Below are 178645 nucleotides of genomic sequence, written 5' to 3'. Positions count from 1 at the left end.
TCTTTCCCTACCCGCCGCTCTCCCTTTCTGGCGGAGGCCGTAATCGCGCTGTGCCAAGGGATCGAGCCCGCCGCCGGGGACGATCCCTTGGCACAGCTGCGCGCGCGACTGGCCGGGCTCGGCGCGGACCTGGCGCGGGTCAGGGCGCTCGCGCTGGCGCGACTGGGCAGGCACGCCGAGGCGCTCGGACCGCTGGCGGCACTGGCCGCTGAGTGGCCACGGGATGAGGAGCTGCTGGCGGAGCTGCTGCGCTGCGAGGCGGCCACCGCCGGGCCCTCGGCCGCGCTGGAGCGCTTCGAGGGGTACCGGCGGTCGCTGCGCGCCGAGCTGGGCGCCGATCCCGGCGAGCCGCTGCGGCAGGCCCACCGTGAGTTGCTGCGGGCTACCCAGCCCGCGGTGCGCCGAGGCGTCCCGCAGGAGCCGAATCCGCTGCTGGGCCGTGAAGAAGACCTGCGGCGGGTGGCCGAACTGCTGCGCACGTCCAGGGTGACCTCGATCATCGGCACCGGCGGTCTCGGCAAGACCAGGCTGGCGCACGCGGTGAGCCGGGCCCCCGAACACCGCCTGGTGCACCTGGTGGAGCTGGCCGGGATCGGCGCCGACGAGGAGGTCGCACCCGCCGTGGCCGCTGAGCTGGGCGCGGACCTCGGCGACCCGGTCCGCGGGCTGGCCAGGACCCTGGCCGGTGGCGCGCTGCTGGTGCTGGACAACTGCGAGCACGTGGTGCGCGGCGCGGCCGAACTGGTCAGGGCCCTGGTCGCGCTGACCCCGGAACTGCGCGTGCTGACCACCTCGCGCACCCCGCTCGGGCTGTCCTCCGAGGCGGTCTACCCGCTGCCGGAGCTGAGCCCCTCGGCCACCGTGAAGCTGTTCACCCAGCGGGCCAGGGCCGCCCGCCCCGAGGTCGAGCTGCCCGAGGACACCGTGGCCGAACTGTGCCGCCGCCTGGACGGGCTGCCACTGGCGGTGGAACTGGCCGCGGCCAGGGTGCGGCTGCTCTCGGTGGCCCAGATCGCCCGGCGGCTGGACGACCGGTTCTCCTTGCTGGCAGGCGGTTCCCGGGACGCGCCGCCCCGGCACCACACCCTGCGCGCGGCCCTGGAGTGGAGCTGGGCGCTGCTGGCGCCCCAGGGACAGCGGGCTCTGCGGGTGCTGTCGGTGTTCCCCGGCGGGTTCACCGCGGAAAGCGCGAGCAGTGTGCTCGGCGCGACCGAGGTGCTCGCCGACCTCACCCACCTGGCCGACCAGTCGCTGCTCAAGGTGGTGGACACCCCGCTGGGCACCCGGTTCCGGATGCTGGAAGCCGTCCGCGAGTTCGGCGCGCGGCAGCGGGCCGCGGCGGGGGAGGAGGACGCGGTCACCGCCGGATTCCTCGGCTGGGCAACGGAAATCGGCCGGGCCTGGCACGAGGGCGTCTTCGGCGCGGACCCGCTGACGACCTCCGAACTGATCAGGTCCGAGCACGACAACCTCGCGCACGCCCTGCGCTTGGCCGTGGACCGGGGTCACCCGCAGGCGGCGGTCGCGGCCGCCGCGTTGCTGGCCACCCTTGGCCTGGTGGACAACAACCACCTGCGGATGCTGCGCGCCAGCGACCTGTGCGCCGCGGTGCTCGCCCGCTACCGCCCGGAACCGGAGCTGCTGGAGGTCACCCGGACCGCGGCGGTGCTGTGCTCGCTGTTCAACTTCCAGGGCCGCGGCCTGCGCGCCGGGCGGGCACTGCTGGCGTTGCGGCGGTTGCCGCCGGGACCGCCGGACTCACCGGTGCGGGCCTTCGCCCTGGTGCTGACCACGTCGGTGCGGACCCTGGGCGCGGACGATGAGGTGCTGCGCGAGCTGTGTGAACGCCCGGAACCGCTGCTGGCCGCGGCCGCGGAGTTCATGGCCGGCTACCTGTGGGAGCGGGACGGCGTGCCGGAGCGGGCGCTGCGCTGCACCGAACGCATGCTGGCCCGGCTGCCCCCGGACGTGCCGCTGCTGCGCATCCTGGCCATGGTGCGCCTGGCCGAGCTGAACCTGCAGCTGGACCGGGCGCGGACCGCGCTGCGGGAGTCCCAGACCGCGTTGCGGGAACTGGAAGAACTGGGCCTGTCGGCGGACTTCGTGGGCACCAGGGTCGGCGTGATGCTGGCCAACCTGCACCTGGGCGCGGTGGACGAGGCCGAGCAGTGGCTGCCCCCGGCCGAGGACGCCGAGGCCACCTACCAGGAGATGTTCCGCCTCGGCGTCGGCGGCGCGATCCTGTTGTCCCGCGGCCAGATCGAGGAAGGACTCGCGGTGCTGCGGCGGCTGTCCGGCCCCGCCTGGTCGGTCTCGCCGGAGAACTGGGCGCTGGAGGCCCAGGGCGTCACGGTGGCCGCGCACGCCCAGCACGGCCGCCTTGACCTGGTGGCGGGCCTGGCCGAGACGCTGCCCGCGCGGCTGGCCGAGCTGCTGGCCGTCCCGGTCGGGCCTGCCACCACGGTGGAGGAGTTCCCGGTGTGCGGGGTGCTGCTGGTCGCGCTGGCCCTGGTGCGGCTGGAACGCGGGCACCCGGCGGTGGCCGCGCGGATGATCGCGCTGGCCGAACGGTTCCGGTTCTCCCGCGCCTTCCAGCCCACCATGTCCGGCGCGCGGATCACCGGCATCGCCGAACGAGCCGACCCGGCGGCCTACCGGCAGGCCCAGCTCGACTACGCGGGCCGCTCGCAACTGGAGCTGCAGGCGGCGGCCCGCGCACTGGTCGAGCTCGTCAGCGGGTGAGCAGCGGCAGGCTGCGCACACCGAGGGTTTCCGGGCTGGGCATGAACACCACCGGGCGGTCCGGGTCGACGCGCAGCGCGGGGAAGCGGTCGAACAGGATGTCCAGCACGACCCTGCCCTCCAGCCGGGCCAGCGGGGCGCCCATGCAGAAGTGCATGCCCCGGCCCCAGGCCAGGTGCGGGTTCGGGTCGCGGCCCGCGTCGAAGGTGTGCGGGTCGGCGAAGACCGAGGCGTCCCGGTTGGCCGCCGCGGTCCACATCCGCACCATCTGCCCGGCCGGGACCACCGCGTCGCCGATCTTCACCTCGGTCGTGGCGACCCGGTAGGCGGTGGCGAACGGGGACAGCAACCGGATCGACTCCTCGATCGCGGTCGGGATCAGCGACCGGTCGGCGCGCACCCTGGCCGCCTGCTCCGGGTTGGCATCCAGCAGCAGCACCGTGTTGCCCAGCATCATGGTGGTGGTGATGTGCCCGGCCAGCAGCAGCAGGCTGCCGAAGGTGGCCACCTGCCGGTCGGTCAGCCGCAGCCCGTCCACCTCGGCCTGCACCAGCTCGGTGAGCAGGTCCGCGCGCGGGCTGCGGCGGCGTTCGGCGGCGTGCTCGGACATGTAGGCGGTGAGCTGCTCGGCCATCTCGAACTGCCTGCGCAGGATCGCCTGCTGCTGCTCCATGTCACCAGGGTTGAGCGAGAGCTGCATGTCGTTGCCGAAGCGCTCGTCCACCCAGCTGCGGAACATGTCCTTGTCGCCGCTGGGCACGCCGAGCATCTCGGCGATCACGGTCACCGGCAGCGGGTAGGCCAGCTCGGCCACCCACTCGAAACCGTCCCGGTCCTGCACCTGGTCCAGCATCTCGTGTGCGAGCTTGGCGATCCGGGGCTCCAGGTCGGCCACGGTCTTGGGCGTGAACGCGTGGCTGAGCAGCCGCTTGAGCTTGCGGTGCTCGGGCGCGTCGGTCTGCAGCAGGTTCCCGTCGTTGAACTCCGCGGCCGCCTCCTCACCGACCATGAGCTTGAGCGTGTTGGCGGAGAAGTTGTCGTTGTCGCCGAGCACCTCGACGACCTCGGCGTAGCCGAACACCTCCCACATGCCGAGCTCTTCGTTGAACGCGACCCGCTCGGCGGGCTGCTCGCCGCGCATCCAGGGGAACTGCTGGTGGATGGTGGTCAAAAGCGACTTCGTGGTCATGCCGCCCAGGCTGGCCCGGCCCGGTTTCAGCGTGGCTTCACCGAGGCTTCCCCGCACTGGGACACTGGGCCTACCACCGGGGAAGAGGGGTGTTGCGATGAGTGCGGCAGCGGGCTACGAGGCGGCCGCGCGCCGCGGCGCCGACTGGCTGCTGAGCAGGCTGCGGCCGGACGGCGGCTTCGGCGAGACCGACCTCGCCTGCTACTACAAGGCCCCGGCCGCGCTGGCCCTGGCCGGAAACCCGAGGCAGGCCCGCCGCCTGCTGGAAGTCGCGGTCGAACGCTTCCGCACCCCGGAGGGCGACTTCGTCACCGCCGAGGGCGTGAAGAGCGCGAACCCGGTCTTCCAGGAGTTCTGGTGCTACCCCAACGGCTGGCTGGCCCTGGCCGCGCACCGCCTCGGCTGGTTCGGCGTGGCCCACCAGGCCTACCGGCACCTGCTGACCTACCGCACCGGCGACGGCGGCTTCAGCGCCAACGACGCCGGCCTCCCGGACGCGATCAGCACCGCCCACCTCGGCCTGCTCGCGCTCACCCTCGGCGACCTGGACACCGCCCGCGCCGCCGGTGACTGGCTGACCAAGCTCCTGGTCACCCAGCCCGACCTGGCCACCAGCTTCCACCTGCGCGCCGATGAGCACGGCCCGCGCACCGCCGACGACTCACCCCTGCACGTGCTGCGCACCGGCGTGCCGGACCAGCCGTACTTCATGATCGGCTACCCGCTGGCCTACCTGACCCGCTTGCACCAGCTCGGCGGCGACCCCGCGCACCTGACCGCCGCCCTTGGCTACGCCGACTACGCGCTCAGTTGTGGTGAGAACCTGCGCACCACCCCGTTCAGCCACAAGGTCGGCTGGGGCGCGGCGATCCTGGCCCGGCACGGCCACGACGCCCGCCACCGGGACCTGGCCACCGGCATTGCCGACCACCTGGTGTCGTCGCAGGCCGAGGACGGCAGCTGGTCCCCGGACGGGCCCGCGCATGCGACCTTCGACGACACCGCCGAGATCACGCACTGGCTGCTGGAGATCGCCGCCGAACTGCCCTAGTCCGCCGGGCCGGTGCCCGCGTCCACCCGGTCGAGCTCGACCCGGCGGCCGTCCTTGGTGACGAAGCACAGCTCGACCTGCTCGCCGGTGTCGGCGTCGGTGTAGACGGGGGAGGAGCTCTCGGGCAGCGGCCGGTGCATGCGGCCCCAGTGCGCCAGCCCGGCCAGCACGTACAGCAGGTCGCGGCCGGCCGGGGTGAGCACGTACTCCTCGCGGGCCCTGGCCCCGGTGTCCCGGTAGGCGCGGCGCTCCAGCACGCCCTCGTGCACCAGTGCGGCCAGGCGGTTGGCCAGCACATCGGGGGCGATGCCCAGGTTGCGCCGGAACTCCGAGAAGCGGGTGCGGCCCCAGCAGGCCTCCCGCGCGATCAACAGCGCCCACTTGTCACCGAGCAGGTCGACTCCGCGAGCTATCGCGCAGCGAGCCTGCCGGCCGATCACCTGCGTCATGACCTGACGGTACCACTGCTAAGTTTGCGGCACCTACTCAGACGGAGGTGCGGTGGTGGATCTGCGGAACCGGCGAGGCGTGGTCACCGGGGCGGGCAGCGGGATAGGCAGGGCGGTGGCGGTGGAGCTCGGTCGTCTCGGCGGTGAACTGCTGCTGGTCGGCCGCCGCGAGGACAAGCTCCAGGAGACCGCTGAGCTGGTGACGGCCGAGGGCGGCCAGGCGCACGTGCTCGCCGCCGACCTGACCGACCCCGCCGCGGTGGAGGCCGTCACCGCGGCCACCCTGGCACTCGGCCAGGTCGACCTGCTGGTCAACAACGCCGGCACGGTGCGCGCGGGCTGGCTGGCCGACCACGAGGTCCAGGACGTGCACACGATGATCGCGCTCAACCTCACCGCGCCCATCCTGCTCACCCGGGCCCTGCTGCCGGCCCTGCGCGCGGCCGCCGCGGTCAACGGCGGCCTCATCCTCAACATCTCCAGCGGCGTGGCCCTGATCGGCCTGCCCTGCTACAGCGTCTACGCCGCCACCAAGGCCGGGCTGGCCCGCTTCGGCGAGTCGCTGCGCCGGGAGCTGCCCGGCACCGGTCTGCACCTGGCCACCGTCTACCCCGGCGCCACCGACACCGACATGATGGCCACCAGCGAAGCCGGACCGGAGCACGGCTTCGCCAAGCGGTCGGTGCGGGAGGTGGTCGCCGAGATCATCAGCGCGCTGGCCAACGGCGAACACGAGATCAACACGAGCCTGCCGGAGCGACAGGAGATCCAGCGGCGCAACGCGGTCGACCCACTCGCGGTGGACGCCCTGCTCGCGCCGCGGCTGGCCGGGTTCGAGCAGGCCGTGCGCGACCACCGCACCACCTGACCCTGGCTCAGCCGCGCTGGAGGCGGTCCTGGTCAGCGCTTCTTCCGCTTGATCTTGATGTCGCGCATGTCGGTGACCGCGACCTTGAGCACCTGGCGCACCGGAATCCCATGTGCGGCAAGCAGTTCCTCCGCCTTCAGCTCGGCGATGCCGTCATCGTCGTCCGCTTCGGCCGGCACCTGGCAGCGGAAGCTGAACACCGTCGCCGCCGCGTCGTGGCTGAACGAGCCGGCGTTGGTGTACCCGATGCCGCTCACCGCGGCCAGCGCCGCGCGCTGCTCCGCCGACAGCGGCTCGAACTTCCCCCTGATGGTCACCCGGAACACGGCTCAGTCCTCTCGCACGGCATAACTCAGCACCTGCTCTCCCCACACGTCCCGCACCCCGTCCAGCAGCCGGAGCACGGCGGCCGCGATGGTCGCCGGACGCTGCCCGGCCAGCGTGCGCTTGCCGATCTCGGCGAAGGTCAGCGCGTGCGCCCAGCCGATCTGACCGGCCACCAGCCGGGGCCGCAGCCCGCGCTCGCCGGTCTCCCGGACCAGTTGCGCGGCAAGGGCATCCACCATCTCCGCGCCGCTGCGCTCGATCCGGGCGGCCAGGGTCGGCGCGGCCAGCATCATCGGCAGCACCCGCCCGAAACCGGCGGTGAGCCCCACCTTCCGGTCCCGCCGGCGGACCTCGGCGCGCAGGTGGTCGAGCACCGCGTCAGCCGCGGACACCCCGACCGCCCTGGCCCGCACGATGTCGGCCAGCCGCTCCGGCGAGGCCTGGTCTGGTGGCAGCACCAGGTCCTCCTTGACCGGGAAGTAGTTGTAGACGGTGTTCACCGAGACATCGGCGGCCGCGGCCACCTCAGCCACGGTCACCTGGTCGAAACCGCGATCCACGAACAGCGCCAGCGCGGTGTCGGCGATCCGGCGCGCGGTCTCCCGCTTCTTCCGCTCCCGCAGTCCCGGTGTGCTCACCGGAAAAAGTGAAACACACAGCAAACTTGGGGTCGACTCCATTTTTCGTGCTCAGGCACAACTGAGTCCCGCGCCACGTCCGTGGGAAGCCGCGCCGTCGGCCGTAACCCATTCCCCCGAACGTCGTTAAGGCCGACATGAGCGAAGCCCTGCTCCTGGAAGACGGGACCGTGCTGAACCTGATCCGGCGCGGCGACCCGGCCGCGCCGGTGACCGTGCTGTTCGCGCACGGTTACGCACTGGACCACCGCGAATGGACCCGGCAGCTGGAGGTGCTGGAGACCGCCGTGGCGCGGCCGGTGCAGCTGGTGGCCTACGACCACCGGGGCCACGGCGAGTCCAGCCCCGCCACCGCCGAGACCGCCACCATCGACCAGCTCGCCGACGACCTGGCGGTGGTCGTCGAACGCGCGATCCCCAGCGGCCGGGTAGTGCTGGTCGCGCACTCGATGGGCGGCATGGCCGCACTCGCGCTGGCCGTGCGCCGCCCGAGGCTGTTCTCCCAGCGGATCGGCGGCCTGGTGCTGCTGTCCACCGCGGCAGGCGGCTTCGCCGAGGCCAACCTCGGCCTCGCCCAACCGGTCGGCCGGCTGGTGCACGAGCTGGAACGCTTGTTCGGTCCGGTGGTCCGCAAGGTGCGGGAGAAGATTGAACCCGCCAAGACCGCGGGCCTGCGCTGGTTCCTCTTCGGCGCCAAACCGCGCACCGAGGACGTCGACCTGACCGCCGACATGGTCTGGTCCAACTGGCCGGAAACCGTGGCCCTGTTCAAACCGGCCCTGGACCGCCACGACCGCCAGGCCGCCCTCACCGTGGTCGAGGGCGCGACCCTGTCCGGGGCGGAGGTGGTGATCATGACGGGCGACCAGGACCGGCTGTGCCCGACCAGCCACGTCGCGGAGATCGCCAGGGTGTGCGGGTGTGGGGAGCAGGTCATCGTGGCGGGGGCCGGGCACATGCTGCCGCTGGAACGCCCGGATGAGGTGACCGAGCGGATCGCGACCCTGGTGGACTCACTGCCATAGTCGATCACTGTGCTGGCCAGGGGCAATGCCGTCTGTCTCGAAAAATTACTCGTGACGATGACTTCAGTGTCGAATGAAGAAAAGCAACTGGACGAGCAACAGCCACAACGCATGGAGGGGAGAGGCTGAGCGCTCCGAGGGAGGGTGGCAGGAGGGGAGAGGCCGAGCGTTTCGAGGGCGGCAGGAGAGAGGAGGCCGCGTTGCCCGGCGGGCGGGGAGCGGGGCCTAAGCCTCGCCGGCCGGTGTCTCCGGCCGGGCGAGCGGGAAGAACACCGGGCTGATCAGGTACGGCCTGCGCTTGCCCGTCGGCCGGTTCGCCGCGCGTGCCCGGAGCAGCGCGACCACCTCGCCCGCCAGTTCCGCCATCTCCGCCTCGCTCAGCCACACCGTGCCCTGCTTGTAGCCCACCAGGTCGGTCGCCGGGTCCGCGCCCTCGCGGTCGAGGTAGCCGTTGAACTCCGCGAGCAGGGCGGCCATGGCGGCGGTGAACAGCTGGCGGTGGTCGTCGAGGGACATCGCCCTTGCCTCGTCGCCATCGATCTTGGTGCGGTCCTGGCGGAGGCGGTAGTGGCGTTCGACCGCGCCGTGCACCCGCCGCTCGTCCGCGACATCCAGCACGCCGCCCTCGGCGAGCAGGCCGACGTGGCGGTACACCGTGGTCTTGGGCACGTCCGGCAGCTGCGCGCACAGCTCCGAGGTGGTGACGGTGCGCCCGCCGGACAGGCACCAGGTGATGCGCAGGCGGACGGGGTGCAGTAGCAGGTCGAGGGTGTCCACGGGCCTACGATCCCATATCTGGTACCGTTCCCAAAGTTGGGAAAGCAGATGACGGGGGTTGGACGTATGAGCACCGAGATCTCGACCGCGCGGCTGAGCAGGGCCGCGGTGCGGCCGTTGGCGACGCTGGATCCGGCCGCGCCGCTGGACGACCTGAGCTGGCTGGACGAGGTGGTCGGCGACGCCAGGGTGGTCGCGATCGGTGAGAGCGGGCACTACACCACCGAGTTCCCGCAGTTGCGGCACCGGGTGCAGCGCTACCTGGTGGAGCGGCACGGGTTCCGCGCCTGTGCGGTGGAGAACGGGGTGGTGGAAGGCAGGCAGGTCGACGACTGGGTCCGCGGCGGGCCGGGGGAGCTGGGCCCGGTGCTGGCCAACGGGATGAACTCGCTGACCGGGGTGTGGCGGTCGGTGCGCGCCCAGCTGGAGTGGCTGCGCGCGCACAACAGCACGGCGGCGGAGGCGGTCGGCTGGTACGGGTTCGACCTGGGCGGCTCGAACGTCAGCCTGCAGCCCATGCTGGACGCGGTGTTCGCCTACTTCACCGCGGCCGATCCCGACTTCCGGCCGGACCCGGCGATCAGGGAGATCGCGATGGCCTTCGCCGTGCCGTCGGCCTTCGGCATCCCGGCCGCGCTGGGCGCCTACGCCGGGCTCGTGCCCGAGCGCAGGGACGCGCTGACCGCGGGCCTTGCCGGTCTGCAGACCCGGCTGACCAGCAGGCGGCTGCCGTACCTGCGGCGGACCGGCGCGGAGGCCTACGAATGGGCGGTGCGCGCGTTGCGGGCCACCGTCACCGTGGACACCGTGGTCCGCGCGATGGCCGCCGGCGACCAGGAAACCGCCCTCTTCAGCCGGGAGGCCACCAGCGCGGACACGGTGGAGTGGATCCTGGGCCGGGCGGACCGGATCGTGCTGGGCGCGCACAACGGGCACGTCCAGCGCTGGCCCGGCGCGCTGCCGGGGACGGGGCCGATCACCACGCTCGGCGTGCACCTGGCCGACCGGCTGGGGGAGGAGTACCGGGCGATCGGCACCACCTCGGGGCCGGGCCAGATGCTCGGCCGGGGCTTCCACGCCGGTGAGCTGTTCGAGGAGCTGCCCGCGCCCGAGCCGGACAGCCTGGACGGCGTGCTGGCGGCCAGCCACGACGGACTCTTCGGCGTCAACCTGCGCACGCTGGACCCGGCCGACCGCGACACCCTCCGGGCGGTGACCCGGCAGTGCCACGGCATGTACTACGCCGAGGTCGACGCGCTGGCCGCCTACGACGCCCTGGTGCACGTGCCCAGGGTCAGCGCGGGCGAACCCGACCCCGAGGCGATCGCCGCCGCACCCGAGGACGTGCGGGAGATGTTCGCCAAGTGGCAGGGCAGTGGCGGCTGACCGGGGTCAGGCCGGGCGGCGCGCGGTGAGCACCACCTGCGGGCGGTGTGACGGCGGCTGAGGCGGCAGCCGCAGCTCGGCGACCAGCTCCAGACCTGCCTCGGCCAGCATCGCGACCAGGTCGTCGGGGCGGTACAGGTGGGTCGTCCAGGACACCGGCAGGCCACCGTAGCCCTCGGTCCGGTGGATGTCGCCGTCGCCGACGTGCGTGCCGATCAGCGCCTGCCCGCCGGGGACGAGCGCTGCGGCGAAAGCTCGCAGCACACCGGGCAGCGCCTCCCGGGGCAGGTTGAACAGCGACCACCAGCCGAGCACACCGCCGAGCGAGGCAGGCGCGAGGTCGAGCTCGGTGGCCGAGGCGACGGAGAACCGCAGGTCCGGGTACTGCCTGCGGGCGTGCTCGACCATCCGCGGCGACAGGTCCACGCCCGAGGCGTCCAGGCCGAGCCCGGTCAGGTGCGCGGTGACGTTGCCGGGTCCGCAGCCGACGTCCAGGACCGGTCCGAGTCCGCGCACGGACTCGGCGAACCCGGCGAGCATGGCCCGTAGCCAGGGCTCGGTCTCCAGCCGGCCGACGGCCAGCTCCACGTAGGCATCGGCGACTCGGTCGTAGGACTCGCGGACGGTCTCAAGATCGGCAGGCTGCGGCACGAAGGCATCCTATGCACGGCGCGGGGCGCGCTAGGACGGCCCTCGGAAAGCCGAGATCAGCGCGAGCAGACCGATCCCGGACAGCACCACGCCGAGGACCAGCACCACGGTGCCCCGGTAGTCGGTCGTGGCGGTGGCGCCCCAGCTGAGGGTGACCCCGCCGGCCAGGAGCAGCAGCGCGAACACCACCCCGACGATCGCGGCCGTACGGGTTCGAGCCACCGCAACCTCCAGCAACGCTTGATCGGGCAGGTGGCTCATTCTGCCCGACAAGCTTCTTTCTTGTCACGATGACTTCAGTGTCGAGTGAAATTAAGGAATTGAGCAGACAAGCAGACAAACCACACCCGCCAGGAAAGGAAGCAACGGCACAGCCGCGAGCGGGGCCGGGTTGCGCGCGTGAACAGCCACAGCAAGGCGTTCGCCGGGTCCTCACGCCTTCGCGGGCACGGCGCGGGCGCGGTCGATGTCCGGGCCGCGGTACAGGTGCTCCGGGATCCGGGCCAGCGTCGAGGGGTGCGCCTGCGGTCCGAGTCCGTAGAACTTCTGGAAGCTCATGATCAGCGGCCGCCAGGCGTCCGGGTCGATGTGGTCCTCGGTGCCGGGCAGCCGGATGTCCTCGTGCGCGAACACCCGCTGCACCCGGACCTCCACCGCCACGATCCCGCCGCGCTGCCGCTCATCCGCCTCCGCGATCGGGTGCACCGCCTCGACCACCACCTCCATCGCCACCGGGCACTCCGCGACCCTGGGCGGCGCGACCGTCTCCGAGCGGACCGGGGTCAGGCCGGCGCGGCCGAACTTGTCCGCCACGTGGAAGTAGCCGCGGCGGAGCTTGCCCGGGGGCACCGGGTCCGAGCCGGTGGTCAGGGCGAGGCGGTCGACCGCGGGGGCCAGGGCGTCGTTGGGCAGGTTGAGCACGGCTTCGCCGGTGCGCAGCAGGTTGCGGGTGGTGTGCGACTTCGCGCTGATGCCCAGCAGCGCGCGCCAGCCGAGCCAGAACGCCGAGGAGATCGGGGCCAGGTTCGCGGTGCCGTCCTCGTTCTCGGTGGAGACCAGCACGACCGGGGTGCCGAAGTACAGGATGCCGGGCTCGATCGCCTGGTGGGCAAGGGGTTCGGTGTTCACGCCGCCCAGTCTGGGAGTCCACACCGGACCGCTGCTGGCGGAAAACGGCCGTCGTGATCCAGTAGCGGACAGGAACTGACCTAGACGGTCGGCAGAATCGTCTTCACCATCGAGCCCGGAGGTCACACGATGTACGCACCCGCCCAGCACGACGAGGTCACCGGCCTGGTCAACTACCTCGACGAGCAGCTCACCGCCATCCGTGCCGCCGCGTTCGGCCTGACCGAGCAGCAGGCGCGGGAGACGCCGTGCCGGAGTGCGCTGTCGGTCGGGGGCATCATCAAACACGCGGCCTACGTCATGCGCGGAGCGCTGGAACGGTTGCGGACCGAGGTCACCGAGCAGCCGGTCGATGCGGCGGCCTACGCCGAGTTCACCGACAGCTTCGCCGTGCGCGAGGACGAGACGGTGGCCGGGACCATCGAGGAGTTCGACCGGCTGCGGGCTCAGCTGCTGGCCGCGGTCGCCGTGACCGATCCGGCCGCCGAGACCATGGCCCCGCCCGCGCCGTGGCACGGGATCTTCGACGCCCGGCCGATCCACGCCCGCTACTTCCTGGTGCACCTGATCGAGGAGTGTGCCCGGCACGCGGGGCACGCCGACATCATCCGCGAGCAGCTCGACGGTGTGGCGGTGCCGACGCTGGTGCTCACCCTGGCCGGGGCAAGCGCCAACGACTTCTTCCAGCCGTACCAGCCGGCCCCGGGCACCCTCCTGGCGTGAGCTACGCCGCGGGGTCCAGCCATTCCCCGATGGACAGCACGTGTGCGCGCGCTCCGGCGTGCCTGCGGAACTCCTCCGCCGGATCGGTGACCTCGACGTAGCCCGCGATCTTGTCCGGCACCTCCGCCTCGTAGTGCATCGGCACCGCGTACCGGGCGCCGAGGATCTCCGCGGCCGCGGCGGCCTGCCCCGGGTCCATCGCGGCGGGCAGTGGGCTGGGTGGCTGCAGGTGTGGCGCGTCGACCACCGCGCCGTTGGCCGGCAGGAACACCGCGTCGAACGGGCTGAACCGGCGCGCGATGAGCCACCAGTAGCCGTGGAACATCGTGTCGCCGCCGTGGAAGACCCGCTGTCCGCCGGCCTGCACCACCCAGTTCAGCTGCGGATCGCCCAGGCCGTCGACGGCGGGGACCGCGGTGACCCGGAACGGTCCGAGTTCGCGGGTGGACCAGGCGTCCACGACCTCGGCGGCCAGTCCGTGCTGGGCCAGTTCGCGTTCGGCTGGCAGCGTCGTCACGTTGTCCACCTCGTCGCCGTGGCCGGGCGCCGGCCGGAGCACCGGTGCCCCTGGCGTCAGCACCTCCGCGAGCGCGGCCGCGTCGGTGTGGTCCCGGTGCAGGTGGGTGAGGAGTGCGGCGGTGACCGGCCCGCTCGGCCTCGCCAGCCGCTGGCCGGGCTGCCAGCCCGTGAACAGCGGTGAGAGGTCCCGCACGTAGTCGATCACCAGTCGTTCGCCGTCCGCCTCGATCTCGAGTCCGGCCCAGCCTAGCCGTCGCATTCGCATGTCGCGGAAGTTAGCGTACGACCGTTCGTTAAAGCAATAGCGAACGTTCGTACGCTATCCTTCGTCCATGTCACCGCGACGCTCAGTGGCCGAAGCGCAGGCCACCAGGGGCCGGATCCTCGACCGGGCCGCCGAGATCGCCTCCGGGGAGGGGCTGGACGGCATCACCATCGGCCGGCTCGCCGAGGAGCTGGGGATGAGCAAGTCCGGGGTGCACAAGCACTTCGGCACCAAGGAGACGCTGCAGATCTCCACGTTGGACAAGGCGTTCGTGGACTTCTGGCACCGGGTGGTCGAGCCCGCACTGGCCGAGCCTCCGGGGCTGCGGCGGCTGCGCGCGGTGCTCGCCGGCTCCGTGGACTACCTGGAAGCGCCACTGCTGCCCGGCGGCTGCCTGATGACCGCCGCGCTCACCGAGTACGACGGCCGCCCCGGCCCGGTCCGCGACGCGGTGGCCGAGGTGTGGTCGCGCTGGCGGGAACAGCTGCGGGCGGACCTGGTCGCGGCGGTGGGGGAGGGCGAGCTGCCCGCCGGGTTCGACGTCGACCAGGCGCTGTTCGAGATCATCGCCGCCGGGCTGGCGCTGAACGCGGCCATGCAGCTCGAGCACGACCGGGCGGCCGCGGGCCGGGCCCGCCGCGCGATCGAACGAGCCTTGCACCAGTCCTGACCGCGCGCCCGATGGCCGCCAACGACGCACTGACCAGCTTTGTTGTCTCGATGGTCTCAGTGTCGACTGAATCCAATCCTGACAAAACAAAAAAACGAGACAGCACCGAGGAAGCAGCCGTCGTGACCACACGTGCGGGGGAGCCGGTTCCAGCTGGGGAGGGAGTCCGCGGGCCAGCATCGCGGCGAGCCTGGCACCGGAGGTGGTCGCGGTGGCGGCAGGGAAGTGGTGGCAGCGCTGGCCGGAGTGGGTCGCGGGCGCGGCGGCGGTGTGGGCGGTCGGCTACGCGGGGGTGAACCTGGCGCTGGGCGGGCCCGCGGTGGTGCTCTGGCTGACGCCGGTGGCGGTGCTGGTCGCGCTGGCGGCGGTGCGGCCCGCGACGGGCTGGCTGGTGCCGGTGGCGGCCGGGGCGGTGGGAGCGCTGGCGTTGGTCGCCGGGATGTTCACGGTGATCTCGGTGGTGGCGCTGGTGATCAGCGGGATGGTGGCGGACTGGGCTGAACTGCTCCGGCAGGCGCTGGCGCTGGTGGGGGCCGGGTTGTTCGTGGCGGCCGCGGTGTCGAGCAGGCGGCGTGGACGCGGGCGGTGCGGGCGGTGTGGCCGGGCTCCCGGCGAGCCGGTCCGGCCGAGGACGGTGTCGGTCGCGGTGCGGCGGTCGGCGTACTTCGGCATCGCCGCGTTCGTGCCCTATGTGGTGATGAAAGCGTTGTGGGCCTGGGGTTTCCAGCTGGGCGACAGCGTGGCGCCAGACCTGGTGGGCGCGGGGCGGGGGCTCTACGGGCTGCTGGCGCGGTACGGGCTGGATGCCACCGCGCTGGCTGCGCTGGCCGGCATGGTGCTGTTGCTGGCGCTGGTGCGGCCATGGGGGGAGCGGGTGCCGAGGTGGCTGCTGCTGGGGCCCGCGTGGCTGGCGGCGTTGCTCGGGCCGTACGGGGTGGCGGGGCTGGGCTGGGTGGCGATGGTCCTGCTGGGCTGGCGGCGTTGCTCGGGCCGTACGGGGTGGCGGGGCTGGGCTGGGTGGCGATGGTCCTGCTGGGCTGGCTGCCGGGAAGTGCGGAGTCGCCGGTGTGGGTGGCGCTGGTGGGCGCGGTGGGGTTCGGCGGGTTCGGGGTCGCCGCGGGGGTGGCTGCGTGGTCCTATCAGCGTCGGACTCGTCGGATTTGTTAGCACCCGAACAGCACAAGGAAAGGAGAGGGCCGCGACGCGGCGGTGTGTGGTGCGGTGGCTCAGCTGGTTGCCGGGCTCAGATGATGACTCCGGGTAGACCGGCGTGGGCTGGCCGTCGTTTCCGGCGGAGCCAGACCTTGCGGGTGCCGTCGGAGAACAGCAGCACCCTGGACAGCTCCCACCCGGCGAACTCGGCGTGGATGGCGAGCTGGGTGGCCGCCGCGCGCCGGGAGATTCCCGGTGGGATGCGCAGCGGCTGGTACTCCCAGTCCCCGTCGGCTACCGCCCCGTCGGTTGCGGCACTCATGGTTGCACCACCTGTACCCCTCCTCCGTCGGCGGAGGCGACCAGTACGCGTCCGCTCTTCGGATCCACCGCGACCGAGTTGGGCTGGTGCACGGTGGCAAAGCGATACTTCTCCTCCGGCGAGCCGGTGGCCACGTGGTAGCCGACCACCTCGTCGCGTTCGGTGAGGGTGATCCAGGCCAGGTCCCTGGTGCGGTCGTAGGCGATCCCGTAGGGCGCCCCTGGCACGGGGTAGCGCTGGCGCATGATCAGCGGGTTCGTGGAGAAGGCGAGTAGTTCGCCTGCTCGGGTGTCGACGAGCAGGATGCGGCCGAAGCGGTCGGTGACCGCGCGGGTGGCGGCGTCGCCGGCGCGCAGGCCGGCGCCGAGTTCGCCAGTGGCGGGGTCGACCTCGATGAGGGCGGTGCGGAGCTCGTCGAGGACGGCGACCTTCTTGCCGGCCGGGAGCACGGCGCTGACGCCGCGGAAGCCCTGGGTGATGGTGCGTTCGAGCTTGCCCTGGGCGTTGAGCACGGCGATGCCCTGGCCGGGTTCGCGCAGGGCGACGATGGTGCGGTCGCCGACCTGGGTGGCCGAGAGTGGGCCGCCGGTGACGTCGAGGGTGTCGACGGTGCCTTCGGGCAGGGTGATGCGGAGGAGTTTTCCGTTGGCGCGCACCGGGGCGAGCAGTTTTCCGTCCACCAGGGACAGTTGGTCGACCGGGCCGGGCAGCGGGAGCTCGCGGGGGGTGGCGGCGAGGTTGCCGTCGGGGTAGAGCAGCAGGCGGGCCGGGTCGCTGACGGCGATGGCGACCGTCTGGGTGGTCTCGTCGTGCAGCAGGGCGGTGGCCTTGCCGGGCAGGGGGGTCACGGTGCCGGCGGGGACCGCGCCGCGGTGCGGGGCGGTGGCGGGGGTGGCGGGGACGATCTCGTCCGGTGGCTGCTCGGTGGTGTTGTCCTGGCTGGTGGTGCAGCCGGTGAGCAGGACTGTTCCGGTGAGAAGGGCCGCCATCAGCCGACGCACTCTGGTTCCTCCCGTGTTGGCCGTGGTGCGTTCAGCATCCCGGAAGTTCACGCTCTCGTCACGTTCCGGGTGTGAACAACTCCACGACCTGTAACTCGTAGTAGTTGTTAGGCGAAGTATTACCGTGTTGGCCGTGTCCGCCCTGAGTCGCCCCGCCCGGTGAGGAGTCTTCCGATGAACTCGACCAGTTCGCGGGGTTCGTTCGTGCTGGAGGGGCTGCGGGTGGGGGAGCAGGCGCACGGCCACGGGCACCTGGCTGATGGGCGGGAGTTCTCGTTCGTGTTGCGGCGTGGGGTGGCCCGGTTGGTGGTCTACCGGGCGGACGCTCCGTCGGTGCCGGGCCGGGCGGATGTGGAGTGGGTGCAGGAGTCGCCGGTGGAGGGTGTGGATCCGGCGGATCGGCGTGCGGTGGGGGCGTTGTTGCGGTCGATGGTCACGGCAGTGGGCGTTCGGGGTAGCTGAGCTCGATCGCGCTGACGTCGTCGAGGGCGGCGCGGATGGCCGGGGGCAGGGTGAGGTCTTCGGCGGCGAGGATGCCGGCGAGTTGGGCGGTGTCGCGGGCGCCGATGACGGGGGCGACGACCAGGGGGCGGTCGCGGACCCAGGCGAGGGCGACGGCCAGTGGTGAGGTGCCGAGTCCGTCGGCGGCGGTGGCGACGGCTTGCACGATGCGGGCGGTGCGTTCGGTGCGGTGGTGTTCGACGTAGGGGGCGTAGTGCGGGCTGGCGCCGCGGGAGTCGGCTGGGGTGCCGTTGCGGTATTTGCCGGTGAGCACGCCGCGGCCGAGTGGGGCCCAGGGGAGCAGGCCGAGGCCGTGGTGGGTGGCGGCGGGGATGACTTCGCGTTCGACGCCGCGTTCCAGGAGTGAGTATTCGACCTGGGTGGAGATCAGGGGTGCGGGGCTGTGCAGGGCGTGCTGGCGGGCGGCGGCGGTGGCGGTTTGCCAGCCGGAGTAGTTGGAGATGCCGGTGTAGCGGACTTTTCCGCTGGTGACGGCGGTGTCGAGGGCGGCGAGGGTTTCCTCGATGGGGGTGCTGGCGTCCCAGGCGTGGAGTTGCCAGAGGTCGATGTGGTCGGTGTTGAGGCGGCGCAGGGAGTCGTGCAGTGCGGTGAGCAGGGCGCCGCGGGAGGCGCCGCCGCCGAAGGGGCCTTCGGTGCGGCGGGCGACGGCTTTGGTGGCCAGGACGAGGTCGTGGCGGGGGATGGTGTCGCCGAGCAGGCTGCCGAGGATTTCTTCGCTGAGGCCGTCGTTGTAGACGTCGGCGGTGTCGATGAGGGTGCCGCCGGCTTCGAGGAAGGCGAGCAGCAGGTTGGCGGCTTCGTCGGCGTCGGTGTCGCGTCCCCAGGACATGGTGCCGAGTGCCGTGCGGGAGACGCGGAGGCCGCTGCGGCCGAGCTGTCGCTGTTCCACGGCGGTCAACGATAGGTGCTCGGCCATCCGGTTGTGGGTAGCTGGGGCGTGGCGGCGGGTCACTCGGTCGTGTGACCGGTGTCACGGTCGCCTACCGGGTTTGTTACTAGCGAGTAAGGTTCGGCGGGTGCGACTTGGGCTGAACCTCGGATACTGGGGCGCCGGTAACGACGCCGAGAACCTTGACCTGGCCAAGGAGGCCGATCGACTCGGCTACTCCGTGGTCTGGGCCGCGGAGGCCTATGGCTCCGACGCGCCCACCGTGCTGAGCTGGATCGCGGCGCAGACCGAACGCATCGACGTCGGTTCGGCGGTCTTCCAGATCCCGGCGCGCACCCCGGCGATGGCGGCGATGACCGCGGCGACCCTGGACACGCTCTCCGACGGCCGGTTCCGGATGGGTCTCGGGGTGTCGGGGCCGCAGGTCTCGGAGGGCTGGCACGGTGTGCGCTTCGACAAGCCGCTGGGCCGCACCCGCGAGTACGTGGAGATCGTGCGCAAGGCGCTGGCCCGCGAGCGGCTGAAGTACCAGGGCCAGCACTACACGCTGCCGCTGCCGGATGGCCCCGGCAAGGCGCTGACGCTGACCGTGCACCCGGCGCGGGAGCACATCCCGATCTACCTGGCTTCCATCGGCCCGAAGAACCTGGAGCTGACCGGCGAGATCGCCGACGGCTGGCTGGGGGTGTTCTTCTCCCCCGAGCACTCCGCGGAGAGCCTGGAGTCCATCCGCCTCGGCCGCGAGCGGGCGGGCAAGACGATGGAGGGCTTCGACGTCGTGCCGACCGTGCCGCTGGTCGTGGGCGAGGACTGGCAGGCGTGTGCGGACAAGGTGCGGCCGTATGCCTCGCTGTACCTGGGCGGGATGGGCAGCAAGCAGAAGAACTTCTACAAGGACCTGGCCACCCGGATGGGCTTCGGGGAACAGGCCCAACAGGTGCAGGACAAGTTCCTGGCCAAGGACTACGAGGGCGCGCTGGCGGCGGTGCCGCTGGAGTTCATCGACGCGACCTCGCTGCTGGGACCCAAGGAGCGGATCACCGAGCGGATGCGGGCCTTCGCGCAGGCGGGGGTCACCACGCTGACCGTTTCGGCGATGCTGCAAGATCTTGACGAGGCGACGCTGTCCCTTCGCGTCGCGGTCGAAGCCTTGGAAGCAGCTGGAGTGGGGTAAGTGTCGCAACATCTCGCGGTCGCCGACCGAGTCATCGCACGCACTGGCGACCGCGGGATGGTGGTCTAGGCCATGACCTGGCTTGAGGCTCTTGTCCTTGGCGTGGTCCAGGGGCTGACCGAGATGCTGCCGATCTCCAGCTCCGGTCACCTGCGCATCGTCTCCGAGCTGTTCTTCGGCAGGGACGCGGGTGCGAGTTTCACCGCGGTGACCCAGCTGGGCACCGAGGCGGCGGTGCTGATCTATTTCGCCAAGGACATCTTCCGGCTGGTGGGCACCTGGTTCCGCGGGTTCGCCAGCGCGGAGGTGCGGCGGACGCATGACTACAAGCTGGCCTGGTACGTGATCATCGGCACCATCCCGATCAGTGTGCTGGGGCTGCTGTTCAAGGACGAGATCCGCACCAGTGGCCGGAACCTGTGGATCGTGGGCACCACACTGGTGGTGTTCGGGCTGGTGCTGGGTGCAGCTGAGCTGTACGGGCGGCAGCGGCGCAGCGTGGAGCAGATGACGCTCAAGGACGGGATCATCATGGGCTGCGCGCAGGCGATGGCCCTGGTCCCGGGGGTGTCGCGGTCGGGCGGGACGATCACCGCGGGGCTGTTCATCGGGCTGGACCGGGCGGCGGCGACCCGGTATTCGTTCCTGCTGGCCATCCCGGCTGTGGTGGCGGCGGGGGTGTTCTCGCTGCCGGATGTCTTCGAGCGGGGCGGGGCGAACGCGCCGAGCATCGCGCAGATGATCGTGGCCACCGCGGTCGCCTTCGCCATCGGGTATGTGACCATCGCCTGGTTGTTGAAGTACGTGGCCAAGCACAGCGTGTACGTCTTCGTCTGGTACCGGGTCGTGGTGGGGCTGTTCGTGCTGGCGATGCTGTCCTCTGGCTACATGTCGGCGACCTGACCGTCGGCGCGGCGGGTGCAGCGCTGCAGGCAGAGCCGGTAGCTGTGGTCCACCGCGGCGGTGCAGGTGCGGAACAGGTCCTGGCACCGGGCGGCGGGCTGGCCGCTGGCGCGGCACTGGTCGTACTTGAGGTCGCAGCTGCGGCGGCCATCGGTGCGCTTGCGCAGGCAGTCGTCGGTGCACGGGCCCGCGGCGGCCTCCTGAGCGCAACCGGGGGCGGGCGCCGGGGCGGGAGTGGCCGCGGCGGCCGGGGCGGCGAAGAGCGCGCCGAGGGTGGCCAGGGCGAGCAGGCCGCGGGTGAGGCGGGTGGTGTGGGACATAACGTCTGTCCTAGCAGCCCGGCCGTGCCGGTGTGGGTGGAATGGCGCGGTTGACCGGGGTCGTGCCGCCGGCGGCCGGACCGGCGCGGCCTAGGCGCTGCGGCGGGTGCAGGTGGCCAGGCAGCGACGGTGGCTGTCCTCGACGAGGTTGCGGCAGCGCAGCCGTTGTTCCCGGCACTTGCGGGCGTCGGTGCCGTTGCGCAGGCAGCGGTCGTGGGCGAGGTCGCAGTTGCGCAGGCCGTCCTCCTTCTTGCGGCGGCAGCCGTCAACGCAGGGTCCGGCGGCGGGGGCGGCACAGGCGGGGGTGGCCGCGGGGGCCGGGGTCGCGGCGGCGGGGGCGGCGAACAGGGCGCTGAGGGTGGCCAGGGCGAGCAGGCCGCGGGCCAGGCGCGTGGTGTGGGACATGTGCTCTGTGGTAACAGGGCAGGCCGGGTGGCGCGCGCGGAACGGGCGGAGGTCACCCGGTTCGTTGACCTTGGTTGCCCGTAAGCTGCCGGGGTGGCGACGCTCATCCTTCTGCGGCATGCACGGTCGGTGGCCAATGGCGCCGGCACCCTGGCCGGCCGGGCTGAGGGGGTCGGGTTGCACGCCGACGGCCAGGTCCAGGCCGAGGCTTTGGTGGAGCGGTTCGCCGGGGTGCCGATCGCCCGGATCGTGTCCTCGCCGTTGCAGCGGTGCGCCGAGACGCTCGCGCCGTTGGCCGCGGCGCGGGAGCTGGTGCCGGTGACCGAGCCTCGTCTGTCCGAAGTGGACTACGGGGACTGGACCGGCAAGGCGATCAAGGACCTGCTGGCCGAGCCGCTGTGGAAGGTGGTGCAGCAGCACCCTTCGGCGGCGGTGTTCCCCAGTGGCGAGGGGCTGGCGGCGGTCTCGGCGCGGGCGGTGGCGGCGGTCCGGGAGCACGATGCGCGGATCAGCGCCGAGCACGGGGCGGAGTCGATCTGGGTGGCGTGCAGCCACGGGGACGTGATCAAGGCGATCCTGGCTGACGCGCTGGGGTCGCACCTGGACTCCTTCCAGCGGATCCTGGTGGATCCGGCTTCGGTGTCGGTGATCCACTACACCGAGCACCGGCCGTATGTGTGGAAGGTCAACGACTCCGGGCCGCTGGCTGGTCTGGTGCGGGCGGAGCGACCGTCGGAGGACGCCACGGTGGGCGGGTCAACCGGCGGGGACACCGCCGCCGCCGAGGGCTGAGCCGGCGGGCAGTTCCAGGGTGGCCTGGGCGCCGCCGTCTTCGGCGTTGGTCAGGGTGAGGGTGCCGCCGAGGACCTTGGTCTGGGCCAGTGCGATGGTCAGGCCGAGGCCGTGGCCGCTGCCCCGGTCGCTGGCTCCGGTGCGGAAGCGGCTGGGTCCGTCGCGCAGCAGGTCGGGGGCGAAGCCGGGGCCGTGGTCGCGTACCCGCAGGGTGCGGCCGGAGACGGTGACCTCGATCGGTGGTTGTCCGTGGCGGCGGGCGTTGTGCAGCAGGTTGACCAGGATGCGTTCCAGGCGGCGGGGGTCGGTGAGCACGGTCTCGGACTCGCCGCTGACCTCGGCTTCGGGGATGACGGCGGTGACCCGGCGCCGCAGGAAGGTGAGCAGGTCGAGCTCGGTGAGCTCGGCCCGTTCGGTGGCGGTGTCCAGGCGGGCGACTTCCAGGACGTCTTCGACGAGTCCGCGCAGGGCTTTGATCCGGTCGCGCACCATCTCGGCCGGTCGTCCTGGTGGCAGCAGCTCGGCGGCGGTGACCAGGCCGGTGACCGGGGTGCGCAGCTCGTGGGCGATGTCGGCGGTGACGCGCTGTTCGGCGGCCAGGCGTTCCTGGAGGGCGTCGGCCATGGCGTCGACGGCTTGGGCGAGCTCGGCGGTCTCGTCGGCGGGGCGGGTGCCGATGGCGTCGCGGACCCGGACGTCGGTGTCGCCGTCGGCGACCTGGCGGGCCGCGGCGGCGGCCAGGCGCAGTCTGCGGGACAGGCGTGCGCCCAGGACGACGCCGAGCAGGGTGCCGAGCACGACGACCGCGGCGGAGCCGATGAGCAGGACCTGGTCGAGCTGGTCGAGGGCGTCGTCCTTGTCGGCGTAGCTGGTGCGGATGGACAGCACGCGGCCGTCGGTTTCGGCCGCGGCCCAGATCCAGGCCTGGCCGTGCTCGCGTTGCAGGTAGGTGGCGCGGTGGCCGCCGCGGACGGCTTCGCGCAGGTCGCGGGGCAGTTCGGGGGAGTCCAGGTCGGCGCCGAGGGTGGCGGTGCCGGTCATGCCGTACTCGCGCAGCACGAGCTGGACGCGTTCGTCCTGCAGGCGGCGGGCGTCGGCGAGCTGGGAGCGCTCGAACTCGGTGTGCACCAGGATGCTCAGCGCGATGGCGACCAGGGCGCTGACCACGGCGATGACGGCGCTGAGCCGCCAGCGCAGGGTGGCGAGGAACATGGGGTTCAGGTCCGGAGTTTGTAGCCGAAGCCGCGGACGGTCTCGATGCGGTCTTGGCCGATCTTGACCCGCAGGCGCTGGACGTGCACGTCGACCACGCGGGAGTCCCCGCCCCACTGGTAGTCCCACACTTGTTCCAGCAGGACGTCGCGGGTCAGGACGCTGCCGGGGGACTCGGCGAAGCAGAGCAGCAGGCGCAGTTCGGTGGGGGTCAGCTCGACCGGTTGGCCGGCCAGGCGGACTTCCAGGCCGTGTTTGTGGATCTCCAGGTCGCCGAAGCGCAGCACGGTGTCCTCGGGCTCGCGTTCGGCGCGGACCATGCGGCGGGCCACCGCGCGGATGCGGGCGACCAGCACGGTGGAGTCGAAGGGTTTGGTGACGTAGTCGTCGGCGCCTGCTTCCAGGCCGAGGACGACGTCGACGGGGTCGGAGCGGGCTGACATCATGATCACCGGGGTGGGGCCCTCCTCGCGGATCTGGCGGCAGAGGCTGACGCCGTTGAGGCCGGGCAGCATGATGTCGAGCAGGGCGACGTCGGGGCGGTCCTGGCGGTAGGCGGCCAGGCCGGTGAGGCCGTCGGCGGCCACGGTGACGGTGAAGCCGTCGCGTTCCAGGGTCAGCTGGGTGGCCTCGCGGATGACGTCGTCGTCCTCGACCAGCAGCACGTGCAAGCCGCTCACTTGTACTCCTCGAAGACGGTGCCGGTCCAGCGGTAGACGGTGGCCTCGGCGCCGCTGGGGCAGCAGCTGCGGTCGGCTGGTTCGTAGACCGGGTGGCTGAGCACGAACCCGATGCCGGGTTCGACCTTGATGCCGCCGCCGGGGTCCTCGGAGCCGAAGAGTCGTTTGGCCGGGGTGGCGGTGAGCTCGTAGATGAAGTTGCCTAGCACGCCGCGGGTGGCATAGGGGGCGGCCTGGCTGCCGGAGCAGGCGCGCACCGAGGCGATCAGCTCGGGGTTGCCGTCACCGGTGAGGTCATCGAAGCGGACGTCGACCGGGTAGCGGCTGTCCCCGCAGGGCTTGAGCTGGGTTTTGATCTTCTCCCCGACCAGCGGGTCGGCGCGCAGGATGGCGATGGCATCGGCGCTGGGGGCCTGCCCGCTGCTGGTGGGCGGGCTGGTCGGGGGTGCTTTGACCTGGCTGGCCGGTCCTTCGATCTGGACTCCGCCGACAGTGGCGCAGCCGGCGACGGTCAGCAGGGCGGCGGTTGCCGCCCAGGCGCCGATCCGTGCTCGCATGCCGCTCATTGTGCCCAGGCAACCACGGCGCGGCCGCATCGGCACACGGCCTCGAACGGGGTGTTACCTGCCTGGTGGGGGAGTGCCGGGTGGCTGTTACAGAACCGTCGGACGGCCGAGTCAATACCCGCTTAGCGTCGAGTTCGACCTGCTCAGACAACTTCGGGGAGTTGTGCTCATGCTCCAGCGTCTCGGTCCGTTCCGCTACGTGGCCATCGCCGTGCTCGCGTTGATCGTGGTGGCGTTGCTGCTGAACCGGAACACCGCCGGGACCCCGGAGCCGGTGGCCAGTGACGCGCCACCGAGCACGCCTGACTTCTCGCCGGATCCGGCGTCGCGGCCGGTGCCGGGCGGGGAGCCGGCCAAGGTGGTCTACAAGGTCGACACCCAGGACCGGGTGGTGTTCCTGACCATCGACGACGGCGCCACCCGCCGCCCTGACATGATCGACATCCTGCGGCGCAGCGGGGTCAAGGCGACGTTCTTCCTGACCAATTCCTACGTCAAGCAGGACCCCGGCTTCTACAAGGGCCTGCGCGATGCCACCGGCAGCGCGATCGAGAACCACACCGAGAGCCACCCCAACCTCAAGGGCAAGTCCCTTGAGGACCAGCGCGCGGAGATCGGCCCGGTCTCCGACACCTACGCGCGGGAGTTCGGCGCGCGGCCGACGCTGTTCCGGCCGCCGTTTGGCAACTTCGACGACACCACGCTCAAGGCCGCCGGTGAGGCCGGGATCAAGTGGGTCGTGCACTGGGGCTCGGAGATCAGCAACGGCAAGGTGCAGTTCAGCGGGCCGCACGAGTTCCGGCCCGGCTCCATCGTGCTCATGCACTTCCGCACCACCTTCGAGCAGGACGTCCAGGCATTCGTGGACCAGGCCCGCGCGAACAACCTGACCCCCGCTCTGTTGACCGATTACCTGAAATGAGCCCGATGACCGAGCAGAAGAAAACCTCGACCCGCCGGGTGCTCTCCGGCATAGGCAAGACCGGCCTGGTGCTGGTCTCCGTCGCCGCGCTGACCGCCACCGCCGCCGGCTACCTGACCTACCGGCAGGCCACCGTGGGCCTGGCCACCGACAACGTCATCACCGACGACAAGGGCGACCCGGTGCTGCCCAAGGCGCCCGGCACCGACACCAACATCCTGCTGGTCGGCGTGGACTCCCGCACCGACGCCCAGGGCCACCCGCTCTCCCGCGAGGTCCTCGACGCCCTGCAGGCCGGGGATGCCAACGGCGAGCAGAACACCGACACCATGATGCTGGTGCACGTTCCGGCCGACCCGAGCAAGAAGGCCTTCGCCGTCTCCCTGCCGCGGGACTCCTATGTGGACATCTCCGGCGGGTTCGGCAAGCACAAGCTCAACTCCGCCTACGCCCGCGCCAAGCTGGCCAAGGCCAAGGAGCTGCGCGGCCAGGGCAAGGACGCCGCGACCGTGGACAAGGAGTCGGTCACCGCGGGCCGCAAGAACCTGATCAGCACTGTGGCCAAGCTCACCGGGCTGACCGTGGACCACTTCGCCGAGATCAACCTCTACGGCTTCAGCGAGATCACCAAGGCCGTCGGCGGCATCCCGGTCTGCCTGAACAAGCCGGTGCGCGATGACTTCTCCGGCGCGAACTTCCCCGCAGGCAAGCAGGTGCTGGAAGGGGTGGACGCGCTGAAGTTCGTCCGTCAGCGCCACGGCCTGCCCGGCGGTGACCTGGACCGGGTGCGCCGCCAGCAGGCCTTCCTGGCCGGACTGGCCAACCAGGTGCTCTCCGCCGGGACCCTGACCGACCCTGGCAAGGTCAAGGACCTCATCGACGCCCTGACCCGCTCGGTGGTGCTGGACTCCGGCTGGGACCTGCTCGGTTTCGCCCAGCAGGTGCAGGGCCTCTCCGGTGGCAAGATCCAGTTCCACACCATCCCGACCCTGCGGTCCAACCTGGCCACCCCCGGCGACGGCGTCGCGGTCGAGGTCGACCCGGCCAAGGTCCGCTCCTTCATCCAGGACCTGCTCAACGGGGGCGACGGCACCCCGGCCAGCGCCGCGGGCAAGTCCGGTGGCACCCCGGCAGGCGGCCCGGTGGGCCGGGTCAAGCCGGTGGCCAACAACACCGCCCAGCAGCCCATCGACGCCGCCGGGATCCCCTGTGTCAACTGACCGCCACGACCGGGCGGCCGCCGGTGTCCACCCCCCTCACCGGCGGCCGTCCACCTCCCGCCTGCCCTGGTGGGCCGCGGTCCTGCTCGCCCTCGCGGCGGCCGCCCTCGGCGGCTGGCTCGGCGGGTCGTTGTTCCCGGCCGGAATCGCGCTGGGCTGTGTGGCCGCCGCCCTCGTGGTGGATGCCCGTGGCCTGTTCGCGGTGGCCGTGCAACCGCCACTGGTCACCGCAGCCGTGGTGGCAGGCACCGTCGGCGTGGGAAAGCCGCTGCTCAGCGCCTTCTCCGAGCTGGTCTCAGTGTTCCCGTGGCTGGCGGCCACCACGGCTGTGGTGATCGCGATCGTGCTCAGCAGGGTGAACCGGGCTCGGCGCGCCGCCGTAGTCAGGGAAGCCTCGCTCGGCGCAGTGAACCGGCGTGAGACGCGCGTGAAGGCGGGCACGGCCTCCCGGAGCGGGCGGTCGGAATGGTTGCCTCAAGGCCGGGAAGGGGTGAGCGCTGATGAGTCTCCGAGCACGTCACGCCCGTCGTCTGGCCAGTCTGCTGACCGCGCGCACCGGCGCCTACGTGGTGGTGCGCTACGACCGGGCAGCCGGCCGCTACCAGGTCCAGTGGAGCGGCGGTCCTGACCGGGAGTCCATGCGCGAGCTGGCTACCGAGTACGCCGAGGAGGTGGCCGAACTCGACGTCGCGGAGCTGGTGTGGCAGCGCAGCAGCGGCTGAAGGGCAAGTTGATCCGCTTCCCGCCGCCGTGGGAGGTCCCCTCGATGATCGTGCTCAGCCTGGAGATCGGCAGCGACGCGCACCGGCTACCCGCGGTGGGCGCTGCGGTGGCCCCGGTGCTGGCCCGCCTGTTCCCGCCCGCCCAGGCCCAGCTGCTGGGCCAGGCGGTGCGGGAGGCGGTGGCCAACGCCATCCAGCACGGCAACGCCGCCGACCCGCGCGCCGCGGTCGGCATCACCCTCGCCCTGGCCGAGGACGAGCTGCTGATCCAGGTCAGCGACCAGGGCGAGGGCTTCGCGCCCACCGCGGCCACTGGTTGCCCGGCCGCGCTGCGCCGCCCGCACGGCGGGGGCCTGGCGCTGATCCTGGCCGCGGTCACCGGCCTGGACGTCACCTGCTCCGGCGGCCGTTTCCTGCTCACCCTGCGCGCGGCCCTGCCCACCCCGCAATCCGACGCCGCCTAAGACGCCAGCTGGGCCGTCACCGCAGCCTGGATCTCCGCGCGCAACTCCGCCCGCTCCCGCCCACCGGGGTGGTGCCACTCGCCTTCCACCGCCAGCACCTGCGCCAGCGGCGCGGTGAGCACCTCATCGGCGTAGCCGGTGGCCCGGCAGATCCGCTCCACCGCCGCCAGCACCTGCTCCTCGCCGTCGAGGCCGTCGGCACAGCGCCGGGCCACCGCGGTGAACACCACTCGCGCCGCCGCCGCCAGCTCCGGTTCCGGCGCGCCGGCCTGGGCCAGCGCCCAGGGCAGCACCGAACGCACCTCAGCCAAGTCCTGCCCGCTCATCCCGGCCAGGATGCGCAGGTCAGGACCGTCACGATCCTCGGCCAGCCAGTGCGCGGCCCACAGCGGCAGCCGCTCCAGCGGGGCCACGCCCAGCCGTACCGCCGCCGCGGCCAGCTCCGGGCCCGGGGTCTGGGTGAACATCAGCGCCGTGCGGCCAGGTCGGGGCCGGTGAGCAGCTCGCCCAGCCAGCCGGGCACCGCATCGGCCCACTCCGCCAGCGCCGCCTCATCCGCCCCGAGTAGCGCCCGCTCCCAGGCCAGTGCCCGGCCGATGGCGCCGAGCTGGGCGGCCACGGTGGCGGTGCGGGCCAGCTCCACGGGTGTGCCCAGGTCCGACCACGGCTCCAGGTAGGCATCCCGCAACCGCAGGATCTCCGGATCCTCAGGGGTCAGCTCGAACTTCTTGCAGGCCACCCGCAGCGAGACCAGCAGCGTGCCGAAGGGGTGCGCCACGCTGGCATCGCCCCAGTCGAAGAACCGGTACCGGCCTCCGGCGTCGACCAGGACGTTGGCATCGTGCAGGTCATCGTGCTGCAACCCCATCGGCACCGGCGAGTCCGCCAGCTCCGCGCACAGCTCCAGCACCCTCGGCCGCGCCGCGGCGAGCTCGGGCAGCTCGTGCGCATCCAGCAGCCGGTCCAGCTCGACGGGCAGCGCGGCGGGGGAGAGGTCGGGCACGCCGAGGCCGAGGAAGTCCGCCGAGTGCGGCAGCAGGCTGCGCTGCAGCTGGGCGTACTCACCGAGCATCCGCGCCCACTCCGCCAGCCCGGTCTCCGACAGCTCCCGCAACGTGGTGCCACCGTCGGGCAGCAGCGCCCAGCCCAGCTCCGGCTCCACCGCCAGCGGGACGAGCACCCGCTCCGGGGCCAGCGACCCCAGCGCCCGCAGCAACCCGGCCTCGTAGCGCAGGCCGGGGCCGTTGACCTTGAACCACAGCGTGCCGGTCCCGGTCGGCACGGTGGCCACCGTCGACCACGGCATCTCCCGCACCCGGGTCACCTCGCCGGTGCGCACCCGGCCGCCCAGGTTGTCCTCGATCCAGGCCAGCGCCTGCGGCCACCACACGGGTTCGCTCATGGGCGGCACCGTAGAGGAACTAGTACTCCCAGTTCATCCCAGTTCCGGTGTACTCCTCCACCGGGATGGACTCCGCGTCGGTGCGCATCCGCTCCGGGTAGAGCACCCCGTGCAGGTGATCAACCTCGTGCGCGACCAGCCGCGCCACCCCGTGGCTGAAGATGGTGATCCGCCGCGCGCCGGAGAGCTCCTGGTGCTCCACGTGCAAGGCCAGCGGCCGGGTCACCAGGCCCCTGACGTCGAAAAAGCTCAGGCAGCCCTCGTACTGCTCGTCGGTCTGGTCGCCGATCTCGATGATGCGAGGGTTGAGCAGCGTGATCACATCCTCGCTGCCCGGTGGCAGCACCAGCGCCGCCGCCCGGTCGATGCCCAGCTGGTTGGCGGCCAGGCCCATGCCCTTGCCGAAGGTGTGCGCGCGGCAGATCCGCTTGGCCGCGGTGCACAGCTCGTGCAGCACCCGGCGCGCATCCTCAGCCTCATCGGGCAGCACGAACGGGCGAGCCGGACGGTGTAACAACGGATCGTCCCGCTGCAACACCCCCAGGGCCTGCATCACCTCACTCGGCCGCTGCGAGCGCACCTCCTCCACCTTCGCCGCGGCCCGGAAATGCCATTCCAGCCGGTAGCGGGCGTGCAGCGGCGGGTCCTCGGTGGCCCAGGAGTAGATCCGGCGGCCGCGTTCGCGGCGCTCGTCGATGGCGGTGCGAAACGGCATCGCCTCCGCGGTCATCGAGGTGTGCAGCCCCCACACCGTGGGCTCCAGCTCGGCGGGGAAGTCCAGGCGCATCGAGAGCCGTTTGGTGGGCAGGCGCACCGCGCGGCGGAACCACGGGCCCCACTTCTCCGCGCGCACGGCGTAGGTGTACTCGATCCAGGTGCTCTGCCCCGGATACAGCGGGAAGTGGCCGCTGTCGTTGGCGAAGAGCAGCCACACCTCCTTGAAGGCGTCCCGGTCGTGCTGGGCCACCCAGTGCATCGGCTCGGCCCTGCCCTCACCCCACCAGGCGGAGAGCTCCAGCTCGTTCCAGGTCAGCGGGTTGTCCCGGTAGAGCCGGTTGGACTGCTCCGGGTTGTCCGGATAGCGGTCCACCGCGATCCGGATCAGGTAGCGGGTGATCGGCTCGGTGCCGGAGTTGACCAGCTTGCGGCGCATAGTGGCCCGGTAGGAGTGGCCGTCGAAGTGCAGCGCGGCGTCGTCGTGCTCGACCAGCAGGCTGGAGCCGGTGGCGGTGTCCACCCCGAACTCCGGGCTGGGCTGCACCAGCCGGATCGCCGCCGGGCGGTGGTTGTCGTAGTCCCGCCAGGCCCGCCGCAGCGCCCCCGCCGCCCGCAACGCCTCGTCGGCGGCCTTGGCGAACTCCCGGGACGGCCGCTCGTGCGCGCTCTCGACCTTGGAGACGTAGGAACGGCTGTAGCCCATGGCGTTGGCCAGCGCCGTCCGGGACAGGCCGCGAACATCGCGCCATCGCCGCAGCTCGGCGATGAACGCGTCCAGGTGCGCGACATCCTCACTCGTGGGTTCATCGTCAGACACCATGCCGCCGCCTCCACCGCCGAGGCGTGAGTCGGCGTGAGAGGCGCGTGAGTCCACGCACATCTTCCGCTAGCCGGCCCACCACTGGTCTGCTCTAACCACAGATAGCACACAAGCGACCGCGCGGAGTATTCGGAAGGGCTTCTGTTATGGAACTTCTCCAGAGGGTGCTTCGCGCGGTTCCCAGCGGAATGAGCACCATGAGCAGCAGAGCCCGCAGCGCCCGACGCCTGGCGACCCTGCTCTCGGCACGTTCGGGGGTGAGCGTGTCGGTGCGCTACGACCGGGAGCTGCGGCGCTACCGGGTGGTCTGGGCCAGTGGCCCTGACCAGGCGCAGATGCAGACCCTGGCGGTGACCAGCGTGGCCGCGGTGCCCGACTTCAGCATCGGCGAGCTGTTCTGGTCCAGGACTCCCGCGTAGGCGCCACAAGCCACTACGCGGGCAAGCCGCCCCGGTGGCGGCGGGTTTTCCGGGCCTGCAACCCGGCCGCCACCGGTTCGGCAACCACGACTTCACCCCCGTTTCCCTGCGGGAGCCCTCCGAGCTGTCATGCCGGGACAGCTCAGGCGACCACCAGCCGGTCGAGCAACGCCGCCAGCTCGACCGGCTTGGTGGCCATTGGCCAATGCCCCGTGCCGATCTCCGCGCGCACCCACTCGCGTCCGTAGCCGGGCAGTTCGTGGGCCGGGCCGTCGCCGGTGCAGTGCAGGAACACCCGCGGCACCGGCGAGGAGTCCGGGGCGGTCAGCTCGATGACCTCGCGGTGGGTGGCGATCGGCACGCCCTCGGCATGCCTGCGCAGCCAGGCCAGGTGCTCGCCGGTCAGGCCGTGCTCGCCGTAGTAGGCGTCCAGGATCTCATCGCCGATGAACGGGATCCGCCAGCCCTGGCCTTCGGCGTCGGCCATGGCCTGCATGATCTCCTCCACGCCCTCGGCCAGGTCGAACAGCCGCTGGCCGTGCCGCGGGGTCACCCCGGCCACGTAGATCACCTTGGCCAGCCGCTGCGGGATCCGGTCGGCGACCACGGTGACCACCGCCCCGGCGTAGCTGTGCCCGACCAGCACCACGTCGGTGAGCTCCTCGGCCTCGATCGCGGCGATCACGTCCTGGACGTGGTCGGACAGGTTCGTCTCCGGGGTGCCCAGGTGCGCTCGGTCGCCGAAACCGGTCAGCGTCACGGCATGCACCTGATGCCCGGCCTCGCGCAGCCTCGGCGTGACTGCCCGCCACGCCCACGCGCCCAGCCACGCCCCGCCCACCAGCACGATGTTCGCCATCTCTCTGTCCTCCCAGTCATTGTTTCCGCTGGTGAGAACGCTAGGATCAAATCCGGACAGTATCCGCCCGGATTCACCAGGGGAGTGGCCCGTGTCACATCCGACGACGCGGATCCTGGCGTTGCTGGAACTGCTCCAGGCCCACCACCGGCTCACCGGCGCGGAGCTGGCCCGCCGCCTGGAGGTCGATGAGCGCACCGTGCGCCGCTACGCCACCCGCCTGGCCGAGCTCGGCATCCCGGTGCAGGCCGAACGCGGCCGCTACGGCGGCTACCGGCTGCTGCCCGGCTACAAGCTGCCGCCGCTGATGTTCACCGACGAGGAAGCCGTCGCGGTCGTCCTCGGCCTGCTCGCCGGGGCCCGCCTCGGCCTGGCCACCACCGCCCCCGCCGTGGACAGCGCACTGGCCAAGCTCCAGCGGGTGCTGCCGGCTCAGCTGCGCGAACGCACCGCCGCGGTGCGCGAGGCCCTGGACTTCACCCTCGCCCCGCGCCAGGCCCGCGCCCCCGGCACCGGCACCCTGCTCACCCTCGGCGAGGCCACCAGCCGGCGCCGCCGGGTCCGCCTGGCCTACCGCTCCTACCAGGGCGAGGACAGCGACCGCGAGCTCGACCCCTACGGCCTGGTCTTCCACCACGGCCGCTGGTACGTCACCGGCTACGACCATCACCGCGCCGACCTGCGCACCTTCCGCCTGGACCGCATCCGCGAGGTCACCATCACCGAGCAGGCCTTCACCCCGCCCGCGGACTTCGACCCGGTCGGCCACGTCACCCAGGCCCTGGCAGGGGTGCCCTACGCCTGGGAGGTCCAGGTCACCCTGCGCACCACGCTGGAAGAAGCCCGCCGCCGCGTCCCGGCCACCACCGCCACCCTCACCGAGACCGAGGACGGCGTGCTGATGCGCACCCGTGCCGAACGCCTGGACGGGATGGCGATGATGCTGGCCGGGCTGGGCTGGCCCTTCCGCATCCACCACCCGGAAGAGCTGAGAGCCGAGGTCAGGGCGCACGCGGCGCGACTGGTGGCGGCCAGCGAGGACTAGCTGGAAGATCCAGCCGGCCCCGGCGGGGAAGTCGGGGGGTAGCTTCCCGCGCCGGGGCACCGGCTTCTGGCCGGGACAACGCCCGACCGCCAGGTTCGTCGCTCCGCGCAGCGTGAGCGTTACACCGCGGAGCGAGAAATCCCCGCCGGGATCGCACACTTGACCCTCACGCCACGTGAGGCCACAGGCTCGGAGCCGTCAACGAAAGGAGCGGGGAAGGTGAGCTACTCGGTCGGCCAGGTCTCCCGGTTCGCCGGCGTCACGGTGCGCACGCTGCACCACTACGACGAGATCGGCCTGCTCAGCCCGAGCGGCCGAACTCTGGCCGGATACCGCCGCTACGAGCAGGAGGACCTGGACCGGCTCCAGCAGATCCTGTTCTACCGCGAGCTCGGCTTCCCCCTCGACGAGATCTCGACCCTGCTGGACGACCCGGCCGTGGACCCGCGCGAACACCTGCGCCGTCAGCACGCCCTGCTGACCGACCGGATCGAACGCCTCCAGCAGATGGTCAAGGCCGTCGAACACACGATGGAGGCACGAGCCATGGGCAACGCACTGACCCCGCAAGAGCAGTTCGAGGTCTTCGGCAACTGGCGCCCCGAACCCGGCTACGCCGAGCGCGCCGAGGCCCGCTGGGGCCACACCCAGGAGTGGCAGGAGGGCATGCCCAAAGCCGCGACCATGACCAAGGAGGAGTGGGTCGCCGACCAGGAGCGGGTGGCCACCTGGGTCAGCGACCTGGAGCAGCTGCTGGACTCCGGCGCCGCCCCGGACGGCCCCGCCGCGCTGGCCCTGGCCGAGCGGCACCGGGACATGCTGACGAAGTTCTTCGACTGCTCCTACCCGGTGCAGGTCAGCATCGCCGAAAGCTACGTCACCGAGCCCGAGCAGTTCGCCTTCCTCGTCCGCCCGGAACGGCAGCGGCCCGGCATGGCCGAGTTCATCCGGGACGCGGTCAAGGCCAACGCCGCCAACGCGGGTTAACTGGCCCGCCACTCCTCCAGGGAGGGCAGCACGTAGTCCACCAACGAGGGCAGCTGCGGTGCGAGCGCGAGGAAGGCGATCGCCCGCAGCACCCCGACGCCGTTGACGAACTTCGAGACCTCCGCATCCAGCTCCCGCAGGCCCTCGCGGCGCGCGCCCCGGTTGTAGGCGGCTGCCAGCTCGGGGCCGAGCGCGGCCAGGTCCCACTCCACCGGACCCAGCGTGACCAGCTCGAAGTCGGCGTAGCGCGGCCCGTCCACCCCGGCGAAGATGTTCGCTGGCGGGGAGTCCCCGTGGATGGGCTGAACGTCGATACCGGGGAACCTCTCCTCGAAGGCGGCCCGCGACCGCACCAGCGGCTCCAGCTCCGCCCACTCCCGGCGGGCCCGCGCCACGTCGGCGGCGCTGATCGGGCTGGGGCCCCGCTCGAGCTGGGTGAGGCCCTCGGTGATGAAGTCCGGTTCGGCCGCCGACAGGTAGGACAACCGGCCCGGGTAGTCGCGCAGTGCGGCATGCAGCCGCGCGGTGCTCTCGGCGTTGACCGCGTAGTCGGGCTCGCGGCTCCGGTCCTCTTCGACGAACTGCCAGAACGTCATGGAGAACCCATCCCGCGCCACGGGTTCGCGCGCCACCAACGGGCTCGGCGGGATCACCGGCACGTCGTGCTGGTCCAGCCAGCAGGTCACGTCCAGCTCGGCCTGCTGCCGCTGCGCCAGGGTGTGCACGGTGGCCGACTCCGGCAGCACGACCGGCATCCGGGCCACCACCGGGGCCGGCGCGAGGTGCACGACCACCGAGAACACCTCGTGCAGCACCCTGGCGTCGGTGACGGTCAGCCCGCGTTCGCGCCCCGCGGCGACCGCGGCGTCCACCGCGGCGGCGGTGCGGCGGGCGATCTGCTCCGGGGTCAAGAACTCAGCCATGGCCGGCGCCAGCTCCGTTCAGCCAGGACGCCACCAGGTGGTGTCCGATCGAGTCCAGCTTGAAAGCTTGCGGATCCGCGGCCACCCGCGCCCGGATCTCTTGGGCGGTGAACCAGCGCGCCTCCACCAGCTCCGCCTCATCCACCGCGATCGCCTCATCGAGGGCGGTGGCGTGGAAACCCACCATCAGCCCGGCCGGGAACGGCCAGGCCTGCGAGGCCAGGTAGGACACCGGCCCCACCAGCACCCCGGCCTCCTCGGCGACCTCCCGGCGCACCGCGTCCTCCAGGCTCTCCCCGATCTCGACGAACCCGGCCAGCGTGGAGAACGCGCCCTCGGCCGCGCCGCGGTGCCGCCCGAGCAGGCAGCGCCGGGGTTCGCCGGGGGAGGTGACCAGCACGATCACCGCCGGTTCGATCCGGGGGAACAGCAGCCGGGCGCACCCGGACGCGCCGCACACCCGCAGGTGCCCGCCGTCGCGGACCTCGGTGGCGTGCCCGCAGGTGCCGCAGAAGCGCTGGTTGCGGTGCCAGTGCAGCAGCCCCTTGGCGTAGGCCAGCAGCGTGGACTCCGCCGCGGGCACCGAGGGGAACAGCGCACGAATGTCCACAGTGGACTCCGCGCCGCAGCGGCGCAGCGCCTCGGCCTCGTCCACATCGGACAGATCAACGGCGAACCGGCCGTCCTGCCCGTCCAGCGCGAGGAACACCGGCTCCGCACCGGCCCACGACTCCTCGGTGGCCGCGGGCAGCGCCACCGGCACACCGCCGGTGGTCAGGCAGCGGTCCCGCCACAGCGGCAGCACCGTCGAGCCCGGCCGGGCGCGCACCTCCGCCAGCCACGCCGGGTCACCACGATGCCCGCCTGCCCGGTCCAGTGGTAGTCCGTTGTAGGCGATGGCCAGTTCGGGCACTAGCGGGCTCCAGGCAGTCAGGTCGGCGGTGAGGGGCCAACTCCACCGTCCGCGGACTCGACCGTCAAGATAATTACGTGTCAGCCAGCCCCCGCCCGCGCAAACCCACCGGCCATGGTCACGGGCACGGTCACGGCCCGGCCGAACCCGTCTCCCGCCGGGTCCGGACCCTGCTGACCGCCCTGCTCGCCCCGCTGGCGCTGGCCGCGGTGCTCGGCGGCATCCTGCTCTACCCCTTCGGCAGCCGGCAGGCCACCGGCGGCGACCTCGGCCTCAACCGCACCCCGGTGCACGCCGAGGTCACCGCGGTCAGCCAGGAACCCTGCCCCTCCGGCGGCCAGGGCGAGTCCTGCCAGGCGGTCATGGCCAAGCTCACCGACGGCCCCGGCGCGGGCGCCACCGTGCGCCTTGCCGTGCCGCTGGGACCCAGCGCGCCGAAGTTCACCATCGGTGACGCGGTGGTGCTGGCCTACTCCGGCGAGGGCAACCCGCGCGAGGGCACCGCCTACGAACTGGTCGACTTCCAGCGCGGCCTGCCCCTCGGCGTGCTGGCCGCGATCTTCGCCCTGGCCGTGCTGGTGCTGGCCCGCTGGCGCGGCCTGGCCGCGCTGGGCGCGCTCGCGCTGAGCTTCCTGGTGCTGATGTACTTCATGCTGCCGGCGATCCTGGCCGGGAAGAGCCCGCTGGCCGTGGCGGTGGTCGGCGCGGGCATCATCATGTTCGCCGCCCTGTACCTGACCCACGGCTTCAGCGCCCGGACCTCCACCGCCGTGCTCGGCACCCTGGCCAGCCTGCTGCTCATCGGTTTCCTCGGCGCGGCCTTCGTCGGCCTGACCCACCTGACCGGCCTGGACGAGGACACCACCAACCTGATCACCCTGCTCGGCCGCCCGGTGGACACCCAGGGCCTGCTGCTGGCCGGGATCATCATCGGCGCCCTGGGCGTGCTCGACGACGTCACCGTCACCCAGGCCAGCGCCGTGTGGGAGCTGCGCCGCGCCAACCCAGCCCTGAACTGGCGACGCCTGTACGCCGCGGGCCTGCGCATCGGCCGCGACCACGCCGGCTCGGCGGTCAACACCCTGTTCATGGCCTACGCCGGCGCGGCCCTGCCGATGCTGATCACCTTCTCCGTCTCCGGCCGCACCTTCGGCGAGATCGCCACCACCCAGCACCTGGCCACCGAGATCGTCCGGACTCTCATCGGCAGCATCGGCCTGGTCGCCGCCGTCCCGGTCACCACCCTGCTCGCCGCCCTGGTCGCCGTCCGCGAACCCATCCCCGACCCCCCGGATGCAGACGCCCCCGAGCCCGGCCCCGAACCCGAGGGCGAAGTCGCCGCCGAGCCCGCACGCCCCCAACCCGCGGTGACCGGCGCGCACCAGCGCCCCCCAGCCACCGGAACCCAGCCCCGCCTGTCCCCGCCCACCGCCTCCAACCCCCGCCTGCGCCCCCCGGCCCCACCCGGCGGCCCCGCCCGCCCCGCACCTGCCCACCCCGCCGACCGCCGCCCGCCGCACCCCAGCGAGCGCTCGAACCCGGCCCTCAACCCCGGCTCCGGTCACTGGCCCGTCCCTAGCCCACCCCCGGATCCAGTCCTCAACCCGGGCTCCGGCCAGTGGCCTGTTCCCAGCCCACCCCCGGATCCAGCCTTCAACCCCGGTTCCGGCCGGTGGCCCGCTCCCAGCCCCGGCCCGGACCCGGACCGCGCCTTCACCACCGGCCAGTGGCCAACCCCCGCCTCACCCCGCCCGATCCGCCCCACCCCACTGCCCAACCCCACCGAGCCACCCCCCGCCGAACCCCGCCCCGCCCCTGACGCGCGGCGACCCCCACCGCCGCCCTCGCAGCAGTGGGGATCGCCCCAACCCGACCAGCCCGCACCGGATCACCCGGGACCGACGCACCGGCCCCGGCACCGGCGCGACTGAGCGGGAAGCTCACTCCCGGCAGCGCTTGTTCTTGTTGATGCAGTTCACCACCCGGTTCATGATCGACTGTGACATGACGTTGGCGAAGTCGTCGTGGTCGGAGAAGGGGTTGTGCGCCTCCTCCGGGAAGGAGTCCACCGCGTACCGGCGCTGCTGCTGGATGTCCAGGGGAATGTTGTAGGTCAAGGAGATCCGCAGCTGCGGCACCGCCCGCGTGCCCCGCGGGCAGCGCCCGGAGTTCGCGTCCGGGAACTGGATGTGGTCGCGGTGGTTCGCGCTGTCGATGTTGCGGCCGTCCCAGCAGCTCGGGAAGTCGTGCACCCGCTTGACCTTGCTGCCCTGCGGACAGACCGGATACTTGTTGATCAACCGGTTCTCGAAGCCGGTGCAGGTCCAGGAGGCGCGGGCGTTCTTGGTGCCGTTGGTGGAGACCTTGGCATCGCCGTAGAGGATGCGCAGGAAGCGCGGCATCGCGGTGACCTTGCCGGTGGGGCTGCCGCGGAAGCTCAGGTCCACCACCTCCGGCCGCTGGATCTCCCCGGCGTTGCCGGGCAGCTCGTTGTTGCCGTCGGCGTCCAGCAGGCTCGCCTTGGGTGACTCGAAGACCTCGGCGTTGTCCTGCTTGACCTCACACCGCTCCAGCCCAGCCGTCTCCGGCTGCTGACCGCTTTGCGAGACCACCTGCCGGATGGCCTCGATGACCACCGCGCGCAGCTGGGTCAGCGGCTCGATCACCTCCTTCTGCACCTGTTCCTGGTTGGCCGGGTCCACCCCGCGCAGCCGCTCGATGGCCTCCTCGATCTGCGCGTCGAGCTCGTCGAGGCGCTTCTCGACCTCCGGCTGGGACTCATCCGGCACGTCGGTCAGCTTGCTGGCCACATCGGGGCAGCTCACCACGTCCTTCTTGATCTGCGGGCCGCCGGTGCCGCCGCGCTGGCCCTTGGGGTTCTGCACGTCGTCGCCGCGGTCGATGCGCACCACCGGCCAGAAGTAGGTCGACTTGTCGCCGTTCTTGCAGGTCGTGCCCGCGCGTTTCAAGCTCTCATTCGTGGAGTCGGCATCGGTGGACAGGTTTCCGACATAGTCGTGCAGGTGCTCGGCGCCATTGCGCACACCGGGCTGGGCGATGAAGTTGTCCGGATTGAAGTGGCCGTTCTCGTTGCGGCCGCAATCCACGGTGAACGTGCCCCTGGTCGCGTCGTTCTCTCCTCTCGGGGTACGGACGTTCGGTCTGACCGTTCGGATGTCGACGTACTGGTCTTCCGGCCCCTGTCCGTCAGCCAGCGCCGAGCCCGGCTGCACCGAGGAGGTGATCACCGCGACCACCCCGGCGAGCAGCGTCATCGTGATGAACGCGGCGAGGAAAGCGGCCCGTCGGGACGGGAGTCTGTGCAAGGCCATGCGAGGTCACCTCACAGGTCAAGGTGCGTGAAAGGCATGCGTGTGCCGTACTTCGCCGGGATTCCGAGGCACCCGTGAACCCGACATGGGAAATACGGGTCGGAACCAGCCGAAGCTCACCCAGTTGCCTCGCGTTATCAAAACGTTATTCAATGCGGGCGCGTTCCTCGGCCGCCTCGAGCTGCTCCGCGGAGACCCACCGCCGCAACGGCAGGACGGTCACCAGCATCAGCACCGCACACCCGGCGAACACCGCGGCGGGCGGGGCCAGCGCACCCAGCAGTCCGCCCAGTGCCGCGCCGATCGGCGTGCTGCCGTAGTTGATCATCCGGAACGCGCCGCCGACCCGGCCCAGCTCCGCACGCGGCGCGGTGCGCTGCCGCACCGACATCGCCACCGCCTGCCACATGCCGCCGAGCACGCTGGCCACCGTCATCACCACCCCCAGCGCCCAGCCGGAGAGGGCCAGCGGCGCGGCGAAGAACACCGCCCAGCCGAGCCTGGTCAGCCGCAGCAACCGTGCCCGGCCGCACAGCCGCTCACCGCGTCCGGACAGCAGCGACCCCACGGCCGCGCCGACCCCGCTAGCCCCGAGCAGCAACCCGTAGCCGGTCGCGGTCAAACCCAGCGGACCACGGGCGTAGCCGAGGAAGACGATCAGGAACGCCGCGTAGGCCGCCATCGCCGTCCCGCTGACCGCGAAGAGCACCAACAGGATCGGCTGCCGCAACACCGGAGCCAGCCCACCACGCAGACCAGCCCCGCTACGCCGTACCGGCACCGAGGGCAGCGGAATCCCGCGCAGCAGCAGCGCCGCGGCGAGACAAGCGATCCCGGCGGCCAGCGCGGGCAACCCGATCGCCAGGCTCGCCGCCAGACCAGCCACCGCGGGCCCCAGCGCCTGCTGGGCGAGCCGGGTGGCCACCGACATCGCACCGTTGGCGCCAGTCAGCTTCTCCGGAGGAACCAGCTCCGGCACGGTCACCTCGGCCGCGGTGTCGGCCAGCAGTTGCAGGCACACGGCCAGGAAGACCGAGACCACCAGCACCGGTACCGGTGAGAGCCCGGCGCTGAGCAACAACCCGGCTACTAGCAATACCAGACCGCGGCCCAGTTGGGCCAATCGGAGCAGTCGCCGCCGATCCGCCGCGTCCACCAGCACCCCGGCCGGCACCGCGAACAACAGCCACGGCAGGCTGCCCGCCGTGCTCACCGCGGCCACCGCCAGCGGCGAACCGGTCGCCGACTCCGCGATCAGCGTGCCGGCCACGACCACCACCCCGGTCGCCGAATCCGACAGCGCGGTGGTGCCCAGCAGGCGGTGGAACGAGGTCACCGGCATGCCGCGAGCCTGCCACCCGTCAGCCCCCTGGCCGCGGGGATGTGATCAGCGCGGCGGCAGCGGCAACGGCAGTGCGGGCAGCCCGTCGATGCTGGTGCCGTTGGTCGGCACCTTCTCGCAGTAGGCGGCGAAGTCGGTGTCGGAGCGGCGCCCGAAGTACTGCGCGTGCAGCGTGCGCTCGGCCCGGTAGTCCAGCAGCGGCACCGCGAACCCGCAGCTGTCGCTGACCCGCTGCACCGCCACCAGGATCACCGCGCGCAGCCCCGGCCCATCCGCCTCGCCAAAACCGGCCACCAGGTCGGCGAAGCGCGGGTCGTCGCGGAAGACCGGCTCGCCGTGGCCGTGCACCCGCAGCACCATCGGCGGACCGTTGAAAGCGCACCACATCAGCGTGATCCGCCCGTTCTCCCGCAGGTGCGCGATGGTCTCGGCGTGACTGCCGCCGAAGTCCAGGAAGGCCAGCGTGCGCTCGTCCAGCACCCGCAGCGACCCGGCCCGCCCCTTGGGTGAGAGGTTTACGTGCCCCGAGCCGGACAGCGGCGCCGTGGCCACGAAGAACACCGGCTGCTCGGCGATGAACGCGCGGAGCCTGTCCTCGATCCCGTCATAGTTCCTCCCCATGATCGGCAGTCTGGCCGCCGCCACTGGCAATCCGCTGACGCCGGTTGCCGAGAAGCCGGGAGACCCTCTAGCATTGTGATATCACTTTTTCCTGGGGAGGAACCTCGATGGCGCACATCCTCTGTCTCGCCCCCGGCGCGGCGGGACACGTCAACCCCCTGCTCGGCGTGGTCAGCGAACTGAGCGCGCGCGGGCACCGGATCAGCTTCGCCACCACCAAGGACTACGCGCCCAGGGTCGCCGAGGCGGGCGCGGAACCGGTCGTCTACCACTCCGTCATCGAGGAGTCCTGGGGCGATGAGGACCCGCCGGACTTCACCGGCGAGGAGATCGTCCGGCTGATGGGCCTGGGCGTCACCGAGACCGAGACCCAGCTGCCCGTGCTGGAGCAGGCATTCGCCGGCGATGCGCCCGACCTGGTGCTCTACGACGGCATGCAGCTGCTGCGCTGGGTCGGCCCGTTCCTCGGCGACCGCTGGGGTGTGCCGACGGTGCAGAGCTGCCCGTCGCTGGTCAGCAACGAACACTGGTCCATGACCGACGAGCACGTGGAGTTCGACCCCGGTCACCCCGGCTTCACCGAGGTGCTGGGCAGGCTCGGTGCCCTTGCCGCGCAACGGAAAGCGCGCTTCGACTTCGGCGGACTGTTCGACGACTCGCTCAGTGCGCGGCACCTGGTCTTCGTGCCACGGGAGTTCCAGCCCGCGGGGGAGACCTTCTCCGCGCGCTACCGCTTCGTCGGGCCCTGTCTCGGTCAGCGGTCCTTCCAAGGAGAGTGGGAACCGCCGAACTCGGTGCGGCCACGGGTGTTCATCTCACTCGGCACCGCCTACAACCGGCAGCCGGAGTTCTTCCGCACCTGCCTGGCCGCCTTCGCCGGACTGCCCATCCACGTAGTGCTGGCCATCGGCGACCAGGTCGAGCGCGCCGCCCTCGGCGAAATTCCCGCCAATGTGGAGGTGCACGAGTTCGTGCCGCAACTCTCCGTGCTGGAACAGGTCGACCTGTTCGTCACGCACGCGGGTATGGGCTCCACGATGGAGGGACTGCACCTGGGCGTGCCGTTGCTGGCGGTGCCGCAGATGGCCGAACAGCGGGTCAACGCCGACCGGATCGAGGCACTCGGCCTTGGTCGTCAGCTCGCGCCGGAGGAGGTGACCGCGGCGACTCTGCGCGAGGCCGCGCTGGCCGTGGTCGCCGACGGTGCGATGGCCAAACGCGTTGCCGCGTACCGTAAGCGCTCGCAGGCTGCAGGCGGCGCAACGGCGGCTGCGGACGTGGTGGAGGAGCTGTTGTGAGCGAGTCGATCGGCGAGCTGGTGCGTGACTGGGTGCATGGCTGGGCGCGCTGCCGAGACGTGGCCGCGCCGGTCGCGGTGCCCGAGGGCTTCCGGCTGCAGGTCGACCGGCCCGGCCACCTGGCCCGCCACGTGCTGCCGGAGTTCGACCCGGACACCGTGCGGGCATTGGCCGATCGACTCTCCACTGTGGACAACTGGCTGAAGGTGTGCGGCCCGCCCGAACAGGTGGCCGCCTGCCTGTCCCCGCGGTGGTCGGTGGGCGCGCCGGAGTTCCTGATGAGCACCGCCCTCCAGTCGCGGCCACCGCTGCCGACCTCTTATACGGTCGAGGTGGCTGGTAACGGGGAGGTCGTCGACGTGCGGCTGCGCGCGGACGACGGGGAGGTCGCGGCCAGCGGCCGGATTGGGCTGGCCGGGACCGCCGCGGTCATCGACCAGGTGGAGACCGCGCCCGCGCACCGGCGGCGCGGCCTGGGCCGGATCGTGATGGACCGGCTCGGCGCGCAGGCCCTGGACCGGGACGCGCGCCGGGCCGTGCTGGTGGCCACCGCGGACGGCCACGGCCTCTATCGCGCCCTCGGCTGGACCACCCACTCCCCGGTCACCGCCGCCCGCCGCGACTTCTGACCAGCGCGTTTGCCCTCGGCGGTGACCCGCGCTACATTCAACCCATCGGTTAATTAACAAGGCGGTTGAATACAGATGAGCGACGCGAGACCTGATACCGAGGATCAGCTCAGTGCGGTGTTCGCGGCGCTCGCCGACCCCACCCGCCGAGCCATCCTGGCCCGGCTCACGGAAGGGGAGGCCACGGTCAACCAGATCGCCGAACCGTTCGCGATGAGCCTGCCCGCGGTCTCCAAACACCTCAAGGTGCTGGAGCGCGCCGGGCTGATCACCCGCGGACGCGAGGCGCAGTGGCGGCCCTGCCGGTTGGACGCACGTCCGCTGGAAGGAGCCACCGACTGGCTGGAGCGGTACCGGAAGTTCTGGTCCGACAGCTTCGACCGCCTCGACGACCACCTGCGCCGCCTCCAGCAGCGGCAGGCGCCCGGCCAACAGGAAGGACAGCACGATGACTGAGGCAGTGGCCACCAGGGAGTTCACCCTCACCCGGGTCTTCAACGCCCCGCGCGACCTGGTGTACCGGTCCTGGACCGACCCCGACGACGCGACCCACTGGTGGGGCCCGGACAACTTCACCACCCCCAGGGACACCATGTCCTTCGACGTGCGCCCCGGCGGCCAGTGGCAGGCCTGCATGGTCAACGACGCCACCGGCGAGCAGTTCCCCAGCAGCGGCGTCTACCGCGAGGTCGTGCCCGGCGAACGGCTCGTGTTCACCTGGGGCAGGCAGGGCGACCCCGATGAGCACAAGCCGGTGGTCACCATCGAGCTCACCGACCAGGGCGAGCACACCCAGATGGTCTTCCACCTCGTCGGACACCTGGCGGAGGGCGACTTACTGGAGATGGAAGACGGCTGGAGCGAGTGCATCGCCCGCAGCATGACCCACCTGTCCCGCTGAGCTACCCCGACCGGTATGCCTCAACCGCGATCCCGATGAAGGAGCGGACCAACGGGCTTTCCCGTGCACTCGCCCAGGCGACGATGAGAGGGCTCGGGGGCATGTCGGTCAGTGGGACCAGGACCAGTCCCTCCGGCAGGGCATGGGTGAGCGGTGCGATGCCCACCGTGCCGTTCCACAGCACGGCCTGAACGCACTCGTTCACCGTGCGCACCACCGGCCCCGCGGGGCGTTCGCCCACCGGCCGCGCGCCGTTCCAGTACTCGCGCCAGAGCGGGTCCGTGCCCTCGGGCAGTTGGAACCAGGGACGGTCGGCGAGCTCGGCCAGGCGCAGCGGGCCGCGGCCGGCGAGTGGGTCATCCGCGCGCAGGACCGCGCCAACCTGGTCGGTGCGCAGCACGCGGGTGCTGATACCGGTGGTGTCGAAGGGAAAGCGGGTGAGCGCCACCTCGGCCAGACCGGTGCGCAGGCCGGTGGCAGGGTCGGCGAAGTCCGCCTCGCGGAAGCGGATCGACACCTCCGGGTGGCGGCGGCGGAAGGTCGCGGCCAGTCGGATGCCGATCTCGCCCGCGCTGTCGGCGAGGGTGCCGACGGTGAGGGTGGCGGTCCCGGCGGCGGTCCGCACGCGGGTGCGGGTCTGCTCGGCCTGGGCCAGCAGGGCGGTGGCGTCGGCATAGAGGACCGCGCCCGCGGCGGTGAGCTCGACGCCGGTGGCCGAGCGGTGCAGCAGCACCACGCCCAGGTCGGTCTCCAACTGCTTGAGCGCCCGGCTCAACGGTGGCTGGGTCATGTGCAGCCGGGCCGCGGCTCGGCCGAAGTGCCGTTCCTCGGCGATGGCCACGAAGTAGCGCAGCAGTCGGAGCTCCATCACCAGCGACGATACCCAGCCGGCATCGGGGCTGCGGCATCGGTGTTGGACGGCGGGCACCCGCCGCCCGGAGAGTCGGGGCATGTCTTCCGAAGCTCTCACCGGTGCGCCGATCGTCGAGATCAGCCAGGCTCGGGAACTCGCCCGCGACCTGGTGGTCATCCCAGACCGCGGGGTGCAGCTGGTGCCCAACATCGGTGTCATCGGCGGCGCGCACTCCGTGCTGGTGGTCGAGACCGGGCTGGGGCCGCGCAACGCGGAGAAGGTGCTCGCCTTCGCCACCGAGTACGCCAAAGGGCGGCGGCTGTACCTGACCACGACGCACTTCCACCCCGAGCACGCCTTCGGCGCGCAGGCATTCACCGGCGAGGCGACCTACCTCGCCAACGCCGCCCAGGTCGCGGACCTGGCTGACAAGGGACAGGCCTACCTGGCGATGTTCCGCGGGCTGGGCGCGCCGGTGGCACGGGAGCTGGCCGGGGTTGAGCTGGTCACGCCGGAGGTGGTCTACGAGGAGGCCTACGAGCTCGACCTGGGCGGCCGGGTGGTGCGGCTGCGGGCCACCGGGCGCGCCCACAGCAAGGGCGACCAGGTGGTGACCGTGCCCGACGCGGGGGTGCTGTTCACCGGCGACCTGGTCGAGGCGGGGCAGTTCTCGATCTTTCCGTGGTTTCCGCCGCACGACGTGGACGTCTCGGGGCTGCGGTGGATCGAGGTGCTGCGCCGCTTGATCGCCACTGGGCCGCAGGTGGTGGTGCCCGGCCACGGCGAGGTCTCCGGGCCGGAGGTGCTGGCCGAGGTCCGCGACTACCTGGAGCTGCTGCGGGCGGAGACCTGGGTGCGGCGGGACTCGGCCATGTCCAGGGAGACGCTGGTGGCCGAGGTCAGGGCGGTGATGATCGAGCGGCACCCGGAATGGGTCGGCCGGGACTGGATCGAGAAGGGCATTGACTGTTTCTGCGCGGAACACGCCTGATTTCCCCTAAAGCGAAATTGCCCGAATTCCCGCCTTTCTTACCCGTGTGCGCGCACGATGGGGCCGAAGATCATAAATAACTGACTCGCGGCGGAGAGGCTTGGCCAGACTCGGCGTGTATCAGGTCTGGTCAACGAAAGGCGAATCATCAGATGCGGATGTCACTTCGTATTCTCGCGGCGGCCTCGGCGGTAGCGGCGGTCATGAGTGCGGCATCGGTCGCGCAGGCGGCTCCGGCGGGGCCGCCACCGGAGGATGTGCCGATGCAGGTGCGCAACGTGTTCAGTGAGGGGTGCGCTGACGTCGAGCGGAAGTCCCTTGAGGACGGTGCCCGGGTGCACCAGTGGCGGTGCTACTCCGTCAACGCGCCCTTGATGTATACGACCGTGCCCTCGAACCCGGAATGTCGGCGATCCAGTACACCTGCCGCTATTCCGCAGACCCGAGCCAGCGGTGGACACTGGACGAGGTGACACCCGGTGTATTCCGGCTGATCAACCGCAACAGCGGGAAGTGCCTGGACATCAAGGACCACACCGCCGCGGACGGCAACCACATCCACCAGTGGGACTGCCAGGCCAACGCCCGGAACCAGCAGTGGGTCTTCCGCGCGGTCAGCTGACTCACGCGTGGGGACCGACCGTGACGGTCCCCACCGTCAGTTCCGCGGTGGCTTCCAGCACCGCCGCGACCCGGTCCACCTGCTCGGCCAGCATGCGCCGCCGGCCTGCCGGCCACCGGCCGCAGGGTTCGACGGTGACCGCGATCCGGCGGCCGGAGCGGCGCTGGTGCCACACCCCGGCGACGATGCCGTCGACGAGTACCACCGGGTAGTTCCCGGCCTGGCCGCGGTTGAGGGCCCGGAGGTAGGTCTTGCCGGGGAACACCGACTCCCGGGGGTGGCAGCCCACCTGGTAGGCGTCGAAGTAGGGGAGCAGGCGCAGGCCGGGGGCGTCCTGGGTGGGCTCGAAGTCGTCGTCGGCGGCCAGCCACGCCTCGGTCTCGCCGAGGCGGACCGGGCGGAGCCGGTCGCGGCAGGCGGCGAACAGGCGCTCGGCCCAGGGGCGGGGCGCGGAGAGCCAGCGGGCGAAGTGGGCCGGGGTGGCCGGGCCGTAGGAGAACAGGTAGCGGCGCAGCAGCTCGGCCAGCGCCTGCTCGGTGGTCATCGCGGGCGCGGCGGCCAGGTGGTGGTGCGGGCTGGTGTAGGTGGTCTTGCGGTCGCGGTCGGGGCCGAAGCACAGCGCGCCGCGGAAGGCGGCGGTGTGGATGACCTGGGCCCAGCGTGGCCAGAAGCCGCTGAAGGAGGGCACGACCAGGTCACCGGCCCAGGAACCGGTCTCGGCCACCACGGCTGGGGTGAGCTCGTCCATGGTGAACTCGCCCGTGCGGCACACCCGGTCCAGCGCGGCCACCACGGCGTCGGTCTGGTCGGGGGTGAGCCGGATGGCCGGGGCGTAGCCGACGGTGAGGGGGACCGCGGACAGGGCCGCGGTCCACAGGGGCAGGTCGGCGGCGGTCAGCAGGTGGACCGTGCCGCGCAGGCCGAAGGTCTTGACCAGCTCACCGTGCTGCCAGAGCGCCTCGCGGACCTGAGTTCGGGTGGCGCCGGTGCGCAGGCCGAGGGAGAGCTCGGCCGCGGACATCACCTGGGCGTGCACGCCGCACATCGCCCGCGCCGCCTCGGCGATCCCGGGGGTCGGGGTGGTCAGCGCGTGCCGCTCCATCCGCACCGCGCACACCGTGGCCCAGTCCAGTTCCGTCATGGCCGCAACTCTAGGCACCTAGTAGGACAGGGAGTGTCCTCTTCAGCTGAGAGGATCCCGTCATGACCGACACGCCTGCCCGGTTGCTCACCCTGCTCTCGCTGTTGCAGACCCCGAGGGAATGGTCCGGCACGGTGCTCGCCGAACGGCTGGGGGTCACCACCCGGACCATCCGGCGCGACATCGAACGGCTCCGCGAGCTCGGCTACCCGGTGCAGGCCAGCATGGGCGCCGAGGGCGGGTACCGGCTGGTGGCCGGGACCGCGATGCCGCCGCTGCTGCTCGATGACGAGGAGGCGGTGGCGATCGCGGTCGGGCTGCGCAACGCCGCCGGGCTGGCCGTGCAGGGCATCGAGGAGGCGTCGGTGCGGGCGCTGACCAAGCTGGAGCAGGTGCTGCCCTCGCGGTTGCGGCGGCGGGTCTCGGCGCTGGGCAGTGCCACGGTGCCGATGTTCGACCCCGGCTCAGCCAGGGTGAACCCCGAGCACCTCGCCGTGCTGGCGGCCGCGGTGGCCAACCGGGAACGGGTGCGCTTCGGCTACGAGGCCTTCGACGGCGCCCGGACCCGGCGGCTGGCCGAGCCGAACCGGCTGGTCTCCTCCGGGCGGCGGTGGTACCTGGTGGCCTTCGACCTCGACCGGGACGACTGGCGGATCTTCCGGGTGGACCGGATCGAGGAGCCCCGCGGGATCGGGGTGCGGTCGGCGGAACGCACGCTGCCTGCGGCTGACGCGGCCGAGTTCGTCACCAGCAAGCTGTACTCCTCCGCGCCGACCTACCAGGCGGTGGCCACCATCCACGCCCCGGCCAGCCGGGTGCGGGGGGTGCTGGGGGACCGGCCCGCCGATGTGGAGGCGGTGGACGAGCACACCTGCCGGTTGCGCAGCCACACCGACACCCTGGACTGGCTGGCCTTCCGGCTGGCGATGCTGGGCTGTGAGTTCGAGGTGCACTCGCCGCCGGAGCTGGCGGAGTACCTGCGGGAGCTGGCCGGGAGGGTGGGCAGGGCGGCGGGCGCCCCGGCAGCCGGATGAGCGAGCCGAGGAGACCACGGAAAACCGTGGGACCGTCGGTCAGGCTGCGAGTTCGAATGGTTGATCCGTCGCGGTGAAGCCAGGTGCCAGCGGTCGAAGTCGGTGGTGCGTAACCAGACATGTGCCTGCCGCGGAGGAGGAACGGGTAGCGCTGTACCGGAGCCGCCCGCCGCCGCGCCCGAGCGGTGCTGCGAGCTGCCGTTCCCCCTAGGCGAGCACACCGACTCCGGGGCCGGGGCGACCGGCGGATCGTCGCCGTGATCACCGTGGCGAGTAGCGCCGCGCTGCTCGCCGCTCCCGGTCGGCTGGCCCTGGGGTGGGCGCGGCAGATCGTCGAGGACCGTGGCACGTGCGGCGGGCGCGGGGGAAGTGCCGCCTCACTTGGTGGCGACTTCGACCTGCGCCACCCCGTTGCCGTCCCACTCGGACAGGGTGATTTGGAACTCGCTGAATGGGGCGAAGGCGCCGACCTCGTCCAGGTTGAGGGTGGCCCGCGTGCCGTTGGGATAGGACAGGGAGAAGTCGACCCCGCCCTTGCCGATCTTCGTCACCTTGAAGACGGGTCGGCCCGCACCCACGTTGATGGTCATGTTCCGCTTGATCCGGAGCACACAATCGCCGTCCGTACAGGCACGCGGGTCGTTCGTCGGCACCTCGACCGGTGGCAGGGGCGGTGGTGGAGGCGGTGGTGGTGGGGTCCATTCGGACGTCGGTGGCGAGCTCGTGGTGGGCGAGACCGGCACTGTCGTGGTGGGGCTGCTCGACGTGGGCGCCGACGTCGCGGCTGGGGCTTCCGCCCCGCAGCCACTGGCCAGCGCTACGACCAGCAGCGCGGTCAGCCCGTTGTTTCCGCTTGCACGTGCCACCGCGCCAGTGTGCGGCGGTTCGCGGCGGCCGTGCTCCGGGTGGCAGCAAGCGGTCGCCTGGGGCATCGGCCGGGGGTGATGTCGCGGACGCTGGTGGTGCGGCCGTCGTCGTCACCAGGCCGAGGTGATGGCCGAGCGCAGCCAGGTCTTTCACCGGTCTTCGAGGACACTGACCCGTGAAACTTGCCTTGCTAAGTTAGCATGCTAAGTTCGTGAGGTGTCGCAGAACCTGAGTTTCACCTTGCACGTGCTCACCGCCCGGCTGGACCGGGCGGCCGACCGCCTGCTGCGGGCCGAGCACAACGTGTCCTACCGCCGTTTCCTCGCCTTGACACTGGTCAAGGAACTCGGGAGCCCGACCCAGCGCGCCCTCGCCGACACCCTCGGGGTGACCGAGCCGTCGGTGAGCCGGATGACCGCCGTGCTCGCCGCCGACGGCCTGCTCGACGTCCAGCCGGATCCGGCAGGCGGGCGGCGCAAGCTGCTGAGCCTCACCGAGAAAGGCCACCGGCTGGTGACCTCGGTCCAGCGGGACTTCGAGAACCGGGTCGCCAAGCTCGTGGCCCACAGCGGCGTGCCGTACGGGAAGTACGCCGAGCAGACCGAGCGGCTGCTGGCCACGCTGGACCACCTGTGGACCGAGAAGGGGACCCGATGAAGGCCGAGACCAGCACGGTCAGCTCGGCTGACGGCACCACGATCAGCTACCAGACGCTGGGCACGGGCCCCGGTCTCATCGTGCTCGGCGGCGCCCTGCGCACCGCGGCGGACTACACGCCGCTGGCCTCCGCCCTGGCCCGCTCCTGCACCGTGCACCTGGTGGAACGGCGCGGACGCGGTGCCAGCGGCCCACTGGGGCCTCAGTACAGCCTGGCCTCGGAGGTGGCGGATCTGCGCGCGGTCCAGGCGGCGACCGGCGCGAGGCTGGCCTTCGGGCACAGCTACGGCGGGCTGGTCGTCCTGGAAACCGCGCGCACCACCGAGGTCTTCGACCGCGTCGCGACCTACGAGCCAGGAGTGCCGGTGGCCGCCGTGCCCACCGAGTGGATGGCCCCGTACCGGCAGCGGCTCGCGGCAGCGGATTCCTACGGCGCGTTCGTCCACTTCCTCCGGGGCTCCGGCGGCGCGCCACCCTTCGTGGCCAAGCTGCCGCACTGGTACCTGCGCTTGGCCTTGCGCGTGGGGTTCCGTGGCGCGAGCTGGCAGCGGATGCGGCCGCTGCTGGCGGCCAACCTGGCCGAGCACGAGCAGGTGGCCGCCCAGCACGGCAAGCTGTCCGGGTTCGCCGCGGTCGCCGCCGAGGTGCTGCTGCTGCGCGGGAGCCGTTCTCCCCGTGCGACCAGGGCGGAGTTCGACACCCTCCGCGAGACGCTGCCGCACGCCGTGCTGGAGACCTTGCCCGGGCTCAGCCACTTCGGCCCGGAGGGCAAGTCGGCCCCGCTGGTGGCCGAACGGATGCTGGCGTTCTTCTCCTGACCTGAGCCTGTCCCGGTCACAGGCCGAGCTTGGTGACCGCGTTGTCCTCCAACGGGTTCGCGGTGCGGATGTAGCGGTGCACGGTGCGCGGGTTGGACCAGCGGCCCTGGCGCATGATCTCGCGGTCGCTGGCGCCACCCAGGGCGGCCTGGGTGGCGAAGCCGGCGCGCAGGGAGTGGCCGGAGAACAGGGCGGGGTCCAGGCCGGCGCGGGCGGCGTAGCGCTTGACCAGCTCGGCCACGGCGCGGCCGGAGACCGGGGTGGCGCCCAGGTGGCCGTGTTTGCTGACCGAGGGGAACAGCGGGCGGGCGGTGCCGTCGGCCAGCGGGGTGCCCCGGTAGCCGTGGCAGGTGTGCACGGTGGTGGGCTCGGACCGTGGGGCCAGCCACTGCCGCAAAGCCGCGGAACCGGTGGTGGCGTTGACTTCCAGCAGGGCGACCCAGTTGGCGAAGGCGCACACCGGGCAGGTGTGCGGGCGCTGGCCGCGGGGCAGGGCGACGCGTTGTTCGTGGATGCCGGTGGGGTCGGTCTTGGTGCTGGCCAGCTGGATGAGCAGCAGGGGTTCGCCGGTGGACAGGTCGGTGTCCACGGTGACGTCGTCCAGGGTCAGCGCGGCCAGCTCGCTGCGGCGCAGGGCGCCCGCGAAGCCGACCAGGAGCAGCAGCTGGTCGCGGCGGCGGGCCGGTTCGGTGGGCCAGCCCGGTTCGGGCAGGCCGGTGAGCAGTTCTTCCAGGGTGTGCAGCAGGACAGGGCGTTTGCGGGTCGGCTGGGTGCGGCGGGTGCGGCGGATACCGCGCAGGGTCAGCCGGACCACGTCGGTGCGGGTCGGGCTGGGCAGGCCGTTGGCGGCGTGCACCGCGGCGATCGCGGCGGACTTGCGGTCCAGGGTGGCCGGGCTGAACGCCGGGCGGCCATCCGGTCTACGCGCATCCGCGGCCGCGGCCAGGTAGACCGCGAGGTCCAGCGGGTCGGCGGGCAGGGCCTGGCGGCCTTCGGCGGCGCACCAGGCGGCGAAGGCCAGCCAGTCCGAGCGGTAGGCGCGCAGCGTGTTGGGGGACTGGCTGGCCTCCAGGTAGCGGGCCAGCGACTCCGACTGCTCGGTCTCGAACCTCGCCCGCACCGCCAGCAGCTGCTGGGTGTCCACCAGCACGCTGCGCGGCCCCTGCTCCAGGCGGGCGCGCACGAGCTGGGGCAGTCGGTCCGCGGTCTCCGGCACGGGGTTAGCCTGCCACAGCGGCATGTCATGATCGACTCTCTAGACCGGTGACACGGAAGGAAAACGCGGTGGCCGAGCTGTCCGGGGTGGCGTCGACGGAATCGGGCATGCTGGCGATCTTCTCCCCGGAGGAGTTCGCCGGCGTCCGCGACCAGGCGAGCTGGGCGGCCGAGCTGGGCAGCGCGGACAAGATCCGCGAGCGGATCGTCTCCGGCGGCCTGGTGCCGGTCAATATCGGTGGCGACGGGGCCTGGCAGGTGGTGCTGCGCGCCGACGGCACCGGCCTGACCGAGCGCGAGGACCGCTACCTGATGCTCAGCTCCGAGCCGTATCTGCTGGTGTGCCACGGGATCGCGCACATCGGCGGCATCGAGGAGGTGTGCGCCGAACCCGAGGACACCGGCCTGCCGGTGCGGCCGGGCCGCTACTCGGTGGTGGTGCACCTCATCGAGTGGGAGGCCGAGCCGGGCAGCCGCGACGCCGACGGCCGGCCCGCCGCCGACGCGCTGCCGGACTTCGTGGTGCTGCTGGAATGGGACGCGCCCCTGGTCTCCGACCTGGCCCCCTCGGGGCCGTTCGCGCCGGTGTACCGGCAGGAGCTGATGACCTTCGGCGCGGCTCAGGCCAGCGCGAGGTAGACCGCGGTGGCGATCGGGGCCAGCGGCAGCGCGGGCAGCAGGTTGGCCACCGCGACTTCGCGCAGTTCCAGCATGCGCAGGCTGATCGCCAGGATCAGCACCCCGCCCACCGCGGTCAGCGAGCCGATCACCGCGGGCACCATCACCGTGCTCAGCACCGAGGCCAGCGCGGTCAGACCGCCTTGGTAGAGCAGCACCGCCGCCGCGGACAGGCCAACGCCCCAGCCCAGGTTGGCGGCGAAGGCCAGCGCGATGAACCCGTCCAGGATCGCCTTGATCGACAGGATGCCCGGGTCGCCCTGCACGCCGTCGGCGAAGGCGCCCAGCACCGCCATCGGGCCCACGCAGAACAGCAGGGTGGCGGTGACAAAACCGGTGGCGAAGCGGTGGTCCTCGGCCTCACCGCGGGTGAACTTGCGTTGCAGGAACAGGCCGAAGCGGTCCAGCCGGGCCTCGATGTCGATCACCGAGCCGAGGCCGCCGCCGAGCACCAGCGCGGCCAGGACGAGGATGGTGGCCGCGCCACCGGCCGCGGTGGCGAACTCGCCGCTGAAGGTCTGCATCGCCTGGTGGACACCGAGCGCCAGCAGGAACAGCGCCAGCGAGGAGACCATCAGCTCCCGCCAGCGCTTGGGCAGGCGGTCGCCGAGCACCGCGCCCACCCCGGTGCCCACCAGGATCGCCACCACGTTGATGCCCGTGCCCAGACCAGTCACCGGATCAGCCTAGGCGGGCAGGAGCGCGCGGATCGCGTGCTCCTGCCCACAAACTCCCTGGCTACCGCGCGAGGTAGCGGCCGGTGCGGCTGGCCGGGTTGGCGGCGATCTGCTCCGGGTTGCCGGTGGCCACCACCTGGCCGCCGCCGTCCCCGCCCGCCGGACCCAGGTCGATCACCCAGTCCGCGCCGCGCACCACCTCCGCGTTGTGCGAGACCGTGATCACCGTGTGCCCCTTGGCCACCAGCCGGTGCAGCACCCCCATCAGCCGGGCCACGTCGCTGGCGTGCAGCCCGGTGGTCGGCTCATCCAGCACGTACAGCGTGTGCTTGCCGGGCCTGCGCTGGAGCTCGGCGGCCAGCTTCACCCGCTGGGCCTCCCCGCCGGAGAGGGTGTTGGCCGCCTGCCCCAGCCGCAGGTAGCCCAGCCCCACCTCGCACAGGGTGCGCAGCGGGCCCGCGATGGCCGGGGCGGCGGTGAAGAACTCCGCGGCCGCCTCGATCGGCAGGTCCAGCACCTCGGCGATGGTGCGGCCCCGGTAGGTCACCTTGAGGGTGTCGGCGTCGTAGCGGGTGCCGTGGCAGGTGTCGCACTCCAGGAACACATCGGGCAGGAAGTACATCTCCACGCGCACCGTGCCGTCCCCGGCGCAGGTCTCGCAGCGGCCGCCGGGGGAGTTGAAGGAGAACCGGCCGGGGGTGAACCCGAGCTCCTTCGCCGTGGGGGTCTGGGCGAACAGTTTGCGGATGGCGTCCAGGATCCCGGTGTAGGTCGCCGGGGTGGAGCGGCCGGAGCGGCCGATCGGGGCCTGGTCCACCCGGATCACCCGGTCCAGGTGGCTCAGCCCGTCGACGCGTTCGTGCGCGCCCGGCGGTGGCGCTTCCGCGCCCAGCGCCCTGGCCACCGCCCGGTACAGGATGGTGTCCACCAGGGTGGACTTGCCAGCCCCGGACACCCCGCTGACCACCACAAAACACCCCAGCGGGAAGGCGACGTCGATCCCGGCCAGGTTGTTCTCCCGCGCGCCCCGCACCACCAGCTCCCGCCCCGGGGCCGGGGTGCGCCGCCGCGCCGGGACGTGACCGGTGCGGCGGCCGCTGAGATAGGCCCCGGTCAGCGACTCCGGATCGGCGAGCAGCTCCGGGGCGGTGCCGGTGAAGACGAGCTGCCCGCCGTGCTCGCCCGCCGCGGGGCCAAGCTCGACCACCCAGTCCGCGGCCCGGATCAGGTGCTCGTCGTGCTCCACCACGATCAGCGTGTTTCCCCGGTCCCGCAACGACTTCAGCGTGCCGATCAGCTCGTGCACGTCCTGCGGGTGCAGTCCGGCGGTGGGCTCGTCGAGCACGTAGAGCAGCCCGAAGAGCTGGGTGCCGAGCTGGGTGGCCAGCCGGATCCGCTGGGCCTCCCCGCCGGAGAGGGTGCGCGCCGGGCGGTCCAGGCTGAGGTAGCCCAGGCCGACCTCGGTGAGGTGGCGCAGCCGGTCGGTGATCTCGGCCAGCGCCTGGGCCAGCACCCGCCGCTGCCGCTCCGGCAGCTCCAGCGTGCTGAAGAACCGCAGGCATTCGGTCACCGGCAGCGCGTTGACCTCGGCGATGCTGCGGCCGTCCAGGCGCACCCCCAGCTGGGCCGGTCGCAGCCGCGCGCCGCCGCAACCGGCGCACAGCCGCTGCTCGGTGCTCTCCGGATCGGCCGCGGCGCCCAGGCCGAGGCAGTCCGGGCACTGGCCGAAGGGCAGGTTGAAGGAGAAGGACCGGTTGTACATCTCCGGCACTTCGGTGTCATGCCCGTCCAGGCAGACCAGGATTCCGTTGTCGGGCAACAGTTCCTCGGCGCACACCGTGCAGTGCGGCACCCCTGCGGTGGCCCACACCACGCGCATCAGGTCGAACACCTCGGTCACCGTGCCCACCGTGGAGCGCGGGCTGCGGGTGGCCGAGGAGCGCTGGTCCACCGCCACCGCCGAGCACAGCCCCGCCAGCAGGTCCACCGCCGGCTTGTCCATCTCGTTCATGAACTGGCGGGCGAAGGTGGACAGCGACTGCACCTGCCGCCGCTGCGCCTCGGCGTAGAGGGTGTCGAAGGCCAGCGAGGACTTGCCGGAGCCGGAGACCCCGGTGAAGACGATCAGCTTGCGGTGCGGGAGGTCGAGGTTGACGCCGCGCAGGTTGTGCACGCGCGCGCCACGCACGATGAGCCGGTCGGGGAGCAGGGTGTCGGTCGAGTCGAGGACGTCGACTGAGGTCACCATCGTCCTTTCTGGACTTGTCGGAAACGGGCTCAGGCGGAGAGCTTGCGGATGGCGCGCAGTGCGAAGGCGGTGGCGCCCGCGCAGCCGAGCACGGTGATGGCCAGCGCGATCAGGATCGACGGGTGGCTGAAGTTCCCGGCGAACAGGGCGCGCTCGGCGTTGACCACGTGGGTCAGCGGGTTGATCCGGGACAGCCAGTACAGCCAGCCCGGGGCGGCGTCCATCGGCAGCAGCATGCCCGCGGTGAGCATCAGCGGCAGGATCGCGGTCTGCACCGCGGTGTAGAACAGGTACGCCTGCTTGAGCACCAGCCCGAGCCCGAGCGAGCCCACGCCGACCCCGGCGGCCAGCACCAGCAGCATGATCAGGCCGAGGATGGTGCCCAGCGGGTCGACGTCCAGGCCGAAGGGCAGCACCAGCACGATGAGCACCAGCGCCTGCAGCAGCAGCGTGGTCAGCTGGCGGCCGACCTGCCCGACCAGCAGCGCCACCCGGTTCAGTGGCGAGGCCAGCAGCCGTTCCAGCGAGCCCATGTCCCGCTCGTACATGATGTCCGCCCCGGCGAAGGCGGTGCCGAACAGCGTGGTGAAGACCAGCATGCCCGGGATGAACCAGGCCCACGGTGTGCCCCCGCCGCTGGAGACCCCGGGCAGGGTGAAGGTCGAGAGCAGCGGGCCGAACAGCGCCACGTAGAGCAGCGGCTGGATGAGCCCGGTGATGATCGCCATCGGGTTGCGCAGCGTCGGCCGCATCTCCCTGGCGTAGACCACACCGGTCGCGGTGATCAGGTTCATGCCGACTCCTCACGCAGGCTGCGGCCGGTCAGGGACAGGAAGACGTCGTCGAGGCTGGGCCGGGCCACGCTCAGCCCGCGCAGCCGGATGTCCGCCGCGTCCAGCGCGCGGACCAGGATCGCCAAGGCTTCGTCGCCCTGCTCGACCCGCAGGGTCAGCCTGCTGCCCTCGGCGGCCACCTCGTGCGCCCCCGGCAGCGCCGCGCCCACCGGCACCGCGCGGGCGGCCGACTCCGGCTCGCCGAACTCGACGGTGACCAGGTCGCCGGAGACCTTGGCCTTGAGCTGGTCCGGCGTGCCCTCGGCGATGATCCGGCCGTGGTCGATGACGATCACCCGCTCGGCGGCGGTGTCGGCCTCGTCCAGGTAGTGGGTGGTCAGGAAGATCGTGGTGCCGTACTGCTCGCGCAGCCCGGTGATGTGGTTCCACAGGTTGGCCCGGCTGTGCGGGTCAAGACCAGTCGAGGGTTCGTCCAGGAACAGCAGGTCGGGCCGGTGGATCAGCCCGAGCGCCACGTCGAGGCGGCGCTTCTGCCCGCCGGAGAGCGTGGCCACGTACCGCTTGGCCTGCTCGGTCAGCTCCAGCTGCTCGAGCAGCTGGTTGGCCCGCACCCCGGCCTCGGCCCGGTTGAGGCCGTAGATCCGGCCCTGGGCGACCAGCTCGTCGCGTACCTGCTGGCCCTCGCTGGCGCCGTGCTTCTGCCCGATGTAGCCGATCCGGCGGCGCACCCCGTCCGGGTTGGCGCGCACGTCGAACCCGGCCACCTTCGCCTCGCCGGAGGTGGCGGGCAGCAGCGTGGTCAGCATGCGCAGTGTGGTGCTCTTGCCTGCCCCGTTCGGGCCGAGGAAGGCGACGATCTCGCCTTCTTGGACATCCAGGTCAACGCCCTGGACGGCCTTGACCACCTCCCCTTTTGCTTTGAAGTGACGGACCAGATCCCTGGTGTGGATCATCCCCAGCTCCCTACTCAAACTTGAGTCGCCGGGCGAGAGTAGGGCAAATCAGACCCAACGTACAAGTTTGAGTGGCGAAAAAGTTCAGCCGCAGCTGATGTCGGGCTTCGGCCGCGGCCGCGGGCTGCCGTCACTGTGGAAGCCGGCCCCGCCGGGCTGGCCGAACACGTGCGGGGCCTCCCCGGCGAAGGTGTGCGCGCCGGCCTCGATCCGTTCCACCAGGTCCTGGGTCCAGGCCACGCTGGCATCGGCGGAGGAGCGCCAGACCCCGAACAGCTCGCTCATGTGCGCGGGCTCGGTCAGCTCCCCGGCCCGCCCGGCCACCTGCGCCCGGTTGACCTCCAGCGCGGCCAGCCGCTCCTTGAGCAGCGCGATCACCTCATCGCGGGGCAGCGTCGGCATCAGCACCAGCGCCGCGGCCAGCAGGTCGGGCTTGTGCTCCTCCGGCTCGCGCAGGGTGGCGCGCAGCAGCCGGAAGAACTCCGCCTCACCGGCCGGGGTGAGCGTGTAGTCCACCCGGCCGATGTTGCCCACCGGCGAGGAGGAGGTCATCAGCCCCTCCTTGGTCAGCTGCTTCAGGCCGTGGTAGATCGAGCCCCACTTGATGTTGGCCCACTCGTGCGCCCACCAGGACTCCAGCTCGGCGCGCACCAGATAGCCGTGTGCGGACCCGCACCAGCGCACCACGCCCAGCACCAGCAGCCTCGTCGCCGACATACTCTCCCTGCTTCGCCGTGCCACCCCCGGTGACCAGGTTATCCCTGCTCGATCGAAGCTCGGCGGAGGTCCGCCACCAGCAGGCACAGCGCCGCCCCGGCCAGCTCCAGCCCGGCGCTGCACAGGAACGCCGCCGGCACCCCGAGCGCGCCAACGGCCAGCCCGAACAGTCCGGTCGCCAGCGGCGCCACGCCCAGGCTGCACAGGGTGTGCACGCTGCTCACCCGGCCGCGGAAGGCATCGGGGGTGCGGGCCTGGATCAGCGTGCGCACCCCGACCCCGCAGGGCGTGCCGCCGAGTCCGATCAGCACCGCGGCGACCACGGCCGCCGGCAGCGTGGGGGCCAGCGCCATGACCACCATGGCCGCGGTCTCGACGAGCGCGGCCACCGCGACGACCAGGCCGAGCCGCCGCCGCAGCGGCACCCGCAGCAGCACCAGCGCACCCAGGGCCGCGCCGCCGCCGAACCCGGCCACCAGCAGCCCGACCCCGACCGAGCCCCAGCCGCGGTGCTCGGAGAGGATCGCCACGCCCAGGTTCATCGGCCCGACAAAGCCCAGGTTGATCACCAGCGCGGCCAGGATCACCGTGCGCAGCACCCGTTCCCGCCGCAGGAAGGCGAACCCGGAGCGCACCGAGGCCAGCACCGGCTCGGTGTTGGGCTCGACCTCCCGGCGTGGCTTGGCCGAGGCCACCGCGGCCATCGACACCCCGAAGGTCAGCGCGTTGACCACACAGGCCAGCGGCAGCCCGCCCACCGCGACCAGCAGCCCGCCCAGCGGCGCGCCCAGCAGCAGCGCCGCCCGGCCCACCACCTCGTGCAGCGCCGCGCCGGAGGACAGCTGGGCCGGTTCCAGCAGCCGGGGTTGCAGCGAACCGGCCGCGGGCAGGAACACCGCGTCGGCGATGCCGAAGGCCAGCGCGACCAGCACCAGCCACAGCAGGCTGGGGGAGAGGAAGGCCAGGGTGGCCGCCACCAGCATGACCAGCGCGCGGGCCAGGTCGCTGCCGATCATCAGCCGCCGCGCGTCGAACCGGTCGGCCAGCGCGCCGCCGAAGAGCATCAGCGCCAGCCTGGGCACCGCGGCCACCATCATCACCAGCCCGGCCACCCCGGGGGAGGCCAGCTGCACCGCCGACCAGGACAGCGCGATGTGCCAGACCTGGTCGCCCAGCAGCGAGGTGCCGTGCCCGGCCAGGTAGCGCAGGTAGGCCGGCTCCCGGTAGGCCGGGCGCAGCGCGGTCGCGGTGCTCACGGGCGCTCCGGGAAGCCGTGCAGGAACAGGAAGACGTGCTCGCGGCCGTCCTCGGCCGCCGGTCCGGCAGGCAGGTCCTTGCGCGGCTCCCGCCACCGGTTGATCACCGCGTGCAGCTCGTCCTCCAGCTCCCGCAGTTCGGTGTCGGTCAGGCGCAGGAAGTTGTTGGAGATGAAGGCCGAGGTGTTCCACTGCCCGCCCCAGGCCGAGCGGTTCTGCTGGAAGTCCCGGACCCGCTCGAACTGGTTGGTCACCATCTGGGCGACCGCGGCGCTGGCCACCGCCTTGGCCTCCGGGGTGGTGAAGTCGGTCCAGGCCCAGGACTGGTGCTCCTCGGCGGCCCGGTACCAGCGCTCCCGGCGGTCCCTGGCCAGCTCGGGCGCGGTCTCGATGTAGCCGGCCTTGGCCAGCTCGCGCAGGTGGTAGCTGACCAGCCCCGGATCGGTGTCAACCTGCTTGGCCAGCGTGCTCACCGTGGCCGGACCGGCCTGGGCGAGCAGGTGGTAGAGGCGCTGGCGCAGCGGCTGGGCCAGGCCCTTGAGCACCTCGGGATCGGTGATGCGACGGTTCCCCATGTTTCGGAAGATATCTTCCAGAAGAAATCTTCCGCAAGCGGGCTCGGCAATACCTGCCAGAACGTGTCAGCTTCCGCTGGCACGGTGACCGCCATGAGCAAGCCACTGCACGGCAAGATCGCCCTGGTCACCGGAGCCACCCGCAATGCCGGTCGGGGCATCGCCATCGAGCTCGGCGCCGCCGGTGCCACCGTCTACCTCTCCGGCCGCAGCGGCGGCGGCCACACCTCCCCGGAGAACCGCCCGGAAACCCTGGAACAGACCGCGGCCATGGTCGAGGCCGAGGGCGGCACCGCGGTGGTGGTGCCCACCGACCACCTGGACTCCGCGCAGGTGCGCGCCCTGATCGAGCGCATCGGGGCCGAGCAGGGCCGGCTGGACGTGCTGGTCAATGCGATCTTCGGCGGGAACTCGCTGCTGGAGTGGGACAAGCCGGTCTGGGAGCACGACCTCGACGGTGGCCTGCGGATGCTGCGGCTGGCCATCGACACCCACCTGGTCACCGCCCACCACGCGCTGCCGCTGCTCACCCGGCACCCCGGCGGCCTGGTCATCGAGATCACCGACGGCACCAACGCCTACAACGCGGACAACTACCGGGTGAACACCTACTTCGACCTGACCAAGGCCGCCTGCAACCGCCTCGCCTTCACCCTGGGCCACGAGCTGCGCCCGCACGGCGGCACCGCGCTCGCCCTCACCCCCGGCTGGCTGCGTTCGGAGATCATGCTGGACGCCTACGGGGTCACCGAGGAGAACTGGCGGGACGCCCTGGACAAGACCCCGCACTTCGCGATCTCGGAAACCACCCGCTACGCCGGTCGCGCGGTCGCCGCGCTGGCCGCCGATCCGCAGGTGGCGCGGCACAACCAGCAGTCCCTGGACGCGGGCAGCCTGGCCAAGGAGTACGGGTTCACCGACCTGGACGGCTCGCAGCCGGATGCCTGGCGGTACCTGGTGGAGGTGCAGGACCCGGGCAAGCCCGCCGACACCACGGGCTACCGCTGACTGCACAGCAACAGCATCCGGGAGCCGCAGGTAGAGACACGGGCCGGCCTCCTGGCGCGGCCCTGGGGGTGGTGCGTCAGTCCGAGGCGCCGCTGCGCCGGGCGTAGGCGCGGGCGGCGCGGACGCGGTCGCCGCAGCGTGTGGAGCACCAGTGGCGCCGGCCGTGGGTGCGCAGGAGGAACCGGTCGCAGGGGGCTGCTCCGCAGGCGGCGAGGATGTCGGCGTCGGGACCGGTGAGCAGGTCGGCGGCGTCGGCGGCGAGGGTCGCCAGTGCGTGGTTGACGGCCTGGTCGGTGGGGTGCGCCTGGATGCGGCGCAGCCCCCGGGCCCCGTCCCAGGCGAGGAGGGGGGCGGTGGGCACGGCCGCGAGGGCCTCGTTCACCGCGCGCAGGGACTCCTCGGGCGGCGTGGTGGTGTCGACGCGGGCGGCGAACAGGGCGCGGATGTGTGCGCGCAGCGTGCGCATCCGCTGCGCGCACACCTCGTACAGCTGCACGTCCGGGGTGGTCAGGTCGTGGGCAACGAGCCAGCGCATGGCGGATTCCGGGGCGGCGAGCAGGTCGTAGCTCTGGCTGGCGGGCAGGGTGGCGGCGGTGTCGGCGAAGTCCAGGGAGCGGTACCGGTCGGCACCCGGTGCCGGGGGCAGAGCGGTCGATGCCACGTCGGCGGCCAGGGTGTCATCCACGCCTCTCATGGTAGCGCTTGCATTTTTCCGTGATACCCGCCTAGCCTGGAATCACGTTAAACGCAGGTTTTTTTCGTGAGAAACGGAGACGTGATGTCCCAGCTCAACGGCAACCAGTTCCCGGTCCGCACGTTCGGCGGTCCGACCGCCCTGTTCGAGTACGGCGGCCTGCGCTTCCTGACCGACCCGACCTTCGACGGCCCCGGCGACTACGCGACGCCCGGTGGCCCGACCCTGACCAAGACCGCCCCCGCCACCACCACACCCGCCGACCTCGGCCCCATCGACGTGGTCCTGCTCTCCCACGACGAGCACGCCGACAACCTCGACACCTCCGGCCGCGCCCTGCTCGCCGAGGTCCCCCTCACCCTCACCACCCCCGGCGGCGGCAAGCGCCTCGGGGCGAAAGCCAAGGGCCTGGCCGACTGGGAGTCGACCGAGCTGGAGCGCCCGGGCGGCGGCACCATCACTGTGACCGGGGTCCCTGCCATCCACGGCCCCGGCGCGCGTGCGGAGATCGAGCCCTTCACCGGCCAGGTCGTCGGCTTCGTCCTGACGGGCGAGGGCCTGCCGACGGTCTACGTCAGCGGCGACAACGCCTCGCTCGACGCGGTCAGGGAGATCGCCGACCGCTTCGCCCCGATCGACACCGCCCTCCTGTTCGCCGGAGCACCCCGCTTCCCCATGCTCTTCGACGGCCGACCGGTCGTCCTGGACAGCGCCCAGGCCGCCGAGGCCGCCCGGATTCTTGACACCCGCCGCGTCGTCCCGGTCCACCACGACAGCTGGGCCCACTTCACCGAGGGCCGCGACGAGCTGGAGGCAGCCTTCGCCGCCGCGGGCCTGACCGACCGCCTGGACCAGGACTGGGCGCAGCGCCTGAGCCCGGACCGCAGCCCGAGCAGCGTGCACAGCTCCCAGTAGTGGCGGTAGGCGGTGGCGCCGTCGAGGTAGCCGCGCCAGCGGGCCGGGACGAAGGCGACTGGCGCGGTGCCGGGGACCTTGCGGCCGCCGCGAGCGTAGAGCTCGCGCAGCACGTCGACGGCCTCCAGCGGGTCTGCTTCCGCGTGCCGTAGCCAGCCAGCTCGCCCAAGGGGATGCCCAGCTGCACACCGAGCCGGTTGGCCGCGGCCGCGGGCACCGCGCACAGTTGGACGGCCATGCCGATCCGGTTGCCGGTTCCCCGCGCGGACTAGTCGTTGGTCCCGCCTTCCGTGCAGCCGCCCCGCCGCCGCACCGCGGAGGCCGGGATCACGATCAACGGGCCACCCATCGACTGCACCCACGCGAGGTCGGTGTGGATGTGCCGAGAGGCGTTGCCAGGGGGTCGCGGTGGGCGGCGGAGTCACGAGCGCTGAGAAACCGGCGTGGCGGGCGATGAGTTTTCGCGGCGGTGGAAGTCTCTACTGGCATGACCGAGACGCACACCCTGAGCACCCCCGAGGCCGACCTCGTCTACGACGTGTACGGCCCGCTGCCTGCCGCCGACGGCCGCCCGCCGCTGCTGATGGTCGGCCAGCCCATGGACGCCAGCGGGTTCGCCACCCTGGCCCCGCTGATGTCCGAGCGCACCGTGGTCGCCTACGACCCGCGGGGCCTGGGCCGCAGCACGCGCAAGGACGGGCGGACCGACCACACCCCCGAGACCCAGGCCGAGGACCTGCACGCCCTCATCGAAGCCCTCGGTGCCGGGCCGGTGGACCTGTTCGCCAGCAGCGGCGGCGCGGTCACCGCACTCGCCCTGGTGACCGCCTACCCGCAGGACGTGCTGACCCTGGTGGCGCACGAGCCGCCGCTGAACACCGTGCTGCCCGACGCCGAGGCAGCGGACCGGGGCCGCGCCTGGTTCCGCGATGTGTACCTGGCCAAGGGCTGGGGGGCGGGCATGGCCGCCTTCATCGCGATGACCTCCTGGGAGGGGGAGCTCACCGAGGAGTTCTTCGCCCAGCCCGCGCCCGACCCGGCCCAGTTCGGCCTGCCCACCGAGGACGACGGCAACCGGGACGACCCGCTGCTGTCGGACCGGTCCTGGGCGGTGAGCAGCTACCGGCCCGACATCGACGCGCTGAAGGCCGCGCCGACCCGGGTGGTGATCGCGGTGGGCGAGGAGACCGGGAACACCTTCACCGGGCGCACCGCGGTGGCCATGGCCAAGCTGCTCGGCCAGGAGGCCACCGTCTTCCCCAGCCACCACGGCGGTTTCGCCGGCGACGAGCACGGCTACGCCGGTCAGCCCGAGGCCTTCGCGGTGAGGCTGCGCGAGGTGCTGGCGGGTTAACCGGCCAGGAAGCCGGTGACGACCGAGGTGAAGGAGTCGGGGGCGTCCAGCCACGGCCAGTGCCCGCAGCCGGGGAGCACCGCGAGCACCCCGGCCGGGTGCAGGTCGGCGACCAGCCTCGCCGGGGTCAGGCCGGCGATGCCGTCCTCGGCCCCGGCCACCGCCAGCACCGGGTGCGGCACCGCCTTGGCCTTGTGCTCGACGTAGAAGGCCCCGCGCAGCCAGCCCGGCGGATTCCCGTTGTCCGCCGGTTCCTGGGTGCGCACGCCCCTGGCCCTGATCCGGGCCACCTCGTCCTCATCCGGCTCGCGCGCCCCGCGCCCGGCCGGGGTGACGAGCACCAGCCGCCGGATGCGGTCCGGCTCGGCCGCGGCGTAGGCCTGGGCGGTGAGGGTGCCCGCGGAGTGCGCGAGCAGGTCGATGGCGGGCAGGCCCAGGTGGGCGCGCAGGGCCTCGACGTCCTTGACCTGCTCGGTGAAGGCGCAGCTGCCCTGGTCGGCCGGGATCTCGGAGTCACCGCCCGCCCTGGCGTCCAGCCGGATCAGCGTGTGGTGCCCGGCCAGCCCGCCGAGGTCACCGAGACTGGTGGCGTCCGCGCCGGGGCCACCGGAGAGGCAGACCAGCGCCGGGCCCTCGCCGAGGGTGGTGTAGGACAGCCGAAGTCCGTCATAGCTCTCGAAATGCGGCATCCGCGCCAGAGTGCCACAGGTCCAGCAAGGCCAGCACCTCATCCACCGAACCCGCGGGGTCCGGGATCGGGTACCGCGCCGCGCGCACCACCCGGTCCCGGTCCACCACCAGGGTCAGCCGCTTGAGCCGGTGCACCCCGGCCGCGCGGAAGGTGGGCAGCCGCAGTGCCGCGACCAGACTCAGCTCCGCGTCGGAGAACAGCGGGAAGGGCAGCGACTCCGCGGCGCGGAAGGCGGCCAGCTCGTCGGGGCGCTGGGTGGAGACCCCGTGCACGGTGGCGTCCCTGGCCGCGAACTCCGAGTGCTGGTCCCGGTACGCGCAGGCTTCCAGGGTGCAGCCGGACGCGCCGGGGATGCGGTCCCAGCCGGGTGGGGCGTTGCCCGCGCCGGGGAAGAAGTACAGGACGGTGTAGGCCGAATCGGCGACCGGGTCGCGGCGGGTGTTGTCCGCGGCGGGCAGCAGCAGCTCCGGGACCCGGGTGCCGACCAGGTCGCGCACCCGGCGGGACTCCGCGGAGTCCGGGTCGCTGGTCGCCGAGAGGGTGCCGTCGCCCAGCAGCCAGGTCGAGCCCCAGTCCTGCAGGGCGATGAGCACCGGCAGCAGGCCGCGGCCGCGGTCGGTGAGCCGGTACTCATGGCGCGGCGGGTGGTCGTGGTAGCGCTCGCGGCGCAGCACCTCGTGCTCGACCAGCCAGCGCAGTCGCTCGGCCAGCACCTTGCGCGACATGCCCAGCTCGGCCTGCAGCGCGTCGAAGCGGTGCACGCCCCTGGCCACATCGCGCAGCACCAGCAGGGTCCACCAGTCGCCGACCACGTCCAGGGACTGGGCGATCGCGCAGTCGGCGCCGGAGAGGTCCGTTCGCCGCACCGTCACCTCCTTGACCGCGGGCCGCGGCGCCCAGCATAGTGCGTTCCTTGAAGGAACTCACGCGATCCTGGGGAGCGACATGCGCACGAGACCGGCAGGCGACTTCGACTACGAGACCCACGGCGCCGGCTACGCCCAGCACCGCCGCACCGACCCGCGCATCGCCGCCCTGGTGCACGCCGCCCTCGGCGAGGCCCGCACCGTGGTCAACGTCGGCGCGGGCGCGGGCTCTTACGAACCGGTGGACCGGCACGTGATCGCGGTCGAACCCGCCGCCGCGATGCGCGCCCAGCGACCGCCGCAGCTGGCCCCGGCGATCAACGGCATCGCCGAGGAACTGCCGCTGGATGACCACAGCGTGGACGCGGCCATGGCCACCGTCACCGTGCACCAGTGGTCCGACGCCGACCGCGGCCTGCGCGAGATGCGCCGGGTCAGCCGCGGCCGGGTGGTCATCCTGTGCATGGACGGCGAGGCGCTGAGCCAGGGCTGGTTCGCCGAGTACGCGCCGGAGGTGGTCGCCGCCGAAGGCCAGCGCTACCAACCCATCGAGCACATCGTCGAGGTGCTCGGCGGCGCCACGGTCACCCCGGTGCCGGTGCAGCTGGACTGCGTGGACGGCATCACCGACGCCTTCTACGGCCGCCCGGAACGCTTCCTGGACCCCGCGGTGCGGCGCGCCCAGTCCGGCTGGGGCTTCGTCGGAGCCGAGGCCGAGGCGCGGTTCGTGGCCAAGCTGACCGCCGATCTGGAGTCGGGGGAGTGGGACCGCCGGTTCGGGCACCTGCGCACCCAGCCGGAGTACGACTCCGCGCTGCGGCTGGTGGTCTCCGGTTAGGGGAGATCCAACTCACCGGGTGTCCCGGCGCACAGCCCCCGCCCGAGCTGGGAAAAGTCCGAACGGGTGAAGCTAGCCTCGACGGGTGGCTGCCTCGACCCTCCCCGCGCTGATCCGGTTCGTCCGCGAGAACTCCCCGTACTACCGGGACCTCTACGCGCACCTGCCGGAGAACCCGGAGCTGGCCGAGCTGCCCATTGTGGACCACGCCGGCTACTGGGCGGCGAACACGTTGCGGGACAACAGGTTGCACACCGGTGAGCACCGCGGTGGGCTGGTGTTCAAGACCGGCGGCACCACCAGCGCGCCGCGGGTCTCGGTCTACACCCGCGCGGAGTGGCGGGAGATGAGCGAGACCTTCTCCACCGGCCTGGCCGGGGCCGGCCTGGTCGACGGGGACCGGGTGGCGAACCTGTTCTACGCCGGGGAGCTGTACTCCAGCTTCATCTTCACCCTCAACACCCTGCAGGACGCGCCGGTGGACACCGTGCAGCTGCCCATCGCCGGTTCCGCGCCCCTGGACTTCGTCGCGAACACCCTGGCGGAGTTCGGGGCGACGGTGCTGGCCGCGCCGCCCACCTCGCTGTGCCAGCTGGCCCAGCACGTGGCCGACACCGTCGGGGAGCTGCCGCTGGTGCGGATCGTGCTCTTCAGCGGCGAGGCCTTCTACGGCGACCAGCGCGCGCTCATCGGCGCGGCCTTCCCGAATGCCGAGGTCCGCTCCATCGGCTACGCCAGCGTGGACGGCGGCATCCTCGGCGGCCCGGTCGCCGGTGAGCAGGACGCCCGCATCCACCGGGTCTTCCCCGGGCGGATCATGGAGATCCTGGACATCGACTCCGGCGAGCCGATCACCGAACCGGGCCGCCCCGGCCGGGTGGTGGTGACCGACCTGGTGCGCACCCTGCAGCCGGTGCTGCGTTACCCGGTGGGCGACCTGGCCGAGTGGACCGAGGTCGAGTCGGGCACCTTCCGGCTGCTGGGCCGTTCCGACGAGGGCGCCAGGGTCGGCCCGGTGACCGTCTACCTCGACGACCTGCGGTCCATTGTGGAGGGTGCGGCGGCCGGGCAGTCCATCACCGGCATCCAGGTGGTGTTGCGGCGCAAGGAGGCCAAGGACCAGCTGGTGCTGCGCCTGGGCGGCGCGGTCACCGGCCAGGCGGAGCTGGCCGGGGCGATCGCGGCCCGGCTGGACGAGGCGCGGCCGATGTTCGCCGACCACGTCCGGCGCGGCCTGATCCAGCCGCTGGCGGTGGAATGGGCAGGCACGAACGGGCTCACGGTCAACCCGCGCACCGGCAAGCTGGTCCGGCTGCTCGACGAGCGCGGTGCCTAAACCGGCAAGGCCTAGCACTCCTCGGTGATCAGCAGCAGCAGCTCGCCGGTGTCCGCGCGCCACCTGCTGAAGCGATACCCGGACTCAGCCCGCGTGGCCCAGAACTCCCGCCGTGCGGGCAGCTCCAGCCAGACCAGGTCCGGATCCGTCGACTCCAGCGCCACCAGCGTGGACTCCCGCAGCGCGAACGGGCGCGCCTGCCTGGCCGAGAGCTGACGCGGCTTCACCCTGGTCCACACCCGGCCCAGGTGGTCGGTCCAGCTCTCCCGGAAGGAACGCCAGCGGATCTCGGTCACGCCGAGGCCTGTTCGTGCTTCTCGCGTGCGGCCAGCACCTGCGGCAGATGCGTCTCGGCCCACGCGCAGCAGGAGTCCAGCAGGCCCAGCAGCGAGCGGCCCAGCTCGGTCAGCTCGTACTCCACCCTCGGCGGGATCTCCGGGTGGTGGGTGCGGGTCAGCATGCCGTCGCGCTCCATCGCGCGCAGCGTCTCGGTGAGCACCTTCGGCGTCACCCGCGCCATCGGCACCCGCAGCTCGGTGAAGCGGCGCGGCCCGTGCTCCAGGCAGCGGATGACCATCGCGGTCCACTTGTCGCCGATCCGGAAGGGCAGCGCGCTGGACGGGCAGGCCGGGTCGAACAGGTCGGGCGGCAGCGGCTCGGGCACGCTCGGACGGTAACCAAGTACCTTTGAAGTAACAAGTATGCCGTGGATACCGTCCAGCTCAGAGCCGTGATCGGCACGGTGCGGACGAACTGGGGCAGACATGAGCAAGATCATCATTTTTGGTGCGGGCGGCCGGGTCGGGCGACTGGTGGCCGCCGAGGCGCTGGCCCGCGGCCACCAGGTGACCTCGGTGGTGCGCAACCCGGCCCGGCACCCCGACCTGCCCGGCCGGGTGGTTGCCGGGGACGTCACCGACCCGGACTCCGTGGCCGCGCTGGTGCCCGGCCACGAGGTAGCGGTCAGCACCGTCTACGACGTCAGCGCCGACCCGGCCGAGTTCTACCCCGCCGCCGCCCGCGCACTGGCCGCCGTGCCAGGGGTCCGGGTGCTGGTGCTGGGTATCGCGGTGCTGCTGGAGTCCGCGCCGGGGGTCCGGTTGCTGGACTCGCCGGAGTTCCCCGATGAGTACCGGCCGTTCTGCCTCGGGCACGCGGCCGGCTCGGCGGTGCTGGCCGGGTCGCCGGGCCTGGACTGGCTGGTGCTCAGCCCGATCGGCGAGTTCGACTTCGCCGCCGGGCGCACCGGCCACCGCGCCGACGGCGGTTTTGTCACCCCTGGCTGGCCGCGACCGGAAGGCGCGCTCTCCGGGGTGGACTTCGCCGCCGCGGTCGTCGAGGAGATCGAGACCCCGCGCCACCACGGCAGGCAGGTCGCGGTCCACCCGCTCACCTGAGCGCGTGGGTGAAGAACTTGACCACCTCGTCGGTCGCCCGGTCCCGCTGTTCCCGTTCGGTCAGCTGCCGCACCACCTCGCCGTCCTGGGGCTGGCGGCAGTGACCGGCGGGCAGCGGCGGGTCCTCGTCCTTGCCGGGGGCGTCGTCGTAGGCGTGCTGCTGGCCGCTCTCCGGTGACCACTGGGTGTTGAAGAAGTTGTGGTTGCCGCCGCGGTACGTGCTGGCCGAGACCGGGAACCTGGTCCCGGCGGCCAGCGCGTCCCGGACGTAGCCGCGGCCGGCCTCGCCGATCGCGCCGTCACAGGTGCTGACCAGGACCCGCACCGGCGCCGTGGTCACCAGCCCGTCGCTGACATCGCCCTCCACCAACGGGAAGTACACCGGAGCCACCGGCAGCACCGCCCGCACCCGCACCCCGGCCGGCACCTTGCCGCGCTCGCGGTCGGCCGCCTGCCACATCACCGCCTTGCCGCCCCTGGAGTGGCCGAGGGTGCCCACCCGGCTCAGGTCGGCGCGGCCGCGGAAGTCGACCTCGCGGGGCGCGCCGGTGTCCGGATCGGTGAACCGCCCGGCCAGCTCGCCCTCGCCGGTGGCGGCCAGCCGCTGCCACATCGCCAGGTGCTTGTTGATCAGGTCCGCGCGCGCCTGGTAGGGCTGCATGGGCCGGTCTGGGCCGGTGGCGCCAAGCTTGTTCCACTGGCCCTCCACCGCGTTGGCCGCGACGGAGACCGCGATGATCCCGCGCTGGGCCAGCGCCCGGCCGAGGTAGTCGTAGCCGCGGTGGCTGGGCATCGGCGCGGAGCTCTGGCACGGCCACTCGGCGTTGTCGGCGCAGGAGTGCCAGGAACCGTGCAACATCAGCACCACCGGCGCGGGCCGGGCGCTGCGCCGCACCGGATAGTGCACCACCGCGGTCAGCTCCAGGGGCTCCGGCATGGCCGGGGTGCGGAAGGCCGCCCGGCCCAGGTCGTAGGCCACCGTGCCGATCCCGCTGCCCTCGGCCTCGGCCTGGGACAGCGCCGGGGACAGCGCGATCAGCAGCGCGGCGGTGGCGGAGACGGCGGCGGTGTGCACGGGCACGGGGTTTCCCTTCGGCGGGCGGGTGGCCGTCACCGACGGTAGGGGTGAGTTGTCAGGAAGTTGTGAGCCGGCTGTGAGTCTGCCGTTGACGCAGCGCCGGTCAGGCCCTGGTGAAGCCCATGTCCATCCAGTGCGTCCACTCCCCGTCCACCAGGCGCTCCCAGGTGGCGGCCATGGTGTTCTCGCCGATCCGCAGCGTCGCTTTTGTGTCCGGACCGGCGAAGGTCCACACTCCGCCGGCGTCCACGGTCGCGGTCATCTCGCTGAACACGCCCTGGTTGTCGAAGGCGCGCATCGGGTAGCTGTCGGTGGCCGGGTCGTGCGGGCCGATCATCTCCAGCACCTGCACGTGCTCCCCGCCCACCCGCACGTCCACCCGGTGCACCAGGAACCGCTCACCGGGGAACCACTGGTAGTCGTCGGTGCCGATGATCTCGATCGGCCGCTCGTCCACGGTGCGGCCGCGGGAGCGCCAGAGCCCGAGCAGGGCATTGAGGCGTGCGTTCATGAGTGCAGGGTAGGTGTCAGACCTGACATCCAGGGGGGACAGGGCGGACCGGGCTCGGGGTTCCGGTCCGCCGCTGTCCTCGCGCGCTCAGCTGTTGCGAGCGCGCCGGTCGACCACCGCGACCAGCTTGCCGCTGGCCCCGGTCCGGTCGAAGACCCCGGGATCAGCTAGCTGCACGTGCAGGTGCACCAGCCCGTCGCGGACCGCGGTGACCATCAGCTCCGGGTAGCGCTCCAGAAACTCCGCCCGCACCGCCTCGGCGGCCAGGGGCGTCCTGCCCTGTTCCAGCCGGATGGTCAGGCTTTCCCGCTCGCCCTCCTCGGCCAGCACCAGCTGGAGGTCGCCTGCGTAGGCGAAGGCCTCGGCGGCCACCGCGACGAAGCGGCGGTAGTTGAGGAAGTGGCCGCCGCTGCGGAAGACGTCGCCGGAGCGGCCCAGCAGCTCGAACCTGGGCGTCTGGCGGCCGCACGGGCAGTCTTCGGCCAGCCAGCGGCCCAGGTCGCCGATCTCGTAGCGGTCCAGGCGCTGGCCGCGGCGGGTGTGCGCGGTGAAGACCAGGCGGCCGGTCTCGCCGGGGCCGACTGGGCGGTCCTGTTCCCGGTCCAGGATCTCCAGGGTCTGGATGCCCGCGAACAGGTGGTGCACCCTGGCCGGGGACTCCGGGCACTGGTAGCCCAGCGGGCCGCCGTCCACGCTGCCGTAGGCGGCGCTGCGGATGACCTCGACGCCGAACTCCTCGGTGAGCCAGCGCCGTTGCTGCTCGCTGAAGTGCTCGCCGCCGTAGAAGATCTTGCGCACGCCCCGGTAGTTCCGCAGCGTGTCCCCGGACTCGTCGAACAGGCGCAGCAGGTAGCTGGGCATGCCGAGCAGGGTGTCCACCCGGTTGTCCACAATGGACTTGGCCACCAGGTCGTGCAGGTTCTGCTGGCCCGCCATCGGGAACTGCACCGCGCCGAGGCGTTCCACCGCGGAGAAGAAGCTCAGGAACCCGCCGTAGAGCTGGCCGCCGAAGAACAGGTTCATGGTGCGGTCGGTCCGCGGGTCCAGCCCGGCGGCCAGCAGGCCCTCCGCGCCGTGCCGCATGTGCTCGTCGTAGTCGGCCCAGCTGAACGCCGAGAGCTTCGGCTCGCCAGTGGTGCCGCCGCTACGGAAGAACACCTCGGCCCGGCTCAGGTCGGTCTGCAGCTCGTCGAAGCGGGCCTTGGTGGTCACCGGCACCGCCGGCGGCGGCAGCGGCCGGGAGGAGACCAGGTCATCCAGGCAGGCGTGCCCGGTGAACCGCTCGTCCAGCTGCACGTCCACCCGGCGGCTGTAGCGCTGCAGCGCGTAGACCCCGTCGTGCGGCTCGCCGTCGTAGCTGCCCAGCATCCGCCCCGGCATGGTGATCCGCTGCACGCCCGCGCCGATCAGCGCACGGGTCAGCACCGCCACCTCCTCGCGGTCCGCGCCGAGGCCCACGGTTTGCAGGTATCGGCGCATCGGCCGCAGCACCTGCGCGATCTTGTTGCGGGACAAGGACTTCACCCACACCGTGCGGTACAGCGGGGAGGCGCGCAGCGCGGAGCGGGTGTCGGCCAGCACCCGCCAGGACCCGTCCTCGGCGGCGTGCACCTTGGTCAGGCCGAGGTGCTCCTCCAGCTGGGTGACCAGCACGGTGTTGGTGATCTCGGCCCATTCCGGGTCGCTGGGCTCGCGGGTCTCGGTCTTGGCCACGGTCTCGGCCAGCACCGCGGCGAAGCGCTCGGCGAAGGCGAAGACCTCGCTGTCGTCCTCGGTGTCGAGGTAGATCACCTGCGGGCTGGAGCAGGCCTGCTGGTCGAGCAGGCACACATCCCCGGCCACCGCGCGCAGCGTGTCCTCGTCATTCCAGGTCGCGGCGGTGAGGTAGGCGAAGGACAGCTTCGGTCCCCAGTCCACCAGGCGGCAACCCGGCCGCAGCACCGAGGCCACCCCGGCGAGGGCTTCCTCGCCGCCCCAGGCGGCCACCGCGTCCGCGGGCGCGCACATCCGCTCCAGCCAGTCCTTGCGGGCCGAGGAGTAGTGCAGCACGATCACCCGGCGCGCGATCTGCCCGGTCGGGTCCGCCTCGGCGAGCGCGGCCAGCAGCTCGGCGGTGAACCGCGAGTCGTCCCCGCTGGTCTTGATCACGTTGAGGTTGCCGGACAGCAGCCCTTCCAGGCCGCTCATCGCCCCGGCGGCGGGCGCGTTGCCGGGCGCGATGTGCGCGAGCAGCCCGACCGGGGCCCAAGCCTCGAAGATCTCCTGCCGGAAGTCGAACCGGGTCAGCCGGCCGGGGTCGATCCCGCCCAGCTCCCGAACGACCTTGCGCTCCAAGGTTTCCCGGCTCAGCGCACCGGTGAGCTGGGTCAGCGTGGCCTCGATCTCGGCGGCTGGCACCTGCCAGGCGGCGAGCCGGTCGGCCAGCCTGCGGCGCACCGGGCTCTCGGCGTCGCGGAGCTGGGCGACCACCTTCTCCGCGGCGGCCAGCACCAGCAGCGGGCTCAGCGGCTCACCGCCGAGCACCTGCTGGGTCAGCTCCTCAAGGGTGTCCAGGCGGCGGTCCGCTTCGGCGTCCTCGACCCACTCGCCCTGCCAGTAGTGCTGGTTCACGACTTTTCCTTCAGCAGTTCGGCGGCGGCGATGGCACAGCTCTTGTTGCGGCTCAACCCCGCGCGCCCGAGGATCTTGAACCACGGCGTCGGCGCGCCGCAGCCGCATTCCTCGGGGGCGTGCAGCGAGGCCAGGTCGCCCATCAGCACGCTCTGCGCGGGCGCGGAGGTGATGAACGGGGAGACGAACTGCAGGTAGCCCGGTTCGCCGTAGCCCAGCGGGGCCAGCTCGCGCACCGAGCGGATCAGCACCCGGGACCACACCGGCACGTGCATGTTGTGCCGCGCGCATTCCATGTAGGGCACCGAGTGCTCCACCGAGCCGAAGCCGTCCCGGATCCGCTCGTCCGGGATGCCCAGCTGGTCGGCGATCTTGCCGTAGAGCTCGGGCTTGCTGACCTGCTTGTCCGCGTTGCCCTTCCAGCCGCCGCCGAAGACCACCAGCGAGGCCGGGTCCAGCTGGATCGGCTTCATGCCCATGTTGCGCATCCGGTCCAGGGTGAAGGACAGGAAGGCGGGGAAGCCCAGGATGCGCACCGGGACGCCGTCGGAGGCCGAGCGCAGCAGCGAGCGGATCGCGCCGAAGGCGTCGAACTCGTGGCCGGTGCCGGTGCTGGGCAGCGCGTGCTCGACCCGGTTGACCGGGGCGAAGTCGCACAGGTAGTTGTCGGTGAAGGAGGCGCCCAGGTTCAACCCGGGCCTGGGCTGGTAGGTGTAGATCAGGTAGTCCACCGCGCGGCTGTCGTCGATCCAGCCGTAGTGGTCGAAGATGCGGGCCACCATCCGCTGCCCGGCGCGCAGGGTCCACTCGTCGAAGAACATCTGCGACTTCTGGCCCGTGGTGCCCGAGGAGGTCACGTGCAGCTTGACCTGCTCGCGCGGGATGGAGACGACCTCGTGCATCTTGAAGAAGTTGGCGTGCACGAACGGCTGCCGCTGAATGTCCACAATGGACTCCAGCTGGGGGCGGCCCTTGCTCTGCCACAGCGAGTCGAAGAACGGCGAGCGCGCGGCATGCCAGGCGTTGGACTCGTTCATCGCCGCCACGAACAGCTCGTCGGCTTCCGCGCCCGCGGCGTAGGGGACGGCCAGGTCGCACAGCCGCTGCACCGAGGCCAGCGCGGCCGGGTCGGGGACCGTGACCGGTCCGAGGTAGGAACTCACCGGAACACCCCGCGTGTGTTGAGATACATCTGTTTCCAGGCTTCGATGTACTGCTCGGTGAACGGCTGGAACGCCGCGTCGATGGCCAGGCCGCGGAAGTCCAGCGGCTGCATGGTGCGGGCCATCACCACGTAGTCCTGGAACAGTTCGCCGTCCCTGCGCATCGCCGGGTAGGCCGCGGCCGGCAGGAAGCCGTGCGCGAGCAGCTGGCCCAGCTCGTCGAAGGCGCGCAGCGGCACCAGGGTCTCGATGTAGAAGGCGCCGTAGTCGTTGAGCTGGGAGATGAGCAGGTCCAGGTGCCGGGCCACCGCCATCGCGTCCGGGTTGGCGCCGATCAGCGTGCAGTAGCCGTCGCTGCCGGACAGGTGCGCGAACACCTCGTAGGAGCCGTCGGCGGCGGCCAGCAGCACGTTCGGGGTGTGGAAGGGGTAGAAGCGGCGGCCGGGGTTGGTCAGCTGGTCGTTGTAGCGGCGCAGCACGAACCTCGGCGCGCTGATCAGCTCGACCTCCGCGGGCGGGGACTCCCCGCGCTGGACCGGCACCTCCACATCGGGCACCAGCTCCGGCCGGGTGGGCAGGCCCACGACCTGCTCGACCGCCGCCAGCAGCGGACCGAGGCTGGCCGGGACCCGCTCCACTGGGTGCCGCTGCTCCAGCACGCCCTCCTGGTGGCGGGCCAGCAGCACCATGGTCTCGTGCCGGGCGGCCTTGCGCAGGTTCGGGAAGATGCCCAGCGCCTTGAACCCGCTGCGCAGGCAGATCCGCTGCGGGGCGGTGGAGGTGGTGCGCGCGGTGCCGTAGACGGAGTCCGCGCGCCCGTCGGAGAGGATCAGCTCGGCCAGTGAGCTGACCGCCTGCTGCGCCACCCCGCCACCGCGGTGCTCGGGGTGCACCACCAGTCCCTGCATCTTGCCGAGGCGGTCAGCAGGCTCGACGTTGCCCACGATGGAGGCCACCAGCTCACCCCGCTCCCTGGCGACCAGCCAGCTGGTGCGGTCGGAGGTGATCTCGGCGGCCATCACCTGCGGGTCGGTGCCCAGCGGCAGCGCGTAGGCGCGGCCGTAGACCCGGCGGTAGAGCCGGAGTAACTCGTCGATGTCGTCCAGACTCGCCCGTTCGAACACAGGCCCCACTCAAGTCTCCTTCTCATGGAATGCGGCCGGGACTGAGACGTCGACCGGAGCGATTCCAAAGGCTAGCCCCCGCAGGGCCTTGAGACTTCTTTGATAAAGAGCTGACCAGCGCAGATGTCCTGACGAGGCGATCAGGCTCACAACGCGATCCCACCGTATGTCGTAATTGGTGCGAGGTGTGGGAAGCAGGTCAACGCGGATAGTCAGGAAGCCGCAGTCCAGAAGCCGCCTTCGTGGTGAGTTTGTTAAAGAAAGAACTAAGCCGGGGGGAGCTGAGCGCCTTGTACATCAGGTTGCGCCGCCGGATCCCGAAGGCGGTGCGCGGGGCCAGGAACGGCCCGGCGTTGTCCGAGGTTTTCTGGCAGCCGGTGGCGTACCCGCGGATGATCTCCTCGTACCGCCGGAAGGCCACCCGGTGGTCGCCGTCGGCGGCCAGCAGCTCCCCGGCCAGCACGTGCGCGCACACGATGGCCAGCCCGGTGCCCAGCCCGCCGCAGGTCGCCCCGTACCCGGCATCGCCGAGCAGCGCGATCCGGCCGCTGGAGAGCCGGTCGATGTGCACCTGGCTGATCGAGTCGAAGTAGAAGTCCGGCGCCTCCCACATCGCGTCGATGATCTTCGAGGTCTGCCAGCCCATCCCGGCGTAGGTCCGCTCGACGATCTTCATCTGCTGCTGGGGGTCCCGCCGGTCGTACTCCAGCGGGTCGCTGGCGAAGACCAGCAGCGTGCCCGACTCGATGCCGCCCAGCGAGGCGCCCCGGCCGGGCTCGTTGTAGAGCCGGTTGTGGTTGTCCAGGCCGGGGTGGCCGGGCGTGGAGAACCCGCACACGTAGTAGCCCAGGTGCCGCAGGAACTGCGACTCCTCGCCGAAGGTCAGCCTGCGCACGGTGGAGTGCAGCCCGTCCGCGCCGATCACCAGGTCGAAGGTCCGCGGCGCGCCGCGCTCGAAGGTGACCTCCACCCCGTCGGGGGTCTCGGTGAGCGAGCTGATCGAGTCGCCGAAGACGTACTCGACCTCGTCCTTGGTGCGGTCGTAGATGATCCGGGAGAGGTCCCCGCGCAGGATCTCCACCTCACCGGCGGTGAAGAACGCGGGCAGCCCGGCCAGCTGCCGCCCATCCCGGTCCACCACGAGCATGTCGCCTGCGTCGGTCTGCTTCGCGCGCACCGCGTCCAGGATGTCCATGCGGCGCAACACCTCCAGGTGCACCGGGCCGCGGAAGTCGACGGCGAAGCCGCCCTCGCGCAGGGCGGGGGCGCGTTCGACCACGGTGGGGTTGAAGCCGTAGCGGCGCAGCCAGAAGGCCAGCGCGGGACCGGCGACGCTGGCGCCGGAGATGAGCACGTTGCGGTTGGTCATGGGCGCAGCCTGGCCGGACCCGCTGACCGGCCGCGCACCACGCGCTGACGGTGCTGGTCAGCTGGTGACGACCCGCCGGTAGATGTTGGTCAGGTAGGCCGGGGTCATGCCGAGCGACTCGTAGAGCCGGTAGGCCCCGGTCGGGTTGGTGGTGTGCACGCCGAGCCCGGCCTTGCCCAGGCCCTGCTCGGCGTACCCGGCGAAGGCACCGGCCAGCAGCGCCTTGCCCAGGCCGCGGCCGCGGTGCGCGGGCAGCACGCCGAGCCACTTCACCCAGCCCTCCTCGCTGTCCAGCGACTGCCCGGAGGACACCATCACCCCGGCCAGGTCACCGCTGTCGGCCTCGGCGACCAGGGCCTCCGCCCACCGGATGCCCGGGGTGTCCGCGAACTCGCCGAGGGTGGCGGGGAAGGTCTGGGCGGTGCCGGCGAAGGCGGCGCGCAGCACCTCGTGACACTCCACCAGCTCGCCGGAGTTCAGCCTGCGCAGGGTGTAGCCGGGCACCGGATCCGGCCGCTGCTCGTCACCGGTCAGCGGCCGGGTCATCCGCGCGTGCTGCCGCTCGAAGGCAAAACCCGCCTGCTCCAGCACCCGGATGTAGGCCGTCTCGCCGGGCGTCGCGGCCGACCTGGCGGTCACCGGGGCGCGCTCGGCGAGCTGGTCCAGCAGCAGCCGGACCAGCTCGGCCTGGACGGCCGGGTCCGCGCCGGGGCGGGCGTAGGCCTCGCAGCAGACCTCCTCGGCCGCCGCGCTGGGCGGATCGAGGTAGCCCCAGCCCACGGCCAGGCCGTCCCGGTCGCGCACCACCCAGGACTCACCGAGTGCGGCGACCACCTCGGAGGCGTCGAAGTCGGCGAACCCGACCGCGGCGATGTCGCTGGCGTGCACCAGCGCGAGGATCTCCGCGACATCGGCGGAGCCGGGACGTGCCACCTGGAAGCCATGCATCGGGTCAGTGAAGTGCCTCGCCGGCCGGGAAGGCGAATTAGTTACCCGATCTCGACCTGTCCGGGACGCCGCCCCGCCACTGCCAGCTCCGTCGCCGCGGGTGCCCTGGTAGCTCCCCGCGCCCGGTGCACCACAGCAGCACCGCCACCGGATCACCCGCGGGCGCCTCGGGGAACAGCCGGTCCGCCGCCGCCGCGCACACCTCGGGATCAGGCCGCCAGTGCACACCGAGCGCGCGGGTCAGGTCGCCGGTGTGCACGGTCAGCTCGACCACGCCCATCGCGGCGAACCCGGCCGCGTCCGCCACACCCCACGGGTGCCAGCCGCGATCGGCCGGAGCGGCGTGCCGGACCGCGGCCGACAGCAGCGCGGCAGCGGCCCGGACACCGGCCAGGCAGTCCCGGATCGGCGCATCGGGCCGCAGACCGCCGAGCAGCGCGGTCCAGCTGTCGGCGGCCCCGGTGCCGAGCTGGGCGGTGTAGCAGAGCAGGCCCTCCACCAGGTGGTCCAGGGTGGTGCGGCAGGACCAGTCCAGGCCGTCGGCTCGGCGGGTCCAGTCCGCGTCCGCGACCGTGGTCAGCGCCTCGAAGCTGTCGTTGGCGGCGGTGTCGAGCAGGGTTGGCCAGCGCACGTCAGGCCGCCTTGCGCAGCAGCTCGATGACCCGCGCCCAGCCATCGCCGCCATGCCCCTGCGCGACCGCGCGGGCCGCGTAGTCGCGCAGCAGCTCGGGCAGCGCGGCGTCCACCCCGCGCACCTGGCTGGCGTGCACCAGGTGCTCGATGGTGGCCAGCTGCACGTCGATGGTGGCGTCGAAGCCCGGGTAGGCGCGCTGGTCGACCTGTGGCACGTAGGCGCGGATGAAGCCGTTGACATCGCCCAGCCAGCGGATGGCCAGCGGGGTGAACTCCGCCGCGGTGGCCCCATCCGCGGTGACCAGGGCGGCGGCGTGCAGCCAGCCGGTCATGGTCGACCACATCATGCCCAGCAGCGCGGTGTCGTAGAGCGAGGCCACCCCGGGGTCCTCGCCGAGGTGGATCGCCTCGCCGAAGGCCGCCAGCAGCTTCTCCGCCGAGGTGAAGGCGGTCCGGGAACCGCTGTAGAGCAGCATGGACTCCGGGTTGCCGATGCCCGGCGGGGTGATCATGATCCCGCCGTCGAGGTAGCCGATGCCGTGGCCGGCGGCCCACTTGGCGGTCTCGCGGGCCTGCTCGGGGGAGCCGGAGGTGAGGTTGACCAGGGTGCGCCCGGCCAGCGCCGCGGGGTCCAGGATCTCGTGCAGGGCCGGGTAGTCCAGCACGCAGGCGATGACCACCGGGCTGGCGGCCTGGGCCAGGGTGGCGGTGGCCGCGGCGTGCGCGCCCTCGGCGGTCAGTGCGGCGGTCTTGGCGGCGGTGCGGTTCCACACCGCGGTGCGGTGGCCCGCGCGCAGCAGGGCGGCGGCCAGCGCCGAGCCCATCTGGCCCAGGCCCAGCACGGTCACGTCGTATTCAGTCACATGACCAGCCTCAACCCTGCACGCGTAGATCAACAGTGGCAGAAATGCCGACATCCGCACGATTACTGCCATAGGCTGCCGGGCATGAGCACCGGCACCGTGGCCATCGTGGTGGCCGAGGACGAGGCGCCCTCGCTGTGGGACGTCTACGAGGTCGGCCTGGCCTGCGTGGTCTTCGGCGTGGACCACCCCGACCTGGCCGATCCCTGGTACCGCACCCGCCTGTGCGGCATGCGCCCCGACCTGCCCAGGGCCGAGCACGGTTTTGTGCTGCACCCCGAACACGGCCTGGAGGGCCTGCGCGGCGCGGACACCATCATCGTGCCCTCGGTGCCCGAGGCCGTGCTGCACGGCACCGAACCCCTGGATCCGTTGCTGGTCAAGGAACTCCAGGAGGCCGCCGCGGCCGGGGCGCGGATCGCCGCGCTGTGCAACGGGGCCTTCGTGCTGGCCGAGGCCGGGCTGCTGGACGGCCGCCGCGCCACCGCGCACTGGAACTACACCGCCGAGCTCGCCCGCCGCTACCCGAAGGTTCACGTGGACGACTCGGTGCTCTACATCGACGAGGGCCAGATCCTGACCAGCGCGGGCGCGGCCGCCGGACTGGACCTGTGCCTGTACCTGGTGCGCCAGGACCTCGGCGCGCACGTGGCCAACCAGCTCGCCCGCCAGCTCTGCGTGCCCGCGCACCGCACCGGCGGGCAGGCCCAGTTCGTCACCCGGCACGTGCCGGAGACCGACGACGACAGCATCGCGCCGGTGCTGGAGTGGGCCACCCGCAACCTGCACCGCCCGCTGACCGTGGCCCAGCTCGCCCGGCGGGCCGGCCTGAGCCAGCGCACCTTCTTCCGCCGCCTGCACGAGGCCACCGGCACCACCCCGCTGCAATGGCTGCTCGGCCAGCGCCTCGCGCACGCCCAGGCCCTGCTGGAGACCACCGCGCTCTCCGTCGAGCAGGTCGGCGAGCGCTGCGGCCTGGGCAGCGGGGCCAACCTGCGGCGGCACTTCACCGCGCACCTGGGCATCGCGCCCACCGACTACCGCCGCGCCTACACCGCTTGACCTCCACCTAACCAGAGGTAGTGAACTCCCTGTCATGACAACAGAAACGATGCGGGCCGCCGCGGCCACCAGGTTCGGCGGCATCGAGGTCCTGGACGTGGTGGAGCTGCCGATCCCGGAACCGGGGCCCGGCCAGGTCCGGGTGCGGGTGCGCGCGGCCGGGATCCAGCCCTTCGACCTCGCGGTGCGCGGCGGCTGGACCCCGCCCTACGGCTCGGTGGACTTCCCCCAGCCGCTGGGCAACGAGTTCGCCGGGGTGGTCGACGCGGTGGGGGAGCAGGTCGACACGATCGAGGCCGGCGCGGAGGTGCTGGGCTTCTCCGTGCTCAACGCCCAGGCCGAGTACGTCGTGGTCGGCGCGGACGCGGTCACCCCCAAACCACCGGAGATGCCCTGGGAGGTCGCCGGCGGCTTCACCGCGGGCACCCAGACCGCCACCCTGGCCCTGGACCAGCTCGACCTCAAGCCGGGCCAGACCCTGCTGGTGCACGCCGCGGCCGGTTCGGTGGGCACCGCCGCGGTCCAGCTGGCCCAGCTGCGCGGCGCGAAGGTGATCGGCACCGCCAGCCCGGTCAACCAGGACTACCTGCGCTCCCTCGGCGCGACCCCGGTGATCTACGGCGAGGGCCTGGCCGACCGCATCCACCAGCTCGCCCCCGGCGGCGTGGACGCGGTGCTGGACGGAGCTGGGGGAGCGGCACTGGACCTGTCCCTGGCCTTGGTGGCACCGGCGAAGATCGTCACCCTTGTTGACCACGACCGAGCGGCTGACCTGGGAGTTCAGCTGGTCAACGGCACCAGGTCCGCGGAGCGGCTGGCCGGACTGGCCCAGCTCTACGCCGAGGGCAAGCTGAAGTTCCCGGTGCGCCGGACGTACTCGCTGCACGAGATCCAGGACGCGCACCGCGAGGTGGCCACCGGGCACGGCCGCGGCAAGGTGGTGCTGATCGTCGGCTGACTCAGCCGGTGACGAGGCGGCGCACGGCCTCCCGGATCGCCTCCCGGTGCCGGGCGACCCGCGCCGCCTCGGCCTCATCCCCTGCCGACGGCGCGCCGAAGTGGGTGAACCAGGCCAATGCCAGCCCGATCACCAGGATCAGCAGGTCCTCCGGATCCAGCCCGGTGGCCAGGTCCGCCTCAGCGAGGGGTTGCTGCTTGTAGGCCAGCTCCGCGGTGCGCTCCTCGGCGGTCATCGGGCGTTCCAGCTGCCGCCAGGCGTTGAGCCGCAGCACATCCGGGTTGGCCAGCAGCGCGTCGAACAGGCCGACCGCGTAGCCGGGCAGGTCATCGGGGGTGAAGGGGACCAGGTCGGAGATGACCGCGGTGGAGCGGGCCAGCACGAGGTCGAACAGCTCGTCCTTGTTGCCGAAGTAGACGTAGAGCAGCCGCTTGTTGGCCTTGGCCTGCTCCGCGATCCGGTCCACCCGCGCCCCGGCGATGCCGTAGCGGGTGAACTCGGCCGTGGCCGCCTCCAGCAGGCGGGCCTTGGTCGCGGTGGAGTCCGGTGGCATGGCGGGAGCATACCCGGTGAACTGGGGTAACTAACCAGTTATAGACAGGTCCCGGGGTGGCGTGCTTTTCTGTAACTACCCAGTTAGATACGCACTTTGAAGAGGTCCTCATGGCTCCCCGCACCTGGTTCATCACCGGCACCTCCACCGGCTTCGGCCGCCTGCTCACCGAAGCCCTGCTCAAGCGCGGCGACCGGGTCGCGGCCACCCTGCGCCGCCCCGAACAGCTCGACGAGCTCGCCGCCGCCCACCGCGACCACCTGTGGGTGCGCCGCCTGGACGTCACCGACACCGCCGAGCTGCGCAGCGTGGTGCACGCCGCCTTCGCCGAGCTGGGCCGGATCGACGTGGTGGTCAGCAACGCGGGTCACGGCGTGCTCGGCGCGACCGAGGAGTTCACCGACGAGCAGGTCACCCGCCAGCTCGAGACCAACCTGCTCGGCTCCATCCAGCTGGCCCGCGCCGTGCTGCCGCACCTGCGCGCCCAGGGCGGCGGCCACCTGGTGCAGCTGTCCAGCATGGGCGGGCAGATGGCCATCGCCGGCTCCAGCCTCTACCACGCGAGCAAGTGGGGTATCGAGGGCTTCTACGAGAGCCTCGCCCAGGAGGTTGCCCCGTTCGGCATCCACACCACCCTGGTGGAACCGGGCGGCGCCGCCACCGAGTTCGTCACCACCGGCATGATCGTGGCCGACCCGCTGCCCGCCTACGCCGACGGCCCGGTCGCCGGGCTCCGAGCGATGCTGGCCGACCCCGGCGGCTACCCCTTCGCCGATCCGGCCAAGATGGTCGAGGCGATCATCGACGCCGCCACCGCCGAGCACCCGCCGGCCCGCCTGCTGCTCGGCGCCGACGCCTACCAGGCGGTCACCACCGCACTGGCGGCCCGCCTGGCCCAGGCCGAGCAGCAGCAGGACCTGGCCCGCGCGGTCAGCTCATGAGGCGGGCAGCGGCCGCTCGTCGACCACCCGCTTCATCACCAGCGTCGAGTTCAGCCGCTGCACCCCCGGCAGCGCGGAAAGCACGTCGTCCTCCAGCTGCTGGTAGGCGGCCAGGTCGGCGGTGACGATGCGCAGCAGGTAGTCCGGATCACCAAAAAGACGTTGCGCCAGCAGGACGTTCGGGATCTCCGCCACCGCGGCCTCGAAGGCCAGCAGGGTCTCCCGGTCCTCCTGGTGCATCGTCACGAACACCAGCGCCTCGAAGGTCAGGCCCAGCGCCGCGGGGTCCACCACCGCCCGGTAGCCGCGGATGGTGCCGTCCCGCTCCAGCGCCCGCAGCCGCCGGTGACAGGGCGAGACGCTCAACCGCACCCGCTGGGCCAGCTCGGTGAGCGTCAACCGCCCCTCCGCCTGCAACACCGCAAGAATCTGCCGATCAACCGCGTCCACGGAGAAGATTCTTCCACCAACAGCTCGTCAGCGGGCAAGAGTTGGAAGCACCTTCGGCCACTCCGCGCATAGCTTTCTGGCATGCCAGCCAGCAACCTCCTCGCCTTCTGGGCCGTGGCCGCGCTGCTCATCGCCGTGCCCGGCGCGGACTGGGCCTTCGCCATCGCCGCCGGTCTGCGCCGCCAGGCCCTGGCCGCCGCCACCGGCATCACCCTCGGCTACCTGGCGATGACCGCGGTGCTCGCCGCCGGCCTGGGCCTGCTCATCACCAGCACCCCCGTCGCGCTCACCGCACTGACCGTCACCGGCGCCTGCTACCTCGCCTGGCTGGGCGCGAGGACCCTCCGCAACCCCAGCAGCCCCACCACATCCGGGGACACCACGACCAGCCCCCGGCAGACCGTGCTGCAGGGCTTCGCCGTCAGCGCGCTCAACCCCAAGGGCCTGCTGGTCTTCGTGGCCCTGCTTCCGCAGTTCACCACCCAGGCCGCGCCCTGGCCGATCCCGCTGCAGCTGGCCACGCTGGGCCTGGCCTTCACCGCCACCTGCGCCGTGGTCTACCTGTGCGTGGCCGCCACCGCGCACGCGGTGCTGCGCGCCCGGCCCTCGGCGGCCAGGGTGGTCTCGCGGGTCTCGGGCGCCTCCATGATCGTCATCGGGGCGGCGCTGGTGCTGGAACGCGTCATGACATGATGCGAGGACCGTGATCAATCCTGGCGTCTGGGGGACGTTGACGGTGACCTCGCCGGAACCGGCCAGCGCGGCCGAACGACTCCTCGGCCGCCCGATGCCGGCGGACCGGCTGCGCGGCTGGCTGGTCGCCGCGGTGCTCGCGGTGCTCGGCGGGATCATCCGGTTCCAGAACCTGGGTTCGCCCACCGATCCCAGCGGCACGCCGGTCTTCGACGAGAAGTACTACGCCGTGCAGGCCTGGCAGATGCTGCGCAACGGCTGGGTCGAGGACAACCCCGGCTTCAACTGGACCGTGCACCCGCCGCTGGCCAAACAGCTCATCGCGCTGGGCGAGCTGCTCTTCGGCTACAACGGCTGGGGCTGGCGGTTCGCCTCCGCGGTCGCGGGCACGCTGATGATCCTGCTGATCGTCCGGATCGCCCGGCGGCTGACCCGCTCCACCCTGCTCGGCGGCCTGGCCGGGGTGCTGCTCATCTGCGACGGCGTGCTGCACCTGATGAGCCGCACCGCGATGCTGGACATCTTCCTCGCGCTGTTCGTGCTCATCGCCTTCGGCTGCCTGCTCCTGGACCGCGATCAGGTGCGCCACCGGCTGGCCACCGCCGTCCGCGAGGGCTGGGCCACCCAGACCCCGCACGGCCCGCGCCTGGGCTTCCGCTGGTGGCGCTTCACCGCTGGCGTCTCGCTCGGCCTGGCCTGCGGGGTGAAGTGGGGCGGCCTGTACTGGATCGCCGCCTTCGGTCTGCTCACCGTGTGCTGGGACGCCACCGCCCGCCGCGCCACCGGGATCACCCACCCGTGGACCGGCGCGCTGCGCCGCGATGTGCTGCCCGGTCTGTGGTCGCTGCTGCTCATCCCGGTGCTGGTCTACCTGGGCACCTGGTGGTCCTGGTTCGCCAGCGAGACCGGGGTGAACCGGCACCTGCTGGCCACCGCGCTGTCCTCGCTCTGGCAGTACACCGTCGACGTCTTCCACTTCCACCAGGGCCTGGCCACGCCGAAGGACAAACCGCACCCGTGGGAGTCCAAGCCGTGGAGCTGGCCGATGGGCCTGCGGCCGATGCTCTACTTCATCGACAACTCGGCCACCGGCTGCGGCGCGACCACCTGTGTGCGCGCGACCATGCTGATCGGCACCCCGGCGATGTGGTGGCTGGCGTTCCCGATGCTCGCCTGGGGCCTGTGGCGCTGGCTGGGCCACCTGGACTGGCGCTACGGCGCGGTGCTGGTCGCCTACCTGGCCGGGCTGCTGCCCTGGTTCCTGAACCTGGACCGCCAGATGTACTTCTTCTACATGACCCCGGTGGCCGCGTTCCTGGTGCTGGCCCTGGTCCTGCCGCTGGGACAGATCCTGGGCTCGGCGCGCGAGGGGTACGAGCGGCGGGCGACCGGTCTGCTGGTGGTCGCGCTGTACGTGGGCCTGGTGGTGGCCAACTTCGTCTGGCTGTGGCCGATCCTCAACGGCGACCCGATCACCGAGGCCCGCTGGCAGGCCGAGCTCTGGCTGCCGTCCTGGCGCTGAGCCCGGACCAGCCGATCGGCTGATCTCCGGCTCAGCCCCCGGACCGGGAGACCGGTTGATGTGCGCGCGGTCGCGCCACTGGGACGGTGTCGGCATGACAGAGCCAGCACGCAACCAGCTGAGCCGCCGGACCCTGCTCGCCGGCGCGACCGCCGTGGCAGGCGGCACCCTGGCCGCCGGGACGGCCGGGCACGCGGCCACCGAGCCCGCCGGGTTCGGCCCGGTGCGGATCCGGCCCGGCGACCCGCGCTACGAGAACCTGTTGCGCGGCAACAACTTCCGCTTCGCCGGGCAGCCGGAGGAAATCCGGGTGGTCAGCTCCACCGAGCAGGTGGTGCGCGCGGTGGCCGAAGCGGCGCGCACCGGACGCCGGATCGCGCCCCGCAGCGGCGGGCACTGCTTCGAGAACTTCACCGCCGACCCGCAGGTGCGGCTGCTGCTGGACCTCTCGCCGATGGACGAGGTCGGCTACGACCCGGCCATGAAGGCCTTCGCGGTGCAGCCCGGCGCGACCCTCGGTCAGGTGTACCGGCGGCTGTTCCAGGGCTGGGGCGTGACCATCCCCGGCGGCAGCTGCCCCGCGGTCGGCGCGGGCGGGCACTTCGCCGGCGGCGGCTACGGCGCGCTGTCCCGCCGGTACGGCTCGGTGGTGGACCACCTCTACGGCGTGGAGGTCGTGGTGGCCGACCGAGACGGCACCGCCCGCGCGGTGGTCGCCACCCGCGAACCCGAGGACCCGAACCGGGAGCTGTGGTGGGCGCACACCGGCGGGGGCGGCGGCAACTTCGGCGTGGTCACCCGGTACTGGCTGCGCTCACCGGGGGCCACCGGCGAGCCCTCCCGGCTGCTGCCGCCCTCGCCCAGGACGATGCTCGAACGCGTGGTCTCCTGGGCATGGGCGGGCATGACCGAGCAGGCCTTCACCCGGCTGCTGCGCAACTTCGGCGTCTGGCACGAGCGCAACAGCGAACCCGGCGCCCGCTCGGCCGGGCTGTACGCGATCCTGCTGCTCTCCCACCACAGCGCCGGGTACTTCTCGCTGGCCATGCAGATCGACGCGGACCTGCCCGGCGCGGCGGGCCTGGTGGCCGAGTTCCTGGCCGCGGTGACCGAGGGCACCGGCGTCAAGCCGATCGACGACCGCCACCAGCGGATGCCGTGGCTGCACAAGATGACCTGGCCGGGCACCGGGGAGGCCGGTGACGCCGGCGCCCGCCGGTACAAGAACAAGGCGGGCTACCTGCGCCGCTCGCTGACCGACCGGCAGCTCGCCGCCGTGCACCACCACCTGGCCAAGACCACCGCCACCCCGTCCGCGACGATGCTGCTCATCGGCTACGGCGGCCAGGTGCGGGCGGTGTCGCCTGAGGCCACCGCGATCGCCCAGCGCGGGGCGGTGATGAAGGCGGTCTACAGCACGACCTGGACCGACGAGGGCCAGGACAAGACCCACCTCGCCTGGATCCGCGCCTTCTACCGCGACGTCTACCTCGACACCGGCGGCGTGCCGGTGCCCGGCGAGGTCAGCGACGGCTCCTACATCAACTACCCGGACAACGACCTGGCCGACCCCGTGCACAACACCTCCGGCGTGCCCGCGCACACGCTCTACTACCGGGACAACTACCCGCGCCTGCAACGCATCAAGGCCCGCTGGGACCCGCGCGGGATCTTCCGGCACGCCCTGGGCGTCGAACCACCGGCCTGACCGGCGACTATGGTCACGACGAGAGGAGCGCGGATGGTCGGCGCACTGCCGTACACCCTGCTGGCCGCGCTGGCCGCGGGCACGGTGGCGATCAGGTGGTCCAACGGCCAGTCCCCGGCCGTGGACCTGGCGCTGTGCGCGCTGGCGGCGGCCTGGATGCTGTGGCCGCACACCCTGCATCCGGCCTGGCGGAGGCGACCGCGGGTGATGGCGGTCTTCGTCGCCGGGCTGATCGTGATCATGGCGGTGCTGGTGGTCCGGGCACCGTGGTTCGGGCTGTTCACCCCGGCCGGGTACCTCTTCGCCTTCCAGGTGCTGCCCTGGCCGGGGCGGCTGGCCGGGGTCGCCGGGGTGGCGGTGGTGGCGGGTACCGCGCAGTCCTACGCGGTGGAGCTCGACACCGCCACGGGGCTGGCCGCCTATGTCATCGTGGTGGCCGCCAACGCCATCCCGCTGTGCGGCTTCGCCTGGTACGCCGAACGCACCGACCGGCGCAACGAGGAACGCCTGCGGGTGCTGGCGGAGAACGCGGCCCTGCACGAGCAGCTGCTCGCGCAGGCCAGGACGGCGGCCGTGCACGAGGAGCGGGAGCGGATGGCGCGGGAGATCCACGACACCCTGGCCCAGGGCCTCACCGGCATCATCAGCCAGCTCCGCGCCGCCGAGCACGCCGACCCGGAGAGCTGGCGGCGGCACGTGGCCACCGCGACCGGACTGGCCAGGGAGAGCCTGGCCGAGGCCCGGCGCTCGGTGCACGCGCTGCGCCCGGAACCGCTGCGCACCGCACGTCTCGGCGAGGCGCTGACCAGCGTCGCGCAGGACTGGTCGGCGCTGCACCTGGTCCCGGTCCAGGTCACCACCACCGGCACCGCCCGGCCGCTGACCCAGGAGGCCGAGGTCGCGCTGCTGCGGGCCGCCCAGGAAGCGCTGACCAACGTGGCCAGGCACGCGCGGGCCAGCCGGGTGGGCGTGACACTGTCCTATCTGGACGAGGAGGTGGCCTTGGACGTGCGCGATGACGGCGGCGGCTTCGACACCGCCCGGCTCAGCGCCGGGTTCGGACTGGTCGCGATGCGGCAGCGGATCGAGGGACTGTCCGGCACGCTGCTGGTGGAGTCCGAGCCGGGCGCGGGCACCGGCATCTCGGCCAGGGTGCCCGCCTCATGATCAGGCTGCTGGTGGTGGACGACCACCCGGTGGTCAGGGACGGGCTGATCAGCATGTTCGCCCGCGAACCGGACTTCGAGGTGGTCGGTGAGGCCGCCGACGGGGCCGAGGCGGTCCGGCTCGCCGCGACCCTGCGGCCCGAGGTGGTCCTGATGGACCTGCGGATGCCCGGCATGGACGGGGTGGCCGCGACCAGGCAGCTGGCCGGGACCGGCGCGCGCGTGCTGATGCTGACCACCTACGACACCGACAGCCACGTGCTGCCCGCGATCGAGGCCGGCGCCACCGGCTACCTGCTCAAGGACGCGCCGAGGGAGGAGCTGCTGCGGGCGGTGCGCGCCACCGCACGGGGCGAGGCGGTGCTCGCGCCCGCCGCGGCGGCCCTGCTGATGAGCAGAGTGCGTTCCACTGCCAGCCTGCTCAGCCAGCGGGAGCTGGAAGTGCTTCAGCTGGTGGCGGGCGGGGCGACGAACCGGGAGGCGGCGGCGAAGCTGTTCATCACCGAGGCCACGGTCAAGTCCCACCTGCTCAACATCTACGGCAAGCTCGGTGTCGGCGACCGCGCCGCCGCGGTCACCGAGGCGTTCAACCGAGGTCTGCTGGTGCCGAAGACGCCGTGACCGCGCGCAGGAACGCCAGCACCGGCACCCGCTCGATCGGCACGTAGTGCCCGGCGTCCGGCAGCAGGTACATCGTCGCCTGCGGCGCGTGCTCGGCCAGCCGCTGCCGGGTCTGCGCCGAGTCCAGCAGGACGTCCCGCGCCCCGACCGCCACCAGCACCGGCATCCGCAGCGTGGCCAGCTCCTCGTCGGTGGCCACGGTGATCCGGTCCTGGCGCGGGCGGAAGTGGCGGTTGACGAACAGCTGGTACTCCTCGGTCTCCTGGGTGATGCCCGGCCAGCCGGTCACCAGGTGGAAGAGCTTGCGGCGGCCCGCTTCGCCCTGCAAGGAGTAGAGCAGGGCCTTGGGCAGCCAGCCGAAGGTGCGGCGGCCGATCCCGCTGGGGCACAACAACGCCAGGCGTTCCACCTGCTCCGGGTGGTGGATGGCGTGGTCAAGGGCGATGCGCCCGCCCAGCGAGGTCCCGACGAAGGCGGCGCTGGGAATGCCCAGTGCGGCAAGGACTTCCGCCAGCCAGCGGGTGTGCCCGCCGGAGACCAGGGGGAGGCGATGGGCGGTGCTCAGGCCGGGTTCGCCGGGGATGTCGATGGCGTGCAGGCGGAAGTATCGCGACCACTCGGCCGCCACGCCGAGCCAGGAGGCGGCGTTGCCGCTGGAGCCGTGCAGCAGCACCAGCGGCGGGGCGCCGGCGGGACCACTGGAGACCACGAAGGTGTCACCGTCCGAAGTGGACAGTGTGCGCTGGTCGGCGGGGGAGGGCCAGCGGTCGAGCAGGGCGCGGTAGCGCTCGCGGAGCAGGCGCTCGCTGTCCGGGGTGCGGTAGATCAAGGTCACCGGGTCACGAGCCGGTCGACGAGGTCGAGCAGGGCCGCGGTGTCGCCGACCGGGCCGTTGAGGATGATCTTCATGCTGGCCCGCTCCTGGTCGTAGTAGGTCTGCACGCGCATGGCGGGCGCGGAGAAGTCGCGGCCCTGCAGGGAGGCGGTGAGCGCGCCGCTGACGGTGCTCATCAGCTCGAAGCTGATCGCGTCGATCTGCACCACGGTCGAGGCCTCGGCATGCCGGTGCCGGGCCGCGGTCTCCCTGGCCGGTGGTTCGGCGGTGCGGCCGGTGAGGGCTTCCAGGTCCCGGCGGGCGATCCGGTACTGCTTGCCGATCCGGACCGCCTTCAGTCGTCCCTCGCGCACGTAGTTGCGCACGGTCTTGACGTGCAGGCCGAGCACGTTGGCCACGTGCTCCACGGTGTACAGCTCGTCGTCCACGAACACTCCCTAGGTTCCCTTACCGGCGCAACCGTAGCATGGAAAGGGAAGAATAGGGAGTGATAGGGAAGCCTATGGTGCGACCGGTGGCCATTCGATGAATTCCCGTGGTCGGACTGCTCCGCACGGAGGGCGAGAATGCGTCCTACCGGCAAGAATGTTCCGGCTGGGGCTGATAATCCCCCGAACGAGGCTGAGGACCATGACCAAGAAGGACGACGCCGTCCGCACCGCGACCGGCCGCGACTGGACCGAGTGGCTGTCCCTGCTGGATGCCGCGGGCGCCGCCGAATGGGACCACCAGGGCATCGTCAAGCACCTGGCCGCGGACTATCCGCAGGTCAGCAGCTGGTGGCAGCAGTCGATCACGGTCGCCTACGAGCGCGCCCGCGGCAAGCGCGCGATCGGGGAGACCGCCAGCGGCTTCCAGGTCGGCGTGCAGCGCAGCGTCGCCGCGGGGGCCGACGTGGTGTGGAAGGTGCTCACCGAACGGCCCGAGCTGTGGCTGGGCGGCCCGGTGCGCTTCGAGCCGGGCAACCAGTACGAGGGCGGCGGGGTCAGCGGCGAGATCAGGGTGGTCAAGCCGGTCGACCGGGTCCGCTTCACCTGGCGGCGCACCGGCTGGGACACCCCGGCCACCGTCCAGGTCAGCCTGCTCGGCGAGGGCAAGACCGTTGTGCACGCCCTGGTGGAGAAGCTGCCCGACGCCCAGTCCCGGGAGTGGGCTCGCGAGCAGTGGCGGATCGCGCTGGAGCGCATCGCCACCGAGGCCGGCTCCTAGACCTGCTCGGCAGGCGGGTACCGCGTGGTGATGCCGGTGAGCACGAGGTCGATCCCGGCCAGGAACTGCTCGCGGTCATCGTGCTCGCGCATCTGCTCGGCCACGGCCCTGGTGAACGGGTAGTCCGCCGGGTCGAGCTCCTCCCACGCCTTCGAGGCCGCGTCCAGGAACTCGCCGCGCTCGGCCGCGGAGACCACCACCCGGCCATTCGCGGCGTTCTGGCCGGCCGCGCCGAGGATGTGGTGCACCAGCGCCGAGGCCACGGTGAACCAGTCGGCCTTGGGCACGCCCAGCGCGCTGACCTGCCTGCCGATGCTCTCGAAGATCCGCGGCGTCACCGAGCCCCACGGACTGCGGGAGAGCTGCGCGGCGAGCTGGGTGGCCAGCCACGGGTGCTCGTCGATCGCGTCGAACAGGCCGAGCGCGACGGCGCGGATCCGCTCCTGCGGCGAGTCCGGTGCCCCGGCTGGTTCAGTGGCCAGCGCGGCAGCCAGGACGGCGTCGGTCGCGGCGTCGAGCAGCTCGCCCTTGTTCGCCACGTGCCAGTAGATCGCCCCTGGTCCGGTGGCCAGGCGCTCGGTCAGCGCCCGGAAGGTCAGCCCGCCCTCGCCCGCCTCGTCGAGCAGCTCGACGGCGGCCGCCACGATGCGCGCCCTGGAAAGCGCCTCTGTCCGCCGCTGTGACCGCGTTGCCATGCGCCCATCTTGACACGATTGGAGCGCTGTTCCAACATGGAGCGGCGTTCCAGAGTTGGAACGGCATTCCATCAGCCTAAGGAGCCCTCGTGCCCACTCCCGTCACGATCATCGGCGCCGGCCTCGGCGGACTCACCCTGGCCCGCGTCCTGCACGTGCACGGCATCCCGGCCACGGTCTACGAGGCCGAGCCCTCGCCCACGGCGCGCGCGCAGGGAGGCATGCTCGACATCCACGACTACAACGGTCAGCCCGCCCTCGAGGCAGCCGGGCTGATGGCGGAGTTCCGCAGCCGCGTCCTGGACGGCCGCCAGGCGATGCGGATCCTGGACCGGGACGGCACCGTGCTGTTCGAGAAGGCCGACGACGGCACCGGCGGCCGCCCCGAGGTGCAGCGCGCCGACCTGCGGCAACTGCTGCTCGACTCACTCCCGGCCGGCACCGTCCAGTGGGGCCACAAGGCCACCGGCGCCCGCACCCTCGGCGAGGGCCGCCACGAGGTGACCTTCGCCGACGGCGGCACCGTGGTCACCAGCCTGCTCGTCGGCGCGGACGGCGCCTGGTCCCAGGTCCGGCAGCTGCTTTCCCCGGCCACCCCGGAGTACGTCGGCACCGCCTTCGTCGAGACCTACCTGTTCGAGGCCGACACCCGGCACCCGGCCGCCGCGGCCGCGGTCGGCGGCGGATCGCTGATCGCCGCCACACCGGGCAGGGAGATCCACGCGCACCGGGAAAGCGGCGACACCCTGCACACCTACGTGGTGCTCGCCGAGCCGCTGGAATGGTTCGCCGCCATCGACTTCACCGACGCCGCCGCGGTTACCGCGCGGATCGCCCAGGAGTTCGACGGCTGGGCCCCCGAGCTCACCGCGCTGATCACCGAGGCCGACACCGCGCCGGTGCTGCGCCCGCACTACGCCCTGCCGACCGGACACCGCTGGGACCGGACGCCCGGGGTGACCCTGCTCGGCGACGCCGCCCACCTCACCGCCCCCAACGGTGAAGGCGCCAACCTGGCCATGCAGGACGGCGCCGAGCTCGGCAAGGCCCTCGCCGCGCAGCCCGGCGACCTCGAGACCGCCCTCGCCGGCTATGAGCAGGCCATGTTCACCCGCGCCGCCAAGATCCTGGACGAGGCCGCCCTCATGGAGCACATGTTCGGCGACGACCTCCCGCACAGCCTGGTGCGGATGTTCACCGAAGCCGAGCAGACCCGTTGAGCCACCGAGGGATCAACGTGCACACCTGCTTGCCCGTTCGTGCCGGAGACCGGGGAACTGGATCTTCCCGGGGTTAGCTTCGGGTTGTCAGCGAGTCCCTGCGAAACGCGCGAGGAAAGAATGACCAACCCCCTCCCTGTGGTCCTGGTGCACGGTTTCTGGCACGGCAGCTGGTGCTGGAGCCCGGTGACCGAGCAGCTGGCCGCGCGAGGCGTCCAGTCCGTCGCGGTCGACCTGGAGGGACACGGGTTGCGCGGCCCCGCGCCGCGCGCCGCCTGGACCCGGCCGTTCGACGCCGAGGCCTTCGCCACCGAGAAGTCACCCGTCGCGACCGTCACCGCCTCCTCCGCGGCGGCCCTGCTCGCCGAGCAGGTGCGCGCGATCGGCGGTGGGGGGCCGTGCCTGGTGGTCGCGCACAGCATGGGCGGCGTGGTCGCCACCGCGCTGGCCGAACTCGCACCGGAGCTGGTCGGCGGGCTGGTCTACGTCGCGGCGTTCGCACCGGTGAGCGGGCAGCCCGCGGCCTTCTACAACACCTGCTCGGAGAACGCGGGCGGCAAGTCGCTCCAGCTGCTGGCCGCGGACCCGGCGCTGGTCGGCGCGGCGCGCATCGACTTCGGCGACCCCGACCGGCACGAGCAGATCAAGGAGTGCTTCTGCCACGACGTCGACGACCGCACCGCGGCGGCGGTGATCGGCCTGCTCAGCCCGGACGGCCCGGTCGGGATCCCAGCTGAGGAGCTGACCATCACCCGGGCGCGCTACGGCCGCGTCCCGCACTCCTACGTGACCTGCACCAGGGACAACGCCATCCCGATCGCGCTGCAACACCGCTTCATCACCGAGATCGACGCGGTGTCGGCCGCCCCGACCACGGTCACCGAGCTGGACTCCTCGCACTCACCGTTCCTGTCCCAGCCCGAGGCCCTCGCCGACGCGATCGCCAAGGCCGCGGTCTAGGGCAGGTCCAGTTCCACGGTGGTTCCGGTGGTGGCGGCGACCGCGCCCGCGGTCTGCTCGGCCAGCCACCGCCGGAACCCCTCGGCCTCGGCTTCCGGCACGTGCACGATCAGGCGCACACTGCTGCCGTAACCGACCTCGGCGATCCGGTGCCCGGCCGCGCGCAACGCGTGCTCCAGCCGCCCTGCCTCGGCGTGCGCGGCGGTGATCTCCAGGGTCGCGAACCGCGCCCGGCGCAGCAGGCCGACCGCGTCCACCGCCTCGGAGACCGCGCGGCCGTAGGCGCGGACCAGACCGCCCGCGCCGAGCTTGGTGCCGCCGAAGTAGCGGGTCACCACGGCCACCACGTCGACCAGCTCCCGCCGCACCAGCACCTCCAGCATCGGCACCCCCGCGGTGCCAGCGGGTTCGCCGTCGTCGCTGGAACGCTGCGCGCCGTCGCCGAGGCGGAAGGCCGTGCAGTTGTGGTTGGCCGACCAGTGCTCCTTGCGCACCGCGGCGATGAACTCCGCGGCAGCCTCCTCGGTCTCCACCCTGGCCAGGTGGCAGCGGAAGCGCGAGCGCTGGATCTCGATCTCGTGCACGCCGTCGCGGGCGATGGTGGCGGTCATCGGCGCAGCTCCACCAGGTCGGCCAGCTCGGCGTCGGAAAGCTCGGTGAAGGCGGCTTCCCCCGCGGCGAGCACCGAGTCGGCGAGGTCCTTCTTCACCGCGATCAGCTCGGCGATCCGGTCCTCCACGGTGCCCTCGGCGATCAGCCGGTGCACCTGCACCGGCCGGGTCTGCCCGATCCGGTAGGCCCGGTCGGTGGCCTGGTCCTCCACCGCGGGGTTCCACCACCGGTCGTAGTGCACCACGTGGTCGGCCCTGGTCAGGTTGAGTCCGGTGCCCGCGGCCTTGAGCGACAACAGGAACACCGGGACCTGACCGTCCTGGAACCGCCGCACCAGCTCCTCCCGCCGGGGGACCGGGGTGCCGCCGTGCAGCAGCTGGGTGCCGATGCCGCGCGCGGTGAGGTGCTGCTCCAGCAGCCGGGCCATGGCCACGTACTGGGTGAACACCAGCACCGCGCCGTCCTCGGCCAGGATGGTGGAGAGCAGCTCGTCGAGTAGCTCCAGCTTGCCGGACCTGTTGTCCAGCTTGGGTTCTGGCTCCTTGAGGAACTGCGCCGGGTGGTTGCAGATCTGCTTGAGCGCGATCAGCAGCGAGACGATCCGGCCCCGCCGCGCCATCGGCCCGTCGCTGTTCTTGATCGCTTCCAGGCTCTCCCGCACGGTCGCCTGGTAGAGCGCGGCCTGCTCCCTGGTCAGCGACACCGGCTGGTCGGTCTCGGTCTTGGGCGGCAGCTCCGGCGCGATCCCGGGGTCGGACTTGCGGCGGCGCAACAGGAACGGCCGCACCAGCCGGGCGAACCGGTCGGCCACCGCGGTGTCCCGCGCGCCCTCGATCCGCTTGGCCCACCGGGTGCGGAAGGCGGGCAGCGTGCCCAGCAGTCCCGGCGTGGTCCAGTCCAGCACCGCCCACAGCTCGGAGAGCGTGTTCTCCACCGGCGTCCCGGTCAGCGCGACCCGCGCCGGGGCCGGGATGGTGCGCAAGGCCTTCGCGGTGCCCGAGCGCGGGTTCTTCACGTGCTGGGCCTCATCCGCCACCACCAGGTCCCAGGAAAATCCGGCCAGCACCGCGGAGTCCAGCCGCATGGTGCCGTAGGTGGTGAGCACGAACCCGCCCTCGACACCGTCCAGCGAACGCCCGTTGCCGTGGTAGCGGCGCACCGCGACGCCGGGGGCGAAGCGCTGGATCTCCCGCTCCCAGTTGCCCAGCAGCGAGGCCGGGCAGACCACCAGCGTCGGCGCGGGGAAGTCCTCGCGGCGGTGCAGGTGCAGCGCGATCACCGTGATCGTCTTGCCCAGGCCCATGTCGTCGGCCAGGCAGCCGCCGAGGCCCAGCTCGGTCATCCTGGCCAGCCAGCGCAGCCCGCGCAGCTGGTAGTCGCGCAGGGTCGCGGCCAGCTCCGGCGGCGCCTGCACCGGTTCCCGGCCGGTGTCGGGCTCGGCGATCCGCCCGCGCATGCCCTCCAGCCACCCGGTGGCGCGCACCGGCAGCCGGTCCCCGGCCACCACCGCCGACCCGGTCAGCGCGACCTCCAGCGCGTCCATCCCGCCGAGCACCGCGATGGTCGGTTTGTCCGCCTTGCGCCGCAGGTCCGGCGGCACCAGCGTCCACTTCTCCCGCAGCCGCACCACCGGCCGCCGCGACTCGGTCAGCTGCGCCAGCTCGGCCTCGGTCAGCGGATCGTCGCCCAGGGCCAGCCGCCAGTGGAACGCGAAAGCCTTGTCCCCACCGAAGAACGACGGCCGGTCCCCGGTCGCGGCCACCTCGGCCCGCGCGCTCAGCCCGCGGCCCAGCTCCTTCGGCCAGTGCACCTCGATGCCGGGCACCCCGCCGAGCAGCCGCAGCACCTCCTCATCGGCGAGCTGGAGGTCCTCGGGCGCCTCGGACTCCAGCAGCCGGGCCAGCGGCGGCCAGGCCAGGGCGCTGCGGCGCAGGGCGGCCAGCACCCCGTCCCTGATCTCCGCGCCGAGCCCGGCCACCCCGCCCGCCCACACCTCGGCGGCATCGGCCACCAGCGCCGGATCGGCCTGGCTGTGCACCTGGAGGACCGCCCGGAACAGCCGGGTCCGCCCGAACTCCACCCGCAGCGACACCCGAACCTCGGGCGGCCGAGGCGGCGCGGGCCTCGGCGTCCACGACGACAACACGGGCATCGCGGGTGCGGCCGCCGCCCCCATCCCGTCGGCCACCGCGGCCAGGAAGTCCCGCACCAGCCGCACCGGATCGCCGAACCCGGCCCGCTCCGGCATCTCCGCGGCCAGCCGCGCCACCCGCTGCTCGTCAGCCTCGTTCAACCGGCCGGCGCGACCGGCGGTGACCAGCTGCAACCCGAACACCGCCACCGTGCCCCAGTAGGCCGCGGCCGGATGCGCGCCAGGGCTGCGCCGCGCCCGGCTCAGCACCGGCAGCGCCTCGGCCACCGGCAGCCACCGGTCCTCGGCCACCCGCACCCGCCCGGCACTGGGCGGCGAGCCCGGCCGGAACTCCGCCGCGACCAGCCCGAGCTGCTCCTCCGTCAGCCGCACCCCGAGCTCTACTCGAACTCGCCGTGCCGCCCGGCCCCGCCGCTGAACCGCCGCGCGCCTTCCAGCGCGTCGGAGGCCAGCGAGACGAACCCGTGCCGCAGCTCGTTGGCGATGGCCGCGTCCTCGTCAAGACCGTCCTGCTCCAGCACCGACAACCGGTCCCGCCGCATGCAGGTCTGCGGGAACCGGGCCAGCCGCGCGGCCAGCTCCTCGGCCGCGGCCCGCGCCTGTCCCGGCGGCACCACCCGGTTGACCAGCCCAATCCGCTCGGCTTCGGCGGCGTCCACCGGCCTGCCGGTGAGGATGAGGTCCATCGCCCGCGAGGTCCCGATCAGCCGGGGCAGCCGGACCGTGCCGCCGTCGATCAGCGGCACCCCCCAGCGCCGGCAGAACACGCCGAAGATCGAGTCCTGCTCGGCCACCCGCAGGTCGCACCACAGCGCCAGCTCCAGCCCACCGGCCACCGCGTGCCCGCTGACCGCGGCGATCACCGGCTTGCCCAGCCGCAGCCGGGTCGGCCCCATCGGACCGTCGCCCTCAGCGGTGACCTGGTTGCCGCGCTCGGTGCCGATCGCGGTGAGATCCGCCCCGGCGCAGAACGTGCCGCCCTCACCCCACAGCACCGCCACCGCGGCATCGGGGTCTGCGTCGAACTCCCGGAAGGCCGCCGCCAGCGCCGCCGCGGTCGGCCCGTCCACCGCGTTGCGCTTCTCCGGCCGGGACAGCACCACCGTGCTGACCGGCCCCTGCCGCTCCACGCGCACCGACATGGGCAAACCCTAGTATTCAGTGTTCCGGGCCGGAAACTCGCCAAGCTTCAAGGGGGGACTCCACGTGACGACTTTGATCACCGTGGTGGAAGAGCGTGACTATCCGGGGCACATCCCGACCGGACCGGTCGGACGTCCGCTCGCGGCCCGCCTGCTCGCCGCGGGAGAGCCAACGCGGGTGCTGGCTCCGCCATCGGAGACAGCGGGCTGGCCGCCGGGCGCCGAGATCGTGGTGGGCGATGTCGCTCGGCCGGGGGAGGTGCCGGCCGCCTTTGCCGGGATCAAGCGGATGTTCCTGGCGGGGGCGGTCCCGGAAACGGTCCGGCAGGCGGTCACCCTGGCCCGGCAGGGCGGTGTGCAGCGGATCGCGGTGCTGTCCTCACACGGGCCCGACGTGGAGATCGAGTTCGAGCCGGAGTCGTGGTACTGGCTGGCGATCGAGGTGGTGGTGGAACGCAGCGGGGCGCAGTGGACCCACCTGCAACCGTCGCCGACCATGAGCCAGACCCTGCGGGACGGCTATCCCCGGTCCCGTGCCAACCTGGCGGCGGCGATCCGCGACCGCGAGGTCATCCGCGAACCGTACCCGGACAGTGCGTGTCCCTTCCTCGACGAGGACGATCTCGCCGCGATCGCCATGGCGGTGCTGTTCGAGGACGGGCACACAAACCAGACGCTGACTGTGCACGGCGAGCCGATCAGCCTCCGTGCGCAGCTCCAGCTGATCGGGCAGGCGCTCGGCCGGGAGATCCCCTTCGAGGAACTGACCCCGCGGCAGGCCGCCGACCGCGCCCGGCGGCAGGGCATGGCCGAGGAGGAGATCGAGCAGTGGCTGGCCGGCAAGGCGGACTGGGCGGCGAACCCGGACGACCCGGAGTATCGCCGCTGGCTCGACCTCGGCGTCACCACCGCCACCCGCGTGCTCGGCCGCCCACCGCGTGGCTATGCCGACTGGCTGGCCGACCACGTCCACCTCCTCGGCTGAACGTGTCATCTCGGTCCTACGGGCACACCCGCGGCGCGGCCACCCCGGCGAACCGCTCCCGCACCCACCGCTCCTGCTCAGCTGAGGACTCCCCGAGCACCCCGTCATGCCCGCCGGGGTACTCCCGATAGGTCACCGCCGTGCCCTGCGCGCACTGCTTCCTGGCCTCCTCGGCGACGGTGTCGGCGGCCACGTCCACATCCGAGGCCCCGGCGACCACCAGGATCGGCCTGGCCAGCGCGCCGCCGGAGTAGCGGTTGCCCTCGATGAAGGCGCGCGCGGCCGGATGCGCAGACCAGTTGGGGCGCAACAACTCCCGCGAGGTCGCGGTGCCGCTGACCGCCCGGCCGTAACCCCAGCACCCCTCCCGCAGGTACTTCTCATAGTCCCGCAACCCCGCCTCGCTCAACATGTCCGCCGGGCTGAAGTCCTTGTGCCGCAACGCGATCGCACTCGCCGCATAGGCCAGGTACTGCCCCTGGCCCGGGTTGTCCGCGACCCGCTCCTGCAACCGGTCATAGGGCGTCACGGGTGCCAGCGCGACCGCGCCGAGGAACTCCCCGGTCGGCTCGGTCACCTCCTGCCGGGCCACGCCCCACACCGTCTGCCCGCCCTGGGAATGCCCGACCGCGACCCAGCGCGCCCCGAGCTCCGGCACCGCCCGCCGGGCCGCGGCCACCGCGTACCGGACGTCCTGGGCGTTGGCGGCCAGGGTGAGGTACTCGTGCCCGTCACCCGCGCCCAGCCCCGAGTAGTCCGCGGCCACCACCGCGTAGCCCCGGCCAAGCCAGTCCGCCATGACCTCCGGGTAGTAGAGGTCCTTCATCAGCGAGGGCGCGCACTGCCGGGCCACCCCGCTGGTGCCGTGCGCCCAGGCCACCACCGGCCAGCCCCCGCCCGGCGGGTTCCCGGCCGGGGTGAGCACCGCCGCCGAGGCCGCCACCGGTGTGCCCGCCGCCGACCGCGAGTCGTAGACCACCCTGGTCCCGCTCGCTCCCGGCGGCAGCCGCCAGCCGGTGAACCGCTCGGCGCGCAGCACCGTGCCCGGGGCGGCCCCATCCGGGCTGACCTCGTAGAACCCGTCGCGGGGGAGTGCGTTGGCGGCCTCGGCCGCCTTGGCCTTGCCCGTCGCGTCCTCCGCCGGCGGCGCGCAGGCCGCCAGCAGTCCCAGCACCAGCACCGCCGCCATCCGCCTGCCCGCATCACGCATGCGGACAGGAAAGAGATCGCGGCTCCTAACGTCAATGGTGTTGACATAAGCTGCGCCGGTGGCTCCGAAGCGCGTTCCCGAGCACCGCACCCGCCGCAGGCGCACCCAGGGCGGCCAGCTGCTTTCCGCCGAGCTGATCATCGACACCGCGCTGCGGCTGATCGAGCTGCACGGCCCGGACGGCCTGTCCCTGCGCAGGCTCGGCGCGGCCCTCGGCGCGGACGCCACCGCGGTGTACCGCTACTTCACCGGCAAGGACGACCTGCTGCTGGCCATCACCGACGAGCTGATCGGCCGCACCTTCGCCGGGCACCGCACCACCGGCGACTGCGTGGCGGACCTGCGCGCGCTCGGCGAGCGCATCTACCGGGCCAACCTCGCGCACCCCAGGGCCGCCGCCCTGGTCACCGCACGGGTCACCGGCCGCGAGCACGAGACCGCCGCGGTGGAGACCATCCTCGGCATCCTGCGCGAGGCCGGTTTTCCACCGGCCGAGGCGGTCCGGCACTACCGCTGCTTCATCGGCATCGCGCTCTCCTTCGCCGCCCTGGACGCGGCCGTGCACACCGCCGAACAGGCCGAGGACAAGATCTGGCGCGAGGTCTACGCCACCCTGCCCGCGCAGCGGTACCCGAACATCACCGCCAGCGCGGCCGAACTGGTCACCCAGATGCGGGAAAGCCCGTTCCAGCTGGCCCTGGAGGCATTCCTGACCACGCTCGCCGCGCGGTTGCCTACCGCAGCACCCGGTCCAGGTGGTAGCGCATAGTTTCGGTGGCCTCGGCCCCGGTGAGCTGCCCGCAGGCCAGCTCGATGGTCAGCGCGTCGGCCAGCGACCAGATGATCCGCGCCTCCCGCTCCGGGTCCAGCCCGGCCGCCCGGCCCTCCTGCTGGGCCTGCCACACCACGTGCGTGGCCAGCGCGCGCAGCTCCGCGTTGTCCTGGAAGAGCACGTCGGCGATGGCCACGTCCTCCATCGCCCTGCCCAGGAAGGCCACGTTGACCCTGATCGCCTGCCGGGTGTCCGGATCGTCGCCGAGCACCTCCTCCAGCGCGGCCCGCAGCAGCTGCTCCGGCGACCCGGCCAGCCCGCTGAGCCGGTCCGCGATGCGGAGCTCCATCCGCTGCCCGGCCAGCTTGAGCCCGTAGAGCAGCAGCGCGTCCTTGTTGCGGAAGTAGTGCTGCACCCGGCCGACCGACACACCGGCCTCGGCGGCCACCTCGCGCACGCTCACCGCCTCCAGCCCGGCGCGGGCGGCCAGCCGCCACATCGCCTCGGCGATCTTGGACTTCTGTTCCTCGGCCACCGCCCCAGACTATCAATACGACCGTATTGAAGATCGGCCGGGAGGTGGTCTACAGTACGATCGTATTGCCCGCGGGAGGAGAGCAGATGGCCAAGAGTGTGTCCGCTGTGGACGGTGCGCAGGGGCTGATCGCCCTGGCCGGGATCACCCTGGGCGCGGTGCCACTGGTGCGCTGGCTGATCGAGGGCCGGCACAGCGGGCCGTTCCGCTGGATCTTCGGCGAGCCGACCGGGGCCATGGGGTACCTGGCCCCACTGCTGGTGATCGCCGCCGCGATCGGGCTCATCGCGCTGCTGGAGCTCCGCAAGCGCCGCTAGCGAAAACCATTTGGCCCCGCCCCAATAATCGACTTGATGACGATCATCGAGGTGCCGGCCGAACTGGCCGAGATGTACGCCAAGTTCGACGGCGACGAGGGCCGGGCGTGGGTCGAGCGGCTGCCCGCGCTGGCCATGGACTTCCTGGACCGCTGGGACCTGCGCCTGGACGGGAAGTCCATGCACGGCATGGCCTCCCTGGTGCTGCCGGTGCGCACCCCCGGGGACCTCCCGGCGGTGCTCAAGCTCCAGCGCCCCAACGAGGAGAACCGCGGCGAGCCGCTGGCCCTGCGGACCTGGGACGGTGACGGCATCGTCCGCCTGCTGGCCGCTGACGAGCCCACCTGCACCATGCTGCTGGAACGCCTGGACGCCGGCCGCCCGCTGTCCGCGCTGCCCGACGCCGAGCAGGCCCTGACCATCCTCACCGGCCTGCTCGGCCGTCTGGTCCAGCGCCAGGCCCCACCGGAAATGCGGCGGCTGGGCGACATCGCCGCCGCCATGCTCGCCGACACCCCCGGCAAGGCGACCCGGCTGGCCGACCCGGCCGACGCCGCCCGGCTGCACTCCTGGGCGGCCATCGTCGGCGAGGTGCTCGACGAACCCGGCGACCGCCTGCTGCTGTGGGACCTGCACTACGACAACGTGCTGGCCCCGCTGCCCGGCGCCGACCGCGAACCCTGGCTGGCCATTGACCCGAAACCCCTCGCGGGCGACCCCGGCTTCGAGCTGTTCCCCGCGCTGGAGAGCCGGTTCGAGGCCCTGGAGGCCACCGGCGAGGTGCCCCGCGCGCTGCGCCGCCGCTTCGACCTGATGACCGATCATCTCGGCCTGGACCGCGCCCGCGCCGCGCGCTGGACGGTGGGCCGGGTGCTGCAGAACAGCCTGTGGCACATCGAGGACGAGGACGACGGCAAGCTGGTCCCCGACCACCTCGCCATCGCCGCCGCGATGGAGCGCTACCTGGCCTGACCTCTCAACCCGATCGTGGCTGGCGTGCCGCACCGGCACAGCGCAGGCTCGACCCAGACAGCCGCCCCAAGCCACAGAACGGACCCCCATGCCCGAGCAGTCCACCGCCATCGTCTTCACCGAGCACGGCGGCCCCGAGGTGCTGCACGCCGCCCAGCGCGATCTCCCCGAACCCGGCCCCGGCCAGCTCCGCATCCGGGTCAAGGCCGCCGGGGTCAACCCCTTCGACACCAAGGTCCGCGCCGGCGCTTTCCCCAGCATGCCCGCCACCTACCCCGCCGTCCCCGGTTCGGACGTCGCGGGCGTGGTCGAGGCCGTCGGCCCGGAGGTCACCGAGTTCGCCATCGGCGATGAGGTGCTCGGCACGGCCGCCACCGGCTCCTACGCCATCCACACCCTGGCCACCCCCGGCAAGCTCACCGCCAAACCCGCCGAACTGGACTGGCCCACCGCCGCCGGCCTGCCCGGGGTGGCCACCACCGCCTACCGGGTGCTCGCCCTGCCCGAGGTGAAAGCGGGGGAGACCCTGCTGGTCGACGGCGCCGCGGGCGGGGTCGGCACCTTCGTCGTGCAGCTGGCCAGGGAACGCGGCGTGACCGTCATCGGCACCGCCAGCGAAGCCAACCACGCCTACCTGCGCGGCCTGGGCGCCCACCCGGTCCGCTACGGCGAAGGCCTGGTCGAACGGGTCAAGGAGCTCGCCCCGCAGGGCGTGGACGCGGCCCTGGACCTCTCCGGCCGCGGCGGCCTGCCCACCCTGCTCGCCCTCACCGGCGGCCCCGACCGCGTGCTCACCATCGTCGATGGCCAAGCCGCCGACTTCGGCGTCCGAGCCAGCTGGGGCGGCCCCGCCGAAGAAGTCCCCGGCGCCCTGTCCGACGCGGTAGCCCTGGTAGCCGCCGGAAAGATCAAGCTACCCGTCACCCGCACCTATCCCCTGACCGAAGCCGCGGCCGCGCACCGCGCCAGCGAGGGCGGCCACGTCCGCGGAAAACTGGTCCTGCTCGTGGACTAGGCGATGAGCAACTCGGCCTCAAGCTAACCGCAGCCTCCGCGATGGCGCTCACCTGCGCGAGTCTCTGACCGGTGCGCCAGCGGGAGCAGGCCCCGTGCCTCCACCCGGGGCCTGCTCGCCCAACGCTCAGCCCTGGTGCGGACAGTTGCCGCGGTACTCCGAGATCGCACTGCCACTCGGAAGCGGGCACAGGAACTGCTCATAGCGAGTGTCGTTGTCCACGAACCGCTTGAGCCAGGAAATGCTGTACTTGGCGATGGTCACGTTCGCGATGTTCGGGGCGAAGTGACTGGCACCGGCCAGCTCTAGGTACGCCCTGTCCAGAGTGGAGGGAAGGCTGGTGTAGAAGGGTTCGGAGTGTGCGGCGACACTCGCCACCGAGTCACGCTCCGCGCCGATGATCAGCGTGGGCGTCCGCACGGAGGGCCAGTTCTTGGTGCCGTTCCAGGGCGTCAGCGGAATCGCCGCCTGCAGCGTGGGCCGGTCCTTCGCCGCCTCCAGGCTGCCACCCCCGCCCATGGAATGCCCCATCACTCCCAGCCGGGAGCCATCGATGCGCCCACGGACCGAACTGCTCTGGGTGAGGTAGTCCAGCGCGGCCAAAAGCTGGTCCCCCCGCGCGGCGGGCTGGTCGTACCGGCCGAGGGTGTCAATCGTGAAGATCACGAAGCCCTGGGACGCGAGACGCGGGCCGAACCACGACATGCTGGACTGACTCGCGGTGAAGCCGGGCGCGACAGCGACGGCGCCGAAGGTGCCCTGACTGGTGTCGGTGGGGTAATAGATCGTGCCGCCACCGAAGCCACGTACCGCGGTCGCCGACACCCGCGTCTCGGCAGTGCGGAACGGGCCGCTCGCGGCCTCGATGCTCGCGACGGTCGGCGCGGGACCGCGCTCGTAGGGATTTTCCGCACTTGGCCGCGCCTGAACCGCAGGCGCAACCAACAGACTGAGCGTCACAGCCAACGCGGCGGCGGCCGGACGGAGACAAGCAAGAGTCATGACACTCGCGCTTTCGCTCGCAGGGGGTGATGGCCGTCCCCAGGGGACTCCGCGGCGACGCGGACCACAGCCTTGCCGACACAACCGCACTCACGGCATACTGTGACCCACATCACCGAACCGGTTAATCCGGCGTCCGAAACAGCAGCGCCATTTCGGAACAACCGAAAGTTTCCCTTGCGGCGCAACGCATGTCCACGGGACTACTACCTTCCGCGCAGCGCTGATATTGCTCCCACTCCGGATGCTCACCCGAATGACAAATTCCTGAACCGCCACTCACCGAGTTGACGCCGGCCAAGCGCCACACGTCCAGAACCAACCCGTACCGACCGGTCGGTACGGCTGGACCAATCCGGCGGCAGCCCCCGTACTCTCGGCCGTGGACAGTTCGTTCACCACCAGCACGGTGTTCGAGGTCGCCGCCACCCACCGCGGCCAGGGCGTGGGCCGGGCGCTGGCGGACCACGGTGCCGACTACGGGACGAGGTAGCCCTGTTCATGAGCCGTCCCCGGTAGCCGCGATGGCTCGACCAAGGATCAGGAGCCGGCCGGATATCGACCTTGACCTCACCGGAGCCATCCTTTCCGGTGACGCATGCTTCTGGCGTGCGGAATTCAGCGACTTCACGGACTTCAGGCATACCCGGCTCAATAACTACGCCGACGTCACCGTACCTGTCAAGAACTTGATATTCCGCGCGATCGTCCGGCATCCTGCGGATCCGGCATCCCGACGGTAACGGCAACATCCCGTCCGACAGATCACCAGGCAACATCAGCAGAAATGCGAACAGCTTCTCAGAGCATGCGGCGCGTTCGGCGTCTGGTCGGTCCGCTCCGGCGTTGGCCAAAGCTTCCGTCCGCCCTCGAGCACGGCGAGACCACACCACAGCGGATCAGTGCTTGTCCGCCAGTCCCCGATCCCGGAACACCCGCCGATAAGCCCCCGGCGTGGTCCCCAACGCGCTCGCGAACCGCCTGCGCAAGTTCGTGGCCGAGGACAGCCCCACCCGCCGCGCGATGGCCTCCAGCGGAAGATCCGAAGACTCGAGCAGATCCTGCGCCACGGCCAGCCGCCGGGCCAGCAGCCACTGACCAGGGCTGGTGCCCAGCTGCTCGGCGAACCGCCGGGCCAGCGTCCGCGTGGACAGTCCCGCCCGCACCGCCAAGCTCTCCACCGTCACCGGTTCGCCCAGCCGCTCGGCGGCCCAGTCCAGCAACGGTGCGAGCGTGCCGTCGAACTGGGCCGGGTGGGGCGGGGCCGAGTACTGCAGCTGCCCGCCCTCGCGGTGTGGCGGCATGACCATGGTCCGGGCGATGTCCGCGGCGTACCGGGCGCCCTGGTCCCGCCGGACCAGGTGCATGCACAGGTCGAACCCCGCACCCGCGCCCGCGCTGGTGGCCACGTCACCGTGGTCGACGTAGAGCACGTCCGGGTCGACCCGCACCCGCGGGAAGCGGGCGGCCAGCTCCTCGGTCTGCGCCCAGTGCGTGGTCGCCCGCCGTCCGTCCAGCAGCCCCGCGTGCGCGAGCAGGAACGCGCCGGAGCAGATGCTGGCCACCCGCGCACCCCTGGCGTGTGCCCGGCGCAGCGCCTGCACCACCGCGCCCGACGGTGGCTCGTCGACGGGCAGCCAGCCGGGGACGATCACGGTGTCGGCCCGGTCGAGGGCGGCCAGCCCCTCGGTCACCAGCATGTCGTAGCCGGCGTAGGTCGCGACCGGGCCGGGGTGCTCCGTGCACACCTCGAAGGCGTACCGGGTCGGCAGTCCCAGTCGTTCGATGCCGAACACCTGGGCCGCGCAGCCGAGCTCGAAGGTCGACTGCGGTGGGCGGAGCAGCGCCACGACCCGGTGCATGGCAGAAAAGTACCGGATGATGTCTTTCCTGACACTCGGCGGCCCGCGCGCGGATCGGCAGGCTGAGCGCATGACGACCGAAGAGGGTTACGTGTGGTCCACCGTCCAGGACGCCCCGGTCCGGGAGCTCTTCCCCGGCATCCGGTTGCGCCCGCTGTGGCAGGGGGACAACGGCGCGAAGGCCTACGTGCTGGAGATGGACCCGGACAGCCGCTGGCAGGGGATCGACGTGCACGAGCCGGGACCGGAGGAGGTCTTCGTGGTCTCCGGCGTGTTCAACGACGGCGACCGGGACTACCCGGCAGGCTCCTTCATCCACGCGCCCGCGGGCTCCTCGCACGTCCCGCAGACCACCACCGGCTGCACGCTGTTCCTGTTCTACCCGGAGGGGTGAGCCACAGGACTTGAACCTCCACCTACGTCAGCTCCTAGGGTCCGGCACATGACGATCACCGTTCTCGACACCCACACCGCCATGACCGGCATCCTGCGGGCCCCGGTCGCCGACCGGCCCGAGCTGCTGCGCGCCATGCTCGAACCGATGGCGGGCATGTACCGCTACTTCCCGGGTGAGGTCGACCTGGTCGCGATGCACCTGGCCGCCGCGGGCTTCCCGCTGGACCGCGACGAGCAGCGCTGCCTGGACGCGCTGGACACCCTGGCCGCGGCCGACGCCTGGCCCCGGCTCCAGCGCGCCCTGGACCAGGCCGTGCAGGTCCAGCTGGCGGCGACCCCGGAGCTGGCGGTCCCGGACATCTCCGTGCTGCTCGTGCTCGGCGACCCCGGCGACGCCACCTTCATGGGGCCCAGCCTCGGCGTGACCGGCAACGGCGGCATCTCCGGCTTCATCGTGATCACGCTGTGGCCGTACCCGGAGAACCTCGATCGCCTGGAAGCGACCGTGGTGCACGAGCTCAACCACAACCTCCGCTACAGCCCCGGCGGCGTGGTGTGGGACCCGGCCACGGTCAACGTCGGTGAGCACGTGGTCTCCGAGGGCCTGGCCGACGCCTTCGCCCGCCAGCTCTACGGCGCGGACCTCGGCCACACCCGCATCGGCGTGCCGCACCTGCACGACGAGGCGGTCTTCGCCAAGGTCGTCTCCGGCCTGGAGGTCACCGGCATGCGGAACTTCACCGCCTGGGTGCACGGGGACGCCATCGCGGCCCACTTCGGCGCCACCCCGGTCGGCCTGCCCACCGGCGCCGGCTACTCCGTGGGCAACCGGCTGGTTGACGCCTACCTGACCGCGACCGGCCAGACCGCGGCCCAGGCCCTGCACGCGCCGAGCGCGGAGATCATCGCCACCGCGTTGAACCGGATGAGCTGAACCGTCCGGGTCCGGCGCTAATCCGGTTGCCGGACCCGGACGGCGCGGCCACCCTGCACGCATGACTGCCGCCCGGGTCGACCTGCTACTCAAGCAGCTCGACATCGCCTGGTCCCTGTTCGAGCACCACCTGACCGGGCTGGACGACACCGCCTGCCTGTGGGAACCCGCCCCGAACAGCTGGAACGTCCGCCCCGGCGCCGACGGCCGCTGGCACGCCGACTGGGTGGAGCCCGAGCCCGATCCCGCGCCGACCACCACCATCGGCTGGGTCAGCTGGCACATCGGCTTCTGGTGGACCACCACGCACGGCCACCTCTTCGGCACGGGCGCCCCGGCCCGCGCGGAGATCACCTGGCCGGGCAGCGCCGAGTCCGCGATCGCCTGGCTGACCGGCCTCAAGGACAACTGGCGGGCCGCCCTGCTGCCGCTCACCGACGCCGAACTGGACTCCACCGAACGCACCAGAACCCTGCCGTGGGGCGGGGAGTTCACCCTGGCCGACATCGCGGGCTGGGTGACCGTCGAGCTGACCAAGAACGTCGCCGAGATCGGCCAGCTCCGCCACCTCCGGCACGCCCGGCCAGCCTGACGTACCCCGGACCCCGCCGCGTACGTCCGAACGCGTACCCGGCCCGCGATTCCGGACGGACGCGCTCCCGCCGCGCGCTGCCTACCGTTTCCCCGACGGCACCACCGGATCTCCAGGGGGAACTCCATGCGCGGCGCGCGGCTGGCCCACCTCGTCTCCATCGCCTACGTGTGGGTGGTGATGATCGCCTTCGGCGGGGTGGTCGTGGAGACGGTTCTGCTCTACCCCAACATCTTCCGCGACCCACCGGCCTCGCTCGCGGAGTCCATGGGCTTCTTCCAGGTGGTCGGGCCTGGTGACGTCTTCCGGCCGCTGGGCATGGCCACCGTGGCGGCCTCGGTGCTGGCGGCGGTCACCCTGTGGCGGCGGCCCGGTGTTCGCTGGTGGTTCGTGGCCAGCCTGGTGACGCTGGTGCTGGGGGAGGGGGTGTTCTCCGCGCTGTTCTTCTGGCCGCGCAACACCATCATGTTCACCGAGGGCCTCGCCGTGCACTCCGCGGAGTTCCTGCGCCAGACCGCGGCGGAGTTCGTCACCGGCCACTACTTCCGGGTCGCCTTCACCGGCGCGACAGCGGCACTGGCCTTCACCGGACTGGTGCGTCTCCTGCGCGCCCGGCCCGTGGCGTGAGCACCCGCTCTGGTCCACAGTGGACACCATGCTGAGCCGCCGCCCGCTGCTGACCGACGCGGCGCTGGCGGTGTTGGTGCTGCTCGCGGTCGGCGCGGCGATCACCGCCAACATCGGCCGCCCCGGCCCGCCCGGCCCGCTCGGCTACGCCTTCGCAGTGCTGTTCGCCGGGCTGATGTTCCTGCGCCGCCGGCACCCGGTGCCGGTGCTGCTGATGAGCGCGGCCGCGCTGATCGCCTACTACGTGCTGGGCCTGCCGCCGATCGGCCTGGCCGTGCCGCTGGCCGCCCCGCTGTACTCCGCCGCCGAACAGGGCAGGACGCGCTGGGCGGCCGGAGTCGCGACAGCGGTCCTGGTGGTCTCCACGGTGGCCCGCCTGGACGAGGGCGACGACCCGGCCTACGTGCTGGGCCTGGACTTCGGCGTCTCGGCCGCGCTGTTCGCCGCGGTGATCGCCTTCGGGGACGCGGTCCGCTCCCGCCGCGGCTGGCGCGCCGAGCTGGCCAAACAGGCCAGGGCCGCCGAGCTGGACCGGGAACGCGAGGCCGCCGCCCGCGTCGAGCAGGAACGGCTGCGCATCGCCCGCGACCTGCACGACCTGCTCGCGCACACGGTCGCGGTGATCTCCCTGCACACCGATGTGGCCAGGGAGACCCTGCGCGAGGACCCCGACCGCGCCGAACGCTCACTCACCGCCGCCCGCACCGCCTGCAGCGAGGTGGTGCAAGAGCTCCGCGCCACCCTCGGCGCGCTGCGCGCGGGCGAGAGCGACCCGGTGCCCGGCCTGGACCGCCTCGCCGAGCTCGTCGACTCCGCCACCACCGCGGGCCTGACCGTCACCGTGCGCACCGAAGGCGAGCCGGCCGCGCTGCCCGCCGTGGCCGACGCCACCGCCTACCGGGTGGCCCAGGAGTCGCTGAGCAACATCCGCCGCCACGCCAACGCCCGCACCGTCAAGATCACCCTGTCCTACCGCCCGGACGAACTGGTCCTGGCCATCCGCGACGACGGCCAGGGCCCCGCCGATTCCGCCGCCGACGGTGGCTGGGGCATCATGGGCATGCGCGAACGCCTGGCCCTGCTCGGCGGCGCCCTGCACACCAGCACGCCCAGCGGCGGAGGATTCTTGGTCGAGGCACACATCCCGCTGCGGGCCCGCCCATGATCCGCATCGCCCTGGTCGACGACCAGTACCTGGTCCGCGAAGGCCTGCGCGCGCTGCTGGACCGCGCCGAGGACATCACCGTGGTGGGCGAGGCCGACAACGGCGAGTCCGGCCTCGCGCTGGTCCGCAGGGAACGCCCGGACGTGGTGCTGATGGACATCCGCATGCCCGGCACCGACGGCCTGACCGCCACTCGCGAGATCGTCGCCGACCCCGCGCTGCGCGAAGTCCGGGTGATCGTGCTGACCACCTTCGACACCGACGAGCACATCCTGGCCGCGGTCCGCGCCGGCGCCTCCGGCTTCCTGCTCAAGGACACCGGCCCCGACGAGCTGCGCAACGCGGTGCGCATCGTGGCCGGCGGCGACGCGCTGCTGTCCCCGGCGGTCACCCGCCGCGTCATGCACGCCGCCGCCACCAGCCCGCCCCGCGCCGACCTGCGGCGGCTGGCCGTGCTCACCGACCGCGAACGCGAGGTGCTGGCCACCGTCGGCGCGGGTCGCTCCAACGACGAGATCGCCGCCCTGCTGCACATCAGCCCGGCCACCGCCCGCACCCACGTGAGCAGGCTGCTGACCAAGCTGCATGCCCGCGATCGCGCCCAGTTGGTGGTGCTGGCCTACGAGACCGGCCTGATCACCCCGGGCGGCCAGTAGTCAGCAACACCTTGCCGCGCACCGCGCCCGCCTCACTGAGCCGGTGCACCTCAGCCGTGTCAGCCAAGGACCGCACCGCACTGACCTCCACCCGCACCAGCCCGACCAGCTCCGCCAACTGGTCGCGATCAGGCCGGGCCACCACATGACTGGCGTTGGCCGCCACCACCGGCGTGGCCACCGACACGAACGCCCGCGCCAACCCAGCCAGCCGCGACCCCTCCGCCGCGCTGACCGGCACCACGTTGAGCACCACGTCCACCGGCTCGTCGAAGGCGGTCACGGTGTAGTCGACCGCCTCGTCAGCCCCCAGCCGCCGCACCGCCTCCGCACTCCGCGCACTGGCCGTGGCGATCACGTGCGCCCCGGCCCGCCGGGCCAGCTGCACCGCGAACCCACCGATCCCACCCCCGGCCCCGTTGACCAGCACCCGCTGCCCGGCCTCGACCCCCGCCGCTGCGACCGCCTGCATCGCGGTCAGCCCCGCCAACGGAATCCCCGCCGCATGCGCCAACGGCATCGATCCTGGCGCCGCGACCAGCCGTTCCACCGGCGCGACCACGAACTCCGAGGCCGCCCCGCCATCTACCCACCCGACCACCGCGTCCCCCACCGCGAACTCCGACACCCCGTCCCCGAGCCCGGCGACCACCCCGGCCACATCCCAGCCCAGCGCGAACGGCAGCGGCACCGGGAACACCCCGGCCCGCACCGCGATCTCGGTCGGGTTGAACGAGGTGGCCACCACCGCCACCAGCACCTCACCCACCCCCGGCTCCGGCACCGCAACCTGGTCCAGCCTGATCACCGACGCATCTCCGTGCTCATGCACGCGCACACTCAACACACCCTGAACCTAGATCCGCCCGCCGAGACGAACCATGTGCCCAAAGCGCGATTTCCTACGCGATCGTCTCCTACCCTGACCGCGTGGACCTGCTCAGCGACGTGATCACCGTGCTCCGCACCGGCAACCCCCGCTCCGCACACGTGACCTGGCACGGCGACTGGTGCCAGGACTACGCCGAGGTCCCGGGTGCCGCGGGCTTCCACGTGGTGCTCCAGGGCGAGTGCACGCTGCGTGCCCCCGCCGAGCTACGCCTGGCCGAGGGCGACATCCTGTTCCTCCCCACCAGCCCCAACCACACCCTGACCGCCAGCCCCGCCAACTCGCCCGGCGACGCCACCACCACGCCCGGCCACCCGGCCCACGCCATGCCCGCCCTGCCACCTGCCCGCAAGCCCGCCCCCGCCACTCCGGCCAGCCCCGCCGCGCACCCATCCGGTGCCACCGCCCCGGCACCCGCACGCTCCGGCCACCCCCCAGCCGCGCTCCCACCTGCCCCACAGCCCACTCCCGCTGACGCCTCCGCACGCCACATCCGCGCCACCGCCCCCGGCCCCGGCCCGATCACCACCGTCACCCTCTGCGGCGCCTACGAGCTCACCCCCGCGCGCACCCACCCCCTCCTGCGCACCCTGCCCACCACCATCCACCTCCCCGCCGCGACCCAGCCCCCCGAGCTGACTGCCGCCCGCACCCTGCTCGCCCGCGAGCTGACCAGCCCCGACCAGGGCACCGACGCCCTGATCCCCGCCCTCCTGGACACCCTGCTGGTCTACCTGCTCCGCGGCTGCCTGACCGCCACCGGCACCGGCTGGTCCGCTGCCCTGCGCGACCCGGCCACCGCCGCCGCGCTCCAGGCCATGCACCACAACCCGGCCCACCCGTGGACCGTGGCCAAGCTCGCCGCCGAGGCCGGACTTTCCCGCGCGCCCTTCGCCCGCCGCTTCACCACCCTGGTCGGCCAGCCCCCGCTGACCTACCTGACCTGGTGGCGGATGACCACCGCCGCCCGCCTGTTGCGCGAGACCGCCGACCCGGTGGGCGTCATCGCGGCCAGGGTCGGCTACCTCTCCGAGTTCGCCTTCGCCACCGCGTTCAAGCGCGCATTCGACCAGCCGCCAGGCAGGTATCGGCGCGGCTAGCCCTTGTGCCGCTGGTAGTAGCGCGCCACCCGGGCCCGGTTGCCGCAGCGCTGCGCCGAGCACCAGCGCCGCCGCGGATGGGCGGGCAGGAACAGCAGCACGCAGTCCTCGCTCTCACATTCCCGCACCTCGGCCACCGGCCCCGCGATCAGCTCCGCCACCGCCTCGGCCAGCTCCGCCCCGACCCGCTGGGCGGCCGAACCCGACCGGACCCGCCGCACCACCACCCCGCCGTCCCAGCTCAACTCCTGGTGCACCGGCGCGGCCCGCTGCAGCTCGGTCAGTCCCGGCAACACCTCCGCCGGCGGCTCCTGCCCGTGCCGCAGCGCCAGCACCGCGGCCGCCGCCAGCTCGCGCGCCGCGAACACCACTTCGCGCACCGCCTCGGTGTCCGAGGGCGCGGGCAACCGGTCGGACTGCATGGCCAGCCACTCGCGCAGCCCCTCCGGTGTGGCCAGCAGATCCACCGGCTCGCCACCGAGGTGCGGACGCGTGTTGAGCAGGTCCAACGCCAGCTGCTCACCGGTCAGCGGGAACTCCACCATGCCACTAATGCTACCGCACCGACTTGACCCATTAGCCCGCGACGGTCTACTAATGCATCAAGCGACCAGAAAGGCATGTGACATGACCGCGCTGACCCTGCCCCGGATCACCCACCGGCACGTCGAGGTGGACGGACTGCGGATCTTCTACCGGGAGGCCGGCCCGGCCAAGGCCCCCACCTTGCTGCTGCTGCACGGTTTCCCGACCGCCTCGCACCAGTTCCGCCGCCTGTTCGAGGCCCTCGGCTCCGACTACCACCTCATCGCCCCCGACCTGCCCGGCTTCGGCCACAGCGACACCCCGGACCCGGCCGAGTTCGCCTACACCTTCGACCACCTCGCCGAGGTGATCACCGGCTTCGTGGACGCACTGGACCTGCGCCGCTACGCCCTCTACGTCTTCGACTACGGCGCACCGGTCGGCTTCCGCCTCGCCGAGGCCAGGCCGGAGCGGGTCGCCGGGCTCGTGGTGCAGAACGGCAACGCCTACCACGAGGGCATCTCCGAGCTGTTCCAGCCGCTCATCGACCTGCGCCCGGACCAGCCCGGTGCCGAGGAGACCCTGCTGCGCGAGGTCTCCAGCGGCTCGCTGGACCTGCAGTACCTCACCGGCGTGCGGGACCGCTCGCTGGTCGACCCGGACAGTCCCGCCCTGGACCAGCGGCTGCTCGACCTGCCGAGGCACCAGCGGGTCCAGGTGCAGTTGATGTTCGACTACCACCGCAACCTGGAGCGCTACCCGCACTGGCAGCACTGGCTGCGCACGCACACCCCGCCCACGCTGATCGCCTGGGGCCGGGACGACCCGTTCTTCACCGAGGCCGGCGCGCACGCCTACCTCCGCGATCTTCCCGAGGCCGAGCTGCACCTCTTCGACACCGGCCACTTCGCCCTGGAGGAGCGGCTGCAGGAGATCGCGGCCCTGATCGCGGAGTTCCTGGACAAGCTCTGACCTGCACGAACAGGGCCGGTCGCGCGATCCTTGCGCGACCGGCCCTGTCTACGTACACTCATACGTATAGCGGGCCAGGGGGTGGGGGTTAGGATGCTGTCGTGCCGAACAAGACGATCTACGTTTCCGGTGATGACCTGGAGCTGTTCGCCCGCGCGCAGGAGCTCGCCGGGGGCAGTCTCTCCGCCGCGATCGTGGCCGCGCTGCGCCGGTACGTGGACCTGGAAGAGGGCAGGGCCGCCGGCTTCGACGAGGTCGTGGTCAAGGTCGGGCCCGGCGTCGGCCGCAAGGTGCGCTTCTCCGGCGTGCTGCTCGGCGAGTGGGGCAACGCCAGTGACCAGCGGGTCGAGGTGTACCGGGTCTACCGCTCGCGCACCGGCAAGTTCGTCCTGCACATCGACCGCTCGCCGGAGTGGACCGCAGGCGAGCCCGGCCGCGAGGGCATCGGGCCTGCCGAGGGCTGGCGCGGGCTGATCGGCATGGGCCAGAACCAGAGCTGGTCCAGCTTCCTCGGCCTCAGCGAGCAGACCTGGGGCTTCAACCAGGGCGAGGCCACCCTTGAGGTGGTCGAGACCGTGGCCGAACTGCAGGCCAAGATCCCGGCCGAGCTGTACAGCCTGATCGCCAGGGCCGCCGAACAGCCGCCCGTCGAGGACCTCGACATCTGATCCATCGCTCCCACCTGCGGTAATCCAGCCTGGCTGAGCACGCCGGGTCTCTTCGCGCTGCCCACCAACGGCTCAGTGCGCCCATCGACATTCGCAAACGGAAACGAAGTGAGCAGATCATGACAGTCACGTCCGCCCGGTCGGCGATCACGGTGACCGGCCTGCACAAGTCCTTCGGCGAGCACGTGGTGCTCGACGGCCTGGAGCTGGACGTCGCGGAGAGCACGGTCTTCGCCCTGCTCGGCCCCAACGGCGCGGGCAAGACCACCGCGGTGCGCATCCTGTCCACGCTGATCAGCCCGGACCGGGGACAGCTGCGCGTGGCCGGGCACGACGTGGTCGCCGACCCGGCCGGGGTGCGCGCCGCGATCGGCGTCACCGGGCAGTTCTCCGCGGTGGACAACCTGCTCACCGGCCGGGAGAACCTCCAGCTGATGGCCGACCTCAACCACCTGACCACCCCGGCGGGCCGCCGCCGCGCCGCCGAGCTGCTGGCCAAGTTCGACCTGGTCCAGGCCGCGGACAAGCTCGCGGCCACCTACTCCGGCGGCATGCGCAGGCGGCTGGACCTGGCCATGACCCTGGTCGGCTCGCCGCGGGTGATCTTCCTGGACGAGCCCACCACCGGGCTGGACCCGCGCAGCAGGCACACCATGTGGGAGATCATCCGCGAGCTGGTCGCCGAACAGGGCGTGACCCTGTTCCTGACCACCCAGTACCTGGAGGAAGCCGACCAGCTCGCCGACCGGATCGCCGTGCTCGACCACGGCAGGCTGGTCGCCGAGGGCACGGCGGAGCAGCTCAAGCGCCGCATCCCCGGCGGGTTCGTCCAGCTGCGCTTCCCCAGTCACTACCAGCTGGCCGCCGCCGAGCGGATCTTCCCGGCGGGCACGCCCGATCCGCAGTCGCTGACCCTGCAGGTCCCCGGCGACGGCAGCGTGCTGGAGCTGCGCGCCGTGCTGGACCGGCTCGACAGCCACCACATCGAGGTCGACCGGCTCACCGTGCACACCCCCGACCTCGACGACGTCTTCTTCGCCCTCACCGGCCACGCGGCCGACGCTGACAAGGAACCCGCCCGATGAGCACGATGACCCTGACCGCCCGGCCCGCCACCATCCGCGACTCGCTGACCATGCTGCGCAGGGACCTGCGGCACGCCCAGCGCTACCCGTTGATGACCGTGGCCACGGTGATGATGCCGCTGCTGATGATGCTGCTGTTCGGCTTCGTCTTCGGCAACGCGATGAGCCCGCTCACCGGGTCCGGCAACTACCTCAACTACCTCACCCCCGGCATCGTGCTGATGGCCATCGGCGCCGCCAGCGGCAGCGCGGTGGCGATCAAGGTGTGCTCGGACATGCAGCAGGGCATCATCGCCCGGTTCCGCACCATGTCGATCAGCCGGAGCTCGGTGCTGATCGGCCAGGTGCTGGGCGGGCTGCTGCGCACCCTGGTCAGCGTCACGCTGATCATCCTGCTGGCCCTGTTGATGGGCTTCCGGCCGACCGCCGGACCGGGGGAGTGGCTGGCGGTGTTCGGCCTGGTCACGCTGGTGATCGTGGCCTTCACCTGGCTCGCGGTGGCCATCGGCCTGGTGGCCAAGACCGAGGGCGGGGCCAACACCGCGGCCTTCCCGCTGCAGTTCCTGCCCTTCCTGAGCAGCGCGTTCATCCCGCCGGCCGCCATGTCCGAGGGGGTGGCGCTGGTCGCCCAGTACCAGCCGTTCACCCCGATCGTGGACACCCTGCGCGGCCTGCTCACCGGCACCCCGATCGGCTACAGCTGGCTGATCGCCATCGCCTGGTGCCTCGGACTGGCGATCTTCGGCGCGGTGATGGCGGTCCGGCTCTACAACCGCGATTCGTCGCAGTAACGTATCGTCGCACAAAACACAACGCAAACCAAACCCAGCCGGACTCGTCAACCCGACCAGCCCTGGTTGACCGCCGATAATGTTCACTTATCGGCGGTCAACCAGGGCTTTCGTCTGCGTCGCCCAAATCGCCCCAATCTGATTTCGTATCGTGTCGTTACGTGTGCACGCGACGGAAGTAACGCTACGATTCTCCGGTGACCGTCGAAGTCAGCCGCGAGCCCGGAATATGCAACTACCCGGGCTGCACCCGTCCGATCGCCCGCACCGGCGGCCCAGGACGCCCCTCGGAGTACTGCGACCTGCCCGAACACACCCGCTGGCGGGCTTGGCGGGAACGACAGCGGTTGCAACAGGGTGAGGAAGCAGCCGAATCCATCGTCACCGTGACGAAACAAGCCGGACCCGTAACCGCGGCCCGACTACGCGCTGACGAACTTCTGACCCAGTTCCGGACCCTGGCCGGTCAGCTGAACCAGACCCTCAACTCCGCGGTCACCGAACTGTCCACCCTGGCCGACCCCAGCGCCGCCGAGGCCCAGGTGCAGGCGGTCCAGGCCGACGCCGCCCGCCGGATCGCCGAGGCCGAGTCCACCGCGGTCGCCGCCGAAGCGGCCCGCCGGGAAGCAGAAGCCGCCAGGGCCCAGGCCGAAGCCGCCGCGGACGACGCGGCCAGCGCCGCCGAGGCCGCGGAACAGGAGGCGATCACCGCGCTGGCCGCCCGCGACCACGCCGAAGCCCAGGCCGAGGCCGCCACCCGTCAGGCCGCCGAGGAGGTGCTGGCCGCCCGCAACGAGGCCGAGGTACTGATCAAGGGCGTGCGCCGGGAGGCCGCCGCCGAGATCGACCGCGTCCAGCAGGAAGCGGTGGCCCAGGCCGAACAGGCCCGCCGCCAGGCGGCCAAGGACGTGGAGGCTGCTCAGCGGGAGGCCGCCGCCTCGGTGACCCAGGTCCAGCGGGACGCCCAGTCCGCGGTTGAACGCGCCCAGCGCGAAGCCACCAACGCCGTGGCCCAGGCCAAGAAGGAGGCCATCACCGCCACCGAGCAGGCCGACCGGGCCGCGCAGGTCCGCATCACCGCCGCGGAACAAGCCCGCGCCCAGGCCGAGGTCCGCGCCGAACGCGCCGAGCAGACCGCCGAGGACGCCCGCACTGAGCTGGACCGACTCCGCCAGGAGCTCCGCGAGCTGCGGGAGGGCCACGCCCGCGAGCTGGCGGCCGCGGTCGAACAGGCCCGCGCCACCGCCGAGGAACGCCTGGCCGCGCTGGACGAGGCCCGCGCCCAGACCCTGGCCCGCGCCGAACGCGCCGAGCGCCAACTCGACCAGTTGATGTCCAAGTGAGGATTCGGGTCTGTTCGAATCACTAACGCCGCAGGTCAGCGCGACCTAGCATCCGGTCATGTTGCTTCGACGGGTATTACGCGTGATCACGGCCGCCGCGCTGGCCGTCCCACTGACACTGGCCGGTGTCACCGGGACGGCCTCGGCCGAGCCGCCGCCTGCACGGCAACTGATGTACTTCAACCACGGCTACGGGGTGGTCGACCGGGAGACCGCCGACGCCATCGAGCACTCCGCCTACCTGCGGGAGTTCGCCAGCTTCCACGTGCGCACCACCACCGGTGCGGGCGGGCAGACCTGGACCGGCCGCTACCTGATGGGCCGCGAGACCTACTTCGAGATGTTCGGGATCGGCGACCTGCCCGGTGAGGACGGCAAGCTCGGCATGACCGGCTTCGGCGTCTCCACCGAGAACGCCGGCGAGCTGGAGAAGGTGCGCCAGCGCCTGCGGGACCAGGGCGTGAAGCCGGTGGAGTTCCAGCAGACCAGGGACTTCGGCGACGGCGTGCCGGTGCCCTGGTTCGACGCGATCTTCACCAGCCCGGACCCGTACGAGTCGCTCAACGCCTGGGGCATGGAGTACCGCGAGGAGTACCTCAGCGATCCGCGCACCAAGATCCGGCCCGCCGCCTACCCCGGTGAGGTCAGCCGGGACCGCTACCTCAACGAGGACTACCAGAAGCACCTGATGCGGGACGTCTCCGCGATGCACATCGGTATCACCGCGCGCGACCTGAAGGTGACGCTGCCGCTGCTGACCGCGGGCGGTTTTGTGGTCACCCCCTGCCCCGGTGGCGTGCTGGTGACCCGCGGTGGCACCACGATGCGCCTGGAGGCCGTGCCGCAGGACCAGATCGGCCTGCGCATGGTCGAGTTCACCCTGAACCGGGAGCTGGGCGCGCGTCAGGTGGTGCCGATCGGCCGTTCGACCCTGACCGTCGGACCCGGCAGCCGCGCCGTGTGGACCTTCCAGCGGTGACCTGCCATCCCTGACCTGGTCCGGGCGGCCGCCGCGCTCGCCGGCGGCGCGGCGGTGGTGCTGCCCAACCCGCACCCGCTCACCTCGGTGGTGGCCGCCACCACCGCCGAGGCGGTCAACGCGGCCAAGGGCCGCCCCGCCGGCCAGGCGGTGGCGTTGTGGCTGGTCGAGGACGGGCCGTGGGCGGAGCTCGCCGCGGCACTGGACCTCGATCCGCACCAGGTCACCTGGGCCAGGGAGCTCCTGGCCGAGGAAGGGGTGACCGCGCTGCTGCCGGTCACCCGCACCGCGCCGGACTGGGTCCAGGAGGCGACGCGGGACGGATTTGTGCTCGTGTTCGGCTCCTGCTGGGTGCCGTTGCGGCCGCTGCTCACCCACCCGCTGCGGGTGAGCAGCGCCAACCGCACCGGACACGCCCCAGTGGCCGACCCGGCGTCCGCACGGGCGGAGTTCCCGCCGGAGGTGCACGTGCTGGCCGCCGGGGACGGCCGCCCCGCGCAGGGCAGGCGTGCCACCACCACGCTGCGCCTGACCAGAGCCGGGATCGAGCACCTCCGGCCAGGCGCCCAGTGCCACGCGCACGGCGGAGCGGCGGCCTATCTGGCATACCTGCGCGAGAAACGTGCGGCCGGATGTCGAGAACGCGGCGACGGCTCCGTCCCAGGGTCGAGAACCCGAGGACGAGAGGAACGGCCATGCACCCCGACGAGATCACCGAGGTCCTGAACCGGCCGATCAGCCAGGAACTGCTGGCTCGCGACCTGACCCGCCTGGCCTACGTGGCCAAGGACGGCACACCCCGCAACGTGCCGATCGGGTTCAGCTGGAACGGCGCCGAGATCGTCATGTGCACCAGCACGAACGCCCCGAAACTGGCGTCGCTGCGGGCGAACCCGATGGTGGCCCTCACCATCGACACCGAGGTGCACCCGCCCAAGCTCCTGCTCATCCGCGGCCGCGCCGAACTGGACGTCGTCGACGGCATCCCGGCGGAGTACTTGGAGATGAACGGCAGCTACCAGATGACGCCCGAGCAGCGGGTGGTGTGGGAGGCCGAGGTCCGCTCGCTCTACGACGGCATGGTCCGGATCGTGGTGACCCCGACCTGGGCGAAGCTGATCGACTTCGAGACCACGCTGCCCAGCCCGGTGGAGGAGCTGATCCGGCAGCGGGCCGAGCGCCAGCTCGCCTAGACCCGGTCTGGCGCGGCGACCTCGCGGATGGCCCCGGCGATGGCGCGGAAGTCCTTGCGCAGGATGGAACCGTGCGTGCTGGCAACCTTGGCGTGGATCTTGATGTGCGGGTTGCGGGCGGTCACCTTGGACAGGCTGGCTCGGATCAGTTCCTGCTCATCGCCCTTGCTGCCGAAGGACGAGCCCGAGGCGTTCACGTACCGGGCCGGGACGGTGATCGCGTCCAGCACGGGGCCCAGGACGCGCTCCTGGGCGAGCCTGCCGACCTCGATGTTGCTCTCCGCCATCTGAGCGGCGGTCATCGTCGGGGCCAGCCGGGCCAGGCGCAGCGGCAGCATGACCACGCTCAGCCACCGCCACAGTTTCCGGATCCGCTGTGCCATGGCCTCGTCGTACCAGTCGTAGGGCTGCGCGCCCTCGACGAACACCGCGCCCACGGTGCGGCCGGGGTTGCGGCTGGCCCAGTGCGCCGCCACGAACGCGCCGTAGGACCAGCCCACCACCAGTGCCCGGTGCACACCTCTGGCCGCGAGCACGGCGTCGACGTCGCGGACGTTGGTCTCGAAGGAGTAGTCCGCCGAACGCTTGGACTTGCCGCGGGCGCGCATGTCGTAGGTGATGTGCCGCCAACCGGGCCCCAGTTCGGCGATGGTCCGTCGCCAGTGCACCTGCGTGGCCATGTGGCCGTTGAGGTAGAGCACCGGGATGCCGGGGCCGCCGGTGTCGGTGACGGCCAGGGCCGTGTCGTCCACCGGCACCATGCCGGTCCACTTCGCGGTCTTCGGGGCTGGCGCGTTCGTCTCGACCATGATCAGCTGCTCCTTGCACTACTTGGTGTCACTGAGTACCGGTATACGGTAGCGCTGACTACCGGTACCTAGCAACACTTAATAGTGAACGCGCAGCACCGCCGTCTCGCCGACCACGGCGACCGTGGTCACCTTGACCTTGTTGAAGGTGACCGTCACCCCCGCCGGCACGGTCACCACGCTCGGCTCGCTGCCATCTCCCGCGACCAGCCGCGACTTGCAGTGCACCGGCTGGCAGCCGACGGAGAAGTCGCCCCCGGCAACGGTCGGCCCGAACCCGAGCACAGCCGCGCCCTCGCCGATCGACTTCACCGCCAGCCTGGCGTTCATGTTCTTGGGCAGCCGGACCGCTGCGGGCCTGGTCATCAGCACCTCGCAGGTGCCGTCGGCGCAGGCTGCGAGGTTGGCGCCGTCGGCCGCCGCCGGCAGGGTGCTCGGCGCGGGTGGCAGGGTGGGCGAGCCGGCCGCCGGGGTGGGGCTGGTCGTTGAGGTGGGGCTGGGTGCCGCGGTGGTGGTCGCGGACGTGACGGGCGGTGGGGCCTGGGGCGGCGGCGCGGCGCACCCGGCGAGGGCGAGCGCGGCGAGTGGGCCGAGCGCGCGCAGCAGTGGCGTCATCCGCCCACCGCACCACAGGCCCCCGGGGATCCCTCCCGTCAGTAGGCCACGGTGAACCGGCCGCGGTGCCGTGGCTGTTCGGCCTCGTCCAGCAACGCCACCGCGAAGTCCTCCATGGAGATCGCGGACTCGCCCTGCTCGTCGGCCAGCAGGTCGTCCTTGCCCACCCGGTACCGGCCGGTGCGCACCCCGGGCTCCAGCAGCATGGGCGGGCTCAGGTAGGTCCAGTCCACGCCGGTACTGGCCTCGGCGACGGCCAGCTGGTCCTTGCAGGCCAAGGCGATCGGGCGCAGGTGGGCGGGGAAGTCGGCGGTGTGCACGAGCAGTTCGCCGCCCGCCACCCGCAGGCTGGCCGAACCGCCGACCATCAGCAGCCGGACGCCGGTGTCGCGCAGGGCGCTGAGCATGGCCTTGGCGACCTGGACCAGCTCGGGCTCCCGGCCCGGTCGCGGGCGGGTCGCGGTGATCACCAGGTCCTGGCCCTCGGCCAGTTCGGCGACCGCGGCCGGGTCGGTGGCGTCGGCCGCGCGGTGGACCGCCGAGGGGTGCAGGGCCGGGAAGCGGTCGGCCGAGCGGGCCACCGCGGTGACCTGGTGGCCGCGGGCGAGGGCCTCGGTGACGACCCGGCTGCCGGTCGCGCCGGTGGCGCCAAAAACGGTGATGCGCAAGGGAATCAGCTCCTGACGAGGGTGCGGGAGGGGAGTTGGGCGGTGACCACGGCGGCCAGCACGACCAGGCCGCCCAGGCCCTGGACCGGGGTGAGGCCCTGGCCGAGGACAAGCCAGCCGAGCAGGGTGGCCACCAGCGGGCTGAGCAGGCCGAGGAAGGTGACCTCGGTGGGGGAGAGGGCGTTGATGCCGCGGAACCACAGCGCGTAGGACACGGCCGCGCCGATGATCGCCAGGTAGCCGTAGCCGAGCAGGTTCGCCCCGGTCAGCACGGGCGGCGGCGGGCCTTCCACCAGCAGGGTGACCGGGAGCAGGACCAGGCCGCCGGCGACCAGCTGCCAGCCGGTGACCGCGAGCAGCGGGGCGTCGGCGCGCCAGCGCTTGCTGAGCACCACGCCCAGGGCCATCACCACCGCGCCGCCGAGCGCGGCGGCCACGCCGAGGCCGTCCAGAGCGGCGTCGGCGCGCAGCACCAGCAGGCTCACCCCGGCGAGTCCGGCCAGCGCCGCGAGCACGGTGCGCCTGGTCAGCCGGGTGCCGAGCAGTCCGGCGGAGAACCCGGCCACCAGCAGCGGCTGCACCGCGCCCAGGGTGGCCGCGACACCGCCGGGCAGGCGGTAGGCCGCGACGAACAGCAGGGCCAGGAAGATGCCGATGTTGAGCGTGCCGAGCACGGCGGCGCGCCACCACCACTGGCCACTCGGTAACCGGCGGGTGATCAGCACGAGCAGCAGACCCGCCGGCAGCGCGCGGAGCACGGCGGCCAGCAGCGGGCGGTCCGGTGGCAGCAGCTCGGTGGTGACGAGGTAGGTCGATCCCCAGATGGCGGGGGCCAGTGCCGTGACCAGCAAGACCCCCAGGCGATTGCTTAGCACTAAGGCAATGTATCTCACCGCTAAGACATCGCTAAGCCATTTAAGATGGGTGCGTGACAGATCACGTCGACCGCGTACTCGCGCAGTGGGCCGCCCAGCGCCCGGACCTGGACGTCTCCCCGATGGCCGTGCTCGGCAGGCTGGGCAGGGCAAACCGGCTCACCGGCACCGCGATGGCCCGCACCTTCGCCGACCACGGCCTGGACCGGGCCTCCTTCGACGTGCTGGCCACCCTGCGCCGCAACGACCCGCCGCACCGGCTGACCCCGGCCGAGCTGATGCGCTCGGCCATGGTCACCTCCGGCGCGATCACCCAGCGGCTGGACCGGTTGCAGTCCCGCGGCCTGGTCACCCGCGAGCCCAGCCCCACCGACGGCCGGGTAGTGCACGTCCAGCTCACCGCCGAGGGCAAGGCGCTGATCGACCGGGCGCTGCCCGACCACGTGGCCACCGAGGAACGCCTGCTCGCCGGACTCACCCCGCAGCAGCGCACGGACCTCGCCGACATCTTGCGCACCCTGCTGACCTCCTTGGGCGATACCGTTTTCTGACATGTGGACCTGGGATGCGTCGCTGTACGCGGGCAGCGCGGAGCACTACGCGCGCGGCCGCCTCGCCTACCCGGCCGAGCTCGCCGACGCGCTGGCCGCGCAGCTGCGGCTGGACGGCACCGGCCGCCTGCTCGACATCGGCTGCGGCCCCGGATCATTGACCCTGCCGCTGGCCCGCCTGTTCCAGGAGGCGGTTGGCGTGGACGCCGACCCGGACATGATCACCGAGGCCGAGCGGCAGGCGGCCAAGGCCGGGATCAGCGACATCCGCTGGCTGCACCTGCGTGCCGAGGAGTTGCCCGCCGGGCTCGGGACCTTCCGGCTGGTCACCCTGGCCCAGTCCTTCCACTGGATGGACCGGCCCACGGTCGCGAAGGCGGTGCGCGGCATGCTGGCCGAGGGCGGGGCCTGCGCGCACGTGCACGCCACCACGCACCAGGGCACCGAGCCCACGGTCCCGCTGCCGCATCCCCGGCCGCCGCACGAGAAGATCACCGGGCTGGTGCGCGAGTTCCTCGGCCCGGTGCGCCGCGCGGGCCAGGGCCACCTGCCGCAGGGCACCGCCGGAGGGGAGGCCGAGGTCTACCGCGCCGCCGGGTTCACTGGTCCAAGGCGGATCGAGGTGCCCGGCCAGGTGGCCATCCGCACGCCCGATGAGGTCGTGGCCGCGGTGTTCTCCCTGTCCAGCTCGACCCCGCACCTGTTCGGCGACCGCCGCGCGGAGTTCGAGGACCGGCTGCGGCGACTGCTGGCGGCGGCCAGCCCGAGCGGCCGGTTCAGCGAGCAGTTCGACGCGGTTGCCGTCGACCTCTGGCTGTGAAGGCTCTCAGCAACACCTCGCTAGCTTCGGCGTGTGAGATCAACTCCACGCAGGGTCCTCGCGCTCGCCCTCGCCGCCACCCTGCTCACCCCCGGCACCGCCGCCGCGGACACCCGCCCTGACCTCCAACGTGAACTGGACGGCATGGTCGCCGCGGGCGTGCCCGGCGTCATGCTCGCCGTGCACAACGGCGACCGGGTGCACCGGGCGCAGGCGGGCGTGGCCGACCTGGACACCGGCGCGCCGCTGCCCGCGCAGGGCCGGTTCCGGATCGCCAGCCTGACCAAGATGCTGGTGGCCACCGTGCTGCTGCAACTGGTGGACAAGGGCGAGCTGGCGCTGACCGACACCCTCGGCCAGCGGCTACCCGGCCTGGTCCCCGGCGGCGACGACATCCGCGTCGAACAGCTGCTGCACAACACCAGCGGCCTGACCGACTACCTCAACGCGCCCGAGTTCGCCGACCCCGCCGATTACGTCCACCGCCGGTTCACCCCGGAACAGCTGGTGCGCACCGCCAACGCGCTCGGCCACGGCCAGCCGGGCAGCTGGAAGTACGCCAACACCAACTACATCCTGCTCGGCCTGCTCATCGAGCGGACCACCCGCGACAGCCTGGCGAACCAGCTGCGCCACCGGGTGTTCCGGCCGGCGGGCATGCACGCCAGCGAACTGCCCCAGCTGCCGCTGCTGTGGGGCCCGCACGCCTCCGGCCACTACCGGATCGACCCCGGCCCCCGGACCGAGCTGACCCACCTGGACCCCTCCTTCGCCTGGGCCGCCTACGGCGCGGTGTCCACTGTGGACGATCTCCGGCGCTTCCACACCGCGCTCGCCGACGGCCGCCTGCTCCCGGCCCGGCTGGTCGAGCGGATGCGCACCGAGGTCGTGAGCACCGGCCATCCGGCGTGGCCGCGCTACGGCCTCGGCCTTGAGGAGATGAGCACCACCTGCGGCGTGCGGCTGTGGGGGCACACCGGCGCCATCCCCGGCTACTCGACCATGGCCTTCGCCACCGCCGACGCGAAACGGCAGGTGATCATCTCCAGCTCGCTGTTCAGCCCGAAGGACGGCAAGCAGGTGCTGCACATGGTCAACGTGATCAACCTGGAGTTCTGCGGCGAACCTTGGCGGCCGCCGAGCTGACCACCCTCAAACCCCTTGCCCTGGCAGCACAATCCGCCGGGCACGCCATCGCCTTCGCCACCGGCCAACTACTGCGCGATGTGGTCGAGGCCGCCGGTTTCACCGCCTTCCCAGTGGGTTCCGGCGGCCCCGACCAGGGCAGCGAGATCACCCCGCTCGCGCCCATCGACCCGGAACGGGAACGCCGCGACCTGCGCGAGGCCTTCGGCAGGCGGATCACCACCGACCAACTGCCCGCCAAGCTGGAGCTGATCCGGCAGTGGCGGCCGGACGTGCTGGTCAGGGACGAGACCGACTACGCCACCGGCATCGCGGCCGAGGTGCTCGGCCTGCCCTGCGCCACCAGCACCTGCATGCCCGCGGGCGGGTTCGCCACCACCGAGGTCGTCGGCGAGCCGCTGCACGAGCTGCGCGCCGCCCACGGCCTGCCACCGGATCCGGAGCTGAGCGCGCTGCGCCGCCTGGTGCTGTCCCCGCTGCCACTGTCCTTCCGCGACCCAGCCGACCCGCTGCCCGCCACCGCCCGCGCCTTCCGTCCCCTCCTCCCGCAGCGCCCGGCCGGGACCCCGGACTGGGTCATCCCCGGCCGCCCGACCGTCTACTTCACCCTCGGCACGATCTTCAACCGCGAGTCCGGCGACCTGTTCCACCGGGTGCTCACCGGCCTGCGCGAACTGGACGCCGCGGTGCTGGTCACCCTCGGCCGCCACCTCGACCCCGCCGACCTCGGCCCGCAGCCCGCCCACGTCCGGATCGAGCGCTACCTGCCGCAAGCCGAGGTGCTCCCGCACTGCGACCTGGTCGTCTCCCACGGCGGCTCCGGCAGCGTGACCGGCGCGCTGGCACACGGCCTGCCCAGCCTGCTGCTGCCGATGGGCGCTGACCAGCCGTACAACGCCGCCCGCTGCGCCACGCTCGGCCTCGGCAACCACCTCGACCCGACCACCGCCACCCCAGCGGAAATCCGGGCCGCCGCGGCCGCCCTGCTCGCTGACCCTGGATACGCCGAACGTACCCAAGACTTCGCCAGGGAGATCGCGGCGCTGCCCGGCCCGGACACCGCGCTCGACTGGATCACCGCGATGCGCTGATTCGCCCGGGGTGTCGATCTGCGGCAGGCTCGTTCGTCGGGTGACCGACAGCCGGACCGAAAGGGAACTCCGTTGACCGAACCGCAGATCGAGACCCGCGCCGCCCAGCCCTACCTGGGCGTCACCGCCACGGTCACCATGACCACCTTCCGCCTCGTCGCCGACCGCATCGGCGAGATCATTGGCCTGGTCATGGGCCGGGGCGGGAACCTCGCGGGCGCCCCGTTCTTCCGCTATCACGTCATCGACATGGCGGGCGAGCTCGTGGTGGAGGCCGGGGTGCCCACCACCGAGCCGATGACCGGCGAAGGCGACATCACCCCTGGCGAGCTGCCCGCCGGGCGCTACGTCACGCTCACCCACACCGGTCACCCCGACCAGCTGATCGAGGTCACCGACAACCTGCTCAAGTGGGCCGAGCAGCAGAACCTGACCTGGGACCTGCGCACCTCCGACCGCGGCGAGCACTGGGGCAGCCGGATCGAGAGCTACCTGACCAACCCGCAGGAAGAACCCGACATGAGCAAGTGGTCCACCCAGCTGGCCGTCCGGCTCGCCGACTGAAAGCAGCGTGCCCATGCCTGACACGGTGACCGTCAACGGCGTGCCCACCTGGTACGACGTCCGCGGCGACGGCGAACCCCTTGTCCTGCTCCACGGCGGCATGACCGACGCCCGCTGCTTCGCGGGCAACCTGGACACCCTCGCCGAGCAGTTCCGCCTCTACCTGCCCGAACGCCGGGGCCACGGCCACACCCCCGACGTCGAGGGCCCGATCAGTCACGACCTGATGGCCGCCGACATGATCGAGTTCATCGACGCCGTGGTCGGCGGCCCGGTGCACCTGGCCGGGTACAGCGACGGTGCGGTGGTCGCCCTGCTGCTCGCGCACCGGCGGCCGGACCTGGTGCGCAAGCTGGTGCTGATCAGCGGCGCCTACGACCACTCGGGCTGGCTGATGACCCCGGAGCCCGGCGGCGAGATCCCCGAGGTGATCACCCGCGCCTACGCCGAGGTGGCCCCGCACCCGCCGGAGCACCTCCAGGTGGTGATGGCCAAGCTCGCCGCCTCCGCCGCGGCCGAGCAGCTGCTCACGACCGAGGACCTGGCGAAGATCGGCGTGCGCACGCTGGTGGTGGCCGCCGACGACGACATCATCAGCCTGGAGCACACCCTCGCGCTCTACCGCGGCATCCCGGACTCCGAGCTGGCCGTGGTGCCCGGCACCTCGCACGCGCTGCTGGAGGAGAAACCCCTGCGGTGCCGGGAGATCGTGGGCGAGTTCCTGCGAGATGAAGCCGTGCCCACCTGGATACCGATCCGACGCGCAGGCTGAATCCGCGAGGTGGATGATCTCGCCCATGGGCGAAGTCGCGATCGACATCGACAACCTCACCAAGGACTACGGCAGGCGACGCGCCCTCGACGCGCTGACCCTCCAGGTCCGCACCGGTGAGGTCTTCGGCTTCCTCGGGCCCAACGGCGCGGGCAAGACCACCACCATCCGCATCCTGCTCGACCTGCTGCGCCCCACGTCCGGCCGGGCCACCGTGCTCGGCCTGGACGTGCGGCGGCAGGCGATGGCCCTGCACCGCCGGATCGCCTACGTGCCAGGCGATGTCGCGCTGTGGCCGCAGCTCACCGGCGGCCAGGCCATCGACGCCCTGCTGCACCTGCACGGCGGCCCCGGCGACCAAGCCCGGCGGGCCGAGCTGATCGAGCGGTTCCAGCTCGACCCCTCGCTGCGCTGCCGCACCTACTCCAAGGGCAACCGGCAGAAGGTCGCGCTGGTCGCCGCCTTCGCCACCGGAGCCGAACTGCTCATCCTGGACGAGCCCACCAGCGGCCTGGACCCGCTGATGGGGGAGACCTTCCGGGACTGCGTGCGCGAGGCCCGCGAGGACGGCCGCACGCTGTTCCTGTCCTCGCACATCCTCGGCGAGGTCGAGTCGATCTGCGACCGGGTCGGCGTGGTCCGCGCCGGCGAGCTGGTCGACAGTGGCAGCCTGGCCGAACTGCGGCACCTCTCCGCCTACACCGTGGAAGCTGAACTGGCCCGCACGGTGCAGACCGACGGCCTGCCCGGCGTCACCGGCGCCACCCTCACCCAGTCCGAGGACGGTCGCTACCGGCTGACCTGCCGCGCCCAGCCGGGCGCCATGGACGAGCTGCTGACCGCACTGGCCGCCGCCGGGGTGCACACCCTGACCAGCAGGCCACCCACGCTGGAGGAGCTCTTCCTCGGCTACTACACCGAGGCCGCCCGGTGAACGCGCTGCTGCTGCGGCTGACCCTGCGCCGGGTCTGGGTGCGTTGCCTGTCCTGGGGCGCCGCGATCGGCGTGCTGATGATCGTCGGCATCGCCGCCTACCAGGAGGCCTTCCCCGACCCGGCCCAGCGTGCGGCCACCATCGCCGCGCTGGCCGGCCAGCCCGCGCTCTACGCCACCCTGGGCGCGCCCGGCGACATCGGCAGCCTCGGCGGGTTCGTCACCTGGCGGATGGGCCAGTTCGAGTGCGTGGTCATCGCGCTGTTCGCCATGCTCACCCTGGCCCAGCTGACCAGGGGCGATGAGGAGAACGGCCTGCGCGAGGCGCTCTGGGCCGGCGCCGTGCGCCGCACCGCGCCACTGAGTGCCGCCCTGCTCGTGGTCGGCGCCGGCACCCTGCTGCTCGGCGCGGTGATCACCACGGTGATGCTCGCCGAGGGCACCCCCGCGCTGGGCGCGGTGCTCTTCGGGGCCGCCTGCGCCGGGGCCGGACTCGCCCACCTGGGCATCGCCGCGCTGGCCAGCCAACTAGCCACCTCCCGCCGCGCGGTCAGCGGCCTCACCGGCGCGGCGCTGGCCACCGGCTACGTGCTGCGCACCCTGGCCGACGCCAACAGCGAGGTCTCCTGGCTGCGCTGGCTCAGCCCGCTCGGCTGGGCCCAGCGGGTGGACGCCTACACCACCAACCGTGCCTGGCCGCTCCTGCTGCTGCTCGGCCTCACCGCGCTGACCATCGCCGCCGCCCTGGCCATGGAGGCCCGCCGTGACCTGGGCGCCGGACTGCTGCACGCCCGCCCCGGCCCAGCGCACGGCCGGTCCTTGCGCGTGGTCGAACTGCTCACCCTGCGCCTGCACACCGGAGCCATCCTCGGCTGGGCACTCGGCCTGGCCGTGCTGGCCGCCTCCATCGGCGCCATCGTGGACGGCGTCTCCGGCATCCTGGCCGGAAACTCGCAGCTGGGCGCGATGCTCGCGGCGATCTCCGGCGGCGAGCGGCGGTTCACCGAGGCATTCCTGGCCACCCTGTTCCAGATCATCGGCCTGCTCATCGCCCTGGTCGCCGCCCAGGCCGTGGTCAGCGCCCGCGAACAGGAACGCACCGGCCAGGCCGAGGTGCTGCTGGCCCGCCCGCTGACCAGGGCCCGCTGGCTGGGCGCGCACCTGCTCACCGGCCTGCTGGCCGCGACCCTGACCGCCACCGTCGCCGGGTCCGCGGCCGCGCTGTCCTGGTGGGCCAGTGGCGGCCACGACACCTCGGTGCTGGTCGCCGCCGCGCTGAACACCCTGCCCGCCGCCGCGGTGTTCGCCGGGCTGGCCACCCTGCTGATCGCGGTGCTGCCCCGCTGGGCGGCCACCCTCGGCACGCTGCTGCCGATGGCCGGTTTTGTGCTCGCCCTGTTCGGACCGCTGGCCGGCCTGCCTGCCTGGCTGCTCGACGTGTCCCCGTTCCGGCACCAGGCCCTGCTACCGGCCCAGCCCTTCGACGGCACCTCCGCACTGGCCCTGCTCGGTGTGGCCGCGCTGTTCGCCGCCGCCGGATTGGTCCTCATCCAGCGCCGTGACCTGCGGATCGGCTAACTCGGTTGAGCACCACAGGTGGGGTTGGTTGGCTGCGCCCATGCTCCCCGACCTCACCCGCCCCGACGCCGCCGTGGCCCTGATCGGCCAGTGGACCAGCGCCGACCCCACCACCGAGCTCGACCGGCTCACCGCCGAGCCCCTGCCGGAGGGCTGCCTGGCCCGCGCGCACTACCTCGGCACCGACGGCACCAGCCTGCTGCACTACTCGCAGTGGGCCACCAGTGCCGCCGCCCGCGCGCACGCCGCCACCGCGCCGGTCCCGCTGGCCGAGTACCGCCGCTACCGAAGCCAGGTCGACGCCACCGGACCGGCCGGGTGCGTGGTCATCGCCGCGATCGACTTCGACCGCCCGGACGCCCAGCGGCAGCGCGACTTCGTCGACGAGATGTTCGCCGCGGGGGAGCAGGCAGAGGCCGAAGGCGTGCGCATCCCGGGACTGCTGGCCGCGCACTTCCACCTCAGCGTCGACGGCACCGGCGTGCGCAACTACGCCGAGTGGACCGACCCGGCCGCCCACCTGGCCTTCACCGGCGTCCAGGAGAGCCCGGCCTGGCGCCGGTATCGGCCACACCCCGCACCAGGGCACTGACAAGTCCACGACCAACGGCCATGTTCCGTTCACCGGAACACCTCTTACGGTCGGCAGAATCCCGCCGTTCCCGAATCCAGGAGGCAGGTCACCGGTGAACCTGATCAACAACGGCGACGCCGAGCGCGGCACCGGCGGCGCGGGGGAGCCCACGCCGACGGTGCCCGGCTGGCAGACCGTCGAGGGCGCCCCCGCGCTCATCCGCTACGCCGCGGGCGGCGGCTACCCCACCAGCACCGACCCCGGCCCGGCCGACCGGGGCGCCCAGTTCCTCAGCGGCGGCAACAGCCCGCGCACCCGGCTCACCCAGACCGTGCGGCTGCCACCCGGCTCGGTGTTCCGGCTCTCCGGCTGGCTCGGCGGCTACGCCACCCAGCAGGACGGGGTCCGGTTGTCAGTGGAGTTCCTCGACCACACCGGCTACCCGATCGGCCTGGCCGTGCTCGGCCCGGTCACCGCCCAGGAACGTGGCCTGCGCACCGGAATGGTCGAGCAGACCACCACCGGCCCGGTCCCCGCGGGCAGCACCCGAGCCCGGATCACCCTGCTGTTCACCCGCTCCGGCAGTGGCACGTCCAACGACGGCTACGCGGACAACCTCAGCCTGACCGTGGGAGCCCGCTGATGCTGAACCGACGCACCCTGCTCCGCGGCGCGGCCGCCGCAGGCGCACTGGGCACCGTGTGGCCGCTGTCCGACGCGCTCACCCCGGCCCAGGCCTACGCCGCGGCCGCCGACCTCGGCGTCTCCTACGACCCGAAACCCTTCACCCTCGGCGTGGCCTCCGGCGACCCGATGCCCACCAGCGTGGTGCTCTGGACCCGCCTGGCCCCCGACCCGCTGGCCGCCGAACAGCCGCTGCCCGCCGCGGTCGAGGTCAAGTGGACCGTGGCCGAGGACCGCGAACTGCGCCGCACGGTCGCCTGTGGCACCACCCCGGCCACCTCGCTGCTCGGGCACAGCGTGCACGTGCCGGTGCACGGCCTGCGGCCCGGCCGCACCTACTACTACGCCTTCGAGGCCCTAGGCCAGCGCAGCCGTCTGGGCCGCACCCGCACCGCACCGGTCGGCCGGGTGGACAAGGTCCGGTTCGCCTCGGCCAACTGCCAGGCCTTCCACGACGGCCTCTACGCCGCCCACCGGGGCATCGCCAGGGAGAACCTGGACTTCGTGGTGCACCTGGGCGACTACATCTACGAGCACGGCAAGGTCGGCGGCAGCCACATCCGCGACCACGACGGCCCGGAGATCCTCACCCTGGCCGACTACCGCAAGCGGCACGCCCTCTACAAGGGCGATGCGTCCCTGCGCGAGGCGCACGCCGCGCACCCCTGGTACCTGACCTGGGACGACCACGAAGTGGTCAACGACCACAGCGGCACCGAGGGCTCCGCGCCGTTCGTCAAGCGCCGCGCAGCGGCCTACCAGGCCTGGTACGAGCACATGCCCGCGCGCGCCGACACCGGCCTGCCGGACATCCAGATCTACCGGCAGCGCCGCTGGGGCGACCTGCTCGACCTGTCCATCCTGGACCTGCGTCAGTACCGCTCCGCGCAGAACCTGCCCGACGGCACCATCCTCGGCGCCGAACAGCGCGCCTGGCTGGGCAGCCAGATCGACTCGCCCAGTAACGCCTGGCACTGCTGGGTCAACTCGATCATGCTAAGCCAGCTGGCCAAGCCCGGCGGCGGCTACTACTTCACCGACCAGTGGGACGGCTTCCGCACCGAACGCAACAGCGTGCTCGGCCAGGCCCACCGCAAGGGTCTGGAAGACCTGGTGGTGATCACCGGCGACTGGCACTCCGCCTTCGTCGACGACATCCGCCCAGACTTCGACAACCCCGACGCCCCGGTCATCGGCACCGAGTTCACCGCGCACTCGGTCACCTCCGGCGCCTACTCCGCGGAGTGGAACAAGACCAACGGGCCGGTGATGGGCAAGGCCAACCCGCACCTGAAGTACTTCGAGGGCAACCGCTACGGCTACGACGTCTACGAGGTCACCCCGCAGCGCTGGTCCACCCACATGCGGGTGATCGGCGACCGGAAGGTGGCCGACTCCCCGGTCAGCACGCTGACCACCTTCCACGTCGACCGCGGCAAACCGGGCAGCTACGAGGACCCGGCCACCGTCGGCTCCGCCGCGCAGTACCGGCGGGCCTGAACCCTGGTCACGATGGCCGTCACGCCGAGGCGCGCACGGCCATCGTGACCCCCAGGGCCAGCATGGTCACCGCGATCAGCGAGTCCAGCACCCGCCAGGCCACCGGCCGGGCGAACACCCCAGACAGCGAGCGCGCCCCGAAGCCCAGCACCCCGAACCACAGCAGGCTGCCCGCCACCGCGCCCGCGGCGAAGAACCAGCGGGCCTGCCCGTAGCCGTTGCCGACCGAGCCCAGCAGCAGCACGGTGTCCAGGTAGACGTGCGGGTTGAGCCAGGTCAGCGCCAGGCAGGTGAGCACGGCGGCCCGCAGCGAACCGCCGCTGGCACCCCCGGCGTGCAGGGCCTCCGGGCGCAGCGCCCGGCGCGCGGCGAGCAGACCGTAGCCGATGAGGAAGACCGCCCCCGCCCAGCCCACCACGGTCAGCGCGGCCGGCCACAGCGCCAGCAGCCCGCCGACACCGCTGATCCCGGCCACGATCAGCACCGCGTCGGAGACCGCGCAGATGCCCACCACCGGCAGCACGTGCTCCCGGCGCAGGCCCTGGCGCAGCACAAACGCGTTCTGCGAGCCGATCGCGATGATGAGGGACAACCCGGTGCCCAGTCCGGCGGCCAGCGGTGTCAAGTATCCGTGCACGTTCTTGACGCTAAGGAGCGCGGATTCAGCAGGCCAGCTAAACATTCTTCACTATCATTAGCCATCGTGATGGACGAGCTGCCCTTCGACCAGGTCCGCACCCTGCTCGCCGCGGTCGACGAGGGCACCTTCGAGGCCGCCGCCCGCGCCCTGCACGTCACCCCCTCCGCGGTCAGCCAGCGGATCAAGGCCCTGGAACAGCGGGTCGGCCGGGTGCTGCTGCAACGCGCCAAACCGGTCCGGCTCACCCCCTCCGGCGAGGTGGTGGCCCGCTTCGGCCGGCAGCTCGCGCTGCTCGCCCGCGACGCCCGCGCCGAGCTCGGCCTGCCCGAGGACGGCCGGCCCACCGTGCTGCCGGTCGCGGTCAACGCCGACTCCCTGGCCACTTGGTTCCTCACCGCGCTGACCAGGGTCCCCGAGCACCTCCAGGTCTGCTTCGCGCTGCGCAGGGAGGACCAGGACCACACCACCGACCTGCTGCGCGAGGGCCTGGTGCTGGCCGCGGTCACCTCCAGCCCGGAACCCGTGCAGGGCTGCTCGGTGCGGCCGCTGGGCCGGATGCGCTACCGGGCGATGGCCGGCCCGGCCTTCGTCGAACGCTGGCTCACCGGCGGCCCACTGGCCGAGCTGCTGCCCGAAGCGCCGGTGGTGCTCTTCGACGGCAAGGACGACCTGCAGCACCAGTTCGCCCGCGCCCGCACCGGCCGCGACCCCAGCAACCGCCGGCACCTGGTGCCCGCCTCCGACATCTTCCTGGCCGCGGTCGTGCAGGGCCTGGGCTGGGGCATGATCCCGGACGTGCAAGCCGGTGACCACGCCGCCCGCGGCCTGCTGGCCGACCTCGCCCCGGCGCACCCGGTGGACGTGCCGTTGTACTGGCAGCAGTGGAAACTCGACTCCCCGTCGCTGACCGCCCTGGCCGAGGCGGTGGCGCGCACCGCGGCCGAACACCTCGCCCCACTGCCTTGACCTCACTGCCTTGACCTCCACTTGGCTGGAGGTAGCACGCTGCCGGCATGCCCCTTTCCGAAGACCTGCCGCCCGATACCCCAGCTGTGGTGCTCGACTACTGGTTCGCCCTGGAATGCCCCTGGCTCGGCTGGTTCGACTGACCCGTAATTCGGCGGCGCCACCCACCCCGGATGCCTAAGCTGCGGCCATGCGGGATCTGCGCGCGCTGCCCAAGGCCCATCTGCACGTGCACCTGGAGAGCACCCTGCGCCCGGCCACCCTCCGGGAACTGGCCGCCCGGCACGGGGTCGAGCTGCCCAGCGGCTCCGCCTTCCACGGCTTCCGCGCCTTCGCCGACGCCAACTCCCGCATCCGCGACTGCCTGCGCGACCCGGCTGACTTCCGCCGTCTGGCCCGCGAGTTCTGCGCCGACGAGGCCGCCCAGGGCACCCGCTACGCCGAGATCCGGTTCACCGCCGCCGCGCACGGCGAACGCCTCGGCGACCTGGCCATGCCACTGACCGCGGTGCTGGAAGGACTGGCCGAGGGCGAGGCCGAACACAACATCCAGGTCCAGGTCATCCTCGACCACTCCCGCCGCCGCTCCGTGGAGCGCGCCCGCCGCACCCTGGAGCTGGCCCGCAGGTTCCCGGAGCGGGTGATCGGGCTGGACATGGCGGGGGAGGAGACCTACCCGCTGGCCCCGTTCGCCCAGGTCATCGCGGAAGCCAAGGACGCGGGCCTGCACCAGGTGCACCACGCGGGCGAGTGCTGCGGCGCGGACAGCATCCGGGAAGCGCTGACCCTCGGGCACACCGAACGCCTCGGCCACGGCTTCCGCGTGCTGGAGGACCGCGAACTGACCGCCGAAGTCGCCGACCGCGGCATCCCGCTGGAGGTCTGCCCGTCCTCCAACGTCACCCTCGGCCTGGTCCCGAGCCTGGCCGGTCACCCGCTGCCCGACCTGCTCGCCGCCGGACTGGTGGTCACCCTCAACACCGACATCCCCAACTTCACCGGCACCACCCTCGCCGAGGAGTACCAGCGGGCCCGCGACACCTTCGGCCTGACCGACCCGCAACTGGCCGACCTGGCCCGCGACGCCGTGGACGCCTCCTTCGCCCCGGGTGCGACCAAGGCCGCCCTGCGCCGCGACATCGATGCCTGGAGCGCCGCACCGCCCACGCCGCCGATGCGATAGACAAGGCGGCGTGCCCAACCTCGTACTCGGTCCGCTGCTGCGCCACGTCGACGACAACTCGGCCACCGTCTGGGTGGAGACCGACCGCCCCGGCACCGTCCGGGTGCTCGACGCCGAAGCCACCACCTTCCAGGTCGCCGGCCACCACTACGCGCTGGTCGTGATCAGCGGCCTGACCCCGGACACCGAACACGAGTACCAGGTCCACCTCGACGGCGAAGCGGTGTGGCCGCAGCCCGGCTCGGCCTACCCGCCCAGCGTCATCCGCACCCTGCCCACCCACTCCGACCACCCGGTGCGGGTCTCCTTCGGCTCCTGCCGCTTCGCCCAGCCCGAGGACGCCAAGCGACGCGCCACGGTCGGCTACTGCGCACTGTCCGCGCTGGCCAACCGCCTCATCACGCAGCCGGTGCGGGAACGGCCGGAGGCACTGCTGCTGCTCGGCGACCAGATCTACGCCGATGAGACCACCGACCGCACCCAGCAGTACCTCAAGCAGCGCCGCGACCTCAGCCAGCCACCCGGCGTGGAGGTCGCCGACTACGAGGAGTACACCCAGCTCTACCGGGAGAGCTGGACCGAACCCGAGGTCCGCTGGCTGTTCTCCACCGTGCCCACCTCGATGATCTTCGACGACCACGACGTCCGCGACGACTGGAACACCTCGGAGATCTGGCGCCAGGAGATGGCGGCCAAACCCTGGTGGGCCAAGCGGGCCCGCGGCGCACTGGCCTCGTACTGGGTCTACCAGCACCTGGGCAACCTCGCGCCGGCCGCACTGGCCAAGGACGAGCTGTACCAGCAGGTCCTGGCCCTGCACGGGGCTGACGCCCAGGACCTGCTGGAGTCCCACGCCGCCCGCTGGGACACCGAGATCGGCGAGCACAAGCACGCCCAGTGGAGCTACTGCCGCGACTTCGGCCCGGTCCGCCTGCTCATGGTGGACAGCCGCGCGGGCCGCATCCTCACCGGCGGCCGCCGCAAGATGCTCGACGACGAGGAGTTCACCTGGCTCACCGCCCAGCTCGACGGCGCGGGCAGCGAGTACCGCCACCTGCTCGTCGGCAGCTCCCTGCCCTGGCTGCTGCCGCCGGTGATCCACCACCTGCAGGCCCGCAACGAGCACGCCGCGCACCGCCCCGGCTGGCGCGGCCGCCTGGCCGAACGCATCCGCCAGGCAGGCGACTTCGACCACTGGGCCAGCTTCCGCGAGTCCTTCGACCAGCTCTCCCAGTTGCTGCACCAGACCGCGGCCAAGACCGACGGCACGGTCGCCGTGCTCTCCGGCGACGTCCACCACAGCTACGTCGCCCGCACCACCGAGCAGGCCCCGGTGCACCAGCTGACCTGCTCCCCGCTGCGCAACGCCGAACCGGACCTTTTCAAACCGGCCCTGCGCCTGGCCTGGTGGCGCGCCCTGACCGCGCTGTCGCACGCCTGGGCCCGCCTCTCCGGCGTCCCAGCCCAGCCCACCCACTGGACCAAGATCACCGGCCCTCATTTCGGCAACCTGCTCGCGACCCTCAACCTCACCGCCACCGAGGCCACCCTGACCTTCGAGCGCGCCAGCGAAACCAGCCTCACTGAGGTCTGCCGCCTACCTCTGCGCTGACTCCGGTTCCTCCGGCAGGTGCAACACCGTCGGCCGATCCGCCTCGAACGCCCGAGCCAGCTCCACCCGCAACTCCGCCGCCCCCGCCACCCGAACCCCGTGACACCCCAACGCCCGCCCCAGCGCCGCGAAGTCCGGCGAAGGCAGGTCCACCGCGTGCACCGGATCCGCCCGAGCCACCATCTCCGCCTTGATCTCCCCATACCCGGCGTTGTCCACCACCAGCACCGGCAACGCCAGCCCCAGCTGCGCCGCCGTGGCCAACTCGGCGACGGTGAACATCACCCCACCGTCCCCGAGCAAGGCCGCCGTCCGCACCCCCGGACAGGCCACCGCCGCCCCAATCGCCGCGGGCAACCCATACCCCAACGTCCCGAACCCAGTCGGATACAGAAACCCACCCGGCCGCTGGATCGGCAGGTTGGTCAGCGCGCCGTAGTAGCAGGCCATCGCACTGTCCGCGCCCAGCACCCCGTCTCCGAGGAACTCGCCCAGCACCTCCAGCAGCCACAACCACCGAGCCCCCTCAGCCCGCCCCTGCTCCCGCAACCGCCCCCGCCACCGAGCCGCCCGCTCCACCCCGTCGCCTGGTCGGTCGGCCAGCCGGGGGAGCAGCTCCGTCAGCACCGCCCCGACATCCCCCACCACCTCCACCCCAGGTGTGGCGTTGACCCGCAACTGCCCCGGATCCACATCCACCCGCACCAGACACCCCGGCTGAGCCAATGGCTCCACCCAGAAGTCACTCGGCGCCAGCTCACTGCCCAGCACCACCAGCACATCGCAGTCCCGCACGAACTCCGCCACCCCAGGCAGATGCACCCCCGCCCCCAAGCTCAACGGATGCCCCTCGGCCAACACCCCCTTCCCGTTGGCTGTGCTGACCACCGGCGCCCCCACCCGCTCCGCCAGCTCCCGAACCAGCCCCGCCGCCCCCTTGGCACCCCCACCAACGAGCACCCCAGGCCGCCGCGCCGCCCCCAGCACCTCAGCCAGCCGTGCCAATGCCGCAGGCTCCGCCCGCACCCGGGGCACCACCACCGGCACCCCCACCTCAACCTCGCCAACCTCGGCGAGCACATCCACCGGCACCTCCAGGTGCACCGGCCGAGGCCGCCCCGCCCGGAAGAACGCGAACGCCTCAGCCACCACCGCCGGAATCTCCGCCACCGAGGTGACCCGCACGCTGTACGCCGCGATCGCCCCCATCGCCGCCGACTGGTCCTTCATCTCGTGCAGGAACCCGTTCCCCCGCCCCGGATGCCGCAACGGCAACCCAGGAGAGATCAACAACACCGGCACCGAGTCCGAGTACGCCTGCCCCACCGCCGCCGCCGCGTTCAACGTCGCGGGCCCCGAGGTCACCACACACACCCCAGGCCGCCCACTGACTCGTGCGTACCCATCCGCGGCGTAGGCAGCCCCCTGCTCATGCCGGGTGCTCACATGCCGAACCCCAGCCTCAGCCAGGTGCCGGTAGATCTCCAGGTTGTGCGTGCCCGGTATCCCGAACACGGTGTCCACCCCATGCGCGACCAACGCCCGCACCACAGCCTGCCCACCGGTCACCCGCACCACGCCACCCCCTGCTCAACCCCGGAGACCACGTCCCGAGCCGCCAAGACCACGTCCCGAGCCGCCAAGACCACATCTCCGGCCCCCGGCACCATCTCCGGCCCCCGGCACCGTCTCCGGCCCCCGGCACCGTCTCCGGCCCCGGGTACCGCGTCTCCGGCCCTCGAGTCTCGCGCACCAGCCACCACCGCCTGCTCCCAGTCCTCGCCCCCCGCCGCAGCGGCCCCGCCCCTCGCCTCAGGGGCCCCCACCCCCGGGTTGGCACGCTCCGCCGTCCCCCCCCCGACACCAGCGCCCAACTTCCCAACGCCAGCGATCGGTTCATCGACGCCACCGCCCACGTCCCCGCCAGTGCCCACCTCCCCGCCAAGGCCGAACTCGCCAACGCCAGCCATCAGGTCACCGGCCGCGGTGCCCAGCCTTCCAATCCCAGCCCCCAGCTCACCACCCCCGACCCCAGCGTCCAGCCAACTGGTCCCGGAGGCCAACCTTCCAACCCCGGTCGCCAGTCCAACCTCCCCGGGCACCGGCAGCGCATCCACCGCCCCCGCCCCCGACGGCCCCATCCGCACCGGATCGGCCTCCCCTCAGCAACCTCCGGCCCCGCCGGCGCCAACTCCACTGCGACGTCCCGGCACGCCTCAGCCAACGTGCCCCCGATCCCGAACAGCACCACGGCCCAGAACGTCGGATCCCGCCGGAGCCCCACGATCGGCCGGCCCCCGGCTGATCCTGCATCTCCAGCACATACCCGCGCTCGCCGAGCCGCCCCTCCATCTCGCCGCAAGCGCCAGCGGCACCGGATCCGCCCGCACCGCGTCCTGCTCGATCCAGCCCGCCTTCAGCACGAACCACCCGCGCAGCCAACAACTCGCTTCGCGAGCTCATCCGCTGCGCCGCTCGATACGGCGACCCGAGCGCGCACAGCAACTCTCGTGCACTCGAGTAGGTGATGAGACCGCCGTCTGACTCACTCCAGTAGGCATTGACCCCGGCAACAGCACCCACCACACCGTCACTCACCGCGCCGTCGCACGCCATCCGGCTCGCCCCGCTGATACCACCCGCGTCAGCGGGCGGATCCCCGCCGCAGCGGACTCCCGGGCGAGCCGGATGAAAGCCCGTTGTTCCGCGATGAGCCTGAGCCCGTCCGGGACCTGACGCACTGCCACCTCCAGACGCTGTGACTGATCAATCAGTCAGCAGCAATCTGGTACGACGGTGCCGGGATGTCAAGGGAACGGGGGACCCAATGCTCGACCACCTCGTGCTGGCGACGCCGGACTTGGTTGGCACCGTCGACCTGGTGCACCTCCTTTCCGGCGTCCGCCCGGTACCAGGCGGACGCCATGACGCGTGGGGGACGGCGAACTACTTGCTCGGTCTGGGTGAGCAGACCTTCTTGGAGATCATCGGACCGGATCCGGACCGCGTGGCCGAGCCGACCGTGTTCGGACTCGGCACGCTGACCGGACCCAGCCTGATGACCTGGGCCGCCCGCGCCACGGACATCGACGCGAGCGTGGCCGCCGCCCGCGCCCGCGGCGTCGACCCGGGCACACCGCAGGCAATGGGACGTGTCACCACCGACGGACGACGACTGAGCTGGCGGCTCACCCCGCCAGGCACTGGGGTCGTCCCGTTTCTGATCGACTGGGGTGACACGGCACACCCTGCCGGGAACCTTCCGGTGGCGCCGCTGGTGGAGCTGCACGCGATGTCCCCGGATCCGGAACCGCTTCGCACCACCCTGGCTGCACTGGACGTCACGTTGCCGGTCCGTCCAGCCAACCGCGTCGGCCTGAGATCAGTCATACACGGTCGAAATGGCGAATTCGAATTGATCACCGGCTCTTAGGCCTTTCTGACCCAATCGTGTCATTCCGTGTTCGCCCAGCGAAGAATCGGTCGTATACGGACCATTGCGTCTGCTTTGGTGTATGTATGCGCGCCCACTACGACGACATCGCCGACTGGTACGAACACGACTTCCTTGTCGCACAACGGGATTCAGATCCGCTGCAGCCGGAAGCGCTGCTGACCGACCTGCTCGGCTCAGGCGCCGGGCCGTGCCTGGAAATAGGCTGTGGAACCGGCGCGCATGCCGATCGACTCCGCACGCTGGGCTGGGACCCGTTCGGACTCGACATTTCCTGCGGTATGCTCCGTCATGCGTCGGCGAAACTGCCCGTGGCTCAAGCCGACGCCGAATCCCTGCCCATCGCCGACAGTTCACTGGCGTCCGTCATGACGGTGCTCACCCATACCGACATGTCCGGCTATCCGGCGGTGCTCTGCGAGGTGGCCCGAGTTCTGCGCCCTGGCGGCGTGTTCGTCCACCTCGGGGTGCACCCGTGTTTCTGCGGCGGTTTTGCCGACCGGTCTGACCCGGCGGCCATAGTGATCAAGCCCGGTTACCGGGACGCCCATTGGACGACCGCGTCGTGGACCGCACAGGGGTTGCGCGACAAGGTCGGTGCCCACCCACCGCCCACTGCCGCAGCTGCTCCACGACTTCCTGGCCGCCGGCCTGGTGCTGGAGCGTTTCGGCGAGGGTGGAGCTCCGACGCCGACGGTGTTCGGAGTGCGAGCACGAAAGGAGTGACTGCCGATGACGAACGGCGCCTGAGCATCACGCCGACGGTTCGGGCTACCCGGTGAACAGGCGGTCCAGGTAGTCGCGGAGGACGCGTTCGGCCGCCGTGCCGTCGCGTTGTCCACCGGCAACGCTGGAGACCAGGCCGCCGGTGAGCGCCACCAGGGTGGTGGCGGTGATCGCCGGGTCTCGGTCGGCGTCGATCTCGCCTGCCTCCTGGGCCAGGCGGATCTGGCCGGCCAGGTACTGCTCGAGCTTGTCCGGGGTGGTGCCGAAGTTGCGGCTGGCGAATGCCGGGTCGGAGATCATCAGGGCCTGGTAGGCGACCAGGGTGAGCTGGACGCGGTGGCTTTCCTCATCGCTGGGCAGCAGGCCGATCAGTGCCGCGTACAGGATGCTGCGTGGTGTTGGCGGCAGGCCCGCCTTTCGGATGCGGTCGAGCATGCGCTCGTTGAGCTTGTCGACCAGCCGGGTCAAGCCGTTGAGCAGCAGCTCTTCCTTGGTGTGGAAGTAGTACTGCACCAGGCGCAGTGAGACGCCGGCTTCGGCGGCGACCTCGCGCATGCTGGCGGCGTGCAGGCCACGGGTGCCGGCGATGCGCAGCAACGCCTCGGCGATCTCGGCACGGCGCTGCTCATGATCAACCAGTTTTGGCACGGCGCACACCCTACGACACCCAGCATCATGGTACGCTCGTATCATAACGGACGGTGATGGGGGTTGCTGCGGTGACCGACGTGAGGGGGCGCAGGTGAGCAAGACAAAGCGAGCTGGTTTCCGGAACGAGCAGGCACGCGAGGACTTCATCCGGACCTACGACGAGCTGATGACCGAGGTCTGGCCGTCAGCCACGGACTTCACCGAGGTGCGCACCTCCTTCGGCACCACCAGGGTGCAGCGCAACGGAACCGGTGCCGGCATCCCGATCGTGCTGGTGGCGCCCGCCGGCGGCCTGCCGCTGACCTACAGCAACATCATCGGGCGGCTGAGCGCGGCACACACCGTCTTCTCCCCGGAGACCATCGCCGAACCCGGGCACCACCTGCCCGAGCGGCCGGTGCTCAGCGGCGAGGACCTGGCCGCGTGGCTGGTGGAGGTGCTCGACGGGCTTGGGGTGGAGCGAGCGCACCTGGTGGGGCTGTCCTACGGGTCGTGGGTTTCGGTGCACACGGCGCTGTTCGCCCCGGAGCGGGTGGCCTCGGTGTCGCTGCTGGACCCACCGGGGTTCGAGAAGATCGGTGTGCGGTTCATCAGCTGGAGCCTGGCCTGCGCGTTGTTCCTGTTCGCCCCGCGTCGAGTGCGGGAGCGGGCGTCGCGGTGGCTGGTCAACGGGACGCTGCGGTCGGAGGTCCTCCGCAGGCTGTTGCCGAAGCTGGTCAGTTACCGGCAGGTGCTGCCCAGGCCCCCGCTCTACACCGAGGCGCAGCTGGCCGGGTTGAGCAGGCCGAGCCTGGTGGTGCTCGGTGGCAAGAGCAGGCTCAACGATCTGAACTCGCTGCGGGAGCGGCTGGCCGGGTTGCCGAACATCACCCGGGTCGAGGTGCTGCCCGAGGCCGGCCACGTGCTGACCATGGACGAGCCGACGCGGGTGGTCGAGCTGGTGCTGGACTTCGTCGGTGCGCAGGTGCACTGACCACGGACGGACCGGTGCTCGGGAACACGCGCTGTTCCCGAGCACCGGTCGCGGTCAGGCGCGGACGCGGGTGCCCTTGGGGTCGAACAGCGGGTCGCGTTCGACCACGCCGGGCACCCAGCGGCCGAAGATCTCCACCTCGACCTCGGTGCCAATCTTGACCCGGTCCACCGGCAGGTAGACGAAGGCGATGGCGCGGCCCACGGTGTAGCCGAAGCCGCCGGTGGTCACCCGGCCCAGCACCTCGCCACCGAGCCGGACCGCCTCGCTGCCCAGCGGCCAGACAGTCGCATCGTCCAGGGTGAGGCAGCGCAGGCGGTGGGTGAACCCGGCCTCCTTGCGGCGCAGCAGGGCCTCGCGGCCGTGGAAGCCGCCGGGCTTGTCAGGCTTGACGCAGAAGCCCAGGCCCGCCTCGTACGGGGTGCGTTCCGGGGTGAGGTCCGAGCCCCACAGCCGGTAGCCCTTCTCCAGGCGGAGGCTGTCGATGGCGCGGTAGCCGCCGGCGATGACGCCGTGTTCCTGGCCCGCCTCCCATAGCGTGCGCCACAGCGCGGCGCCGTACTCGCTGGAGCAGTACAGCTCCCAGCCCAGCTCCCCGGCGAAGGTCACCCGCAGCGCGCGCACCGGCACGTCGCCGACGGTGGTCTCCTGCGCGGTGAGGTAGGGGAAGGACTCGTTGTCCAAGGCGGCGGGGGTGAGTCCGGCCAGAATGTCCCGGGAGTTCGGCCCCCACAGAGCGAAGCAGGAGTAGGCGCCGGTGACGTCGGCGATGCGGACCGAGCCGTCGGCAGGGGCGTGGCGGCGCAGCCAGGCGGCGTCGTGGGAGCCGAAGGCGGTGCCGGTGACGACCTGGAACTCCTGCTCGGCCCAGCGGGTGACGGTGAAGTCGCACTCGATGCCGCCGCGGGCGTTGAGCGCCTGGGTGTAGGTGACCGCGCCGACCGGGCCCGCGACCTCGTTGGCGCACACCCAGTCCAGCAGCCTGGCCGCGCCGGGGCCGGTGACCTCGATCTTGGCGAAGGAGGACTCGTCGAACAGCCCGGCGCGCTCCCGGGTGCCCAGGTGCTCGGCGCCGATGGCCGGGGACCAGTTGCGACCGGCCCAGCCCTCGGGTCGCCAGGACTCCTGGCCGGCGGCGGCGCTGCTCTCGTAGTGGTTGACCCTCTCCCAGCCGGACTTCTCGCCGAAGCTGGCACCGTGCTTGCGGTGCCAGGAGTAGGCCGAGGAGACCCGCAGCGGGCGGCCGGCGCCGCGTTCCCGGTGCGGGAACGGGATGTCGTAGTAGGTCTCGTAGTTCTCCACCGTGCGCTTGCGGGTGTAGGACGGGGAGCGGTACTGGCGGCCGAAGCGGCGGATGTCCATGTGCGAGAGGTCGAACTCCGGTTCCCCGGCCACGATCCACTCGGCCATCACCTTGCCGATGCCGCCTGCCCCGGCGATGCCGTGCGCGCAGAACCCGGCGGCCACGAAGAACCCGCCGACCTCGGTCTCACCGAGGCAGAACTCGTTGTCCGGGGTGAAGGCCTCCGGACCGTTGATCATCTTGCGGATGCCCGCGGTGGCCATGGTCGGCACCCGCTGCTGGGCGGCCTCGGCGATCTCGGCGAAGCGGTCCCAGTCCTCGGGCAGCAGCTTGCCGTTGAAGTCCGGCGGCACCGCCTCGAAGTTCGCCCCGGTCTGCGCCCACGGCGCGGAGTCGCGCTCATAGCCGCCCATGAGCAGCCCGTCGACCTCCTCGCGGAAGTAGACCAGGTTGTCCGGGTCGCGCAGGGTCGGCAGGTGGCTGCCGTCGCGCGGGCGGACCGGCTCGGTGATCAGGTACTGGTGCGACATCGGCACGATCGGCACCCGCACCCCGGCCAGGCGGCCGATCTCGGCGGCGAACATGCCGCCGCAGTTGACCACGATCTCGGCCTCGATGTCGCCGCGGTCGGTGCGCACACCGCGGACCCGGCCCTCGTGCACGTCGATGCCCAGCACCCTGGTGTGCGGATGGATGCGCACCCCGCCGGCGCGCGCTCCGGCGGCCAGGGAGTAGGTGAGCTGGGCGGGGTCGACGTAGCCGTCGGTGGCCAGGTAGGTGCCGCCGAGCACCCCGGTGGTGTCCAGCAGCGGGAACAGTTCTTTGGCCTCGGCCGGGCTGATCTCCTGCAACGGCAGGTCGACGGTGCGGGACCAGCCTATCTGCCGCCGCGCCTCCTGCATCCGCTCAGGCGTGCAGGCCAGCCGGATGCCGCCGCAGGGCACGAAGCCGACCGGGTTGTCCCCGGCCTCCAGTTCGGCGTAGAGCTGGGCGGAGTAGATGTTCATCCTGGTCAGCGTCACATCGGCGCGCAGCTGGCCGACCAGGCCCGCCGAGTGGAAGGTCGAGCCGCTGGTCAGCTCGTTCCGGTCGAGCAGCAGGACGTCTCGTTCGCCGAGCTTGGCGAGGTGGTAGGCGATGCTGGTTCCGCCGACGCCACCGCCGATCACGACGATGCGGGCGCGGTCTGGGAGCGTTCGATCCACGGACACGCGTCCTTGGTAGCGCAGGTGGGCCGGTCGGGGGAACCACGCGGCCGCGTGTCTTGACGGACAAGTGTGCGCGCCAACACACTCGGCGACTATGTCGGCGACCGTGCAGGACGCGATCAGTCAGGTCCCGGCGTGGACGGGACGGCGGGTGGAGCTGCTGCCGATGACCGGCGGGCTCAGCCACCAGGTCGCCCACCTGCGGGTCGACGGGGTGGACCAGGTGCTGCGCGTGCTCGACCCCGCGGTCGCCGAGGCCGGGCTCGGGGTGCCGCTGGAGCAGGAGATCGCCAACACCGTGGTGGCCGCGGAGTCCGGGGCCGGGCCCAGGGTGCTGCACATCCTGCCCGAGCTGCCCGCGCTGGTGCTGGAGTACCTGCCCGGCCGCACGCTGAACTTCGACGACACCCGCGAACCCGGGTGCATCCCGCTGCTGGCCGCGGCCTGCCTGCGGCTGCACGCCGCGCCGCGGCCCTTCGTCAACGAGTTCGACATCTTCGCCAAGCAGCGGCAGCTGCTGGAGATCTGCCGCCGCCACGAGCTGACCCTGTTCGAGGACTACCTGGACCACCTGGGCCTGGCGCGCAAGCTGGCGGCGGTGCTGGGCGCGGACCCGCTGCCGGCGAAGCCCTGCCACAACGACCTGCTGGCGGAGAACTTCATCGCCGAGCCCGGCGGCATCCGGATCGTGGACTACCAGCTCAGCGGCACCGGCGATCCCGGCTTCGAGCTGGGCAACATCTGCGCCGAGGGCCAGTTCGACCCCGACCGGGTGGCCCTGCTGACCGATGCCTACTTCGGTGAGCACTCGCCGCGGCTGACCGCGCGGGTGCGGCTGTTCCAGGCGATGTCGGACTTCACCTGGACGCTGTGGTTCTGCATCCACCACGGCCTGCTCAGCAAGCCGGGCAGCACCTTCGACTACTGGGGCGAGGCCGCGGGCAAATGGGGGCGGGCCAAGGCCGCCCTGACCGATCCAGGGCTGGGCCGGCTGCTGCAACTGGCCCACTGAGGGCTTGACAGCGTTTGTAGCCTCGCTCACAACTATGGTCAATGGTCTGACCGTTGACCAATCAGCCGCTGTCCGGACCCCAGGTGGAGGCGCGCGTGAGCACAGAACAACCCCAGGGCAGGGGAGTGGACTACACCTCGGTCGAGGCGGGCTACCTGGAGCAACGCCAGCTCAAGAAGGGCGCCGCGGGCTGGGTGCTGCTGGCCGGGCTCGGTGTCTCCTACGTGATCTCCGGTGACTTCTCCGGCTGGAACAACGGCCTGGCCCAGGGCGGGTTCGGCGGGCTGCTGATCGCCACCATCCTGATGGCGGTGATGTACACCTGCATGGTCTTCGGCCTGGCCGAGATGGCCTCGGCGATGCCGGTGGCCGGGGCGGGCTACGGCTTCGCCCGGCGCGCGCTGGGGCCGCTGGGCGGGTTCGCCACCGGCACCGCGATCCTGATCGAGTACACCATCGCCCCCGCGGCGATCTCGGTGTTCATCGGCGGCTACGTCGAGGCGCTGGGGCTGTTCGGGCTGACCAACGGCTGGCCGGTCTACCTGGTCTGTTACGCCATCTTCGTCGGCGTGCACCTTTACGGGGTCGGTGAGGCGCTGCGGCTGATGTTCGTCATCACCGCGATCGCCGTGGTCGGCCTGGTGATCTTCGTGGTGGCGATGATCCCGATGATCGACCTGTCCCGGCTGACCGACATCCCGCCCACCGACGCGGTGGGGGCCAGCTCGTTCCTGCCCTTCGGCTACGCGGGCATCCTGGCCGCCTTCGTCTACGGCATCTGGTTCTTCCTGGCCATCGAGGGCGTGCCGCTGGCCGCGGAGGAGGCGCGGGACCCGCGCAAGGACATGCCCAAGGGCATCGTGGCCGCGATGCTGGTGCTGCTGGTCTTCGCCGCGCTGATCCTGATCGCCGCGCCGGGCGGGGCGGGCAGCAACGCGCTGAAGTCCTCGGACAACCCGCTGCCCGCGGCGCTGCGCGCGGTCTACGGCAGCAACGCGGTGATCGCCGACATCGTCAACTACATCGGCCTGGCCGGGCTGGTGGCCAGCTTCTTCTCCATCATCTACGGCTACTCCCGGCAGCTGTTCGCCCTCTCCAGGGCCGGGTACCTGCCCAGGAAGCTGTCGGTGACCGGCAAGCGCAAGACGCCGATCCTGGCGCTGCTGGTTCCCGGCGCGATCGGGTTCATCCTGGCCGCGGTCACCCAGAACGGGGCCAAGCTGATCAACATCGCGGTCTTCGGCGCCGCGGTGTCCTACGTGCTGATGATGGTCTCCCACATCGTGCTGCGGGTGCGCGAGCCGAACCTGCCGCGCCCCTACCGCACGCCGGGCGGGGTGGTCACCACGAGCATCGCGCTGGTGCTGGCCGCGGCCGCGGTGGTGGCCACCTTCCTGGTCGACATCCTGGCCGCCGGGATCATGGCCGGGATCTTCCTGCTGGCGCTGGCCTACTTCTGGTTCTACAGCCGCCACCACTTGGTCGCCCAGGCCCCCGAGGAGGAGTTCGAGGCGGTGCGTCGCGCCACGGCCGAGCTGGCGGACCCGTGAGATCGTGGCGGTCATGAGCACCGAGCAGGACTCACCGGCCACCCTGGCGGACCGGGCGGTCTTCCGTCCGGTCCGCAGCGGCAACGCCTTCGAGGAGGCAGTGGAGCGGATCCTGCAGGCGATCAAGCTCGGCGTGGTCGGTCCCGGTGAGCGGCTGCCCGCCGAGCGGGACCTGGCCGTGCGGCTGGGGGTCAGCCGGATGACGCTGCGGGAGGCGATCCGGGCGCTGCAGCAGTCCGGGTACGTGGAGTCCCGGCGCGGGCGCTTCGGCGGCACGTTCGTGGTCAACCGGGCCGAGCAGGCCCCGCGCGGGCGGGCCCGGCTGCGCAACTTGGTGGTCGGCATGGGCCAGGTCGGCCTGGAGGACACGCTGATCTTCCGGGAGGTGCTGGAGACCGGCGCGGCGCAGGCGGCGGCGGGCCGGGCGCTGCCGGAGCCGGACCGGGCGCTGCTGCGCGCGGTGCACGAGCAGGTCCGCGCCGCCACCCCGGAGACCTACCGGCAGCTGGACTCCCGGTTCCACCTGGCGATCGCGCAGATCACCGGCTCGGCCTCGCTGGCTTCGGCGGTGGCTGACAACCGGATGCGGATCAACGAGCTGCTGGACGCCATCCCGTTGCTGGGGCACAACGTCGAGCACTCGCACGAACAGCACGAGCGGATCGTGGCCGCGGTGCTGGCCGGGGACGCCGAGGCCGCGCGAGCGGCGATGGCCGAACACCTGGAAGGCACCGCGGCGCTGCTTCGCGGATTCCTGAGCTGACCTGCGCGCTTGACAGTGGCGCCGGTCACCCACCATCCTGCAAAGGTCCAATCGCAGACCATTTGGAGGCGGATGTGTCGCAGCCGGGAACCACGGCCCCGCTCTCGCTCGCCCGCCTGCACGAGCTGGTCGACACCGGCGCGGTGGACACCGTGCTGCTGGCCATGACCGACATGCAGGGGCGGTTGCAGGGCAAGCGGATCGCCGCCCGGCACTTCCTCGACGACGTCGTCCCGCACTCCGCGGAGGCCTGCAACTACCTGCTCGCGGTCGACGTGGAGATGAACACCGTCGGCGGTTACCAGATGTCCTCCTGGGAACGCGGCTACGGCGACTTCACCCTGCGGCCCGACCTGGACACCCTGCGCATGGCCACCTGGCACCCGGCCACCGCGCTGGTGCTGGCCGACGTCACCTGGGCCGACGGCAGCCCGGTGGCCGCCTCGCCCCGGCAGGTCCTGCGCCGCCAGCTCGACCGGCTCGCCGAGCGCGGGCTGGTCGCCCAGGTCGGCACCGAGCTGGAGTTCATCGTCTTCGACGACAGCTACGAGCAGGCCTGGACCAACGGCTACCGGAACATGACCCCCAGCAACCAGTACAACGTGGACTACTCGCTGCTGGGCACCTCCCGGATCGAGCCGCTGCTGCGCCGCATCCGCAACGAGATGACCGCCGCCGGGCTGCGGGTGGAGTCGGCCAAGGGCGAGTGCAACCCCGGCCAGCACGAGATCGCCTTCCGCTACGCCGAGGCCCTGGCCACCTGCGACAACCACAGCATCTACAAGACCGCCGCGAAGGAGATCGCCGCCCAGGAGGGCAAGAGCCTGACCTTCATGGCCAAGTACAACCAGCGCGAGGGCAACTCCTGCCACATCCACATCAGCCTGCGCGGCGCCGACGGCGAACTGGTCTTCGCCGGGGACCGCCGCCACGGCATGTCCGCGCTGGCCGAGCACTTCCTGGCCGGGCAGCTGGCCCACCTGCGCGCGCTGACCCTGCTGCTCGCGCCGAACATCAACTCCTACAAGCGGTTCGTGCCCGGCAGCTTCGCCCCGACCGCGGTGGCCTGGGGCCCGGACAACCGCACCTGCGCGCTGCGGCTGGTCGGCCACGGCGGGGCCAGCCTGCGGGTGGAGAACCGGGTGCCCGGCGGCGACGTCAACCCCTACCTGGCCACCGCCGCGCTGATCGCGGCCGGCCTGGACGGCATTGACCGCGAGCTGCCGCTGGGCGAGGCGCTCACCGGCAACGCCTACGCCAGCGACGCCGAGCACGTGCCGGCCACCATGCCCGAGGCGGTGGAGGCCTTCGCCGCCAGCGAACTGGCCCGCACCGCCTTCGGCGAGGACGTGGTGGCGCACTACCTCAACGCCGCGCGCATCGAGATCGGCGCCTACCAGGCCGCCGTCACCGACTGGGAGCTCTTCCGTGGCTTCGAACGCCTCTGACGCGCCCGTCATCGGGATCAGCTGCTACAGCGAGACCGCCGCCTGGGGCGTCTGGCAGCGCCCGGCCGCGCTGTTGCCGCGCACCTACGTCGACGCGGTCATCACCGCGGGCGGCATCCCGGTGCTGCTGCCGCCGGGCGCCGACGCCGCCCGCGCGCTGCCCCGGCTGGACGGGCTTCTCCTGGCCGGGGGCGCCGACATCGACCCGGCCCGCTACCAGGCCGCACCGCACGAGCACACCACCGGCATCCGGCCCGACCGCGACACCACCGAGCTGGCCCTGCTGCACCGCGCGCTGGAGCGGCGGACCCCGCTGCTGGCCATCTGCCGGGGCGCGCAGCTGCTCAACGTCGGCCTGGGCGGAACCCTGCACCAGCACCTGCCCGAGGTGCTGGGCCACCGCGACCACCAGCCCGCGCCGGGGCAGTACGGGCGCACCACGGTCCGGCTGGAACCGGGCTGCCCGCCCGCGACGCTGCTGGGGGAGAAGATCGAGGTCTCCTGTTACCACCACCAGGCCATCGAGGAGCTGGCCCCCGGCCTGGAAGCCGTCGGGCACGCCACCGACGGCACCATCGAGGCCATCCGCCAGCCCAGCCACCCGTTCACCCTCGGGGTGCAGTGGCATCCCGAGGAAGACACCGCCGACCCCGCGCATCCCAGCGCACCCCTGTTCATCGCGCTGGTGAGCGCCGCGGCAGAAGGAGCGAGAGCGTGACCGCCACCCACGAGTTGATCAACCCGGCCACGGGCGCGGTCTTCGACAGCATCGCCCTGGCCGACGAGGCCGCCACCGACGCCGCGATCGAGCGCGCGGCCAAGGCGTTCCCGGCCTGGCGCGCGGTCAGCCCCGGCGACCGCGCGCGGCTGCTGCACCGCTTCGCCGAGGCGGTGGACGCCGACCTGGAACACCTGGCCCAGCTGGAGGTCCGCAACGCCGGGCACACCATCGGCAACGCCCGCTGGGAGGCGGGCAACGCCAGGGACGTGATCCGCTACTACGCGGGCGCCCCCGAACGGCACTTCGGCCGTCAGATCCCGGTGCCCGGCGGCCTCAACGTCACCTTCCACGAGCCGCTGGGCGTGATCGGGGTGATCGTGCCGTGGAACTTCCCGATGCCGATCGCCGCCTGGGGCTTCGCCCCCGCGCTGGCCGCCGGGAACACCGTGGTGCTCAAACCGGCCGAGCTGACCCCGCTGACCGCGGTGCGCCTTGCCGAGCTGGCGCACCAGGCCGGGATTCCCGAGGACGTCTTCCAGGTGCTGCCCGGCGCCGGCCGGGTGGTCGGCCAGCGCTTCGTCACCCACCCCGCGGTCCGCAAGGTGGTCTTCACCGGCTCCACCGCGGTCGGCAAACAGATCATGGCCGGCTGTGCGGACCAGGTGAAACGGCTGACCCTGGAACTGGGCGGCAAGAGCGCCAACATCATCTTCGCCGACGCCGACCTGGAACGGGCCGCGGCCGCCGCGCCGTACGGGGTGTTCGACAACGCGGGCCAGGACTGCTGTGCCCGCTCCCGCATCCTCGTCCAGCGCGAGGTCTACGACCGGTTCCTGGAACTGCTCGAACCCGCGGTCAAGGGCGTCGTGGTCGGCGACCCGGCGGCGGAGTCCACCGAGATGGGCCCGCTGATCACCGCCGCGCACCGCGACCGGGTCGCCTCCTACGTGCAGGAGACCACCGTGGCCTACCGCGGTCAGGCCCCCGGCGGCGACGGGTTCTTCTACCCGGCCACGGTGCTGCTGCCCCAGGACGAGCGGGACCGGGCCTGGCGGGAGGAGATCTTCGGGCCGGTGGTCTCGGTGCTGCCCTTCACCGACGAGGCCGACGCGCTGCGGCTGGCCAACGACACCGAGTACGGCCTCTCCGGCTCGATCTGGACCCGCGATGTCGGCCGCGCGATGCGGGTGGCCCGCGGGGTCGAGGCGGGCAACCTCTCGGTCAACTCGCACTCCTCGGTGCGCTACTGGACGCCCTTTGGCGGCTTCAAGCAGTCCGGGCTCGGCCGTGAGCTGGGACCGGACGCCCTGGACGGGTTCACCGAGGTCAAGAACGTGTTCGTCAGCACTGAGGAGAACTGATGGGACGGCTCACCGACCGCGTCGCGGTCATCACCGGCGCGGCCAGCGGCATCGGCCTGGCCACCGCCCGCCGCTTCGCCGAGGAGGGCGCCACGGTGGTGGTCGTCGACATCGACGAGGCCACCGGCAAGCAGGTCGCCGACGAGGTCAACGGCCTGTTCGTGCGGGCCGATGTCACCAGCGCCACCGACGTGGAGTCCCTCTACGCCACGGTGTTCGACAAGTACGGGCGCATCGACATCGCCTTCAACAACGCGGGCATCTCCCCGCCGGAGGACGACTCGATCCTGACCACCGGCATCGAGGCCTGGCGCAAGGTCCAGGAGGTCAACCTGACCTCGGTGTACCTGTGCTGCAAGCACGTGCTGCCCTACATGCAGCGCGCGGGCAAGGGCTCGATCATCAACACCGCCTCCTTCGTCGCGGTGATGGGCGCGGCCACCAGCCAGATCTCCTACACCGCCTCCAAGGGCGGCGTGCTGGCCATGTCCCGCGAACTGGGCGTGCAGTTCGCCCGCGAGGGCATCCGCGTCAACGCGCTGTGCCCCGGCCCGGTGAACACCCCCCTGCTGCAGGAGCTCTTCGCCAAGGACCCCGAACGCGCCGCCCGCCGCCTGGTGCACATCCCGATGGGCCGCTTCGCCGAGCCCACCGAGATCGCCGCCGCGGTCGCCTTCCTGGCCAGCGACGACTCCAGCTTCATCACCGCATCCCAGTTCCTGGTCGACGGCGGCCTCACCGGCGCCTACGTCACCCCGCTCTAACCCGGCACCCGGTCCCGCACCGGCGCGCGAGATCGCCGGTGCGGGACCGCTGTCACGTTCGCGGTGGCCGAGCGTTCCAACGGCACCGCCCGCGGCTGCGGGCGGTGGCCTACCGGATGCTCGGCTCGCTGACCAAGGCCGAGGACGCCGTGCAGGAGGCGCTGCTGGCCGACTCGGTGGGCCTGGCCCTGCTGGTTGTGCTCGACCGGCTCACCCCGGCCGAACGACTGGCGTTCGTGCTGCACGGCATGGTCGAGCTGCCCTTCGCCGAGATCGCCGCCCTCCTGAGCCGCACCCCGATCGCGGCCCGCCAACTCGCCAGCCGCGCACATCGCCGGGTCAACGGCGGCGACATCCCGTCACCGGAGCCGGACCTGACGCACCAGCGGAAGGTGGCCGAGGCCTTCCACGCGGCCGCGCGCACCGGCGACCTCGCCGCCCTCATCGGAGTTCTCGACCCCGAGGTGGTCCTGCGCACCGACCACGGCACCACCAAGCCCGCTGTCACCGTCCGCGGCGCTGCGGCGGTCGCCGGACAGACCCGCCCGCCGCGGGGCGGCCAACTGCGGCCCGCGCTGGTCGACGGTGCCATCGGCGCGGTGGTCACCCGCGACGGGCAGCCGTTCGCCGTCATGGCCTTCACCGTCGCGGGCGAGCGAATCAACGTGCTCCAAGACCCGGATTGCGTCCGCCGCCTCGCCGGGGCCGACCCGAGAGGGGTCACCACTACTTGGCGCTCGGCCGTACCTCGACCGCGCCACCCAGGCGGCCAGGGCGATCGCGGCGTCCAAGTCCTCGCCCTCGACCACCGCCAACCCGCCGACCGCACTCGTGGCGTCCAGGAACGGCCCCTCGGTGGTCACGGCCGCGCCATCCCGCACGCGAAGCGCGGCGGTCCTGGGCTCGACGGTCTCACCGAGCACGGTGCCGTCGTCCCCGATGGCGGTGACCAGCGCGCGGTTCGCCCCCTCCGGCAGGGCGCAACCTGGTGGTCGACATCGGGGCCGGGGGCACCGACGGCACCGCGGAACGGGTGAGCAGGCGCTGTGCGCCGCCCGCGCCGAAGCCCCCTGAGCCCGACCGTCAGCGCCGTCGCCGAGGACCTGGCCGCATCACCCGCGCGGCGCTGGTCCAGTGCGCGGGCCGGTCCAGGTCAGGAGGCAGGCGGGTCGCGCTGTCGCCGCGGGCGGCGTTGACCTGGAACTGGGTCAGGAACAGTGCCTGGGACAGGTTCGCGCCGCTGACCTCGGCGCCGCGCAGGTCCGCGCCGATGAGGTCGGCCAGGGTCAGGTCGGCCTCCCGCAGGTTGGCGCCGATCAGGTAGGCGCCGCGCAGGTTCGCCCCGCGCAGCCGCTTGCGGCGCAGGTCCGCGCCGATCAGGTCCGCGCCGCGGCGTTCCGGGCCGGGGGAGTCGGCGCGGATGAGCTCGCTGGCCCGGCTCAGCAGCGGGTCGGCGGTCTGCCAGCGGGAGGCCACGTCCAGGGTGAGCAGGTCGGCCGGGGGCAGCCTCGACAGCTCGGTGAGTTCGGTGCGCAGGCGCGTCAGGTCGGGGCGCAGGGGACTGGTGGCGGGCCAGCGTTCGGCTTCGGTGAGGTGCCAGAGCAGTTCGTGGAGTTCGCGCACCACCGGGAAGACGGCGAACATCTCCTGGGCGTGTTCGGGGTGCGCGCGCCAGTCCTTGCCCTGGTAGGTGTGCTGGGCGACGTGCTGGCCCGCGCCGAAGCAGTCGTAGACGGTGCAGCCGGGGAAACCCCGGTCCCGGAGCTGGGTGTGGATGCCGCAGCGGAAGTCGGCGAGCAGGTTCGGGCAGGGGGTGCCCGCAGGCTTGGTGATGGCGAAGTCGGCCGAGGCTGAGTAGGCAGGCACTACACAGCAGAGGCCAAAGCAGTTCGCGCAGTCGGCTCGCAACATCACCCATCGACTCTACGGCCGTGGCCACAGCCACCGCCGCGACACCGCCCCGGCCAGCACCGCCAGCCCGGCCAGGCCCGCACTCACCCACAGCGGCGACCGGTAGCCGAACCCGGCGGCGATGGCCAGCCCACCGGCCCACGGACCCAGCGCCGCGCCCACGTTGAACGCCGCGGTCGCGCACGCCCCGGCCAGCGTCGGCGCACCGGTGGCGGCATAGAGCGCCTGGGAGATCAACGTCGAGCCGACCGCGAAGGACAGCGTGCCCTGCACCAGCGTCAGCACCAGCGCGAACACCGGATCGGCCGCGGTCAGCCCGAACACCGCCCACCCGCACACCAGCGCCAGGCCACCCGCCACCACCAGCGCCCTCGGCCGCGAGTCCGCCAGCCGCCCGCCGAGGCTGACACCGAGGAAGGAACCCAGCCCGAACACCGCCAGCACCACCGGCACCCACCCCACCCCGATCCCGGCGACCTCGGTGGCCAGCGGCGCGAGATAGGTGAACGTGCAGAACGTGGCCCCGTTGACCAGCGCCCCCAACAACAGCAGCAGCGCCAGCCGGGGCCGCCGCAACGCGCCCAGCTCACCCCGCACACTCGGCGCCACCCCGCCGCCACCGGCCGGGACCGAGCGCAGGATGGCCACCAGCGCGGGCGCGGAGACCAGGGCCACCGCCCAGAACGCCGCCCGCCAGCCCCACGCCTGACCCAGCACCGCCCCCGCCGGCACGCCGGCCACGCAGGCCAGGGTCACCCCGCCCAGCAGCACCGCGGTCGCCTGGCCCTTGGCGTTGGCCGCCACCAGGCTGGTCGCGGTCGCCAGCGCCACCGCCAGGAATCCCGCGTTGGCCAGCGCGGCGATCACCCTGGTGCCGAGCAGCACCGGATAACTGCTGGTCAGCGCGCCCACCACGTGCGCAAGCAGGAACACGCCCAGGAAGGCCAGCAGTGCGGCCCGGCGCGGCCAGCGCAGGCTCAGCAACGCCGTCAGCGGCGCGCCCACGATCATCCCGGCGGCGAAGGCCGAGGTCAGCGCGCCCGCAGCCGGGATCGAGACGTTCAGGTCGGCGGCGATGTCCGGCAGCAGACCGGACAGCATGAACTCCGAGGTCCCCTGCGCGAACACGGCAAGGGCAAGCAGGTACAACACGAAAGGCACAGCAACGCTCCGCAACCACAGTGGCTCGAGGAAGGACTCATCGAGAGCGGTCCGGCCGGTGGCCGTGAAGGAGCACGCCACCGGAAGAGGACCGGTGGCTAGCGTCTGGACGCCTCGGGGCTGCGCACGACGGGCACGTTATCGCCCAGAGCGAAACCGGGTCGAGGCAATTACCGCCGCGGCTAGGGTTCGATCATGTTGACCGCAGCGACCACCCTGCCCGACGGCGCGATCATCCGCGGCCGCGGCCTGCGCAACCCGGCCCCCGGCGGCCCCGCCCCGGAGTTCGGGCTCTACCTGGGCGGCCCCAAGCTCCGCGCCCGCCACGAGCACACCCTCACCTGGCCACACCACTGGCTGGACTGGCCGGACTTCCGCCTGCCCCGCGACCAGGCCGAGGCCATCACCCGCATCCGCGCCCTGCACGCCGCCGCGCACACCGGCCAGGCCGTGGAGGTCGCCTGCAACGGCGGAGTCGGCCGCACCGGCACCGTGATCGCCTGCCTGGCCATCCTCTCCGGCATCCCGCCCACCGAGGCCGTCGCCTGGGCCCGCGCGCACTACCACAAGCGTGCGGTGGAGACGCCCTGGCAGAAGCGCTGGGTCAGCCGCTTCCCCGGCTGAGCCCCGGCCGCAACACCAGCTCGGTCGCACACGCCTGTCGAGGGGTGGCCAGCAGCGCGCGGATGGTCTCGGCCACGGTGACGGGGGAGAGGTAGCGCTCGGGCTGGTAGCGCAGCCCCTCCACCGCGCACACATCCCGCTGCATGTCGGTGGCCACCCGGCCCAGGAACACCGTGGTCACCCGCAACCGCGGCTCCTCGGCGCGCAACGCGTCGGCGAAGGCCCGCAGCGCGAACTTGCTCGCCGAATAGGCCCCGCGCGCCGGGTTGGCCTGCAACCCCGCGGTGGAGTTGACCAGCACCACGTGCCCACCGGCCGCCCGCAGCGCCGGCAGCAGCAACCGGGTCAGCTCGACCACGGCGAAGACGTTCACCTCGAAGGTCCGCCGCCACAGCCCGCCGTCGCACTCCTCGATCCGCCCGGTGGCCAGCACCCCGGCGTTGTGGATCAGCGCGTCCAGCCGCGACACCCCCGGCGGGACGTGCAGGGCCGCCGGATCGGCCAGGTTCACCGGCCACGCCCGCGCATCCGGTAACTCCCTGGCCAGCCGGCACAGCGCAGGGGAGCCCCGCCCGCCCAGCACCAGCCGGTGACTGGCCCCCAAAGCCGCTGCGATCTCCGCGCCAATGCCCCGGGAAGCGCCCGTGACCACCGCCGTCGGCTGGTCCTGGGCGCGGGTCGGCGGTACCGGCGCCCCTTCTCCCTCGATGAGCACGGGCAAGTCTGTGATCGCCTTTCAGCCAGGCGGAAGACTCCCGATGGGTGGTGGGCGGCTACCACCCGTTAGAAGCTTGTCCCTTATGCCCGGAGGGGGCCATCCTCAATCTCGCACCCGATCCTGACAACGTTGTCAGACATGGTCGAGGAGGACGCGTGAGACCACGAACCCGCCGCGCCGTCATCGGCGCACTCGCCGCGATCACCCTGCTCAGCACCGCCATCCCCGGTGCCGCGGCCGAACCGGACCAGACCCTCGTCGCCGACCCCACCCAGTACGTCGACCCGATGATCGGCACCGGCAAGGGCGGCCCGGTCGTCGGCGAGATCAACACCTTCCCCGGGCCCACCGCCCCCTTCGGCATGATCCAGTGGAGCCCGGACAACGGCAACTACGCCGGCTACAACTACCACCTGGGCCCCATCCGCGGCTTCAGCCTCACCCACGCCTCGGTCGGCTGCCACGCCTTCGGCGACATCCCCATCCTGCCCGTCGCCGGCGCACTCGGCGCCACCCCGTGGAACCGCACCGAAAAGTTCTCCCACCGCACCGAGAACGCCGAGGTCGCCCACTACGGCGTCACCCTGGAGGACTCCGGCATCCGCGCCGAGCTCACCGCCAGCACCCGCGCCGGACTCGGCACCTTCACCTACCCCGAGGGCGCCACCCCCCAGGTCCTGGTCAAAACCGGCGCCAGCCTGGCCGGCAACAGCGCCGCCACCGTCTCGGTCAACGGCCCCGACGAGGTCACCGGCTCCGCCACCAGCGGCCGCTTCTGCGGCGAAGGCGGCAACAAGTACACCGTCTACTTCGCCCTGAAGTTCGACCGCCCCTTCACCGCCCACGGCACCTGGGACGGCACCACCGTCACCCCCGGCAGCGCCACCGCCAACCACCCCAAGTCCGGCGCCTACCTCACCTTCGACCCCAGCGACCGCCCGCTACGCGCCAAGGTCGCCCTCTCCTACGTCAGCGCCGACGGCGCCCGCGCCAACCTCAGCGAGATCCCCGGCTGGGACCCCGAACCCGTCCGCTCCGCCACCCGCGCCCACTGGCGCGAACACCTCAGCCGCATCCGCATCGGCGGCGGCACCCCAGCCCACCGCACCACCTTCTACACCGCCCTCTACCACTCCCTGATCCACCCCAACACCTTCAACGACGTCGACGGCCGCTACATCGGCTTCGACAGCAAGATCCACCAGGTGGAAAAGGGCCGCACCCACTACGCCAACTTCTCCGACTGGGACACCTACCGCAGCCTGGCCCCACTGCACGGCTGGCTCTACCCCGACCGCGCCTCCGACATGGCCCAGAGCCTCGTGCTGGCCGCCGTGCAAGGCGGCTGGCTGCCACGCTGGCCCATGGCCAACGGCTACACCAGCGTGATGAACGGCGACAACAGCGTCCCGCTCATGGTCAACCTGCACGCCTACGGCGCCAAGGACTTCGACACCCGCACCGCCCTGCAGTACATGATCAAGGGCGCCACCAAGGCCGAACCCGTCCAGTGGGGCTACATCGAACGCCAGGGCATCGAGGACTACCAGAAGCTCGGCTACGTCCCCAACGACCGCGCCCTGGTCGGCCACGTCCGCAAAGGCGCCTCCCAGACCCTCGAATACGCCGTCGACGACTTCACCATCTCCCGCTTCGCCCGCACCCTCGGCGAGCACACCACCGCGGCCACCTTCGCCAAACGCGGCGAGTACTGGCGCAACCTGTTCGACCCGAACACCGGCTACCTGCGCCCCAAGGACAGCAAAGGCCAGTTCCCGCCCGGCCCCGGCTTCGTGCCACCCCCACCCGGCCAGTTCGGCCAGGACGGCTTCGAGGAGGGCAACGCCGCCCAGTACCGCTGGTTCGTCCCGCACAACATCGCCGGCCTGATCACCGCCCTCGGCGGCAAGGCCAAGGCCCAGCCGCTCATGGACGAGTTCTTCACCAAGATCAACGTCGGTCCCAACGAGCCCTACCAGTGGTCCGGCAACGAGGTCGACTTCTCCACCCCCTGGCTCTACAACTACGTCGGCCAGCCCTGGAAGAGCCAGGCCGTCATCCGCCGCATCCAGAGCGAGCTCTTCGCCCCCAACCCCGACGGCCTGCCCGGCAACGACGACCTCGGCGCCCAGTCCTCCTGGTACGTCTGGTCCGCCCTCGGCCTCTACCCGGTCACCCCCGGCACCGCCGACCTCTCCGTGCACACCCCGCTGTTCCCCGCCATCACCATCACACCCGGCAACGCGGGGGAGCTGCACATCACCGCACCCGGCGCCGGCGCCGCCCGTCCCTACATCACCGGACTCCACCTCGACGGCCGCCCGTGGGCCCGCACCTGGCTGCCGCAGAGCATCGTGCGCACCGGCGGCGAACTCCACTTCCGGCTGCGCGCCACACCCGACCACAACTGGGCGACCACACCCGCGGCCGCCCCACCCTCATATCAGTGACAACTGTTGCGCCATAACGAAAAACAGCCGCGGTCGGCCCGGGAAAAATCCCGGCGCCTACCGCGGCTGCCGCTGTGCGGGCACCGACCGCGAAGCACAACGCGCACACGTCACCGGCTCGTCCAACAACCAACCCGACGCGCACAACCAGGTCACCACCGGCTCCGGCAAATCTGGCCCCGGCGCACACACCAGCGGACCATCGCCACACCCATGGCATTCCACATTCAGCACCCCGCCACGCGGCGCACACCCCACACAGAAACGGCGCACCCGCACCACCGAAGCCACATCCACCAGCAGCCACACCACGGTCAGGTCAGCCCGAAGCTGCTCCCTTTCCATCCGATGCGAAACAGACCGGCCACATTCCGGACACGACACCACCGACGTCGTACCCTGCGTCAAGCCGTGCCCTGGGCTGGTCACGGCGCCACCTCCAGGTGAACGGGGGAGCGTCACAACTGTGGTTACACGTTCACGATAAGTGACGAACCCGCCATTCCCAAGCATCTTTTCCGCAACCCGGTGAACAACACCCGTAATCGACCCCAATTCCGGATGAAACCCACCCAGGATCAGCCCTCCACAACCCCCGCCGACCCCGGATCCGCCACCTTCGCCAACGCCCGGTAAGTACGGTTGCCCACCGCCGCCGCCCGCTGTTCCCGACCCGTCGCCTCGATGTAGTTCTGACTCGTATTCAGGTTCGCATGCCCCAGCAACGCCATGATCTCCGCCGCATTCGCCCCATCCTCAGCCAGCCTGGTGGCAAAGGTGTGCCGCAACGCGTGCAGGTTCGCCCCCGTCGGCACCCGGTCATGAATTCCGGCCGCCCGATAACAACAACTCACCAGATACTGCAGCGCACCCCGCCCGATCGGCTCACCCCGCAGATCCAGCACCAGCGCCGACTCCCGCCCCAACCGCAACCCAGGGAACCGCGCCCGGCACGAGGCCAGATACCGCCCGATCACCGCCTCCATCGGCGCACTGATCGGAATCGACCGCTCCCGGCTGCCCTTGCCCCGCACGTGCAACCGCTGCTCGCCAGGCCGCCCCACCACACTGCTGACCAGCAACGCCCGCATCTCCCCCGACCGCAACCCGGTCACCAGCCCCAACCCCACCACCAGCAGGTCCCGCTCCGGCCACGGATCCCGCGACTTCCGCTCACCCGAAGCCACCGCCGACAACAACTGCTCCGGCGTGTCCTCACCCCGCAACGGCTTCGGCATCGACGGCGCGGGCCGCGGCCGCGCCACCGCCCCCATCGGATTCCCCGCCACCAACCCATCGGCCACGCAGAAGTTCATGAACTGGTTCCACGTCGACCAGGCCCGCGACACCGAGGTCTTGGCATGAGTCTCCGCGAACTCCCCGAACGCCGCCCGCAACGCACCCGCCCCCACCTGCGCCAACTCCAACTCCGGGGGAGCGCACCCGACCGCATCGGCCAGCAGCGCCACGATCCCCGCCAGATCACGCCGATACGCCGCGGTGGTGTGCGGCGAGTCCTTCCGCGACCGACGCGCGAGGAAGAACGACTCCTGGGCCTCTGACAACAACACACCCAGAGGAATACCGCACACCACCGACAAAGATCGACACGGCCGGTGACCAGCCGCTCACCACCTACTGACCCAACCGCCCGTCGATCAACTCCCGCAGCAGGTCAGCGTGCCCCATGTGCCGCGCGTACTCCTCGATCACATGGATCACCACCTCCCGCACCGAGGTCGACTCCCCATCGGCGTCCACCAGCTCCGCACCCAGGTCCCCGCACCCGGCCAGGAACCCCTCCGCGTACTCGACCTCGGCCCGCCAGTCCGCCCACGCCCGCGCCACCACCGCCGGATCCGCCACCGCCTCCTCGAAGTCCGCATCCCGGCACTCCGCCCGCCGGTACAACCACGGAACCTCCTCACCAGCCAGCACCCGCCGGAACCAGAACCGCTCCATATCCGCCAGATGCCGCACCAGCCCCAGCAGCGACAACCCCGACGGCGGCACCGCCCGCCGCGCCAGCTGCTCAGCGTCCAGCCCCGCGCACTTCAGCTCCAGCGTCAACCGCTGATCCCGCAGATACCCCGCCAGCACCACCCGCTCATCAGGGCTGTACCCGTCATAGCTCCGCGGATCCTCCTCCGGCCGCACGAACATGTTCGACCACGCGAAACCGGAAGCCTGCTCACCCTGCGTCATGCGCGCGACCCTGACGCGCCGCGCCCCGATACGCAACGCAATATCCCCGCATCGGTTACGTTGACCGCGCAACCGTCACGAACGCACGGCGGGATGGGTGAGATGGAGAGCATCGCGGACTTCTGGCACTGGTGGCAGCAGGACGGCGCCACCCAACTCGCCAACGCCATCCACACCGGCGACTTCAGCGACCTGCCTGAACAGATGGCCCACCTGGTCAACGCCATCGACAAAGACCTGCAATGGGAGCTCGGCCCCGGCACCCAGGCCCAGCACTCACTCTGCGTCACCGCCAACGGCGACCCCGCCCTGCGCCCCCTCACCGAACGCTGGCTCCGCGCCGCCCCACCACCCGACGCCACCTGGGAATACCGCGCCGCCCGCCAAGCAGACCCCGACGTGCTCAACCAACAGCTCACCTTCGGCGACTGGGAAGTCGAGCTCAACCAGACCCGGCTCTCCCTCACCGTCGACGAACAGTCCCTGCTCGTCGACGTCACCGTGCACCACCCCACCTTCGCCACCATGCCCGAAAGCGCCGCCCTCCAGATCGCCTTCCTCGCCCTGACCTGGCTACTCGGCGAAGACGACCTGGAACGCTGGATCGGCGAGGTCAACACCGCCACCGCCGAACCAGCCGACGCCCTCCCCGCCGACGCGCTCCCGGAAACCGTGCACGCCATGGCCGCCCGCCACCCCGAACCCACCTGGGTCGTCATGGAGGGTGAAGGAGAGGACGGCGCCCAGCTCACCGCCGTGGCCATGCGCCCCCTGCGCTGGATCGACCACCCACTGCTGGACCTGCACGCCGGCATCACCCTCACCTACCCGGCCCTGGACCCCCGCGACCTGCCCACCGGGGAAGACCTCGCCGAACTCCAGCAGCAAGAAGACGACCTGCTCCGGCTACTCGACAACGCCGTCCTGCTCGTCGCCCACGAAACCGGCCGCGGCGCCCGCACCCTGCACCTCTACTGCGACTCCACCGACGCCGCCACCCAGGCCACCCTCACCACCTGGACCCAGCGCCAGCCCAACGCCAGCCTGGACACCCACCCCGACCCCGCCTGGGACCAGGTCAGCCACCTCCGCTGACCCTCACAGCTCCGATTCGCCCCACTCCAGCACCGACACCTCATCACCCACCGAAACCTTGCCCACCCGCGTCACCGCGAACTTCACCCCGAAAGCCACCCCACCCTGCGCCGCCCGCCGGTACTTCGCCAGCGACCGCAACGGCTCCGGCCCCCGCTTCACCCCGGACTCCTGGTCCACCGTGGTCACCGCACACCGGATCGCCAGCTTCGTATAGCCCAGCTCCACATCACCGACCCGCAGCCGCCGCAACCCGTCCTCCACGTGCGGCCCGTCCCACCCGTCGACCACGATGTTCGGCCGGAACCGCGCCATCGGCAGCGCCACCGCCCCCGCCGCCACCATCCGCTCGTTCAACCCCGCCAGCGAAGCCGCCGACAACAGGTGCACCGCACTGCTGTCCGCGAAACCCGAGGTCCCCGGCGTCAGCCCATCAGTGACCCGGTCATGGTCGGCGGGCACCCGCACCAACCGGCACGGATCACCCACCACCGCCGACAACCACGCCGCGGCTGCCTCGCCCTGGTCGATCCCGCGATACGGATCCCCGAACATCTCCACCGGCCGCCCCGGCCCAGCCGCGACCACCTCGAACTCCACCGGCTCGAACCCCTCGGCCGCCAGCCGCAGCACCTCACCGCCGCCCAACACCGCAGGCCGCACCAGCGCCAGCCGCGGATCCCGCCGCTGCGACCGGAACACCCCCTCCGGACTGACCACCATGAAACTCCGGTCGAACGCCAGCCCGGCCGGCGTCACCGACACATCCGCCGCCGACACCCCGGCACAGCCCTTGATCGGGAAGTAGTTCAGCTCCAACACCCTCGCCACAGCCCGAAACTACCGCCCAGCCCCACCACCGGGACTCGAATATCGCCACCTTCACCACCGGCAGAGTTAGCTCAGCAACCCCACCGGCGGCCCAGCCCGCCGAACCGAACCGGGGGAGACCCCGGTGACCCGCTTGAACGCCCGGCTGAACGCCGCCTCCGACCGGTACCCCAGCTCCCGAGCCACCTCAGCCACCGACACCTCACCCGCCCGCAACCGGCCCGCCGCCACGTGCATCCGCCACCGCGTCACGTACCCCATCACCGGCTCACCCACCAGCTCGGTGAACCGCGCCGCGAACGCCGACCGCGACATCGCCACCGCCGAAGCCAGCCCCGCCACCGTCCACGCCCGCGCCGGCTCCCGGTGCACCAGCGCCACCGCCCGCCCCACCTGCGGATCCCGCAACGCCCCCAGCCACCCGGCCCGCGCCTCGGGCGCACTGGCCAGCCAGCTCCGGATCGCCTGGATCACCAGCACATCCGCCAGCCGGGTGATCACCGTCTCGCCACCGGGCAGCAGCACCCGCGCCTCCTCCGCGAACAGCCGCAACGTGCTCTCCACCGCCGGATCCGCGACCACCATGAGCCGGGGGAGCAGCGCCATCAACCCGTACCCGGTCGGATGGTCGAAGCGCACCGCCCCGCACACCAGGCTCGCCGGCGCGCCACCCCCGTCGTGCCGCAGCACCGCGTACCGCTCGCTGACGAACTCGTGCGGGATGTCCTGGATCGCCGGGGGAGCGGGCAGCCCCGGCGCACTCCACAGGTCATGCCCCTGCCCGTGCGGCACCAGCGCCAGCTCACCCGGCTGCAGCAGGCGCGGTTCCTCGCCGGGCACCGCCAGCCAGCACCGCCCGGAGGTGACGACGTGGAACCACAGGCAGTCGCCCATCGCCGGCAGGCTGAGCCGCCACGGTTCGGTCAGCTCGGACCGGAAGTAACAGGCCCCGTCCATCCGCAGGTGGTGCAGCGCGGCGCCCAGCGGATCGCCGACCGGGGCCAGGGGAGAGGTGACAGCCACCTGACCGAGTATCGGCCCGGCCCTGCCCAACGTCCACGCCATCTGGACGCGCGAGCATAAACTCCCGCGCCACGAGCATGGATCATCCGCTCAACGGCATCCAGACTGGACGCACTGCACAACACTGGGAGGACACCATGACCGCGCTGACCGTCGCCGCCGAAACCACCACCGCCATCCTGACCGGCCTGTTCTTCACCTTCTCCGCCGTGGTCATGCCCGCCCTCGTCAAACGCCCGCCGGCCGAGGCCGCCGACACCATGCGCCAGCTCAACCGCACCATCGTCAACCCCCTGTTCCTGCTGGCCTTCCTGGGCGCGCCGATCACCGCCGCGGCGGTCGCGGTGGTGGGGGAGTTCGCCCTGTTGCCGACCGTCGCCGCCGTGCTGGTGGTAGGGGGGATGCTCGCGGTGACCGCGATCGTCAACGTCCCGATGAACAACGCCCTGGAGGCCAGCGACCCGGCGACGGCAGCGGGGCAGGAGCTGTGGGGCGGGTACCTGCGGCGGTGGACGGCGTGGAACCACCTGCGCACGGTGGCCTGCCTGGGCGCGACGGTGCTGTACGCGCTGGCGTGACGAAATCAGACGGAATGCTTACTCCCCCGTGATTCTTATGGATTCGTGCATAATGGCGGTTATGCACGAAACACCCGTCTGACCAGGAGTGATAGCGGGACCGTGCCCTCGGGGGATGCTGGTCGTTGGTGGATCGCTCAGGTTGGCCAGGACGGCCGTTCCGACGAAACTCCAGTTGGTGGGCGGCCTTGGCGGCCGATGGGCGGCGGCTCGAGCCGAGGCTTGGCGGAGGTGATGTGCGGATGATCTGGTGCAGAACGTGCGATGGCCTGAATCCGCACAACTCCAGGGCCAACTAGCGTCACAGTGACGTAAGGCCCCGGGATAGCCGGGATGCGGCCGGGACGACAATTTGGGGCTCTCGGTGTCGCAGCCGCCGCTCGACGGCTCATCTGGCGGCTCTGTCACCGTCGCGTGGGCTCGCCCGCCGCTTGGCTGCGCGACGGACGGCCGTCGACACGAGCGTCGAGCCCGCCGGTCATCGCCAGTGGGCGTCGGCATCGGCTGTCAGCGCGGCGGACGGCGCGCTGCGAGACAGCCCGAAATCCAGCTGATCAGCCCCTCTCGGGCCAGCTTGGTTTTTGACCGATAATCTACATTATGTTAAGTAGCGGTCCTCACGGGTGGGTGTTGTTCGCGGCGTTCGGCGCGCTCATCCTCATCGCCTTGCTGATCCAGGGCCTCACCGTGCACAAGATCGGGTTCGGTCCGCTGTCCGTCCAGTTCGGCCAGCCGGGGAAAGCCAAGGAACCGCCCGCCGCGTCCGCCGGCTCCACCGCGGCCGCGGCGAGCTCCGGTGACACCGGGGCCACCTACAAGGCCAACCCGCAGGACAGCGACTGGCCGCAGAGCATCGCCTCCGGGGGGCCCGCCACCGGCACCATCGAGCTGGCCAGTCCCGTCGCGGACCGGGCCAAGTCGCTGACGGTCTCGTTCACCCAGGTCTTCGGGCTGCGCGCGCCCTCGGGTGGGATCACCGTCAGAGGTGTGCCGATCCCCCGCTGAGTTCGGTCGATTTCCTTCCTCGCCGTTCGTCGGTATACCGACAGCAGGCCGACAGAGGGAGGAATGTCATGGTGGACCAGGTGACCGGGGCGCGGACCGAGGTTGAGCTGACCGTGGGGGTCGCGCCGGAGAGGTTCTGGGAGATCGTCGCCGACGTGACCCGGATCGGTGAGTTCAGCCCGGAGTGCACGGCCGCGGCGTGGCTGGACGCGGACTCCCCCGGGCCTCGGGTTGGTGCGCGGTTCTCCGGTCGCAACGAGTTCGGGAACGGTTTTGTCGGTGAGGTGACCTGTGTGGTGACCGAGTGCGAGCCGGGCCGGGTGTTCAGCTGGGTGGTGCTCGACGACAAGGACGATGTGGCGCGGCCGGGGACGACCTGGCGGTACGAGCTCTCCCCCACTGGCAACGGCGGGACGACGGTGCGGCACACCTTCGAGCACGGTCCCGGTGACACCGGGGTGCGGGAGCTGGCGAAGGGCCTGACGCCAACGGAGGTGGCGGTGGGGGTCGAGGAGCGGCTGGCGCAGCTGCGGGACCACATGACGCAGACGATCAAGGCGATGGCGGCTGCTGACTCCCGGTAGCGAACCGGCTGCGGTGCGTGCAGGCCGGACCGATACCCTCTGTCGCATGATGCGATTCGGGCGGTCCGGCCTGGCCGTCTGCGGAGTGTTGCTGGCGGTGTTGTCCGGGTGTGCTGGTGCGGCGCGTCCGGGTGCCGCTCCCCCGGTCAGCTCGTCGGCGGTGCCGGTGTTCGAGGTGGCGCGGCTGGAGGACGGCGTGCGGAAGGTGCTGGTGGAGAAGTACCGGGTGGCCGGGCTTGCCTCGGTGCGCTGTCCGAGCGGGCAGCCGGTGGTGGCGTCGAGCAGTTTCGCTTGTCTGGTGGTGGTTTCCGGGGCTGCCAAGCAGGTGCGGCTGACGGTGCGCGGCGCGGACGGCTCGTACGAGGTGGGCTTGCCGGAGTAATGGGTTCGTCCCTGGCGGCGGGGTTTGTTAGGGTTCAGGCACGCTCTCCGAGGCGAGAAAGGGAGGTGAGGACCGTGATCGCTCGTTCGATGTTGATCTGGTGCTCCCCCTTCGCTGCGAGGGCGTCGAAGTTCTGAGCGGGGAGCGCTGAGCTTTCCGAAGGGACTTCTTCTCATGACCGATCTGGTCATTCGTTCGATCGTGCCTGGCGAGGAGCGGTTGTTCGCTTCGCTGCCTGATCCCGCTGTGGTGGGCAGGGCCCGGTTCGGACAGGACTACCTCACCATGGCCGCTACCGGCGACTACCGGCCGGAGTGGACCTGGGTGGCGTTGCGCGGGGACGTGGTCGTGGCGCGCGCCGCCTGGTGGGGTGGTCCGCAGGACAGTGAGCCGCGGATGCTGGACTGGTTCGACTTCTCCGATGCCGAGGCGGCGGCGGAGTTGTTGCGGACCGCTCCCCTGCGCACCGAGTACGAGCTGCGGTTGCCGCCGGGCTGGCGGCAGGATCCGGTGGCCCGGGCTGCTGGTGAGGCGCGGATCGCGGCGGCGGAGGCGGCTGGGTACGCGGTGCTGGTGGAGCGGTTCCGGTATCTGTGGACGCCGGAGTGCGGGGTGCCGGCGCGGCCGGGGAGGTTGGTGTTCCGGCCTGCTCCTGATGAGGAGTCGGTGCTGGCGGCGTTCCGGTTGATCCACCAGGACAGCTTGGACGCGCACGTGCGGCGCACGGTGGCGGCTGAGGGTCTGGAGGCGGCGGCGCGGGAGGAGCTGGACTACCTCAAGTGGCTGCCGAGTGGGCCGGAGACCTGGTTGCTGGCCTACACGCCTGCTGGTGAGCTGGCCGGGATCACGGTGCCGGGGCACACGCCGTCGGACCCGGTGGTCGGGTACGTCGGGGTGGTGCCGGAACAACGGGGCCATGGTTATGCGTTTGACCTGTTGGTCGAGGCGACGCAGGTGCACGCCGCGGCTGGGGTGGACCGCATCGCGGCCGCCACCGATCAGACGAACACGCCGATGGCGGCGACGTTCGCCCGTGCCGGGTATCCGGTGCAGATGGAGCGCGTCGACCTGGTGTGACGGGTGTGGGGCGGTTGTTTCGACCGCCCCACACCGTTTTTTGCCAGACTGCGGGTATGCGGTTTGCGATCTACGTGCCCTGTTACGGCCCGTACGGGGATCCGGCGTTGCTGGCCGAGCTGGCGGTGGCCGCCGAGGAGTCGGGCTGGGACGGTTTCTTCCTGTGGGATCACCTGGTGGCGGCGCCGCCGGTGGCTGATCCGTGGGTGGCTCTGGGCGCGGTGGCGGCGCGGACCAGCCGGATCGTGTTGGGGCCGATGATCGTGCCGCTCCCCCGCCGCCGGCCGTGGAAGCTGGCCGCGGAGGCCGGCACGTTGCAGCGGTTGTCCGGTGGACGGTTGCGGCTGGGGCTGGGCATGGGGGTGCCCAGGGACTACGAGCGTTTTGGCGAGGCGGAGCCGGCCGCGGTGCGGGCTGGGCGGTTCCGGGAGGGTGTGGAGCTGCTGGAGCGGTTCTTCGCCGGGGAGCGGGTGCGGCACGAGGGGGCGCACTTCCAGGTTTCGGACGTGGGGTTCGCGCCGGTGCGGGTGCCGATGTGGACCAGTGGGTTGTGGCCGCGCAAGGCGCCGTTCCTGTCCGCGGCGCGGGTGGACGGGTTGTTCCCGATCATCCGGGATGAGGACGGGTTCGTGTTGCCGACGCCGGAGCAGGCGGGGCGGATCAAGGCGGACTTCGTTGCCTCGGGTGGGCGGGCCGATGCGGACCTGGCGTTGTGGGGCAGCGGGGTGCAGCCGGCGGCGGCGCTGGTGCCGGCGTACGCGGAGGCCGGGGTGACCTGGTTGCTGCAGGATGCCTGGCGGCGGTCGGTTGCGGAGTTGCGGGCGGTGGTGGCCGCTGGTCCCCCGCGGTGAGCCTGGTTGATGATGTCGTGGTTGGCCTTCAGCGGATGACGGGAGTCATTGGTGCAGTTGCTTCGTCTTGAGCGGGAGTCGTCCGGGTTGGCCGTGCTGACCATCGACGCGCCGCCGTTGAACCTCTACACCGCGGCGTTGCAGGAGGAGTTGCTGGCCGCGATCGGTGAGCTGGAGGCGGAGTCGCCGAGGGCGTTGCTGGTGCGGGCGGCGGGGAAGGTGGTCAGTGGCGGGGTGGATGTGTCGCTGTTCGCCGAGCAGGCTGACGCGGGGCAGGCGAAGGTGTTGTTCGACCGGATGCTTGAGGTGCCGGAGCGGATCGCGGCGTTGCCGTTCCCGACCGTGTTCGCCGCGCATGGCCTGTGCCTGACCTGGACGTTCGAGGTGGCGCTGGCGTGTGATCTGTTGGTGGCCAGTGAGCGGGCCTCCTTCGGTCTGGTGGAGAACGTGATCGGGTTGACCCCGACGATGGGTGGCACGCAGCGGCTGGCGGCTCGGGCGGGGGTGGCGCGGGCGAAGGAGTTCGTGTTCACCGGGGACCGGTATCCGGCGGAGGCGTTGCGGGAGTGGGGTGTGGTGAACCGGGTGCTGCCGGAGGCGGGTTTCGCCGAGGCGGCGCGGGAGCTGGCTGTGCGGCTGGCCGGTGGTCCGACCAGGGCGCACGCGGCGACGAAGCGGGTGCTGGCGCACTACGAGCGGGGCGGGGTGGCGGAGGCGAACCGGGAGGTCACCGGGATCGCGGCGGAGTTGTTCGAGACCGAGGACCTGCGTGGTGGGGTGCGGTCGTTCCTGGCCGAGGGTCCGGGCAAGGCGACGTTCAACGGCAGGTGAGCCGCTCCCCTGCAACCGGTTCTGGGTGTGGCACGTTAGTGGTCATGGGGACGCTGGGGCGGGGTTTTGGCCGGTTGTGGGCTGTCGGCACGGTGTCGGCGGTCGGCGATGGGGTGACCATGGTGGCCGGTCCGTTGCTGGCGGCGTCGCTGACCAGGGATCCGGTGCAGGTGGCCGGGCTGGCGGTGGCGCAGCAGCTGGCGTGGATGCTGTTCGCGCTGCCGAGCGGGGCGCTGGTGGACCGGGTGTCGCGGCGGCGGGTGCTGGTGGCCGCGGCGCTGGTGCGGTCGGTGGCGCTGGGTGCGCTGGGGCTGGCGTTGCTGGCCGGTCAGGCGTCGTTGTGGCTGTTGTACGTGGTGTTCTTCGTGGTGGGCTGTGCCGGGGTGGCGTTTGAGAACGCGGCGAGCGCGTTGGTGCCGGTGCTGGTGCCGCCAGCGGGGTTGACGCGGGCGAACGGGCGGTTGCTCGGGGCGGCGGTGGTGGGGCGGGACCTGCTGGCCAAGCCGGTGGGGGCGTTGTTGTTCGCGGTGGCGGTGTGGGTGCCGTTCCTGCTGGATGCCGTGGCGTTGTTGCTGGTGGCGGTGTTGTCGGCGCGGTTGCCTGCTGGTGTCGCGGAGCGGGGTGCGGGGCGGGCTTCGGTGTGGGCCGAGGTGGTGGCCGGCGTGCGGTGGTTGTGGCGGCACCGGGTGTTGCGGGTGCTGACGGTGGCGGTGGCCGCGGAGAACGTGACCGTGGGGGCGATGTCGGCGGTGATGGTGCTGATCGCGCGGGAGCGGCTGGGGGTGGGTGAGCTCGGGTTCGGTGTGCTGATGGTGGTGTCGGCGGTGGGCGGGGTGCTCGGTGGGTTGCTGGCGGATCGCCTCATCGGATGGTTGGGGGTGCCGGTGCTGGTGCGGGCGGGGCTCGTGCTGGAGGCGGTGGCGCACCTGGCGCTGGCGGTGAGCCGGGAGGTGGTAGTGGCCGGGGTGGCGCTGGCGGTGGTGGGGGCGCAGTTGCTGGTGTTCTCCACTGTGGGGGCGTCGTTGCGGCAGTCGTCGACGCCGCCTGAGCTGCTGGGACGGGTGCACAGCAGTTATCGGTGGGTGACCGGGGCGGCGATGCTGGCTGGGTCGGCGCTGGGTGGGTTGCTGGCGGGCTGGTTCGGGCTGGCGGCGCCGTTCTGGTTGGGTGCGTTCGGGGTCGCGGTGCTGGCGGTGCTGCTACCTGCCGGGGTGTTCCGTGAGGTCCCGCTAGCCACCACCAGGTGAATCCATTTTGGTGTATATAAACCTCATGGTATGTTCCTCCTGTGCCCGCAACCTTCGAAGTACTCGCCGAACCCACCCGCCGCCGCATCCTCGACCTGCTGCTGGAACGCCCCCGCCTGGTCGGTGAGCTGACCGAGCACCTCGGCCTGACCCAGCCCGGCACGTCCAAGCACCTGCGCGTGCTGCGCGAGGCCGGACTGGTCCACGTCCGCCCGGAGGCCCAGCGCCGCTGGTACGAGCTGCGCCCGGAACCGCTGGCCGAGATCGACGCCTGGATCGCCCCCTACCGCCGCCTGTGGACCGACCGCCTCAACGCCCTGGAAAACCACCTCGACACCATGCCCGCCACCGAAACCCAGCCCACCACTGAGCCCAAGCCCGACAAGGAAGCCCGATGACCACTCCGCCCCTGCCTGGCGACACCACCCGCCTGCCCGACGGCCGCCTCGCCCTGCGCATCGAACGCCACCTGTCCCACCCGCCGGAGAAGGTCTGGCGCGCCCTGACCACGCCGGAGCACCTCAGCGTCTGGTACCCCTTCCCCGCGATCGAGCTGGACCTGCGCCCCGGCGGCGTCATCCGCTTCGACAACGGCGAGGGCGGCACCCTGGACGGCGAGATCACCGACGTCGACCCGCCCAAGGTCTTCGCCTTCCGCGAGGTCGACGACCACCTGCGCCTGGAACTGCACGACCAGCCCCCCGGCTGCCTCCTGGTGCTGACCCACACCTTCGCCGAAACCGCAGGCTACGAGAACTACACCACCGGCTGGCACAACTGCCTGGACGCCCTCACCACCCACCTCTCCCCCTGACCCCCGCCCCGCCGGTCCCCTCCCCCAGCCCGCAACCCACGAAAGGCACACAACCCAACCCACGCAACCCTGCATCGCCTCGCCCAACCGTGCCCCGGCACACGACACGCAGCCGCGCTCAACCCCACCCGTGGCCCTCTGTCGGCAAAGCCCTCGCCGGACCGAGAACCATTGCCCAGCAACGGTTCTGTGCAATCCGCGGCATGCTTGTCCCTGGTGCGGGTCGCGCTGGTCCCTGCTGCCGTCGCGGCAGGGCCGTTGCCACCCTCGGCGGGCAGGCTCGCTGAGGTCGCCAGGACCGCTGCCCGGTAGTGGTCTGCCCAATCCGCGACAAGCACAGCGTCCCGGCGAATCGCTGTGACCAGCCAGCGTGCGCCACGGTTGTCCGCAGAAGTGGCGAAGTCGATCACTGCCCTATCGTCCGCAAGACCGGAAAGCCCAGTCGCACAAGGAGGAGCCGTCCATGGGGCTGCTTGCTGGCAAGACGCGCTCATCACCGGCGCGAGTTCCGGGATCGGCGCCTCGGCCGCCATGGTGTTCGCCGAGCACGGGGCGAACGTCGTGCTGGCCGATGTCAACGCCGAAGCCGGAGCCGAAGTCGAGCGGGCGGTTCGGGCCACCGGCGCGCAGGCGGTGTTCGTGCGCACCGACGTGACCAGGGACGCGGACGCGGAGGCCCTGGTGCGGGCGGCGGTGAATCGGTTCGGGCAGCTGGACTGCGCGTTCAACAACGCCGGTATCGATGGGTCAGTCAGCGCGCTGGAGGAGCACACCGAGGAGGACTGGGACCGGGTTCTCGGGGTGCACCTCAAGGGCGTCATGTTGTGCATGCGGCACGAGGCGCGGCAGATGCTCGCCCAGGGTGGCGGCGCCATCGTGAACACCGCCTCGGTCGTGGCCTTGAGCGCGGTGGATGCCGGGCTCTCGCCCTACATCGCGGCCAAGCACGCGGTGGTCGGCCTGACCAAGACCGCTGCCCTGGAGTACGCCAAGCGCGGGATCCGCGTCAACGCGATCTGCCCCGGTGGAGTTCGCACCCCGCTCGCCGAGCACGCCCAGCAACAGGGCGCTGGGACCATCGAGCAGGCGCTGGCCATGATTCCCATGGGGCGGCTGGCTGAGCCGGTGGAGATCGCCAACACCGCGGTCATGTTGTGCTCGGACCTGGCCAGTTACGTCACCGGCAGCATCTTCGCCGTGGACGGGGGCTGGAGCATCGGTTACGCGCCCCGGCTGTGGGGTCCCGCGCCAGCTCCGGTCGACTGATCGGGCCGGTCAGCCGAGCTGTTCGGCCAGTTCGATGATGATGCCCTCGGGGCCGCGGAGGTAGCAGATCCGGAAGCTGTTCTCGTAGCGCACCACTTCGCCGACGAGTTCGCCGCCGTGCGGCCGCAAGCGGTCGAGCAGCTCGTCCAGGCCCTGGACCGCGAACAGGATGTGCCGGATGCCGAGGGCGTTCGCCGGGGCGCTCGCGTCGCCGGCGGGGCTTGCGGGTGCGTGGTATTTGCACAGTTCGAGTCGGCTGTTGCCGTCCGGGGTGCGCAGCATCGCGACGTCCGACCGGACTTCGCGCAGCCCGACGATGCGGTCCACCGAGGGGCCCTCGACCGGCATCTGGCCTTCGAGTTCGAGTCCGAGCTCGACGAAGAAGGCCACGGCGGCGGCGAGGTCGTTGACGACGATGCCGATGTGTTCCATGCGCTGGATCGTCATGCCGGTCTCCTTGGTGGGGCGGCTGGGGTGGCCGCGTCTGGTCCTGGGACGGAGCCGCCGGGCTGGTCTCGACATCCGTGGCGCGCGTTTGTTGGTTCAGTCTTGGCTGTATGGTTCTGGGTGTGCTGAAGTGTGAGACGCGGGAGGACGCGCTGGCCCGGCTGGGGCGCGCGCTGGCTGATCCGACTCGGTGCCGGATCCTGGTCGCGTTGCTGGACGGGGTGAGTTATCCGGCGCTGCTGGCCGAGCGGTTGGCGCTGACTCGTTCGAATGTCTCCAACCATCTGGCCTGTCTGCGGGGTTGCGGTCTGGTGGTGGCCGCCTATGAAGGCCGTCAGGTCCGCTACGCGCTGGCCGATGAGCACCTTGCCCGCGCGTTGCGGGAGCTGGCGCAGGTTGTGCTGGCCGTCGACACCGGGCAGCCCTGCCTCTCCACGGATGGGAAGGACACAGCGTGAGCCGCGAGCAAGCCATGACCGGTGACTGCGCGGGCGGGTGCTGCGCCGCCACTCCCCCGGCGCCGGACACGGGACGGCGGGCGGTGCTCATCCGGCGGGTGCGGCTACTGGTGGCCGCGACGATCACCTACAACGTGGTCGAGGCCGTGGTGGCGATCACCGCGGGGACCCTGGCCTCCTCCACCGCGTTGATCGGGTTCGGGTTGGACTCCGTCATCGAGGTGGCCTCGGCGGTGGCGGTGGCCTGGCAGTTCTCCGGCCGCGACCCCGAGGGGCGGGAGCGGGCGGCGTTGCGGGTGATCGCGTTGTCCTTCTTCGCACTGGCCGCCTATGTGTCAGTCGAGTCGGTGCGGACCTTCGTCGATGCCGAGCCCGCGGCGCATTCCACGATCGGGATCGTGCTGGCGGCGGTGTCGCTGGTGGTGATGCCGTTCCTGTCGGCCGCGCAGCGGCGGGCCGGGCGGGAGCTGGGGTCGGCCAGTGCGGTGGCCGACTCGAAGCAGACGCTGCTGTGCACCTACCTCTCCGGTGTCCTGCTGGTGGGACTGCTGCTGAACTCGCTGTTCGGGTGGTGGTGGGCCGATCCGCTGGTGGCGCTGGTGATCGCGGCGGTGGCGGTCAAGGAGGGCCGGGAAGCGTGGCGGGGTCAGCACTGCTGCTGATGGCGAATGGGACTTGACCTTCGAGTCGGGTTGAAGGTCTACCGTCGGGTGGTGAGCGCGATGCGGATCTCCCAACTGGCCGAACGCACCGGTGTCCCGGCCAGCACCCTGCGGTTCTACGAGAGCGCCGGACTGCTGCCCGCCGAGCGGACACCGGCCGGTTACCGCCACTACGGCCAGGACGCGGTGGAGCGGCTGGAGTTCATCGGGGCGGCCAAGCACCTGGGTCTGCCGCTGGAGGAGATCGCCGAGTTGCTGGCGGTGTGGGAGTCCGGGTCCTGCGCGGAGGTCAAGGCCCAGCTGCGGCCGCGGATCGGCGCGCGGATCGCCGGTGCCGAGCAGCGGGCGGCGGAGCTGGCGGCGTTCACCGCGCTGCTGCACCGGGCGCTGGCGCACCTGGACGCGCTGCCCGACCGCAGTGGCCGCTGCGACTCGCAGTGCGCCCTCCTCGACACCGGCGCGGATTCCGGCACCGGCACCGGCGCAGATCCCGCTGGCGACGCGGCGGGCAGCCAGCAGTGGCGCACCGCGCCGGTGGCCTGCTCGCTGACCGGGACGGGGCCGGCTGGGACGGCGCTCACCGAGCGGGTGGCACAGTGGCGGCGGCTGCTCGACGGCGCGGAGACCGAGGCGATTGCGGAAGGGGTGCGGCTGGTGCTGCCTGCCAGGCGGGCCGGGGAGGTCGCCGCGCTGGCCGTGGACGAGCAGGGGTGTTGTCCGTTCTTCGACTTCCGGCTGCACCTGGACGGTCCGGTGCTGTACCTGGAGGTCCGTGCGCCCGCTGACGGGGCGGAGCTGCTCGCCGAGTTGTTCACGCCCGCCGACTGACCTCATCCGCGAGGAGCTTGTGCGCATGGAACGCCACCAGGTCGCCATCTACCTGGGCGCGCTGGCAGCCGGGGCCGCGGTGGGCTGGGCCGTCCCGGCCGTGGGGCCGGGGCTGGAGCAGGCCATCAACCCGGTGCTGGGCGCCCTGCTGTACGTGACCTTCCTGCAGGTGCCCGTGGCGGAGCTGGGGCGTTCGCTGCGGGATGGGCGGTTCCTGGCCGCGGCGCTGGTGGTCAACTTCGTGGTGGTGCCGCTGGTGGTCGCCGGGATGTTCGCCTTCCTGCCTGGTGAGCGGGCGTTGCGGCTGGGGGTGTTGCTGGTGCTGCTGACCCCGTGCGTGGACTACGTGATCGTCTTCAGCGGGCTGGCCGGGGGCAGCAGCCGGCGGCTGCTGGCGGCCACGCCGGTGCTGCTGCTCGCGCAGATGGTGCTGCTGCCGGGGTTGTTGTTGCTGTTCCTGGGGGCGGAGCTGGGCCAGGTGGTGCGGGCTGGGCCGTTCCTGGAGGCGTTCCTGGTGTTGATCGTCGTTCCGCTGGCGCTGGCCTGGCTCACCCAGGCCTGGGCGGCTCGGCGTGCGGCCGGGCGGGCGGCCGTGGCGGCGCTGGGCACGGCCATGGTGCCGCTGATGGCGGTGACGCTGGTGATCGTGGTGGCCTCGCAGGTGCCCAAGCTTGGCGCGGGGCTCGCCCGGGTGGCGGGGGTGGTGCCGTTCTACGTGGTGTTCCTGGTGGTGATGGCCTTCGCCGGGGTGGCCGTGGCGCGGTTGTTCCGGCTGGATGTGCCTGCTGGGCGGGCGATCGTGTTCACCGGGGCCACCCGCAACTCCCTGGTCGTGCTGCCGCTGGCGCTGGCCCTGCCGGACTCGCTGGCCCTGGCCGCGGTGGTGGTGGTCGCGCAGACCCTGGTCGAGGTGGTCGGCATGGTGGTCTACGTCCGGGTGGTGCCCCGGCTGCTGCCGGAACGCTGAAGCGGGCCGTCCCGCGCTGCCCTGGAGCGGCGCGGGACGGCCCGGGCGGGGTCAGCGGCAGGTGCCGCCCTGGGTGGTGATGGCAGGGTTGAGCGGGTCCCGGTAGTCCAGCGTGGTGGTGGACTGGCATTCCGGGTAGCTGATCTCCAGGTGGCCCTCGTGGCCCCGGCTGCGCAGGATCGGGCCGGAGACCAGGGGCGCGCTGGTCCAGTTGGCCACCGGCTGGCCGTCGATGGACTTGATCAGCGTCTCGTAGTTGTCGCCGGTGGTGAGCTTGAACTGGTAGCGGCGGCCCTCGGCGGTGGTCATGGTGCCAGCCGACTGGTTGGCGATCTCGGCGGTCAGGTTCGGGTTCCGCTCCCTGGTGCGGGTGTGGAAGGTGGCGAAGTCCATGGTGGTGGACTCCACCGCGTGCAGGACGCCGACTGTGCCGTGCGCGGGGTTTCCGCTGTCCACACTGTTGAGCGCCACGTACACACCGAGGTTCCCGCAGGCCGGGGTGTTGAGGTTGAGGAACTCCCAGCGGGCCTCGGTCACCCGCTGCGCGCACTCCCGCAGGAACTGCGGCACGCTCAGCCGCAGACCGCAGGCGAAGCCGTCCTGCACGCAGGTGTTGACCCGGTCCCGGTCGGCCGGGCCGCCGCTGTTGTGGAAG

At 71.9% G+C, this 178645-nt stretch carries 192 protein-coding genes and 2 pseudogenes (1 of these 194 cut by a window edge); 111 read left to right on the top strand and 83 right to left on the bottom strand.

Annotated features, from left to right (window positions below):
• The first annotated feature begins 87 nt into the window (after positions 1-87).
• Complete coding sequence (locus tag ACWDY5_RS15660; protein ID WP_449722892.1) at positions 88-2742, top strand: ATP-binding protein; 2655 nt, start codon at positions 88-90, stop codon at positions 2740-2742.
• On the opposite strand, the gene ACWDY5_RS15655 is transcribed toward ACWDY5_RS15660, so the two are convergent.
• On the bottom strand, positions 2732-3931 hold the full coding sequence (locus ACWDY5_RS15655; protein ID WP_449722891.1) for a cytochrome P450: 1200 nt from the start codon (positions 3929-3931) through the stop codon (positions 2732-2734). The two genes, ACWDY5_RS15660 and ACWDY5_RS15655, sit on opposite strands and share 11 nt — an antisense overlap.
• 97 nt (positions 3932-4028) lie before the next feature.
• Between ACWDY5_RS15655 and ACWDY5_RS15650 the strand changes: the two genes are divergently transcribed.
• Entirely contained in the window at positions 4029-4982 is a 954-nt protein-coding gene (locus ACWDY5_RS15650) for a hypothetical protein (RefSeq protein WP_449722890.1), read from the top strand.
• On the opposite strand, the gene ACWDY5_RS15645 is transcribed toward ACWDY5_RS15650, so the two are convergent.
• Positions 4979-5431 carry a winged helix-turn-helix transcriptional regulator gene (locus tag ACWDY5_RS15645; protein WP_449722889.1) on the bottom strand — a complete coding sequence of 151 codons (453 nt, stop codon included), beginning with the start codon at positions 5429-5431 and terminating at the stop codon, positions 4979-4981. The genes ACWDY5_RS15650 and ACWDY5_RS15645 overlap by 4 nt on opposite strands.
• A gap of 55 nt (positions 5432-5486) precedes the next feature.
• Between ACWDY5_RS15645 and ACWDY5_RS15640 the strand changes: the two genes are divergently transcribed.
• The gene (locus ACWDY5_RS15640; protein WP_449722888.1) at positions 5487-6299 is read left to right on the top strand and encodes an SDR family NAD(P)-dependent oxidoreductase; all 813 of its coding nucleotides are present in this window, start codon (positions 5487-5489) and stop codon (positions 6297-6299) included.
• 32 nt (positions 6300-6331) lie between these two features.
• On the opposite strand, the gene ACWDY5_RS15635 is transcribed toward ACWDY5_RS15640, so the two are convergent.
• Both ACWDY5_RS15635 and ACWDY5_RS15630 read right to left on the bottom strand, forming a co-directional pair.
• Positions 6332-6625 (bottom strand): DUF6204 family protein, encoded by a 294-nt coding sequence (locus ACWDY5_RS15635; RefSeq protein WP_449722887.1) that lies wholly within the window; start codon positions 6623-6625, stop codon positions 6332-6334.
• A gap of 3 nt (positions 6626-6628) precedes the next feature.
• Entirely contained in the window at positions 6629-7264 is a 636-nt protein-coding gene (locus ACWDY5_RS15630) for a TetR/AcrR family transcriptional regulator (RefSeq protein ID WP_449722886.1), read from the bottom strand.
• 137 nt (positions 7265-7401) lie between these two features.
• On the opposite strand from ACWDY5_RS15630, the gene ACWDY5_RS15625 reads away from it, so the two are divergent.
• Complete coding sequence (locus ACWDY5_RS15625; protein WP_449722885.1) at positions 7402-8289, top strand: alpha/beta fold hydrolase; 888 nt, start codon at positions 7402-7404, stop codon at positions 8287-8289.
• 225 nt (positions 8290-8514) lie between these two features.
• On the opposite strand, the gene ACWDY5_RS15620 is transcribed toward ACWDY5_RS15625, so the two are convergent.
• A complete protein-coding gene (locus ACWDY5_RS15620) occupies positions 8515-9066 on the bottom strand; it encodes a helix-turn-helix domain-containing protein (protein ID WP_449722884.1) in 552 nt (183 codons plus the stop codon).
• Positions 9067-9132: 66 nt separating this feature from the next.
• Between ACWDY5_RS15620 and ACWDY5_RS15615 the strand changes: the two genes are divergently transcribed.
• Positions 9133-10452 carry an erythromycin esterase family protein gene (locus ACWDY5_RS15615; protein ID WP_449722883.1) on the top strand — a complete coding sequence of 440 codons (1320 nt, stop codon included), beginning with the start codon at positions 9133-9135 and terminating at the stop codon, positions 10450-10452.
• Between the two features lie 6 nt (positions 10453-10458).
• Here the strand turns inward: ACWDY5_RS15615 and ACWDY5_RS15610 are convergent, their stop codons facing one another.
• The 3 genes from ACWDY5_RS15610 to ACWDY5_RS15600 form a co-directional block, all read right to left on the bottom strand.
• On the bottom strand, positions 10459-11103 hold the full coding sequence (locus tag ACWDY5_RS15610) for a class I SAM-dependent methyltransferase (protein ID WP_449722882.1): 645 nt from the start codon (positions 11101-11103) through the stop codon (positions 10459-10461).
• A gap of 30 nt (positions 11104-11133) precedes the next feature.
• Positions 11134-11325 carry a hypothetical protein gene (locus ACWDY5_RS15605; RefSeq protein ID WP_449722881.1) on the bottom strand — a complete coding sequence of 64 codons (192 nt, stop codon included), beginning with the start codon at positions 11323-11325 and terminating at the stop codon, positions 11134-11136.
• A gap of 210 nt (positions 11326-11535) precedes the next feature.
• The gene (locus ACWDY5_RS15600; protein ID WP_449722880.1) at positions 11536-12231 is read right to left on the bottom strand and encodes a flavin reductase family protein; all 696 of its coding nucleotides are present in this window, start codon (positions 12229-12231) and stop codon (positions 11536-11538) included.
• 129 nt (positions 12232-12360) lie between these two features.
• On the opposite strand from ACWDY5_RS15600, the gene ACWDY5_RS15595 reads away from it, so the two are divergent.
• A complete protein-coding gene (locus ACWDY5_RS15595; protein WP_449722879.1) occupies positions 12361-12954 on the top strand; it encodes a DinB family protein in 594 nt (197 codons plus the stop codon).
• A 1-nt stretch (position 12955) separates the two neighbouring features.
• On the opposite strand, the gene ACWDY5_RS15590 is transcribed toward ACWDY5_RS15595, so the two are convergent.
• Positions 12956-13738 carry an MBL fold metallo-hydrolase gene (locus ACWDY5_RS15590; protein WP_449722878.1) on the bottom strand — a complete coding sequence of 261 codons (783 nt, stop codon included), beginning with the start codon at positions 13736-13738 and terminating at the stop codon, positions 12956-12958.
• Positions 13739-13805: 67 nt separating this feature from the next.
• Here ACWDY5_RS15590 and ACWDY5_RS15585 point away from each other — a divergent pair, with 67 nt between their 5' ends.
• The gene (locus tag ACWDY5_RS15585; protein ID WP_449722877.1) at positions 13806-14408 is read left to right on the top strand and encodes a TetR/AcrR family transcriptional regulator; all 603 of its coding nucleotides are present in this window, start codon (positions 13806-13808) and stop codon (positions 14406-14408) included.
• Between the two features lie 211 nt (positions 14409-14619).
• A complete protein-coding gene (locus tag ACWDY5_RS15580) occupies positions 14620-15672 on the top strand; it encodes a hypothetical protein (RefSeq protein WP_449722876.1) in 1053 nt (350 codons plus the stop codon).
• Here ACWDY5_RS15580 and ACWDY5_RS15575 read toward each other — a convergent pair.
• Both ACWDY5_RS15575 and ACWDY5_RS15570 read right to left on the bottom strand, forming a co-directional pair.
• Positions 15652-15882, bottom strand: coding sequence for a DUF5703 family protein (locus ACWDY5_RS15575; protein WP_449722875.1), 231 nt, complete (start codon positions 15880-15882; stop codon positions 15652-15654). The two genes, ACWDY5_RS15580 and ACWDY5_RS15575, sit on opposite strands and share 21 nt — an antisense overlap.
• Positions 15879-16871, bottom strand: a complete 993-nt coding sequence (locus tag ACWDY5_RS15570; RefSeq protein ID WP_449722874.1) for a YncE family protein — start codon at positions 16869-16871, stop codon at positions 15879-15881. The genes ACWDY5_RS15575 and ACWDY5_RS15570 overlap by 4 nt, the downstream gene beginning before the upstream one ends.
• 186 nt (positions 16872-17057) lie before the next feature.
• Here ACWDY5_RS15570 and ACWDY5_RS15565 point away from each other — a divergent pair, with 186 nt between their 5' ends.
• Positions 17058-17345, top strand: a complete 288-nt coding sequence (locus ACWDY5_RS15565) for a hypothetical protein (protein ID WP_449722873.1) — start codon at positions 17058-17060, stop codon at positions 17343-17345.
• On the opposite strand, the gene ACWDY5_RS15560 is transcribed toward ACWDY5_RS15565, so the two are convergent.
• Positions 17317-18294, bottom strand: a complete 978-nt coding sequence (locus ACWDY5_RS15560) for an aldo/keto reductase (protein WP_449722872.1) — start codon at positions 18292-18294, stop codon at positions 17317-17319. The genes ACWDY5_RS15565 and ACWDY5_RS15560 overlap by 29 nt on opposite strands.
• Before the next feature lie 127 nt (positions 18295-18421).
• Between ACWDY5_RS15560 and ACWDY5_RS15555 the strand changes: the two genes are divergently transcribed.
• Together ACWDY5_RS15555 and ACWDY5_RS15550 are read left to right on the top strand one after the other, a co-directional pair.
• Positions 18422-19468 (top strand): LLM class F420-dependent oxidoreductase, encoded by a 1047-nt coding sequence (locus tag ACWDY5_RS15555; protein WP_449722871.1) that lies wholly within the window; start codon positions 18422-18424, stop codon positions 19466-19468.
• A 72-nt stretch (positions 19469-19540) separates the two neighbouring features.
• Positions 19541-20371, top strand: a complete 831-nt coding sequence (locus ACWDY5_RS15550) for an undecaprenyl-diphosphate phosphatase (protein WP_252479405.1) — start codon at positions 19541-19543, stop codon at positions 20369-20371.
• Here ACWDY5_RS15550 and ACWDY5_RS15545 read toward each other — a convergent pair.
• On the bottom strand, positions 20353-20691 hold the full coding sequence (locus ACWDY5_RS15545) for a hypothetical protein (RefSeq protein WP_449722870.1): 339 nt from the start codon (positions 20689-20691) through the stop codon (positions 20353-20355). The two genes, ACWDY5_RS15550 and ACWDY5_RS15545, sit on opposite strands and share 19 nt — an antisense overlap.
• A 90-nt stretch (positions 20692-20781) precedes the next feature.
• Positions 20782-21096: a hypothetical protein gene (locus tag ACWDY5_RS15540; RefSeq protein WP_449722869.1), complete on the bottom strand. Its 315-nt coding sequence runs from the start codon at positions 21094-21096 to the stop codon at positions 20782-20784.
• 93 nt (positions 21097-21189) lie between these two features.
• Between ACWDY5_RS15540 and ACWDY5_RS15535 the strand changes: the two genes are divergently transcribed.
• On the top strand, positions 21190-21888 hold the full coding sequence (locus ACWDY5_RS15535) for an MSMEG_4193 family putative phosphomutase (RefSeq protein WP_449722868.1): 699 nt from the start codon (positions 21190-21192) through the stop codon (positions 21886-21888).
• Here the strand turns inward: ACWDY5_RS15535 and ACWDY5_RS15530 are convergent.
• Genes ACWDY5_RS15530 through ACWDY5_RS15520 form a run of 3 tightly spaced genes read right to left on the bottom strand, consistent with a single transcriptional unit; the run spans position 21853 to position 24337 of the window.
• Positions 21853-23100, bottom strand: a complete 1248-nt coding sequence (locus ACWDY5_RS15530; RefSeq protein WP_449722867.1) for a sensor histidine kinase — start codon at positions 23098-23100, stop codon at positions 21853-21855. The genes ACWDY5_RS15535 and ACWDY5_RS15530 overlap by 36 nt on opposite strands.
• Before the next feature lie 5 nt (positions 23101-23105).
• Positions 23106-23780: a two-component system response regulator CseB gene (cseB, locus tag ACWDY5_RS15525; protein WP_283658684.1), complete on the bottom strand. Its 675-nt coding sequence runs from the start codon at positions 23778-23780 to the stop codon at positions 23106-23108.
• On the bottom strand, positions 23777-24337 hold the full coding sequence (locus tag ACWDY5_RS15520; protein ID WP_449722866.1) for a hypothetical protein: 561 nt from the start codon (positions 24335-24337) through the stop codon (positions 23777-23779). The genes cseB and ACWDY5_RS15520 overlap by 4 nt, the downstream gene beginning before the upstream one ends.
• Positions 24338-24515: 178 nt before the next feature.
• Here ACWDY5_RS15520 and ACWDY5_RS15515 point away from each other — a divergent pair, with 178 nt between their 5' ends.
• From ACWDY5_RS15515 to ACWDY5_RS15495, 5 genes and pseudogenes are all read left to right on the top strand, one after another.
• Positions 24516-25268 carry a polysaccharide deacetylase family protein gene (locus ACWDY5_RS15515; RefSeq protein ID WP_449722865.1) on the top strand — a complete coding sequence of 251 codons (753 nt, stop codon included), beginning with the start codon at positions 24516-24518 and terminating at the stop codon, positions 25266-25268.
• 5 nt (positions 25269-25273) lie between these two features.
• A complete protein-coding gene (locus ACWDY5_RS15510) occupies positions 25274-26488 on the top strand; it encodes an LCP family protein (protein WP_449722864.1) in 1215 nt (404 codons plus the stop codon).
• A pseudogene (locus tag ACWDY5_RS15505) lies at positions 26388-26849 on the top strand (DUF6542 domain-containing protein); the annotation flags it as partial. The gene ACWDY5_RS15510 and the pseudogene ACWDY5_RS15505, both read left to right, overlap by 101 nt.
• Positions 26850-26988: 139 nt before the next feature.
• Positions 26989-27210, top strand: coding sequence for a hypothetical protein (locus ACWDY5_RS15500; RefSeq protein WP_449722905.1), 222 nt, complete (start codon positions 26989-26991; stop codon positions 27208-27210).
• On the top strand, positions 27189-27674 hold the full coding sequence (locus ACWDY5_RS15495) for an ATP-binding protein (RefSeq protein ID WP_449722863.1): 486 nt from the start codon (positions 27189-27191) through the stop codon (positions 27672-27674). Before ACWDY5_RS15500 ends, ACWDY5_RS15495 begins: the two co-directional genes overlap by 22 nt.
• Here ACWDY5_RS15495 and ACWDY5_RS15490 read toward each other — a convergent pair.
• The 3 genes from ACWDY5_RS15490 to ACWDY5_RS15480 are packed head-to-tail and all read right to left on the bottom strand — an operon-like array spanning position 27671 to position 30613.
• On the bottom strand, positions 27671-28141 hold the full coding sequence (locus tag ACWDY5_RS15490) for a hypothetical protein (RefSeq protein WP_449722862.1): 471 nt from the start codon (positions 28139-28141) through the stop codon (positions 27671-27673). The two genes, ACWDY5_RS15495 and ACWDY5_RS15490, sit on opposite strands and share 4 nt — an antisense overlap.
• Entirely contained in the window at positions 28141-29076 is a 936-nt protein-coding gene (locus ACWDY5_RS15485) for an aminoglycoside phosphotransferase family protein (RefSeq protein ID WP_449722861.1), read from the bottom strand. The genes ACWDY5_RS15490 and ACWDY5_RS15485 overlap by 1 nt, the downstream gene beginning before the upstream one ends.
• A gap of 19 nt (positions 29077-29095) precedes the next feature.
• Positions 29096-30613 (bottom strand): peptide deformylase, encoded by a 1518-nt coding sequence (locus ACWDY5_RS15480; protein WP_449722860.1) that lies wholly within the window; start codon positions 30611-30613, stop codon positions 29096-29098.
• 197 nt (positions 30614-30810) lie between these two features.
• Between ACWDY5_RS15480 and ACWDY5_RS15475 the strand changes: the two genes are divergently transcribed.
• A complete protein-coding gene (locus ACWDY5_RS15475) occupies positions 30811-31032 on the top strand; it encodes a hypothetical protein (RefSeq protein WP_252479419.1) in 222 nt (73 codons plus the stop codon).
• 142 nt (positions 31033-31174) lie between these two features.
• On the opposite strand, the gene ACWDY5_RS15470 is transcribed toward ACWDY5_RS15475, so the two are convergent.
• Positions 31175-31891 (bottom strand): alpha/beta fold hydrolase, encoded by a 717-nt coding sequence (locus ACWDY5_RS15470; protein WP_449722859.1) that lies wholly within the window; start codon positions 31889-31891, stop codon positions 31175-31177.
• 91 nt (positions 31892-31982) lie between these two features.
• On the opposite strand from ACWDY5_RS15470, the gene ACWDY5_RS15465 reads away from it, so the two are divergent.
• Positions 31983-32936 (top strand): helix-turn-helix transcriptional regulator, encoded by a 954-nt coding sequence (locus ACWDY5_RS15465; protein ID WP_449722858.1) that lies wholly within the window; start codon positions 31983-31985, stop codon positions 32934-32936.
• A gap of 219 nt (positions 32937-33155) precedes the next feature.
• Entirely contained in the window at positions 33156-33923 is a 768-nt protein-coding gene (locus ACWDY5_RS15460) for a MerR family transcriptional regulator (protein WP_449722857.1), read from the top strand.
• On the opposite strand, the gene ACWDY5_RS15455 is transcribed toward ACWDY5_RS15460, so the two are convergent.
• Positions 33920-34846, bottom strand: a complete 927-nt coding sequence (locus tag ACWDY5_RS15455) for a phosphotransferase (protein ID WP_449722856.1) — start codon at positions 34844-34846, stop codon at positions 33920-33922. The genes ACWDY5_RS15460 and ACWDY5_RS15455 overlap by 4 nt on opposite strands.
• On the bottom strand, positions 34839-35759 hold the full coding sequence (nudC, locus tag ACWDY5_RS15450) for an NAD(+) diphosphatase (RefSeq protein ID WP_449722855.1): 921 nt from the start codon (positions 35757-35759) through the stop codon (positions 34839-34841). The genes ACWDY5_RS15455 and nudC overlap by 8 nt, the downstream gene beginning before the upstream one ends.
• Before the next feature lie 77 nt (positions 35760-35836).
• Between nudC and ACWDY5_RS15445 the strand changes: the two genes are divergently transcribed.
• Positions 35837-37690: a YibE/F family protein gene (locus tag ACWDY5_RS15445; RefSeq protein ID WP_449722854.1), complete on the top strand. Its 1854-nt coding sequence runs from the start codon at positions 35837-35839 to the stop codon at positions 37688-37690.
• Between the two features lie 9 nt (positions 37691-37699).
• Here ACWDY5_RS15445 and ACWDY5_RS15440 read toward each other — a convergent pair whose 3' ends face one another.
• The 3 genes from ACWDY5_RS15440 to ACWDY5_RS15430 all read right to left on the bottom strand — a co-directional run bounded on the left by ACWDY5_RS15440 (position 37700) and on the right by ACWDY5_RS15430 (position 41054).
• The gene (locus ACWDY5_RS15440) at positions 37700-39091 is read right to left on the bottom strand and encodes a DUF1996 domain-containing protein (protein ID WP_449722853.1); all 1392 of its coding nucleotides are present in this window, start codon (positions 39089-39091) and stop codon (positions 37700-37702) included.
• Between the two features lie 145 nt (positions 39092-39236).
• The gene (locus ACWDY5_RS15435; RefSeq protein ID WP_449722852.1) at positions 39237-40433 is read right to left on the bottom strand and encodes an MFS transporter; all 1197 of its coding nucleotides are present in this window, start codon (positions 40431-40433) and stop codon (positions 39237-39239) included.
• Between the two features lie 45 nt (positions 40434-40478).
• Positions 40479-41054, bottom strand: a complete 576-nt coding sequence (locus tag ACWDY5_RS15430; RefSeq protein ID WP_449722851.1) for a pyridoxamine 5'-phosphate oxidase family protein — start codon at positions 41052-41054, stop codon at positions 40479-40481.
• 107 nt (positions 41055-41161) lie between these two features.
• Here ACWDY5_RS15430 and ACWDY5_RS15425 point away from each other — a divergent pair, with 107 nt between their 5' ends.
• The 4 genes from ACWDY5_RS15425 (at position 41162) to ACWDY5_RS15410 (ending at position 43882) form a co-directional block, all read left to right on the top strand.
• Positions 41162-42352 (top strand): macrolide family glycosyltransferase, encoded by a 1191-nt coding sequence (locus tag ACWDY5_RS15425; RefSeq protein ID WP_449722850.1) that lies wholly within the window; start codon positions 41162-41164, stop codon positions 42350-42352.
• On the top strand, positions 42349-42981 hold the full coding sequence (locus ACWDY5_RS15420) for a GNAT family N-acetyltransferase (RefSeq protein ID WP_449722849.1): 633 nt from the start codon (positions 42349-42351) through the stop codon (positions 42979-42981). Before ACWDY5_RS15425 ends, ACWDY5_RS15420 begins: the two co-directional genes overlap by 4 nt.
• A 75-nt stretch (positions 42982-43056) precedes the next feature.
• Entirely contained in the window at positions 43057-43437 is a 381-nt protein-coding gene (locus ACWDY5_RS15415; protein ID WP_283658705.1) for an ArsR/SmtB family transcription factor, read from the top strand.
• Entirely contained in the window at positions 43430-43882 is a 453-nt protein-coding gene (locus tag ACWDY5_RS15410) for an SRPBCC family protein (protein ID WP_449722848.1), read from the top strand. Before ACWDY5_RS15415 ends, ACWDY5_RS15410 begins: the two co-directional genes overlap by 8 nt.
• Before the next feature lies 1 nt (position 43883).
• Here the strand turns inward: ACWDY5_RS15410 and ACWDY5_RS15405 are convergent, their stop codons facing one another.
• Positions 43884-44750, bottom strand: coding sequence for a LysR family transcriptional regulator (locus tag ACWDY5_RS15405; RefSeq protein WP_449722847.1), 867 nt, complete (start codon positions 44748-44750; stop codon positions 43884-43886).
• Between the two features lie 82 nt (positions 44751-44832).
• Here ACWDY5_RS15405 and ACWDY5_RS15400 point away from each other — a divergent pair, with 82 nt between their 5' ends.
• Positions 44833-45726: an MBL fold metallo-hydrolase gene (locus ACWDY5_RS15400; RefSeq protein ID WP_449722846.1), complete on the top strand. Its 894-nt coding sequence runs from the start codon at positions 44833-44835 to the stop codon at positions 45724-45726.
• Positions 45727-46069: 343 nt separating this feature from the next.
• Positions 46070-46348 (top strand): RICIN domain-containing protein, encoded by a 279-nt coding sequence (locus tag ACWDY5_RS15395; RefSeq protein ID WP_449722845.1) that lies wholly within the window; start codon positions 46070-46072, stop codon positions 46346-46348.
• A gap of 1 nt (position 46349) precedes the next feature.
• Here ACWDY5_RS15395 and ACWDY5_RS15390 read toward each other — a convergent pair whose 3' ends face one another.
• Positions 46350-47489 (bottom strand): winged helix DNA-binding domain-containing protein, encoded by a 1140-nt coding sequence (locus ACWDY5_RS15390; RefSeq protein ID WP_449722844.1) that lies wholly within the window; start codon positions 47487-47489, stop codon positions 46350-46352.
• A 62-nt stretch (positions 47490-47551) separates the two neighbouring features.
• On the opposite strand from ACWDY5_RS15390, the gene ACWDY5_RS15385 reads away from it, so the two are divergent.
• Positions 47552-48523, top strand: a complete 972-nt coding sequence (locus ACWDY5_RS15385) for a helix-turn-helix transcriptional regulator (RefSeq protein WP_449722843.1) — start codon at positions 47552-47554, stop codon at positions 48521-48523.
• Positions 48524-48900: 377 nt separating this feature from the next.
• Here the strand turns inward: ACWDY5_RS15385 and ACWDY5_RS15380 are convergent, their stop codons facing one another.
• On the bottom strand, positions 48901-49113 hold the full coding sequence (locus tag ACWDY5_RS15380; RefSeq protein WP_449722842.1) for a hypothetical protein: 213 nt from the start codon (positions 49111-49113) through the stop codon (positions 48901-48903).
• Positions 49114-49606: 493 nt separating this feature from the next.
• Between ACWDY5_RS15380 and ACWDY5_RS15375 the strand changes: the two genes are divergently transcribed.
• On the top strand, positions 49607-50047 hold the full coding sequence (locus ACWDY5_RS15375; protein ID WP_449722841.1) for a MarR family winged helix-turn-helix transcriptional regulator: 441 nt from the start codon (positions 49607-49609) through the stop codon (positions 50045-50047).
• On the top strand, positions 50044-50865 hold the full coding sequence (locus ACWDY5_RS15370) for an alpha/beta fold hydrolase (RefSeq protein ID WP_449722840.1): 822 nt from the start codon (positions 50044-50046) through the stop codon (positions 50863-50865). The genes ACWDY5_RS15375 and ACWDY5_RS15370 overlap by 4 nt, the downstream gene beginning before the upstream one ends.
• 16 nt (positions 50866-50881) lie before the next feature.
• Here the strand turns inward: ACWDY5_RS15370 and ACWDY5_RS15365 are convergent, their stop codons facing one another.
• Entirely contained in the window at positions 50882-52081 is a 1200-nt protein-coding gene (locus ACWDY5_RS15365) for a site-specific integrase (RefSeq protein ID WP_449722839.1), read from the bottom strand.
• A gap of 47 nt (positions 52082-52128) precedes the next feature.
• On the opposite strand from ACWDY5_RS15365, the gene ACWDY5_RS15360 reads away from it, so the two are divergent.
• Positions 52129-52719, top strand: a complete 591-nt coding sequence (locus ACWDY5_RS15360; protein ID WP_449722838.1) for a hypothetical protein — start codon at positions 52129-52131, stop codon at positions 52717-52719.
• On the opposite strand, the gene ACWDY5_RS15355 is transcribed toward ACWDY5_RS15360, so the two are convergent.
• The 7 genes from ACWDY5_RS15355 to ACWDY5_RS15325 form a co-directional block, all read right to left on the bottom strand.
• Complete coding sequence (locus ACWDY5_RS15355; protein ID WP_449722837.1) at positions 52701-53435, bottom strand: DUF554 domain-containing protein; 735 nt, start codon at positions 53433-53435, stop codon at positions 52701-52703. The two genes, ACWDY5_RS15360 and ACWDY5_RS15355, sit on opposite strands and share 19 nt — an antisense overlap.
• Positions 53436-53496: 61 nt before the next feature.
• Positions 53497-55680 carry an excinuclease ABC subunit UvrA gene (gene uvrA, locus ACWDY5_RS15350; protein WP_449722836.1) on the bottom strand — a complete coding sequence of 728 codons (2184 nt, stop codon included), beginning with the start codon at positions 55678-55680 and terminating at the stop codon, positions 53497-53499.
• A gap of 32 nt (positions 55681-55712) precedes the next feature.
• Positions 55713-56477: an ABC transporter permease gene (locus tag ACWDY5_RS15345; protein WP_449722835.1), complete on the bottom strand. Its 765-nt coding sequence runs from the start codon at positions 56475-56477 to the stop codon at positions 55713-55715.
• Complete coding sequence (locus ACWDY5_RS15340; protein WP_449722834.1) at positions 56474-57430, bottom strand: ATP-binding cassette domain-containing protein; 957 nt, start codon at positions 57428-57430, stop codon at positions 56474-56476. The genes ACWDY5_RS15345 and ACWDY5_RS15340 overlap by 4 nt, the downstream gene beginning before the upstream one ends.
• Positions 57431-57514: 84 nt before the next feature.
• Positions 57515-58147: a PadR family transcriptional regulator gene (locus ACWDY5_RS15335; RefSeq protein ID WP_449722833.1), complete on the bottom strand. Its 633-nt coding sequence runs from the start codon at positions 58145-58147 to the stop codon at positions 57515-57517.
• Between the two features lie 38 nt (positions 58148-58185).
• Positions 58186-59403: an MFS transporter gene (locus ACWDY5_RS15330; RefSeq protein WP_449722832.1), complete on the bottom strand. Its 1218-nt coding sequence runs from the start codon at positions 59401-59403 to the stop codon at positions 58186-58188.
• The gene (locus tag ACWDY5_RS15325; RefSeq protein ID WP_449722831.1) at positions 59400-59978 is read right to left on the bottom strand and encodes an ArsR/SmtB family transcription factor; all 579 of its coding nucleotides are present in this window, start codon (positions 59976-59978) and stop codon (positions 59400-59402) included. Before ACWDY5_RS15325 ends, ACWDY5_RS15330 begins: the two co-directional genes overlap by 4 nt.
• 93 nt (positions 59979-60071) lie before the next feature.
• Between ACWDY5_RS15325 and ACWDY5_RS15320 the strand changes: the two genes are divergently transcribed.
• Positions 60072-60986 (top strand): SDR family oxidoreductase, encoded by a 915-nt coding sequence (locus ACWDY5_RS15320; RefSeq protein WP_449722830.1) that lies wholly within the window; start codon positions 60072-60074, stop codon positions 60984-60986.
• Positions 60987-61062: 76 nt separating this feature from the next.
• On the opposite strand, the gene ACWDY5_RS15315 is transcribed toward ACWDY5_RS15320, so the two are convergent.
• Positions 61063-61680, bottom strand: coding sequence for an ABATE domain-containing protein (locus ACWDY5_RS15315; protein WP_449722829.1), 618 nt, complete (start codon positions 61678-61680; stop codon positions 61063-61065).
• An 84-nt stretch (positions 61681-61764) separates the two neighbouring features.
• Between ACWDY5_RS15315 and ACWDY5_RS15310 the strand changes: the two genes are divergently transcribed.
• Positions 61765-62595 carry an MBL fold metallo-hydrolase gene (locus tag ACWDY5_RS15310; protein ID WP_449722904.1) on the top strand — a complete coding sequence of 277 codons (831 nt, stop codon included), beginning with the start codon at positions 61765-61767 and terminating at the stop codon, positions 62593-62595.
• A gap of 487 nt (positions 62596-63082) precedes the next feature.
• On the top strand, positions 63083-63949 hold the full coding sequence (locus ACWDY5_RS15305; protein WP_449722828.1) for an alpha/beta fold hydrolase: 867 nt from the start codon (positions 63083-63085) through the stop codon (positions 63947-63949).
• On the opposite strand, the gene ACWDY5_RS15300 is transcribed toward ACWDY5_RS15305, so the two are convergent.
• Positions 63946-64638 (bottom strand): alpha/beta fold hydrolase, encoded by a 693-nt coding sequence (locus tag ACWDY5_RS15300; RefSeq protein ID WP_449722827.1) that lies wholly within the window; start codon positions 64636-64638, stop codon positions 63946-63948. The two genes, ACWDY5_RS15305 and ACWDY5_RS15300, sit on opposite strands and share 4 nt — an antisense overlap.
• Entirely contained in the window at positions 64616-65506 is an 891-nt protein-coding gene (locus tag ACWDY5_RS15295) for a winged helix-turn-helix transcriptional regulator (RefSeq protein WP_449722826.1), read from the bottom strand. Before ACWDY5_RS15295 ends, ACWDY5_RS15300 begins: the two co-directional genes overlap by 23 nt.
• A gap of 79 nt (positions 65507-65585) precedes the next feature.
• Here ACWDY5_RS15295 and ACWDY5_RS15290 point away from each other — a divergent pair, with 79 nt between their 5' ends.
• Positions 65586-66344, top strand: a complete 759-nt coding sequence (locus ACWDY5_RS15290) for a class I SAM-dependent methyltransferase (protein ID WP_449722825.1) — start codon at positions 65586-65588, stop codon at positions 66342-66344.
• An 85-nt stretch (positions 66345-66429) separates the two neighbouring features.
• Positions 66430-67680 (top strand): phenylacetate--CoA ligase family protein, encoded by a 1251-nt coding sequence (locus tag ACWDY5_RS15285; protein ID WP_449722824.1) that lies wholly within the window; start codon positions 66430-66432, stop codon positions 67678-67680.
• A gap of 11 nt (positions 67681-67691) precedes the next feature.
• Here the strand turns inward: ACWDY5_RS15285 and ACWDY5_RS15280 are convergent, their stop codons facing one another.
• Both ACWDY5_RS15280 and ACWDY5_RS15275 read right to left on the bottom strand, forming a co-directional pair.
• Positions 67692-67976: a hypothetical protein gene (locus ACWDY5_RS15280; protein WP_449722823.1), complete on the bottom strand. Its 285-nt coding sequence runs from the start codon at positions 67974-67976 to the stop codon at positions 67692-67694.
• Positions 67973-68344 (bottom strand): winged helix-turn-helix transcriptional regulator, encoded by a 372-nt coding sequence (locus tag ACWDY5_RS15275; protein ID WP_449722822.1) that lies wholly within the window; start codon positions 68342-68344, stop codon positions 67973-67975. The genes ACWDY5_RS15280 and ACWDY5_RS15275 overlap by 4 nt, the downstream gene beginning before the upstream one ends.
• Positions 68345-68444: 100 nt before the next feature.
• On the opposite strand from ACWDY5_RS15275, the gene ACWDY5_RS15270 reads away from it, so the two are divergent.
• A complete protein-coding gene (locus ACWDY5_RS15270) occupies positions 68445-69077 on the top strand; it encodes an NAD(P)-dependent oxidoreductase (RefSeq protein WP_449722821.1) in 633 nt (210 codons plus the stop codon).
• Here ACWDY5_RS15270 and ACWDY5_RS15265 read toward each other — a convergent pair.
• From ACWDY5_RS15265 to ACWDY5_RS15225, 9 genes are all read right to left on the bottom strand, one after another.
• Positions 69070-70158: a hypothetical protein gene (locus ACWDY5_RS15265; protein ID WP_449722820.1), complete on the bottom strand. Its 1089-nt coding sequence runs from the start codon at positions 70156-70158 to the stop codon at positions 69070-69072. The two genes, ACWDY5_RS15270 and ACWDY5_RS15265, sit on opposite strands and share 8 nt — an antisense overlap.
• 100 nt (positions 70159-70258) lie before the next feature.
• Positions 70259-70666 (bottom strand): hypothetical protein, encoded by a 408-nt coding sequence (locus ACWDY5_RS15260; RefSeq protein WP_449722819.1) that lies wholly within the window; start codon positions 70664-70666, stop codon positions 70259-70261.
• Between the two features lie 87 nt (positions 70667-70753).
• Positions 70754-73276, bottom strand: a complete 2523-nt coding sequence (locus ACWDY5_RS15255) for an acyl-CoA reductase (protein ID WP_449722818.1) — start codon at positions 73274-73276, stop codon at positions 70754-70756.
• Positions 73273-74439 (bottom strand): LuxE/PaaK family acyltransferase, encoded by a 1167-nt coding sequence (locus tag ACWDY5_RS15250; protein WP_449722817.1) that lies wholly within the window; start codon positions 74437-74439, stop codon positions 73273-73275. Before ACWDY5_RS15250 ends, ACWDY5_RS15255 begins: the two co-directional genes overlap by 4 nt.
• Positions 74436-75572: a GNAT family N-acetyltransferase gene (locus tag ACWDY5_RS15245; protein ID WP_449722816.1), complete on the bottom strand. Its 1137-nt coding sequence runs from the start codon at positions 75570-75572 to the stop codon at positions 74436-74438. The genes ACWDY5_RS15250 and ACWDY5_RS15245 overlap by 4 nt, the downstream gene beginning before the upstream one ends.
• Before the next feature lie 190 nt (positions 75573-75762).
• Positions 75763-76932 carry an FAD-dependent monooxygenase gene (locus tag ACWDY5_RS15240; RefSeq protein WP_449722815.1) on the bottom strand — a complete coding sequence of 390 codons (1170 nt, stop codon included), beginning with the start codon at positions 76930-76932 and terminating at the stop codon, positions 75763-75765.
• A gap of 57 nt (positions 76933-76989) precedes the next feature.
• Complete coding sequence (locus ACWDY5_RS15235) at positions 76990-77880, bottom strand: GNAT family N-acetyltransferase (protein WP_449722814.1); 891 nt, start codon at positions 77878-77880, stop codon at positions 76990-76992.
• 37 nt (positions 77881-77917) lie between these two features.
• A complete protein-coding gene (locus ACWDY5_RS15230; protein ID WP_449722813.1) occupies positions 77918-78511 on the bottom strand; it encodes a DinB family protein in 594 nt (197 codons plus the stop codon).
• 1 nt (position 78512) lies between these two features.
• Positions 78513-79376, bottom strand: a complete 864-nt coding sequence (locus ACWDY5_RS15225; protein ID WP_449722812.1) for an NAD(P)-dependent oxidoreductase — start codon at positions 79374-79376, stop codon at positions 78513-78515.
• 84 nt (positions 79377-79460) lie between these two features.
• On the opposite strand from ACWDY5_RS15225, the gene ACWDY5_RS15220 reads away from it, so the two are divergent.
• Positions 79461-80438, top strand: a complete 978-nt coding sequence (locus ACWDY5_RS15220) for a helix-turn-helix domain-containing protein (protein ID WP_449722811.1) — start codon at positions 79461-79463, stop codon at positions 80436-80438.
• Positions 80439-80487: 49 nt separating this feature from the next.
• The gene (locus ACWDY5_RS15215) at positions 80488-81396 is read left to right on the top strand and encodes an NADP-dependent oxidoreductase (RefSeq protein WP_449722903.1); all 909 of its coding nucleotides are present in this window, start codon (positions 80488-80490) and stop codon (positions 81394-81396) included.
• A gap of 1 nt (position 81397) precedes the next feature.
• Here the strand turns inward: ACWDY5_RS15215 and ACWDY5_RS15210 are convergent, their stop codons facing one another.
• Positions 81398-81949 (bottom strand): TetR family transcriptional regulator, encoded by a 552-nt coding sequence (locus ACWDY5_RS15210; protein ID WP_449722810.1) that lies wholly within the window; start codon positions 81947-81949, stop codon positions 81398-81400.
• 110 nt (positions 81950-82059) lie between these two features.
• Here ACWDY5_RS15210 and ACWDY5_RS15205 point away from each other — a divergent pair, with 110 nt between their 5' ends.
• Positions 82060-82890, top strand: a complete 831-nt coding sequence (locus ACWDY5_RS15205; protein ID WP_449722809.1) for an SDR family oxidoreductase — start codon at positions 82060-82062, stop codon at positions 82888-82890.
• Here the strand turns inward: ACWDY5_RS15205 and ACWDY5_RS15200 are convergent.
• Positions 82885-83340 (bottom strand): Lrp/AsnC family transcriptional regulator, encoded by a 456-nt coding sequence (locus ACWDY5_RS15200; protein ID WP_449722808.1) that lies wholly within the window; start codon positions 83338-83340, stop codon positions 82885-82887. The genes ACWDY5_RS15205 and ACWDY5_RS15200 overlap by 6 nt on opposite strands.
• A gap of 81 nt (positions 83341-83421) precedes the next feature.
• Between ACWDY5_RS15200 and ACWDY5_RS15195 the strand changes: the two genes are divergently transcribed.
• The 5 genes from ACWDY5_RS15195 (at position 83422) to ACWDY5_RS15175 (ending at position 89050) form a co-directional block, all read left to right on the top strand.
• Positions 83422-84033, top strand: coding sequence for a LysE family translocator (locus ACWDY5_RS15195; protein WP_449722807.1), 612 nt, complete (start codon positions 83422-83424; stop codon positions 84031-84033).
• Positions 84034-84127: 94 nt separating this feature from the next.
• Entirely contained in the window at positions 84128-85555 is a 1428-nt protein-coding gene (locus tag ACWDY5_RS15190) for a dolichyl-phosphate-mannose--protein mannosyltransferase (protein ID WP_449722902.1), read from the top strand.
• 94 nt (positions 85556-85649) lie between these two features.
• The gene (locus ACWDY5_RS15185; RefSeq protein ID WP_449722806.1) at positions 85650-87263 is read left to right on the top strand and encodes an FAD-binding oxidoreductase; all 1614 of its coding nucleotides are present in this window, start codon (positions 85650-85652) and stop codon (positions 87261-87263) included.
• Between the two features lie 33 nt (positions 87264-87296).
• Positions 87297-88430 carry a sensor histidine kinase gene (locus tag ACWDY5_RS15180; protein WP_449722805.1) on the top strand — a complete coding sequence of 378 codons (1134 nt, stop codon included), beginning with the start codon at positions 87297-87299 and terminating at the stop codon, positions 88428-88430.
• Complete coding sequence (locus ACWDY5_RS15175; RefSeq protein WP_449722804.1) at positions 88427-89050, top strand: response regulator transcription factor; 624 nt, start codon at positions 88427-88429, stop codon at positions 89048-89050. Before ACWDY5_RS15180 ends, ACWDY5_RS15175 begins: the two co-directional genes overlap by 4 nt.
• Here ACWDY5_RS15175 and ACWDY5_RS15170 read toward each other — a convergent pair.
• Together ACWDY5_RS15170 and ACWDY5_RS15165 are read right to left on the bottom strand one after the other, a co-directional pair.
• Positions 89016-89885 carry an alpha/beta fold hydrolase gene (locus tag ACWDY5_RS15170; protein ID WP_449722803.1) on the bottom strand — a complete coding sequence of 290 codons (870 nt, stop codon included), beginning with the start codon at positions 89883-89885 and terminating at the stop codon, positions 89016-89018. The two genes, ACWDY5_RS15175 and ACWDY5_RS15170, sit on opposite strands and share 35 nt — an antisense overlap.
• Complete coding sequence (locus ACWDY5_RS15165; protein ID WP_449722802.1) at positions 89882-90313, bottom strand: helix-turn-helix domain-containing protein; 432 nt, start codon at positions 90311-90313, stop codon at positions 89882-89884. The genes ACWDY5_RS15170 and ACWDY5_RS15165 overlap by 4 nt, the downstream gene beginning before the upstream one ends.
• A 202-nt stretch (positions 90314-90515) precedes the next feature.
• Between ACWDY5_RS15165 and ACWDY5_RS15160 the strand changes: the two genes are divergently transcribed.
• Positions 90516-91094 carry an SRPBCC domain-containing protein gene (locus ACWDY5_RS15160; protein ID WP_449722801.1) on the top strand — a complete coding sequence of 193 codons (579 nt, stop codon included), beginning with the start codon at positions 90516-90518 and terminating at the stop codon, positions 91092-91094.
• Here the strand turns inward: ACWDY5_RS15160 and ACWDY5_RS15155 are convergent.
• Positions 91091-91789, bottom strand: a complete 699-nt coding sequence (locus ACWDY5_RS15155) for a TetR/AcrR family transcriptional regulator (RefSeq protein ID WP_449722800.1) — start codon at positions 91787-91789, stop codon at positions 91091-91093. The genes ACWDY5_RS15160 and ACWDY5_RS15155 overlap by 4 nt on opposite strands.
• Positions 91790-91878: 89 nt before the next feature.
• Here ACWDY5_RS15155 and ACWDY5_RS15150 point away from each other — a divergent pair, with 89 nt between their 5' ends.
• Positions 91879-93009, top strand: a complete 1131-nt coding sequence (locus tag ACWDY5_RS15150) for an FAD-dependent oxidoreductase (RefSeq protein WP_449722799.1) — start codon at positions 91879-91881, stop codon at positions 93007-93009.
• Positions 93010-93129: 120 nt separating this feature from the next.
• Entirely contained in the window at positions 93130-93969 is an 840-nt protein-coding gene (locus tag ACWDY5_RS15145) for an alpha/beta fold hydrolase (RefSeq protein WP_449722798.1), read from the top strand.
• Here ACWDY5_RS15145 and ACWDY5_RS15140 read toward each other — a convergent pair.
• From ACWDY5_RS15140 to ACWDY5_RS15130, 3 genes are all read right to left on the bottom strand, one after another.
• Positions 93966-94580 (bottom strand): YigZ family protein, encoded by a 615-nt coding sequence (locus tag ACWDY5_RS15140; RefSeq protein WP_449722797.1) that lies wholly within the window; start codon positions 94578-94580, stop codon positions 93966-93968. The genes ACWDY5_RS15145 and ACWDY5_RS15140 overlap by 4 nt on opposite strands.
• Positions 94577-96922, bottom strand: coding sequence for a DEAD/DEAH box helicase (locus tag ACWDY5_RS15135; protein WP_449722901.1), 2346 nt, complete (start codon positions 96920-96922; stop codon positions 94577-94579). The genes ACWDY5_RS15140 and ACWDY5_RS15135 overlap by 4 nt, the downstream gene beginning before the upstream one ends.
• Before the next feature lie 191 nt (positions 96923-97113).
• On the bottom strand, positions 97114-97875 hold the full coding sequence (locus tag ACWDY5_RS15130; protein ID WP_449722796.1) for a crotonase/enoyl-CoA hydratase family protein: 762 nt from the start codon (positions 97873-97875) through the stop codon (positions 97114-97116).
• A gap of 64 nt (positions 97876-97939) precedes the next feature.
• On the opposite strand from ACWDY5_RS15130, the gene ACWDY5_RS15125 reads away from it, so the two are divergent.
• Positions 97940-98860, top strand: a complete 921-nt coding sequence (locus tag ACWDY5_RS15125) for an NAD(P)H-binding protein (RefSeq protein ID WP_449722795.1) — start codon at positions 97940-97942, stop codon at positions 98858-98860.
• 16 nt (positions 98861-98876) lie between these two features.
• On the opposite strand, the gene ACWDY5_RS15120 is transcribed toward ACWDY5_RS15125, so the two are convergent.
• On the bottom strand, positions 98877-100070 hold the full coding sequence (locus ACWDY5_RS15120) for an alpha/beta hydrolase (protein WP_449722794.1): 1194 nt from the start codon (positions 100068-100070) through the stop codon (positions 98877-98879).
• A gap of 58 nt (positions 100071-100128) precedes the next feature.
• Here ACWDY5_RS15120 and ACWDY5_RS15115 point away from each other — a divergent pair, with 58 nt between their 5' ends.
• Complete coding sequence (locus ACWDY5_RS15115; RefSeq protein WP_449722793.1) at positions 100129-100839, top strand: TetR/AcrR family transcriptional regulator; 711 nt, start codon at positions 100129-100131, stop codon at positions 100837-100839.
• On the opposite strand, the gene ACWDY5_RS15110 is transcribed toward ACWDY5_RS15115, so the two are convergent.
• A complete protein-coding gene (locus ACWDY5_RS15110) occupies positions 100805-101377 on the bottom strand; it encodes a TetR/AcrR family transcriptional regulator (protein WP_449722792.1) in 573 nt (190 codons plus the stop codon). The genes ACWDY5_RS15115 and ACWDY5_RS15110 overlap by 35 nt on opposite strands.
• Before the next feature lie 86 nt (positions 101378-101463).
• Between ACWDY5_RS15110 and ACWDY5_RS15105 the strand changes: the two genes are divergently transcribed.
• The 3 genes from ACWDY5_RS15105 to ACWDY5_RS15095 all read left to right on the top strand — a co-directional run bounded on the left by ACWDY5_RS15105 (position 101464) and on the right by ACWDY5_RS15095 (position 103681).
• Positions 101464-101694, top strand: coding sequence for a hypothetical protein (locus ACWDY5_RS15105; protein ID WP_449722791.1), 231 nt, complete (start codon positions 101464-101466; stop codon positions 101692-101694).
• A 27-nt stretch (positions 101695-101721) separates the two neighbouring features.
• Positions 101722-102666, top strand: a complete 945-nt coding sequence (locus tag ACWDY5_RS15100) for an aminoglycoside phosphotransferase family protein (protein ID WP_449722900.1) — start codon at positions 101722-101724, stop codon at positions 102664-102666.
• 88 nt (positions 102667-102754) lie between these two features.
• Entirely contained in the window at positions 102755-103681 is a 927-nt protein-coding gene (locus tag ACWDY5_RS15095) for an NADP-dependent oxidoreductase (protein ID WP_449722790.1), read from the top strand.
• Positions 103682-103807: 126 nt separating this feature from the next.
• Here the strand turns inward: ACWDY5_RS15095 and bdeA are convergent, their stop codons facing one another.
• Positions 103808-104683 carry a bis(hydroxyethyl) terephthalate hydrolase gene (bdeA, locus tag ACWDY5_RS15090; protein ID WP_449722789.1) on the bottom strand — a complete coding sequence of 292 codons (876 nt, stop codon included), beginning with the start codon at positions 104681-104683 and terminating at the stop codon, positions 103808-103810.
• Between the two features lie 899 nt (positions 104684-105582).
• Entirely contained in the window at positions 105583-106545 is a 963-nt protein-coding gene (locus ACWDY5_RS15085; protein ID WP_449722788.1) for a helix-turn-helix domain-containing protein, read from the bottom strand.
• A gap of 70 nt (positions 106546-106615) precedes the next feature.
• Between ACWDY5_RS15085 and ACWDY5_RS15080 the strand changes: the two genes are divergently transcribed.
• From ACWDY5_RS15080 to ACWDY5_RS15055, 6 genes are all read left to right on the top strand, one after another.
• Positions 106616-106939, top strand: coding sequence for a cupin domain-containing protein (locus tag ACWDY5_RS15080; RefSeq protein WP_449722787.1), 324 nt, complete (start codon positions 106616-106618; stop codon positions 106937-106939).
• A gap of 48 nt (positions 106940-106987) precedes the next feature.
• Entirely contained in the window at positions 106988-107875 is an 888-nt protein-coding gene (locus tag ACWDY5_RS15075; RefSeq protein WP_449722786.1) for a DUF2268 domain-containing protein, read from the top strand.
• 61 nt (positions 107876-107936) lie between these two features.
• On the top strand, positions 107937-108467 hold the full coding sequence (locus ACWDY5_RS15070) for a DinB family protein (protein ID WP_449722785.1): 531 nt from the start codon (positions 107937-107939) through the stop codon (positions 108465-108467).
• Positions 108468-108593: 126 nt separating this feature from the next.
• A complete protein-coding gene (locus ACWDY5_RS15065; RefSeq protein WP_449722784.1) occupies positions 108594-109094 on the top strand; it encodes a DUF1772 domain-containing protein in 501 nt (166 codons plus the stop codon).
• Positions 109095-109122: 28 nt separating this feature from the next.
• Positions 109123-110259, top strand: a complete 1137-nt coding sequence (locus tag ACWDY5_RS15060) for a sensor histidine kinase (RefSeq protein WP_449722783.1) — start codon at positions 109123-109125, stop codon at positions 110257-110259.
• Positions 110256-110915, top strand: coding sequence for a response regulator (locus tag ACWDY5_RS15055; protein WP_283658770.1), 660 nt, complete (start codon positions 110256-110258; stop codon positions 110913-110915). The genes ACWDY5_RS15060 and ACWDY5_RS15055 overlap by 4 nt, the downstream gene beginning before the upstream one ends.
• Here ACWDY5_RS15055 and ACWDY5_RS15050 read toward each other — a convergent pair.
• On the bottom strand, positions 110896-111723 hold the full coding sequence (locus ACWDY5_RS15050) for an NADP-dependent oxidoreductase (protein WP_449722782.1): 828 nt from the start codon (positions 111721-111723) through the stop codon (positions 110896-110898). The two genes, ACWDY5_RS15055 and ACWDY5_RS15050, sit on opposite strands and share 20 nt — an antisense overlap.
• Positions 111724-111845: 122 nt before the next feature.
• On the opposite strand from ACWDY5_RS15050, the gene ACWDY5_RS15045 reads away from it, so the two are divergent.
• Positions 111846-112904: an AraC family transcriptional regulator gene (locus tag ACWDY5_RS15045; RefSeq protein WP_449722781.1), complete on the top strand. Its 1059-nt coding sequence runs from the start codon at positions 111846-111848 to the stop codon at positions 112902-112904.
• Here the strand turns inward: ACWDY5_RS15045 and ACWDY5_RS15040 are convergent.
• Entirely contained in the window at positions 112901-113449 is a 549-nt protein-coding gene (locus ACWDY5_RS15040; RefSeq protein WP_449722780.1) for a CGNR zinc finger domain-containing protein, read from the bottom strand. The two genes, ACWDY5_RS15045 and ACWDY5_RS15040, sit on opposite strands and share 4 nt — an antisense overlap.
• Before the next feature lie 82 nt (positions 113450-113531).
• On the opposite strand from ACWDY5_RS15040, the gene ACWDY5_RS15035 reads away from it, so the two are divergent.
• The 8 genes from ACWDY5_RS15035 (at position 113532) to ACWDY5_RS15000 (ending at position 120460) form a co-directional block, all read left to right on the top strand.
• On the top strand, positions 113532-114401 hold the full coding sequence (locus ACWDY5_RS15035; protein ID WP_449722779.1) for an alpha/beta fold hydrolase: 870 nt from the start codon (positions 113532-113534) through the stop codon (positions 114399-114401).
• Between the two features lie 101 nt (positions 114402-114502).
• Positions 114503-115069, top strand: coding sequence for an EXLDI protein (locus ACWDY5_RS15030; protein ID WP_449722778.1), 567 nt, complete (start codon positions 114503-114505; stop codon positions 115067-115069).
• Between the two features lie 119 nt (positions 115070-115188).
• Positions 115189-116154 (top strand): ATP-binding cassette domain-containing protein, encoded by a 966-nt coding sequence (locus ACWDY5_RS15025; RefSeq protein ID WP_449722777.1) that lies wholly within the window; start codon positions 115189-115191, stop codon positions 116152-116154.
• Positions 116151-116945, top strand: a complete 795-nt coding sequence (locus tag ACWDY5_RS15020; RefSeq protein WP_449722776.1) for an ABC transporter permease — start codon at positions 116151-116153, stop codon at positions 116943-116945. Before ACWDY5_RS15025 ends, ACWDY5_RS15020 begins: the two co-directional genes overlap by 4 nt.
• Before the next feature lie 197 nt (positions 116946-117142).
• Positions 117143-118288, top strand: a complete 1146-nt coding sequence (locus tag ACWDY5_RS15015) for a hypothetical protein (RefSeq protein ID WP_449722775.1) — start codon at positions 117143-117145, stop codon at positions 118286-118288.
• Positions 118289-118346: 58 nt separating this feature from the next.
• On the top strand, positions 118347-119267 hold the full coding sequence (locus ACWDY5_RS15010) for a DUF5829 family protein (RefSeq protein ID WP_449722774.1): 921 nt from the start codon (positions 118347-118349) through the stop codon (positions 119265-119267).
• 54 nt (positions 119268-119321) lie between these two features.
• A complete protein-coding gene (locus ACWDY5_RS15005) occupies positions 119322-119993 on the top strand; it encodes a hypothetical protein (RefSeq protein ID WP_449722773.1) in 672 nt (223 codons plus the stop codon).
• Positions 119963-120460, top strand: a complete 498-nt coding sequence (locus ACWDY5_RS15000; RefSeq protein WP_449722772.1) for a pyridoxamine 5'-phosphate oxidase family protein — start codon at positions 119963-119965, stop codon at positions 120458-120460. The genes ACWDY5_RS15005 and ACWDY5_RS15000 overlap by 31 nt, the downstream gene beginning before the upstream one ends.
• Here the strand turns inward: ACWDY5_RS15000 and ACWDY5_RS14995 are convergent.
• The 4 genes from ACWDY5_RS14995 to ACWDY5_RS14980 form a co-directional block, all read right to left on the bottom strand.
• Complete coding sequence (locus ACWDY5_RS14995; protein WP_449722771.1) at positions 120457-121269, bottom strand: alpha/beta fold hydrolase; 813 nt, start codon at positions 121267-121269, stop codon at positions 120457-120459. The two genes, ACWDY5_RS15000 and ACWDY5_RS14995, sit on opposite strands and share 4 nt — an antisense overlap.
• Before the next feature lie 78 nt (positions 121270-121347).
• Positions 121348-121884, bottom strand: a complete 537-nt coding sequence (locus ACWDY5_RS14990; RefSeq protein WP_449722770.1) for a hypothetical protein — start codon at positions 121882-121884, stop codon at positions 121348-121350.
• A 38-nt stretch (positions 121885-121922) separates the two neighbouring features.
• Positions 121923-122552: an NAD(P)-dependent oxidoreductase gene (locus ACWDY5_RS14985; RefSeq protein WP_449722769.1), complete on the bottom strand. Its 630-nt coding sequence runs from the start codon at positions 122550-122552 to the stop codon at positions 121923-121925.
• 5 nt (positions 122553-122557) lie between these two features.
• Positions 122558-123427: an EamA family transporter gene (locus ACWDY5_RS14980; protein WP_449722768.1), complete on the bottom strand. Its 870-nt coding sequence runs from the start codon at positions 123425-123427 to the stop codon at positions 122558-122560.
• A gap of 53 nt (positions 123428-123480) precedes the next feature.
• Here ACWDY5_RS14980 and ACWDY5_RS14975 point away from each other — a divergent pair, with 53 nt between their 5' ends.
• From ACWDY5_RS14975 to ACWDY5_RS14925, 11 genes are all read left to right on the top strand, one after another.
• Positions 123481-123978 carry a MarR family winged helix-turn-helix transcriptional regulator gene (locus ACWDY5_RS14975; protein ID WP_449722767.1) on the top strand — a complete coding sequence of 166 codons (498 nt, stop codon included), beginning with the start codon at positions 123481-123483 and terminating at the stop codon, positions 123976-123978.
• 1 nt (position 123979) lies between these two features.
• The gene (locus ACWDY5_RS14970; RefSeq protein WP_449722766.1) at positions 123980-124798 is read left to right on the top strand and encodes a methyltransferase domain-containing protein; all 819 of its coding nucleotides are present in this window, start codon (positions 123980-123982) and stop codon (positions 124796-124798) included.
• Positions 124799-124831: 33 nt separating this feature from the next.
• Entirely contained in the window at positions 124832-125944 is a 1113-nt protein-coding gene (locus tag ACWDY5_RS14965; RefSeq protein ID WP_449722765.1) for a serine hydrolase domain-containing protein, read from the top strand.
• Complete coding sequence (locus ACWDY5_RS14960; protein WP_449722764.1) at positions 125926-127035, top strand: glycosyltransferase; 1110 nt, start codon at positions 125926-125928, stop codon at positions 127033-127035. Before ACWDY5_RS14965 ends, ACWDY5_RS14960 begins: the two co-directional genes overlap by 19 nt.
• Before the next feature lie 72 nt (positions 127036-127107).
• Positions 127108-127599, top strand: coding sequence for a GyrI-like domain-containing protein (locus ACWDY5_RS14955; RefSeq protein WP_449722763.1), 492 nt, complete (start codon positions 127108-127110; stop codon positions 127597-127599).
• Between the two features lie 13 nt (positions 127600-127612).
• A complete protein-coding gene (locus ACWDY5_RS14950) occupies positions 127613-128371 on the top strand; it encodes an alpha/beta fold hydrolase (protein WP_449722762.1) in 759 nt (252 codons plus the stop codon).
• 25 nt (positions 128372-128396) lie between these two features.
• Positions 128397-129305, top strand: a complete 909-nt coding sequence (locus ACWDY5_RS14945) for an ATP-binding cassette domain-containing protein (protein ID WP_449722761.1) — start codon at positions 128397-128399, stop codon at positions 129303-129305.
• Positions 129302-130882 (top strand): ABC transporter permease, encoded by a 1581-nt coding sequence (locus ACWDY5_RS14940; RefSeq protein ID WP_449722760.1) that lies wholly within the window; start codon positions 129302-129304, stop codon positions 130880-130882. The genes ACWDY5_RS14945 and ACWDY5_RS14940 overlap by 4 nt, the downstream gene beginning before the upstream one ends.
• A gap of 40 nt (positions 130883-130922) precedes the next feature.
• Positions 130923-131474: a hypothetical protein gene (locus ACWDY5_RS14935; RefSeq protein WP_449722759.1), complete on the top strand. Its 552-nt coding sequence runs from the start codon at positions 130923-130925 to the stop codon at positions 131472-131474.
• A gap of 94 nt (positions 131475-131568) precedes the next feature.
• A complete protein-coding gene (locus tag ACWDY5_RS14930; protein ID WP_449722758.1) occupies positions 131569-132099 on the top strand; it encodes a hypothetical protein in 531 nt (176 codons plus the stop codon).
• A complete protein-coding gene (locus ACWDY5_RS14925) occupies positions 132099-133640 on the top strand; it encodes an alkaline phosphatase D family protein (RefSeq protein WP_449722757.1) in 1542 nt (513 codons plus the stop codon). Before ACWDY5_RS14930 ends, ACWDY5_RS14925 begins: the two co-directional genes overlap by 1 nt.
• A gap of 19 nt (positions 133641-133659) precedes the next feature.
• Here the strand turns inward: ACWDY5_RS14925 and ACWDY5_RS14920 are convergent, their stop codons facing one another.
• Positions 133660-134277: a LysE/ArgO family amino acid transporter gene (locus ACWDY5_RS14920; protein ID WP_449722756.1), complete on the bottom strand. Its 618-nt coding sequence runs from the start codon at positions 134275-134277 to the stop codon at positions 133660-133662.
• 69 nt (positions 134278-134346) lie between these two features.
• Here ACWDY5_RS14920 and ACWDY5_RS14915 point away from each other — a divergent pair, with 69 nt between their 5' ends.
• The 3 genes from ACWDY5_RS14915 (at position 134347) to ACWDY5_RS14905 (ending at position 138041) form a co-directional block, all read left to right on the top strand.
• Positions 134347-135246 carry a LysR family transcriptional regulator ArgP gene (locus ACWDY5_RS14915; protein ID WP_449722899.1) on the top strand — a complete coding sequence of 300 codons (900 nt, stop codon included), beginning with the start codon at positions 134347-134349 and terminating at the stop codon, positions 135244-135246.
• Between the two features lie 190 nt (positions 135247-135436).
• A complete protein-coding gene (gene add, locus ACWDY5_RS14910; RefSeq protein ID WP_449722755.1) occupies positions 135437-136429 on the top strand; it encodes an adenosine deaminase in 993 nt (330 codons plus the stop codon).
• A 10-nt stretch (positions 136430-136439) separates the two neighbouring features.
• Positions 136440-138041, top strand: coding sequence for an alkaline phosphatase D family protein (locus tag ACWDY5_RS14905; protein WP_449722754.1), 1602 nt, complete (start codon positions 136440-136442; stop codon positions 138039-138041).
• Here ACWDY5_RS14905 and ACWDY5_RS14900 read toward each other — a convergent pair.
• Positions 138027-139610: a thiamine pyrophosphate-binding protein gene (locus ACWDY5_RS14900; RefSeq protein ID WP_449722898.1), complete on the bottom strand. Its 1584-nt coding sequence runs from the start codon at positions 139608-139610 to the stop codon at positions 138027-138029. The two genes, ACWDY5_RS14905 and ACWDY5_RS14900, sit on opposite strands and share 15 nt — an antisense overlap.
• Before the next feature lie 400 nt (positions 139611-140010).
• Complete coding sequence (locus ACWDY5_RS14895; RefSeq protein ID WP_449722753.1) at positions 140011-140325, bottom strand: acetate--CoA ligase family protein; 315 nt, start codon at positions 140323-140325, stop codon at positions 140011-140013.
• Between the two features lie 543 nt (positions 140326-140868).
• Here ACWDY5_RS14895 and ACWDY5_RS14890 point away from each other — a divergent pair.
• Together ACWDY5_RS14890 and ACWDY5_RS14885 are read left to right on the top strand one after the other, a co-directional pair.
• Positions 140869-141474, top strand: coding sequence for a VOC family protein (locus ACWDY5_RS14890; RefSeq protein WP_449722752.1), 606 nt, complete (start codon positions 140869-140871; stop codon positions 141472-141474).
• A gap of 86 nt (positions 141475-141560) precedes the next feature.
• Positions 141561-142277, top strand: a complete 717-nt coding sequence (locus ACWDY5_RS14885; RefSeq protein ID WP_449722751.1) for a class I SAM-dependent methyltransferase — start codon at positions 141561-141563, stop codon at positions 142275-142277.
• Here ACWDY5_RS14885 and ACWDY5_RS14880 read toward each other — a convergent pair.
• Positions 142267-142869 (bottom strand): TetR/AcrR family transcriptional regulator, encoded by a 603-nt coding sequence (locus tag ACWDY5_RS14880; protein WP_449722750.1) that lies wholly within the window; start codon positions 142867-142869, stop codon positions 142267-142269. The two genes, ACWDY5_RS14885 and ACWDY5_RS14880, sit on opposite strands and share 11 nt — an antisense overlap.
• A gap of 94 nt (positions 142870-142963) precedes the next feature.
• On the opposite strand from ACWDY5_RS14880, the gene ACWDY5_RS14875 reads away from it, so the two are divergent.
• Positions 142964-143845, top strand: coding sequence for an alpha/beta fold hydrolase (locus tag ACWDY5_RS14875; protein WP_449722749.1), 882 nt, complete (start codon positions 142964-142966; stop codon positions 143843-143845).
• 54 nt (positions 143846-143899) lie between these two features.
• On the opposite strand, the gene ACWDY5_RS14870 is transcribed toward ACWDY5_RS14875, so the two are convergent.
• Complete coding sequence (locus ACWDY5_RS14870) at positions 143900-146353, bottom strand: GcvT family protein (RefSeq protein WP_449722748.1); 2454 nt, start codon at positions 146351-146353, stop codon at positions 143900-143902.
• Positions 146354-146450: 97 nt separating this feature from the next.
• On the opposite strand from ACWDY5_RS14870, the gene ACWDY5_RS14865 reads away from it, so the two are divergent.
• The 8 genes and pseudogenes from ACWDY5_RS14865 to ACWDY5_RS14830 form a co-directional block, all read left to right on the top strand.
• Positions 146451-147368 carry a phosphotransferase gene (locus tag ACWDY5_RS14865; RefSeq protein WP_449722747.1) on the top strand — a complete coding sequence of 306 codons (918 nt, stop codon included), beginning with the start codon at positions 146451-146453 and terminating at the stop codon, positions 147366-147368.
• A 95-nt stretch (positions 147369-147463) separates the two neighbouring features.
• A complete protein-coding gene (gene eat / locus ACWDY5_RS14860) occupies positions 147464-148918 on the top strand; it encodes an ethanolamine permease (protein WP_449722746.1) in 1455 nt (484 codons plus the stop codon).
• Between the two features lie 13 nt (positions 148919-148931).
• The gene (locus ACWDY5_RS14855) at positions 148932-149681 is read left to right on the top strand and encodes a FadR/GntR family transcriptional regulator (protein WP_449722745.1); all 750 of its coding nucleotides are present in this window, start codon (positions 148932-148934) and stop codon (positions 149679-149681) included.
• 74 nt (positions 149682-149755) lie between these two features.
• Entirely contained in the window at positions 149756-151129 is a 1374-nt protein-coding gene (locus ACWDY5_RS14850) for a glutamine synthetase family protein (RefSeq protein WP_252480251.1), read from the top strand.
• Positions 151110-151847, top strand: coding sequence for a gamma-glutamyl-gamma-aminobutyrate hydrolase family protein (locus ACWDY5_RS14845; RefSeq protein ID WP_449722744.1), 738 nt, complete (start codon positions 151110-151112; stop codon positions 151845-151847). Before ACWDY5_RS14850 ends, ACWDY5_RS14845 begins: the two co-directional genes overlap by 20 nt.
• Positions 151844-153211 carry an aldehyde dehydrogenase family protein gene (locus tag ACWDY5_RS14840; protein WP_449722743.1) on the top strand — a complete coding sequence of 456 codons (1368 nt, stop codon included), beginning with the start codon at positions 151844-151846 and terminating at the stop codon, positions 153209-153211. Before ACWDY5_RS14845 ends, ACWDY5_RS14840 begins: the two co-directional genes overlap by 4 nt.
• On the top strand, positions 153211-153975 hold the full coding sequence (locus tag ACWDY5_RS14835) for a 3-oxoacyl-ACP reductase (RefSeq protein WP_252480254.1): 765 nt from the start codon (positions 153211-153213) through the stop codon (positions 153973-153975). Before ACWDY5_RS14840 ends, ACWDY5_RS14835 begins: the two co-directional genes overlap by 1 nt.
• Before the next feature lie 38 nt (positions 153976-154013).
• Positions 154014-154682, top strand: a pseudogene (locus tag ACWDY5_RS14830) (sigma factor); the annotation flags it as partial.
• A 376-nt stretch (positions 154683-155058) separates the two neighbouring features.
• On the opposite strand, the gene ACWDY5_RS14825 reads toward ACWDY5_RS14830, so the two are convergent.
• Together ACWDY5_RS14825 and ACWDY5_RS14820 are read right to left on the bottom strand one after the other, a co-directional pair.
• Positions 155059-155886, bottom strand: coding sequence for a pentapeptide repeat-containing protein (locus tag ACWDY5_RS14825; protein WP_449722897.1), 828 nt, complete (start codon positions 155884-155886; stop codon positions 155059-155061).
• A 12-nt stretch (positions 155887-155898) separates the two neighbouring features.
• Entirely contained in the window at positions 155899-157047 is a 1149-nt protein-coding gene (locus tag ACWDY5_RS14820) for a Cmx/CmrA family chloramphenicol efflux MFS transporter (protein WP_449722742.1), read from the bottom strand.
• Positions 157048-157242: 195 nt separating this feature from the next.
• On the opposite strand from ACWDY5_RS14820, the gene ACWDY5_RS14815 reads away from it, so the two are divergent.
• Positions 157243-157671, top strand: a complete 429-nt coding sequence (locus tag ACWDY5_RS14815) for a protein-tyrosine phosphatase family protein (RefSeq protein WP_449722741.1) — start codon at positions 157243-157245, stop codon at positions 157669-157671.
• On the opposite strand, the gene ACWDY5_RS14810 is transcribed toward ACWDY5_RS14815, so the two are convergent.
• Positions 157652-158386, bottom strand: a complete 735-nt coding sequence (locus ACWDY5_RS14810) for an SDR family oxidoreductase (RefSeq protein WP_449722740.1) — start codon at positions 158384-158386, stop codon at positions 157652-157654. The two genes, ACWDY5_RS14815 and ACWDY5_RS14810, sit on opposite strands and share 20 nt — an antisense overlap.
• 158 nt (positions 158387-158544) lie before the next feature.
• Here ACWDY5_RS14810 and ACWDY5_RS14805 point away from each other — a divergent pair, with 158 nt between their 5' ends.
• Positions 158545-160839, top strand: a complete 2295-nt coding sequence (locus ACWDY5_RS14805) for a GH92 family glycosyl hydrolase (RefSeq protein ID WP_449722739.1) — start codon at positions 158545-158547, stop codon at positions 160837-160839.
• A gap of 578 nt (positions 160840-161417) precedes the next feature.
• Here the strand turns inward: ACWDY5_RS14805 and ACWDY5_RS14800 are convergent.
• Together ACWDY5_RS14800 and ACWDY5_RS14795 are read right to left on the bottom strand one after the other, a co-directional pair.
• Complete coding sequence (locus ACWDY5_RS14800) at positions 161418-162410, bottom strand: tyrosine-type recombinase/integrase (protein WP_449722738.1); 993 nt, start codon at positions 162408-162410, stop codon at positions 161418-161420.
• Positions 162411-162474: 64 nt separating this feature from the next.
• Positions 162475-163044: a DinB family protein gene (locus ACWDY5_RS14795; protein WP_449722737.1), complete on the bottom strand. Its 570-nt coding sequence runs from the start codon at positions 163042-163044 to the stop codon at positions 162475-162477.
• A 102-nt stretch (positions 163045-163146) separates the two neighbouring features.
• On the opposite strand from ACWDY5_RS14795, the gene ACWDY5_RS14790 reads away from it, so the two are divergent.
• Entirely contained in the window at positions 163147-164139 is a 993-nt protein-coding gene (locus ACWDY5_RS14790) for a DUF695 domain-containing protein (protein ID WP_449722736.1), read from the top strand.
• A 3-nt stretch (positions 164140-164142) separates the two neighbouring features.
• Here ACWDY5_RS14790 and ACWDY5_RS14785 read toward each other — a convergent pair whose 3' ends face one another.
• Both ACWDY5_RS14785 and ACWDY5_RS14780 read right to left on the bottom strand, forming a co-directional pair.
• Positions 164143-164970, bottom strand: a complete 828-nt coding sequence (locus tag ACWDY5_RS14785; protein ID WP_449722735.1) for an MOSC domain-containing protein — start codon at positions 164968-164970, stop codon at positions 164143-164145.
• A gap of 66 nt (positions 164971-165036) precedes the next feature.
• Positions 165037-165993, bottom strand: a complete 957-nt coding sequence (locus ACWDY5_RS14780) for an AraC family transcriptional regulator (protein WP_449722734.1) — start codon at positions 165991-165993, stop codon at positions 165037-165039.
• A 137-nt stretch (positions 165994-166130) separates the two neighbouring features.
• Here ACWDY5_RS14780 and ACWDY5_RS14775 point away from each other — a divergent pair, with 137 nt between their 5' ends.
• The 11 genes from ACWDY5_RS14775 (at position 166131) to ACWDY5_RS14725 (ending at position 174628) form a co-directional block, all read left to right on the top strand.
• The gene (locus tag ACWDY5_RS14775; RefSeq protein ID WP_449722733.1) at positions 166131-166571 is read left to right on the top strand and encodes an anthrone oxygenase family protein; all 441 of its coding nucleotides are present in this window, start codon (positions 166131-166133) and stop codon (positions 166569-166571) included.
• Between the two features lie 627 nt (positions 166572-167198).
• Positions 167199-167576, top strand: a complete 378-nt coding sequence (locus ACWDY5_RS14770) for a hypothetical protein (RefSeq protein WP_449722732.1) — start codon at positions 167199-167201, stop codon at positions 167574-167576.
• A gap of 68 nt (positions 167577-167644) precedes the next feature.
• The gene (locus ACWDY5_RS14765; protein ID WP_449722731.1) at positions 167645-168160 is read left to right on the top strand and encodes an SRPBCC family protein; all 516 of its coding nucleotides are present in this window, start codon (positions 167645-167647) and stop codon (positions 168158-168160) included.
• Between the two features lie 46 nt (positions 168161-168206).
• Positions 168207-168542, top strand: a complete 336-nt coding sequence (locus ACWDY5_RS14760) for a DUF4333 domain-containing protein (RefSeq protein WP_449722730.1) — start codon at positions 168207-168209, stop codon at positions 168540-168542.
• A 174-nt stretch (positions 168543-168716) separates the two neighbouring features.
• On the top strand, positions 168717-169619 hold the full coding sequence (locus ACWDY5_RS14755; RefSeq protein WP_449722729.1) for a GNAT family N-acetyltransferase: 903 nt from the start codon (positions 168717-168719) through the stop codon (positions 169617-169619).
• 56 nt (positions 169620-169675) lie between these two features.
• Positions 169676-170470: an LLM class flavin-dependent oxidoreductase gene (locus ACWDY5_RS14750; RefSeq protein WP_449722728.1), complete on the top strand. Its 795-nt coding sequence runs from the start codon at positions 169676-169678 to the stop codon at positions 170468-170470.
• A 57-nt stretch (positions 170471-170527) separates the two neighbouring features.
• Positions 170528-171301: an enoyl-CoA hydratase/isomerase family protein gene (locus tag ACWDY5_RS14745; protein WP_449722896.1), complete on the top strand. Its 774-nt coding sequence runs from the start codon at positions 170528-170530 to the stop codon at positions 171299-171301.
• Positions 171302-171345: 44 nt separating this feature from the next.
• On the top strand, positions 171346-172548 hold the full coding sequence (locus ACWDY5_RS14740) for an MFS transporter (protein ID WP_449722727.1): 1203 nt from the start codon (positions 171346-171348) through the stop codon (positions 172546-172548).
• 41 nt (positions 172549-172589) lie between these two features.
• Complete coding sequence (locus ACWDY5_RS14735; RefSeq protein ID WP_449722726.1) at positions 172590-172946, top strand: ArsR/SmtB family transcription factor; 357 nt, start codon at positions 172590-172592, stop codon at positions 172944-172946.
• Positions 172943-173362, top strand: a complete 420-nt coding sequence (locus ACWDY5_RS14730) for an SRPBCC family protein (RefSeq protein WP_449722725.1) — start codon at positions 172943-172945, stop codon at positions 173360-173362. The genes ACWDY5_RS14735 and ACWDY5_RS14730 overlap by 4 nt, the downstream gene beginning before the upstream one ends.
• Positions 173363-173719: 357 nt before the next feature.
• Positions 173720-174628, top strand: a complete 909-nt coding sequence (locus ACWDY5_RS14725) for an SDR family NAD(P)-dependent oxidoreductase (RefSeq protein ID WP_449722724.1) — start codon at positions 173720-173722, stop codon at positions 174626-174628.
• A 9-nt stretch (positions 174629-174637) separates the two neighbouring features.
• Here ACWDY5_RS14725 and ACWDY5_RS14720 read toward each other — a convergent pair whose 3' ends face one another.
• Positions 174638-175075 carry a VOC family protein gene (locus tag ACWDY5_RS14720; RefSeq protein WP_449722723.1) on the bottom strand — a complete coding sequence of 146 codons (438 nt, stop codon included), beginning with the start codon at positions 175073-175075 and terminating at the stop codon, positions 174638-174640.
• Positions 175076-175197: 122 nt separating this feature from the next.
• On the opposite strand from ACWDY5_RS14720, the gene cmtR reads away from it, so the two are divergent.
• From cmtR to ACWDY5_RS14700, 4 genes are read left to right on the top strand one after another with little or no spacing between them, the layout of a single operon-like run.
• The gene (cmtR, locus tag ACWDY5_RS14715) at positions 175198-175533 is read left to right on the top strand and encodes a Cd(II)/Pb(II)-sensing metalloregulatory transcriptional regulator CmtR (protein ID WP_449722722.1); all 336 of its coding nucleotides are present in this window, start codon (positions 175198-175200) and stop codon (positions 175531-175533) included.
• A gap of 14 nt (positions 175534-175547) precedes the next feature.
• Entirely contained in the window at positions 175548-176195 is a 648-nt protein-coding gene (locus ACWDY5_RS14710) for a cation transporter (protein WP_449722895.1), read from the top strand.
• Positions 176196-176255: 60 nt separating this feature from the next.
• Entirely contained in the window at positions 176256-177023 is a 768-nt protein-coding gene (locus tag ACWDY5_RS14705; RefSeq protein ID WP_449722894.1) for a MerR family transcriptional regulator, read from the top strand.
• Between the two features lie 25 nt (positions 177024-177048).
• Positions 177049-177990, top strand: coding sequence for a bile acid:sodium symporter (locus ACWDY5_RS14700; RefSeq protein ID WP_449722721.1), 942 nt, complete (start codon positions 177049-177051; stop codon positions 177988-177990).
• Positions 177991-178041: 51 nt separating this feature from the next.
• Here ACWDY5_RS14700 and ACWDY5_RS14695 read toward each other — a convergent pair whose 3' ends face one another.
• Positions 178042-178645, bottom strand: partial view of an LGFP repeat-containing protein gene (locus ACWDY5_RS14695; RefSeq protein WP_449722720.1) — the 3' end only. 2354 nt of this gene lie beyond the right edge of the window; only the last 604 of its 2958 coding nucleotides appear in the window; the start codon falls outside the window, past its right edge; its stop codon occupies positions 178042-178044.

The sequence above is a fragment of the Crossiella sp. NPDC003009 genome (assembly GCF_053591555.1).
This window is presented reverse-complemented; position numbering and strand designations above follow the sequence as displayed.

What these genes read in the sequence shown, in the direction of transcription:
- ACWDY5_RS15035 (WP_449722779.1), top strand. Translation starts at nt 113,532, where the DNA reads ATGACCGCGCTGACCCTGCCCCGGATCACCCACCGGCACGTCGAGGTG.
- ACWDY5_RS14765 (WP_449722731.1), top strand. Translation starts at nt 167,645, where the DNA reads ATGGTGGACCAGGTGACCGGGGCGCGGACCGAGGTTGAGCTGACCGTG.
- ACWDY5_RS15080 (WP_449722787.1), top strand. Translation starts at nt 106,616, where the DNA reads ATGACGACCGAAGAGGGTTACGTGTGGTCCACCGTCCAGGACGCCCCG.
- ACWDY5_RS14935 (WP_449722759.1), top strand. Translation starts at nt 130,923, where the DNA reads ATGCTCCCCGACCTCACCCGCCCCGACGCCGCCGTGGCCCTGATCGGC.
- ACWDY5_RS14890 (WP_449722752.1), top strand. Translation starts at nt 140,869, where the DNA reads ATGCTCGACCACCTCGTGCTGGCGACGCCGGACTTGGTTGGCACCGTC.
- ACWDY5_RS15510 (WP_449722864.1), top strand. Translation starts at nt 25,274, where the DNA reads ATGACCGAGCAGAAGAAAACCTCGACCCGCCGGGTGCTCTCCGGCATA.
- ACWDY5_RS14815 (WP_449722741.1), top strand. Translation starts at nt 157,243, where the DNA reads ATGTTGACCGCAGCGACCACCCTGCCCGACGGCGCGATCATCCGCGGC.
- ACWDY5_RS14835 (WP_252480254.1), top strand. Translation starts at nt 153,211, where the DNA reads ATGGGACGGCTCACCGACCGCGTCGCGGTCATCACCGGCGCGGCCAGC.
- ACWDY5_RS15085 (WP_449722788.1), bottom strand. Translation starts at nt 106,545, where the DNA reads ATGCACCGGGTCGTGGCGCTGCTCCGCCCACCGCAGTCGACCTTCGAG.
- ACWDY5_RS15480 (WP_449722860.1), bottom strand. Translation starts at nt 30,613, where the DNA reads ATGGTGTCTGACGATGAACCCACGAGTGAGGATGTCGCGCACCTGGAC.
- ACWDY5_RS15390 (WP_449722844.1), bottom strand. Translation starts at nt 47,489, where the DNA reads ATGACGGAACTGGACTGGGCCACGGTGTGCGCGGTGCGGATGGAGCGG.
- ACWDY5_RS15060 (WP_449722783.1), top strand. Translation starts at nt 109,123, where the DNA reads ATGCTGAGCCGCCGCCCGCTGCTGACCGACGCGGCGCTGGCGGTGTTG.
- ACWDY5_RS15655 (WP_449722891.1), bottom strand. Translation starts at nt 3,931, where the DNA reads ATGACCACGAAGTCGCTTTTGACCACCATCCACCAGCAGTTCCCCTGG.
- ACWDY5_RS15455 (WP_449722856.1), bottom strand. Translation starts at nt 34,846, where the DNA reads ATGGCTGAGTTCTTGACCCCGGAGCAGATCGCCCGCCGCACCGCCGCC.
- ACWDY5_RS15195 (WP_449722807.1), top strand. Translation starts at nt 83,422, where the DNA reads ATGCCAGCCAGCAACCTCCTCGCCTTCTGGGCCGTGGCCGCGCTGCTC.
- ACWDY5_RS15010 (WP_449722774.1), top strand. Translation starts at nt 118,347, where the DNA reads ATGTTGCTTCGACGGGTATTACGCGTGATCACGGCCGCCGCGCTGGCC.
- ACWDY5_RS15180 (WP_449722805.1), top strand. Translation starts at nt 87,297, where the DNA reads ATGGTCGGCGCACTGCCGTACACCCTGCTGGCCGCGCTGGCCGCGGGC.
- ACWDY5_RS15405 (WP_449722847.1), bottom strand. Translation starts at nt 44,750, where the DNA reads ATGGAGCTCCGACTGCTGCGCTACTTCGTGGCCATCGCCGAGGAACGG.
- ACWDY5_RS15490 (WP_449722862.1), bottom strand. Translation starts at nt 28,141, where the DNA reads ATGTTCACCCAGACCCCGGGCCCGGAGCTGGCCGCGGCGGCGGTACGG.
- ACWDY5_RS15215 (WP_449722903.1), top strand. Translation starts at nt 80,488, where the DNA reads ATGCGGGCCGCCGCGGCCACCAGGTTCGGCGGCATCGAGGTCCTGGAC.
- ACWDY5_RS14990 (WP_449722770.1), bottom strand. Translation starts at nt 121,884, where the DNA reads ATGACGCCACTGCTGCGCGCGCTCGGCCCACTCGCCGCGCTCGCCCTC.
- ACWDY5_RS14945 (WP_449722761.1), top strand. Translation starts at nt 128,397, where the DNA reads ATGGGCGAAGTCGCGATCGACATCGACAACCTCACCAAGGACTACGGC.
- ACWDY5_RS14775 (WP_449722733.1), top strand. Translation starts at nt 166,131, where the DNA reads ATGACCGCGCTGACCGTCGCCGCCGAAACCACCACCGCCATCCTGACC.
- ACWDY5_RS15185 (WP_449722806.1), top strand. Translation starts at nt 85,650, where the DNA reads ATGACAGAGCCAGCACGCAACCAGCTGAGCCGCCGGACCCTGCTCGCC.
- ACWDY5_RS14740 (WP_449722727.1), top strand. Translation starts at nt 171,346, where the DNA reads ATGGGGACGCTGGGGCGGGGTTTTGGCCGGTTGTGGGCTGTCGGCACG.
- ACWDY5_RS15210 (WP_449722810.1), bottom strand. Translation starts at nt 81,949, where the DNA reads ATGCCACCGGACTCCACCGCGACCAAGGCCCGCCTGCTGGAGGCGGCC.
- ACWDY5_RS15145 (WP_449722798.1), top strand. Translation starts at nt 93,130, where the DNA reads ATGACCAACCCCCTCCCTGTGGTCCTGGTGCACGGTTTCTGGCACGGC.
- ACWDY5_RS15550 (WP_252479405.1), top strand. Translation starts at nt 19,541, where the DNA reads ATGACCTGGCTTGAGGCTCTTGTCCTTGGCGTGGTCCAGGGGCTGACC.
- ACWDY5_RS15385 (WP_449722843.1), top strand. Translation starts at nt 47,552, where the DNA reads ATGACCGACACGCCTGCCCGGTTGCTCACCCTGCTCTCGCTGTTGCAG.
- ACWDY5_RS14755 (WP_449722729.1), top strand. Translation starts at nt 168,717, where the DNA reads ATGACCGATCTGGTCATTCGTTCGATCGTGCCTGGCGAGGAGCGGTTG.
- ACWDY5_RS15305 (WP_449722828.1), top strand. Translation starts at nt 63,083, where the DNA reads ATGACCGAGACGCACACCCTGAGCACCCCCGAGGCCGACCTCGTCTAC.
- ACWDY5_RS15530 (WP_449722867.1), bottom strand. Translation starts at nt 23,100, where the DNA reads ATGTTCCTCGCCACCCTGCGCTGGCGGCTCAGCGCCGTCATCGCCGTG.
- ACWDY5_RS15475 (WP_252479419.1), top strand. Translation starts at nt 30,811, where the DNA reads ATGAGCAGCAGAGCCCGCAGCGCCCGACGCCTGGCGACCCTGCTCTCG.
- ACWDY5_RS14795 (WP_449722737.1), bottom strand. Translation starts at nt 163,044, where the DNA reads ATGACGCAGGGTGAGCAGGCTTCCGGTTTCGCGTGGTCGAACATGTTC.
- ACWDY5_RS15095 (WP_449722790.1), top strand. Translation starts at nt 102,755, where the DNA reads ATGCCCGAGCAGTCCACCGCCATCGTCTTCACCGAGCACGGCGGCCCC.
- ACWDY5_RS14750 (WP_449722728.1), top strand. Translation starts at nt 169,676, where the DNA reads ATGCGGTTTGCGATCTACGTGCCCTGTTACGGCCCGTACGGGGATCCG.
- ACWDY5_RS14925 (WP_449722757.1), top strand. Translation starts at nt 132,099, where the DNA reads ATGCTGAACCGACGCACCCTGCTCCGCGGCGCGGCCGCCGCAGGCGCA.
- ACWDY5_RS14855 (WP_449722745.1), top strand. Translation starts at nt 148,932, where the DNA reads ATGAGCACCGAGCAGGACTCACCGGCCACCCTGGCGGACCGGGCGGTC.
- ACWDY5_RS15155 (WP_449722800.1), bottom strand. Translation starts at nt 91,789, where the DNA reads ATGGCAACGCGGTCACAGCGGCGGACAGAGGCGCTTTCCAGGGCGCGC.
- ACWDY5_RS15235 (WP_449722814.1), bottom strand. Translation starts at nt 77,880, where the DNA reads ATGCATGGCTTCCAGGTGGCACGTCCCGGCTCCGCCGATGTCGCGGAG.
- ACWDY5_RS15585 (WP_449722877.1), top strand. Translation starts at nt 13,806, where the DNA reads ATGTCACCGCGACGCTCAGTGGCCGAAGCGCAGGCCACCAGGGGCCGG.
- ACWDY5_RS15540 (WP_449722869.1), bottom strand. Translation starts at nt 21,096, where the DNA reads ATGTCCCACACCACGCGCCTGGCCCGCGGCCTGCTCGCCCTGGCCACC.
- ACWDY5_RS15380 (WP_449722842.1), bottom strand. Translation starts at nt 49,113, where the DNA reads ATGACCATCAACGTGGGTGCGGGCCGACCCGTCTTCAAGGTGACGAAG.
- ACWDY5_RS15565 (WP_449722873.1), top strand. Translation starts at nt 17,058, where the DNA reads ATGAACTCGACCAGTTCGCGGGGTTCGTTCGTGCTGGAGGGGCTGCGG.
- ACWDY5_RS15400 (WP_449722846.1), top strand. Translation starts at nt 44,833, where the DNA reads ATGTCTTCCGAAGCTCTCACCGGTGCGCCGATCGTCGAGATCAGCCAG.
- ACWDY5_RS15190 (WP_449722902.1), top strand. Translation starts at nt 84,128, where the DNA reads ATGCCGGCGGACCGGCTGCGCGGCTGGCTGGTCGCCGCGGTGCTCGCG.
- ACWDY5_RS15140 (WP_449722797.1), bottom strand. Translation starts at nt 94,580, where the DNA reads ATGACCGCCACCATCGCCCGCGACGGCGTGCACGAGATCGAGATCCAG.
- ACWDY5_RS15485 (WP_449722861.1), bottom strand. Translation starts at nt 29,076, where the DNA reads ATGAGCGAACCCGTGTGGTGGCCGCAGGCGCTGGCCTGGATCGAGGAC.
- ACWDY5_RS15240 (WP_449722815.1), bottom strand. Translation starts at nt 76,932, where the DNA reads ATGACCAACCGCAACGTGCTCATCTCCGGCGCCAGCGTCGCCGGTCCC.
- ACWDY5_RS14790 (WP_449722736.1), top strand. Translation starts at nt 163,147, where the DNA reads ATGGAGAGCATCGCGGACTTCTGGCACTGGTGGCAGCAGGACGGCGCC.
- ACWDY5_RS15570 (WP_449722874.1), bottom strand. Translation starts at nt 16,871, where the DNA reads ATGGCGGCCCTTCTCACCGGAACAGTCCTGCTCACCGGCTGCACCACC.
- ACWDY5_RS15270 (WP_449722821.1), top strand. Translation starts at nt 68,445, where the DNA reads ATGAGCAAGATCATCATTTTTGGTGCGGGCGGCCGGGTCGGGCGACTG.
- ACWDY5_RS15650 (WP_449722890.1), top strand. Translation starts at nt 4,029, where the DNA reads ATGAGTGCGGCAGCGGGCTACGAGGCGGCCGCGCGCCGCGGCGCCGAC.
- ACWDY5_RS15315 (WP_449722829.1), bottom strand. Translation starts at nt 61,680, where the DNA reads ATGAGAGGCGTGGATGACACCCTGGCCGCCGACGTGGCATCGACCGCT.
- ACWDY5_RS14995 (WP_449722771.1), bottom strand. Translation starts at nt 121,269, where the DNA reads ATGGTCGAGACGAACGCGCCAGCCCCGAAGACCGCGAAGTGGACCGGC.
- ACWDY5_RS14950 (WP_449722762.1), top strand. Translation starts at nt 127,613, where the DNA reads ATGCCTGACACGGTGACCGTCAACGGCGTGCCCACCTGGTACGACGTC.
- ACWDY5_RS15055 (WP_283658770.1), top strand. Translation starts at nt 110,256, where the DNA reads ATGATCCGCATCGCCCTGGTCGACGACCAGTACCTGGTCCGCGAAGGC.
- ACWDY5_RS15500 (WP_449722905.1), top strand. Translation starts at nt 26,989, where the DNA reads ATGAGTCTCCGAGCACGTCACGCCCGTCGTCTGGCCAGTCTGCTGACC.
- ACWDY5_RS15320 (WP_449722830.1), top strand. Translation starts at nt 60,072, where the DNA reads ATGAGCAAGCCACTGCACGGCAAGATCGCCCTGGTCACCGGAGCCACC.
- ACWDY5_RS15645 (WP_449722889.1), bottom strand. Translation starts at nt 5,431, where the DNA reads ATGACGCAGGTGATCGGCCGGCAGGCTCGCTGCGCGATAGCTCGCGGA.
- ACWDY5_RS15410 (WP_449722848.1), top strand. Translation starts at nt 43,430, where the DNA reads ATGACTGAGGCAGTGGCCACCAGGGAGTTCACCCTCACCCGGGTCTTC.
- ACWDY5_RS15025 (WP_449722777.1), top strand. Translation starts at nt 115,189, where the DNA reads ATGACAGTCACGTCCGCCCGGTCGGCGATCACGGTGACCGGCCTGCAC.
- ACWDY5_RS14730 (WP_449722725.1), top strand. Translation starts at nt 172,943, where the DNA reads ATGACCACTCCGCCCCTGCCTGGCGACACCACCCGCCTGCCCGACGGC.
- ACWDY5_RS15065 (WP_449722784.1), top strand. Translation starts at nt 108,594, where the DNA reads ATGCGCGGCGCGCGGCTGGCCCACCTCGTCTCCATCGCCTACGTGTGG.
- ACWDY5_RS15435 (WP_449722852.1), bottom strand. Translation starts at nt 40,433, where the DNA reads ATGCCGGTGACCTCGTTCCACCGCCTGCTGGGCACCACCGCGCTGTCG.
- add (WP_449722755.1), top strand. Translation starts at nt 135,437, where the DNA reads ATGCGGGATCTGCGCGCGCTGCCCAAGGCCCATCTGCACGTGCACCTG.
- ACWDY5_RS15520 (WP_449722866.1), bottom strand. Translation starts at nt 24,337, where the DNA reads ATGCGAGCACGGATCGGCGCCTGGGCGGCAACCGCCGCCCTGCTGACC.
- ACWDY5_RS15040 (WP_449722780.1), bottom strand. Translation starts at nt 113,449, where the DNA reads ATGGTGGAGTTCCCGCTGACCGGTGAGCAGCTGGCGTTGGACCTGCTC.
- bdeA (WP_449722789.1), bottom strand. Translation starts at nt 104,683, where the DNA reads ATGACTCTTGCTTGTCTCCGTCCGGCCGCCGCCGCGTTGGCTGTGACG.
- ACWDY5_RS15220 (WP_449722811.1), top strand. Translation starts at nt 79,461, where the DNA reads ATGAGCACCGGCACCGTGGCCATCGTGGTGGCCGAGGACGAGGCGCCC.
- ACWDY5_RS14705 (WP_449722894.1), top strand. Translation starts at nt 176,256, where the DNA reads ATGCGGATCTCCCAACTGGCCGAACGCACCGGTGTCCCGGCCAGCACC.
- ACWDY5_RS15070 (WP_449722785.1), top strand. Translation starts at nt 107,937, where the DNA reads ATGACTGCCGCCCGGGTCGACCTGCTACTCAAGCAGCTCGACATCGCC.
- ACWDY5_RS15575 (WP_449722875.1), bottom strand. Translation starts at nt 15,882, where the DNA reads ATGAGTGCCGCAACCGACGGGGCGGTAGCCGACGGGGACTGGGAGTAC.
- ACWDY5_RS15340 (WP_449722834.1), bottom strand. Translation starts at nt 57,430, where the DNA reads ATGATCCACACCAGGGATCTGGTCCGTCACTTCAAAGCAAAAGGGGAG.
- ACWDY5_RS15430 (WP_449722851.1), bottom strand. Translation starts at nt 41,054, where the DNA reads ATGGGGAGGAACTATGACGGGATCGAGGACAGGCTCCGCGCGTTCATC.
- ACWDY5_RS15290 (WP_449722825.1), top strand. Translation starts at nt 65,586, where the DNA reads ATGCGCACGAGACCGGCAGGCGACTTCGACTACGAGACCCACGGCGCC.
- ACWDY5_RS15160 (WP_449722801.1), top strand. Translation starts at nt 90,516, where the DNA reads ATGACCAAGAAGGACGACGCCGTCCGCACCGCGACCGGCCGCGACTGG.
- ACWDY5_RS15020 (WP_449722776.1), top strand. Translation starts at nt 116,151, where the DNA reads ATGAGCACGATGACCCTGACCGCCCGGCCCGCCACCATCCGCGACTCG.
- ACWDY5_RS15515 (WP_449722865.1), top strand. Translation starts at nt 24,516, where the DNA reads ATGCTCCAGCGTCTCGGTCCGTTCCGCTACGTGGCCATCGCCGTGCTC.
- ACWDY5_RS15595 (WP_449722879.1), top strand. Translation starts at nt 12,361, where the DNA reads ATGTACGCACCCGCCCAGCACGACGAGGTCACCGGCCTGGTCAACTAC.
- ACWDY5_RS14865 (WP_449722747.1), top strand. Translation starts at nt 146,451, where the DNA reads ATGTCGGCGACCGTGCAGGACGCGATCAGTCAGGTCCCGGCGTGGACG.
- ACWDY5_RS15120 (WP_449722794.1), bottom strand. Translation starts at nt 100,070, where the DNA reads ATGCGTGATGCGGGCAGGCGGATGGCGGCGGTGCTGGTGCTGGGACTG.
- ACWDY5_RS15415 (WP_283658705.1), top strand. Translation starts at nt 43,057, where the DNA reads ATGAGCGACGCGAGACCTGATACCGAGGATCAGCTCAGTGCGGTGTTC.
- ACWDY5_RS15625 (WP_449722885.1), top strand. Translation starts at nt 7,402, where the DNA reads ATGAGCGAAGCCCTGCTCCTGGAAGACGGGACCGTGCTGAACCTGATC.
- ACWDY5_RS14720 (WP_449722723.1), bottom strand. Translation starts at nt 175,075, where the DNA reads ATGACGATCCAGCGCATGGAACACATCGGCATCGTCGTCAACGACCTC.
- ACWDY5_RS14970 (WP_449722766.1), top strand. Translation starts at nt 123,980, where the DNA reads ATGTGGACCTGGGATGCGTCGCTGTACGCGGGCAGCGCGGAGCACTAC.
- ACWDY5_RS15615 (WP_449722883.1), top strand. Translation starts at nt 9,133, where the DNA reads ATGAGCACCGAGATCTCGACCGCGCGGCTGAGCAGGGCCGCGGTGCGG.
- ACWDY5_RS15205 (WP_449722809.1), top strand. Translation starts at nt 82,060, where the DNA reads ATGGCTCCCCGCACCTGGTTCATCACCGGCACCTCCACCGGCTTCGGC.
- ACWDY5_RS14710 (WP_449722895.1), top strand. Translation starts at nt 175,548, where the DNA reads ATGACCGGTGACTGCGCGGGCGGGTGCTGCGCCGCCACTCCCCCGGCG.
- ACWDY5_RS15590 (WP_449722878.1), bottom strand. Translation starts at nt 13,738, where the DNA reads ATGCGAATGCGACGGCTAGGCTGGGCCGGACTCGAGATCGAGGCGGAC.
- ACWDY5_RS15130 (WP_449722796.1), bottom strand. Translation starts at nt 97,875, where the DNA reads ATGTCGGTGCGCGTGGAGCGGCAGGGGCCGGTCAGCACGGTGGTGCTG.
- ACWDY5_RS15425 (WP_449722850.1), top strand. Translation starts at nt 41,162, where the DNA reads ATGGCGCACATCCTCTGTCTCGCCCCCGGCGCGGCGGGACACGTCAAC.
- ACWDY5_RS15370 (WP_449722840.1), top strand. Translation starts at nt 50,044, where the DNA reads ATGAAGGCCGAGACCAGCACGGTCAGCTCGGCTGACGGCACCACGATC.
- ACWDY5_RS15000 (WP_449722772.1), top strand. Translation starts at nt 119,963, where the DNA reads ATGCACCCCGACGAGATCACCGAGGTCCTGAACCGGCCGATCAGCCAG.
- ACWDY5_RS15440 (WP_449722853.1), bottom strand. Translation starts at nt 39,091, where the DNA reads ATGGCCTTGCACAGACTCCCGTCCCGACGGGCCGCTTTCCTCGCCGCG.
- ACWDY5_RS15470 (WP_449722859.1), bottom strand. Translation starts at nt 31,891, where the DNA reads ATGGCGAACATCGTGCTGGTGGGCGGGGCGTGGCTGGGCGCGTGGGCG.
- ACWDY5_RS14885 (WP_449722751.1), top strand. Translation starts at nt 141,561, where the DNA reads ATGCGCGCCCACTACGACGACATCGCCGACTGGTACGAACACGACTTC.
- ACWDY5_RS14700 (WP_449722721.1), top strand. Translation starts at nt 177,049, where the DNA reads ATGGAACGCCACCAGGTCGCCATCTACCTGGGCGCGCTGGCAGCCGGG.
- ACWDY5_RS15345 (WP_449722835.1), bottom strand. Translation starts at nt 56,477, where the DNA reads ATGAACCTGATCACCGCGACCGGTGTGGTCTACGCCAGGGAGATGCGG.
- ACWDY5_RS15300 (WP_449722827.1), bottom strand. Translation starts at nt 64,638, where the DNA reads ATGCCGCATTTCGAGAGCTATGACGGACTTCGGCTGTCCTACACCACC.
- ACWDY5_RS14915 (WP_449722899.1), top strand. Translation starts at nt 134,347, where the DNA reads ATGGACGAGCTGCCCTTCGACCAGGTCCGCACCCTGCTCGCCGCGGTC.
- ACWDY5_RS15175 (WP_449722804.1), top strand. Translation starts at nt 88,427, where the DNA reads ATGATCAGGCTGCTGGTGGTGGACGACCACCCGGTGGTCAGGGACGGG.
- ACWDY5_RS15325 (WP_449722831.1), bottom strand. Translation starts at nt 59,978, where the DNA reads ATGGGGAACCGTCGCATCACCGATCCCGAGGTGCTCAAGGGCCTGGCC.
- ACWDY5_RS15260 (WP_449722819.1), bottom strand. Translation starts at nt 70,666, where the DNA reads ATGAACGCACGCCTCAATGCCCTGCTCGGGCTCTGGCGCTCCCGCGGC.
- ACWDY5_RS15545 (WP_449722870.1), bottom strand. Translation starts at nt 20,691, where the DNA reads ATGTCCCACACCACCCGCCTCACCCGCGGCCTGCTCGCCCTGGCCACC.
- ACWDY5_RS14825 (WP_449722897.1), bottom strand. Translation starts at nt 155,886, where the DNA reads ATGTTGCGAGCCGACTGCGCGAACTGCTTTGGCCTCTGCTGTGTAGTG.
- ACWDY5_RS15310 (WP_449722904.1), top strand. Translation starts at nt 61,765, where the DNA reads ATGTCCCAGCTCAACGGCAACCAGTTCCCGGTCCGCACGTTCGGCGGT.
- ACWDY5_RS14760 (WP_449722730.1), top strand. Translation starts at nt 168,207, where the DNA reads ATGATGCGATTCGGGCGGTCCGGCCTGGCCGTCTGCGGAGTGTTGCTG.
- ACWDY5_RS15075 (WP_449722786.1), top strand. Translation starts at nt 106,988, where the DNA reads ATGACGATCACCGTTCTCGACACCCACACCGCCATGACCGGCATCCTG.
- ACWDY5_RS15335 (WP_449722833.1), bottom strand. Translation starts at nt 58,147, where the DNA reads ATGTCGGCGACGAGGCTGCTGGTGCTGGGCGTGGTGCGCTGGTGCGGG.
- ACWDY5_RS15105 (WP_449722791.1), top strand. Translation starts at nt 101,464, where the DNA reads ATGGCCAAGAGTGTGTCCGCTGTGGACGGTGCGCAGGGGCTGATCGCC.